210 protein-coding genes and 5 pseudogenes (2 of these 215 running past the window's edge) are annotated in these 227,194 nt (G+C 64.2%); 91 read left to right on the forward strand and 124 right to left on the reverse strand.

Annotated elements, in window-relative coordinates; all coding sequences use genetic code 11:
• Positions 1-276, reverse strand: the beginning of a protein-coding gene (locus NLM33_RS06740; protein WP_254095328.1) for a LysR family transcriptional regulator. The gene continues 636 nt to the left of window position 1, outside the view; only the first 276 of its 912 coding nucleotides appear in the window; it begins with the start codon at positions 274-276; its stop codon lies off the left edge, out of view.
• A gap of 102 nt (positions 277-378) precedes the next feature.
• Here NLM33_RS06740 and NLM33_RS06745 point away from each other — a divergent pair, with 102 nt between their 5' ends.
• The 3 genes from NLM33_RS06745 to NLM33_RS06755 all read left to right on the forward strand — a co-directional run bounded on the left by NLM33_RS06745 (position 379) and on the right by NLM33_RS06755 (position 4,228).
• Positions 379-1,719 (forward strand): MFS transporter, encoded by a 1,341-nt coding sequence (locus NLM33_RS06745; protein WP_254095329.1) that lies wholly within the window; start codon positions 379-381, stop codon positions 1,717-1,719.
• A 51-nt stretch (positions 1,720-1,770) separates the two neighbouring features.
• Positions 1,771-3,270, forward strand: a complete 1,500-nt coding sequence (locus NLM33_RS06750; protein WP_254095330.1) for a M81 family metallopeptidase — start codon at positions 1,771-1,773, stop codon at positions 3,268-3,270.
• 70 nt (positions 3,271-3,340) lie between these two features.
• Positions 3,341-4,228, forward strand: coding sequence for a carbon-nitrogen hydrolase family protein (locus NLM33_RS06755; RefSeq protein ID WP_254095331.1), 888 nt, complete (start codon positions 3,341-3,343; stop codon positions 4,226-4,228).
• 75 nt (positions 4,229-4,303) lie between these two features.
• Here the strand turns inward: NLM33_RS06755 and NLM33_RS06760 are convergent, their stop codons facing one another.
• Entirely contained in the window at positions 4,304-5,824 is a 1,521-nt protein-coding gene (locus NLM33_RS06760; protein WP_254095332.1) for a caspase family protein, read from the reverse strand.
• A gap of 196 nt (positions 5,825-6,020) precedes the next feature.
• Here NLM33_RS06760 and NLM33_RS06765 point away from each other — a divergent pair, with 196 nt between their 5' ends.
• The 3 genes from NLM33_RS06765 (at position 6,021) to NLM33_RS06775 (ending at position 10,122) form a co-directional block, all read left to right on the forward strand.
• Positions 6,021-6,983 (forward strand): helix-turn-helix domain-containing protein, encoded by a 963-nt coding sequence (locus NLM33_RS06765; RefSeq protein WP_254095333.1) that lies wholly within the window; start codon positions 6,021-6,023, stop codon positions 6,981-6,983.
• Between the two features lie 314 nt (positions 6,984-7,297).
• Entirely contained in the window at positions 7,298-8,824 is a 1,527-nt protein-coding gene (locus NLM33_RS06770) for a DEAD/DEAH box helicase (protein WP_254095334.1), read from the forward strand.
• A 230-nt stretch (positions 8,825-9,054) separates the two neighbouring features.
• A complete protein-coding gene (locus tag NLM33_RS06775) occupies positions 9,055-10,122 on the forward strand; it encodes a GGDEF domain-containing protein (protein ID WP_254095335.1) in 1,068 nt (355 codons plus the stop codon).
• Positions 10,123-10,188: 66 nt separating this feature from the next.
• On the opposite strand, the gene NLM33_RS06780 is transcribed toward NLM33_RS06775, so the two are convergent.
• From NLM33_RS06780 to NLM33_RS06820, 9 genes are all read right to left on the reverse strand, one after another.
• On the reverse strand, positions 10,189-10,656 hold the full coding sequence (locus NLM33_RS06780; RefSeq protein ID WP_254095336.1) for a TfoX/Sxy family protein: 468 nt from the start codon (positions 10,654-10,656) through the stop codon (positions 10,189-10,191).
• Positions 10,657-10,815: 159 nt separating this feature from the next.
• On the reverse strand, positions 10,816-11,223 hold the full coding sequence (locus NLM33_RS06785) for an iron-sulfur cluster assembly accessory protein (RefSeq protein WP_254095337.1): 408 nt from the start codon (positions 11,221-11,223) through the stop codon (positions 10,816-10,818).
• A gap of 53 nt (positions 11,224-11,276) precedes the next feature.
• Entirely contained in the window at positions 11,277-11,648 is a 372-nt protein-coding gene (locus NLM33_RS06790) for an SUF system Fe-S cluster assembly protein (protein ID WP_254095338.1), read from the reverse strand.
• Positions 11,645-12,892, reverse strand: coding sequence for a cysteine desulfurase (locus NLM33_RS06795; protein WP_254095339.1), 1,248 nt, complete (start codon positions 12,890-12,892; stop codon positions 11,645-11,647). The genes NLM33_RS06790 and NLM33_RS06795 overlap by 4 nt, the downstream gene beginning before the upstream one ends.
• Positions 12,889-14,196, reverse strand: coding sequence for a Fe-S cluster assembly protein SufD (sufD, locus tag NLM33_RS06800; RefSeq protein WP_254095340.1), 1,308 nt, complete (start codon positions 14,194-14,196; stop codon positions 12,889-12,891). The genes NLM33_RS06795 and sufD overlap by 4 nt, the downstream gene beginning before the upstream one ends.
• Before the next feature lie 11 nt (positions 14,197-14,207).
• A complete protein-coding gene (gene sufC, locus NLM33_RS06805; protein ID WP_254095341.1) occupies positions 14,208-14,960 on the reverse strand; it encodes a Fe-S cluster assembly ATPase SufC in 753 nt (250 codons plus the stop codon).
• A 62-nt stretch (positions 14,961-15,022) separates the two neighbouring features.
• Positions 15,023-16,519 carry a Fe-S cluster assembly protein SufB gene (sufB, locus tag NLM33_RS06810; protein WP_254095342.1) on the reverse strand — a complete coding sequence of 499 codons (1,497 nt, stop codon included), beginning with the start codon at positions 16,517-16,519 and terminating at the stop codon, positions 15,023-15,025.
• Positions 16,520-16,632: 113 nt separating this feature from the next.
• Entirely contained in the window at positions 16,633-17,772 is a 1,140-nt protein-coding gene (locus NLM33_RS06815) for a cysteine desulfurase family protein (protein WP_254095343.1), read from the reverse strand.
• A 53-nt stretch (positions 17,773-17,825) separates the two neighbouring features.
• Positions 17,826-19,016, reverse strand: coding sequence for an acyltransferase family protein (locus NLM33_RS06820; protein ID WP_254095344.1), 1,191 nt, complete (start codon positions 19,014-19,016; stop codon positions 17,826-17,828).
• A 44-nt stretch (positions 19,017-19,060) separates the two neighbouring features.
• Between NLM33_RS06820 and NLM33_RS06825 the strand changes: the two genes are divergently transcribed.
• From NLM33_RS06825 to NLM33_RS06840, 4 genes are all read left to right on the forward strand, one after another.
• Positions 19,061-20,008 (forward strand): LytTR family DNA-binding domain-containing protein, encoded by a 948-nt coding sequence (locus NLM33_RS06825; RefSeq protein ID WP_254095345.1) that lies wholly within the window; start codon positions 19,061-19,063, stop codon positions 20,006-20,008.
• A gap of 377 nt (positions 20,009-20,385) precedes the next feature.
• Positions 20,386-21,033 (forward strand): alpha/beta hydrolase, encoded by a 648-nt coding sequence (locus tag NLM33_RS06830; protein WP_027524593.1) that lies wholly within the window; start codon positions 20,386-20,388, stop codon positions 21,031-21,033.
• Positions 21,034-21,056: 23 nt separating this feature from the next.
• Positions 21,057-21,569 carry a DUF1697 domain-containing protein gene (locus tag NLM33_RS06835; RefSeq protein WP_254095346.1) on the forward strand — a complete coding sequence of 171 codons (513 nt, stop codon included), beginning with the start codon at positions 21,057-21,059 and terminating at the stop codon, positions 21,567-21,569.
• Between the two features lie 51 nt (positions 21,570-21,620).
• A complete protein-coding gene (locus tag NLM33_RS06840; RefSeq protein WP_254095347.1) occupies positions 21,621-21,911 on the forward strand; it encodes a DUF1330 domain-containing protein in 291 nt (96 codons plus the stop codon).
• Between the two features lie 23 nt (positions 21,912-21,934).
• Here the strand turns inward: NLM33_RS06840 and NLM33_RS06845 are convergent, their stop codons facing one another.
• Positions 21,935-22,612 (reverse strand): glutathione S-transferase family protein, encoded by a 678-nt coding sequence (locus NLM33_RS06845; protein WP_254095348.1) that lies wholly within the window; start codon positions 22,610-22,612, stop codon positions 21,935-21,937.
• A gap of 95 nt (positions 22,613-22,707) precedes the next feature.
• Complete coding sequence (locus NLM33_RS06850) at positions 22,708-23,811, reverse strand: anhydro-N-acetylmuramic acid kinase (RefSeq protein WP_254095349.1); 1,104 nt, start codon at positions 23,809-23,811, stop codon at positions 22,708-22,710.
• 159 nt (positions 23,812-23,970) lie between these two features.
• On the opposite strand from NLM33_RS06850, the gene tyrS reads away from it, so the two are divergent.
• The 3 genes from tyrS to NLM33_RS06865 all read left to right on the forward strand — a co-directional run bounded on the left by tyrS (position 23,971) and on the right by NLM33_RS06865 (position 27,221).
• Positions 23,971-25,236: a tyrosine--tRNA ligase gene (gene tyrS, locus NLM33_RS06855; RefSeq protein WP_254095350.1), complete on the forward strand. Its 1,266-nt coding sequence runs from the start codon at positions 23,971-23,973 to the stop codon at positions 25,234-25,236.
• A gap of 57 nt (positions 25,237-25,293) precedes the next feature.
• Positions 25,294-26,565, forward strand: coding sequence for an MFS transporter (locus NLM33_RS06860; protein ID WP_254095351.1), 1,272 nt, complete (start codon positions 25,294-25,296; stop codon positions 26,563-26,565).
• A 224-nt stretch (positions 26,566-26,789) separates the two neighbouring features.
• Positions 26,790-27,221 (forward strand): DoxX family protein, encoded by a 432-nt coding sequence (locus NLM33_RS06865; protein ID WP_254095352.1) that lies wholly within the window; start codon positions 26,790-26,792, stop codon positions 27,219-27,221.
• Between the two features lie 233 nt (positions 27,222-27,454).
• On the opposite strand, the gene NLM33_RS06870 is transcribed toward NLM33_RS06865, so the two are convergent.
• The gene (locus NLM33_RS06870) at positions 27,455-31,291 is read right to left on the reverse strand and encodes a DUF3971 domain-containing protein (protein WP_371930104.1); all 3,837 of its coding nucleotides are present in this window, start codon (positions 31,289-31,291) and stop codon (positions 27,455-27,457) included.
• A 23-nt stretch (positions 31,292-31,314) separates the two neighbouring features.
• On the reverse strand, positions 31,315-31,518 hold the full coding sequence (locus NLM33_RS06875) for a hypothetical protein (protein WP_254106191.1): 204 nt from the start codon (positions 31,516-31,518) through the stop codon (positions 31,315-31,317).
• Between NLM33_RS06875 and NLM33_RS06880 the strand changes: the two genes are divergently transcribed.
• Together NLM33_RS06880 and NLM33_RS06885 are read left to right on the forward strand one after the other, a co-directional pair.
• Positions 31,487-32,191 carry a peroxiredoxin gene (locus NLM33_RS06880; RefSeq protein WP_254095353.1) on the forward strand — a complete coding sequence of 235 codons (705 nt, stop codon included), beginning with the start codon at positions 31,487-31,489 and terminating at the stop codon, positions 32,189-32,191. The two genes, NLM33_RS06875 and NLM33_RS06880, sit on opposite strands and share 32 nt — an antisense overlap.
• 111 nt (positions 32,192-32,302) lie before the next feature.
• On the forward strand, positions 32,303-33,658 hold the full coding sequence (locus NLM33_RS06885) for a M23 family metallopeptidase (protein WP_254095354.1): 1,356 nt from the start codon (positions 32,303-32,305) through the stop codon (positions 33,656-33,658).
• Here the strand turns inward: NLM33_RS06885 and NLM33_RS06890 are convergent.
• Positions 33,655-34,581, reverse strand: a complete 927-nt coding sequence (locus tag NLM33_RS06890) for a LysR family transcriptional regulator (protein ID WP_254095355.1) — start codon at positions 34,579-34,581, stop codon at positions 33,655-33,657. The two genes, NLM33_RS06885 and NLM33_RS06890, sit on opposite strands and share 4 nt — an antisense overlap.
• Positions 34,582-34,710: 129 nt before the next feature.
• Between NLM33_RS06890 and NLM33_RS06895 the strand changes: the two genes are divergently transcribed.
• From NLM33_RS06895 to NLM33_RS06920, 6 genes are read left to right on the forward strand one after another with little or no spacing between them, the layout of a single operon-like run.
• The gene (locus NLM33_RS06895; RefSeq protein ID WP_254095356.1) at positions 34,711-35,385 is read left to right on the forward strand and encodes an RraA family protein; all 675 of its coding nucleotides are present in this window, start codon (positions 34,711-34,713) and stop codon (positions 35,383-35,385) included.
• Complete coding sequence (locus NLM33_RS06900) at positions 35,382-36,599, forward strand: aspartate transaminase (RefSeq protein WP_254095357.1); 1,218 nt, start codon at positions 35,382-35,384, stop codon at positions 36,597-36,599. The genes NLM33_RS06895 and NLM33_RS06900 overlap by 4 nt, the downstream gene beginning before the upstream one ends.
• Before the next feature lie 25 nt (positions 36,600-36,624).
• Positions 36,625-37,443: an ABC transporter substrate-binding protein gene (locus NLM33_RS06905; protein WP_254095358.1), complete on the forward strand. Its 819-nt coding sequence runs from the start codon at positions 36,625-36,627 to the stop codon at positions 37,441-37,443.
• A gap of 53 nt (positions 37,444-37,496) precedes the next feature.
• Entirely contained in the window at positions 37,497-38,195 is a 699-nt protein-coding gene (locus NLM33_RS06910) for an amino acid ABC transporter permease (protein ID WP_254095359.1), read from the forward strand.
• On the forward strand, positions 38,195-38,899 hold the full coding sequence (locus NLM33_RS06915; protein ID WP_254095360.1) for an amino acid ABC transporter permease: 705 nt from the start codon (positions 38,195-38,197) through the stop codon (positions 38,897-38,899). Before NLM33_RS06910 ends, NLM33_RS06915 begins: the two co-directional genes overlap by 1 nt.
• A gap of 8 nt (positions 38,900-38,907) precedes the next feature.
• Complete coding sequence (locus NLM33_RS06920) at positions 38,908-39,630, forward strand: amino acid ABC transporter ATP-binding protein (protein WP_254095361.1); 723 nt, start codon at positions 38,908-38,910, stop codon at positions 39,628-39,630.
• Between the two features lie 19 nt (positions 39,631-39,649).
• Here NLM33_RS06920 and NLM33_RS06925 read toward each other — a convergent pair whose 3' ends face one another.
• Positions 39,650-40,837: a DUF5666 domain-containing protein gene (locus NLM33_RS06925; protein ID WP_254095362.1), complete on the reverse strand. Its 1,188-nt coding sequence runs from the start codon at positions 40,835-40,837 to the stop codon at positions 39,650-39,652.
• Complete coding sequence (locus NLM33_RS06930; protein WP_254095363.1) at positions 40,834-41,715, reverse strand: DUF6502 family protein; 882 nt, start codon at positions 41,713-41,715, stop codon at positions 40,834-40,836. Before NLM33_RS06930 ends, NLM33_RS06925 begins: the two co-directional genes overlap by 4 nt.
• A gap of 129 nt (positions 41,716-41,844) precedes the next feature.
• On the opposite strand from NLM33_RS06930, the gene NLM33_RS06935 reads away from it, so the two are divergent.
• From NLM33_RS06935 to NLM33_RS06955, 5 genes are read left to right on the forward strand one after another with little or no spacing between them, the layout of a single operon-like run.
• A complete protein-coding gene (locus NLM33_RS06935) occupies positions 41,845-42,003 on the forward strand; it encodes a hypothetical protein (RefSeq protein ID WP_254095364.1) in 159 nt (52 codons plus the stop codon).
• Between the two features lie 19 nt (positions 42,004-42,022).
• Entirely contained in the window at positions 42,023-43,945 is a 1,923-nt protein-coding gene (locus NLM33_RS06940) for a glycosyltransferase (protein WP_254095365.1), read from the forward strand.
• Positions 43,946-43,949: 4 nt separating this feature from the next.
• Entirely contained in the window at positions 43,950-44,690 is a 741-nt protein-coding gene (locus NLM33_RS06945) for an ABC transporter ATP-binding protein (RefSeq protein ID WP_254095366.1), read from the forward strand.
• The gene (locus NLM33_RS06950; protein WP_254095367.1) at positions 44,687-46,072 is read left to right on the forward strand and encodes a glycosyltransferase family 1 protein; all 1,386 of its coding nucleotides are present in this window, start codon (positions 44,687-44,689) and stop codon (positions 46,070-46,072) included. Before NLM33_RS06945 ends, NLM33_RS06950 begins: the two co-directional genes overlap by 4 nt.
• A 10-nt stretch (positions 46,073-46,082) precedes the next feature.
• A complete protein-coding gene (locus tag NLM33_RS06955) occupies positions 46,083-47,351 on the forward strand; it encodes an O-antigen ligase family protein (RefSeq protein ID WP_371929911.1) in 1,269 nt (422 codons plus the stop codon).
• Here the strand turns inward: NLM33_RS06955 and NLM33_RS06960 are convergent.
• The 5 genes and pseudogenes from NLM33_RS06960 to NLM33_RS06980 form a co-directional block, all read right to left on the reverse strand.
• On the reverse strand, positions 47,331-48,257 hold the full coding sequence (locus tag NLM33_RS06960) for a DMT family transporter (protein ID WP_254095368.1): 927 nt from the start codon (positions 48,255-48,257) through the stop codon (positions 47,331-47,333). The genes NLM33_RS06955 and NLM33_RS06960 overlap by 21 nt on opposite strands.
• An 85-nt stretch (positions 48,258-48,342) precedes the next feature.
• Positions 48,343-49,227, reverse strand: a pseudogene (locus NLM33_RS06965) (NAD(P)-dependent oxidoreductase); the annotation flags it as partial.
• A protein-coding gene (gene prfB, locus NLM33_RS06970; RefSeq protein ID WP_254095370.1) for a peptide chain release factor 2 occupies positions 49,218-50,349 on the reverse strand; the annotation gives its coding sequence in 2 pieces (ribosomal slippage) (positions 49,218-50,279 and positions 50,281-50,349; 1,131 coding nt in all). The pseudogene NLM33_RS06965 and the gene prfB, both read right to left, overlap by 10 nt.
• Positions 50,350-50,460: 111 nt before the next feature.
• Positions 50,461-52,959 (reverse strand): penicillin-binding protein 1A, encoded by a 2,499-nt coding sequence (locus NLM33_RS06975; RefSeq protein WP_254095371.1) that lies wholly within the window; start codon positions 52,957-52,959, stop codon positions 50,461-50,463.
• A 267-nt stretch (positions 52,960-53,226) separates the two neighbouring features.
• The gene (locus NLM33_RS06980; RefSeq protein WP_254095372.1) at positions 53,227-54,522 is read right to left on the reverse strand and encodes an N-acetylmuramoyl-L-alanine amidase; all 1,296 of its coding nucleotides are present in this window, start codon (positions 54,520-54,522) and stop codon (positions 53,227-53,229) included.
• A 720-nt stretch (positions 54,523-55,242) separates the two neighbouring features.
• Here NLM33_RS06980 and NLM33_RS06985 point away from each other — a divergent pair.
• Positions 55,243-58,323: a ribonuclease E/G gene (locus tag NLM33_RS06985; protein ID WP_254095373.1), complete on the forward strand. Its 3,081-nt coding sequence runs from the start codon at positions 55,243-55,245 to the stop codon at positions 58,321-58,323.
• Between the two features lie 217 nt (positions 58,324-58,540).
• Here NLM33_RS06985 and NLM33_RS06990 read toward each other — a convergent pair whose 3' ends face one another.
• Positions 58,541-59,224, reverse strand: a complete 684-nt coding sequence (locus tag NLM33_RS06990) for a helix-turn-helix domain-containing protein (RefSeq protein WP_254095374.1) — start codon at positions 59,222-59,224, stop codon at positions 58,541-58,543.
• Between the two features lie 420 nt (positions 59,225-59,644).
• A protein-coding gene (locus NLM33_RS06995) for an IS3 family transposase (protein ID WP_254095161.1) occupies positions 59,645-60,774 on the reverse strand; the annotation gives its coding sequence in 2 pieces (ribosomal slippage) (positions 59,645-60,522 and positions 60,522-60,774; 1,131 coding nt in all).
• Between the two features lie 62 nt (positions 60,775-60,836).
• Here NLM33_RS06995 and NLM33_RS07000 point away from each other — a divergent pair.
• The 3 genes from NLM33_RS07000 to NLM33_RS07010 are packed head-to-tail and all read left to right on the forward strand — an operon-like array spanning position 60,837 to position 64,825.
• Positions 60,837-62,297: an amidase gene (locus NLM33_RS07000; protein WP_254105678.1), complete on the forward strand. Its 1,461-nt coding sequence runs from the start codon at positions 60,837-60,839 to the stop codon at positions 62,295-62,297.
• Positions 62,298-62,348: 51 nt separating this feature from the next.
• Entirely contained in the window at positions 62,349-63,578 is a 1,230-nt protein-coding gene (locus tag NLM33_RS07005) for an MFS transporter (RefSeq protein WP_254095375.1), read from the forward strand.
• A 14-nt stretch (positions 63,579-63,592) separates the two neighbouring features.
• Positions 63,593-64,825, forward strand: coding sequence for an FAD-binding oxidoreductase (locus NLM33_RS07010; RefSeq protein ID WP_254095376.1), 1,233 nt, complete (start codon positions 63,593-63,595; stop codon positions 64,823-64,825).
• Between the two features lies 1 nt (position 64,826).
• Here the strand turns inward: NLM33_RS07010 and NLM33_RS07015 are convergent, their stop codons facing one another.
• The 4 genes and pseudogenes from NLM33_RS07015 to NLM33_RS07030 form a co-directional block, all read right to left on the reverse strand.
• Complete coding sequence (locus NLM33_RS07015) at positions 64,827-66,911, reverse strand: tetratricopeptide repeat protein (RefSeq protein ID WP_254095377.1); 2,085 nt, start codon at positions 66,909-66,911, stop codon at positions 64,827-64,829.
• 170 nt (positions 66,912-67,081) lie between these two features.
• On the reverse strand, positions 67,082-68,419 hold the full coding sequence (locus tag NLM33_RS07020; RefSeq protein ID WP_254095378.1) for a dicarboxylate/amino acid:cation symporter: 1,338 nt from the start codon (positions 68,417-68,419) through the stop codon (positions 67,082-67,084).
• A gap of 84 nt (positions 68,420-68,503) precedes the next feature.
• On the reverse strand, positions 68,504-69,064 hold the full coding sequence (locus NLM33_RS07025; protein WP_371930105.1) for a biotin transporter BioY: 561 nt from the start codon (positions 69,062-69,064) through the stop codon (positions 68,504-68,506).
• Positions 69,065-69,148: 84 nt separating this feature from the next.
• Positions 69,149-70,338: pseudogene (locus NLM33_RS07030) on the reverse strand (pyridoxal phosphate-dependent aminotransferase).
• Between the two features lie 165 nt (positions 70,339-70,503).
• On the opposite strand from NLM33_RS07030, the gene NLM33_RS07035 reads away from it, so the two are divergent.
• The 10 genes from NLM33_RS07035 (at position 70,504) to aat (ending at position 80,280) form a co-directional block, all read left to right on the forward strand.
• On the forward strand, positions 70,504-71,907 hold the full coding sequence (locus tag NLM33_RS07035) for a M48 family metalloprotease (RefSeq protein WP_254095380.1): 1,404 nt from the start codon (positions 70,504-70,506) through the stop codon (positions 71,905-71,907).
• Positions 71,908-72,017: 110 nt separating this feature from the next.
• Positions 72,018-72,785, forward strand: coding sequence for a DsbA family protein (locus tag NLM33_RS07040; protein ID WP_254095381.1), 768 nt, complete (start codon positions 72,018-72,020; stop codon positions 72,783-72,785).
• A 196-nt stretch (positions 72,786-72,981) separates the two neighbouring features.
• On the forward strand, positions 72,982-73,722 hold the full coding sequence (locus NLM33_RS07045; protein ID WP_254095382.1) for a DUF1236 domain-containing protein: 741 nt from the start codon (positions 72,982-72,984) through the stop codon (positions 73,720-73,722).
• Between the two features lie 227 nt (positions 73,723-73,949).
• A complete protein-coding gene (gene aroQ / locus NLM33_RS07050) occupies positions 73,950-74,417 on the forward strand; it encodes a type II 3-dehydroquinate dehydratase (RefSeq protein WP_254095383.1) in 468 nt (155 codons plus the stop codon).
• Positions 74,418-74,452: 35 nt separating this feature from the next.
• Positions 74,453-74,938 (forward strand): acetyl-CoA carboxylase biotin carboxyl carrier protein, encoded by a 486-nt coding sequence (gene accB, locus NLM33_RS07055; RefSeq protein WP_254095384.1) that lies wholly within the window; start codon positions 74,453-74,455, stop codon positions 74,936-74,938.
• An 82-nt stretch (positions 74,939-75,020) separates the two neighbouring features.
• On the forward strand, positions 75,021-76,370 hold the full coding sequence (gene accC / locus NLM33_RS07060) for an acetyl-CoA carboxylase biotin carboxylase subunit (protein WP_254095385.1): 1,350 nt from the start codon (positions 75,021-75,023) through the stop codon (positions 76,368-76,370).
• An 80-nt stretch (positions 76,371-76,450) separates the two neighbouring features.
• Positions 76,451-78,004: a CHASE3 domain-containing protein gene (locus NLM33_RS07065; RefSeq protein WP_254105679.1), complete on the forward strand. Its 1,554-nt coding sequence runs from the start codon at positions 76,451-76,453 to the stop codon at positions 78,002-78,004.
• Positions 78,001-78,441, forward strand: a complete 441-nt coding sequence (locus NLM33_RS07070; protein WP_254095386.1) for a response regulator — start codon at positions 78,001-78,003, stop codon at positions 78,439-78,441. Before NLM33_RS07065 ends, NLM33_RS07070 begins: the two co-directional genes overlap by 4 nt.
• Positions 78,438-79,541, forward strand: a complete 1,104-nt coding sequence (locus NLM33_RS07075; RefSeq protein WP_254095387.1) for a sensor histidine kinase — start codon at positions 78,438-78,440, stop codon at positions 79,539-79,541. Before NLM33_RS07070 ends, NLM33_RS07075 begins: the two co-directional genes overlap by 4 nt.
• A 61-nt stretch (positions 79,542-79,602) precedes the next feature.
• Positions 79,603-80,280: a leucyl/phenylalanyl-tRNA--protein transferase gene (gene aat, locus NLM33_RS07080; RefSeq protein WP_254095388.1), complete on the forward strand. Its 678-nt coding sequence runs from the start codon at positions 79,603-79,605 to the stop codon at positions 80,278-80,280.
• Here the strand turns inward: aat and NLM33_RS07085 are convergent.
• A complete protein-coding gene (locus NLM33_RS07085; protein WP_254095389.1) occupies positions 80,277-81,350 on the reverse strand; it encodes a DUF2155 domain-containing protein in 1,074 nt (357 codons plus the stop codon). The two genes, aat and NLM33_RS07085, sit on opposite strands and share 4 nt — an antisense overlap.
• 235 nt (positions 81,351-81,585) lie before the next feature.
• Here NLM33_RS07085 and NLM33_RS07090 point away from each other — a divergent pair, with 235 nt between their 5' ends.
• Together NLM33_RS07090 and NLM33_RS07095 are read left to right on the forward strand one after the other, a co-directional pair.
• Positions 81,586-82,533, forward strand: a complete 948-nt coding sequence (locus tag NLM33_RS07090) for an alpha/beta hydrolase (protein ID WP_254095390.1) — start codon at positions 81,586-81,588, stop codon at positions 82,531-82,533.
• 136 nt (positions 82,534-82,669) lie between these two features.
• Complete coding sequence (locus tag NLM33_RS07095; protein ID WP_254095391.1) at positions 82,670-83,677, forward strand: Na+-dependent transporter; 1,008 nt, start codon at positions 82,670-82,672, stop codon at positions 83,675-83,677.
• 87 nt (positions 83,678-83,764) lie between these two features.
• Here NLM33_RS07095 and NLM33_RS07100 read toward each other — a convergent pair whose 3' ends face one another.
• The 6 genes from NLM33_RS07100 to NLM33_RS07125 all read right to left on the reverse strand — a co-directional run bounded on the left by NLM33_RS07100 (position 83,765) and on the right by NLM33_RS07125 (position 89,324).
• A complete protein-coding gene (locus NLM33_RS07100) occupies positions 83,765-84,718 on the reverse strand; it encodes a cytochrome D1 domain-containing protein (protein ID WP_254095392.1) in 954 nt (317 codons plus the stop codon).
• Positions 84,719-84,720: 2 nt separating this feature from the next.
• Entirely contained in the window at positions 84,721-85,272 is a 552-nt protein-coding gene (locus NLM33_RS07105) for an SRPBCC family protein (RefSeq protein WP_254095393.1), read from the reverse strand.
• Positions 85,273-85,382: 110 nt separating this feature from the next.
• A complete protein-coding gene (locus NLM33_RS07110; protein ID WP_254095394.1) occupies positions 85,383-86,135 on the reverse strand; it encodes an AAA family ATPase in 753 nt (250 codons plus the stop codon).
• A 108-nt stretch (positions 86,136-86,243) separates the two neighbouring features.
• Positions 86,244-87,104: a PCC domain-containing protein gene (locus NLM33_RS07115; protein ID WP_254095395.1), complete on the reverse strand. Its 861-nt coding sequence runs from the start codon at positions 87,102-87,104 to the stop codon at positions 86,244-86,246.
• A 9-nt stretch (positions 87,105-87,113) separates the two neighbouring features.
• The gene (locus tag NLM33_RS07120; RefSeq protein ID WP_254095396.1) at positions 87,114-88,718 is read right to left on the reverse strand and encodes an acyl-CoA synthetase; all 1,605 of its coding nucleotides are present in this window, start codon (positions 88,716-88,718) and stop codon (positions 87,114-87,116) included.
• Between the two features lie 105 nt (positions 88,719-88,823).
• Entirely contained in the window at positions 88,824-89,324 is a 501-nt protein-coding gene (locus tag NLM33_RS07125; RefSeq protein WP_254095397.1) for a hypothetical protein, read from the reverse strand.
• A gap of 95 nt (positions 89,325-89,419) precedes the next feature.
• Here NLM33_RS07125 and NLM33_RS07130 point away from each other — a divergent pair, with 95 nt between their 5' ends.
• The 3 genes from NLM33_RS07130 (at position 89,420) to NLM33_RS07140 (ending at position 90,665) form a co-directional block, all read left to right on the forward strand.
• Complete coding sequence (locus NLM33_RS07130; RefSeq protein WP_254095398.1) at positions 89,420-89,770, forward strand: hypothetical protein; 351 nt, start codon at positions 89,420-89,422, stop codon at positions 89,768-89,770.
• Positions 89,771-89,862: 92 nt separating this feature from the next.
• Positions 89,863-90,378 (forward strand): DUF3828 domain-containing protein, encoded by a 516-nt coding sequence (locus tag NLM33_RS07135; RefSeq protein WP_254095399.1) that lies wholly within the window; start codon positions 89,863-89,865, stop codon positions 90,376-90,378.
• An 11-nt stretch (positions 90,379-90,389) separates the two neighbouring features.
• Positions 90,390-90,665, forward strand: coding sequence for a GNAT family N-acetyltransferase (locus NLM33_RS07140; protein WP_254095400.1), 276 nt, complete (start codon positions 90,390-90,392; stop codon positions 90,663-90,665).
• 49 nt (positions 90,666-90,714) lie between these two features.
• Here NLM33_RS07140 and NLM33_RS07145 read toward each other — a convergent pair whose 3' ends face one another.
• The 5 genes from NLM33_RS07145 to NLM33_RS07165 form a co-directional block, all read right to left on the reverse strand.
• Positions 90,715-91,113: an SPW repeat protein gene (locus tag NLM33_RS07145; RefSeq protein ID WP_254095401.1), complete on the reverse strand. Its 399-nt coding sequence runs from the start codon at positions 91,111-91,113 to the stop codon at positions 90,715-90,717.
• Positions 91,114-91,379: 266 nt separating this feature from the next.
• Complete coding sequence (locus tag NLM33_RS07150; protein WP_254095402.1) at positions 91,380-92,348, reverse strand: ABC transporter substrate-binding protein; 969 nt, start codon at positions 92,346-92,348, stop codon at positions 91,380-91,382.
• A 150-nt stretch (positions 92,349-92,498) separates the two neighbouring features.
• A complete protein-coding gene (locus tag NLM33_RS07155; protein WP_254095403.1) occupies positions 92,499-92,720 on the reverse strand; it encodes a tetratricopeptide repeat protein in 222 nt (73 codons plus the stop codon).
• Between the two features lie 300 nt (positions 92,721-93,020).
• Positions 93,021-95,447 carry an arylsulfatase gene (locus NLM33_RS07160; protein WP_254095404.1) on the reverse strand — a complete coding sequence of 809 codons (2,427 nt, stop codon included), beginning with the start codon at positions 95,445-95,447 and terminating at the stop codon, positions 93,021-93,023.
• A 224-nt stretch (positions 95,448-95,671) separates the two neighbouring features.
• Complete coding sequence (locus NLM33_RS07165; RefSeq protein WP_254095405.1) at positions 95,672-96,619, reverse strand: tetratricopeptide repeat protein; 948 nt, start codon at positions 96,617-96,619, stop codon at positions 95,672-95,674.
• A 205-nt stretch (positions 96,620-96,824) separates the two neighbouring features.
• Between NLM33_RS07165 and NLM33_RS07170 the strand changes: the two genes are divergently transcribed.
• Complete coding sequence (locus NLM33_RS07170; RefSeq protein WP_254095406.1) at positions 96,825-97,100, forward strand: GNAT family N-acetyltransferase; 276 nt, start codon at positions 96,825-96,827, stop codon at positions 97,098-97,100.
• A 78-nt stretch (positions 97,101-97,178) separates the two neighbouring features.
• Here NLM33_RS07170 and NLM33_RS07175 read toward each other — a convergent pair whose 3' ends face one another.
• Positions 97,179-97,604, reverse strand: a complete 426-nt coding sequence (locus NLM33_RS07175) for a DUF3597 domain-containing protein (RefSeq protein ID WP_254095407.1) — start codon at positions 97,602-97,604, stop codon at positions 97,179-97,181.
• 341 nt (positions 97,605-97,945) lie between these two features.
• On the opposite strand from NLM33_RS07175, the gene NLM33_RS07180 reads away from it, so the two are divergent.
• Entirely contained in the window at positions 97,946-98,848 is a 903-nt protein-coding gene (locus NLM33_RS07180) for a DUF2189 domain-containing protein (protein WP_254095408.1), read from the forward strand.
• Between the two features lie 180 nt (positions 98,849-99,028).
• Positions 99,029-99,853, forward strand: coding sequence for a lytic murein transglycosylase (locus NLM33_RS07185; protein WP_254095409.1), 825 nt, complete (start codon positions 99,029-99,031; stop codon positions 99,851-99,853).
• 60 nt (positions 99,854-99,913) lie between these two features.
• On the opposite strand, the gene NLM33_RS07190 is transcribed toward NLM33_RS07185, so the two are convergent.
• The gene (locus tag NLM33_RS07190; RefSeq protein ID WP_254095410.1) at positions 99,914-100,174 is read right to left on the reverse strand and encodes a hypothetical protein; all 261 of its coding nucleotides are present in this window, start codon (positions 100,172-100,174) and stop codon (positions 99,914-99,916) included.
• 739 nt (positions 100,175-100,913) lie between these two features.
• Here NLM33_RS07190 and NLM33_RS07195 point away from each other — a divergent pair.
• The 3 genes from NLM33_RS07195 to NLM33_RS07205 all read left to right on the forward strand — a co-directional run bounded on the left by NLM33_RS07195 (position 100,914) and on the right by NLM33_RS07205 (position 103,732).
• Entirely contained in the window at positions 100,914-101,066 is a 153-nt protein-coding gene (locus NLM33_RS07195) for a DUF1127 domain-containing protein (protein ID WP_254095411.1), read from the forward strand.
• A 124-nt stretch (positions 101,067-101,190) separates the two neighbouring features.
• Positions 101,191-102,630, forward strand: a complete 1,440-nt coding sequence (gene trmFO, locus NLM33_RS07200) for a methylenetetrahydrofolate--tRNA-(uracil(54)-C(5))-methyltransferase (FADH(2)-oxidizing) TrmFO (RefSeq protein WP_254095412.1) — start codon at positions 101,191-101,193, stop codon at positions 102,628-102,630.
• 7 nt (positions 102,631-102,637) lie between these two features.
• Positions 102,638-103,732, forward strand: a complete 1,095-nt coding sequence (locus NLM33_RS07205) for a serine/threonine protein kinase (protein WP_254095413.1) — start codon at positions 102,638-102,640, stop codon at positions 103,730-103,732.
• A 7-nt stretch (positions 103,733-103,739) separates the two neighbouring features.
• On the opposite strand, the gene NLM33_RS07210 is transcribed toward NLM33_RS07205, so the two are convergent.
• From NLM33_RS07210 to yajC, 6 genes are read right to left on the reverse strand one after another with little or no spacing between them, the layout of a single operon-like run.
• The gene (locus NLM33_RS07210; RefSeq protein WP_254095414.1) at positions 103,740-105,005 is read right to left on the reverse strand and encodes a threonine ammonia-lyase; all 1,266 of its coding nucleotides are present in this window, start codon (positions 105,003-105,005) and stop codon (positions 103,740-103,742) included.
• A 45-nt stretch (positions 105,006-105,050) separates the two neighbouring features.
• The gene (locus tag NLM33_RS07215) at positions 105,051-105,911 is read right to left on the reverse strand and encodes a phytoene/squalene synthase family protein (protein WP_254095415.1); all 861 of its coding nucleotides are present in this window, start codon (positions 105,909-105,911) and stop codon (positions 105,051-105,053) included.
• On the reverse strand, positions 105,908-106,291 hold the full coding sequence (locus NLM33_RS07220) for an Mth938-like domain-containing protein (RefSeq protein ID WP_254095416.1): 384 nt from the start codon (positions 106,289-106,291) through the stop codon (positions 105,908-105,910). The genes NLM33_RS07215 and NLM33_RS07220 overlap by 4 nt, the downstream gene beginning before the upstream one ends.
• Positions 106,292-106,350: 59 nt before the next feature.
• Positions 106,351-107,370: a protein translocase subunit SecF gene (gene secF, locus NLM33_RS07225; protein ID WP_254095417.1), complete on the reverse strand. Its 1,020-nt coding sequence runs from the start codon at positions 107,368-107,370 to the stop codon at positions 106,351-106,353.
• 10 nt (positions 107,371-107,380) lie between these two features.
• Entirely contained in the window at positions 107,381-108,979 is a 1,599-nt protein-coding gene (gene secD / locus NLM33_RS07230; RefSeq protein WP_254095418.1) for a protein translocase subunit SecD, read from the reverse strand.
• Between the two features lie 46 nt (positions 108,980-109,025).
• Positions 109,026-109,379: a preprotein translocase subunit YajC gene (gene yajC, locus NLM33_RS07235; protein ID WP_254095419.1), complete on the reverse strand. Its 354-nt coding sequence runs from the start codon at positions 109,377-109,379 to the stop codon at positions 109,026-109,028.
• A gap of 182 nt (positions 109,380-109,561) precedes the next feature.
• Between yajC and NLM33_RS07240 the strand changes: the two genes are divergently transcribed.
• Complete coding sequence (locus tag NLM33_RS07240; RefSeq protein WP_254095420.1) at positions 109,562-110,533, forward strand: ATP-binding protein; 972 nt, start codon at positions 109,562-109,564, stop codon at positions 110,531-110,533.
• Positions 110,534-110,769: 236 nt separating this feature from the next.
• Here the strand turns inward: NLM33_RS07240 and NLM33_RS07245 are convergent, their stop codons facing one another.
• From NLM33_RS07245 to NLM33_RS07260, 4 genes are all read right to left on the reverse strand, one after another.
• Positions 110,770-112,446, reverse strand: coding sequence for an arylsulfatase (locus NLM33_RS07245; protein WP_254105680.1), 1,677 nt, complete (start codon positions 112,444-112,446; stop codon positions 110,770-110,772).
• 105 nt (positions 112,447-112,551) lie between these two features.
• Complete coding sequence (locus tag NLM33_RS07250; protein ID WP_254095421.1) at positions 112,552-113,547, reverse strand: formylglycine-generating enzyme family protein; 996 nt, start codon at positions 113,545-113,547, stop codon at positions 112,552-112,554.
• 632 nt (positions 113,548-114,179) lie between these two features.
• The gene (locus NLM33_RS07255) at positions 114,180-115,580 is read right to left on the reverse strand and encodes a LysM peptidoglycan-binding domain-containing M23 family metallopeptidase (RefSeq protein ID WP_254095422.1); all 1,401 of its coding nucleotides are present in this window, start codon (positions 115,578-115,580) and stop codon (positions 114,180-114,182) included.
• Positions 115,581-115,690: 110 nt separating this feature from the next.
• On the reverse strand, positions 115,691-116,341 hold the full coding sequence (locus NLM33_RS07260) for a protein-L-isoaspartate(D-aspartate) O-methyltransferase (protein ID WP_254095423.1): 651 nt from the start codon (positions 116,339-116,341) through the stop codon (positions 115,691-115,693).
• Between the two features lie 251 nt (positions 116,342-116,592).
• Here NLM33_RS07260 and NLM33_RS07265 point away from each other — a divergent pair, with 251 nt between their 5' ends.
• Positions 116,593-116,952, forward strand: a complete 360-nt coding sequence (locus NLM33_RS07265) for a response regulator (protein ID WP_027527365.1) — start codon at positions 116,593-116,595, stop codon at positions 116,950-116,952.
• Positions 116,953-117,143: 191 nt separating this feature from the next.
• On the opposite strand, the gene surE is transcribed toward NLM33_RS07265, so the two are convergent.
• From surE to NLM33_RS07325, 12 genes are all read right to left on the reverse strand, one after another.
• Positions 117,144-117,911 (reverse strand): 5'/3'-nucleotidase SurE, encoded by a 768-nt coding sequence (gene surE, locus NLM33_RS07270; RefSeq protein WP_254095424.1) that lies wholly within the window; start codon positions 117,909-117,911, stop codon positions 117,144-117,146.
• 117 nt (positions 117,912-118,028) lie between these two features.
• On the reverse strand, positions 118,029-118,406 hold the full coding sequence (locus NLM33_RS07275) for a hypothetical protein (RefSeq protein WP_254095425.1): 378 nt from the start codon (positions 118,404-118,406) through the stop codon (positions 118,029-118,031).
• An 82-nt stretch (positions 118,407-118,488) separates the two neighbouring features.
• Positions 118,489-119,820, reverse strand: coding sequence for a serine--tRNA ligase (serS, locus tag NLM33_RS07280; protein ID WP_254095426.1), 1,332 nt, complete (start codon positions 119,818-119,820; stop codon positions 118,489-118,491).
• Positions 119,821-120,026: 206 nt separating this feature from the next.
• Positions 120,027-120,836, reverse strand: coding sequence for a twin-arginine translocase subunit TatC (gene tatC, locus NLM33_RS07285; protein ID WP_254095427.1), 810 nt, complete (start codon positions 120,834-120,836; stop codon positions 120,027-120,029).
• Entirely contained in the window at positions 120,833-121,420 is a 588-nt protein-coding gene (tatB, locus tag NLM33_RS07290; RefSeq protein ID WP_254095428.1) for a Sec-independent protein translocase protein TatB, read from the reverse strand. The genes tatC and tatB overlap by 4 nt, the downstream gene beginning before the upstream one ends.
• Positions 121,421-121,503: 83 nt before the next feature.
• The gene (locus NLM33_RS07295) at positions 121,504-121,737 is read right to left on the reverse strand and encodes a twin-arginine translocase TatA/TatE family subunit (protein ID WP_027527371.1); all 234 of its coding nucleotides are present in this window, start codon (positions 121,735-121,737) and stop codon (positions 121,504-121,506) included.
• Between the two features lie 166 nt (positions 121,738-121,903).
• Positions 121,904-122,635, reverse strand: a complete 732-nt coding sequence (gene scpB / locus NLM33_RS07300; protein ID WP_254095429.1) for an SMC-Scp complex subunit ScpB — start codon at positions 122,633-122,635, stop codon at positions 121,904-121,906.
• Positions 122,636-122,656: 21 nt separating this feature from the next.
• A complete protein-coding gene (locus NLM33_RS07305; RefSeq protein ID WP_254095430.1) occupies positions 122,657-123,496 on the reverse strand; it encodes a ScpA family protein in 840 nt (279 codons plus the stop codon).
• Positions 123,493-124,521 (reverse strand): beta-N-acetylhexosaminidase, encoded by a 1,029-nt coding sequence (nagZ, locus tag NLM33_RS07310; protein ID WP_254095431.1) that lies wholly within the window; start codon positions 124,519-124,521, stop codon positions 123,493-123,495. Before nagZ ends, NLM33_RS07305 begins: the two co-directional genes overlap by 4 nt.
• Before the next feature lie 52 nt (positions 124,522-124,573).
• Complete coding sequence (locus tag NLM33_RS07315; protein WP_254095432.1) at positions 124,574-126,061, reverse strand: SPOR domain-containing protein; 1,488 nt, start codon at positions 126,059-126,061, stop codon at positions 124,574-124,576.
• 150 nt (positions 126,062-126,211) lie between these two features.
• On the reverse strand, positions 126,212-128,002 hold the full coding sequence (gene argS, locus NLM33_RS07320; protein WP_254095433.1) for an arginine--tRNA ligase: 1,791 nt from the start codon (positions 128,000-128,002) through the stop codon (positions 126,212-126,214).
• Positions 128,003-128,011: 9 nt separating this feature from the next.
• Positions 128,012-129,220: a deoxyguanosinetriphosphate triphosphohydrolase gene (locus tag NLM33_RS07325; protein ID WP_254095434.1), complete on the reverse strand. Its 1,209-nt coding sequence runs from the start codon at positions 129,218-129,220 to the stop codon at positions 128,012-128,014.
• Between the two features lie 109 nt (positions 129,221-129,329).
• Here NLM33_RS07325 and erpA point away from each other — a divergent pair, with 109 nt between their 5' ends.
• Positions 129,330-129,659: an iron-sulfur cluster insertion protein ErpA gene (gene erpA, locus NLM33_RS07330; RefSeq protein WP_254095435.1), complete on the forward strand. Its 330-nt coding sequence runs from the start codon at positions 129,330-129,332 to the stop codon at positions 129,657-129,659.
• A gap of 223 nt (positions 129,660-129,882) precedes the next feature.
• On the opposite strand, the gene NLM33_RS07335 is transcribed toward erpA, so the two are convergent.
• The 4 genes from NLM33_RS07335 to NLM33_RS07345 form a co-directional block, all read right to left on the reverse strand.
• A complete protein-coding gene (locus tag NLM33_RS07335) occupies positions 129,883-131,061 on the reverse strand; it encodes a recombinase family protein (protein ID WP_371929912.1) in 1,179 nt (392 codons plus the stop codon).
• A gap of 24 nt (positions 131,062-131,085) precedes the next feature.
• Complete coding sequence (locus tag NLM33_RS49570) at positions 131,086-131,499, reverse strand: recombinase family protein (RefSeq protein ID WP_371929913.1); 414 nt, start codon at positions 131,497-131,499, stop codon at positions 131,086-131,088.
• Positions 131,500-132,514: 1,015 nt separating this feature from the next.
• Positions 132,515-132,814 (reverse strand): helix-turn-helix transcriptional regulator, encoded by a 300-nt coding sequence (locus tag NLM33_RS07340; protein WP_254095436.1) that lies wholly within the window; start codon positions 132,812-132,814, stop codon positions 132,515-132,517.
• A complete protein-coding gene (locus NLM33_RS07345; protein ID WP_254095437.1) occupies positions 132,787-133,557 on the reverse strand; it encodes a hypothetical protein in 771 nt (256 codons plus the stop codon). The genes NLM33_RS07340 and NLM33_RS07345 overlap by 28 nt, the downstream gene beginning before the upstream one ends.
• A gap of 194 nt (positions 133,558-133,751) precedes the next feature.
• Here NLM33_RS07345 and NLM33_RS07350 point away from each other — a divergent pair, with 194 nt between their 5' ends.
• Positions 133,752-136,667, forward strand: a complete 2,916-nt coding sequence (locus NLM33_RS07350; RefSeq protein ID WP_254095438.1) for an autotransporter domain-containing protein — start codon at positions 133,752-133,754, stop codon at positions 136,665-136,667.
• 151 nt (positions 136,668-136,818) lie between these two features.
• Here the strand turns inward: NLM33_RS07350 and NLM33_RS07355 are convergent.
• Positions 136,819-137,213, reverse strand: a pseudogene (locus tag NLM33_RS07355) (transposase); the annotation flags it as partial.
• Between NLM33_RS07355 and NLM33_RS07360 the strand changes: the two are divergent.
• Positions 137,181-137,501: a hypothetical protein gene (locus NLM33_RS07360; protein ID WP_254106193.1), complete on the forward strand. Its 321-nt coding sequence runs from the start codon at positions 137,181-137,183 to the stop codon at positions 137,499-137,501. The pseudogene NLM33_RS07355 and the gene NLM33_RS07360 sit on opposite strands and share 33 nt — an antisense overlap.
• A 530-nt stretch (positions 137,502-138,031) precedes the next feature.
• Here NLM33_RS07360 and NLM33_RS07365 read toward each other — a convergent pair.
• From NLM33_RS07365 to NLM33_RS07375, 3 genes are all read right to left on the reverse strand, one after another.
• On the reverse strand, positions 138,032-139,270 hold the full coding sequence (locus NLM33_RS07365) for an OmpA family protein (RefSeq protein ID WP_254095439.1): 1,239 nt from the start codon (positions 139,268-139,270) through the stop codon (positions 138,032-138,034).
• Between the two features lie 310 nt (positions 139,271-139,580).
• Positions 139,581-139,751 carry a hypothetical protein gene (locus NLM33_RS07370; protein WP_254095440.1) on the reverse strand — a complete coding sequence of 57 codons (171 nt, stop codon included), beginning with the start codon at positions 139,749-139,751 and terminating at the stop codon, positions 139,581-139,583.
• A 20-nt stretch (positions 139,752-139,771) separates the two neighbouring features.
• Positions 139,772-140,227 (reverse strand): MarR family winged helix-turn-helix transcriptional regulator, encoded by a 456-nt coding sequence (locus tag NLM33_RS07375; protein ID WP_254095441.1) that lies wholly within the window; start codon positions 140,225-140,227, stop codon positions 139,772-139,774.
• Between the two features lie 64 nt (positions 140,228-140,291).
• On the opposite strand from NLM33_RS07375, the gene NLM33_RS07380 reads away from it, so the two are divergent.
• The gene (locus NLM33_RS07380; RefSeq protein ID WP_254095442.1) at positions 140,292-140,768 is read left to right on the forward strand and encodes a cupin domain-containing protein; all 477 of its coding nucleotides are present in this window, start codon (positions 140,292-140,294) and stop codon (positions 140,766-140,768) included.
• Positions 140,769-141,075: 307 nt separating this feature from the next.
• Here NLM33_RS07380 and NLM33_RS07385 read toward each other — a convergent pair whose 3' ends face one another.
• The gene (locus NLM33_RS07385) at positions 141,076-142,314 is read right to left on the reverse strand and encodes an MFS transporter (protein WP_254095443.1); all 1,239 of its coding nucleotides are present in this window, start codon (positions 142,312-142,314) and stop codon (positions 141,076-141,078) included.
• Between the two features lie 154 nt (positions 142,315-142,468).
• On the opposite strand from NLM33_RS07385, the pseudogene NLM33_RS49475 reads away from it, so the two are divergent.
• Positions 142,469-142,948: pseudogene (locus tag NLM33_RS49475) on the forward strand (LysR family transcriptional regulator); the annotation flags it as partial.
• Positions 142,949-143,053: 105 nt separating this feature from the next.
• Here NLM33_RS49475 and NLM33_RS07395 read toward each other — a convergent pair.
• Together NLM33_RS07395 and NLM33_RS07400 are read right to left on the reverse strand one after the other, a co-directional pair.
• Complete coding sequence (locus tag NLM33_RS07395) at positions 143,054-143,260, reverse strand: hypothetical protein (protein WP_254094631.1); 207 nt, start codon at positions 143,258-143,260, stop codon at positions 143,054-143,056.
• Positions 143,257-144,360, reverse strand: coding sequence for an IS5 family transposase (locus NLM33_RS07400; protein ID WP_254094633.1), 1,104 nt, complete (start codon positions 144,358-144,360; stop codon positions 143,257-143,259). The genes NLM33_RS07395 and NLM33_RS07400 overlap by 4 nt, the downstream gene beginning before the upstream one ends.
• Before the next feature lie 481 nt (positions 144,361-144,841).
• Here NLM33_RS07400 and NLM33_RS07405 point away from each other — a divergent pair, with 481 nt between their 5' ends.
• Positions 144,842-145,624, forward strand: a complete 783-nt coding sequence (locus NLM33_RS07405; RefSeq protein WP_254095444.1) for an alpha/beta fold hydrolase — start codon at positions 144,842-144,844, stop codon at positions 145,622-145,624.
• Between the two features lie 76 nt (positions 145,625-145,700).
• Here NLM33_RS07405 and NLM33_RS07410 read toward each other — a convergent pair whose 3' ends face one another.
• Positions 145,701-146,144: a hypothetical protein gene (locus NLM33_RS07410; protein ID WP_254095445.1), complete on the reverse strand. Its 444-nt coding sequence runs from the start codon at positions 146,142-146,144 to the stop codon at positions 145,701-145,703.
• Positions 146,145-146,469: 325 nt separating this feature from the next.
• Here NLM33_RS07410 and NLM33_RS07415 point away from each other — a divergent pair, with 325 nt between their 5' ends.
• Positions 146,470-147,252, forward strand: coding sequence for an alpha/beta fold hydrolase (locus NLM33_RS07415; protein WP_254095446.1), 783 nt, complete (start codon positions 146,470-146,472; stop codon positions 147,250-147,252).
• A 35-nt stretch (positions 147,253-147,287) separates the two neighbouring features.
• Here NLM33_RS07415 and NLM33_RS07420 read toward each other — a convergent pair whose 3' ends face one another.
• Positions 147,288-147,710 carry an IS5 family transposase gene (locus NLM33_RS07420; protein ID WP_256570604.1) on the reverse strand — a complete coding sequence of 141 codons (423 nt, stop codon included), beginning with the start codon at positions 147,708-147,710 and terminating at the stop codon, positions 147,288-147,290.
• 251 nt (positions 147,711-147,961) lie between these two features.
• Between NLM33_RS07420 and NLM33_RS07425 the strand changes: the two genes are divergently transcribed.
• The 3 genes from NLM33_RS07425 (at position 147,962) to NLM33_RS07435 (ending at position 151,903) form a co-directional block, all read left to right on the forward strand.
• Complete coding sequence (locus NLM33_RS07425) at positions 147,962-148,777, forward strand: alpha/beta fold hydrolase (protein WP_254095447.1); 816 nt, start codon at positions 147,962-147,964, stop codon at positions 148,775-148,777.
• A gap of 156 nt (positions 148,778-148,933) precedes the next feature.
• Positions 148,934-150,682 carry a hypothetical protein gene (locus NLM33_RS07430; protein WP_254095448.1) on the forward strand — a complete coding sequence of 583 codons (1,749 nt, stop codon included), beginning with the start codon at positions 148,934-148,936 and terminating at the stop codon, positions 150,680-150,682.
• A gap of 318 nt (positions 150,683-151,000) precedes the next feature.
• Positions 151,001-151,903, forward strand: coding sequence for a hypothetical protein (locus tag NLM33_RS07435; protein ID WP_254095449.1), 903 nt, complete (start codon positions 151,001-151,003; stop codon positions 151,901-151,903).
• 162 nt (positions 151,904-152,065) lie between these two features.
• Here NLM33_RS07435 and NLM33_RS07440 read toward each other — a convergent pair whose 3' ends face one another.
• From NLM33_RS07440 to NLM33_RS07455, 4 genes are all read right to left on the reverse strand, one after another.
• Positions 152,066-152,443, reverse strand: coding sequence for a RidA family protein (locus NLM33_RS07440; protein WP_254095450.1), 378 nt, complete (start codon positions 152,441-152,443; stop codon positions 152,066-152,068).
• A 48-nt stretch (positions 152,444-152,491) separates the two neighbouring features.
• Complete coding sequence (locus NLM33_RS07445) at positions 152,492-152,938, reverse strand: carboxymuconolactone decarboxylase family protein (RefSeq protein ID WP_254095451.1); 447 nt, start codon at positions 152,936-152,938, stop codon at positions 152,492-152,494.
• Positions 152,939-153,020: 82 nt separating this feature from the next.
• A complete protein-coding gene (locus NLM33_RS07450) occupies positions 153,021-153,359 on the reverse strand; it encodes a hypothetical protein (RefSeq protein WP_254095452.1) in 339 nt (112 codons plus the stop codon).
• Between the two features lie 43 nt (positions 153,360-153,402).
• The gene (locus NLM33_RS07455; RefSeq protein ID WP_254095453.1) at positions 153,403-155,715 is read right to left on the reverse strand and encodes an ATP-binding protein; all 2,313 of its coding nucleotides are present in this window, start codon (positions 155,713-155,715) and stop codon (positions 153,403-153,405) included.
• Positions 155,716-155,864: 149 nt separating this feature from the next.
• On the opposite strand from NLM33_RS07455, the gene xth reads away from it, so the two are divergent.
• The gene (xth, locus tag NLM33_RS07460) at positions 155,865-156,662 is read left to right on the forward strand and encodes an exodeoxyribonuclease III (RefSeq protein WP_254095454.1); all 798 of its coding nucleotides are present in this window, start codon (positions 155,865-155,867) and stop codon (positions 156,660-156,662) included.
• A 55-nt stretch (positions 156,663-156,717) separates the two neighbouring features.
• Here xth and NLM33_RS07465 read toward each other — a convergent pair whose 3' ends face one another.
• Positions 156,718-157,545, reverse strand: a complete 828-nt coding sequence (locus tag NLM33_RS07465) for a tetratricopeptide repeat protein (protein ID WP_254095455.1) — start codon at positions 157,543-157,545, stop codon at positions 156,718-156,720.
• Positions 157,532-159,256 (reverse strand): dihydroxy-acid dehydratase, encoded by a 1,725-nt coding sequence (gene ilvD / locus NLM33_RS07470; protein WP_254095456.1) that lies wholly within the window; start codon positions 159,254-159,256, stop codon positions 157,532-157,534. The genes NLM33_RS07465 and ilvD overlap by 14 nt, the downstream gene beginning before the upstream one ends.
• A gap of 422 nt (positions 159,257-159,678) precedes the next feature.
• Here ilvD and NLM33_RS07475 point away from each other — a divergent pair, with 422 nt between their 5' ends.
• Positions 159,679-160,221 carry a topology modulation protein gene (locus NLM33_RS07475; protein ID WP_254095457.1) on the forward strand — a complete coding sequence of 181 codons (543 nt, stop codon included), beginning with the start codon at positions 159,679-159,681 and terminating at the stop codon, positions 160,219-160,221.
• A 9-nt stretch (positions 160,222-160,230) separates the two neighbouring features.
• Positions 160,231-161,409 carry a DUF418 domain-containing protein gene (locus tag NLM33_RS07480; RefSeq protein ID WP_254095458.1) on the forward strand — a complete coding sequence of 393 codons (1,179 nt, stop codon included), beginning with the start codon at positions 160,231-160,233 and terminating at the stop codon, positions 161,407-161,409.
• On the opposite strand, the gene NLM33_RS07485 is transcribed toward NLM33_RS07480, so the two are convergent.
• From NLM33_RS07485 to NLM33_RS07500, 4 genes are all read right to left on the reverse strand, one after another.
• Positions 161,410-161,622, reverse strand: a complete 213-nt coding sequence (locus NLM33_RS07485; RefSeq protein ID WP_254095459.1) for a hypothetical protein — start codon at positions 161,620-161,622, stop codon at positions 161,410-161,412.
• A 148-nt stretch (positions 161,623-161,770) separates the two neighbouring features.
• Positions 161,771-161,947 carry a hypothetical protein gene (locus tag NLM33_RS07490; RefSeq protein WP_254095460.1) on the reverse strand — a complete coding sequence of 59 codons (177 nt, stop codon included), beginning with the start codon at positions 161,945-161,947 and terminating at the stop codon, positions 161,771-161,773.
• A 195-nt stretch (positions 161,948-162,142) separates the two neighbouring features.
• Positions 162,143-162,334 (reverse strand): hypothetical protein, encoded by a 192-nt coding sequence (locus NLM33_RS07495; RefSeq protein ID WP_254095461.1) that lies wholly within the window; start codon positions 162,332-162,334, stop codon positions 162,143-162,145.
• 90 nt (positions 162,335-162,424) lie between these two features.
• Complete coding sequence (locus NLM33_RS07500) at positions 162,425-164,161, reverse strand: adenylate/guanylate cyclase domain-containing protein (RefSeq protein ID WP_254095462.1); 1,737 nt, start codon at positions 164,159-164,161, stop codon at positions 162,425-162,427.
• Between the two features lie 352 nt (positions 164,162-164,513).
• On the opposite strand from NLM33_RS07500, the gene NLM33_RS07505 reads away from it, so the two are divergent.
• Entirely contained in the window at positions 164,514-166,715 is a 2,202-nt protein-coding gene (locus tag NLM33_RS07505) for a transglycosylase SLT domain-containing protein (protein WP_254095463.1), read from the forward strand.
• Between the two features lie 235 nt (positions 166,716-166,950).
• On the opposite strand, the gene NLM33_RS07510 is transcribed toward NLM33_RS07505, so the two are convergent.
• From NLM33_RS07510 to NLM33_RS07520, 3 genes are read right to left on the reverse strand one after another with little or no spacing between them, the layout of a single operon-like run.
• On the reverse strand, positions 166,951-167,328 hold the full coding sequence (locus NLM33_RS07510) for a hypothetical protein (protein ID WP_254095464.1): 378 nt from the start codon (positions 167,326-167,328) through the stop codon (positions 166,951-166,953).
• A complete protein-coding gene (locus NLM33_RS07515) occupies positions 167,325-167,519 on the reverse strand; it encodes a hypothetical protein (protein WP_254095465.1) in 195 nt (64 codons plus the stop codon). Before NLM33_RS07515 ends, NLM33_RS07510 begins: the two co-directional genes overlap by 4 nt.
• Positions 167,516-167,911 carry a hypothetical protein gene (locus NLM33_RS07520; protein WP_254095466.1) on the reverse strand — a complete coding sequence of 132 codons (396 nt, stop codon included), beginning with the start codon at positions 167,909-167,911 and terminating at the stop codon, positions 167,516-167,518. The genes NLM33_RS07515 and NLM33_RS07520 overlap by 4 nt, the downstream gene beginning before the upstream one ends.
• Positions 167,912-168,658: 747 nt before the next feature.
• Here NLM33_RS07520 and NLM33_RS07525 point away from each other — a divergent pair.
• From NLM33_RS07525 to NLM33_RS07535, 3 genes are all read left to right on the forward strand, one after another.
• Complete coding sequence (locus NLM33_RS07525) at positions 168,659-170,923, forward strand: PAS domain S-box protein (protein WP_254095467.1); 2,265 nt, start codon at positions 168,659-168,661, stop codon at positions 170,921-170,923.
• A complete protein-coding gene (locus NLM33_RS07530; protein ID WP_254095468.1) occupies positions 170,920-171,591 on the forward strand; it encodes a response regulator transcription factor in 672 nt (223 codons plus the stop codon). The genes NLM33_RS07525 and NLM33_RS07530 overlap by 4 nt, the downstream gene beginning before the upstream one ends.
• Positions 171,592-171,673: 82 nt before the next feature.
• Positions 171,674-172,060, forward strand: coding sequence for a response regulator transcription factor (locus NLM33_RS07535; RefSeq protein WP_254095469.1), 387 nt, complete (start codon positions 171,674-171,676; stop codon positions 172,058-172,060).
• Positions 172,061-172,082: 22 nt separating this feature from the next.
• Here NLM33_RS07535 and NLM33_RS07540 read toward each other — a convergent pair whose 3' ends face one another.
• The 11 genes from NLM33_RS07540 to NLM33_RS07590 form a co-directional block, all read right to left on the reverse strand.
• Positions 172,083-173,054, reverse strand: coding sequence for a tripartite tricarboxylate transporter substrate binding protein BugD (locus tag NLM33_RS07540; protein ID WP_254095470.1), 972 nt, complete (start codon positions 173,052-173,054; stop codon positions 172,083-172,085).
• An 89-nt stretch (positions 173,055-173,143) separates the two neighbouring features.
• Positions 173,144-174,385: a threonine synthase gene (locus NLM33_RS07545; protein WP_254095471.1), complete on the reverse strand. Its 1,242-nt coding sequence runs from the start codon at positions 174,383-174,385 to the stop codon at positions 173,144-173,146.
• A gap of 192 nt (positions 174,386-174,577) precedes the next feature.
• On the reverse strand, positions 174,578-175,999 hold the full coding sequence (lpdA, locus tag NLM33_RS07550; protein ID WP_254095472.1) for a dihydrolipoyl dehydrogenase: 1,422 nt from the start codon (positions 175,997-175,999) through the stop codon (positions 174,578-174,580).
• Between the two features lie 129 nt (positions 176,000-176,128).
• Positions 176,129-177,466, reverse strand: coding sequence for a pyruvate dehydrogenase complex dihydrolipoamide acetyltransferase (locus NLM33_RS07555; RefSeq protein WP_254095473.1), 1,338 nt, complete (start codon positions 177,464-177,466; stop codon positions 176,129-176,131).
• A gap of 66 nt (positions 177,467-177,532) precedes the next feature.
• Positions 177,533-177,985 carry a nucleoside deaminase gene (locus NLM33_RS07560; protein WP_254095474.1) on the reverse strand — a complete coding sequence of 151 codons (453 nt, stop codon included), beginning with the start codon at positions 177,983-177,985 and terminating at the stop codon, positions 177,533-177,535.
• 2 nt (positions 177,986-177,987) lie between these two features.
• Positions 177,988-178,293 carry a DUF5076 domain-containing protein gene (locus NLM33_RS07565; RefSeq protein ID WP_254095475.1) on the reverse strand — a complete coding sequence of 102 codons (306 nt, stop codon included), beginning with the start codon at positions 178,291-178,293 and terminating at the stop codon, positions 177,988-177,990.
• Positions 178,294-178,296: 3 nt separating this feature from the next.
• Positions 178,297-179,673: a pyruvate dehydrogenase complex E1 component subunit beta gene (locus NLM33_RS07570; protein WP_254095476.1), complete on the reverse strand. Its 1,377-nt coding sequence runs from the start codon at positions 179,671-179,673 to the stop codon at positions 178,297-178,299.
• A gap of 29 nt (positions 179,674-179,702) precedes the next feature.
• Positions 179,703-180,725, reverse strand: a complete 1,023-nt coding sequence (gene pdhA / locus NLM33_RS07575; RefSeq protein WP_254095477.1) for a pyruvate dehydrogenase (acetyl-transferring) E1 component subunit alpha — start codon at positions 180,723-180,725, stop codon at positions 179,703-179,705.
• Positions 180,726-180,894: 169 nt separating this feature from the next.
• Complete coding sequence (locus NLM33_RS07580) at positions 180,895-182,280, reverse strand: glycerophosphodiester phosphodiesterase family protein (protein ID WP_254095478.1); 1,386 nt, start codon at positions 182,278-182,280, stop codon at positions 180,895-180,897.
• 138 nt (positions 182,281-182,418) lie between these two features.
• Positions 182,419-183,936, reverse strand: a complete 1,518-nt coding sequence (gene adh / locus NLM33_RS07585; RefSeq protein ID WP_254095479.1) for an aldehyde dehydrogenase — start codon at positions 183,934-183,936, stop codon at positions 182,419-182,421.
• Positions 183,937-184,225: 289 nt separating this feature from the next.
• A complete protein-coding gene (locus tag NLM33_RS07590) occupies positions 184,226-185,185 on the reverse strand; it encodes a GAF domain-containing protein (RefSeq protein WP_254095480.1) in 960 nt (319 codons plus the stop codon).
• 290 nt (positions 185,186-185,475) lie between these two features.
• Here NLM33_RS07590 and NLM33_RS07595 point away from each other — a divergent pair, with 290 nt between their 5' ends.
• On the forward strand, positions 185,476-186,489 hold the full coding sequence (locus tag NLM33_RS07595; RefSeq protein ID WP_254095481.1) for an ABC transporter substrate-binding protein: 1,014 nt from the start codon (positions 185,476-185,478) through the stop codon (positions 186,487-186,489).
• Positions 186,490-186,663: 174 nt separating this feature from the next.
• Here the strand turns inward: NLM33_RS07595 and NLM33_RS07600 are convergent, their stop codons facing one another.
• The 5 genes from NLM33_RS07600 to eno form a co-directional block, all read right to left on the reverse strand.
• On the reverse strand, positions 186,664-186,981 hold the full coding sequence (locus tag NLM33_RS07600) for a septum formation initiator family protein (RefSeq protein WP_027522649.1): 318 nt from the start codon (positions 186,979-186,981) through the stop codon (positions 186,664-186,666).
• Positions 186,982-187,174: 193 nt separating this feature from the next.
• A complete protein-coding gene (locus NLM33_RS07605) occupies positions 187,175-187,726 on the reverse strand; it encodes an NADPH-dependent FMN reductase (RefSeq protein ID WP_254095482.1) in 552 nt (183 codons plus the stop codon).
• A 182-nt stretch (positions 187,727-187,908) separates the two neighbouring features.
• Entirely contained in the window at positions 187,909-188,904 is a 996-nt protein-coding gene (locus tag NLM33_RS07610; RefSeq protein WP_254095483.1) for an MBL fold metallo-hydrolase, read from the reverse strand.
• Positions 188,905-189,014: 110 nt separating this feature from the next.
• The gene (locus NLM33_RS07615) at positions 189,015-190,154 is read right to left on the reverse strand and encodes a zinc-binding dehydrogenase (RefSeq protein ID WP_254095484.1); all 1,140 of its coding nucleotides are present in this window, start codon (positions 190,152-190,154) and stop codon (positions 189,015-189,017) included.
• Positions 190,155-190,190: 36 nt separating this feature from the next.
• Positions 190,191-191,474: a phosphopyruvate hydratase gene (gene eno / locus NLM33_RS07620; protein WP_254095485.1), complete on the reverse strand. Its 1,284-nt coding sequence runs from the start codon at positions 191,472-191,474 to the stop codon at positions 190,191-190,193.
• 175 nt (positions 191,475-191,649) lie between these two features.
• Here eno and NLM33_RS07625 point away from each other — a divergent pair, with 175 nt between their 5' ends.
• Together NLM33_RS07625 and queF are read left to right on the forward strand one after the other, a co-directional pair.
• Positions 191,650-192,627, forward strand: coding sequence for a lyase (locus NLM33_RS07625; RefSeq protein WP_254095486.1), 978 nt, complete (start codon positions 191,650-191,652; stop codon positions 192,625-192,627).
• 122 nt (positions 192,628-192,749) lie between these two features.
• The gene (gene queF, locus NLM33_RS07630) at positions 192,750-193,211 is read left to right on the forward strand and encodes a preQ(1) synthase (RefSeq protein WP_254105681.1); all 462 of its coding nucleotides are present in this window, start codon (positions 192,750-192,752) and stop codon (positions 193,209-193,211) included.
• Here queF and NLM33_RS07635 read toward each other — a convergent pair.
• The 6 genes and pseudogenes from NLM33_RS07635 to NLM33_RS07660 all read right to left on the reverse strand — a co-directional run.
• The gene (locus tag NLM33_RS07635; RefSeq protein ID WP_254095487.1) at positions 193,208-193,606 is read right to left on the reverse strand and encodes a TfoX/Sxy family protein; all 399 of its coding nucleotides are present in this window, start codon (positions 193,604-193,606) and stop codon (positions 193,208-193,210) included. The genes queF and NLM33_RS07635 overlap by 4 nt on opposite strands.
• A gap of 47 nt (positions 193,607-193,653) precedes the next feature.
• The gene (locus NLM33_RS07640) at positions 193,654-194,862 is read right to left on the reverse strand and encodes an MFS transporter (RefSeq protein WP_254095488.1); all 1,209 of its coding nucleotides are present in this window, start codon (positions 194,860-194,862) and stop codon (positions 193,654-193,656) included.
• Positions 194,862-195,725 (reverse strand): 3-deoxy-8-phosphooctulonate synthase, encoded by an 864-nt coding sequence (gene kdsA / locus NLM33_RS07645; protein ID WP_254095489.1) that lies wholly within the window; start codon positions 195,723-195,725, stop codon positions 194,862-194,864. Before kdsA ends, NLM33_RS07640 begins: the two co-directional genes overlap by 1 nt.
• A 115-nt stretch (positions 195,726-195,840) precedes the next feature.
• Positions 195,841-196,167 (reverse strand): NIPSNAP family protein, encoded by a 327-nt coding sequence (locus NLM33_RS07650; RefSeq protein ID WP_254095490.1) that lies wholly within the window; start codon positions 196,165-196,167, stop codon positions 195,841-195,843.
• 279 nt (positions 196,168-196,446) lie between these two features.
• Entirely contained in the window at positions 196,447-196,791 is a 345-nt protein-coding gene (locus NLM33_RS07655) for a nuclear transport factor 2 family protein (protein ID WP_254105682.1), read from the reverse strand.
• 39 nt (positions 196,792-196,830) lie between these two features.
• A pseudogene (locus NLM33_RS07660) lies at positions 196,831-197,223 on the reverse strand (RidA family protein); the annotation flags it as partial.
• A 150-nt stretch (positions 197,224-197,373) separates the two neighbouring features.
• Here NLM33_RS07660 and NLM33_RS07665 point away from each other — a divergent pair.
• Positions 197,374-198,105: a helix-turn-helix transcriptional regulator gene (locus NLM33_RS07665; RefSeq protein WP_254095491.1), complete on the forward strand. Its 732-nt coding sequence runs from the start codon at positions 197,374-197,376 to the stop codon at positions 198,103-198,105.
• Positions 198,106-198,182: 77 nt separating this feature from the next.
• On the opposite strand, the gene NLM33_RS07670 is transcribed toward NLM33_RS07665, so the two are convergent.
• From NLM33_RS07670 to tpiA, 3 genes are all read right to left on the reverse strand, one after another.
• The gene (locus tag NLM33_RS07670) at positions 198,183-199,814 is read right to left on the reverse strand and encodes a CTP synthase (RefSeq protein ID WP_254095492.1); all 1,632 of its coding nucleotides are present in this window, start codon (positions 199,812-199,814) and stop codon (positions 198,183-198,185) included.
• 166 nt (positions 199,815-199,980) lie between these two features.
• A complete protein-coding gene (secG, locus tag NLM33_RS07675) occupies positions 199,981-200,370 on the reverse strand; it encodes a preprotein translocase subunit SecG (RefSeq protein WP_027522638.1) in 390 nt (129 codons plus the stop codon).
• A gap of 156 nt (positions 200,371-200,526) precedes the next feature.
• On the reverse strand, positions 200,527-201,282 hold the full coding sequence (gene tpiA, locus NLM33_RS07680; protein ID WP_254095493.1) for a triose-phosphate isomerase: 756 nt from the start codon (positions 201,280-201,282) through the stop codon (positions 200,527-200,529).
• A 211-nt stretch (positions 201,283-201,493) separates the two neighbouring features.
• Here tpiA and NLM33_RS07685 point away from each other — a divergent pair, with 211 nt between their 5' ends.
• From NLM33_RS07685 to moaC, 4 genes are read left to right on the forward strand one after another with little or no spacing between them, the layout of a single operon-like run.
• Positions 201,494-203,392, forward strand: coding sequence for a peptidylprolyl isomerase (locus tag NLM33_RS07685; protein ID WP_254095494.1), 1,899 nt, complete (start codon positions 201,494-201,496; stop codon positions 203,390-203,392).
• Positions 203,393-203,409: 17 nt separating this feature from the next.
• Positions 203,410-204,423: an anthranilate phosphoribosyltransferase gene (gene trpD, locus NLM33_RS07690; protein WP_254095495.1), complete on the forward strand. Its 1,014-nt coding sequence runs from the start codon at positions 203,410-203,412 to the stop codon at positions 204,421-204,423.
• 7 nt (positions 204,424-204,430) lie between these two features.
• Complete coding sequence (gene trpC, locus NLM33_RS07695) at positions 204,431-205,249, forward strand: indole-3-glycerol phosphate synthase TrpC (RefSeq protein ID WP_254095496.1); 819 nt, start codon at positions 204,431-204,433, stop codon at positions 205,247-205,249.
• A 1-nt stretch (position 205,250) separates the two neighbouring features.
• Positions 205,251-205,760, forward strand: coding sequence for a cyclic pyranopterin monophosphate synthase MoaC (gene moaC, locus NLM33_RS07700; RefSeq protein ID WP_254095497.1), 510 nt, complete (start codon positions 205,251-205,253; stop codon positions 205,758-205,760).
• A gap of 73 nt (positions 205,761-205,833) precedes the next feature.
• Here moaC and NLM33_RS07705 read toward each other — a convergent pair whose 3' ends face one another.
• Positions 205,834-206,427, reverse strand: coding sequence for a CGNR zinc finger domain-containing protein (locus NLM33_RS07705; RefSeq protein WP_254095498.1), 594 nt, complete (start codon positions 206,425-206,427; stop codon positions 205,834-205,836).
• A gap of 96 nt (positions 206,428-206,523) precedes the next feature.
• Between NLM33_RS07705 and NLM33_RS07710 the strand changes: the two genes are divergently transcribed.
• Complete coding sequence (locus tag NLM33_RS07710; protein ID WP_254095499.1) at positions 206,524-207,780, forward strand: MFS transporter; 1,257 nt, start codon at positions 206,524-206,526, stop codon at positions 207,778-207,780.
• On the opposite strand, the gene NLM33_RS07715 is transcribed toward NLM33_RS07710, so the two are convergent.
• Positions 207,761-207,925 carry a Flp family type IVb pilin gene (locus NLM33_RS07715; protein ID WP_254095500.1) on the reverse strand — a complete coding sequence of 55 codons (165 nt, stop codon included), beginning with the start codon at positions 207,923-207,925 and terminating at the stop codon, positions 207,761-207,763. The two genes, NLM33_RS07710 and NLM33_RS07715, sit on opposite strands and share 20 nt — an antisense overlap.
• A 319-nt stretch (positions 207,926-208,244) precedes the next feature.
• Here NLM33_RS07715 and NLM33_RS07720 point away from each other — a divergent pair, with 319 nt between their 5' ends.
• On the forward strand, positions 208,245-210,965 hold the full coding sequence (locus NLM33_RS07720) for an EAL domain-containing protein (protein ID WP_371930106.1): 2,721 nt from the start codon (positions 208,245-208,247) through the stop codon (positions 210,963-210,965).
• A 133-nt stretch (positions 210,966-211,098) separates the two neighbouring features.
• Here the strand turns inward: NLM33_RS07720 and NLM33_RS07725 are convergent, their stop codons facing one another.
• The gene (locus NLM33_RS07725; protein WP_254095502.1) at positions 211,099-212,436 is read right to left on the reverse strand and encodes a S41 family peptidase; all 1,338 of its coding nucleotides are present in this window, start codon (positions 212,434-212,436) and stop codon (positions 211,099-211,101) included.
• A 294-nt stretch (positions 212,437-212,730) separates the two neighbouring features.
• Between NLM33_RS07725 and NLM33_RS07730 the strand changes: the two genes are divergently transcribed.
• The 3 genes from NLM33_RS07730 (at position 212,731) to NLM33_RS07740 (ending at position 214,876) form a co-directional block, all read left to right on the forward strand.
• Positions 212,731-213,864 carry an alpha-hydroxy acid oxidase gene (locus NLM33_RS07730; protein ID WP_254095503.1) on the forward strand — a complete coding sequence of 378 codons (1,134 nt, stop codon included), beginning with the start codon at positions 212,731-212,733 and terminating at the stop codon, positions 213,862-213,864.
• A 9-nt stretch (positions 213,865-213,873) separates the two neighbouring features.
• Positions 213,874-214,503 carry an HAD-IA family hydrolase gene (locus NLM33_RS07735; protein WP_254095504.1) on the forward strand — a complete coding sequence of 210 codons (630 nt, stop codon included), beginning with the start codon at positions 213,874-213,876 and terminating at the stop codon, positions 214,501-214,503.
• A 139-nt stretch (positions 214,504-214,642) separates the two neighbouring features.
• Positions 214,643-214,876 carry a hypothetical protein gene (locus tag NLM33_RS07740; RefSeq protein WP_371929914.1) on the forward strand — a complete coding sequence of 78 codons (234 nt, stop codon included), beginning with the start codon at positions 214,643-214,645 and terminating at the stop codon, positions 214,874-214,876.
• 101 nt (positions 214,877-214,977) lie between these two features.
• Here NLM33_RS07740 and NLM33_RS07745 read toward each other — a convergent pair whose 3' ends face one another.
• On the reverse strand, positions 214,978-215,154 hold the full coding sequence (locus NLM33_RS07745) for a hypothetical protein (RefSeq protein WP_254095505.1): 177 nt from the start codon (positions 215,152-215,154) through the stop codon (positions 214,978-214,980).
• Positions 215,155-215,380: 226 nt separating this feature from the next.
• Between NLM33_RS07745 and glp the strand changes: the two genes are divergently transcribed.
• The 4 genes from glp to NLM33_RS07765 all read left to right on the forward strand — a co-directional run bounded on the left by glp (position 215,381) and on the right by NLM33_RS07765 (position 218,491).
• Entirely contained in the window at positions 215,381-216,592 is a 1,212-nt protein-coding gene (glp, locus tag NLM33_RS07750) for a gephyrin-like molybdotransferase Glp (protein ID WP_254095506.1), read from the forward strand.
• Between the two features lie 175 nt (positions 216,593-216,767).
• A complete protein-coding gene (lexA, locus tag NLM33_RS07755) occupies positions 216,768-217,466 on the forward strand; it encodes a transcriptional repressor LexA (protein ID WP_254095507.1) in 699 nt (232 codons plus the stop codon).
• A gap of 168 nt (positions 217,467-217,634) precedes the next feature.
• Positions 217,635-217,841 (forward strand): hypothetical protein, encoded by a 207-nt coding sequence (locus NLM33_RS07760; protein WP_254095508.1) that lies wholly within the window; start codon positions 217,635-217,637, stop codon positions 217,839-217,841.
• 212 nt (positions 217,842-218,053) lie between these two features.
• Positions 218,054-218,491: a hypothetical protein gene (locus tag NLM33_RS07765; protein WP_254095509.1), complete on the forward strand. Its 438-nt coding sequence runs from the start codon at positions 218,054-218,056 to the stop codon at positions 218,489-218,491.
• An 8-nt stretch (positions 218,492-218,499) separates the two neighbouring features.
• On the opposite strand, the gene NLM33_RS07770 is transcribed toward NLM33_RS07765, so the two are convergent.
• Both NLM33_RS07770 and NLM33_RS07775 read right to left on the reverse strand, forming a co-directional pair.
• Positions 218,500-220,779 carry a ComEC/Rec2 family competence protein gene (locus tag NLM33_RS07770; protein WP_254095510.1) on the reverse strand — a complete coding sequence of 760 codons (2,280 nt, stop codon included), beginning with the start codon at positions 220,777-220,779 and terminating at the stop codon, positions 218,500-218,502.
• Positions 220,780-220,872: 93 nt separating this feature from the next.
• Positions 220,873-221,106: a DUF2171 domain-containing protein gene (locus tag NLM33_RS07775; protein WP_254095511.1), complete on the reverse strand. Its 234-nt coding sequence runs from the start codon at positions 221,104-221,106 to the stop codon at positions 220,873-220,875.
• Positions 221,107-221,489: 383 nt separating this feature from the next.
• Between NLM33_RS07775 and NLM33_RS07780 the strand changes: the two genes are divergently transcribed.
• Positions 221,490-222,818 (forward strand): MFS transporter, encoded by a 1,329-nt coding sequence (locus NLM33_RS07780; RefSeq protein WP_254095512.1) that lies wholly within the window; start codon positions 221,490-221,492, stop codon positions 222,816-222,818.
• A gap of 113 nt (positions 222,819-222,931) precedes the next feature.
• On the opposite strand, the gene NLM33_RS07785 is transcribed toward NLM33_RS07780, so the two are convergent.
• Entirely contained in the window at positions 222,932-223,294 is a 363-nt protein-coding gene (locus NLM33_RS07785; protein ID WP_254105684.1) for an SPW repeat protein, read from the reverse strand.
• A gap of 245 nt (positions 223,295-223,539) precedes the next feature.
• On the opposite strand from NLM33_RS07785, the gene NLM33_RS07790 reads away from it, so the two are divergent.
• From NLM33_RS07790 to NLM33_RS07800, 3 genes are all read left to right on the forward strand, one after another.
• A complete protein-coding gene (locus tag NLM33_RS07790; RefSeq protein WP_371929915.1) occupies positions 223,540-223,773 on the forward strand; it encodes a hypothetical protein in 234 nt (77 codons plus the stop codon).
• 116 nt (positions 223,774-223,889) lie between these two features.
• Positions 223,890-225,320, forward strand: coding sequence for a type I glutamate--ammonia ligase (gene glnA / locus NLM33_RS07795; RefSeq protein WP_254095513.1), 1,431 nt, complete (start codon positions 223,890-223,892; stop codon positions 225,318-225,320).
• Between the two features lie 164 nt (positions 225,321-225,484).
• Positions 225,485-226,993, forward strand: coding sequence for a hypothetical protein (locus tag NLM33_RS07800; protein ID WP_254095514.1), 1,509 nt, complete (start codon positions 225,485-225,487; stop codon positions 226,991-226,993).
• A gap of 33 nt (positions 226,994-227,026) precedes the next feature.
• On the opposite strand, the gene NLM33_RS07805 is transcribed toward NLM33_RS07800, so the two are convergent.
• A protein-coding gene (locus NLM33_RS07805) for a glutamine--tRNA ligase/YqeY domain fusion protein (RefSeq protein ID WP_254095515.1) crosses the window boundary here: on the reverse strand, positions 227,027-227,194 show its 3' end. Its footprint extends 1,512 nt past the window's final position; only the last 168 of its 1,680 coding nucleotides appear in the window; its start codon lies off the right edge, out of view — the gene reads right to left on this strand; the stop codon is at positions 227,027-227,029.

The raw sequence follows: 227,194 nt of genomic DNA on the forward strand, positions 1-227,194 counted from the left end.
GAAACGCCTTTCGGCGACCTCGCGGATCGAATCGAGCATCCCGTTCAGGTTGTTGATCTGCTGGCGAGCCATCGGAAGGAAGTGGCGTCCAGCTCCGGTGAGGACCACCGACCTGGTGGTGCGGCTGAACAGTTCGACGCCCAGCGTTTGCTCCAGCTTCTGGATCCGGCGCGACAGGCCGGGCTGGGTCAGATGAAGCTTCTCGGCTGCACGTTGGAAATTCAGCAGCTCTGCCGCGATCACGAAGGCTTCGAGTTCAGCGTTCTCGACTTTCATGCGGAAGTCTCATCAGTCGCAAGCGAACCCGCATTGGACCTCGAAGTCGGCGGTTTCTACGATCCTGGGGATTAGCCAGAACGAAGGGAACAGGTAGCATCGATGCCCACCCAGCAGCAACTCGCGTCGCCCGTGCCGATCGCCACCACTGCATCACCCCGCGTGGCCGAGGCGGACACGACCTATCGGAAGATCGTGCTTCGCATCATGCCGCTCATCCTCGTCTGCTACTTCTTTGGCTACCTGGATCGGGTGAACGTCGGCTTTGCCAAGCTCGGCATGGTCAACGATTTGCGTCTGAGCGAGGCCGCCTATGGCCTCGGTGCAGGCCTGTTCTTTATCGGCTATCTCCTGCTTCAGGTGCCCGCCGGCTACCTGGTTCAGCTCTACGGCCCGAGGAAGTGCATCGCAGCGTCGATGATCTCATGGGGGCTCGTCTCCATGGCCACGTTGCTGACGCGGGACGAAGCCAGCTTCTACGTGCTTCGGTTCTTGCTCGGGATCACGGAGGCAGCCTTCTTCCCCGCCGTGATCGCCTTCTTCAGTGTCTGGTTTCCCTCATTCAGGCTCAGCAAGGTGATGTCCTTGCTCTTCCTCGCCCTGCCCCTCGGCGTGATCCTCGGCGGTCCCTTGTCCGGATGGATCATGGACGTCACCCACGGCGGCTACGGCCTGAAGGGCTGGCAATGGATGTTCCTGCTCGAAGGACTCCCTGCGATCCTGCTCGGGCTGGTCTCGATCAGGGCGATCGTCGAGCGGCCGGACGATGCTGCATGGTTGATGCCCGACGAGAAGGCCCTGGTGCAGCGAGAGCTCGCTCAAGAATCAAGGGACAAGCAAACGAGCTTGTGGCCGGCGTTGCGTGAGCCGACGCTGTGGATTTTGTTCGCGACGTCGTTTCTCTATAACCTCGGCAATTACGGCCTCGTTTTCTGGATGCCAAGCATGATCAAGTCGATCGGCGGGCTGACGAACTTCCAGATCGGCGTCGTGACCGCACTGCCCTACCTGATCGCCGCCTGCGCCATGCTGCTCAATTCGATCCACTCGGTGAAGACCGGCGAGAGACTCTGGCATACCGCAGCACCGCTGATCGTTGGCGGCGCCGCCTTGGTGGCGAGTGTGACGACGCGAGACGCGCCGGCGCTCTCCCTGTTGTGCCTGACCATCGGCATCTCCGGCATCCAATGCACGCTGGCCATGTTCTGGAGCCTGCCTTCACGCGTGCTTGCTGGTACGGCAGCGGCCAGCGGGGCTGGACTGGTCAATATCGGCGCGGCCAGCGCGGGCTTCGCCGGTCCAGCCGTCCTGGGCGTCCTAGGCCAACTGACGGGCAGCATGACGGCCGGCGTCTCGCTGCTGGCGTTTGCGCTGTTCGCCGCGGCCGCGCTGATCTTTGCGATTCCGCGGCACCTGATGGCCCGGCATGTCGTCTCGGCCTAGGGAAGCGCTATGGTCCACGAGTCTCCAATCCCATCCGGCCCCAGGCACGGCATGCACAAGCCATTTCGGATCGCTATCGCCGGATTCCATATTGAGTCCGTGAGTTTCCTGCCGGCCGTCTCGACCTGGGATGATTTCGAGCAGGTGGCGCTGCGCGGGGATCGCATCGTCGAAGAGCTCCGAGGCACAAACACCGTGATGGGCGGCTTCATCGAGGTCTGCGAACAGGCAAGCGTGGCGTTAGCTCCACTCGTCCACACGGCCCTCGGCGCCGTGGGTCCGGCCAGCGATGAGGCCGTCAGACGCTATGCGGACGAGATGGCATCGGGCGTCCGCGCCTTGTCGGACCTGGATGGCGTGCTGCTCTTCCTCCACGGGGCGTGCTGGACGGCTTCCTATCCGGACCCCGAGCGCTTCATCATCGACACGGTGCGTGCCGCCCTGGGGCAGGACAAGCCCTTGATCGTCGCGTTGGACTATCATGGCAATATCGATGCAACCACGCTGCAAAACGCGACCGCGGCGTTCGCCTATCGAAAATCGCCGCATACGGATACCGGGGACACGGGACGCCGTGCCGCCATCTGCATGCTCCGCACACTGCGTGGAGAGATTTCGCCAACATGGGCGATCGCCAAGCCGGGCGTGCTCGTCCCATCGATCTTCAGCGCGACTGCGCTGCGCCCCTTGGCGGATCTCATCGCGGAAGGCCAGCGCATCGAAGGTGACAGCCAGCGCTACACCGACATTTCGCTGATGGCCGGCTTTTCCTATGCAGACGCGCACAATGCCGGCTTTTCGGTGCTGTGCGTCACCGACGGCGACCCCACGCGCGCCCAGGCGATCGCAGACCATCTTTCGGAACGGGTCTGGAGCCAACGGCACGCACTATCCCGGCCCTTCGAAATCTACACCGCAGAGTCGGCAGTCTCCCGGGCGTGCACAGGCCTGACGACGCGCAAGACGCAGGGGCGCCCCTACGTCCTGGTCGAGCACGCAGACCGAATGAACGACTCCACGTACCTGCTGGGGGAGCTGCTGAGGCGCGGTGTCGCGCGGGCTGCCGTGCCATTTCTCTGGGATGCGGCCGCAGCGCAGAAGGCGTTCGAGGCGGGTGTTGGTGCGTTGGTGAAGTTAAGGCTTGGCGGCCACAGTTCCGAGAAGGCGGGGCCGACGCTGGACATCACCGCACGCGTGCAGTGGGCAGGCCTAAAATCGTACCGGGTAACGGGCTCCTACATGCATGGCATGCCTGTCGATCTGGGAATGACGGCATTGCTTGACGTCGATGGCGTGTCGGTGAGCGTCGTCAGCGCCTTTGCATTCGCGGTCGACGGCGATGCATTCGGAGTGTTCGGGTTGCGTCCGGAAGACTTCGACATCATCGTGCTTCGTTCAAAGACGCATTTCCGTGCCTTCTATGAGGAGGTAGCGGAGGAGATTCTGATCGTGGACACGCCGGACCATGGTGTCGCAGATCTGCGGCTCCTGCCTTACGAGCGGCTGGATACGCATCGCGTATTTCCGCTGGCTCCTGAAAGCGCCCATTGATGTCGACTCAACACGAGCAGAGCGCGACAGGCGCGGATCGCCGGGCCCGCGACAGGAGAACGGACAAGCGATGACCAGCAAGGTAAACGTGAGCTTGATCCAATTTGACGTCCAAGTGCTGGAGCCGGCGTCGAATCTCGAGCGAATGCAGGCCGTGATACGATCGGAGGCAAAGGCAGGCGCGCAGTTGATCGTATTCCCTGAGTTGGCGAACACGGGATACGTGGAGCCGCTGACGCCCGGCGCCCCTTTCAGCCCGGAATCCGGCGGAGCCGAACAATATGCCTTCCGATTATTCCAGGCCGCCGAACCCGAGAACGGACCCTTCATCACGTCGCTGTGCGACCTCGCCCGTGAGCACAGCCTCCATGTTGTCGCCGGGCTTGCCCTCCGTCACCCGGTGCAGCAGGGTGTGATGTATAACGCATCGGTCCTGATCGGCCCTCACGGCGTGCTCGGCACCTACTCCAAGATTCATCGCTGGCATCTGGAAAAGCTATACTTCGTCGCCGGCGAGAGCATCTCGGTGCAGCAGACGATGTTGGGGCCGATTGGCATGCAGATTTGCTATGACATCCGGTTTCCGGAATTGACGCGAGCACTGATGCTGCAAGGCGCGCAGATCGTCACGAATATTTGGGCATCGTTCCGCCCACAAGACAAACCCCTGGAAGATGAGCAGATATTCACGCACCGCGCCTACACGCGCGCGACCGAGAATGGCGTCTTCTTCCTTAGTTGCAACCGCGCCGGCACGCAGGGCAATTGCGCCTTTATGGGCCGTAGCGTCATCGTTGCGCCGGACGGCAAGATTCTCGCGCAGTCTACCTCGGAGGACGAGGACATCGTACGCGCGGAAATCGACATTGATGACGTTGCTCGCTATCGAAGCTATGTCGGGCTCGCGACAGACAGACGCGCGGATATCTACTCGCGGTACCTGACAGCGCCCATCTGAAAACTCACCGCATGGCTCAACGGTGCGGCAGAGCATGGGCTGCCCGAAGACAGCATGATCGCTCAATCGAGCCGCTCAATTGTTGCTGCGGTTCGCGGTCCTGAAACTCTTGATCTCCGAGACGCTGCCGTCGCGATAGGTCAGCTCCACCGAAACGACCTGCGTCGCCGGCGCGAGCTTCATGTAGAGCGGCATGCCGGCGGAGATCGCGGTGGGGTCGCGCATGTCGCAAGCAGGCATCTTCAGCACCTGGTTGGGAACCGCGGTGTCGATGCCGATGCGGACCTCGCGGATGGCGCAGCGGTAGGACACGAGGTGCGTGTAATAAACGAGCAGCCCGTTGAACTCGCGGAACGACAGCCAGCTCGTCGCGGTCATGTCGAGGATCTTGCGCTGGTCGCGGAGCAGCGCCGCCTCGGGTTCGAACTTGATCGGGAACGGACCCTGCATGTCGCCGGAGGCATCGACGTAGCGGACCTCGATGGTGCCGGCCTGCGCGTCCGGCGGCAGCTCGATCGACGGGTTCGGCAGTCGCTTGCGGGTGCGCGGGTCGAGCGTGTCGATGAAGCCGGTCTCGCGGAAGTCGCCGTTGCCCGCCATCCGCCAGGAAATGCCGAGGGTGGGATCTGCGAAGGAGAACGTAACGGTCCAGCCGCCGTTGTGGCGCGAGAAGCTCGCGATCGGCGCGTTGGTGGCCTCCTCCCTCGCCACGCGCGGCACCGAAACCGGCGGCAGCGCCGCGACCTTCTGCGGCGGATCGGCCGGCCGCGCCGCGGCGTCGGCAGCGGCCTTTGCGGCGCCGGTCAAGAAGACGTCGTCGACCATCTGATCGAAATAGACCGGCACCTGCTTGTGCTTGACGGTGTCGGCCATCTCGCTGACGAGCCGCCGCGTATGCTGCGCCACCTGCACGAGGTTCTCGCCAGGCTGCAACAGCTCCTTGGCGAAGGTGCGCGTGAACACCGAATTGGGATTGGCATCATCGTTCGACAAACGATCGAGCGCGGTCTGGCGCGGGCCGGCGGAGAACACCGAGAACACGCCTTCGGGCAATTGCATCATCGGCGCGAGTCCGCCGCCGCCGGCGACCGCACGCGTGCCGGTCCGCTCGAACGGATTGTTGCGGCAGGCGTCGAATACCAGGATCGAGGTGCGCGCCTTCTTGTTCTGGAGCCGCTCGATGATGCGGTCGGCGAGGATCGAGGAATCGCGCACCAGCTCTTCCTGGCCTTCGGTCGCCGCCGGCACGTCGGTTGGCAGCAGATAGTTCTGGCCGGCGATCTCGAAACCGTGGCCGGCATAGAAGAAGAACGCGGTGTCGCCGGGCTCGATCGCCCTGTCGAAGGCAAGCAGCGTCTCGGTGAACTGCTGGCGGCTCTGGTTCTCGGCCACCATCACGGAGAAGCCGAGCTGCTTCAGCGTATCGCCCATGGTGCGGGCGTCGTTGACGGCCTTGAGTAGCTTCGGAACGTTCCTGTAGTCGTTATTGCCGATCACGAGCGCGACGCGCTTTTCGGCATGCGCGGGGGCGGCGAGCGCCGTCAGACTGGCGGCGATGCCAAGGGCCGCCAAAACCGAGAGAAGCCTGCGCGTCATCGAAAAATCCCCGTTTGCAGGAAGAATTGCCCTAGGCGTTCCTGCGGCCGCTGATGTCATAGTCGGCCGAGCCATGGCAGGGGTTCAAGAGGGCGAGGCAAGCGCCCAGCGGGATGCCCCCGCGCGATCTGTCCTATGGCCGGTTCGAGCGGAATCTGCTCTTGCTTAGGCCGCATTACCCACCCGAGGGACTTCCGTGTATCGCTGGTGTACCGACGAGGTCGAGCCGCAGGACCGCTTCGACTATTGGCGGGAGGTACGCGCCAAGGGGCTGTTCGGCGTCACTGCGGAACTCGCGCGGGAGCAGCGCGCGGATTTCTTCGGCGAGTTCTCGCTGCAGCAGGTTGGCGGGGCCGGCCTCGTCGAGCTCAAGGCCTCGCCCTACCAGGTCGAGCGCAGCAAGGCCGACATTGCGGACGCGGCCAGCGACAGCATCTGCGTCTACCAGCAGCTTGGCGGCGGCGGCTGGTTCGGCGGCATGCGCAGCAATGACTTTGCGATCGAAAATGGCAGGTTTGCCACCAGCCATACCGACCTGCCCTATCGCACCGCGCCGCTCGGCGCCGCCGGCTTCCATCTGAGGATCCTGAAGATCCCGGTGGCTGGCATCCCCGCACAGGACAGGCGTGTTCGCGACCTCACGCCAAAGCCGTTCGGCGCCCCTGCGCTGGCGCCCCTGCTCGATGCCGCCTTTGCCGAGCTCGGCGAATTCGCAGGCGAAGAGGAGGCTGCGCACACCAAGCCGCTGGTGGAGGCGCTGGCCTGTCTCGCCTTGATCGAGCGCGGCATCGTCAGGCCCGGGGGCCGCCGCGGACAATACGCGCTCCGGGTCGGCCGCCTCTCGCTGGCGCGCCGCCTGATCGTCCGCCACCTGAACGATCCCCGCTTGTCCCCGGCGATGGTCGCCGACTGGCTCGGGGTGTCCCTGCGCCACCTCCACATGCTGTTCGAAATGGCCGAGAAGAGCTTCTCCCAGACCGTGACCGAGCAGCGCCTGGCGCAAAGCCGCCGCCTCCTGCGCGAGGCGCCGGAGCGGCTGATTGCCGACGTCGCCACCGCCTGCGGTTTCGAGAGCCTTGCGACCTACTACCGGGTCTTCAACGCGGCCTACGGGCTGGCACCGGGCGATTTCCGGGCCCAGGCGGCCGAGAAGCGTTAACCGCCTCCTTGACCTCGGTCCCGGTCGCCCGGCCGGTGACCGGGCGAAAAGCCCAAATTCGCCCGCAATTTGAGCAAAAACGCTAGGCTTTTTAGAGCCTTCCCGCGTCCGCTCCATTGACTTTGGCCGATTCCCCCCTATGTTCCGGGCAACGCGGCTCGGTATCGAAACGCGATTCCTGAGCTTGGCGCTATGTTCGCGCAAACCTCGCGTAAGTCAGCACCCCCAGCTTCTTTGAGAGCGCGCCGTTTCGGGGTGGAGCGCGACAGCCTTATTACCCTCGATTCCGAACGGCGGTTTCGACTAGAGGCTCAATGTCCTTTTCAAATCTCGGACTATCCGAAAAAGTCCTCGCCGCAGTGGCGGCCACCGGTTACACCAACCCCACCCCCATTCAGGAACAGGCGATCCCCCACGTCCTCGCACGCAAGGACGTGCTCGGCATCGCCCAGACCGGCACCGGCAAGACCGCGGCCTTCGTGCTGCCGATGCTCACCATCCTCGAAAAGGGTCGCGCCCGGGCGCGCATGCCGCGCACCCTGATCCTCGAGCCGACCCGCGAGCTCGCCGCCCAGGTCAAGGAGAACTTCGACCGCTACGGCGCCGGCCAGAAGCTCAACGTCGCCCTCCTCATCGGCGGCGTCTCGTTCGGCGACCAGGATGCCAAGCTGATGCGCGGCGTCGACGTGCTGATCGCGACCCCCGGCCGCCTGCTCGACCATACCGAGCGCGGCGGTCTCCTGCTCACCGGCGTCGAGCTGCTCGTCATCGACGAAGCCGACCGCATGCTGGACATGGGCTTCATTCCCGACATCGAGCGCATCTGCAAGCTCGTCCCCTTCACGCGGCAGACACTGTTCTTCACCGCGACCATGCCGCCGGAGATCCGGCGCATCACCGAGGCCTTCCTGCACAATCCGCAGAAGATCGAAGTTTCCAAGCCCGCCACCACCGCCGTGACCGTCACGCAGTCCCAGGTTCCGGCCGGACGCGAGGCGCATGAGAAGCGGGAACTGCTTCGCCGCCTGCTGCGCGAGGCCAAGGATCTCAAGAACGCGATCATCTTCTGCAATCGCAAGCGCGAGGTCGCGATCGTTCACAAATCGCTCCAGAAGCACGGCTTCAGCGTCGGTGCGCTGCACGGCGACATGGACCAGCCGGCCCGCATGGCGGCGCTGGATCAGTTCCGCAAAGGCGAGTTGCCGCTGCTGGTCGCCTCCGACGTCGCCGCCCGCGGGCTCGATATCCCCGAAGTCAGCCACGTCTTCAATTTCGACGTCCCCCATCATCCCGACGATTACGTTCACCGCATCGGCCGTACGGGGCGCGCCGGCCGCACCGGTACCGCGATCTCGATCGTGACGCCGCTCGACCAGAAGTCGATGGCCGCGATCGAAAAGCTAATCGGCCAGAACATTCCGCGCGCCGAAGGCGAGTTCGAGGTCCACAGCGAGTCCGCCGAGCCAACCGAGCGTTCGCGCGAGCCGCGCGGCCGGGAGCGGTCCCGCGGCGGTCGCGGCAAGTCGCGTCGCGGCCATGAGCAGCGCGGTGACGCGCGGCACGCCTCGGACGCAAGGCCAGCAGCGGAAGCGAGGCCAGCACGCGAGCCAAAGCCTTCACGCGAGCCAAAGCCTGCGCGCGAGCCAAAGCCTGCGCGCGAAGCAAGGCACGCCCCCGACCCCCGCAACGGCTCGCGCCAGCAGGCCAATAATTCGCATGTGCCCTCGATCGGCCGGCCCGAGCCGCGCCGTCAGCAGCGCGAGGCCGATAGCGAGCCCGGCGACCATTCGCATCTGCCGGCGTTTCTGCTGCGGCCGGTCCGGTCCCCCGCCGGCGCGTAAAGCGCGCTGCGCTTTAGGCTGTTTGTCTGAGCATGATCCCCGCGCAAACGCGTCCCGCGTTTGTCGCGAGGGAAAACCGCGGCACACCTTGCGCTATCGCGGCCCTTGGGGTCCGGATCATGCTCCAGGAAACGGTCGTTTACCGGCCGTTCAGAATCGTTCTTTAGCTTCAGACCATAATTTAAGTATTGCCGCAGTCGGAGGCGCACCGGCTGCCGTGGGGATGTTCCGTGGTCAAGGTGCTCGATGAACACGAACGCACGATGGCGTTCGCCGAGGTAGCGCTCGGTCAGATCCGATCGCTTAAGCAGACCGCAATTCCCCGCAACTACGAGATCTGGTACGTCTACGCCACCGGCTACAACGCCCCGTTGAACAAGATCATCAACGAGACGCTGGCGCGCAACGGCAAGCTGACCGAAGCCGATCTCGAGCAGATCTACGAGACCTATCTCTCCCACATCAAGACCACCGACCGCATCGACAAGGTCGGCGCGCGCGTCATCGGCGAGATCGACGACGTGATGAAGGTGCTCAGCGACGCGCTCGGCATGTCGGCCTCCTATGACGCGAGCCTGTCGGGCGCCGCCACGCAGCTGTCGACGGCCAAGGACCGTGACCAGATCAAGGCAATCGTCGATACGCTGCTCCATGCGACGCGCGACATGCGCGAGACCAACAAGGCGCTGGAGGACCGGCTGACCTTGTCCACGAACGAGATCAGCAACCTCCAGCAGAGCCTCGAGGCGATCCGCGCCGAGAGCCTCACCGATCCCCTCACCGGCCTTGGCAACCGCAAATATTTCGATCGCATGATCGGCATGGCCGTGCAGAACGCGCTCGCAAGCGGCGAGCCGCTGTCGCTGCTGTTGTTCGACATCGACCACTTCAAGTCGTTCAACGATTCCTACGGCCACCTCACCGGCGACCAGGTGCTGCGGCTCGTCGGCCTGTCTCTGAAGCAGACCATCAAGGGCCAGGACATCACCGCGCGCTATGGCGGCGAGGAGTTCGCGGTGGTGCTGCCCAACACCGCGCTGCGCCAGGCGCTGACGGTCGCCGACCACATCCGCCGCGCGGTGATGGCGAAGGAATTGAAGAAGAAATCGACCGGTGAGATTCTCGGCCGCGTCACGATCTCGGTCGGCGTCTCCATGCTGAAGCCGAGCGACGACACGGACTCCCTGATCGAGCGCGCGGATACCTGCCTCTACGCCGCCAAGCGCAACGGCCGCAACCGCGTGATCTGCGAGGCCGATCCTGAGTATAGCATCGAGAGGCGCGGCCAGGTGGCTTAGGCGTCTGGCGAGCTGCCGTAGGGTGGGCAAAGGCGCGCAGCGCCGTGCCCACCATCTCTCCAATCGCTATCTTGAGCGGTGGGCACGCTTCGCTTTGCCCACCCTACGCACTGCTTTCTTGGCGACTGGCTTCTTAGCGATTGGCTTCTTGGCAGCAGGCTTCTTCGCAGGCTTGGCGGCCTTCTTCGCCACCTTCTTTGGCTTGGGTCGCTTCTTGACCTTGGCGCGCTGGGCGGCGGCGAGCGCGGCCCTCGCCCACTCGGCAAGCTCGTCGGAATCGTCGAACAGGCGCGCGGGCAATTGCCAGTAGGAATTCACCGTCACCGTCTTGGCACGCGTCTGGTACTCGAAGGGCCCCGAGCCCTCGGCCTCATAGCCCGGGATGGTGACTTCATCGGCGCGAAAGAACAGCCCAGCGCGCAAGGCCAACGCGAAATTGGTGCCGTCGGCAGAGATTCCATAGCCGGAAAACATCGGGCGGATGGTGACGGGGCCGAAATCGGCGAACAGGTCGATCAGGAATTCGCGGTCCATGGGCACTCTCGTGCCCCGGACGCAGCGCAGCGTGCAACGATGCGCTGCAGAGCCGGGGCCCAGTCGTTTGCACCGCGGACTATAACGTGGGTCCCGGCTCTGCGCAGCAGCGCAAGCGCGCTGCAGCGCGTCCGGGACAAGAGAACGTAAGGAAAGAAACTACCCCTCAACCTTGGCCGGCCGCAGCTCGACCGACTCGCCGCAGCCACACGCGGAGATCTGGTTGGGGTTGTTGAAGACGAACTGGGCCTGCATCTTGTCGGCCTTGTAGTCCATCTCGGTGCCGAGCAGGAACAGCACGGCCTTGGGATCGACCAGGATCTTGACGCCCTTGTCCTCGACGACCTCGTCGGTCGGGCGGATCTCATGGGCGTATTCGACGGTGTAGGACTGCCCGGCGCAGCCGCCGTTCTTGACGCCGACGCGCAGGCCCACGATCTCCGAGTCCGCACGCTGCGTCAGCTCGGAGATGCGCTGCGCGGCGGCATCCGTCAGCCTCATCACCTGCGGGCGCGGACGCCGGGGCTTGGGAGTGGATGCTGGTGTTGCCTGGGTCATGTCAGTCATGTGGTCCGTTGCGGAGCAAGTTCAATGCCGGATGTGCAAGAGCCTGATTGGTGTCACCACATGTTGAGCACGAGGCGCGCCTCGTCACTCATGCGTTCCGGCGTCCAGGCCGGCTCCCAGACGACCTTGACGTCGACCACGCCGACGCCGGGAACACTGGCAACCGCATTCTCGACCATGGTCGGCAGCTCGCCTGCAGCCGGGCAATTCGGCGTCGTCAGCGTCATCAGGACATCGACGGAGCGGTCGTCCTTGATCTCGACCTTGTAGATCAGGCCGAGCTCGTAGATGTCGGCCGGGATCTCCGGATCGAATACGGTCTTGAGCCCGGCGACGATCTCGTGCGTCAGACGCTCGGTCTCCTCCGGCGGCAGCGCCGACTGCGTTTCCATCGGATTGGCTTTGATTTCGGCCGTGTCACTCATGCGAACAAATCCCGCGCCTTCAAAAGCGCCTGTGCAAGATGGTCGACTTCGTCCCTTGTATTATACATGCCGAAGGATGCCCGGCACGTCGCGGTCACGTTGAACCGCTCTAAAAGCGGCATGACACAATGGGTGCCGGCGCGTACCGCGATGCCCTGGCGGTCGATCACGGTGGCGACGTCGTGGGCATGCGCGCCCTTCAGCTCGAAGGAGATCACCGGGCCCTTGCCGCGGGCGGTGCCGATCAGCCGCAGCGAGTTGATCTCGCGCAGGCGGTCCTGGGCATAGGTGAGGAGATCGTGCTCGTGGGCGGCGATACGCTCCTTGCCGATCGAGTTGACGTAGTCGATGGCCGCGCCAATCCCGACCGCCTCGACGATCGCGGGCGTGCCGGCCTCGAACTTGTGCGGGGGATCGCCATAGGTGACGATGTCGCGGGAGACCTCGCGGATCATCTCGCCGCCGCCATTATAGGGACGCATCGCGACGAGGTGATCGTACTTGGCCCAGAGCACGCCGATGCCGGTCGGCCCGTACACCTTGTGGCCGGTGAAGACGTAGAAGTCGCAGCCGATGTCCTGGACGTCGACCGGCAGATGCACGGCGCCCTGGCTGCCGTCGACCAGCACGGGAATGCCACGCGCATGCGCGATCTTCACCACATCCTTGACCGGCACGATGGTGCCGAGCGCGTTCGACATCTGCGTGATCGCGACCAGCTTGGTCTTCGCGGTCAAGAGCTTCTCGAACTCGTCGATCAGGAAATTGCCTTCATCATCGACCGGCGCCCATTTGATCACCGCGCCGTGGCGTTCCCTCAGGAAATGCCAGGGCACGATGTTGGAGTGGTGCTCCATGATCGAGATGACGATCTCGTCGCCCTCTTTGATGTTGGGCTCGCCCCAGGACGAGGCGACGAGGTTGATCGCCTCCGTCGCGTTGCGAGTGAAAATCACTTCCTCAGGTCGCGGCGCGTTGATGAACTGCGCGACCTTGGCGCGGCCGCCCTCATAGGCTTCCGTCGCGGCATTGGCGAGGTAGTGCAGGCCGCGATGCACATTGGCATATTCGCTCGTATAGGCCTGCGTCATGCGGTCGAGCACGGATTGCGGCTTCTGTGCGGAGGCCGCGTTGTCGAGATAGACCAGCGGCTTGCCGTAGACCTGCATGGCGAGCGCCGGAAAATCCTCGCGCACCCGCGCGACGTCATAAGAACCGTTCAGGACCGCCGGATGCGTGCTCATGACCGCCGCTCCAGCCAGCGCTCGGCAATGCCGATCACGTGCTCACGCAAATCATCATCGGCAATCTGCTCGATCGCCTCACCGACGAAGGCCTGGATCAGCAGCGCCTGGGCGTCCTTCTCGGGCAGCCCACGGGCGCGCAGATAGAACAGCAGGCTGTCATCCAGCGCGCCGGCAGTGGCGCCGTGGCCGCAGGAGACGTCGTCGGCAAAGATCTCGAGCTCGGGCTTGTTGTCGGCCTCGGCCTCGTCCGAGAGCAACAGCGCCCGCGTCATCATCTTGCCGTCGGTCTTCTGCGCGTCGGGACGGACGATGATGCGGCCCTGGAACACCGAATGCGCGCGGTCATCGATCACGGCGCGGAAGATTTCGCGGCTCGTGCAATGGGGCACGGCGTGGTCGACGACCAGCGTCGTGTCGCCATGCTCGGTCTTCTTCAGGAGGTTCACGCCATTGACCGCGAGCTCGCTGCCCTCGCCTGCCAGCGTAATGAAGCCTTGCAGGCGGCTCACGGCGCCGCCGGTCGTCATGTTGAAGAAATTGAGCTTTGTGTTGGCGCCGACCGTGACGATCTCGGAGGTGATGTTCACGGCGTCAGGTGCATCGTCCATCAGGCGGATATGCGCGACATCGGCGCCGTCGCCGACCGTCAGGAGCACGGCGTCGTTGACCTGATAGGCCGCAGCGCCAGCCGCGACAAAGCTCTCGATGATGGTGGCGCGGACGCGATTGCCGATCCGCAACTGCGAGCGGGTGAAGGCTGATGCAGACGCTGCGGTCGCGACGTGGATGATCTGGATCGGAGCGGAAAGCTGCACGCCGTCCGCGATCGACAGCACGACACCGTCGGTCGCCATCGCCGCATTCAGCGAGATCATTGCGTCCGTCGAGACGGTCGCGAGCAAATCGCCGGACTCCTTCTCCAGCGTTTCGCGCAGCGTCTTGACGCTGACCTCGGACGCAAGCGCCTTCACATCCGACAGGTCCGCCGCGAACACGCCGTCGACCAGCACCAGCTTGCGGGCGCCGGCAAACGCATGCGCCTTTACGGCTTCGGCCGCGCGCGACAGCGCCACCGCGTCCGGGGCGGCCGCAAGCGGCAGCACCTCGCCGACGAGCGCGCGCAGGTCGGTGTATTTCCACTCCTCGAGCCGGCGGTGCGGCAGGCCGAGACGCTCATAGGTCTCGAAGGCCTGGCGGCGCACCGCTGTGACCGCGGGCGAACCGGGCAGCCGGCCTTCGGCGCTGGTGAAGAGATCGCTCACCGCGCGGCCGCTCCCGGTCTTGACCAAAGCAACGTTCATCGCAAAATCCCTTACGCCGCGTCCTCGAACTGGGCGTAGCCGGACTCCTCCAGCTCCAGCGCCAGTTGCTTGTCGCCGCTCTTCACGACGCGGCCCTTCGACATGACGTGCACGAAATCCGGCACGATGTAGTTCAGGAGGCGCTGATAGTGGGTGATCACCACCATCGCGCGCTTGGGCGAGCGCAGCGCGTTGACGCCGTCGGCCGCGATCCGCAGCGCGTCGATGTCGAGGCCCGAATCCATCTCGTCGAGGATGCACAGGCTCGGCTCGAATAGCGCCATCTGGAGCACCTCGTTGCGCTTCTTCTCGCCGCCGGAGAAGCCGACATTGACGCCGCGCTTGAGCATGTCCTGCGGGATGTTCAGCGACTTCGAGACCTCGCGGACCTTCCTGAGAAAATCCGGCGTCGAGTATTCTTCCTCGCCGCGCGCCTTGCGCTGCGCGTTCAGCGCGGTGCGCAGGAAGTTCATGGTGGCAACGCCGGGAATCTCGACCGGGTACTGGAACGCCAGGAACACGCCCTTGGCGGCACGCTCTTCCGGATCCATCTCGAGAAGATCCTCGCCCTTGAACAGGATCTGGCCGTCGGTGACCTCATAGCCGGGCTTGCCGGCGATGACGTGGGAGAGCGTCGACTTGCCGGAGCCGTTCGGCCCCATGATCGCGTGCACCTCGCCTTCGTTCACGGTCAGCGTCAGCCCGTGGAGGATCTCACGCTCCTCGACACGAACCTTCAAATCTTTCACTTCAAGCAAAGCCATATTGGTTTCCAGTCTATTCAAATGATCCAGGGAGCGCCGAAGCGCGCCGCGAGGGTCGGCAATTAACCGACCGACCCTTCAAGCGAGATCGAGATCAGCTTCTGCGCTTCCACTGCGAACTCCATCGGGAGTTGCTGGAGCACGTCCTTCACAAAGCCGTTGACGACGAGGCCGACGGCTTCCTCTTGGCTGAGGCCGCGCTGGATGCAGTAGAACAGCACGTCCTCGGAGATTTTCGAGGTCGTCGCCTCGTGCTCGAAGGTGGCCGAGGAGTTCTTGGCCTCGATATACGGCACGGTGTGCGCGCCGCATTTGTCGCCAATGAGCAGCGAGTCGCAGGCGGTGAAGTTGCGCGCGCCGGTCGCTTTCCGATGCGCCGTGACGAGACCGCGATAGGTGTTCTGCGACTTGCCCGCCGCGATGCCCTTGGAGATGATCCGGCTCGACGTGTTCTTGCCGAGGTGGATCATCTTGGTGCCGCTATCGACCTGCTGATAGCCGTTCGAGATCGCGATCGAGTAGAACTCGCCGCTCGAATTGTCGCCGCGCAGGATGCAGCTCGGATATTTCCAGGTGATGGCCGAGCCGGTCTCGACCTGGGTCCAGGAGATCTTGGAGTTGTTGCCGCGGCAGTCGCCACGCTTGGTGACGAAATTGTAGATGCCGCCCTTGCCTTCCGAGTTGCCGGGGTACCAGTTCTGGACCGTCGAATATTTGATCTCGGCGTCGTCGAGCGCGACGAGCTCGACCACGGCGGCGTGCAGCTGGTTCTCGTCGCGCTGCGGCGCGGTGCAGCCTTCGAGATAGGAGACGTAGGAGCCCTTGTCGGCGATGATCAGCGTGCGCTCGAACTGGCCGGTGTTGCGCTCGTTGATGCGGAAATAGGTCGACAGCTCCATCGGGCAGCGCACGCCCGGCGGCACGTAGACGAATGAGCCGTCGGAGAACACGGCCGAATTCAGCGTCGCGTAGAAATTGTCAGAGGTCGGCACCACGGAGCCGAGATATTTCTGCACGAGCTCGGGATGCTCGCGGATCGCCTCCGAGATCGGCATGAAGATCACGCCGGCCTTCTTCAGCTCCGCCTTGAAGGTGGTCGCAACCGAGACCGAGTCGAAGACCGCGTCGACCGCGATCTTGCGCCGGGCAGGATCCTCCTCACCGGGCTTCGGCTCGACGCCTTCGAGCATCGCCACCTCGCGCAGGGGAATGCCAAGCTTCTCGTAGGTCTTGAGAATCTCCGGATCGATCTCGTCCAGCGAGGAGACACTCTTCTTCGGCTTCGGCGCCGCGTAATAGTAGATGTCCTGGAAATCGATCTTGGGGTACTCGACGCGCGCCCAGGTCGGCTCGGTCATGGTGAGCCAGCGCCGATAGGCCTCGAGCCGCCACTGGAGCATCCAGGCGGGCTCGTTCTTCTTTCCTGAGATGAATTTTACGATGTCTTCCGACAGACCCTTCGGGGCCTTCTCGGAGTCGATCAGGGTCTCAAACCCATAACGATACTGGTCGACGTCGATGCGCTTCACGCGCTCGACCGTCTCTTGTACGGCTGGCATTCCATCCTCCGCTCGCGGTTTCAAGGACCGCGGTGGATCAAACTCGAACGACTATTACGATGTTTCTGTGCGGAAAGCACGGGCTTAGAACCATTCAAGCCGTGTTTCGTCGCTTATCCCTTAAGTAGGGCATTACCGAGCTTTCGCCAAGCCTCAAGGGCCCGATTGATGTCCGCCTCCTGCGTGGACCAGCCCAGACTGAGGCGCACCGCTCCCTGGGCCGTTTTGGGGTCGAATCCCATGGCGGAAAGCACGTGGGACGGCTGTACTTTCCCCGACGAACAGGCCGAGCCCGAGGATACGGCGATTCCTTCGAGGTCGAAGCCGATCACGGCGGTCTCGGCCTTCAACCCCGGCGCGGTAAACAGGGTGGTATTCGGCAACCGCCCAACGTCCTCCGAGAAGATCATCGTGCCCGGCACGGTTCGCAGACCGTTTTCTAAGCGATTCCGGAAGCTTCGGAGCCGCTCCGCATCCTCCGCCAGAGCCTGAACGGCCGCGCTCACCGCCGCGCCAAAGCCGGCGATGCCGGCGACGTTCTCGGTTCCTGCCCGGCGGCCGAGTTCCTGCCCGCCACCGCGCAGCACCGGTTCGAGCCCCGTCACACCCTCGGCCACGACCAGCGCGCCGATACCCTTGGGGCCGCCGATCTTGTGTGCAGAGAAAGTGGCAAGATCAGCGCCTACCTTCTTGATATCAAATGTAATTTTTCCAAGCGCCTGGATCGCGTCGACATGCAGAAGCCCGCCCGCCTCATGGACGATCCGCGCCGCCTCCGCCACCGGCTGGAGCGCGCCAGTCTCGTTGTTGGCGGCCATGATCGACACCAGCGCTGGCGGCGCGGAGCCGAGCAGCGCCTTGAGGTGGTCGAGATCCACGACGCCCGACCGCGTCACCCGGATCTGAGTGATGGCATCGGCCGGAAACCTCCCGCCTGCCAGCACGGAGGCGTGCTCGACGGCGGACACCAGAAGCCGTTCCACCGGGCCGCCAGAGGGCCCCTTTAGACCCGGCGACAGCGCCAGCGCATTGGCCTCGGTTCCCGCCGAGGTGAAGATGACGTTGCGCGGCAGGCCGCCAACCGCGCTCGCAAGCGCGGCACGGGCCGCCTCGATCAGCCGCCGCGCCTCCCGCCCCTCGGCATGGACCGAGGACGGATTGCCGACCAGGTCATAGGCGGCGACCATCGCCGCCCGCGCCTCGGGGCGCAGCGGCGTGGTCGCATTCCAGTCGAGATAGACGCGGGTCGGCATGCCGCCCTCTTAGCACACCTTTTGCCATCGCGCCAATCGAGACCCCGCCCGCATCAGGCCGGCTGCTGCGCGATCCCGGCCGGGCGGCGGAACCCAGTCCGCAATCCGAACAGCGGCCGCAGCCAGACGATGCGCCGCACGATCTCATAGGTGGCCGCACATGTAAGCGCGGTGCCGAGGATCACGATGGAGGCCTCGACCCCAACCGAGAATCCGCTGCCGCGCAATGCATGCGCGATCAGGATGATCGCGGTCTGATGCACGATGTAGTACGGGAAGATCGCGTCCGTGAGATAGCGGCGCACGGGTCCGTCGGCCGTGAAGTGCCGCCGTGCGAAACCGAGCACCGCAGCCATTGCGAGCCACTGATAGCAGCCATAGGCGATGCTGGCGCACTTCTTCAGCAGCGGCGACGGCGCGAGCAGGCCCGCGAACAGCAGGATGAAGATGAGGAAGCAAGCGGCCGCGAGTGCCAGCGTCGCCCAGCGCTGGCGTTCAATCTCGGACCAGACGCCAACCTGCTTCGCCAGCAGGAAGCCGATCAGGAATGCCGTCGCATAGTCCGCGTGGTTGTACCAGTCGCCAAACAGCGCATGCGTGGAGGGAAAGACCGGGAACAGGAACAGGCGCCAAGCCGCGAACAGCAGACACGGCAGGATCAGGAGTCCGGGCCCTGTGAGCAGAGCGGCAAGCTTCGCACTGAGCCGGTCGGTCAGGGCCGGCCACAGCCAGAGCACGCCGGCCAGCGCGATCGTGTAGACCCACAGGTAAACCACGAACCAGAGATGGTTCCAGGTCGGTTGGACGATGCAAGGGTTCGGACAGAACTGGGCCCCGAAGGCGAGATAGTGATGGACGTAGAAGTCGACGAATCCGTCCGGATAGCCGAGGCCTTCGACGATCTGGAGGTAGGACTGCGGCGGCACGATCACCAGCATGCCGAAGATCAGCGGGATCAGCAGCCGCGCCGACCGCGCGCCGACGAACGATCCGAGGCGGTACTTGCCGAGCATGAACCTCGTCGCAACCCCGGAAACCAGGAACAGAAGCGAGAGCCGCCAGGGATTGAGGATCAGCATCAACGGCTCGAGCAGGGTCAGCCTGTAGACGCTCTTGATGTGAAATCCCCAGGACACGTAGAGCATGCCGACGTGGTAGAAGATCAGGAGCCCGAAGGCGCCAATCCGCACCCAATCCAGATCGATGCGCCGTTCCGAGGTCGAGAGTTGCTGTGGTGTTGACATGGATTTCTGCTCCTTGACGGGACGCCAAGCACGGTTCTTTGGCCATGGCTGACACCGAAAATGCCCCACAAGCCGAGCGCGTCGAGCCGGTTTGGGACCGGAATCGCGACACGCGGGATGAGGCGCCGCGCCCTGGGGCGAGCGGTGGGCTTTTTGGGATCAGCGGCGGCGACTGGACGATGTTCGGCGCGATCGCAGCCGTCGCATTCGCGATCGGAATCGTGAACGCGCTTTCCGGCGCGCAGGATGCCGCCTGGCGCGGCGACAGCTACGATGTCGGCCGGCGGCTGTTCTGGGAGATGTCCAGCATCGCCGTCGTCCTGCTGACCATCCCGCTCCTGGTGCTGGCCGTCCGGCGCATGCGCCGGAGCCCGGGGCTCGTCGTCCGCTTGGGAATCGGAGCGCTCGCCCTGCTCGGCTTCTCGACCCTTCACATTACCGGCATGGTCTGGATCAGGAAGCTCGTGCTCTGGCTCGCCGGAGGCGCCTACGATTTCCACGTCTCGTTCGCGACGATCTCATACGAGTTTCGCAAGGATGCCGTGGCTGCCCTCCTGATCGGGGGAACGATCTGGCTATTCGAGAGCCTGCGTGAGCAGAAAAGGGCCACACTGGGTGCCAAAGCTGCCGACCCGCGACAGCCGCCTGCCCCCGATCTGATCTGGCTGCGGGACGGCGCAAGCCGCATTCGCCTCGCGCCGCGCGACATCGTCTGGGTCGCCTCCGCCGGCAACTACATCGAATACAGTCTTGCCGACGGCCGTCAGCACCTGATCCGGGGTACGCTCGCGATGGCCGAAAGCGAGCTCTCGCGCTTCGCCATCGTTCGCGTTCATCGGACGAAGCTTGCCAATCTCGATCGGGTGAGCGGCGTGGACCTGAAACCGTCAGGGGATTTCGAACTCACCTTCGACAACGGGCAAACACTCCAGGGCAGCCGGCGTTACCGGCCGGCAGTTGCCTCGCTCGGAGGTCGCACGGCTCCTGCGTGAAACGCTCCGGGATCGCCCGGCGATCGATAAATCGTCGTGATTCCAATTGTTTAACGGAGACGCCTGACCTCAACGCCGGTTTTCGTCGTCGATTTGCTCGATCCTGGCGACGACACCGCCGCGTGCGGCAGGGCGCTCATGACGCCGCGATGACCCGCTAAGCTCTTGAGCGCATTGCGAGATGTCGAAGAAGCTTGCTTTCTGACCCTTGCCTCGTGTTAGAAGGCGCGCGTCAGTTCACCCGCGCGCCACTCGCGCATCATCCGAGGGCGCCCTTCCACTCCCATTCGCGTTTTTGTCGGCTTTGCAGCCGGTGAAGCCGCCACAATCGGTTGATTGCTGAGGATCATCTCTAGGGAATCAATCAAGAGATCGTCATGCCTGAAGTCATTTTCGCCGGCCCCGCAGGCCGTCTCGAAGGCCGCTACCATCCGGCCAAGCAGAAGAACGCGCCGATCGCGATGATCCTGCATCCGCATCCGCAGTTTCACGGCACGATGAATCATCAGATCGTGTACCAGTGCTACTACGCCTTCGCGCATCGCGGCTTCTCCGTGCTGCGCTTCAACTTCCGTGGCGTTGGCCGCAGCCAGGGCTCTTTCGATCATGGCACCGGCGAATTGTCCGATGCCGCCGCAGCGCTCGACTGGGCACAGACCATCAATCCCGAAGCCCGGGCCTGCTGGGTTGCCGGCTTCTCCTTCGGCGCCTGGATCGGCATGCAGCTTTTGATGCGCCGTCCGGAGGTCGAAGGCTTTATCTCGATCGCGCCGCCCGCCAACCTTTATGACTTCTCGTTCCTTGCACCCTGCCCGTCCTCCGGGCTTATCGTCCACGGCGAAAAGGATGCGGTGGTGCCGCCCAAGGACGTCAACACACTGGTCGAGAAACTGAAGACGCAGAAGGGCATCGTGATCGACCAGCAGGTCATCCCCGGCGCCAACCACTTCTTCGACGGCAAGCTCGAGCCGTTGATGGAGACCATCACCGCCTATCTCGACATGCGGCTCGCCAACGTGCGCTAAAGGCCGCTCGCCAAAGGTTGTCCATGGGCTCGTTCGTCGCCTTGCTCCGTGCCGTCAATGTCGGCGGCACCGGCAAGCTGCCGATGAGCGAGCTCAAGACGATGTGCGAGGAGCTCGGCTTTACCGCCGTGCGCACCTATATCGCCAGCGGCAACGTGGTGTTCACCAGCCGCAAGTCCGAAGCTGCGATCAAGACAGCACTTGAGAAGCGCCTGCACGCCTACGCCGGCGGGCCGGTCGGCGTGCTCGTGCGCAGCGCAGGAGAGATGGCGCAGGTCGCGGCCGACAATCCCTTCCCCAAGGCCGCGCCCAACCGCACCCTCGCGATCTTCCTCGACGAGCCTCCGCCGGCCGACGCGCTCGCCGGCATCCGCGGCCGGAAGGACGAGGAAGTCCGCCTCGGCCGCCGCGAGATTTACGTCCACTACGGTGATGGCATGGGGACGTCGAAGCTCGTCATCCCAGCCGCCAAGACCGGCACTGCGCGCAACATGAACACGGTCGCGACGCTGGCGAAGATGGCTGCGGAGCTCTAGCTAGCGGTAGAAGGCGTCGTCCTGGTCCGATGCCGGCTCGGGAGGCGACGAATGAAGGCGTATCTGGTACTCGACCTCTCGGTGACCGATTTCGCCGGCTTCAAGAGATACATCGCCGAAATCCCCGCCTTCATCGCCAAGCACTCAGGCCAGTACATCGTTCGCGGAGTTCAGCCTACGACGATCGAAGGCGACTGGGCCCCCGAACGCCTCGTCATCATCGAGTTTCCAGAGCGCGATAATGCGGAAGCATTCTTGAGCGATCCCGAGATTCAAGACCTGTTCAAGGTGCGCCACGCGACGACGACGAGCAGATTGCTGCTCGCCGACGGGTGCACCTAGCCACCGGCGATCACAGGCGCGCTTCACGCGGCAAGCTTCAACAGATGCGCGTCATGGCGCACGAGGAAGGCGCGCAGCAATTGCGGATAGTCGGTGCTCACCGCCGTGCGAACGCTCGGACGTCTTGCAAGCTCTGCGCGCCAGGCGCGGACCTTCGGCAGATCCTTGAAGATGCCGAGCTCGGCGAGCTCATCGAACACGTCGAAATAGCGAAAGATCGGCGCGAACACGGCGTCGACAAGGCTGAACGGTGCGCCGGCGAAGAACGGGCCGGCGCCAAGCGCGGCCTCGACGCGGGAGAATTTGCCGGCGATCGCCTGGCGCTTGCTGTCGAAGGTCGCGGGATCGGTAGTGGTCTCGAGCCCCCAGAGATCGCCGAGGATCGCGGAGCCGAACTCCATCCAGGCGCGGTGTTCGGCGCGCCTCAGCGCGTCGGCCGGATGCAGCTTGCTGCCGCCCTGCGTGTCCTCGATGTATTCGCAGATCACGTTGCTCTCGAACAGCGCGACCTCGCCTTGCGCGGTCGTGACCACCAGCACGGGCACCTTGCCGAGCGGCGATATCTTCAGGAACCAGTCGGGCTTGTTGGCGAGATCGATGTCGACCCGCTCGAACGGCACGCCCTTCTCGGTCAGCGCGATCACGGCGCGCTGTACGTAAGGGCAAAGCTTGTGGCTGATCAGTTTGAGGGCTGCGGTCATGGCGGAGATCCTGACGGGTCAATGCATTCGCATCAACATAGATGCATCTGCATTAATTCGTCAAGGTCAATGCATATGCATCAACCACCCGTGATCTAAGGCCTTGCGATCACCCCGCCGGTCATCGGCATCGGCACCCCCGTGGTGGCCGGGTAGGACAGCGGCAAGCCTTTCATGCCCCGCGCCGCCAGGAAACCGAAGGCCTGCGCCTCGATGGCGTCGGAGGCCCAGCCGAGTGTCTCGGCGGCCTGCACCGTCGCCGATCCTACCCGCTCCCGCAGCATGCGCAGCATGGTGAGGTTGCGTGCGCCGCCGCCGCAGATGATCCAGCTCCGCGGCCGCCGCGGCAGCAGCGGAATGACCCGGGCGATCGCCGCCGCGGTGAATGCGGTGAGCGTCGCAGCCCCATCGGCCGGTTGCACGTCACCAAGCTTCAAGGCGGCAAAATCGTTGCGGTCGAGCGATTTTGGCGGCGGCAGTGCGAAGAACGGAAGCTCCAGCGCCCGCGTGATCCAGGCCTCGTCGGCCTTGCCGAGCGCGGCGAACTTTCCTTCCGCGTCGAACGCCTGGTTCATGATCCGGTACATGAAATCGTCGAGCAGCGCGTTGCCGGGACCGGTGTCGCAGGCGATCAGCGTATCGTTGCCGTCGATATAGGTGATGTTGGAGACGCCGCCGATATTGACGACGACGATCGGCCCCTCGCGCTCCAGCGATTGCGCCAGCGCACGGTGGTAGACCGGCACGAGGGGAGCGCCCTGCCCGCCGGCCTCGACGTCGGCAGCGCGGAAGTCATGCATGACCGGGATGTGGATGGCCTTCGCCAGTGCCAACGCGTCACCGATCTGCACCGTCAAGCGCCGCTCGGGCCGGTGCAGCACGGTCTGGCCGTGGAAGCCGACGATGTCGATCTCCTCCGGCTTCATCCGGTTCTGAGCGGTGAAGGCGGCGACCGCCTCGGCATGGGCCAGCGTCACCGCACGCTCGGCCTCGGCCAGAACCCCCGGCCGGGCATCGCGCCGCGGCAAATGGACAGCCTCGGTGAGCGCCCGGCGCAGCAGGCTGCGCTCGGCATTGCTGTAAGGCCGGTAGCCGGACGGCCCGAACGCCTTGATCTGCTTTCCATCCGTTTCGATCAGTGCAACGTCCACCCCGTCAAGCGAGGTCCCGCTCATCAGACCGAGTGCGGTCAACATCATCCCGTAAGCCTCGACGTCTTCCTACCCCGACGCCTGGCTTGTATCAAACAAGCACATCTTATAATGCCACAGCGCGCTGCGACGCGGCAGTCCGTTCCTTCCGGGTTCCGCGACTGGCCGCAATTACCGTAAAATAAGAATGATCAGAGCCGCCGACAGATGAGTGCATTTAAATCGGATTTCCTCAATATTTTGCAGGAACGGGGTTTCGTCCACCAGTGCTCCGATTTCGAGGGGCTGGACGCGCTCGCCGCCAAGGGCGAGGCGACGGCCTATGTCGGCTACGATTGCACCGCCCCATCGCTGCATATCGGCAACTTCCTGACCATGATGATGCTGCACTGGCTCCAGCAGTCCGGCAACAAGCCGATCACGCTGATGGGCGGCGGCACCACCATGGTCGGCGACCCCTCCGGCAAGGACGAGACACGCGCCATGCGCACGATCGCCGAGATCGAGGCCAACAAGGCCTCGATCCGCGGCGTGTTCGCCAAGGTGCTGCGCTACGGCGACGGTGCGAGCGACGCCGTGATGCTCGACAATGCGGAGTGGCTGACCAAGCTGAACTGGATCGAGATGCTGCGCGACGTCGGCAAGCACTTTTCGGTCAACCGCATGCTGACCATGGACTCCGTGCGGCTGCGCCTCGAGCGCGAGCAGGAGATGAGCTTCATCGAGTTCAACTACATGGTCTGCCAGGCCTACGACTTCGTGCAGCTCTCGCAACGCGCCGGCTGCCGGCTGCAGATGGGCGGCTCCGACCAGTGGGGCAACATCATCATGGGCGTCGATCTCGGCCGCCGCATGGGCTCGCCGCAGCTTTTCGCGCTGACGACGCCGCTGCTCACGACCGCCTCCGGCGCCAAGATGGGCAAGACCGCACAAGGCGCGGTGTGGCTCAACGCCGACCAGTTCTCGCCCTATGATTTCTGGCAGTACTGGCGCAACACCGAGGACGCCGACGTCGGCAAGTTCTTAAAGCTGTTCACGACGCTGCCGATGAGCGAGATCAGGAAGCTCGAGGCGCTGCAGGGCTCGGAGATCAACGAGGCCAAGAAGGTGCTCGCAACGGAAGCGACCGCGCTGCTGCACGGCCGCGACGCGGCAAATGAGGCGGCCGAGACCGCGCGGCGAACATTCGAGGAAGGCGTGGCGGCAGAGACCTTGCCGACCGAGCTAATGCCTGAGCATGAGCAGAAGTATCTGTTTGGACCAGATGGCTTGGCAGTCATTGTTGCTGTTCAGCTTGCCAAGCTTGCCAAATCCAATGGCGAGGCCCGTCGACTCATTGATTCGCGAGGTGTGAAGATCAACGACGAGACGGTGACGAGCGCTACCAAAACGCTCACTCAGGCCGACCTTAGAGATGGGGCAATAAAGGTCTCTGTAGGCAAGAAAAAGCACGTCCTCCTCAGGCCTGCATAGGCGCATGAGCTTTTCGCTGCTTGCCAGGGCGCGCGGAAACGCGCTCCCTGACGGGCAATGGACCAGAACACGCCCAGGGAAAAGGATAAGGAAAACGCCGGAGGAAATGCCGCGGCACAGTCGGGCGCGCATGTGCGCACTGCCCTCGTCGTGCTCGCGCTCTGCTTCACGCTGTCGGTGCTCGGCCGCGGGCTCGGCGACAGCTTTACGGTGTTCCTGAAACCGATCTCGGAAAGCTTTGGCTGGGATCGCGCGCAGATCGTCTCGGTCTATTCCCTGACCTGGCTCGCAAGCGGTCTCACCGCGCCGTTCGTCGGACGGCTGTTCGACCATTCCGGACCGCGCAGCGTCTATGCGCTCGGGCTGCTCTTGCTCGGCGCCGCCTTCCTGATCGCGGCGCACGCAAACTATCTCTGGCAGTTCCAGCTCTCGATCGGCCTCTGCGTCGGCGTCGGCATCGCCTTCATCGGCATCGTGCCGAACTCGATCCTGCTCGGCCGCTGGTTCGGCCCGCGCCTGCCGACCGCGATGTCGGTGGTCTATTCGGCGATGGGCGGCGGCGTTCTCGTGCTGCTGCCGATTTCGCAGATCCTGATCGACCATATCGGCTGGCGCGGCACCTACGAGATCTTCGGCTTCGCCGCGCTCGGCCTGCTGCTTCCCTTGCTGCTGCTGCCGTGGCGGATGTTCGCCACGGGCTCGCCGCATGTCGTCAAGAAGACCGATCCCGATTTCGTCGACGAAGGCTGGACGCTCTTGCGCGCCATGCGTCATCACGCATTCTGGGCGTTGTTCTCGACCTTCTTCTTCACCGCGGTCGGCATGTACTCCATCGCGGCCCAGATCGTCGCCTATCTGATCGATGCGGGCTTTCCGCCTTTGCAGGCGGCAACAGCCTGGGGATTTTCCGGCGTTGTGCTGGTGTTCGGCATGCTCGGCGTCTCCGCGCTCGACGGCCTGATCGGCCGCAGGCCCTCGGTGCTGCTGAGCTACGCGATCTCGATTCTCGGCATTTTCCTGCTGTGGCTGCTGCAGTACAATCCGAACACCGTCCTGCTCACCGGCTTCGTCGTCTGCTTCGGCAGCATGATGGGCTCGCGGGGACCGCTGATCTCCGCCACCGCGATGAAGATCTTCCGCGGCAAGCGCGTCGGTACGATCTACGGCAGTATCTCGATCGGCAGCGGGCTCGGCTCGGCATTCGGCTCCTGGAGCGGCGGCCTGATCCACGACGCGACCCAGAGCTACAATCCGCTGCTCGCCTTCGCACTTGCGAGCGTGGTGCTCGGGATGATTCCCTTTCTGGTTGTGCCCGCCTTGCGGCGCTAGGTGTACCGGAGGTAACCTGCACTCTCCGTTGTCACCGGAGAACTACGGACAGCGAATGCGTGTGTTCCGGCAACAAAATGTGCAAATCCTAAGGCTCAAAGCTGCGCTTGCGGTGTTTTGTCTGTCATGACGAAAATGTCAGCGCAAATTGATGGTCCCTGTCTTGCAGGGTGGAACTGGATGCGATTCAAGTCGCACGGGAATTGGATGGAAGGGCGCAAATCATGAATTCACTGTCTCGCTTTCAACCGGCTCTGCTGAGCCTGTTTCGCTTCATCACCGGCCTGCTGCTGCTTCAGTACGGCATCGCCAAGATCTTCAAGTTTCCGGCGGTCCCCTACTTCGCCGACATCCCGCCGCTGATCTACGCGGCCGGCGCGCTCGAGCTCGTGCTCGGCGCGGCGCTGATGATCGGCCTGTTCACGCGGATCTCGGCGTTCGTCCTGTCGGGCGAAATGGCCTTCGCGTACTTCATGGGCCACATGTTCAAGAGCGGCTCGCCGGTGTTCCTGCCGCTGCTCAACGGCGGCACCGCGGCGATCCTGTTCTGCTTCGCCTGCCTCTACATCTCCGCGGCCGGTGGCGGCCCGATCAGCGTCGACGCGCTGGTGCGCAAGGAAGGCGAGGAGCCGAGCGGCGCCTTCGCACGGCGCTAAGATATCCTGAATGCGAATTGGCACCGGCGCATGCCGCCGGTGCCACCTCATCGTCCGCCGAGCACGTTCCAGATGACGGCCAGTGCCGCGGCCAGCAGCACGGCCATGATGATGCGGTGAATGAAACGGTTCATTGCGGGCTTACCCAGGCTGGCTCAGACGCCGGCAGCCTTATGGCCAATCTCTCTCTGATCTGAACGGACGCAAGCAGGCGCCAAGCGCCTCGCCTCACGCTATCGTCGCGCCAGAGTGCAGCCCAGCGGCCGCGATGATCCCGCCGAGCTCTCGCCCGACTGCGTCGGCAGCTCGTCGAACATGTTCTGCTTGCCGGTGTTGAACTCGAAGATCTTGCGGAATACGCCCGGCATCATTGCCGAGATCGGATTGACCCGCATGACCGGCGCGGCCGGGGTGCCGACGACTTCATAGGTCACGCCGATCAGCCCCTCATTGTTGCCGTTGCCCAGGAGAAGGCCGATCACAGGCAACTGGCCAAAGATGTTGTTCACCCCGTACATCGGCACGAAGGTGCCGCTCATGCAGACCTGGTTGCCGGGATAGTCGATCGCACCCTCGATGGTGGCGCCGATCATCGGTCCCTTGACGACGCCGTTGCGGATCGTAAGCGCACCGTTCTGCCGGGTGAATTCGGCGCGCAATGCGGAGAAGGCCACGCCGCTCTGCGTGCCGTTGGGGCCGCCTGCCGCAACGCGATCGAGCTGCTCCATGCCCTTGACCGTGAAGTCGCGCACGTTGATGAGACCTTCGCGCGACGTCGGCTCCGACGTCGGTGGCTCCATCGCCACCACCATCTGACCGCCGAACACCTTGTTGGTGGTGTCGGAGAAGCGCAGGAACGCGCCGGCGTCGTCGGTCTGGAGGTAGATCACCTCGCGGCTGCCCTGCGCACGCCCACCACGCAAGTCCGCCGTCACCGGCGTATCACGGCCGACCTTGCCGCTCAGCGTGAAAGCTTTGACCGCACCGTTCCGCCGCGACATCTTGGCATCGACGCTGCGCATCGCCTCGCCATTGAAGCCGGCGACGGCGCCGAACTTGACGTCGATGTCGAAGTCGACGTTCTTCAGCTTGCTCTTGTTGTCGTCCTTGCCGGAATTGCCCGAGATCGCCGACTTCAGGAAACCGCGGCCGTCGAACACGTCGCCGCGCATGGTGCCTCGCACCACGCCATCCTGTCCGCGCTCGACCTTCAGCGAGGCCTTGTCGCCGTCGGACGGCGAATAGGTCGGGAAGTTCGCATTCATGAGGTCGCCGTTCGGGTCGACCTCGAGCGAGCCCTTGATCGACACACCGCCACCTTCGACAACGATGTCCTCGAGCCGCGTCGATTGCGCGGTCGGCACCACCTTGAAGCTGGCCTTGCCCGATTTACCCGGCAGCTTCACCCAGCCCGGCAGGATGTTGTCGAGCTTGAGCGAGGTCAGGTCGGCTTCGATACCGAGGCGCGTGGTCTGCTCGGGCCCGCTGGCGATCTTGCCGGAGACCTTGACCGGGATCGAACCGCTGACAGCAGGGCCCAGATCGAAGCCGAGACGGGCGCGGCTCGCATCGTCGAGCGTGGTTTGCAATTTGACGTCGGCATCGCCCTCGGACGGCTTGCGGTAGTCGAGCGAGGCCGCCTGGCCGTTGATCTTGACGTCGCCCTTGACCTGGTAGCCTTGGTTGCTCGCAACGATCTTGAGGCTGTTCGCCTCGAGCTTCTGGTTCATCACCAGCTTGTCGGCGGCAAAGCCGTTGAGGTCGGCGGTGACGGCGTAGGTGGTGTCGGCCTTGGTCAGTCCGCCCGTCACCGGCATGCCGAGCGTGATGTTGGCCGAGAAATTGCCCTTGCTGGTGTTGGGATCGACGAAGGTGGCGGACAGATCGCTCAGGCGATCATTGGCGAGAATTTCCGCAGCCGCCGGCACCGGACCATCGGCGCGAAATTTGCTGCGCGACGGCGACGGCTTTATCGCCATGTCCGGCACTTCGAAGGTGAAATCCGAGATCGTGATCTTGCGCCCCGCCGGCGTATCGGCAATGCCCTGCGCGATCGTCACCGTCGCGGTGCGTCCCGTGACGCGCGCTTTCAGGTCGGCGTCGTGCACCGAGGGCATGCCGTCCACTGGATGAACCGCGACGCCGCTGGCCACGATGTTGACCGACAGGCCGTCGTCGGGGATCGGCGGGCCCTTGCGCGGGAGGTTGCGCGTCGGCGAGTTGACGCCGACCTCGATCCGCTGGAGCGTGCCGCGCTCGATCCGCTCGATCACCCACTCACGTAACTCGGGAACAACAAGCGTCGGCCACATCCGCTTGAGCGCGGACGCCGACATCGGCGTGCCCGCAAAGCCGAGCATCAGCCGCGGCTCGCCGGAATAGTCGATCGCGCCGGTACCGGCGACGCCGATCTCGCCATTGCTGATGTCGGCCTGCGCCAGCACGACGCGCTTGTGGTCGGTGTCGAAACGGAAGCCGATCGCGATGCGGTTGAAGACCAGCGGCGGGTCGTTGTCGATGCCGCCCAGCAGGATCGATCCGCCGCTGAAACCGAGCTGCCAGTCGTTGGTGGTACCATTGGGCGGCTCGAGATGCGCGAGCAGCGTGACCCGGTTGGCGCCGGAGATGATCTTGAACGGCGCCACCAGCACCCGGCGTCCGGCGTCCCATTCGAGGTTGATCTCGGCCGAGTCGATCGCCATCGGATAATCAGGCGTATCGGTGTCGATGATGTTGCCTGCGCCGACGACAACCTTGCCGCGGAAGAAGGTCGGCAGGCCGTCGCGGCCGAGCTCGCCCTTGAGCTCGCCGGTCAGCGGCAGGTCGGCATTGTAGGTCAGGTCCTTGAGCCGCAACGCCAAAAGGATGTTCGAGGTCGAGACCTTGTCAGCCCGGATATCGACCGAGCGCACACCGTTCTCGGCGGGGCCGATCGTGGCGCGGAGCGACCATGGCCGAGCACCCTCCTCGCCGAAGCTGAGCGCAACGCCGCCGCCGTGCGGCCGGCGCAGGCTGAGGCTGATGTTCTCGAAGCTCCACTTGCTGCCGCGCTGCTGGTCGTCGACGATCAGATTGCCGTTCTTCAGGCCGATCTCGTTGAGGTTCTGGCCGTCGAGCCCGGTCATGCTCAGGCTGTCGAGCCAGTCGAGCCCGGCAAGCAGTCCGCTCTGCGTACTGCCGCTGGCGGAAGAAGCTGCGGCCGCGTCCGGTCCGGATGGCGTGGCGGGAGCGGTCGTCGCGGCGGGCGGCGCCGATCCCGGGCGCGGGAAGGTCGGCGGAAGGCCCGCCTCCTTTTTCGACGCGACGCCGGTGGCGAGCGGCTTTGCGGTGTCGCCGGCCGACACCGTGACGGTGCCATCTGGTGCGATCCGGATTGCAAGCTCGGCATCGACGAGATTGAGGCTCTCGGCGCGCAGCCGGCCCATCAGGAGCGCCACGCCCGACAGCCGCACTTCGGCCTTCGGCGCGCTTGCGACGATGGCGTGATCACGGTCGCGGACGATGATGTCGCGAATGCGCACCGCGATGCGGATCCGCCCTGCGCGCTCGATCTGGGTGCCGCCGACCTCGACGGTGTTGCCGTGGCCGATATTGTCTTCGATCGCAGCCGCGAGCCATGGCGTCGCCATGTCGAGATTGATGGGACCGGCGCCAAGCCGCCACCACAGCGTGGCGAAGCAACAGACGAAGATGATGACGAGGGTGGCGGTGACGAGGGCGAGCCGCTTGACCCAGCGATCGGCCGCAAGCCAGCGCCCGAACGCACCGAAGCCGTCACCCATGCGATGGAAACCGGAATTGGAACGCGACAACAGCCGGCGTGCCTGGTGGCCCGCCGCCTCCTGGTCCGGATCCCAATCGACGTCATCCCATTCCGGAGAGCCCTGCACTCCGGCACGCCGATCGAGGTCCCGGTTGTAGAGGTCCCCGTTGCGATCATGGTTGTGATCTTGGGGCGACGTATTCCTTGCCATTGCCTCTCGATACAGGCGCCCATCCTTGGATTGAGCGCCGCCGGGGCCGCAGCCGTCCACGGGGACCAAACGTCCCTGCGCCGGCATTGCCGCCATTCCCTTGATATTCCTGCTGTTCGTCATTTCGCCCCGAGAGCGCGCTCAACGAGCAGTGGCGTGATGCTTGGAATTCCTTGTAACCATACTCCGGCGTCGTCAGACTTGCCCAGCCGAGGGCGCGATTCCGGCACGCCGGACGAGAGCTGCAATACCGCTTTGGTTGACCCGCCGAAAGCGTCGAAAGGAAGGCGTATGTCCAAGAAAACGCGAAAGAAATCGTCCAAGACAGCCTCCGGCAGCCCAACCCCCGGGAAAAAACGGACTCAAACGCGGACTACAGCGACAACAAAGCCCGCGACGACGCAGCGGGCCGCAACTCGCAAATCTACCAAGACCTCAACCGTGGCAGCATCGCACAAGGCCCCATCGAAACGGTTAAAATCTTCCGAATCAGCGGCTGCCCCCGCGAAGGCGGCCAAAGGGACTGCCAAGGGTGCCCTGTCCGAAGGCCAGAGGGCACCCGCCTTCAGCCTGCCGCGCGACGGCGGCGGCGTGGCGAGGCTGGCCGACTATGCCGGCAAGAAGCTGGTCCTGTTCTTCTACCCTCGCGCCGACACGCCGGGCTGCACCCGGGAGGCGATCGACTTCACCCGGCTCAAGGATGCCTTCGCCGCGACCGGCACGAGCGTGCTCGGCATCTCGGCCGACCCACCGAAGGCCCAGGAGAAATTCCGCGACAAGCACAAGCTTGCCGTCCCCCTGATCTCGGATGAGCAGCACGAGATGCTGGAGGCCTACGGCGCCTGGGGCGAAAAATCGATGTATGGCAGGACCTTCCTTGGGATTCTTCGCACCACGGTGCTGGTCGGCGCCGACGGCAAGGTGGCGCGAATCTGGCGCAACGTCCGGGTCGACGGCCACGCCGACGATGTGCTGGCAGCGGCAACATCTCTTTAACCAGTTGCGCGAATTCGAGCATTCCCGTTTCCGGAAAATTAACCATGAGAGGCTCAGATTGCTGCGGCAATTGAGCCGTACGGAACCTCTCCGACCGGCGCGGGAGTGCCGATGTCGAAAAGTTCTGCCCAATTCTCCCAATACTCCCAGCATCACCCTCACGACCACGGGCGGCCCTTCAACCGCCGTCCTGTCAGCACAGCGGCCGCTATACCCCTTCCCGCCGCCGACGACGCCTACACCATCGTGCATCACGGCAAGCAGGTCCGCCTCGGGCCCGTGGTGTTCTGGATCGTGGTCGGGACCGTCGTGCTGCTCGGGCTGTGGTCGGCGGCGACCGCCACCTATTTCGCCTTCCGCGACGACGTGCTGACGCGGCTGATCGCCCGCCAGGCCGAGATGCAATACGCCTATGAGGATCGCATCGCCGAGCTCAGGGCCAAGGTCGATCGCACCACGAGCCGGCAGCTGCTCGACCAGGAGCAGTTCGACCAGAAGCTCGACCAGATCATGAAGCGGCAGACCGCGCTCGAGTCGCGCGCAACCGCGCTCGGCGCCATGCCCGACGTGACCGGATCGATCCCACGCGCGACACCGCAACGCGGCGATGCCACCCCGCCTCAGGGCACGCCGAAGCCCTCGCCGATCAGCGACACCGTGATTTTCGTAGCGCCGCCGGATCGCGAGGCCCGTCTTGAATCCCGCACACCTGTGATCGCCAGTCCGCAGCCGAACCAGTTCGCCAAGGTTCAGGGTTTTGACAACGTCCTGGTGCGTTTGCAGACCTCGCTTGACCAGGTCGAGAGACGCCAGATTGCCGCGCTCGGCGCCGTTGAGGACAACATGGAATCGCGCGCGCGCCGGATGCGCGGCGTGGTCAGTGATCTCGGCCTGAACCTCGCCGATCTCGAAGCCGCCGTGCCGCGGACCGCGATGGGTGGGCCTTTTGTTCCGGTCAAGCTTACGGCGAATGCCGGTCCGTTCGAGAAGCAGCTCTATCGTATCAACGTCACGCGCGCCGAGGTGGATCGGCTCAACCGCACGCTGGCGCTGGTGCCGTACCGAAAGCCCGTCATCGGGGAGGTCGAGTTCACCTCGGGCTTCGGCGTGCGCAGCGATCCGTTCCTGGGCCGGCCGGCGATGCATACGGGCCTCGATTTCCGCGCCGCGACCGGCGATCCCGTCCGCGTCACCGCCAACGGCAAGGTGGTCTCGGCCGGATGGTCGGGTGGCTACGGTCGCATGATCGAGGTCGACCATGGCAACGGGCTCTCGACCCGCTACGGCCACCTCTCCGAGATCAACGTCAAGGTCGGCGAGATCGTGAAAATCGGCCAGGTGGTCGGGCTGGTCGGATCGACCGGCCGCTCGACCGGTCCGCATCTGCACTACGAAACCCGCATCGACGGCGAAGCGGTCGATCCGCAGAAATTCCTGCGCGCCGGCGTACGCCTCAGCGCGGGCTAGGCCTGTCGGACGCGCCGCGCCGACAAGCCTCGAAGCGAAAAATCACAGCATTCACGTGCAATCCGTGCGATCTGCCCTGCCAGCGGATCGACGGCGTCCGCACGCGTCACGGCAAAATACCTGATCTGCGGGATGGGCGGCGACGTCGTGATCGTGCGCAGCAGACCGATCTCGATCTCGTGCCGGAAATACTGCTCGGTCAGAAATGTGATGCCGAGCCCGGCCACGGCCAGCGCCGAGAGGACGCTCAGGCTGTTGCACTTGACGACGCGATTGAGCTTGATGCCGCTCGCGCCCAGCCAATCCAGAACGAGCTTCTGCAAGCCTGATCCTTCTCCCTGGGTGAGGATCGGGTATCGCGCGATTTCATCGAGCGCGGCCTCGTTGGCCTTGGGGCCGACGCCGGGCGCCGACATCCATTGCAGCGTGACGCTGTCGAGCGGCAGCGCGTTGAAGTCGGCGCTGGCCGGCGGATCAAGACCAATCACGAGATCCAGGCGACGATCGGCGAGCTTGTCGAGCAGCACGACGCTGGATTCCACTTCGGGCTCCGGAATGACCGCCGGATAGGCTTCCTTCATGGCCACGATCAGTTTCGGGAGCCAGGTCAGCGCCACAAGCTCGGTGACGCCGAACCGGAAGGCACCACTGAAGGCCAGCGGCCCGGCTGCGACCTGGCGCATTCGCGCCTCGAGCTCCAGGAGCTGAGAGGCGAGCTCGATCAGGTTTTCACCGCTGCGCGTCAGGCTGATGGTTCGGCTGTTGCGATCGAAGAGCGGGCTCCCGACCGCCGCTTCCAATTCGGCGATGCGTTTGGAGATGGTCGATTGCGCGAGATTCAGCCGCTCCGCAGCGTCGACCACACCGCCCAATTCGGCAATCCAATAGAAGGCTTCGACCTGCTTCAGCGTCAGGCTCACCATGGTTGCACCGCCCATCAATCGAAAAAAGCGATCTAATATCTAGAAAAATATTCACTTTTCTTCAAGCCTGTCGCAGGGCAGGCTTCAGGCGACATCTGCGCTCCAGCGCACAGCCCATCGGTTTTGCCTATGCTCCTGCCCGGTCATCGACTGCTCCCCTCACCGCCCTCCGTCCCGCCTGCAATCATCGCCGATTTTGCCGCCGCGCAGGTCGCAATCGTCTCCGACAATATGAATCGGCTGCACGGCACGCGCGCGCTCCGGCCATTCCATGGCAACGCCCGCCTGATCGGCACCGCGATCACCGTCAAGACTCGCGCCGGCGACAATTTCATGCTGCACAAGGCCTATGAGCAGCTCCGGCCGGGCGACGTGCTCGTGGTCGATGGCGGCGGCGATCTCGGCCAGGCCCTGGTCGGCGAGATCATGATGACGCGCGCCAAGGCGATGGGAGTTGCCGGTTTCGTCATCGACGGCGCAATCCGTGACGTCGGCGCGTTCGCCGAGGCCGGCTTTCCCTGCTTCGCACGCGGTGTCACGCATCGCGGTCCCTACAAATCAGGTCCCGGAGAGATCAACGTGCCCGTCGCGATCGATGGCATGGTGGTGATGCCGGGCGACGTCATTCTCGGCGACGAGGATGGTGTTGTCGCGTTCGACCGATCCGTTGCCGCGGAGCTGCTCGAGCGGGTCAAACAGCAGGAGGCGCGCGAAGCCGGCGCACTCGCAGCGATCCGCGAAGGCCGCCTCGACAATTCCTACATGGGCACCGGAAATACGCCTGCCCAAGGGGCTGCGTCATGAGCCGCGCCGGTGCCATCGCCCTCGCCCCGAGGGTCCATCGGATCAAGCCGTCGCCGAGCATGGTCGCGCGGGATCGGGTCCGCCAGCTCCAGGCCGAGGGACGCGACGTCATCGATCTCACCGCCGGCGAGCCCGATCTGGACACGCCGAAACACATCCGCGCAGCGGCTGCTGCCGCGCTCGAAGCGGGAGCGACGCGCTACACGCCGGTCAACGGAACGCCGGCGCTGCGCAAGGCGATCATCGAAAAGCTCGCCCGCGAGAACGGCGCTCGCTACGCCATGAACGAGATCTCCGTCGGCGGCGGCGCCAAGCAGGTCATCTACAACGCGCTCGCCGCCACGCTCGGAGCCGGCGACGAGGTCATCATCCCGGCACCCTATTGGGTCTCGTACCCCGACATGGTCGAAGCCTGCGACGGCACGCCGGTGATCGTGAGCTGCGGCGAGAACTCGGGATTCAAGCTGTCGGCCGTTGCTCTGGAGCAAGCGATCACGCCCAAAACACGCTGGCTCATCCTGAACTCCCCGTGCAATCCCACCGGCGCGTTCTATTCCGCCGCCGAGATAGTTGCGCTAACCGAAGTGCTGCTGCGCCACCCCAATGTCGCCGTCATGACCGACGACATTTACGAGCACATCCGCTTCGATGGCGGGGCAACGTCGTGCATCGTCGCCGTCGAGCCTCGGCTGAAGGAGCGGACTTTGCTGGTCAACGGCGTCTCCAAGACATACGCCATGACCGGCTTCCGGCTCGGTTATGGCGCGGGGCCCGCACAGCTCATCGCAGCCATGAACACGATCCAGTCGCAGTCGACGTCCTGCACGTCGGCGATCAGCCAGGCGGCTGCGACCGCAGCGCTCGAAGGCGACCAGAGCTTCGTTACGGAGGCCCGCGAGATGTATCGCCGCCGCCGCGACCGTGCGGTCGCCATGCTGAACGATATTCCCGGCCTCTCTTGCCTTGCGCCCGACGGCGCCTTCTATGTGTTTCCGTCTTGCGCGGGCCTGATTGGAAAGACCACGCCCGAGGGCAAGGTCCTGAAGACCGATCTGGACGTCGTCATGCATTTCCTCGATGCCGCCGGCGTCGCGGTGATCGATGGAACGGCCTACGGCATGCCGTCCTATCTGCGCATGTCGATCGCGACCTCATTGCCGATGATCGAGGAAGCCTGCACACGGCTCGCACGAACCTGCGCGGCCTTGCGCTAACCGCAGAAGGATGAAGGAAAGAGCCATGAGATTATTCCAGGTCGCCGCTGCCGGACTCCTGTTCCTCACCGGCGTTGTCGGCGTGGCAAAGGCCGACGAGCTTGCCGATGTGAAGGCCCGCGGCAAGCTGGTCTGCGGCACGCTCGGCACGGCCGAGCCGTTCAGCTTCCAGGACCTCAAGACACGGGAGATCGTCGGATACGACGTCGACATGTGTCGCAAGGTCGCGGAGTCCCTCGGTGTCGCGCTCGAGCTCAAGCCGATGGCCGTCGAGGCCCGCATCCCCGAGCTGCTCCAGGGGCGGGTCGACATCCTCGCCGCCAATCTCGGCTGGACCAAGGAACGCGCGCAACAGATCGACTACAGCTATTCGTACTTTGTCAGCGAGCAGAAGGTGCTTGTGTCCGCAGATTCCGGTATCGCAACTCTGGAACAGCTATCGGGCAAGAGGGTCAGCGCGCTCAAGGGATCGTCCTCGGAACAGGGCGTGAGACGTGTCATACCTACGGCAGAGACTGTGACTTTTCAGGATTCGTCCTCGGCTTTCCTTGCTGTCGTTCAGGGAAAGGTCGACGGTTTTTGCGCTTCGGAGCTGATCCTGGTGAAGCTCCGCAAACAGGCGCAGGCATCCGCGCCGATGTCGATCGTTGAGAAATCGGTCTTCGTCGAACCGTGGGGACTCGGCGTCCGCAAGGGCGAGGCCGCCTTCAAGGCCCAGGTCAACAAGGTGCTGACCGAGCTGGATTCGTCCGGAGAGGCCGGCAAGATTTTTGCCAAGTGGTTCGGCCCCGATACCGTCTATGGAATGAAGCTCGATTTCAAGATCGAGGAGATCAAGGGTTGACGCGCCGGCGCTGGCATATGTCCGCTTGAACTTCCGGAGTGCATGATACAACGATGGGCTATGTCTTCGATCCAGCCGCAGTCCTCACCGGTCAATATCTGGACTGGTTCATCTGGGGACTGGCGACGACGATCGCGCTGACCCTGGCGGCCTGGCTGCTCGGAATGACGATCGGGATCATCCTGACGCTCGTCCGCATGCTCCCGTTCCGGCCCTTCGAATGGCTGGTCGCGGGTTACGTCGAATATCATCGCAACGTTCCGTTGCTGGTTCAGATCCTGGTCTGGTATTTCGGCGTCCCGCAACTGTTGCCTCGCGCCCTCCGCATGTGGGTCAATAGCCACCACAGCGAGTTTCTCCTCGCCATGGTGGCGCTGGGCCTCGCCAGCGCGGCCTATATCACCGAGGATCTGCGCAGCGGAATTCGTTCGATCCCGAAGACGCAGTATGAAGCCGCGCGTTCGATCGGGTTCAGCTATCTCCAGGCGATGAGCTACGTGATCCTGCCGCAGGCGCTGCGCATCGTGATTCCGCCGCTGATCAACCAGACCCTGCTCCTGTTCAAGAACACCAGCCTCGCCATGGCGATCGGCGTCGGCGAGCTGACCTATCGCACGCGCGAGGTCGACAGCTATACGTTCAAGACATTCGAAGCGTTTGCGGTCGCAACGATCATCTATCTTGCGATCTCCTTCGCCATCATGGCGCTCGGCGCCTTCGCCGACCGGCGGCTGAAACTCGAGTTGCGCTGATGCTGCAGATCCTCGAGGACAACTGGCTTCTGTTCCTGATCGGGCAATACCCGCACGGCCCCATCGGCGGCCTCGCCATGACGCTGTTCCTCGCGGTCGCTGGTCTATCCCTCAGCTTTCCCGTCGCGATTGCGCTGGCGCTGGCGCGTCTCAGCTCGCATCGTTGGCTTCGCGGACCGGCGACCGCCGTGGTTTACGTCGTGCGCGGCTTGCCGCTGATCATGTTCATCTTCTGGACCTATTTCGCGCTGCCGCTGTTGATCGGACGTACGGTCGGAGGCGTCGAGACGCTGCTCTTCGCGCTCGTCGTCTATGAGGCGAGCTATCTGTCGGAGATCATCCGCGCCGGGATTGAAGGCCTGCCGAAAGGCCAGACCGAAGCGGCAAAGGCCCTTGGCCTCGGTTACGTTCCGACCACCTTCAAGGTCATCCTGCCGCAAGTCCTGCACAACATGATGCCAAGCCTGGTCAGCCAGTTCGTCTCCACCATCAAGGAGACCTCGCTCGGCTATGTGATCAGCGCCAACGAGGTGACCTTTGCGGCGAGCCAGGTCAACAACCAGCTCATGACGCAGCCGTTCGAGGTCTACGGCTTGCTGGCGCTGACCTATTTCACGCTTTGCTTCACCCTGACATCGGCGGCGCGCTGGCTGGAACGACGGCTGGCCGCCGAACGCGGTGGGCTCGGCGTTCAGCCGGCGTGAGGGCAGCCATGATCCGCTTCGAGGCCGTCGACAAATGGTTTGGCCAGCACCAGGTGTTGGCCGGCGTGACCGGCGAGGTGAAGCGCGGAGAGGTCGTCACGCTGCTCGGCTCATCGGGCTCCGGCAAATCCACGCTCATTCGTACGGTGACGCGCCTGGAAGACATTCAAGGCGGACAAGTCCTGTTCGAGGGCGTCGATGTCGCGGGGCGTGGCGTCGACATCAACCGTCTGCGCCAGCGCGTCGGATTCGTGTTCCAGGCGTTCAACCTGTTTCCGCATCTCACTGTTCTCGGCAACATCACGCTGGGGCTGGAGCGCCTGCGAAAAATGCGCAAGGCGGCGGCCAGAGAGCGCGCCATGACCGAGCTTGACCGCGTCGGGCTGGCAGACAAGGCCGACACCTTGCCGTCCCGCCTTTCCGGCGGGCAGCGGCAACGCGTTGCGATCGCACGCGCGCTGGCGATGGATCCGGACGTCATGCTGTTCGACGAGCCGACCAGCGCGCTCGATCCGGAAATGGTCGGCGAGGTGCTGCGGGCGATGAAGTCACTGGCGCAGAACGGCATGACGATGGTGGTCGTCACGCACGAGATCGGTTTTGCCCGCGAGGTCGCGGACACCGTCTGGTTTCTCGACAAGGGCCAGATCGTCGAAAGCGGTCCGCCCGCCGAGGTCCTCGATGATCCCAATCACGAGCGGTTGCGCTCGTTTCTCTCAAGGGCGCGTTAGGGCGCTCTCACGTTCGCGGCTAGCGCCTGCCGCCACCCATCCCGCCACCGGGACCACCGAATCCGCCACCGCCGGGCCCCGTGGGACCCCCGGGTGAGCCAAGGCCGCCTGGACCGGACGGACCGCTCGGGCCCGATGGACCGGAGCCGGGAGCCGAACCAGGGCTCGAACCAGGGGCACCACCAGGCGCGCCGGGCTGGCCGCTCGGCGAACCGGGCGTGCTGCTTCCCGGATGCAGGATCGAGCCGCCCGGCGAGCGGCCGCCAGAGCCAGGCGGGCTGGCCGGTCCCTGCAGCGACGACCCCGGGAACTGCGTGACGGCCTTCACCGATTCGACCTGCAAGCCGCGCGCGCGATCGAGCACGCCGTTCAGCACCACCCGAGCCTCGCCCGCGCTCGGCCCAAATCGCGAGCCATCATGGGCGACAAGGCCGGAGCCGAGCTGCAGATTGGCGCCGGCGCGCTGCACATAGGCCTCGACCGATAGCCGGCTTGCGCCGGCGAGATCCGAGAAATCGTCGACCCGGGCGTGCGCGACCTGAAGCGTGCCCTGGCTCGCGCTGCCCTCGACCTGAACGCGCTGGCCGACCAGGGCCACATCGGCACCGTTCAGCCGCAGGCCGCCGATATGCAGCCCGTCAGGACCGCGCTCGACCAGACCGGAGACCCGCGCGGTGGCATTGCCACGCTGCTCGACGAGGCTTGCGACGATCGTTCCGTCGGTGCGGCGCAGCCCGAACACGGCCACATGCGTGCCGACGCGGCGCCAGCTCTCCTGGCCGCTCGACTGCACCTTCTGGCCGAGCACGGTGATCTCGTTGCCCTTCACTGCTTCGATCGGGCCCGCAACCTCGCTGGCAATATTGATGCTGCGCGTCGCCAGCGTGCCATCGGGCTGCCGGACGGCGACCACGCGCGCGAGCTGTCCGATGCGCAAGCTCTTGGTCGTCGTCTGCTCGCCGTCGATCCGCACCGGCACGTCGGCCGCGTAAGCGACGCGCTCGCCATTGACGTAGATACTGCCGAAACGCTGGATCACGCCGACGATTCCGGTGCCGCCGATGCCCTGATCATCGCCGCGGCGGATTCCGGTGCCGCCGATGCCCTGGTCGGTGCCGCGCCTGGTTTGCGCCCAGGCGGCGGCCGTTCCGGCGAGCCAGAATCCCGCGAGCAGCAGGCGGCGGGATATGCGCGGCGGCGTGGTCATGAGCGACCGCCCTCGCCGCTGCCGTCGCTCTCCTCCTCGACGTCCTCGCAATAAATGTAGATGCCGAAATTCCAGCGGGCATCGCCGCCCTTGTCCTTGGCGAGCGCGCGATTCGCCTCACGGTTGGCGGTCTTGAGCGCCTCCATCGCAAGCTCGCGCGAGCGCGCCTCGAGCCGTTTTGCAAGTTTTGGCGACAGGCCGTTGTAATGCACCGCGCGTTCGAGGAACCGCGGTGCGGGCCCAGAGACGTTCTCAGCCGCCGCAGCGATATGGTCGTGCAGGTTGCGGCCGAGATAGTGCCATTTGCTGTCGTCCTCGCCGCGCGGAACGAAGGCCGCTTCGACCAGCTCGATCTCGTCATCGCCGTTGATGGTCACGAGCTCGCGATCGAGCCATTCGTCGAGCACCGCGCGGGGACGGACGTCTTTGGTCACGGAAGCGACCAGCTGCTCGAACGAGGGAGCCTCGCCTGCGGCCGTGCGCGGCAGCGGCAGCGGCTCACCCTTCGCATCGGTGAATTCGGGCGCCGCCAGCCAGCGCGCGATCACGGCGCTGGTCAGTGACACCGCCGCCGGCGCCTCATGCACGGGCGCGCCGGCGCCGCGCAGCCGCGACACCTCCTTGCGATGGATTCCCGTGAGCAGGCTGACGCGGCTGTCGGTCTGCTCCTTGCCTTCGAGCGCGAAATCGTGCTCGGCGACGTTGACGAACAGCTCGCGGAGCAATTGCGCCAGCGCCGGAAAGGTCATGCCGCTGCGGATGCACAGGCGCACCAACGGGCGCAGCAGCCGCGCCAGGGGCGCGTGCAGCTTTGCCGCGGCGTTCGGCTGTGGTGCAGCCGGCTTATCCGCCGCCTTGGACCCGGGCTTGGAATTCATGTCTGAATTGTAACGGCGCCCCGCGTGGGACACAATCCCACTTTTTTCGTTTGCCACGTTGACGTGGTAACTTTTCCCACATATACGAGACGCAACTGAGGGCACGACTCGAAAGGGAAAGTTGACCCAATGCCTGACCGCCTGGTCTGCAATTCCAGCATGATTTCCGCACATCTCGGCCGACGCCGCGCCGGCGCGGTCGAGCCGATGCTGCCCGCACTCGTGCGCGGCGTGATCTTCATCTCGACGCTTGCGGTGCCCTTCGTTGCCGCCCTCCTGGCCGGCTGAGCGGAGCAGGACGAGCAACATGCCCCCTGTCAGCGAACCCACCCGCCCGTCGGTTCTTCATATCTTCAAGGTCTACTATCCCGACCTGTTCGGCGGCACGCTCACGGTGATCCGCGACATCTGCGCGAGCCTGAAGGATGCCTTCACCTCCGCCGTGCTGGTCTGCTCGAAATCCGCCGAGCAACGCCGCAATATCGTCGTCAACGACGTCGCCGTGGAGCGCGTGCACTCATTCGGCGACGTGCTCTCGCTGCCGGCCGCGCCGACCTATCCCTGGCGCCTGTGGCGCAAGATCGCACAGCACGACCTGCTGGCGCTGCACGCACCGTTCCCGCTTGCCGACCTCCTCTTGGCATTCGGCTTCCGCCGCAAGCGGCCGCTGGTCGTGCATTGGCATGCCGACATCGTCACCCATGCGGGCCTGCGCTGGTTCATCGAACCGTTGATGCGCCGGACGCTGCGCCAAGCGACCACCATCATCGTCTCCGACCGCGTGCTGGTCGACACCACGCCGCTGCTGCGGGAATTCGCCGACAAGTGCCACGTCGTGCCGTTCGGCATCGACACCACGAAATATGACTGGCCGAGAATCGATCCCGAGCACGTCAACGATCGCGGACGGCTCGTGCTCGCCTGCGGGCGGCTCGTTCCCTACAAGGGATTTGAGGTGCTGATCCGCGCCGCACAGGGGCGGAATTTCGAGGCCTGGATCATCGGCGAAGGTGCCGAGCGCGCGCGGCTCGAGCAGCTGATCGCCGAGCTCGGCGTTGGCGACCGCGTCCGCCTGCTCGGTTCCGTGCCCGATTGCGAGCGCGTCAAGCTGATGTGCATCGCCGACGTGTTCGTGATGCCGTCGGTGACCAACGCCGAGACCTTCGGGCTCGTCCAGCTCGAGGCGATGGCGGCGGGCCGGCCCGTGGTCAACACGGCGCTCGATACGGCCGTGCCGCATGTCGCGCGCGACGGTATCGAGGCGATCACCGTGCCGCCCGGCGATGCCACAGCGCTTGGCGACGCCATCGACACCCTGATCCGCGATCCCGAACGCCGCCGCCGCATGGGCCTTGCCGCGCGGACGCGCGCGGCCACGCGCTACTCCGCCGCGGCCTTCAAGAACGGCATGGAGATGGTGTACGCCGAGGCGCTTGCCGCGAGCGCAAGCCGCACCGCCCCGGCCCCGTCTGCCACGCCGGGCTGGCTCGACGTCGTCAGGATCGCGGGCGCGCTGGCCTGGTCCGACATGCGCCATCGCTATGTGCGCTCGCTGCTCGGCCCGTTCTGGATGTCGCTGCAGATGGCGATCGTAGTCGCTGTGCTGGGCTCGGTGATCGGCCAGATGTCCAACGCCGGCGTGCTGGCGCGGCTACCCATGCTCGCGCTGTCGATGACAGCCTGGACCTTCCTCAACAGCGTCGTGCTCGACGCCACCACGGCGTTACAGGGCTCGGCGAGCCTGATCCGCGACCGCGCGCTGCCGCCGGTGATCTTCCTCCTGCAATGCACCTTCCGCCAGGCGCTGTTCGCGCTCCACAATGCCTGCGTGCCGCTGATCCTCTGGCTGGTGCTGACCCCGCGCGATCTCTCCCACGCACTCGCCGCCCTGCCGGGGCTGTTGCTCTTCATCGCCTGCACCTTCGCGCTGAGCCTGGTGCTCGGCGCCATGGCGACGCGGTATCGCGACCTCAAGCCGATCATCGAATCCTCGCTAATGCTCGGCTTCCTCTCCTCGCCCGTGATCTGGTCGACGGAGATGATCAATCACCGCTCGACCATCATGCGGCTCAATCCGCTGACCCATCTGTTCGCGGTGTGGCGCGAGCCTCTGGTGGGTGGCCATGTCGACACCCTCAGCATCGTCTACGTGCTGGCGTGCCTTGCCGTGCTGACGCTCGCAAGCTGGCTGACGTTGGTCCAGCTGCGCAAAGCGGCCTTCTGGATCTAGTCTCATGGCCTCGATCAACCTGCGTAACGTCAGTCTCGATTATCCCCTCTACGGCGCCTACGATTACTCGCTCAAGCGCCGCCTGCTCGGCCATCTCATTCGCGAGCAAGGCGGCATGCGGATCATCCGCGCCGTCGACAACATCACGATCGAGGCCGAGGCCGGCGCACGCATCGGTCTTGCCGGGCCGAACGGCTCGGGCAAGTCGACGCTTCTCCGCCTCATTGCCGGCGTCTATCCGCCGAGCAGCGGCAGCGTCGCGATCACGGGCAACATCGTGCCCCTGCTCGGCCTCAATGCCGGCGTCAACCTGGACTTCGTGGCGGAGGACAATATCGCACTCCTGCTGCGGATCTCCGGGCGCAAACCGACCCGCGCGATCATCGACGAGATCTGGGCCTTCACCGAGCTCGAGGAACGGATGCAGCGGCTGCCGCTGCGGATGTTCTCCTCCGGCATGCTGATGCGTGTGCTGTTTGCGACCGCCACGGCCTTCCCGGCCGACATCCTGTTGCTCGACGAATGGCTCAGCGTCGTCGACGAGAATTTCTCGGTCAAGGCGCAGGCCCGGCTGCTCAAGCTGGTCTCGCAGGCCGCGATCGTGATCATTGCCTCCCACGACCAGCCGCTGCTGCGCCGCACCTGCTCCACCATCATCAACCTCGATCACGGACGCGTCGCCTCGACGATCGCCGTCGAACCGCCAGCCGCACATCCATTCGAGCTCCGCGAGATACGCGCATGAAGAAGAGTATTCTGGTCGTCTCCGAGGCGCTCGGCGAGCCCAACCACAAACGCGGCATCTTCCACTTCACCCGCGAATTGATCCGCTCGCTCGAAGCCGACGGCCACGAGCTGACGCTGCTCGTCGAGACCACGCGCCGCTATCGCAAGCTGCGTGGACGCGAGCGGCGCACCGGGCTGTTTCCAAGGCAAGCGCGCAACATCGAGCTCCTGGCGCTGTACCGTTACCTCGACGAGGTCAACATGAGCGAGCCGATGATGCGCAGCCATGGCGGCCTGCGTCGCCTGTTCGGCTGGATCCGGCACCGGATCGACATGGCGACGTCGTGGGAATACGCCCTCTGCTTCCTGCGGGCGATCGGCCTGCGCGGGATGAGCACGCGGTTGATCGAGAACAAGAGCGCCGCGCTCGAATACATCCCACCGGATCTGCGTCATCTTGAGCTGTTCCGCGATTTCCAGCTCGAAGCCGGCTTCTACAGCTATCAGGACTCCTCGGCCCTCTTCCTGCTGCCGCCGCCGCGGATCGACGCCCGTGACTACGACGTCATCCTCGTGGATACGCCGACCCGCGTCGCGATCAAGCGCAAGCCCGGCGCCAAGGTGATCTGCGTGGTCCACGACCTCTTGCCGCTCACCGATCTCAAGCTCAGCGACGTCGCGACGCGCCTGTTCCTGTCTCGCCTCCTGACGAGCCTGAGCCAAGCCGACGAGCTCGCCTTCGTCTCCAACTACAGCATGATGCGGTTCAGGGAACTGTTGCCGCAATTTGCCCATCTGCCTGCGAGGGTCGTCTACCCCCGCACGCAGTTCGACGCCCCGGATGTCCTGCAACTGCCAGCCCCGTCTGGGCGTCCGGGGCGGCCGAGCTTCGTGGTCATAGTCTCCAACGAACCGCGCAAGAACGTCGCCACCGTGATCCGCGCTTTCCGCGGCATGCCTCAGGCCGATCTCGTCGTGATCGGCTATGCCGGCCTTGCCCCGCAGATGCGCAACCTGCCGCCCAACATCCGCTTTGCCGGCTATGTCGACGAGCATGAGAAAGCAACCCTGATCGCCGAGGCGCACGGCCTGATCATGCCGAGCTTCGCCGAAGGGTTCGGCGTGCCGATCATCGAGGCGCTCGCGGCGAACACGCCCGTGCTCTGCTCCGACATCGCCGTGTTTCGCGAAGTCGCGGGCGAGCTCGCCGACTATTTCGATCCGTTCTCGGCCGAGTCGATCCGCGCCTCCGTCACGCGCGTCATCGCGCGGCAGGAGGAATGCCGCCGCGACATCAGGGACCGCCGCGGCGAGCTTGCCGAGCGCTTCGGCTATCAGACCCAGGCCCGCGACTTTCTCGGCCAGTATCGGCCCGCCGAAAGCATGATGGCTGCGCAATAGGCGCCTCGTCATGACCGTCGAAGCAGCCGAACACGGCGCGGCCCTCGCCGCCCACACGCGCGGCGTGCTTGCGCCCTCACGCAACACCGCAAGGCTGATGCACGGCGCAGACCTGCTCGCCGCGATGATCGCGGCGTCGCTGCCGTGGTCGACCTCGCTGCCGTCGATCTTCGTCGGCCTGTGGCTGCTCGTCCTCGTGCCGACCATCGATTGGCGAGAGTATGCGGGCTTCCTGAAGCAGCCGGCCTTCGCCCTGCCATTCGTTATCCTGGGGCTCGCGCTCCTCGGCACCCTCTGGTCCGACGCCGCCTGGGCCGACCGGCTGCACGCAATCAAGCCGGTTGCAAAGCTCGTCATCATTCCGCCGCTGCTCTATCACGTCCGCCGCTCGGAGCGCGGCACGTGGGTCCTCGCGACCTTTCTCGTCTCGTGCGCCGCGCTCGCGGTGTTCTCCTGGATCGTGCTGTTCCACCCCGCATGGAAGATCGCCGCGACGGCATCGGCCGGCGTACCCGTCAAGAACTACATCGACCAGAGCCAGGAATTCACGCTGTGCGCCTTTGCGCTCGCGCTGCCGACGCTGACGTTCTGGCGTGAGCGACGGCTGGCCGCGGCATTTGGCTGCGTCGCGCTGATCCTGCTGTTCGTCACCAACATGCTGTTCGTCGCCTCCGCCCGCACTGCGCTGCTCTGCATGGGCGTGCTGCTGGCTTTATTTGCCTGGCGTTATCTGGGCAGGCGCGCTGCCATGCTGCTGCTGGCGGGCACTGTGGCGGCGAGCCTTGTCGCCTGGACGACGTCGCCGTATCTGCGTCAGCGGATCACCGATGTCGCCGTTGAATACCAGCATGGACACGAGGACATCAGCCACGCCTCCACCGCGCAGCGGCTGACCTATTGGCGCAAGGCGATCGCCGCCTTTGCGCAGGCACCCCTGCTCGGCCACGGCACCGGCTCGATCAAGCGGCAGTTCGAGCGTGCTGCCGCGGGACAGAGCGGCCTCGAGGCCGAAGTGGTCAACAATCCCCACAACCAGACCCTCAACGTCGCCATGCAGTGGGGATTGCTCGGCGTCGTCCTACTCTACGCGATGTGGCTCGTCCACCTCTCGCTGTTCACCGGCGACGGCCTTGCGGCATGGATCGGGCTCGTCGTCGTCGTGCAGAACATGACGAGCTCGTTGCTGAACTCGCATCTGTTCGATTTTCATGCGGGCTGGATTTACGTCCTCGGCGTCGGCGTTGCCGGCGGCATGACGCTAAGAGCCGAACGCCGCTGAACAGCGGCGCCACAAATTCAGCACACGTCCGTCGATCACCAGCAATGCGCTGCCGATGACAAGCGCCCCCGCGATCTCGCGCAGCGAGACCGGCTCGTCCAACACGAGCCAGCCAAGAAGAATGGCGGTCACGGGAATGAGCAACGTCACCAGCATGACATTGGTCGCGCCCGAACGTCGCAGGATCTGGAAGAAGACGATATAGGCAAGCGCCGTCGACAGACCCGCAAGGCCGAGCACCGCAAGCCAGGTCGTTACATCAGGCATCGGAAGTCGCCATGGCTGTTCGATCGCACCGGCGATAATGGCCATCATCACGGTCGAAGCCAGCAGCTGAAAGGTTGCCGTCCCGAGCGGCGGCGAGTCCTTCAGCAATCGACGTGCCGCCAGCGCCGCGAGGCCATAGCTGAAGGCGCCGCCGAGGCACAGCAAAATGCCGAGGCCCTGCCCCGTCCTTGCCTCGACGCCCCATCCTCTCAGCATGACCACGCCGACGAGCCCCAAAGCGACGCCGGCGACGCGCCGCATCTGCAACGTCTCCTCGCCCGCCACCGCCATCACGATCACGGTGAACAGCGGCGTGGTGGCATTCAGGATCGACGCCAACCCACTCGGAATGAAGGTCTGGCCGACCACGATCAGCGAGAATGGAACAACGTTGTTGAGCAGCCCGATCGCAAAGAACGTCCTCCAGCCGGCGACGCCGCTCGGGGATCCGATCTTGTAGGGCCGCAGCAACGGTAGCAGCAGGGACGCGCCGATCATAACCCGGAGGAAAACGAGGGTGAACGGCGGCAGCTCGCGCAGCGCGGCGCCGTTGAAGAAGAACGAGCCGCCCCAGAGAATGGAGAGCACGCCGAGGAGCGACCAATCACGGGTGTCGATCCGGTTGTCGTTGGCAATCATCGTGTCCCGCTTTCGCGATTGAACGGACCGCCTACTCCGGAACCACAGCCATTGCCACCCGATTTCCGATTGGGAAAGAGCAGGCCTATTTCGGCCGCGACACGAGCTCGATCATCCTGCCCTCGTCATCGTCGGGCATCACGGCCTTCGCGCGCGCATAGGCGTCCACGGCCGCGCGGCCGACCAGCGGCTTGTCGGCGAGCAGGCTTTCGGCGAGCTTCACCGCGTAGTCCGCATCCTTGTGCCGCAGCGCTGACGTGAACGTCGCGCCACTGAAATCGCGCGCGACCATGCGCTTGGAATGGCGCACCACCTGCGGGCTTGCGGCGACACCGGCCTGGATCGACTCCAGCACCAGATTCATATCGAGCCCGGCCTGCTCGGCGATCGCAAGACCTTCGGCAAGGCCTGCGATCTGGATCGCGCCCAGGAGGTTGTTGATGAGCTTGTAAACCGTGCCGGAGCCAACCGCGCCGAAATGGCGGATGGTCGAGCCGATCGGCTCGAGGAACGGCCGGGCGCGTTCGAGATCGGCGCTGTCAGCGCCGACCAGCAAAGTCAGCTTTCCTGCCGCTGCCGCATCCGGCAGGCCAGTTACGGGGCAGTCGATGTAGATGAGCCCGCGCCCGTTCAATTCGCGCGCCATCTCGCGCGCATGATCGTACGAGACCGTCGAGCACTCGATCGCGATGGTGCCGGACTTTGTCGTCTTCGCCGCGCCATTCGGACCGAGCCAGACCGCGCGCGACGCTTCATCGTCAGCGACCATGGTGACCACGGCGTCCGCATCGATCGCGGCATCTTCGGGCGAGGTCGCCCAGCGCGCGCCGCGCGCGATCAGGTCTTCCGCCTTGGCCTTGCTGCGATTCCAGAGCGACACGGTGAAGCCGGCATCGAGATAGCGGCCGGCCATGCCGTGGCCCATCCGTCCAAGCCCAATGAAGGCGATGCGGGGCATGGCTAGTCGACGTCCTCGATCTCGCCGGTGGTGGTGCCGAAGGCACGCTGCGCCAGCGTTGCCGCCATGAACTCGTCGAGATCGCCGCCGAGCACGCCCGACGTGTCCGACGTCTGCACGCCGGTGCGCAGATCCTTCACCATCTGGTAGGGCTGGAGCACGTAGGAGCGAATCTGGTGGCCCCAGCCGATATCGGTCTTGGCGGCCTGGTCGGCGGCGGCCTTCTCCTCGCGCTTCTTCAGCTCGATTTCGTAAAGACGCGCGCGCAGCATGTCCCAGGCCTGCGCACGGTTCTTGTGCTGGGAACGACCGGCCTGGCAGACCACGGCGACTCCGGTCGGGATATGCGTGAGACGGACCGCGGATTCGGTCTTGTTGACGTGCTGGCCGCCGGCGCCGCCCGAGCGCATCGTGTCGGTGCGTACGTCGGATTCCTTGATGTCGATCTTGATGCTGTCGTCGATGACGGGAAACACCTGCACGCTCGAGAACGAGGTGTGCCGCCGTGCATTGGAATCGAACGGCGAGATGCGCACCAGACGATGCACGCCGGCCTCCGTCTTCAGCCAGCCATAGGCGTTGTGGCCGGAGACCTGGATGGTCGCGGACTTGATGCCGGCCTCTTCGCCCTCGGACTCCTCGAGATATTCGACCTTGAAGCCGTGCGTCTCGGCCCAGCGCGTGTACATGCGCAGGAGCATCTGCGCCCAGTCCTGGCTCTCAGTGCCGCCGGCACCGGCATGGACCTCGAGATAGGAATCGAACCGGTCGGCCTCGCCCGAGAGCAGAGCCTCGAGCTCGCGCCGTGCGACTTCCTTTTTCAGGTTCTTGAGCGCAGCCTCAGCCTCGGCGACCACGCCCTCGTCGCCCTCGGCCTCGCCGAGCTCGATCATGCCGACGTCGTCTTCGAGCTGCTGCTCGACCTTGCCGATGCCCGACAGCGCATCCTCCAGCGAGGTGCGCTCCTGCATCAGCTTCTGGGCTTTCTGCGGATCGTTCCAGAGATTGGGATCTTCTGCGAGCTTGTTCAGCTCAGCGAGGCGCGCCGTCGATTTCTCGACGTCAAAGATGCCTCCTCAGCAGCCCGACTGACTGCTTGATCTCTTCTACCAACCGTTCGATTTCGGCGCGCATGTCGTTCTCTGGTCTCGCGGAATTGTCCGCGTTCGAATGAAATGGGGATGTAGCGGCGGCGGCTGCAAAGCGCAACCGCCGGCCCGCCGCTCATCCGTCTTATCCTGGGGCCTAATAGAGCCCGCCGGTGCCGGGCCGCATGAAGAAGCCAGAATCGGGCGGCGCCTGCTGCTGGCCACGGCCGTCGGCATCGGCGACCCCGATGACCGAGTAGTTATCCGGCGGCGCCGTGCCGGGCTTGAAGGCTTCCAGGATCGTGCCGCCGGTCTCGCCCGGGCCAGCGCGCATGCCGGTCTTGGCGACGACGCGGATCAGCTTGATGCCGGCCGGAACCTTGAACGGAACTGCCGGCTTGTCGGCGAGCGCGAGCTTGAGGAAATCGCGCGCGATCGGCGCCGCCAGATGGCCGCCGGTTGCCGCGTTGCCCTTACCGAGCGGGCGCGGCTTGTCGTAGCCCATATAGATGCCGACCGCGATGTCCGGCGAGAAGCCGACGAACCAGGCATCCTTGGCCTCGTTGGTGGTGCCGGTCTTGCCGGCGATCGGCTTGCCGACTTCCTTGACGACGGTGGCGGTACCGGCCTGGACGACGCCTTCCATCAGCTCGGTGATCTGATAGGCCGTCATGGAGTCGAGCACCTGCTCGCGGCGGTCGACCAGCTGGGGCTCGGCCTGGCTCTTCCAGCCGCCCGGTGCATCGCAGCCGCGGCATTCACGCTGGTCGTGCTTGAAGATGGTGTGGCCGTAGCGGTCCTGGATGCGGTCGATCAAGGTCGGCTTCACGCGGCGCCCGCCATTCGCGATCATCGAATAGGCCGTGACCATCCGCATCGCCGTCGTCTCGCCGGCGCCGAGCGCGTAGGAGAGATAGTTCGGCAGCTCGTCATAAACGCCGAACCGGCGCGCATATTCGCCGATCAACGGCATGCCGATGTCCTGCGCGAGCCGCACGGTCACGGTGTTGAGCGAGAGCCGCAGCGCGTTGCGCAGCGTCACCGGCCCCTGGTACTTGCCGTTGGAGAAGTTTTCCGGCCGCCAGACGCCGCCGCCCTGCCCCTGGTCGATTTCGATCGGCGCATCGACCACGACGGTCGACGGCGTATAGCCGTTATCGAGCGCTGCCGAATAGACGATCGGCTTGAACGACGAGCCCGGCTGCCGATAGGCCTGTGTGGCGCGATTGAACTGGCTCTGGTCGAACGAGAAGCCGCCGACCATCGCGAGCACGCGGCCGGTCCAGGGGTCCATCACAACCATCGCGCCCGACACTTCGGGGATCTGGCGGAGGCGGTACTGGCCTTCGACCGGTTGCCCCTCCTTGCTGTAGAGCGGATCGGCATAGATCACGTCGCCGGGCTGAAGCACCTGCGACACCGCCGTTGCCGCTTTGCCCTTCGAGGGGCCCGAGGCGGCCTTCGCCCATCTCACACCGTCGAGCGTGACGATGCCAGTCTCGCGCTGCTTGCTGACGGCGCCGCCGAGCTCGCGCGCCGGCTGGAAGCCGATGCGCGCCGACTGGTCACTGGTCTCCAGCACCACGGCCATGCGCCAGGGCGAAATGTCTGAGAGCGATTTGATGTCGGCGAGCTTGACGCCCCAGTCGCCGGAAATGTCGAGCTTGCTGATCGCGCCGCGATAGCCCTGCTGCTCGTCATAGTTCACGAGGCCGGTGACCATGGTCTTGCGGGCCATGACCTGGATCTTCGGGTCGAGCGTGGTGCGCACCGAGAGGCCGCCCTCGTAGAGCTTCTTTTCGCCATAGCGCTCGAAGATGTCGCGGCGGACTTCCTCGGCAAAATATTCGCCGGCAAAGGTGTGGGCGCCGTTGGAGCGGTTGGTCACGGCCAGCGGCTCCTTGCGCGCCTTCTCGGCGTCAGCCTGCTTGATCCAGCCATTTTCCTGGAGGCGGTCGATCACGTAGTTGCGGCGCTCGATGGCGCGGTCCCGGTTGCGCACCGGATGCAGCGTCGCCGGCATCTTGGGCAGCGCCGCCAGATAGGCCGCTTCCGCGACCGTCAGCTCGTTCACCGACTTATCGAAATAGACGAGCGAGGCCGCGGCAATGCCGTAGGCGCCGAGGCCGAGATAGATTTCGTTCAGATACAGTTCGAGGATCTTGTCCTTGGAGTAGGTCTTCTCGATCCGCATCGCCAGCAAGGCTTCCTTGATCTTGCGGGCGAACGACACTTCGTTCGTCAGGAGGAAGTTCTTGGCGACCTGCTGGGTGATCGTGGAGGCGCCCTGCGGACGGCGGTTGGAGCCGTAGTTCTGGAGATAGACCAGCCCGGCGCGCGCCATGCCGGTGTAGTCGATGCCGCCATGCTCGTAGAAATTCTTGTCCTCGGCGGCGAGGAAGGCGTTGATCACGAGCTTCGGCACCGCCTGGATCGGCAAATACAGCCGGCGCTCCTTGGCGTATTCGCCAACCAGCGAGCCGTCGACCGCGTGCACGCGGGTCATCACCGGCGGTTCATAATCCTGAAGCTGAGAGTAGTCCGGCAAGTCCTTCGAGAAATGCCAGATCAGGCCAGCCATGGCCCCGACGCCCACCAGGAACACCACGGTTCCCGCGGCGAACAGGAAGCCCATGAACCGTATCAGCAAGCGCATTATCTGTTTATCCGTTCAAACCTTGAACAACCCATGGAACGACCCACGGAACGATCCATGAAACGATTCTTGGCGCCGGCAAAAGGCGCCTTCCTCAAATCGCGAATTCACCGGCGTACCAGATTACACCACTTAAGAGCTTCGCTGGGCCTGTAGCCCTAACACGCTTGCCGAAGGGGGTGTCGATTCCTGCCCCCATCCGCGGTTTTTATAAAGCGCCCGCTGTGGCCAAACTAGGGCTTTGCGCGGCCAGCCAAAACTCCCTTGTCAATTGCCGGATCCGGCGGTCGCGAGCCGCTTGGCCAAAAAGGCGTCGATGGCCTGGGCCATCGACGTCACAGTCCGGGAACGCCAGCTCTCGGAGACCAGATGCTCAAGGTCCCCTTTATTGGAGACATAACCCAGTTCGACCAGCACCGAGGGCACGTCAGGCGCCTTCAGCACCCGGAAGCCTGCCGACTTCAGGGGATGCTTGTGCATCCGTGCCGTCGTCTTCATCTCGCCCATCAAAAGGCGGGCGAAACGGTTTGAAAAGGTGCGGGTTTCCCGCTGGGCAAGGTCGATCAGGATGTCCGCGACGTCGGCCGGTTCATCGGACAGATTGACCCCGCCAATAGCGTCGGCCTTGTTTTCGGCTTCGGCCAGCCGCTCGGCTTGCGCGTCGGAGGCCTTGTCCGACAGCGTGTAGATGGTGGCGCCCTGGGCATCGCCCTCCCCACGCGGCAGCGCGTCGGCGTGGATCGAGACGAACAGCGCGGCATTGATGGAACGGGCGACTTTGACGCGGTCGTTGAGCGGGATGAAGGTGTCGTCGTCCCGTGTCATGACCACGCGGTACTTGCCCGTCTTCTCCAGCCGGTCGCGGAGCGCCAGGCCAAAGGCCAGCACCAGGTTCTTTTCACTCTCGCCGCTCGACTGCGTACCGTTGTCGATGCCGCCATGGCCGGGATCGATCACCACCACGGGACGCGAATCCGTCGGCGCTGCGGTTTTTTGCTGGGCTGGTTCGGGCGCCGCTGGCGCCGGAGGAGCATCCGTTGTCGCCGGGTGCAGAGCGGCCCGGCTTTCCGGTGCCGCCGACTGCACGAAAGCAGCGCGATCGACCTCCTCCAGCTCCAGCACCAGCCGGGCCGGCTGGCCGTTGGCGGCCTCGAGCACGTAGGAATTGGCGATCTTGGCGGGGCCTGCGAGGTCGAGCACGATTCGCGAGCCGCCCGGCATCACGAGACCGTAGCGAAACGCCTTGACGAGCCCGCGCCCAGCCGCCCCGGTGCCGGCGGGAAGCTGGAAATTGATCTGGGGAACATCGACCACCACCCGGTATGGCTCGGCCAGGGTGAAAGCCCGGAACGTAACGGTCTGGTCGAGATCAAGAATGAGTCGGGTCTGCCTGACGTCCCCAGCCAGACGCGCCGCCGAGACAACCGGGAAATTCGACCCCGAAACGGCCGCTTGCGGCTGGCTTTCCGCGGCCGCGACGGGCCTGGAATCAGAGCACGGCAATGCCGCGGCGCAAAACAGCGCACATCCCAGCAAAATCAGATGATTTGCGCGGCTCGCCACCGATTCCGTGCCTCCGAGCAGCTCTTCTAACGCAATAGAACCACAGCGTGAATCAGTCCTTAATGACGAAATAACCAAATCTCGCCAAGTGTGACCGGCGCGCGACGCTCGCCCGACGCTCCCTTGCACCAAGGGCGCATTCCTCGTATGTACGAACTGCTGACGGCCAATATTTCCGGTTGCGTCGCTCTCAGCCTCCCGGTGCAGCGCCGGAACTCTCAAGGTTTGAGGATTCCAGCGTTTTCCCCCCTCCTTCACGGCCAGCGCGGCGCGCGGCAGCGAGGTTGGACGGGTCAAGGCTCCGGTGGCGCCGGTCCCAGGTTACCACCAATTTCCAGGGACGGCTTTGACAGGCGGCGTAGCCCGTAACCCGGTTCCTTAATCCCAAGGACCGGCCGTGTTCCCAAGGGGAGAGCGGTTTCGCGCCACACCCTGGCCAGCAGCAACTGATTAAGGGGCGGCGCGCTCGCCGCCCAATGTTTCATACGGGCCGACGCTTGATGCGCCAGACTGTGCCGACCAAAACTGAGAGACAATTCGCGACATTGCGGAGCGAAATTTCCGCGCGTCGCGTTATCCTCTCGGCTTCCGGTTCGGCGCGGCGCGAGTGCGGGTGTTTTGGCCTTCCCCTCACCCCCGAATCAGGTGGACCGTCGCATCACCCGGCAGCGCTAATCGCGCCCACGGTGAATCGCGCCCGCCGCCGCCAAGAGTTAAGACATGCCCAACAAGATGTTGATCGATGCCACCCACCCGGAAGAGACCCGGGTCGTCGTGGTCCGCGGCAATCGCGTCGAAGAGTTTGATTTCGAGACCGCGCAACGCAAGCAACTGCGCGGCAATATCTACCTCGCCAAGGTCACACGGGTCGAACCGTCCCTCCAGGCCGCCTTCGTCGAATATGGCGGCAACCGCCACGGCTTCCTCGCCTTCAGCGAAATCCATCCCGACTACTACCAGATCCCGGTTGCCGATCGGCAGGCGCTGATCGAGGCCGAGGAGCAGGCTCATCGCGAGGCCGAGGAGGAGAACGAGAATCGTTCCCACAACCGCCGCCGCTCGCGCCACCGCAACGCCCGCCGCCGCGGTCACGGAGATCGCGTCCGCAGCGACATCGTTGAAGGCCTCGATGCCGGTGCCGATCCCGCCGCCCTGCCGGTCGAGGGCGAGGCGCTGCCGGAGCACGCCGAGGGCGCTTCGCACGAGGGCGAGCATCTGCACGCCGACGCTGGGCATCACAGCGCGCACGACGACCATGATCATGATGAACATGATCACGACGAACACGCGCACGACGACCATCATCATGGCCATGATGACGATCATGATCATGATGACCATGGTCATGACGGCGAGCACGATCATCACGACCATGATCATGACCACGAGACGCCCGCTCCTGTCGCAGCCCTTGACGCCGAGTCCGTAACCACGACCGAGGCGGTCGCCTGGCCGCAGGAGGCCGCCGCCTCCGAAGCGCAGGCCGAGGCCCTGGCGGACGCCGTGACGGCCGCCGCTGAACCGGCCGATGCGGTGTACGCCGCTGGCGAGAGCGTCGAGGCCCAGCATGCCGAGGCCGCGGAAGCAGCCGATGAAGACGACGATGACGAGGACGGTGAAGAGGCCGAGGAAGAAGTCGTCGAGTCCGTCGGCGGCGACGACGTGCTGGAGGAAGTGCCGGAGCGCACCTTCCGCCCGCGCCGCCAGTACAAGATCCAGGAAGTCATCAAGCGCCGCCAGGTGATGCTGGTGCAGGTGGTCAAGGAAGAGCGCGGCAACAAGGGCGCCGCGTTGACGACCTATCTGTCGCTCGCGGGCCGCTATGCCGTCTTGATGCCGAACACCGCGCGCGGCGGCGGCATCAGCCGGAAGATCACCAGCGCCCAGGATCGTTCGCGCCTGAAGGAAGTGGTGCAGGATCTCGACGTGCCCGAGGGCATGGGCATCATCCTGCGCACGGCCGGCGCCTCCCGCACCAAGCCCGAGATCAAGCGCGATTTCGAATACCTCATCCGGATGTGGGAGACGGTGCGCGACCTGACGCTGAAGTCGCAGGCGCCGACCCTCGTCTACGAGGAAGGCTCGCTGATCAAGCGCTCGCTGCGCGACCTCTACAACAAGGAGATCGACGAAATCCAGGTTGCGGGCGAAGGCGGCTACCGCGAAGCGCGCGACTTCATGAAGATGCTGATGCCGGCCAATGTCAGTGCGGTAAAGCAGTATCGCGACGGCCAGCCGCTGTTCTCGCGCATGGGCGTCGAGAGCCAGCTCGATGCGATGTTCTCGCCGACCGTGCAGTTGCGCTCCGGCGGCTATGTCGTGATCAACCAGACCGAGGCGCTGGTCTCGATCGACGTCAACTCCGGCCGCTCGACGCGCGAGCACCATATCGAGGACACCGCGCTCAAGACCAATCTTGAAGCGGCCGAAGAGGTCGCCCGCCAGCTTCGCCTGCGCGACCTCGCCGGCCTGATCGTCATCGACTTCATCGACATGGACGAGAAGCGCAACAACCGTGCGGTTGAACGCAAGCTGTCCGATTGCCTCCGGCAGGACCGCGCGCGCATCCAGGTCGGGCGCATCTCGCATTTCGGCCTTCTGGAGATGTCGCGCCAGCGCATCCGCGCCAGCGTGCTCGAGAGCTCGACCGATCCCTGCCCGCATTGCGGCGGCACCGGCCACGTGCGCTCGGTTTCGTCCGTCGCACTCCAGCTCCTGCGCGGACTCGAAGAGATCCTGATGAAGGGCGCGACCCACAATCTTGTGGTCCGCACCCGCACCGACGTCGCGCTCTATGTGCTGAACCACAAGCGCGGCCATCTGCGTGACCTCGAGAACAGCTTCAAGGTCACGCTGTCGGTCATCGCGGACCCGTCCGTCAGCGGGCCGCAGGCCTATGTCATCGACCGCGGCGAGCAGGTGCATACGCTGGAAGCCGCCAAGGCGCTGCTCGCGGCGCAGGCCGCGGCAAGCCCGCCGCCCGTGGTTGAAGAGGCTTATGACGACGAGGACGGTTTCGATCTCGAGACCGAATCCGAGGTCGAGACCGACGAGACCGAGGGTCTCACTGAGGAACAGGCCGCAGGCGATGCGGCGCCCGAGCAGGACGGCCAGCGCCGTCGGCGCCGTCGGCGTCGTCGCGGCCGCGGTGGCCAGCGCGAGGGCGAGCTTCGCGAGGACGCCGCGCCGACCGTTCCCGAGCCGGCCTTGGCTACAGGCGAGTCCGACGAGGAAGCCGACGCGGAGCAGGAAGGCGAAGAGACCGAGGAGCAGCTCGACCAGGCCCGCGGAGACCAGGGCGGCGGCGAGCGCCGTCGCCGGCGCGGACGTCGCGGCGGGCGCCGCCGGCGTGGCGGTGGCGAAGAAGGTCTCGCCGGTTCGATCAGCGACGAGCTGAGCGCCAATCCGCCGCCTGAGGCGACGGAGGCGGTCGCCGATTTCGACGGCTTCACGCCGGAGACTCCGTCGATCGCGCAGACCGAAGCGACCGTTCAACCCGCAGCGCCTCAGCCTGAGGAACCGGCCGACGCAGCACCTGCCCCGGCTCAATCCGAGGCTGCCGCCACTGATGAGTCCACGTCGGACAGCGACAAGGCCGCGCGGCGTCGTTCGACCGTGCGTGAAAAAGTGAGCTTCTTCAGCAGCCAGCCCGAGCCCGCTGCCGAGGCCGCGCAAGTGCCGACCGAGGTTACGCCGCCCGCTCCCGCGGCCGAGCCGGCACCGGAGGCCGTAGTCGAAACACCGGCGCCGCAGCCGCGCCGCGCCGGCTGGTGGTCTCGCCGCTTCGGCGGCGGCGAATAGGCCGAACGCTCAAACACAAAAACGCCCGGCCAAGCCGGGCGTTTTTCGTTGAACGGTGGCGTTACCAGACCCTCATGGCGAGGAGCGCGGAACGCGCGTCTCCGGACGGTGCTGCGCATCGCCGGGCGAACCATGAAGGCCAAGCTTTCGCGGCGATCCTTCGGGACGCCTGCTTCGCAGGCTCCTTCAGGATGAGGAGAGATTGCTTGGAGCAGAACTAAAGCGGCGGCAGGTCGTCGTCGAGCGGCGGCACGTCGCGGGATGCGATCTGGCGGAGCTGGTCGTAAAGGTCAGGCGCTTCGCTGGTGCAGAGACAGACGCCCTTGGCGGCAGGCGCATCGCCGGCGTTGAGGTAGGCGTGACCCATGGTGCTGTCGAGGTAGATGCCGTCGCCCTCGCCCAGGATCTCCGGCGCGTAGAACTCGGTGTGGACAGCGACGCGGCCGCTCGTCACCAGAAAATACTCCTCGCCGGCATGGCGCAGCAGCGGGCCGAACTCTTCCAGCGAGCGCGCGCGGACCTCGGCCAGGATCGGCACCATGCGTTTGCCGATCAGGTCGGTGCATTGGTAGGTGTAGGTGTAGAACTTCGTGTTGATCACCTGCCCCTGCCCGGCCCGACTGAGGCTGCGCCGGGCGGTGACCGGCCGGTCGTGCGCGGGGCGCGCCGGAGTCGCCGGGTTGAACAGCTCGGCGATTTCCATCTTCATGCCCGAGGTGAGCTGCAACAGCTTGTCGTAGGTCAGCGACATCAGCCCGTTCTCGACCTTGGACAGGGTCGAGAGCGCCATGCCCGTCCGCTCCGCCACCTGCTTGAGCGTCAGGCCGCGCGCCTGGCGGGCGGCCTTAAGGCACTGGCCGAGCTGGGAATTGGCACCTTCGGGCGTCGTGATCTCGCTCATGCAGCAAGCCTAGCACGGCAGCAGAAAAATTGTTGGCCGATCCATCTAATCTTTTCGACGAAAAACACCCTAAATCACCTCATTTGGCGGCCTGTTGGGCAGCTAAGCCAGGATTTGTGCACGAAATGCTCGAGTTTGACGAATATTGGTGCGCTGGCCTCACTTTCCGATATGCTAAATCGTTTTCATAATTTGAAAGGGATTGGCATTGTCCGGGCTTTGCGATTCCAGCGCCGTCGAGCTGCGCCGCCTGCTGGCTGCGCGGGCGATCTCAGAGCTGGCCCCGGTTGTTTGGACAGCGCCCCGCGAAAATTAAGTGGATTCCTGCCGGGTTATGCTGAAGGCGGGGCTTTACGATTTTGCTGTGGCGTCGGGAGGGCGTAAGCCCGACCAGAGCCGCAGCAAAATCGTTGGCGACGATCATGCGGCCGTCACCATCGTTTGCGCGCCGAAGTAAGCCTCGTCGGGCGTGCGTTCGTCAAGGCTCGAGTGAGGACGTCCTCGGTTGTAGAACGCCAGATATTTGGAAATCGATGCTCGCGCCTCGAGCACGCTGTCGTAAGCACGCAGATAGACTTCCTCGTATTTGACAGTGCGCCACAGCCGCTCGACGAACACGTTGTCGCGCCAGGCACCCTTGCCGTCCATGCTGATGGCGATGTTCGCGTCCAGCAGCACGCCGGTGAAGTCGAGGCTGGTGAACTGGCTACCCTGATCCGTGTTGAAGATCTCGGGCCTGCCGTGCTTCGCCAACGCCTCCTGGAGCGCTTCGACGCAGAATATCGTCTCCATCGTGATCGATACGCGATGGACCAACACCCGTCGGCTGAACACATCGACGACCGCCGCGAGGTAGACGAATCCACGTCGCATCGGAATGTAGCTGATGTCCATTGCCCAGACCTGGTTCGGCCGCTCGATCTTCAATCCGCGCAATAGGTACGGGTAGATCTTGTGGCCCGGTGCGGGCTTGCTCGTGTTCGGACGGCGATAGATCGCCTCGATCCCCATGCGCTTCATCAGCGTCGCGACGTGGCGGCGGCCAATCTGCATGCCCTCACGCTGCAACAGCGATCGCAGCATGCGCGCCCCTGCGAAGGGATAATCGAGGTGCAGCTCATCGAGCCGGCGCATCAAGACAAGGTCCTCGGCCGAAACCGGCCGAGGTTCATAGTAAACCGTACTGCGGGCAAGGTTCAGGACCTTCGCCTGGCGCACGACAGACAGATCATGGTCGCGGTCGATCATCGCTTTGCGCTCAGCAGGCCCGCCTTGGTGAGCGCGCCGGACAAAAAATCGTTCTCCAACGCAAGCTCGCCGATCTTGGCATGTAACGCCTTCAAATCGACCGGCGCCTCGGCCGGTCCGTTGTCCTGCCCAAACACTCCGGCGGCGCCTTCCAGGAGTTGGGTCTTCCAGGTCGTGATCTGGTTCGGATGGACATCAAACAATTGCGCCAGCTCGGCCAACGTCTTCTCCCCCTTCACGGCCGCCAAAGCCACCTTTGCCTTGAATGCCGGAGAATGCGTCCGGCGACTCCTCTTCGTCATCTTCGCTCCTGATTCGCGGCAAGAAGCCTCGCCGCTCTCAGGCAGAAAATCCACTCAAGCTACTGTCCGAATTTGCGGAGCCAGCTCTCTCTCCTGTCGAGCTGCTCGACGCCTGCCTCTCGCGCATCGCCACGACCAATCCCGCCGTGAACGCCGTCGTGACGCTGGACGAGCCGGGCGCACGCGCTGCGGCCAAGGAAGCCGAGGCCGCCATCCTGCGCGGCGAGGATCGTGGCGCCCTGCACGGCCTCCCGGTTCTCCTCAAGGACACCCAGGACACCGCCAGGCTGCGCACGACCTATGGCAGCCCTTTGCTCCGGGATCACGTTCCTGCCGCTGACCAGGCTTCCGTTGCGCGGCTGCGCGCGGCCGGTGCGATCATCTTCGGCAAGACCAACACCCCGGAATGGGCGGCGGGCGGGAACACCCGCAATCCGGTGTTCGGCGCGACCGGCAATCCCTTCGATCCCATGCGCTCGGCGGCCGGCTCCTCCGGAGGCTCTGCCGTGGCGCTCGCCTGCGGCATGGCCCCGCTCGCCTCGGGCTCAGACACCGGCGGCTCCCTGCGCAATCCGGCGGGCTTTGCCGGCATCGTCGGCATGCGTCCCTCCTACGGCCTCGTGGCGAGCGAAAAGCGCGCCTTCGGCTGGTCGAACCTGTCGACCGACGGGCCGATGGCGCGCAACGTCGCCGACACCGCGCTGATGCTGTCGGTGATGGCGAGCGACGACGCGCGCGATCCGCTCGCCTACACCCTGCCCGGGGAACCGTTACGCGGACGCGCTGAACGCTGGACCGCCCCACACCCTGGCGAGCTCGGCAAGCTGCGCGTCGCCTTCACCGAAGACTTTGGCTTCGCCCCGACCGAACAGGCGATCCGCCGCGTGTTCCGCCACCGCGTTGGCAAGCTTGCGCCGCTGTTTGCCGAATGCCGCGAGGCGACGCCGGATTGCTCCGGCGCCGACGATGCCTTCGCCGTACTGCGCGCAGGCCTGTTCCTTGCCATGCACGGCAAGAACTACAAGGAACGTCCCGAGATGCTCGGGCCGAACGTGAGGGCCAATGTCGAGGAAGGCCTGAGCTACACACTCGAAGACTACGCGCGTGCCGCGACGACGCAGACGCGGATCTATCGCGCCTATCAAAGCTTCTTCGAGGCTTGCGACGTGCTGATCAGCCCGACCATCACGCTGAGCCCGCGGCCCTGGTCGGAGCTCTATCCGGCGGAGATCGACGGCGCGCCAACCAAATCCTATTTCCACTGGCTTGCGCTCGCCTATGCCGTGACGCTTCCAGGCCATCCCGCGCTCAGCCTGCCGCTCGGCGTCGATGAAGCGGGCCTGCCCTTTGGCCTTCAGATCGTGGGCCCGCGCGGCGGCGACGCCATCGTGCTGTCGGTGGCCGCGAGCATCGAGGCCGCCTTTGCGGGCGACCCGCAGCTCTGCCGCCCGATCCCAGATCTGGCGCGGCTCGCCGGGGCGCCGCCGCTCTCGGCCGCGCCAGGCTTCCTCACCTGGGAATGACCCCACAGCAGAGTTAGCAGCCACCGGATCGCCGGCGAAACGGAGATGAGCATGACTGAATTGTCGCAGCGGAAAACCGGGGTCGTCGCGTTCGTCCTGCTCTACATCGCCTACTGCATCTCCTATATCGACCGCGCAGCGATCTCGCTGGCGCTTGCGCAGATCGGCAAGGACTTCAATCTCCAGGCTGCCGATCTCGGCATCGTCATCAGCGCGTTCTTCCTCGGCTATGCCGCGATGCAGGTGCCGGGCGGATGGCTCTCCGACCGCTTCGGCTCGAAATATGTGGTGATCGTCACGATCGTGATGTGGTCGCTGTTCACGGCCTTCACGAGCCTTGCCTGGTCGCTGACGTCGCTGATCGCGATCCGCTTCATCTTCGGCATCGCCGAGGGCGGCTTTCCGCCGGCGAGCATTCGCGCCATCGCGGAGCTGTTCAAGAAGGACAGCCGGCCAAAAATGTCGGCGCTGCTGCTGTCGTCGAACTATGCCGGCAGCATGATCGCGCCGCTGATCATGGCGCCGCTGATCCTCTGGCTCGGCTGGCGCCACGCCTTCAACACGATCGGCATCGCCGGCCTCGTGTTCGCGCTCGTCTACTTCCTCTTCGTCCCGCATCTGGGGCGCATAGGCGAGGCCCAGGCGAACGCGGCGACGGCGAGGCCTGCGGACCGTGCGCCGATGCGCGAGCTGATGAAGAACCCGCTGATCTGGCAGTTGATGGTGGTGTGGTTCGGCCTCAGTTGCGTCAACAAGGGCCTGGATTCCTGGATGCCGCTCTACCTGCTCCAGCAGCGCGGGCTCGATCTCAAGACCGTCGGCATCGTGGCGCCGATCCCGTTCGTGATGGCGACGATCGCGACCGCGATCGGTGGCTGGGTGATGACGACGTTCTTCGCCGAGCGCGAAAAGTATCTGCTGATCGGCAGCTCCGCGTTGACCGGCATCTTCCTCTACGCCATGTACAAGGCGGAAACGATCGCGATGCTGATCACCTACCAGTCGGTGGTCTATTTCTTCAAATCCTTCGTGCTGGCCTCGGTGGTTGCGCTTCCGACCAAGCTGCTTCGCGACGACCAGATCGGATCGGGCGTCGGCATGGTCAATCTCGGCGGCCAGAGCGCGGGCTTCGTGGCGCCGGCGGCGATTGGCTTCATCGTGACCGGAACCGGATCGTTCGATGCGGCCTTCGGCTTCCTGGTGGCGATGACCGCGATGTCGGTCGTCGTCGCGGCGACCATCAACACGGCGCAACCCAAGCTCGCGCCGCGCCTGGCCTAAAGGGAAACATGCCGATGCAAAGCGCAATCGTCCTTGGCGGTGGCATGATCGGCGTGAGCGCCGCGCTGCATCTGCAGCGGCGTGGCTGGTCGGTGACGCTCATCGACCGCAGGGAGCCGGGCCGCGAGACCAGCTACGGCAATGCCGGAATGATCCAGGCCGAGGCTGTGCGGCCTTATCCGATGCCGCGCGACTTTGCGACGCTCCTGAAGATCGCGACCGGCCGCACGAATGACGTTCGCTACAGCCTTGCGTCCCTGCACCGCCACGTCGAGCCCCTGCTCCGCTATTGGTGGCATTCGGCGCCGAAGCGGCATCGCGAGGCGAGCGAAGCATGGGCGCGCCTGATTGCCTATGCGACAGCGGAGCACGATGTCCTCATCCGCGAGGCTCACGCCGACAATCTCATCCGCCGCGCCGGCTATCGCATGCTGCATCGCGATCCCGCCGCATTCGAGCTCGCGATCAAGGCCGCGGAGCAAAACCAGCGCGACTTCGGCGTGAAGTTTCGTGTCCTGAACGGCAGCGAGCTCGCGAAGGCCGAACCGATCGTGCGCGATGATCTTCCGGGTGCCATTCACTGGCTGGAGCCATGGACCGTTTCGGATCCCGGCGCCTTGGTCGCCGCTTATGCCGACCTGTTCGAGCGCCTCGGCGGTCATATCCTTCTCGGCGATGCGCAGACGTTGCAGCAGACCTCGTCCGGCTGGTCCGTGCAAACCGACGACGGACCGATCGATGCCGCCAACGTCGTCGTCACGCTCGGACCGTGGTCACCCGACCTGTTGCAAAAATTCGGCTACCGCATTCCGCTGGTGCGCAAGCGCGGCTACCATATGCACTATAGCGGCGGCGTTTCGCTCGACCTTCCGCTGCACGATCCGGCAAGAGGCTATGCCATGGCGCCGATGGCCAGGGGCATCCGCATCACCACTGGCGCGGAGCTGACCGGGCCGGATGCGACGGCAACGCCCGTGCAACTCGCCAGCGCTGAGGCTTCCGCGCGAGAGCTGCTCGATCTCGGCGGCCGCGTCGAACCCGAGCCGTGGTACGGCACGCGGCCCTGCACGCCCGACATGTTGCCGGTGCTTGGGCCCGCGCCGCGCCATCGCGGTCTCTGGATGAATTTCGGCCACGGCCACCAGGGCTTGACGCTGGGACCCGCGACCGGCCGCTTGCTCGCGGAGATGATGAGCGGCGAAACGCCGTCGATCGATCCCGCGCCATACCGGCCGGAGCGTTTCTAGTTTAGCCAGCGCGTTTCGCGGCGAGAACCGCCAGCGCGGCAGACATCCGCATCAGTGGGTCGTCCCATTCGCGCGGCCTGCGCTGTCGGAACAGCCGCATGGTCGGATACCACGGGCTATCCTCCCGATCGCGCAGCCAGCGCCAGTCGAGCGCGTAAGGCAGCAGCATCCAGACGGGGCGGCCGAGCGCGCCGGCGAGATGCGCAACCGACGTGTCAACCGCGATGACGAGATCCAGCGCCGCAACCGCTGCGGCTGTGTCGGCGAAATCGCCGAGCGCTGGCGCGAGATCGATGATGTCAGTGCCAAGCGCCGCCAGCACCGGGACGTCAGCCTCGCGCGGCTCCTTCTGCAAGCTGTAGAGCTGCACGTCAGGCGTGATCAGGTGCGGCAACACGTCTTCTGCCGGCAGAGAGCGCTGCGCGTCGCCCTTGTGCCTGGGATTGCCGGCCCAGACCACGCCTACCTTCAGGGCGCTCACGCCATCGAGCGCGGCGCGCCATCGCGACAGCCTTGCGGGATCCGGATGCAGATAGGGCACGTCCGCAGGAATCGTGTCGAGCGTCGTGCCGAACACGCGCGGCAGGCTCATCAGCGGCAGTTGCACATCGAACGGCGGTAGCGGCTCGCCGCGCGCGATCACGGTGACACCCTCCATCGTGCGCAGCAGCGAGACGAGCGCCGGCTGGACCTGGAGGATGATGGTGCCCCCCTGTGCGGCCACCATCGGCAGATAGCGCACGAATTGCAGGGCATCGCCGAGCCCGTATTCGGCGAACAGCAGAAGCACGCGGCCGTCAAGCGGCTCGCCCTGCCATTCCGGCTCACTGAAGGTCGGATCGCCGTCAGACAGGGTCTTGCACCTGCGCCGCCATTGATAGGCTTCAAGGCCGCTGGCGAAGTCGCCGTTCATCAGCAAGAAATGCGCGTGGTTGTATTGCGCGAGCGGCTGCTCCGGATCGAGCGCGATGGCCTGGTGCGAGGCGGCAAGCGCCTCGTCGATTTCGCCGGCGTTACGCAGCGCCACCGCGAGGTTCGCATGGCCTTTGGCGTAGGCGGGATCGGCGGCGACGGCGCGGCGATGCGCGGCGACGGCAGCTTCGACACGCCCCTGCTTCTCGAAGATGATGCCGAGATTGGTGTGGGCTGGCGCGTGATCGGCGTTCAGCTCCAGCGCCCGCTCGCAAGCTGCGATGGCCTCATCGAAAAGTCCGAGCTCGCACAGGCAGGCGCCAAGATTGCTGACGATCACATGATCAGCCGGATCGCGCGCGATGGTCCGCTGGTAAGTCGCGGCCGCCTGATGCAGATGGCCCGCCTCGTGCAGGACGAGACCGAGCAACCGCAGCGCCGGAAGATTGTCCGGATCGAGCGCCGTCGCGCGGCGATAGTGTACGATCGCCTCATCGAGCTCGCCCTTGCGGTAGAGCGCAGCGCCGAGATTGCAAAGCAGGCCCGGATCCTCGGGGTCCGCTTCGAGGGCACGACGATAGGCCATCACGGCCTCGTCGAGCTTCTTCTGATCAGCAAGCACATTGCCGAGATTGAGCCAGGCGCCGCGATGCGCTGGATCGCGCAGGATCGTTTCACGATAAGCGTCCTCGGCCTCGGCGAGCCGCCCCTGCCCCGCCAGCGCAACGGCCAGATTGAAATGCGCACGGGTCAGATGCGGATCGATCTCGATGGCGCGCTGATAAGCCCCTTCCGCGTCCTCGAAGCGCGACAGCTCGGCCAGCGCCACGCCGAGCTTGTTGTAGAGAGCCGCATCGCGTGGCCGCCGCAGCAGCGCGCGCCGAAACGCCGCCACCGCGCCGTCCCGCTCGCCCTTCACGGCAAGCGCATCGCCCAGCGTGACGAGGGCCGGCGCGTGGTCGGGATCGAGGCTGAACACGCGGCCCAGCAGGCTTGCCCCGTCGCTCGCTCGGTCCGTTACGAAAGCGACCACGGCGGACAGATGCAGCGCCGGCACATGGTCGGGATGCGCCTTCAGGACTTCGCCGCACAACAGGCCAGCCTGATCCGGCCGCCCCGCCTCGTAATGCTCCACCGCCTGCAACAGAATCCGATCGACCGCCGCCTTGCCCACGATGCCGCCCGCCCTTCGCTCCGAAATCCCGATGGGGGTTAAACGGGCGAGCGCGAAAATTCCGTCACTTTGGATGCCTGGCAAAACAGCAAGGGCTGATCGACCATGTCGACCAGCCCTGTCACTTCAAGGCGTAGCGGCGCGAGGCGCCGTTGCGATCAGCTTGCAGCTCAGTCCGTCGTGAGCGCCGTCTCCAGGTCGGTCGGATCGATCTGCTGGCTCAGCCGCGCATTGAGCTTGTCGCGGTCGAGTTCGCCTTCCCACCAGGCGACGACAACGCAGGCGACGCCGTTGCCGCAGAGATTGGTCAGCGCGCGGCATTCGCTCATGAACTTGTCGATGCCGAGCACGATCGCCATGCCCGGCACGAGCCGGGGATCGACCACCGCCAGGGTCGCGGCGAGCGTGATGAAGCCCGCACCGGTGATGCCGGAGGCGCCCTTCGAGGTCAGCATCGCCACGACCAGGATGGTGATCTGCTGGCCCAAGGTGAGATCGACGCCGAGTGCCTGCGCGATGAACAGGGTCGCCAGGGTCATGTAGATGTTGGTGCCGTCGAGGTTGAACGAGTAGCCCGTGGGCACCACGAGGCCAACCACGGACTTCGAACAACCGAGCCGTTCCAGCTTCTCCATCAAGGACGGCAGCGCGCTTTCCGAGGATGAGGTGCCGAGCACGATCAACAGCTCGTCCTTGATGTAGGCCAGGAACTTGAAGATCGAGAAGCCGGCAAAGCGCGCGATCATGCCAAGCACGACGAACACGAACAGCGCCGCCGTGACGTAGAACGTGGCGATCAGCCCGATCAGGTTGAGGATCGCGCCGGTGCCGAACTTGCCGATCGTATAGGCCATTGCGCCGAATGCGCCGATCGGCGCCGCGCGCATCACGATCGAGATGACACCGAACACGGCATGGGCGGCATCGTCGATGAAGCTGCGAATCGTATGGCCGCGCTCGCCGAGGCCCATGATGGCGAAGCCGAACAACACCGAGAACAGCAGCACCTGGAGGATCTCGCCTTGCGCGAAGGCGCCGACCACGGTGTCAGGGATGATGTGCAGGATGAAGTCGACGCTCTTCTGTCCCTCGGCCTGCTTGGCGTAGTTGGCCACCGCCTGGGCGTTGGCCGCCGCGCTGCCGAAGCCTGCGCCCGGCTTGACGAGATTGCCGACGACGAGCCCGATCAGGAGCGCGAAGGTCGAGACGACCTCGAAATAGACCAGCGCCTTGACGCCGATGCGGCCGACCTTCTTGGCGTCCTGAATGTGGGCGATGCCCGAGACCACGGTGCAGAAGATGATCGGCGCGATCACCATCTTGATCAGCTTGATGAAGCCGTCGCCCATCGCCTTGATCCAGTCGTTGGTAGCGACCGAGGGCCACAACCAGCCGACGATGGCGCCCAGGAAGATGGCGATCAGCACTTGGACATAGAGAACCTTGTACCACGGCTTGGCGGCGGCCTTTGCGGCCGGCGCGCCCGCAGTCATCGTTGTCGTCGTCATTGCTCCCTCCCCTTAACTCTCTTGGTTCTAGCCAAGATCAACTTGGCGGGCCGAGTCAAATGGAACTGCTCGGCCGTTGGCCGCCTATTGGCGGCGGTCGATGACCCGGCGCGCGGCCGGCATCAAGGTCGCCCCGAGCCCGTTCTTGACCAGCGACGCGGCGATGAACGGCAGGATGCCGACCTGCCAGGCCTTGGCGGCGCCAAGCCCGAGGCCGAACGCCAACCAGGCGAAACCCATCGCCAAAATGACGATGTGGCCGATGGCCATGGCCGCGAACAGCCAGGCCACGCTGCGATCCCAGCCCCGCTCGGCGAGAAAGCCCGTGACGAAGGCCGCCACGACGAAACCGAACAGATAGCCGGCCGTGGGGCCGATAAGCGGAGCGAGGCCGCCGACCGGGCCCGCAAACACCGGCAGGCCGATCGCGCCTTCCGCGAGATACGCGATCATGGTTGCGCTACCGAGGCGCCAGCCATAGGCGGCGCCGATCATCAGCACGACCAGGGTCTGCAACGTCATTGGCACATAGGGCAGCGGCAGGCTGACCTTGGCTGACAGCGCCATCAAAGTCGTTCCAAGCGCAACCAGCACGAGCGCGCGCAGAGCGCCCGCCGCCTCGCCGCTTTGGACCGGCCAGACGATGGCGGCGAGAGGAAAATGCGGCACGGCGGCAGGCGATCTGTCGGACAAGTTGAACTCCGGAAGGCTCTTTTGAAAACTGGCGGGCTATTTAAGCCAGTGAGCGATCCGGTCAACTGCTTCCCGCATCTCCTCCGCCGATCTCGCATAGGAGAAGCGGATGAAGGAGCGGCCGTGCACGGGATCGAAATCGATGCCGGGCGTGGCCGCGACATGGGCCTGCTCCAGCATCTGCTTGGCGAACTCGAAACTGTCGGAGGTGAAATCCGACACGTCAGCATAGAGATAGAATGCGCCATCGGCGGGCAGGAACTTGGTCAGGCCAGCCTTGGGCAGCCCCTCGATCAGGATGCGGCGGTTCTCCTGATAGCCGTGCTTGATCTCCTCCATCTCGGCTGCGCCGTCGAAGGCTGCTTCTGCCGCGATCTGCGACAGCGACGGCACCGAGATCGACAGGTTCTGCTGGAGCCGCTCGACCGGCCGCACCAGGACCTCCGGCACGACCATCCAGCCGACCCGCCAGCCGGTCATGCAAAAATATTTCGAAAACGAATTGATGATGAGCGCCTGGTCCGACAGCGCAGCCGCAGTGACCGCGGGGAATGCGTAATCGAGGCCGTGATAGATCTCGTCCGAGATGAAGCGGATGCCGGCGCCCTCCGCGGCCGCGATCAGGCTGGACAGCGCCTCCCCGGACATCATGGTTCCAGTGGGGTTGGCGGGGCTTGCGACCAGCACGCCCTTGAGCGGCGCCTTGCGATGGGCGGCAAGCAGCGCCTCGCCGGTCAAGGCGTGACGGGTCTCGCTGGTGGTCTCGATCGGCACCGGCTCGCAGCCGAGCGCGGTCAGGATATGGCGGTAAAAGGCGGATAGCCGGGCACCGTCACCGCGACGCGGTCGCCTGGCTCGAACAGGGCAAGGAAGGCCAGGATGAAGCCGCCGGAAGACCCGGTGGTGACGACAATCCGCTCGGGGCTCACCGCGCAGCCATAGGCGTCGCGATAATGGCGCGCGATGCGCTCGCGCAACGAGGAGATGCCGAGCGCGGAGGTATAATCGATCCGCGCAGTGTCCAGCGCCTTGTGGGCGGCCGCGATCGCGGTCTTCGGGGCCGGCGCGGCAGGCTGGCCGACCTCCATATGAATGACGTGGCCGCCGGCCGCCTCTATGCGCGCGGCCGCCGCCATCACGTCCATCACCATGAAGGGGGGAACGTCACTGCGGCGGGATGGCGTCAGCCAGGGCTCCAGCCGGTTCCTCAATATCGCATCGGCCATCAATATCTGCTATTTCGCTTCCGGTCCGGAACCCCCAGGGGGGCCGGGAACGGGGCGCCCGCGCCCCAGACTGGCCGCATTGTGCGGCTCATTAGGGCATAGCCCGTATCCGGTCCGACGCCAATCGCCAAGACCAATCACAAAACTGCATTTCAAGACCGATCGATGTTGCTCCAACTCGCTTTGCGCAAGAAGGCCTCCGCTCTCACCGCCATCGTGACTGCGACCGCCATGGTGCTGGCGCCGCTCCCGGCGATCAAGGCGCAGGAGAGACCCAGGGGCCCGCCGGTGCTGCGCGACACCGAGACCGAGCAATTGCTGCGCGAATATACCAGGCCCATCCTGCGCGCCGCCGGTCTGGAGAAGCAGAACATCCAGATGGTGATCATCAACGACGCATCGTTCAATGCGTTCGTCGCCGACGGCCGCCGGATCTTCGTCAATTACGGCGCGATCATGCAGTCGGAAACGCCGAACCAGCTGATCGGCGTGCTCGCGCACGAGACCGGGCATCTGGCCGGCGGCCATCTCGCCAAGCTCCGCCTGGAGCTGGCTAGCGCCCAGACCCAGATGATCATCGCCATGCTGCTCGGCGCCGGCGCCATGGTCGCAGGCGCCCGCAGCGGCAACGCCAACAACGGTCTCGCCAATGCCGGCGCGGCCGCCGTCGCCGGGCCGCAGGAGATGATCCGCCGCTCGCTGTTGTCCTATCAGCGCCAGCAGGAGGAGAACGCCGACCGCGCCGGCGTGAAGTTCCTGACCGCGACCCAGCAGTCGCCGAAGGGCATGTACGAGACCTTCAAGCGCTTCACCAGCGAGAGCCTGTTCGCCGCGCGTGGCGCCGATCCCTATTTGCAGTCGCATCCGATGCCGGCCGAGCGCGTCGAGGCGCTCGCCGAGTTCGCCCGCTCCAGCCCGTATTGGGACAAGAAGGACGACCCGGCGCTGCAGGCCCGCCATGACATGGTTCGCGCCAAGGTCTCCGCCTTCATGGAGCGGCCCGAGACCGTCTATCGCCGCTATCCGCTGACCAACGACAGCCTGCCCGCACGCTATGCCCGCGCCATCAGCACCTATCTGCACGGCGATCTGCGCAGCGCACTGGCCCAGATCGACGCGCTGATCCAGTTGCAGCCGAACAACCCGTATTTCTACGAGGTGCGCGGCCAGGCCTTGCTCGAGAGCGGCAAGCCGGCGGAAGCGATCCCTGCCCTGCGCAAGGCGGTACAGCTCTCCGGCAACGCCCCGCTCATCGAGATGTTACTTGGGCAGGCTCTGGTCGGAACTGATAATAAGTCCTACACGGACGAAGCGATCCGGATTCTCCGTGCCGCGGTGGCGCGGGAGCCGGAGGCGCCGCTCGGCTACACGCAGCTCGCCATGGCCTTTGGCCGCAAGGGGGACTATGCGGAGGCCGATCTGGCATCGGCGCAGGCAGCTTACCTGCGCGGCGACAACAAGACCGCACGCGAGCTTGCGACGCGCGCAAAAACCCGTTTCGCCATCGGCACGCCCGGCTGGGTCAAGGCCGATGACATCGTGGCGTCAAAACCGCCACGCAATAATTAGACGATCAGAACGACATCGACACAACGACTGACACCAAGACGTCACGGCGCGGCCACGTTAGATCGGCCGGGATGTTTTCCGAAACCTGCTTTCGACCAGAGGATTTGCCAATGCCTTCGCTGCGCCTGATCTTACCCGCCCTGCTTGCGCTCGCCGTGTTCGGCGCAACCGGGCCGGCCTCGGCCGACAGCTTCACTGACGCCCAGCGCTCCGACATCGAGACGATCATCAAGAACTATCTCGTCAGCCATCCCGAGGTGCTCGAGGATGCGATGGCCGAGCTCAGCAAGCGCCAGGCAACCGCCGAAGCGCAGAAGCACGAAGCAAGCATCGCGCAGAATGCGGATGCGATCTTCAACTCGCCGCGCCAGGTCGTGCTCGGCAACAAGGACGGCGACGTCACCTTCGTCGAGTTCTTCGACTACAATTGCGGCTACTGCAAGCGCGCGATGACCGACATGCTCGACCTCATGAAGGCCGATCCCAAGCTGAAGGTCGTGCTCAAGGAATTTCCGGTGCTGAGCCAGGGCTCGGTCGAGGCGGCGCAGGTTGCGGTTGCCGTCCGCATGCAGGATCCCACCGGCAAGAAATATCTCGACTTCCACCAGAAGCTGCTCGGCGGCCGCGGCCAGGCCGACAAGGCGCACGCGCTTGCCGCCGCCAAGGAAGCCGGTCTCGACGTCGCGAAGATCGAGAAGGACATGGCCAATCCGGAAGTGCGTGCCACGATCGAGGAGAACTTCAAGCTCGCCGAAGCGATGGGCATGAACGGCACGCCGAGCTACGTGATCGGCAAGCAGATCGTGGTCGGCGCCATCGGCCTCGACGGCCTGAAGGAAAAGATCGGCGTCGCACGCTGCGGCAAGGCGACCTGCTAGTTCCAGATTTCGATTATCCGAACACTGCAAAAAGGCCGGCTTTTGCCGGCCTTTTTTTGTTGTCAGGATCTTGGCGCGACCATTCATCTCGCATTCAACAAACAAAAGTCGCGGAACCACTGAAGTTTCGGAACATCTCATTTCTCCTTTCGTTGTCGGCGCGGGCAATGACGCAGTCACACGTGAGGAGAACTCGATGATGAATCGCTTTATGATTTCGGTTGCCGCGCTCGCGCTTGTCGCCGGAACCGGCTTTGCCAGTGCGCAAGGCATGAACCGCGAGCAGGGCTCCGGCGGATCGCAGCAGATGCAGCAGCATTCGCAGCCCTCGACCGGCGCAGCCGAGCATGGCGCCACGGGTAAGGAGTCCCAGGGCAAGGAGAAGGGCACGGTCGGACAGGCCGGCGGGTCGATGAAGTCCGGCGCGGAAGAGAAATCTTCAGGCGCGATGAAGGACGAGAAGTCCTCGGGCACGATGCACAAGAATCCGACGGCTGAGGAGAAGTCGGGTGCAACGAAGGGCCAACGCACGGACGAACGCGCCCAGGGTCAGCACGACAAGTCGAAGGGCATGAGCTCGGAGACGCAAACCAAGTCTGGCACGGCCGCTAGCGAGAACCGCCAGGGCCAGACCGGTGCTTCGACGTCGACGCAGACCACCGGCCAGGCGGCTGCTGGAGCCAAGCTCTCGACCGAGCAGCGCACGCAGATCACCTCGGTCATCCGCGAGGAGAAGGTTGCTCCGGTCGGCAACGTGAACTTCTCGGTTTCGGTCGGCACGCGGATTCCGCGTGAGGGCATCGAGCTGCACGCCCTGCCGTCCCGCGTCGTGACGATTTATCCGGAATGGCGGAGCTACAGGTACGTCCTGGTCCGCGATGAGATCGTGATCATCGATCCCGTCACCTATGAGATCGTGGCCGTCCTGAACGTCTAAGGACGAGCCGCACTACCCTCCGGGGCGGGCAGCAATGCCCGCCCTTTGCTTTGGGCGGCAGCCATGCTTTGGACTGGTTAACAAGCAATTTCCGTAGCTTCCGCACAGCTTTTTGCAGTCCGGATGAGCTATCTGAGACCCCACAGGAGGTCCTTCAAGGCTTCCCCTAAGCCCCTTTGTTACCTATAACCCCCGCCACCTTCGCCAAAGTACCTGCCGGGATTTCAATGGCTGAACCTGCGACCGACACGATCCTCGTCCTCAACGGGCCGAACCTCAACATGCTGGGGACGCGCGAACCGGAAAAATACGGGCACGCGACGCTCGCCGATGTCGAGACGCTGTGCCGGGAGACCGCGGCGAAGTTTGGCCTCAAGGCCGACTGCCGGCAGTCCAACCGCGAAGGCGAATTGATCGACTTCATCCACGAGGCCCACGCCCGCAAGATGAAGGGCATCATCATCAACGCCGGCGGCTATTCGCACACCTCGATCGCGCTGCACGATGCGCTGCTCGCGGTGCAGATCCCGACCGTCGAGGTGCACGTCACCAACATCCATGCCCGCGAGAGCTTCCGTCACCATTCCTACACCGCCCGCGCCGCCTTCGCGTCGCTGTGCGGCTTCGGCATCGAGGGCTACCGCCTCGCGATCCAGGGCCTTGCCGCCAAGCTCGGCATCAAGCCCAAAGCCTGACGCCCCTTTCAAACAGAAGGTTCGGAATCAAGATCATGGCGCGCCAGCCAGACGATAAAGCAGCCGCAAAGTTTTCCAGCGAGGATTCCGCGCTCATCCGCGAACTCGCGACCCTGCTCGACGAGACGAGCCTCACCGAGATCGAGATCGAGCGCGCAGGGCTTCGCCTGCGCGTCGCGCGCAACGTCAGCGTTACTGCGGCCGTGCCGACGTCGGTCATCGCGGCCCCTGTCGCGGCCGTTGCCGCGGCGACTGCTGCCGCAGCACCGGCGGATCTCTCGAAACATCCCGGCGCCGTCACCTCGCCGATGGTCGGCACCGCCTATTGGGCGCCCGAGCCGGGCGCAAAGCCTTTCATCGAGGTCGGCTCCAAGGTCTCGGTCGGTCAGACGCTCCTCATCATCGAAGCGATGAAGACCATGAACCAGATCCCCTCACCGCGCGCCGGAACCGTGACGCAGATCCTGGTCGAGGACAGCCAGCCGGTCGAGTTCGGCGAGCCGCTGGTCATCATTGAATAAGCGAGTGGCGAATGGCGAATAGCGAATGGTTGCCGTCCTGCCATTCGCCATTCGCTGCTCGCTATTCGCCCGCTGAGGCACCATGTTCGACAAGATCCTCATAGCCAATCGCGGCGAGATCGCCCTTCGCATCCTGCGGGCCTGCAAGGAGCTCGGGATCGCGACCGTCGCCGTGCACTCCACCGCCGACGCGGACGCGATGCATGTCCGCCTCTCCGACGAGAGCGTGTGCATCGGGCCGCCGCAGTCGAAGGACAGCTATCTCAACGTTCCCGCGCTGCTCGCGGCCTGCGAGATCACCGGCGCCGATGCGGTGCATCCGGGCTACGGCTTCCTGTCGGAGAATGCGCGCTTTGCGGAAATCCTCTCCGAGCACAATCTGCATTTCATCGGCCCGAAGGCCGAGCACATCCGCCTGATGGGCGACAAGATCGAGGCCAAGAAGACCGCCAAGAGGCTCGGCATCCCCGTGGTGCCCGGCTCCGACGGCGCGGTCGGTCCCAACGACGACGCGATGGCGATCGCAAAGGAGATCGGCTTCCCCGTGCTGGTGAAGGCTGCCGCCGGTGGCGGTGGCCGCGGCATGAAGGTCGCGCACAGCGAGGCAGACCTTTTACTGGCGCTGTCGACGGCCGCCAACGAGGCGAAATCTGCCTTCGGCGACGCGTCCGTTTACCTGGAAAAATACCTGAAGAAGCCGCGCCACATCGAAATCCAGATCCTCGGCGACGGCCGCGGCGGCGCGATCCATCTCGGCGAACGCGACTGCTCGCTGCAACGCCGTCACCAGAAGGTCTGGGAGGAAGGCCCCTCGCCCGTCCTCTCCGCAGCCGCGCGCGCCAAGATCGGCGAAACCTGTGCCAAGGCGATGCGCGAGATGAAGTATCTCGGCGTCGGCACCATCGAGTTCCTCTTTGAAGACGGCGAGTTCTACTTCATCGAGATGAACACGCGCATCCAGGTCGAGCATCCCGTCACCGAGAGCATCACCGACATCGACCTCGTGCTGGAGCAGATCCGCATTGCCGCCGGCGGCGACCTGCCGGCGAAGCAGGAGGACATCCAGATCATCGGGCACGCGATCGAGTGCCGCATCAATGCCGAGCACCCGCAGACCTTCCGGCCCTCGCCCGGCCGGATCTCGCAGTACCACCCGCCCGGCGGCCTGGGCGTACGGATCGATTCGGCCGTCTATCAGGGCTACACGATCCCGCCCTATTACGATTCCCTCGTCGGCAAGCTGATCGTGCACGGCAAGACCCGCACCGAATGCCTGATGCGGCTGCGCCGCGCGCTGGACGAGATGGTGGTCGATGGCATCGAGACCACGCTGCCCCTGTTCCGGGCTCTGGTGCGTGAACCCGCCATCATCGACGGCGATTATCACATCCACTGGCTGGAACAGTATCTGGCCGGCCAGTCCGGCAACTAGCCGCCCCCATCCTTCCCCTGCTATGGAACCGAACGCGGCTTCTGGCGTTATCGGCGGGTTTTCTGCACGGGGGAGTGGAAATTCTTAAGGTCGGAACCGGAGTTGGCGTAACGCCTGACCAGAGACGGCGGCGCGCACTTTGGCTGATCCTGCTGTTCGCGGCGGGACTCTTGGTGCTGACGGTGATCAGCGCCGGCTCCGTCTACCTCGTCAACAAGGCGCGCGACGACAACGCCTCGGTCATTCATACGATCGAGGTTGAGAACCAGATCCACACGCTGCTCCTGGAAATTCGTCGCGCCGAGAGCAGTGCGAGCGGATTTCTCCTCACGCGCGGGCCGGAATTTTGGACCGACCACCAGGCGGCGGTGGCGGCGGTGCTGCCGCATCTCAACAGGCTCGTGGACCTGACCGAGGACAATCCCGCGCAGGCGGACAATGTCCGCAAGCTGCGGCCAGCGGTCGAAACCAGGCTCGACCAGTTCATGCGCGAGATGAACTACATCCAGCAGAGCGACTTCGAACGCGCCTCCGCGCTCGTCCGCGAAGCGGCCGCCGGCGACACGACCAGCACGATCCGCGACGCTGCGGATGCCATGCTCCGCGAGGAGCAGCGACTATTCACACTGCGCTCGGCCAATGCCAACAACAGCCAGACGTTGGCGGCGTCCTTGACCGGCATCGGCTCGGGTCTCGTCGTGGTGCTGGCGCTGATCTCGATCTGGCTGGTGCGGCGCTCGGCAGCCATCCGCGATGAAGCGGAGGCGCGCCTGCGCGACTCCAACCTCAATCTCGAGGCCACCGTCGATGAGCGCACCGCAGATTTGCGCGAAGCCAACAACGAGATCCAGCGCTTTGCCTATATCGTGAGCCACGACCTGCGCTCGCCGCTGGTCAACATCATGGGCTTCACCAGCGAGCTCGAGGAACTGGGCGCCGACATCTTCCGGCGCATCGGCAGCCTTGCACACGTCGCGGCGGACGGGCCGCCGCTGGCGATGAACGACGCGGCGGGCATTGCGCTGGAGGGGCCGGACAAGCAGCTCTCGCAGGATTTTTCCGAGGCGCTCGGTTTCATCAAATCCTCGATCGGCAAGATGGACCGCCTGATCTCGGCGATCCTCAACCTCACCCGCGAGGGCCGGCGCGAATTCGAGCCGGTCAGGATCGACACGGGTGAGCTGATCGAGGCGATCGTCGCGACGGTGGCGCATCAGGCCGCCGAGGCGCAGGCCGAAATCCGCGTCGGCGAGCTACCCGACATCGTGAGCGACCGGCTGGCGCTGGAGCAGATATTCTCCAACCTGATCGACAACGCCATCAAGTATCTCAAGACCGGCGTTCCCGGCCAGATCGTGCTGCGCGGCCGCACCAAGCTCGGCTATGCGATCTTCGAGATATCTGACAATGGCCGCGGCATCGATCCGAAGGATCACCAGCGCATCTTCGATCTGTTCCGCCGCGCCGGTATCCAGGACAAGCCCGGCCAGGGCATCGGCCTTGCCCATGTGCGAGCCCTGGTGCGACGCCTCGGCGGCACCATGTCGGTCTCCTCCGAACTCAACGTCGGCAGCACGTTCACGATCACGCTGCCGATCAAGTGGAACGCCAGCAATCGGGACAGAAACCAATGACCCAGCCCGTCACCATCATCATGATCGAGGACGACGAAGGGCACGCGCGCCTGATCGAGCGCAACATCCGCCGCTCCGGCGTCAACAACCCGATCGTGCCCTTCGCCAACGGTACGGACGCCACAAAATATCTGTTCGGCGCTGACGGTACCGGCATGGCGCACAAAGGCAACGCGCTCCTGATCCTGCTCGACCTCAACCTGCCCGACATGACCGGGATCGATATCCTGAGGCGGATCAAGGAAAACAGGTACCTGAAGGCATCACCCGTGGTGGTGCTGACCACCACCGACGACTCCCAGGAAATCAAGCGTTGCTACGAGCTCGGCTGCAACGTCTACATCACAAAGCCGGTCAATTACGAGAATTTTGCCAACGCGATCCGGCAGCTCGGGCTATTCTTCTCCGTCATCCAGATCCCAGCCGCCGCCACATGAGCCAGACCACCCCGACCCTGCTCTATATCGACGACGATGACGCGCTGGCGCGCCTGGTCGAGCGCGGCCTGACGCGCCGCGGCTACAAGGTGATACTTGCCGCGAGCGGCGAGGAAGGCCTTGCGCGCATTCGACAAGGGAAGGTTGACGGCGACATCGACGTCGTGGCGCTGGACCAGTACATGCCGGGCCTCGACGGTCTCGAGACGCTCGAGCAGATCATGGCGATCCCGGACGCCCCGCCCGTCGTCTTCGTCACGGCGTCGCAGGATTCCAGCATTGCCGTCACCGCGCTGAAGGCGGGCGCAGCCGACTACCTCGTCAAGGACGTCAAGGGCGACTTCATCCCGCTGCTGCATGTCGCATCCGACGGCGCGCTGCGACAGGCCGAGCTCAAGAAGGCGCGCGAGGAAGCAGAAGCCGAGATCCACGCCTCGCGTGACCGCTACGCCGCGCTCGCCGCCGAGCGTGAGATGCTGCTGCGCGAGGTCAACCACCGTGTCGGCAACTCGCTCCAGATCATCGCTTCCCTGCTGCATCTGCAGGCAAACTCGGCTGCGCAGGAGGAGGTCAAGGCCGCCCTGACCAATGCGATGGGCCGCGTCGCCGCGGTCGCGCAGGTGCACCGCCGCCTCTACACCTCGCAGGATCTGAAGAGTGTCGTCCTGAACCAGTATCTGGACTCGCTGCTCGAGGACCTCCGCCGCTCGGCCGAGGGCAACCGGATGTCGCGCCTGACGCTGAAGGCCGAGCCGATCGAGATCGATCCGGACCGCGCTGTCGCGGTCGGCATCATCGTCAACGAGCTCGTCATGAACGCGGTGAAATACGCCTATCCGGACGGGGCCGGCCCCATCCACGTCGAACTGACCTCGCAAGGCGAGGATCTCGTTCTGTCGATCGCCGATGACGGCGTCGGCGACAATGCCAAGGCCGATCCTCGCTCGACCGGGATGGGCCAGCGCATCGTTGCGGCGATGGCTTCCAAGCTCGACGCCTCCGTCGAACGCGATCCGAATCACACTGGGACGAAGATCCTGCTGAAGTTCCGCCGCGTGCCCACGCCACCAATCACGACGAGCAACGCCGCCGCGAGCTGACGCGCGATGCCTCGCATCGCCCCCATCGCAAGGCTGCCGCAATTCTGCTAAAGTGCCGCGCATGACTGCGCGCGACTCCGCCTCGTCTGAAATCACCCCCGCCGTGCTGCTGCGTGCCTATGCCTGCGGCATCTTTCCGATGGCCGAGAGCGCGGACGATCCGACGCTGTTCTGGGTCGAGCCGGAGATGCGCGGCGTGATCCCGCTCGATGGCTTTCGTATTGCCTCGCGCCTTGCGCGCACCGTGCGCTCGGATGCGTTTCGCGTCACCGTCAACACCGCCTTCAAGGCGACGATCGCCGGCTGCGCCGCGCCGCAGATCGGACGGGAGGACACCTGGATCAACAAGCGCATCCGCGACCTCTATGGCGGCCTGCACGAGCTCGGCCATTGCCACAGCGTCGAGGCCTGGCAGGGCGACGACCTCGTCGGCGGGCTCTATGGCGTGAGCCTGGGGCGTGCCTTCTTCGGCGAGAGCATGTTTCACACCGCGCGCGATGCCTCGAAGGTCGCGCTGGTACATCTGGTCGCGCGGCTCATCCACGGCGGTTTCGAGCTGCTCGACACGCAATATGTCACCGAGCATCTGCGCAGCTTCGGTGCGGCGGAGATTTCCAGGCGCCGCTACACCGCCCTGCTCGACAAGGCGCTGGCGGGCGACTCCGCCGATTTCCTGAAGTTGCCCGGGCAAGCAATCTCAGGCGCGCGCGCGCTCGAGATCATCGCGACGCGAAGCTAATTCCGGCCGAAGCCCGGGAGCCCGAAGAGGCCCGGCTGCTGCTGTGGTGGTGGTGGTGGAGGCGGCGCCTGCTGCTGTTGCGGCGGCGGCTGCGGCGGACGCTGCTGCTGCACGGCCTGCTTGGGTGCGGCCTTCTTCTGTGCCGGCGGCGGTGGCGTGGCCGGCTTGCTCGCCGGATCCGGGGCCGCGGTCGCGATCGTCTGCTGCGGCTCCTTGCAGTCGGTCAGCCAGATGTCGTAGATCGGATGCTCGACGCCGTGCAGGCCGGGGCTTGCCGCGAACATCCAGCCCGAAAAAATCCGCTTCACCTCGCCTTGCAGCGTGATCTCGTCGACCTCCACGAAGGCGTCGGTATTGGCGGCTTCCGTGGCCGGCCGCGTGTAGCAGGCGTCGGTTTTGACGCGCAGCGCGCCGAACTGCACGGTCTCGCCGATCTCCTCGTCGAAATTGATGATGCGGCCGGTGATCTTGTCGAGGCCGGAGAAGGTCGCCTTCTTGTTCACGATCTTCTGCGCCGGCGGCTCGGTGACGACCTCATCGCCCGGCTGAAGGCTCGCCGGCGTCTGCGGCACGCCGTTTTGCGGTGTGCCCTTGGGTTGGCGTTGCCCGGGCGGCAAGCCCGGCAGCGTCGGATTGGCGCCCGGCTGCGGCGGAGCGGCCTGAGGATTGGGCGGCGCGACCGCGATGGAGGGCTGCTGGTTCTGCGGCAGCACGGTACTTCCCGGCGGCGGGGCCAAAGGCTGCGTCTCCACCGAACCGGGCAGAGCATTGGGCGCGATATTTCCCTGGCGGGGGGCGGGACGGTTCGGCGTCGGCAGCACGCGGCCCTGCGGCGGCAGCTCCGGCACCTCCTCGTCGTCGTCAGGCGTCTGCTGCTGCGGCTGGTTGCCGCGCGGAATGCTGCCGGGCGGCCGCAGCGGCGGCGGATCGGAGAAGATGGTACCGATCTGCGCCTGCGCCGGAGGCGAGACGGTCATCGCTGTGGCGGCAAACAGCGCCGCAAGGCCGGTCAGGATCAGGTTTCGAGACATCTCGCGCGGCTTCAACAGCGAATCGGGTTTATCGAGCATTGTACAGGGGGTTACGGCCGCTCGCAGACCATCCGGTTAACACGCCGAATACGGCGGGGAAAGGGCGGTTTCCCCCTCGCCCGCCGGCCCCTTGGCTGGCCAGACCACCCGCCGGATGGGATAGTTGCGTCGGCGGACCCGTCCGCGGCCCCTGACGGCGGCAGCTCCCGTCATCCGGGGGCCTCGAACAGGCGCCCCCGAAAGCGACATCTGCAGATTCCGCGCAAGGCCTCCCATGCCAGTCGTCCTCGATCCCGATGCCGCCGCCGTCTACCAGGCGTTCCTCGAAGCCAACCGCCCGCCCTATGAAACGTTGACCGCAGCGGAAGCCCGCGCGGACTATTCGCGAGCGCGCTTCGCGACCAATCCCGAGCCGCCCGAGCTGGCGCGCATCGAAGCGCTCGCGATCCCGGCGCCGCACGGCACGATCCCTGCCCGCCTCTACGTGCCAATGAGGCTGCGCCAACGTGACGGTCTCGCGCCGGCCTTCGTGTTCTTCCATGGCGGCGGTTGGGTGATCGGCGACCTCGACACCCATGACGTCGCAGCCCGCAAGCTCGCCGTCGAGGGCGAGCTGATCGTGATCTCGGTCGACTATCGCCTCGCACCCGAGCACAAGTTTCCCGCCGCCGTCGACGACGCCATCGGAGCGACCCATTGGGTCGCAGCGAACGCGAGCGCGCTTGGCATCGATGCGTCGCGCATCTGCGTCGGCGGCGACAGCGCGGGCGGCAATCTCGCCGCCGTAGTCGCCATCGCGGCCCGCGACGGCAAGGGCGTGGGCCTCGCAGGCCAGGTGCTGATCTATCCCGCCGTCGATTTCGCGATGACGCACGCCTCGCACAGCGAGCCCGAAACCAGCCTGCTCCTCACCCATTCCGTGATCCGCTGGTTTCGGGACCACTATCTCAATGGCACCGCCGACACGCGCGACTGGCGTGCCTCGCCGGCCCGCGCCACCACACTCGCTGGCCTGCCGCCGGCCTATGTGCTGACCGCCGGCGGCGATCCATTGCGCGACGAGGGTGACGATTATGCGCAGCGCCTGAAAGCTGCCGGCGTGCCCGTCGCCTATCGACACTTCCCGGGCCAATTCCACGGCTTCTTCACCATGGGCAAGCTGTTGCCGCAGGCCGATGTCGCGGCCGCGGAGATCGGCGCGTGGTTGAGGGAGTTGGGCTGAGGATCGAAGTCCTGTAGCCTTCGAAATAGACGGTAATCACTTGTTACTTTGAACAGCGAGGCCAGTGCCTCATCAGTTGCACTCCGCAAGTCGCTTCAACCGATTCGCGTGAGGTGACACTCCCCTGGAAGCCAAAATGCCCCTCAGCCTGCAACGCACCCTGGCCGCCCCCGTGCGATGGCTGGCGTGGCTCGGCGACCAGGGCACCCGCGCGGTTGCGGCACTGGTGTTGTTCGGCATCGCGATCCCGCCGCTTGGCGCGGTGCTGCGGCCTTTCGTGACCGAGGCGATCTTCCTCCTGCTCGTCATCTCCTTCATGCGCGTCGACCTCGCCGCGCTGCGCGCGCATCTGCGCCGGCCGGGGCTGATCCTCGCGGCCACCGCCTGGACGACGATCGGCGTCCCCTTGATCTTTGGCCTCGCGGCGCATCTGTCCGGCTTCGATGCCCGCTCGCCCGGGCTGTTCCTCGCCCTGATGCTTCAGGCCATTGCCTCGCCGATGATGGCCTCGCCTGCGATCGCCGCGCTGATGGGTCTGGACGCCACGCTGGTCCTGGTCACGCTGGTGACCTCCACCGCTCTCGTCCCGTTCACGGCGTCACTGTTTGCCGCACTCTTCCTTGCCGGAACGCTCAGCATCTCGCCGCTTGCGCTCGGCGCAAAACTGCTCGCGATCCTTGCGGGATCGCTCATGGTCGCAACTTTGATCCGCTGGCTGGTCGGCGCGGACGCGATCCAGCGTCACCGCAGGCCGATCGACGGCATCAACATCATCATCCTGCTCGTCTTCGTTGCGGCCGTGATGGGCAATGTGATCGCCGACTTCCTGGCCGACCCCCTGCTGTCGATCGCCATTGCGCTGCTCGCCTTCGCCATCTTCTTCGCGCTCTTGGTCGTGACGACGCTGCTGTTCCGCCGCATCGGCTACGAACAGGCGCTCGCGCTTGGCCTGATGGTGTCGCAGCGCAATATCGGGCTGATGCTGGCGGCGACGGCCGGAACTCTGCCCGGCATGACCTGGCTCTATTTCGCGCTCACCCAGTTTCCCTACTACGTCGCGCCACAGATGCTGACGCCGATCGCGCGGCGGCTGATGACGCATTCGCGCGCCTCGGCTGCCGCGAGCGCCGGTGGTACACGCTAGTAGCTGCAGGCGTAGCCTACCGCTTCTCTCGACGCGCGGTGCTCTTCGAGCTGCGCCGGGCAAGTCGCTGACCCACCCTTACGAATTTTACTCCGTCCGCCTGAGAAACGCCCCGAACGCGCGCGGACCGTCGCCGACCTTGACCTCGCCGATCAGCTTCAGCTCGACGGCATCGATGATATCAAGGGTGTTGCTTTCCCAATTCGCGACGATGATGCGCTTGCCGTCGGCGGTCGCGGCGATGCCTTCCGGGTAATCGCCGACATTGATCCGCTTGACGGCTTTTAGGGTTGCGAGATCGAACACGCTGACGGTGCCGGCATATTGGTCGGTGACGAAGCCGCGGCCCTGCGTCAGCGCCACGGCATAGGGCCGCATCCCCACCGGCACCCGGCCGGTCTCGCGCGCCTCGGCGATATCGATCACGGAGACGTCGTTCGAGCCGACATTGGCCGTGAAGGCGCGCTTGCCCTCGGCATCGATGGTGACACCGAAGGGCCGCGTGCCGACCTTGACGACCGCCCGCCGTTCGCGCGTCGCGATGTCGACGATGGAGACGCTGTCGTCGTCGCGATCCGCCGACAAGAGCAATTTCCCGTCCGGCGTCACCGCCAGCCCGGACGGCGAGGCGCCGACCGCAATACTCGCCACGACGTTTCTTGCCTGCGGGTCGATCACGCGCACCGCCGCCGCGTACCAGTCGGCGACGTAGACGGCCTTGCCATCGGGCGCGACCGCAATGCCGAGCGGGCCGCCGCCGACGTCGACCCGGCCGACCACACTGCGCGCCGCGGCGTCGACCACGGTCAACGCCTTGCCCTCAGGGCTCGTCACATAGGCGAAACGACCGTCGGCGGAGACGGCGACGCCCGCCGGCTTGCCGCCGATCGCGATGGTGGCGACGGCGCGCGAGGTCGCAAGATCCACCACCGTGAGATCGTCGCTGAGCTGGTTGGTGACGAAGGCCTCCTCGGCCGGAGCTTCTCCGACCGAGGTCAGCGCGAAGCTGGCGGCCAGCGCCGCCAACACCAGAGCGCGCACGCTCAGCTTCCGCTCTCGATCTTCTTCTTCAGCGCCTCGAGGCCGCCCTTGTAGAGCCCGCTCACCGCCTTCACCGCGGCCTCGTCGCTCAGTTCCGGCGGCGGGTCGTTGTTGGGGAAGCCGCGATAGAATGCACCGGCCCATTCCAGCTTGGTCTTGCCTTCGGGCGCCGGCGACACCGTCAGCGTCGAGGAATAGTTGGTGACCGGCAGCACCTTCACGTCGACTGTCGTGATCCGGTACGAATAGCTCATCATGTCGGGCTCGTATTTGTAGAGCTCCTCGTCGACGGTGGCGCCGCCCGTGAGCGTCAGCCGGCGCGTCGCGCCGATCTCATTGCCCTTCTCGCCCTCGGTCTTGGTGACGCCCGCGAGCCAGCTCATGTCCTGGAAATTGCCGATCGCCGCCCAGACCTTGGCCTGCGGCGCGTTGATCTCGATGGATTCCCGCACCTTTTGCCGGGTCGGCCCGTGCGCCCAGGCTGCCGTCAGGGCCGTCGTCCCCACCGCCAGCGCTGCCACCACGGCCAGCGCCGTCCTCTTCGTCACCCTCATGTCGTATCCTCACGTGTGTCGTTGGTCGTTGCGCGACTGACGCGCGCTGGGGTCATCGTAGCGCATTTTTGGACCGTGGGGAGACCGGTTCGTGGCGTGGCCGTGGCGGGTCACTCCCCCAGCGTCGCCTCCACGAAGCCGCGCGGGTCCGCGCAAAACTCCCGCATCACCCGGTAATGATCGGTCTCTTCCACCGCCACGGGCTCCAGCCCATATTTGCCCAACCGCAGCAGCCGCGCATTCGGATAGGCCATCAGCATCGGCGCGTGCGTCGCCATGATGACTTGGCAATTGCCGGCGCGATCCATCCGGCGCAGCAGCTTCAAAAACTCCATCTGCCGCGCCGGCGACAGCGCGGATTCCGGTTCGTCGAAAATGAAGATGCCTTGCCGCTGACAGCGCTCCTCGAAGAACCTCAGAAAACCTTCACCATGGGAATAGGACAGAAAATCGGGCGGTTCGGTCGAGACCTCGTCGAGATATCTGGCGACGGAGAAGAACGTCTCGGCGCGAAAGAACCAGCCGTTGGTGATCTTCGGCAACCAGCCGGCGCGGAGCGCGACCGACAGCTCGCCGCCCATGATTTCGCGCGCATTGGAGTGATCGACCGCACTGTACCCTTTGCCACCTCCGGCATCGTCATAGCCAGCAAGCGCTGCGATGCCTTCCAGGATCGTCGACTTGCCGGTGCCATTCTCGCCGACGATGATGGTGATGGCGGTCTCGAAGCTCAGATCGAATTCTTCGCTGAAGATCGGAAGGCAGTAGGGATAGGCCTCCCAATCCGGCACCAGGGAGCGGTCCAGCCAGACTCGCCTGAGATAGGGTGCAGGCAGCCTGATATCTCGATTTCGCCCACGCATACCCATTCCTCCTGCCCCGCGCCAAACATGCACCCATGACGGAACATAACAGGAACAACTCCTTTGGGGAAGTGGTATCGACCATCAGCCACAAGCCCCGGTGGCGCCCTAGTCCAGCGCCTCCAGCACCAGCTCCATGGTCATCAGAACGGGATTGTCGCCGCGGACCAGGCGGCCCTCGGCGAGGCCGCCGGTGTAGTCGACCAGGGCAACGTCGAGCTGTGCCTCCAGCGCGCCGGAGGCGCCGGGCGCGATTGTGCCAGCCGTCACGGCCAACTCGGTCGCAAATGGCTCGGTCACGCCGCCATCGGTGAAGCGCGCGCCGATGGTCGAGCCGACGCCGCCATGAATCTTCGCACGCGCGATGCCGCGCTCACGGCAGAAGCCTTCGAGCGCCCCGGCAAAGTCCTGGTTTGGCCGCAGCCGCAGTGCGAACGCCCGGCTACTGGTGCGTGCGCCGGTCGCGCTCGAGGCCACCGGCCCGAACAGCTTGAAGTTGGTCTCGCTGTCGGGCTCCGCCGTGAACATCGCGCCGTCGATGCCGAACGCTGCGACCTCGAACGGCTCGGCGACAACGGTCTCCTCCGGCAGCATGTGGCCGCCGCTGGCGCGGCCGTCCGCCTCGGTCCAGAGGCCGTGGCAGTGAAAGAACGGCGCGCCGTCGCGCCTGCCCAGCGTCAGGCTGCCGAGCTTCACCCGCGTCACGCCCTGGGGACGAAAGGTCTCGCTGTAGAATGCGGCGTTCTCGCCAGTCTTCGACAGCGCCGGCATCACGTAAGCGAACGGTCCGAGCGCGCCCTGACCGAAGTTGAGCACGCCGCCGGCAAAGCCCTCCGCCGCAAAGCCGCGGCGCGCGGCTTCCAGCAGCGGCATGCCGGCCTCGAGCCTGAACGCGAAGGCACGCCCCCTCGCCTCTACCCACTGGATACGCTCCGCGACCGGTGCGCCCGGCTGCTTGATGCTCCGCATGATCAACGCTCAGCCCGCCTGCTTGTTGTCGAGATCGAGCAGGCCGCGCGCCTCGAGCTCGTCGCGCACCATCCGCTTGGGGATCTTGCCATAGCCCGACTTCGGCAGCGCCTCCCAGAAGAAGAAGCGCTTCGGCATCTTGTAGCGCGGCACCTTGGGACCGAGGAACGCGGCCATCTCCGCCTCGCTCACGGGCTTTGCGCCTTCGCGCGCAACGCAGACGGCAACGCCGACCTCGCCCCAGGTCGGATCGGGCACGCCGAGGACGGCGACCTCGCCGACCGCGGGATGCGTCAGGATCTTCTCCTCGATCTCACGCGGATAGATGTTTGAGCCGCCGGAGATGTACATGTCGGAGGCGCGTCCCGTGATGTAGACAAAGCCCTCCTCGTCCATGTGGCCGAGATCGCCGGTGCGGAACCAGCCGTTGCGAAACGCCTTCGCGTTGGCCTCCGGGTTGTCGTAGTAGCCGGCGAACACTGCAGGCCCGATCACGCAGATCTCGCCGCTCTGGTTGGCCCCAAGCTCACGCCCCTCATCATCCTGGATCGAGACCTGCATGCCCGTGCGCTCGAAACCGCAGGTGCCGATCTTGGCGTGCGGACCATCCTCGACATCGTGCAGCGCCGCCGGCAGCACGGTGATGTTGCCGGTGACCTCGCCGAGGCCAAAATACTGCACGATGACCTTGCCGAGCTTGTTCAGCGCGGTCTTCTGGTCCTCGCGATACATCGGCGCGCCCGCATAGATCACCTGGCGCAGCGAGGAATGGTCGAATTTGTCGACCGCGGGATGCTCGACCATCATCTTCAGAATCGTCGGCACGGTGAAGAGATTGCTGACGCGATGCGTCTCGATCAGACGGAACACCTCGCCGATGTCGAATTTCTCCGTCGGCAGCAGCACGGTACGCACGCCGCGCGCGGTCTGCATCAACTGATGCACGCCCGCACCATGCGACAGCGGCGCGACCACGAGCGATGCATCCGCTTCCGTGGTGCCCGGCGTCAGATCGGCAAGGTGATTGGTGACCACAAAACCCATCTGGCCATGCGTGAGCACGGCCGCCTTGGAACGACCGGTGGTGCCGGAGGTGAAGAAGAACCAGCAGGGATCGTCATGCTCGACGGCGACGTTCTCGACATCAGCGCCGGCATGATTCCTGATCGCCTCCGCAACGCAGGTCTCGCCGAACGCGCCGTCACCAATGCGCCAGGTGAACTCCAGCGCGCTACCACCGACGGCTGCGGCATGCTCGGGAAAATCGCCGTGGCACAGGAATCCTTTGGCACCGGAGGCCTGCGCGAGATAGGCGACCTCGTCCGGCATCAGGCGGAAGTTCGCGGGCACCCAGATCGCGCCGAGCCGGAACGCGGCGAACATCGAGAAGAACATCTCGTGGCCATTCTTGGAATGGACGAGGATGCGGTCGCCTTTGTTGATGCCGCGCGCGGCAAGCGCAGCGGCAAACGCGGACACCTGCGCGTCGATCTCGCGCCAGGTCCAGGATCTCTCGCCCCACACGAAACCCGGCCGCGACCCGTGCCGCCGCGCATTCTGCGTCAGCATGTAAGCGAGGTTCATGACGCGGCGCGACATCCGCAATGGCTGCATGGGGCTTCCTCTTCGCTGGCGGACGGCGCGCAGGCGGCCCGCTCTTCGCGGCCCATTTATCGCCATCATCAGCGGCGCCGCAAGGCCGCCCGCCGCAGAGCCCCATTACGGCATCTTGAACGCGAAAGGCGTCGTGGAGATCGCCTTCTCCTTGAAGCAGGACGGCGAGCCGTGCCCGCCGCAATAGCCGCCATGCAGCTCGAAACGGATGGTGCGCGCAGCGCCCCGCTTCATCGGCATCGGCTTGATCTCGTAGTTCCGGACATAGCCGTCGAACACCCGGCGCACATCGCCGTTCGGCAGCGTCACCAGAAGGTTCATGACGCAGCCGCCGGTGCCGCAATAGGCGGTTTCGCTGCCATCGCATTTGGTATCGCGGAAGTCGACGATGTAATCGTCGCGGCCATCGCCGGTGAGATCGACCTTGCGCACCGTATCCGGCGCAAGGCTCACAGCGCCACCGCCCTGGCTTTGGCATTCCTGATCAGCGTAGCGCAGCGCCTTCTGCACCTCGCCGGGGTAGTCGGCCGGATTGAACGGCTTTACATCCTCGGCGCGAGCAAGGCCCCCGGCGAAGAGAACGCAAATCAGGATCAAGAGTCTCATTCGCCTTGGTCGTCGCAATCGCTTCGATCGTTCAGGGAATCTTAAACATGATCGGCGCAACCTTGATCTGTCGTTCGCGTACAGAGTTCCGCACCATGTCCAAAGCGCCCGCTCTTCTCCTGTTGTCGCTGGCGCTCGCCGGATGTGCCGCGGCCCCGCAAGCGCGGCTTGCCTCCGATCCCGCTTTCGCCCCGGCGCGCTATGCCTGGGACGGTGCTGGCGAGGATCCCAATCAGCCAAAGCCAGCGCACCAGGCGCGGAGCGCCGCTCGAACCAGCCAGGACAAATCGGCTGCGGCACTCCAGCCTTACTCGAAGGAGTGGCAGGCCCAGGACGGACTCGAGGCCGACCAGGAGTCGCAGGTCAAGCGATCGCTCGTCATCTGCAAGGGCTGCCTGCGGCCGCAAGCTGCGGAGGATTCGCGCCTCGCCAAGGCCGCCGATTGAACCAATCCGCCGCCACAAGACCCTACTGAGATACACCGCCGGCCGGACATTCCGGTCTATAAGCGCCGGTAGAACCGATCTCAGGACATCCCATGCTCACCCGCCGCACGTTCGTCGCAGCCTCCCTTCTCGCCACCGTCAATGCGGCCGCCGCGCAGGCCCCCTCGGCCAACGATCCCGCCGCGATCCTGACCGCGATCTACACCCGCGCCGCCAAGGGCAAGGGCGATGGCGGTGGCGCCTTCATCATCGAGACCAAGGCCGCCAAGGCAAAATATCTCTCGAAATCGCTGGTCGCGCTGTGGGCCAAGGCCGACGCGCACACGCCGAAGGGCGACGTCGGGCCGGTCGATTTCGATCCCGTGACCAACTCGCAGGAACCCGACGTCAAATCGTTCAAGGTGGACACCGGGAAGCTCGAGTCCGACAAGGCCACTGTCGCGGTGACCATCGTCGGTCACCGCAACGACCGCAAACCCGCCGACCAGGTCGTACGTTATGAGTTCGTGCGCGAGGCCAACAACTGGAAGATCGACGACATCAAGGGCTCCTCCGACGGGCAAGCCTGGTCGATCCGCAAGATGCTGACGGACTCGCTAAAGAGCTGACGGGAGACGACATGAGCGACGTCATCGACAACAAAGCCCATCACCGCTTCGAGCTCGAAGTGGAGGGCCATCTCGCAACCGAGCATTACAGGCTCGACGGCAACGTCATCACCTTCGAGCACACGGAGGTGCCGAAAGAGCTCGGCGGCAAGGGCGTCGGCTCAAAGCTGGTGCAAGGCGCGCTCGACCAGGTCCGCGCTTCAGGACTGAGGCTGATCCCGCAATGCCCGTTCGTGAAGGCCTGGATCGACAAGCATCCGGACTACGCGGATCTCGTGAAGAGATAAGCGAGCGCAGGCCCGCCGATCACGCGACGGGCCCGCAAGCATCCACAGCCTATTGCCCGTGCTTGAGCATGTCCTGGTCGCTCAGCGCCCAATCCTGCCAGAGTTGGAGGATACCGAGCAGCACCACCACCGCGCCAAGGCTCGTGTGGTAGACGCGCAGAAAGCCCTCGCCGGAATAGCCGAGGACATAGGGCGAGACGATGAGCCAGAACCCGACCAGGATCGTCGCCACCTCCTGCCAGCGCTGCAACGCGACATATTCGAGCTGGCTGAGGCCAAACACGACCAGGCCCACCGCGACCGCGTTCAGGATCACCGCCTGGTGTCCGACGATCGTCTCATGATCCTGGATGGGAAACCACGGCGACGCAACGATCAGCGCGCCGAGCACCATCCCGCACCAGTCTTCCCATGTTCGATGAGTATTCAGAAAACCAAAGTCCGACATCGTAACCTCCTACACAAGAGGCATACGTCGGCGGCTGGCGTTCACGACACTCCGAATGTTCAGCGACCCTGCCGGCCGCATTCGGGCGTATGTCCTGCAACATGACATGGGAACCGGAAGCACGGTTGCAAGAGCGGACCCGTGGTTTTTTGCCCAGCGAAGCGGCGTTAAGCACGAGGTCCGCCGTGACCCTGATAGCGGCGCAATAGCTGACCTCGCTAGTGGTCCGAGTTGGACCACAAACGGACTCATGCACTGCAGCAAAACTATTCGATCACCTCGACGGCCTGTGCGAGCAGAGTGGGAGGCACGGTGAGGCCGAGCGCATTCGCGGTCTTACGATTGATGACGAGTTCGAATTTTGTCGGCAGCTCGACAGGTAGGTCAGACGGCTTGGCGCCTTTGAGGATCTTGTCGACGTGGCCGCCTGCACGAAAAAACAAATCGGCTAAATCGGGGCCGTATGAAATCAATCCACCATTGGAGGCGAACAATCGGAATAGATAAATCGCGGGCAGACGATGCTTCGCCGCCAGCTCGGTAACGCGTGGCGCGTTGTTAACGCTCAATGCATCGCCCAGAATAGTGATTGCATCGGCGTGTTCTGCTGCGGCCGAGGCTAAGGCGATGTCGAGTTCCTCTACTGTGGTCGCCTCTACTATCGGCAGGGCCACGCCTAGGCTCCGGGCAATTTGGGGTAACTCCTCGGCTACTATCAGCGTGTGACCTGGAGTGCCTGGATTGATGAAGACCGCAATTGTCGAGGCGGTAGGAACCATTTCCCGCAGAATTTCTATTAATTTGCCAACGAATCCGGGCGCTACGGCCGCGAGACCCGTTATGTTGCCGCCTGGGCGCGACATGCTTTGTATGAGGCCGAGCCTCTCGGGAAAGGAGACCGCCACGAATACAATCGGAATGCTGGCAGTTGCCGTTTTCAGGGCTGCGGCTGCTGGCGGATTAGGAGCGACGAGCAGATCGGGGTTGAGAGCCACCAGCTCGGCGGCGAAAGCTGGCAGGCGATCCTCGGAGGGGGAATAACGATACTCGATGATCAGGTTTCTTCCGTCAATCCAGCCATGCTTTCGCAGCCCCTCAAGCCACGCTTTTTGAACGGTAGGCTCCACCACGTCCATGGCGAGAAAGCCAACCCGACGACGTGTCCCTTGCGCCAGCGAACGCCGTGGCGAAACGAGCAGCGCCGCACTGGCCGCAATGAACTCTCGCCGCTTCATTTCGATCCTCACAACGGCTTGAGGACGACGACATCACGCAGAATATCACGTCTCGATTGTGGCCGCACTCACGATGGGCGCACTTGTCGCGTCGCAAATGCCGCGCATGCCATAAGACGGCTTCGGGTCAAAATGCGAAGAACACACGCCCTACAGCGCGCCCAGCTTCTGCAGCGCCTCGCGTGCGGTGGGCAGACCCGGTCGCAACTCCAGCGCCTTGCGGAAATCGGCAATCGCGCCCTGCTTGTCGCCGAGCCGCATCCTGGCCTGGCCGCGGTTGTTCCAGGAAAACGCATCCGAGGGATCGTATTGCAGCGCCTTGTCGTAGTCGGCAACACCTCCTCTGTTGTCACCCTGAAAGAGCCGGATCATGCCGCGATTGCGCCAGCCGCGCGCATCGGTTGGAAGACGTGGGAACCGGCTGCGCGGTTGCAAGAGCGGCCCCGTGTTTTTTTGCCCAGCGAAGCAGCGTCACGCAAACGACAACCTGCGGGGGCGATCCAACTAAGGCCCTTGCTCATAAGCCCGCGCCGCCGTCAGGGCGCGTACGAGGTACGCTGTCCCACTGATAGCGGCGCAATAGCGGACCTCACTAGTGGTCCGAGTTGGGCCATGAACGGACCTAGCTACTGACGCAAACTCCTGCCGCCAAGCCGAGAAAGGAAGCACGCCCTATTCGGTACCGAATTGTACAGCCAGTTCAGCCTTGCGTATCGTCTTGATGTCGTTTTCGGTGTGATCTGTCGGCTGCAAATTGATCTGCACCTTTCGCAGCGTTTCGGTGTAGGGATTGGGCGACGTGTAGTCGTCGCTGACCGGGGAGCCCGTATCCATTCCGATGTCGAAGGTCTCGTCGGCTGAATAGCGGCCCAGGATCGTTTTCTCGATTCTGCCTTCTCCGACCTTTTTGTCGTTGATGAAGAGGGTCACCAGGCCGCCTTTGCCTACGCCTCCGCCGTCATACTTGAAATCCATGCGGATGGCCGCAGGTCCCACCGGCAGCTTCTCTGTGCTTCGCACCTTGTAACGCTGCTGCGAGAACCAATTGTACTCGTACGCCGGCTTGCCGTCTTTCACGTAGAGCACGTAGCCACCAACGGTGCCGCCTGCTGCAACCAAAACGCCGTCGCCACCGGTTTGTGAGTTATCGAGATGGGCGGTGATGCTGTGCGAACGGTTCTTGACGTTCGCTGATGAACTCTCTGGGATTCGGGTCGCGCCGGGATAGTAGGTGAAGTCGGTTCGTCCAGCGATCAGGCTCGGACGCAGGCTCGGGTCGGCGCGCTCGATAAAGCGATCATCCAAGGGCAGCACGTTGTATTTGGCCGCCTCCACCCAGAACAGGTCTTGCATGTCCCGCAACCGCTGCGGCTCGCGCGAGGCCATGTCGTTGGCTTCGCTGAAGTCGCCATCGATCCGGTACAGCTCCCACCTGTCCTTGTCGAAGTCGTAACTGCCGGCGTTTTCCCATGGCAGCCGTCCATGGCGGACGCACGCGACCCACCCGTTGCTGTAGACGGCGCGGTTGCCGAACATCTCGAAATACTGGACACGACGACGTTCTTCCGCCTTCGCGTCATCGAAGCTGTAGACCATGCTGACGCCTTCGATCGGCTTTTGTGTCACGCCGTTGACGGATGAGGGCTGCTCGATGCTGGCGGACTCCAGGATCGTTGGCACGATGTCGATGGCATGATGGAACTGGGTGCGGATACCACCCTTGTCCTTGATTCTGTTCGGCCAGGAGATGACAAGTGGATTCCGGGTGCCGCCGAAATGCGAGGCAACCTGCTTGCCCCACTGGAAGGGCGTGTCCATCGCCCATGCCCAGCCAACCGGATAGTGATTGTAGGCTTTGGGACCGCCGATCTCGTCGAGATGCGCGAGGATATAGCTCGAATCCTCTTTCTGTCCGTTGAGGGAAACCATCTCGTTGAAGACACCGTCGAGCGTGCCTTCCATCGAGGCGCCGTTATCACCGATCTCCCAAAACACCAGCGTATTGTCCGATTGGCCGATTGCCTTGAGCGTGTCGAGGATGCGCCCGACCTGAAAATCGGTTTGAGCGGTGTAACCGGCGAAGGTCTCCATAAGACGCGACGCGATGCGCTTCTGGTCCGCGGAAAGAGACTCCCACGCCGGTATCTGGTCCGGCCTCGGGGTCAGCTTGGTGTCGGCGGGGATGACGCCAACTTGAAGCTGCCGCTGGAAGGTTTCCTCGCGATATTTGTCCCAGCCCTGATCGAACTGTCCCTTGAACTTGTCGATCCATTCCTTGGGCACGTGGTGGGGCGCGTGGGTGGCGCCGGGTGCGTAGTAGATGAAGAAGGGCCGGTCGGGCGTCACCGACTTTTGCTTGTAGATGTATTTGATCGCCTCGTCGGCAAGGTTTTCGTTCAGGGTATAGTCGGCCTCCCGGCCCTTGGGCACATCCATCTCGACTGGCGCCGTATCACGGTAGAGCGCCGGCGCCCATTGGTTCGCCTCGCCGCCGACGAAACCGTAGAAGTGATCGAAACCCTGCCGAGCAGGCCAGCGGTCATAGGGCCCCGATACGCTGGTCTCCCAATCCGCGATGTTGTGGTTCTTGCCGAAGAACGCCGTGCTGTAGCCGTGCTGGCGTAGCACCTCGGAAACCATGGCGGTGCTGTCGGGAATTTGTCCGCTGTAGCCGGGATAGCCGCTGCCAATTTCGGTAATGACGCCGGTGGCAGCCGAATGATGATTGCGGCCGGTGAGCAGTGCCGCGCGCGTCGGCGAGCAAAGCGCGGTGGTGTGAAAGCGCGTGTAGCGCAGGCCGGCTTTGGCGAGGCGATCGAGGTTCGGTGTGGGAATCTGGCCGCCGAACGTACTCCATTGTCCGAAACCGCAATCGTCGATCAGGACGATCAGAACGTTGGGCGCCCCGTCCGGTGCCTTGATCAACGGTATCTTGTCGGGTGCGGAGTCTTTGTAGGTGGTGCCGATCCTGCCCTTGAATGGTGGTTCAGGCTGCGGCAGCGCTTCCTGTGCTCTCGCCGACGCGGAAAGCCCGGACCAACCAAGTGCAGATGCGAGCGTCGCTTTCGCTGTCGAGAGAAAGAGCTGGCGGCGGTTCATCGCGATACCTCCCTAACCCATTCTGACCAAAGCTAAACGACGTCAGCGCTCATTTGCGCAAGATTGCCCATTGCGCGCGTACGTTGATTTGAGCGCCACACCTGTACTTGATCTAGATCAACGGATGTCCGCTGTGGGGTCATGAGCAGTAATGCTCTGACTGATCGTAAGATGTCCGCTTGACCATCAGAAAGCTGACGTCTGCGCCCTTATGAATACACGCCCTACAGCGCGCCCAGCTTCTGCAGCGCCTCGCGCGCGGTGGGCAGGTCCGGTCGCAACTCCAGCGCCTTGCGGAAGTCGGCGATCGCGCCCGGCTTGTCGCCGAGCCGCATCCTGGCCTGGCCGCGGTTGTTCCAGGAGAACGCATCCGTGGGATCGTATTGCAGCGCCTTGTCGTAGTTGGCAATGCCGCCTCTGTTGTCACCCTGAAAGAGCCGGATCAAGCCGCGATTGCGCCAGCCGCGCGCGTCGGTCGGCGCCAGGCGGATCGCCTCGCCATAGTCGGCGGCGGCGCGGTCGAGCTGCTCGCTATCGCGGTAGACGTTGCCGCGGTCGATATAGGCGAGCAGATCGGGCGCAAGCTTGATGCGGGTGGTGTAGTCGGCGAGCGCATGCGCCATGTCGCGCTTGCGATGGAAGGCCAGGCCGCGGTTGCTGTAAGCCCTGGCATAGTTGGAATTGAGCCTGATCGCGGCGTCATAGTCACCGATCGCGCCGTCGAGGTCGCCCTTGTTGTAGCGGGACTCGCCGCGATTGTTGTAGGCAATCACAAACGACGGATCGAGCTTGATCGCCTGCTCATAGTCGGCGATGGCGCGGTCGAAATCGTGTTTGAAGGCATAGACTCGGCCGCGATTGTTGAAGGCGCAGGCGGAGGTCGCATCGATCCTGATGGCCTCGTCGAGATCGCTGAGCGCGGCATCGAGCTCGCGCTTCTCGGTCAGGCCATTGCCGCGGTTGCAATAGGCGGCGGCAAGCTTGCCGCCGGTCTCGCTCCTGGCGTCGATCACCGCCGAGCAGGCCTTGACGCGGTCGTCCAGCGTGCTCGTGGTCCCGATGCAGACGTCCCAGGCCTGCGCCGCCGCCTTGCCGTCCGCAGCCGATGCCGGCGCAGCCCGGGCAAGCGTCAGCATAGCCAGCGAAGCCACAAGACCGATCGAGACACGCATGTGACGGATATCTCCCCTGCAACGATGCCCCTTGGTCGCGCCTTGGCAGAAGCGGGTTCACACGCCTAAAGCGCGATGAAATTGGGATGAATCGTCGTCGCGCTTTAGGTTGTTGTTTGAGCATGATCTTTTCGGAAAACCGCTTCACACTTTTCCGGATCATGCTTTAGATCAGGGCTTGCAACGACCCGTGGGAAGGATTGGCATGTCGGCATCGGTACGCGACAACAAGGACGAAAGCCGCTTCGAGCTCGATGTCGGCCGGGAGCTCGCCTTCGCCAATTACCGGCTGACGCCATCGGCGGTGATCATCACCCACACCGAAACGCCGCGCGCGCTGCGCGGCCGCGGCATCGCATCCGAGCTGGTGAAGGGCGCACTGGAATTGATCCGGCGCGATGGCAGGAAGGTGGTCGCCGGCTGCGGCTTCGTCGTCGACTATCTCGACAAGCACCCGGAATATGCGGACCTCGTCGCGTAAGGCAAAACACTAAGAAGTCGAGACACAAAAAAAGGCCCGCGATCTCGCGGGCCTTTTTCGCGTCGACGGCGTTTGCCGTCAGTGCTTGATCTCCGGCGGCAGCTTGCCGCCATTGGCGGCGAGCTTGGACATCACCTGCTTGTGCAGCCAGACGTTCATGGTGGCGGAATCGTTGGTGTCGCCGGTATAGCCGAGCTCCTTGGCGAGATCCTTGCGCGCAGCAAGGCTGGAGTCGATGTCGAGCGCCTTCATGAGGTCGACGATCGAGGTGCGCCATTCCAGCTTCTCGCCCTTGTGCGCGGCGACCGCCTTGTCGACGATCGCAGCCACGTCCACGGTCTGCGCAGGAGCGGCGGATGGCGCAGCGGAAGGTGCGGCCGACGGCGCCGAGGCTGAAGGAGCGGAGCCTGCCGGCGCTCCGCTGGAGGTCGCCCCGCCGGCCGGCGCAGCCGCGGCAGGATGGCTGCCGAAGATCGCGCTGACGATTTTACCGAAAATGCTCATGTCTGCTCCCCGAAAAGGATCCGTTGGAAGGGCCTGTGAGGTGCCAAACCCATAGACCAAGTTTCTGTGTCGCCTCCGCTGGTCGAGCGGACGCACGTCACAGCATCAGCTTATCTGCGGCGAAATGACGACCGAATGACATATTTGCGGTTGCACTGCGACATCGAATTTTACCCAGGCGTGAGGGACAGCTCCCGCGAACGGGAGTACGGTTTCATTTCAGTTCGCGATCCCCGCCGGTCTTCGCGTCTGGTCTGGAATCGCGATTATCTGGGAAATTGCGGCCGCTTGCGCCGTTTGCCGGCGCGGCATTCGGCCGCGCGGCAAGGGAGCAAGCGACCATGGCCACACTCTACCACGGCAATGTCCCCGGTATGGCCCAGCCTGCTGATGCGGCTGGACCAGTCATCCGAACCATCCAACTGTCCGATTTGCATGACGCGCTCAAGCGCGGCTGGGAGGATTTCAAGGAGGTGCCGAGCCACGCCGTCATCCTCTGCGTCATTTATCCGGTGCTCGGCCTCGTGCTCGCCCGCGTGGCGATGGGCTATTCGGTGATACCGCTGCTGTTTCCGCTGGCGGCCGGCTTCGCCCTGATCGGCCCGTTCGCGGCGCTCGGCCTCTATGAACTCAGCAGCCGGCGCGAACGCGGCGAGGACGCCAGCGCCTGGGACGCCCTGGACGTGCTGCGCTCGCCCTCCTTCGGCGCCATGCTCGGGCTCGGCACGCTCCTGCTCGCACTGTTCGTGACCTGGGTCGCGACCGCGCAGGCGATCTACGTGGCGGCGTTCGGCTATGAAGGCGTCACCGGCATTTCCGACTTCCTCAAGCACGTGCTGACGACGCCGCAAGGCTGGTGGCTGATCGTGGTCGGCTGCGGCGTCGGCTTCCTGTTCGCGCTGGCCGCGCTCTGCATCAGCGTCATCTCGTTCCCGTTGATGCTCGACCGGCACGCCACCGCCGGCGACGCCATGGTGACCTCGCTGCGCGCCGTGGCGAAGAACCCGGTGCCGATGGCGGCCTGGGGCGTGATCGTCGCGGCGCTGCTGGCGCTCGGAACCATTCCGGCGTTCCTCGGCCTCGCCGTCGTCATCCCCCTGCTCGGCCACGCCACCTGGCATCTCTATCGCAAGGTGATCGTGTCCGATCCCAATGCACGGCATGATGCTCCGCCGCCGCGCCCGCGCAAGCCGGCTGCTGATTTTCCCGCCAACCTGTTCCCCTGGCGGAATCGGTCGGAGTAAAACGGAATCACGTTGCCGCGAGTCCGCCGGTTGATCGCTTGCGGACTCGCCCAATATCGTTCCTTTAACCCTGCGCGGACTTGAGCAGACGCCACCGGCCCATGGGCCTTGTTTTAGCCGCGGTTGGAACCGACATTCCGCGCCGCCGGTCATGCCACTTCACGGAATCGATTTATTCGAATGACCCCGACGATCTCTCGTCTCGCCCTCGCAGCCTTCGCCCTCACCGCCTCGATTGCCTCAGCCGGGCCCACGCTCGCCGCAGTCGCCTGCGGTTCTGGCAATTTCGATGCCTGGGTTACCGACTTCAAGACCGAAGCCGCCGCCAAGGGCATCTCGCAGCAGGCGATCACGGCCGGCCTTGCCGGGGTCACGCTCGATCAAAGCGTGCTGTCGCGCGACCGTTCCCAAAAAGTCTTCAGCCAGAGTTTTGAGGAGTTTTCCGGCCGCATGGTGCCGCCGCGCATGCAGCGCGGCTCCAACATGATGAAGCAGTACGGCTCGGTGCTGTCGCGGATTGAGCAGACCTATGGCGTGCCCGGCGAGGTGCTGGTCGCGATCTGGGGACTGGAGACCGATTTCGGCGTCAACACCGGCAAGTTTCCGACGCTGCGCTCGCTCGCGACGCTTGCCTATGACTGCCGGCGCGCCGAGCAGTTTCGCGGCGAGCTGATGGATGCGCTGCGCATCGTTCAGCGCGGCGATCTCGCGCCGAACGAGATGAAGGGCGCCTGGGCCGGCGAGCTCGGCCAGACCCAGTTCATGCCGTCATCCTGGATGAAATATGCCGTCGATTTCGACGGCAATGGCCGGCGCGACCTCCTGCACAGCGCGCCCGACGTGCTCGCCTCGACCGCGAATTATCTTGCGAACTACGGCTGGCAGCGCGGCAAGGACTGGGAGCCCGGCGGCCCCAACTTCGGGGTGCTCCAGCAATGGAACAAGAGCGAGGTCTACGCCAAGACGGTCGCCCATTTCGCAACCCAGCTCGCGCGCGCTCCCTAGGACGTTTCAAAAGAACAGGGGCCGATCGCGTCGCGACCGGCCCTCCTTGTTCCCTGGCGTTTACTTGCCCGCGGCGGCGTGCATCGCCTTGTTGAGGTGGGCGCCGCACACACCCATCTTGCCGTTCAACAGCGCGTCCTGAGCCGCAGCGATCTCCTTCTGCGCGGTGAACTTGCCGTCACCGTCGGACATGTTCTCGATCGCGGTCTCGGTCTGCTCGAGATTGGTCGCGCTGCATCCGCCCATCTTCTTCGCGGCCTGCGCGGGGGCGACGGCGAATGCGACGGCGGCAATTGCGATGACCCCTAGTAACGTCTTCATTGTTACCTTCCTTCTCTTATTGTTGCGCAGCCCGACATCATTGCCGGAATCTGCGGATGGGATTGTTCGTCGACCGCCGCAAGTTTTGAGAATGAATTCCCCGCGAGAAATGCGTGATGTTGCGCGGCGCGCAGAGCCTCATGCGAAATTTCTGATTTTCATTACGGTTTTGTAATTCAGCCCTTGCACGTTCGGCGTGTGTGCACCGCAGCGAGAGGCCGGAAGACGCGGTCGAGTCGCGCAGACCGTGATTGGGCTTAGTGACCAAGTCGAAGCAGGAATCGACGCCGGTTCCGGGTCGAAGAGACGAAGAGATTGAGCGGGTTGACCCACAAGAACCCGACAGCAGCCTTCAGGCCACAGCCTCAGATGACAAAACAGTGAACTAAAACTCAGTTCTATGAACCGCTACTGCATGCGATTCGCGCATACGAGGGATAGGGTACGAATTCCGCCTGGCGGCTTGCGGCGCGCGTTTTGCGACATATTTTCGCAACGGATGGAACGACAATAAATGTCATAAATCCGTGATTTCACGGGACTTTATTGCACTCTCAGGTCCATCCGGCCTAGCTCTTGGACAGGACGGCCAATCCGTTAATCGTTCCTTACCTGCGCTATGCGCTCTCCGCTTAGCTGCATCGCAACATCGGAACTTCCGCAGTGCAGCAGCTCCATCTATATTCATTTCAACGATGACGCCCAGGTCAAGGGCTGAATCGAACTACAGGAGACTACCATGCTGCTCTCGTTCATCCGTATGATCCAGGCGTTCCGGGACTATCAGCGCAATGTCGCTGAACTCTCGCAGCTCAGCGATCGCGAGCTTTCCGACATCGGCCTCGACCGTTCGGACATCCCGCGCGTTGCCGCCGGCGCCTACAAGGGCTGATTGGCCCTTTACCGGACCGGACCAACCGATAGCGCCCGCCTCGTGCGGGCGTTGTCGTTTCTGGGGTGAGAAACGCCATCACGGCGATTCCACTCGACACTGAAAAGCGCTACCTGTCGCGCCCATGACAGGATCCCACTCCAAGACCAGTTCCAAGACCGTACACATCATCGGTGCGGGCCTCGCCGGCTCCGAAGCCGCCTGGCAGGTCGCCAGATCGGGCGTATCCGTGGTGCTGCACGAGATGCGGCCGAGCCGCATGACCGAGGCCCACCGCACCGACGGGCTCGCCGAGCTCGTCTGCTCGAACTCGTTCCGCTCCGACGATGCCGCCAACAACGCCGTCGGCCTCCTGCACGCCGAAATGCGCCGCCTCGGCTCGCTGATCATGCGCGCGGCGGATGCCAACCAGGTGCCCGCAGGCGGCGCGCTGGCCGTCGACCGTGACGGCTTTTCCGCGGCCGTCACCAAGGCGCTGAACGAGCATCCCCTGATCGAGATCGCCCGCGGCGAGGTCGGCGGCCTGCCGCCGGCCGACTGGGACAATGTGATCGTCGCGACCGGCCCCCTCACCTCCGCACCGTTGGCGGACGCGATCCGCGAGCTGACGGATGAAAACGCGCTCGCCTTCTTCGACGCGATCGCACCGATCGTGCACCGCGACTCCATCGACATGTCGGTGGCCTGGTTCCAGTCGCGCTATGACAAGGTCGGCCCCGGCGGCAATGGCGCCGACTACATCAACTGCCCGATGACGAAGGAGCAGTATGACGGCTTCGTCGCCGCGCTGATCGCCGGCGAGAAGACCGAGTTCAAGGAGTGGGAGACCAACACGCCCTATTTCGACGGCTGCCTGCCGATCGAGGTGATGGCCGAGCGCGGGCCCGAGACGTTGCGTCATGGGCCGATGAAGCCGGTCGGGCTGACCAATCCGAACGATCCGACGACCAAGTCTTACGCGATCGTGCAGCTCCGCCAGGACAACAAGCTCGGCACGCTCTACAACATCGTCGGTTTCCAGACGAAATTGAAGTACGGCGAGCAGCAGCGCATCTTCCGCAGTATTCCGGGGCTGGAGAACGCCGAATTCGCGCGCCTCGGCGGCCTGCATCGCAACACCTTCCTCAACTCGCCAAAGCTGCTCGACGGCCAGCTCCGCCTGCGCGCGCAGCCGCGGCTGCGCTTTGCAGGGCAGATGACGGGCTGCGAGGGCTATGTGGAATCGGCCAGCGTCGGCCTGATCGCCGGCCTCTATGCGGCGGCCGATGCCCGCGGCGAGCAACTCACGAGCCCGCCGGCGACGACCGCATTGGGCTCTCTGCTCGGCCACATCACCGGCGGTCATATCGAAACCATCGAGCCGGGCACGCGCTCGTTCCAGCCGATGAACATCAATTTCGGCCTGTTCCCGCCGCTTGCGACCGTGCCGACCAAAAAGCCCGACGGCACGCGGCTGCGCGGCAACGAGAAGACGGTCGCCAAGAAGCAGGCGCTGAGCGCGCGGGCGCTTGCCGATCTCGATCGCTGGATCGCCGATCACCAAAACATCGCCGCAGCGGCGTGAGCCTGTCATGAGCCTACCCAAAGAAGACGCCGCGGTGCTCGCGGCGCGCTGGACCGAGGGCGTGCTCCTGAAGCGCGACGTGTTCTCGACTGTCGAGCGCGGCCGTTTCAGGAGTGAGCGCGGCGAGGTCGATGCGGTGCTGCGCCGGCTCGACGAGGTGCCGTGGTGGTCGTTCGCGCTGGCGCGCCATCTGTTCGCGCGGGAGAAACACGCGCTGGCCCTGGCAAAGGGCCTGAACGTCGGTCCCGAGCTGCTCTGGGCCGGCCGCCGCGCGCTGGTCCGTGGCTTCGTCGACGGCGTCGCGCTGCATCTGGCCAAGCCGCATGGCAACGTCGCCTATTTCCGTTCCGCCAAGGACGCGCTGCGCCGGCTGCGTCGCGCCGGCATCTGCCACAACGACCTTGCGAAAGAGCAGAACTGGCTGGTCGGCCGCGACGGCCGCGCCTACGTGACCGACTTCCAGCTCGCCGCCTGCTTTAACCGTCGCGGCCGGCTGTATCGCATTCTCGCCTACGAGGACCTCCGGCATCTGCTGAAGCACAAGCGCTCCTATGCGCCCGAGGCGCTGACGCCCAGGGAGCGCAAGATCCTCGCGAAGAAATCTTTTGCCGCGAGCCTTTGGCTCGCCACCGGCAAGAAGGTCTATCGCGCGATCACCCGCGGTCTCTTCAATTTCACCGACCGCGAGGGCGGTGGCCGCAGGCTCGTCAACGACGCGCCTGTGCTCATCGACCTGATCCGCAAGAATCCGGCCGTGCGCGATACCGCCATCGTCGCCTTCGCCGACCGCCGCTCCGGCGTCGGGCTCTACGCCTTCGTCGAAGCGGACCAGTCGGCGCTCGAAAGCCAGCTTCGCAACGAGCTCTCGGCGGCGAAGGGACCGAAGCCGCCCGAGCATATCCAGGTCGTGCATGCGCTGCCGCGTGACGCGGCCGGCAAGCCGCGAACCGAGATCCTGCAGCTCGTGGCGATGAACCAGCTCGATCTCATCGAGCCCATGATGAAGAGCGATCAGGACCGCGCGTTCCTGAAGGACATTCTGGAACAGCGCAAGAACCTGCGCGACAGGTTCAATTTCGAGGCGGATTTGCCGACGAGCTAGCTGCGGCTCACGTGCAGCGCGCGCTCAGGCCGGATGCACCGAGCTTCGCCATGACTTCGTCGAGATGCGCGGCATCGCGCGTCTCGATGACGAGCTGAAGCAGCGTCGCCTTGGCCGGCAGGTCGGAGAATGTCCGCTGGTGCGAGACTTCGATGATGTTGGCGCCGGCCTCCGCCAGCAGCGCCGCCACGGCGGCGAGCTGGCCCGGCCGGTCGGGGATATCGAGCGACAATTGCGTCAAGCGCCCCTCGCGGGCAAGCTCGCGGGTCAGCACCGAGGCGATCAACCGCGTGTCGATATTGCCGCCGCTCAGGACAAGCCCGACCTTCTGGCCGGCAAAGCGCGAGGGATCGCTCATGATCGCAGCCAGCCCGGCGGCGCCCGCGCCCTCCACCACGGTCTTCTCGATCGAGATCAGGGTGGCAACGGCGCGTTCGAGTTCAGCCTCGTTCACGAGCGCAATGTCGTCGACGAGGCGGCGGACGATCTCGGTCGTGATCTTGCCCGGCGACTTCACCGCAATGCCTTCGGCCAGCGTGTCGCCGCGCGCGGGCAGGTTGCCGTCATGGATGGCGTTGTACATCGAGGGATAGAGCCAGGCCTCGACGCCGAGAATTCGTAAGCTCGGCTTGAGCGCTTTCGCCGCAATGGCGATGCCGCTGATCAGGCCGCCGCCGCCGATCGGAACGACCAGGGTATCCAGCTCCGGCACAGCCTTGAGCATCTCGAGCCCGACCGTGCCCTGCCCGGCGATGACGAGCGGATCGTCATAGGGATGGACGAAGATCATGCCGCGCGCCTCGCCGTGCGTGCGCGCGAATGCGGCAGCCTCCTCCAGGGTCGCTCCGGTGACGATCACATCGGCGCCGTGATGCCTCGTGTTCTCGATCTTCACCATCGGCGTGCCGATCGGCATCACGATGGTCGCGGGGATGCCGAGGCGCTTGGCGTGATAGGCAACGCCCTGCGCGTGGTTGCCGGCCGACATCGCGATGACGCCGCGCTGCCGCTCCTCCACCGAGAGCGCGGTCAAACGATTCAGGGCCCCGCGCTCCTTGAACGACGAGGTGAACTGGAGATTTTCGAATTTGAGCCAGAGATCGCAGCCGCAGATCGCGCTCAGCGTCCGGCTGTAATTGCAGGGCGTCTCGACGATGGCGCCGCGGACCAGGTCCGCAGCCGCGCGCACGTCGGCGAGCGTGACCGGAAGGCCGCTCAAATCGACCGCTGGATCCAGCGTGCGTTGCGAGGTGGTGTCGAGTGCTTCGGCCATAGGGCAATATAGGGCATTTGGCCTGCTACCGCGATACGGGAGCCGCTATTTGGTAAATTGCGGCGACCGCGACGCCCGCCAGAGCGTCCACAGGGTTCCTAGCCGCGACGGCGGCTGCGGCAAGAAGGGGTTGCGATCCGCGCGGGACAGGCGCGCCAGCTCGCGGCGCGCCACCGCGAGCGGCAGGAACGCAAGCCTGGCCGGCGGCGGTATCTCCGCCAGCAGCGCGGTCGCCGTCGCGATATGCTCTCGCGCCTCGCTGGCGAGCTCATCCAGCGCCGCGCGCAGCGCCGCCGTTTCCTTGGCGGCAAACACCTCCTCGAGGGTGCTGCCATGGCCTTCCAGGAGTTGCTGCGGCACGAAGAGCTGGCGATGCGCGGCATCGCGCGGCAGGCTGGCGATCACCTGCACCACGCCCTGGGCGAGACCGGCGTGACGGGCGAGATGATCGATCGCCTCCGACGGCCGCGCGCAGATCCGCGCAGCAAGCGACAACAGCGCCGAGCACGTTTCGGCCAGATACCCCTCCAGCGCGGCCATGGTCGGCATCGGGTCATTGTAGAGGTCGAACTGGTGCTCCTCGAGGAGCCGCGACAACGGCTCGATCGGAAGATCGTAGTCGCGGATCGCGATCAGGAGCTCGGCGGCGACGGGATTTCCCTCGGCGCTGCCATGGACATGACCGGCCAGCATGTCGGTCCACCATTGCAGGCGGATTTCGCCGGGCAGCGGCTGGGTCACCTGATCGCGGACACGGACGATCTCGGCATTGAAGGCATAGAGTGCGAGCAGTGCGCGGCGCTCATTGGCGGGCACGAACAAGGTCGCGGCGTAGCGCGCGAAATCGTGGGTGCGCACGAGATCGGCGCAGAAGGCAGCGTCGGCAGCCGGTGCGCCGCCGCTCATGGCACCGCAATCAGGGCCGCGGCGACCCGCCGCCGCTCGCCGATCATGATGTTGTAGGTGCGCACGGCTGGTCCGGTCTGCATCGTGTCCAGCACCACCCTCACCGCCTTCAGCGCCTGGCGCAGCTCCGGCGGCGGCAGCCAGACCCCGCTTCCGGTACCGACCAGCAGCGTATCGATGCTGTTGGCGGCGGCGAAAACCTTATCCAGCGAATAGCGGTCGATCTTGGCGGGATCGGTCACATCCCAGGCCCAGATCGCGTCGGGCAGGCACAGCAGCGAGCCGCGATGCGACATGCCGGCAAAGGCGAAGCCGCCCTTGCCATAGGCGTCGATCGGCGCCGAGCGCGGGAAATGTGGAGCGTTGGGATCGCCGGCCATGGGATTCGTCCGAATGGGCTACTGCCCTCGCAAACTCCTGCGAGGGCACGCGGTTCGGATCATGGCCGATTTTTCTTGGCCGGCGTAGCCGTATCCACGGCATCCTCGCGATGCTCGCCGACGCCGAGATAGATCAGGATTGGGGCCGCGATGAAGATCGAGGTGTAGGTGCCGACCAGCACGACGCCGAACATCATCACCGCGGTGAAGCTGTGGATGGCGTGGCCGCCGAACAGCAGCAGCGCGAGCAAGGCCAGCGTCACCGTAAAGTGGGTGATGATCGAGCGCGACAGCGTCGAGTTGATGGACTCGTTGAGGAGCTGCGGCATCGGCATCTTCTTGTAGCGCCGGAGCATTTCGCGGATACGGTCGTAGATGACGACGGTGTCGTTGAGCGAGTAGCCGAGAATCGTCAAAAGCGCCGCGATGCTGGTCAGGTCGAAATCGACCTGGCTGATCGACATGAAGCCGATCGTCAGCACGATGTCGTGCACGTTGGCGATCATGGCGCCGAGCGCGAACTGCCATTCGAAACGGAACCAGAGATAGATCAGGATCGACACGATCGCGAGCATCAGGCCGAGCATGCCGTAGGCGAGCAGCTCGCCGGAGACGCGCGGACCAACCACCTCGACGCGGCGGTACTCGACGGTATCACCGAGCGCGCCGCGCACCTTCTGCACCGCTTCCTGCTGGGCGGCATCGCCGCCCGGCTGCTCCGCGACCCGGATCAGGACGTTCTCGGGGCCGCCGAACTGCTGCAACTGGACTTCACCGAGACTCAGGGCGTCGAGCGCGGTGCGCATCGCCGCGATGTCGGCGGTGCCGGATTTGGCCTGCACTTCCAGCAGCGTGCCGCCGCGGAAGTCGATGCCGAAATTGAGGCCGTGGGTAAAGAACAGCGTGATCGCGACGATCGACAGCGCCGCCGAGATCGGGAAGCTGATGCGGCGGAAGCGCGTGAAGTCGAAATGCGTATTGTCCGGGACGATGCGCAGCGACGGCAGCAGGCCAAGGGCCGCGACCACGGTGAGGATGGCAATAAGGACGCCAAGCCCGATGAGAACGTAGTGAGTCACAATCAGGCTCCTAGATCGGCACGCTCTGCGGCCGCTTCCACCGCACCCACCAGGCCACGATCAGCCGGGTCAGCGTGAAGGCGGTGAACACCGTGGTGATGATGCCGATGCCAAGCGTCACGGCGAAGCCGCGCACCGGACCGGTACCGATATAGAACAGCACGGCAGCAGCAATGAAGGTCGTGATGTTGGAATCGAGGATGGTCGCAAGCGCCCGCTTGAAGCCGGCGTCGATCGCCGAGATCGCGTTGCGGCCGCCGCGCAGCTCCTCGCGGATGCGCTCGTAGATCAGCACGTTGGAGTCGACCGCGATGCCGACGGTGAGCACGATGCCGGCGATGCCGGGCAGCGTCAGCGTGGCGTTGAGCAGCGACAACAGGCCGAAGATCATCGCGACGTTGATCGCCACCGCGATGTTGGCGAACAGGCCGAACAACCGGTAGGTGAGCAGCATGAACACGATGACCATGATCGAGCCGACATAGGCCGCCAGCTCGCCCTTCTCGATCGAGTCCTGGCCGAGGCCCGGACCGACGGTGCGTTCCTCGATCACGGTCAAGGGCGCCGGCAGCGCGCCGGCGCGCAAGAGGATCGCGAGGTCGTTCGCCGACTGCACGGTGAAGCTGCCGGAGATCTGGCCCTGGCCGCCCGTGATCGGCTCGCGAATGACCGGCGCCGAGATCACCTCATTGTCGAGCACGATCGCAAACGGCAGGCCGACATTCTCCTGCGTGGCCTGCGCGAACTTGCGCGCGCCCGACGTATTGAACTTGAAATTGACGACCGGCTCGCCGGTGCGCTGATCGAAGCCCGGCTGCGCGTCGGTGAGGTCGCCGCCGGAGACCAGCACCTGCTTCTTCACGACATAGGGCACCTTGGGAGAGCTCGCGCTCATCAGGAGCTCGGATTCGGGCGGCAGGCTGCCCTTCTGCGCCTGGTCGGGCGGCACCGAGGCGTCGACCATGCGGAATTCCATCTTCGCGGTCTTGCCGAGCAGCTCCTTCAGGCGGGTCGGATCCTGCAGGCCCGGCACCTGGACAAGGATGCGGTCGGTGCCCTGCCGCTGGATCACCGGCTCGACGGTGCCGAGCTGGTTGACGCGGCGTTCGACGATCTGGATCGACTGCTCGATGGTCTGGCGCACGCGCTCGGTGATCGCGGCCTGCGGCACGGTCAGGCGAATCAGCCCGCCGCCGGCATCACTGACCTCCAGGCTGCGCTGGCCGTTGGAGCCGAGTAGGCCGCCGAGCGGCTGCGAAAGGTCGCGCAGCTTGGGCAGCGCGTTCTGAAGGTCGGTGTCCTTGACGCGGACCTCGACTGCATCACCCTTGGACGACAGCCCGGTGTAGCCGATCTTGGCCTCACGCAGCACGCGGCGGACGTCGTCGCGGACCTGGTCAAGCTTCTCCTTCTTGACGTAGTTGGAGTCGACTTCGAGCAGCAGATAGGAGCCGCCCTGAAGGTCGAGGCCGAGCACGAGCCGGCGCTGCGCCCAGGCGGGCCAGGTCTTGACCTGCGCTTCCGGGAAGAAGTTCGGGACCGCGCAGAGGCACACGATCAGCGCCGTCAGGATGATCCCCAGCGCCCTCCACCGCGTGAAATACAACATCGAGTGAACCTGTCAGATCAGGAGAATACGAGGCTCGAGCGAGCGATCAGCTCGCCGAGTCGTCCTTGGCGCTGTCCTTGGCCGGCTCGCCCTTGGCGCGCACGCCGGAGATCATCTGGCGCATCTGCCGCACCCGCACGCCGTCGGAAATCTCGAACTCGATCTGGTCGTCGTCGACGACCTTGGTGACCTTGCCGACGAGGCCCCCCGAGGTCACGACCGTGTCGCCGCGGCGGATGTTCTTCACGAGGTCGGCATGATCCTTCACCTTCTTCTGCTGCGGCCGCAGAATCAGGAAGTACATGATCACGAAGATCAGGGCGAACGGCAGCAGCGACATCAACATGCTGTTGGTGTCGCCGGCGCCCGCGGCCTGGGCATACGCAGGGGTAATGAACATTCGGACGATCCTCGTGAACGGGAGAAAGCCGGCATGGCCCGCTCGGGGCAGCCGGGTCGGTCAAATTTCGCGCGGACTATAGCGGCAGCGGTCCCAATTGCAACGCTGCCAGACTGACGATTTGGCCCACCTTGCGGGCGGCGCCCAGGCCCGATAAGGCTGCATTCTCAGGAACTTCGGACATGCCCAAAAAACCAAGCAAAACCGCCGCCGGGAAGGCCATCAAGACCCCTGCCCGAAAGCCCACCCGCCTCGCGGCAAAACGACCCACGGCTGAAGCCCCCGACCTCGCGCAGGACCGCATCGTGCGTGCGCTGGAGACCATTGCCGCGCACCTTGCGACCCAGCGGCCAGCGTCCGCCGCACCCTTCTCGTTCGAGCGTGCCGACGCCTTCGTCTGGCATCCGGACGGCCGCCTCTCGGCGGTGCCACGGGTCAGCCGCGTCGACCTTTTCCTGCTCAAGGGCATCGACCGGATGCGCGACATCCTGATCGAGAACACCGAGCGCTTCGCAAACGCCCTTCCCGCCAACAACGCCCTGCTCTGGGGCGCGCGCGGCATGGGCAAGTCGTCGCTGGTCAAGGCCGCGCATGCGAGCATCAATGCGGAGCGCAAGCCGGCCGACAAGTTGAAGCTGATCGAGATTCATCGCGAGGACATCGAGACGCTGCCCGCGCTGATGGAGCAATTGCGCGGCTCGTCCTTCCGCTTCATCGTGTTCTGCGACGATCTCTCCTTCGACGGCAATGATGCGTCGTACAAATCGCTGAAGGCCGTGCTCGAAGGCGGCATCGAGGGCCGGCCCGACAACGTGATCCTCTACGCCACCTCCAACCGCCGTCATTTGCTCGCGCGCGACATGATCGAGAACGAGCGCTCCACCGCGATCAACCCGGGTGAAGCGGTCGAGGAGAAGGTCTCGCTGTCGGACCGGTTCGGCCTGTGGCTGGGCTTCCACCGTTGCAGCCAGGACGAATATCTCGCCATGGTGCGCGGCTATTGCGGCCATTTCGGCATCAAGGTCGACGACGAGGCGCTGGAGCGCGAGGCGCTGGAATGGTCGACCACGCGCGGCTCACGCTCCGGCCGCGTCGCCTGGCAGTTCGTGCAGGAGCTTGCCGGACGGCTGGGCGTGAAGCTGACGGCGAAGTAGCGGTCGGATCGCAACCCACTTTCAGCTGTCTTTCCCCGAAGGCGGGGAATCAAGGGCGCGTGCGCGTTACATTTGCTGCGGACCCGATCGACGATCGAGTTCAGTCGGCGCAACGGTGCTTTCAGGCGCGGCGGGCGCGATCGCAAAGGTCAGCCAGGTATTCCAGCCCGAGTTGGATTCTGAGCGCGGTGGATTGGCGGGTGCCGAAGTGACGCCCGCCAATTCATACTGATCCATTAGTCGCTACGTCCGGCAGTCTTGGCCTGCCTGACCTGCTGTATCACCTGTTCGAGGTTGTAGCTCGCCGGGTCCTGAAGCGGCGGGTACGCGATATAGCTCTCGAGTTCCTTCAGCCAGAGCGCCTGGCCGATGGGCAGCATGTTCCAGTCATAGACGTAGGCTGTAGAGGGGGATCCGATTACGCCACCCAGGCCCATGAGTGTCTTAAATTGTGAACCGATCGAGGTCTCGAATGGGTCTCGCTTGATATTGACGACCTGGGCCCAGTGATAGGGAAGCGCTCCGGAAATAAAGCCCTCTGGGGCGTCGGAGACCATCGTGAAGTAGATCTTCCAGTTCTTGTAGCGGACCGCCGACGGATCCTTGCCCGAATAGTAGAAGAAGGTATCGCGCGCCGACTTTTCCGAACGGCCGGAAAGATATTCGGTCTGATCGACGCCATCGAGCGTGGTCTTCACGATGCCGGGATATTGGCCGGCCTCGATGCGCTTCTTCAACGCGTCTCCCTTTGCACCGCCTCCGATGTTGACAAACGTGGGCAGCCAGTCGAGTGACGCGAAGATGTCATTCTTGATGGTGCCGGGCTTGATGACCCCCGGCCAGCGAACCAGCAGCGGAGCGCGCATGCCTCCTTCCCAGGTGCTCAGCTTGCCGCCCTTGAACGGAGTGGTGCCGCCGTCAGGAAAGCTGATGGTTTCGGCGCCGTTGTCGGTCGTGAACACGACGATCGTGTTGTCGAGCTGGCCCATGTCCTCCAGCTTCTTCAGCACATAGCCGACGTTGTCATCCAGCTGCTTCATGCCGGCCTCGTTGAGGCCCCAATCCTTGCCGCCCTGCTCACCGATCATGGCCGCGTACTTGTCATTCAATACGGTCGTGATGTGCATGCGTGCAGGATTGTACCAGACAAAGAAAGGCTTGCCCGTCGTCTTCGGATCGTTGCGATCGAGGAAGTCGATGACCTTGGACGAGATTTCCTCGTCGACTCCCTTCGACCGCTCAAGCGTCAGCGGGCCCTCGTCCCTGCATGTCGTGTTCTTGCCAGTGCCGTCGGAGGACTTGCACGCCAGGATGTTGCGCGGTGGCGTCAGGCAAACCGCCGTTTTTGGATCGACCGCGCCAGCGACCTCCGGCACTCCCGGAATCGGCGTATTCTTGCATGGCGGGGCAACCGTCTGCTGGGTGGGGGACTTGTTGATGTCCGGGAAGCTCACGCCCTGCATCGCGTCGAGGTGATACAAATAGCCCCAGTATTCCTGGAATCCGTGCGCGGTCGGCAGCGCGTCGGTGTGATCGCCGAGATGGTTCTTGCCGAACTCGCCGGTGTTGTAGCCGAGATCAAGCAGGAACCTAGCGAGCGCCGGGGTGCCGGGCCGCAGATAGGACGGGCTGCCCGGAAGTTGCGGAGGAATCATGCCGGTGCGCAGCGGATGCATGCCGGTGAAGAAGGCGTTGCGGCCAGCGGTGCAGCTCTGCTCGGCATAGTAGTGCGTGAATATAGCGCCTTCATTGCCGATGCGATCGATGTTGGGCGTCTCGCCGACCATCAGGCCGCGATGGTAGATGCTCGGCTGGTAGAGGCCGATGTCGTCACCCATGATGAAGAGGATATTGGGCTTCTGTGGCGGTTGCTGTGCGGTTGCAGGCGTGCTGGCCGGCCCGGACAGCGACATCAACATCGTCGCGCCAAGCAACGAGGCACAGGACCGCTTGTGCAAACCAGGCGTCATGCGTTGCTTGTCGGGCAATATGGAACTCAACATGGTTACGCCTCCTGTCTATGATGCGTCGGAGGCTCCTCGCCTGACGCACCGAAAGCCGAGATGACTCGTGGAAGTATCGACTGGCTCCGCATGCCGCGCAGCCGGCCGGTAGCGTCGGCAGTAGTTCGGCGCGCACAAATGCGAGCCGCCTTTGATGACCTTGCGTGGAATCTTGACGTTGGTCGTTCTTGGGTCGTAGCTATCGACTTCGCGGCCGCCGCGCGGATTCTCGGGAATGCAGCAGGCCTTTGGAGCGTCAGCTTCGTGCCGAGGCGAATACCAGTCTGACGTCCATTCCCAGACGTTGCCGATCATATCGTGCAGCCCGTATCCGTTCGGCGGAAATGCGGTGACCGGCGATGTCCGTTCGAATCCGTCGTCCCTGGTGTTTTGGCGCGGAAATTCGCCCTGCCAGGTGTTGGCCATGTGACGGCCCTCGGGCACAAATTCATCTCCCCATGCGAACTCGGCGCCGTCCAGGCCGCCGCGCGCCGCAAATTCCCATTCCGCTTCGGTCGGCAAATCCTTGCCAGCCCATTTTGCGTAGGCAACCACATCACTGAAGGCCACATGCACGACGGGATGATCGTCCAGCCCACGGATATCGCTGCCCGGCCCGTTGGGATGCCGCCAGTCCGCGCCTTTGGCGAAGGTCCACCACTGGCTGAAGTCCCGGAGATTGACCGGATAGGCGGGCGGCGAGAACAACAGGGAGCCCGCATAGACCATGTGCGGGAGCATTCCGGGATAGTCCTTTGGATCGGGCGTGATCTCGGCAACGGTGACGTGGCCGGTAGCCTTGGCGAACGCCTTGAATTGCCGGTTCGTCACTGGATGGCAATCCATCCAGAACGCATCCACCGTGACGCGGTGGACCGGCGCTTCCTCCGGATAGTGCCGATCCGAACCCATGCGAAACGTGCCGCCCGGCACGTACAGCATCCCCTCACCTGCTGGATGCTGGAACGATTGTCCGTAATCACGCGACGATTTCGTATCAGCCAGTTTCATGCCGACCTCCGGACCCGTGCGTCATTGGCCTGCGCTGCTACGGACACGGAACGCCAGACTTCCCAGTTGATCTAGATCAATGGGGCCTGGTCGGGTCATTCACGATCGCGCTGGATCGCCAGCAAGCCCTGCCATGTCCGCTGCCCTTCGAAACCGAAGCAGATTCAGAACATTAGGACATCGCACCGGCAACCATCGGCTACTTTGCATGAGTTGTTTTTCGATAATTTTGATTGTCCGATCACAAAAGCCTCAGGCCGAACCCGATCTCATTCCTATTAGCGGCCCCGCGACCAACGCGATCCAGGCTCCGACACCGGAACCTCGAATCGTACGCGACGAACTCAGCGATTTTGATGGATCGGGATTCAGCGAGCTTGCCGGAAAGAAGGAGCAAGCACAAACATTCCGCCGGAGCGAAATCGCATGAACACGATCTGCCTCCGGCATTCCGTCACATTTTTGTTAATCAGAATTCGGCTTGTGCTGATCTACACCACGGTCCACGGCAGCTTCTCGGCTTAGCGACTGCTAGATACTGGATCGTCCGCCCAAGTGCGCAATTGCGCACAAGGCGGACGATGACAGCGTGTTTGTGGTGGTTGCGTGCCCTACTTCGGGAAGCGTTCGCCTCACGCCCCGTTCAGGAATTGAAGCGGGTCAACCGGGTTTGATCCTTTGCGGATCTCGAAGTGGAGCTGCGGCGACGCCACCTCCCCGGATTGCCCCGACTTGGCAATAACCTGGCCGCGCTTGATGGAATCGCCGCGCTTCACCAACAGCTCACTCGCATGGGCATATGCGGTGACGTAGCCGTTGGAGTGCCGAACCAGGACCAAATTGCCGTAGCCTTTCAGCTCGTTGCCGGAATAGGCAACGACGCCGTCTTCAGCCGCCTTGACCGGCGTGCCTTCGGGCACCGCGAGATTGATGCCGTCATTGGACTTGCCGTTGGTCTTGGCGCCGTAGCTCGTGATCACCTTGCCGCGGACCGGCCAGCGGAAGGTCGGCAGCGCGCCGGTGGCGTCCGCGGCCTTCGCCGGCGTCTCGGCGGACTTCTCTTCGACGTTGGCGGTGGCTTGCGCCAGCCGCGCGCTCTGCACCGGTGCGGCAGCCGCGACCCTGGTGGCAGGCACGGTTGCGACCGCGGCAGGCTGCTGGACAACGGCGACGGGCGCTGCAGCCACCGCCACTGGGGCGGCCGGCGCGGCAACGGCCGCAGTCTTGCCGACTGGCACGGTCAGCTTGGTGCCGAGCTTGAGCTTGGCGGACGCATCGAGACCATTGGCGCGCGCGAGCTCGGCCACCGGAATATGGTTCTTGCGTGCGATGCTGGCGAGCGTGTCGCCACGATTGACGAAGTGGGTGCTGGGCGGCGCGCTGACGGCCACCATCGGCTTTGCTGCTTGTGCCGCGACCGGCGCTGCGGCAACCGGAGCCATGACCGGCGCAGGCGCTGCGGCGGTTGCCGCCGGATGCGGAATGATGATCTGCTGGCCGGGCGAGAGCGTGCGCGGACCCTTATAGCCGTTGGCGGCAAGGATCGCCTGCGGAGTAACGTGATAGCGCTTGGCGAGCACGTCGAGCGTGTCGCTGGTGCCGACGATGATCTTGGTTCCACCGGCGGGACGGGCCGCGGCAACCGAGCGCGGCGGCACGGTGCCGGTGGCTTCAAGATGCGGCTGGGCCGGCGGCGGCGCATAGGATCCCATGCCACGCCCGCCTCCGGCTACACCCCCGCCTCCTGCGACGGGATAGGTTTGCGGCGCGGCGACTGCCGGCGGCGGCAAAGGCTGAGACTGATAAGCGCCGGGCTGTGTCTGCGGCCGTGCATATTGCGGCAGCTCGCGCTGCGGCGGCGCCTGCTGCACCGTCCCGGTGGCGTCCTGGGAAGCAAAGGGGTTGGAGAAGTTGGATTGCGAAAGCCGCGACGACATATCGGCGCTGCATCCGGCGAAACCGAACGAGATCAGCGCCAGGACCGCGACGTGCGGTACGCGGCGCGAGTAAAGCAACTCGGCAAGAGCGGACATGGTTACTCACTCGTACGCAACTGAACTGGTCTTTTAAGTAAACACGCGCCGAGTAAATAACCGCTTAACCCTCCCAATAAGGTGTTGGCAGCACAGCCGATCCGGAATTTCTACAGCTCGCGGGCCACGCCTGGCAGCGCCGGGACGAAGCGGACATCGACAAGTTCCCTGCGCTCGATCCCCGTCTCCGTGCGGGTCAGCCGGATCAGGGTCTGCACCCCCTGATGGGGGCCGACCGGCGCGATCAGGACGCCCCCGACCTCCAGTCGCGCGATCAGATTGTCCGGGATCTCTTCCATCGCGGCGGTAACGATGATGCGGTCAAAGGGACCGATATTGGGGGGCAGATCGAGACCGTCCCCCAGCATCACCTCCACATTGTGACAGTCGATCTTTTCTAGCCGGGCGCGCGCCGTATCAGCGAGTTTTCGATAGCGCTCGACCGTCAGGACTTGCCCGGCGAGCCGCGACAGCACTGCGGCCTGGTAACCGGAGCCCGTACCGATCTCCAACACGCGATGCCGCTTCTGCAATTGAAGCTGCTCGGTCATGTAGGCGACGACGAAGGGCTGGCTGATGGTCTGCCCGCAGGCGATCGGCAACGCGCTATCGCGGTAGGCATCCTCCCGGTCCGCAGCCTCGACGAACAGATCGCGCGGCACCTCTTCCATGGTGCGCAGCACCGCCTGGTCACTAATGCCGCGACGTCGCAGCGTGAGCTGAAACATCATTTTTTCCGGCGGACGCTGATTGGTGGTCATTGCTAATTTTTCGTCGTGTTTGCATCTCGGCCGGGTCGAACCTGCGGTGCAGTGCGACCTTCGTCGCAGCCGCAGGAATCTTGTTCCGGCTCAGGAACCCATGATAAACTTCTGCCACGGCATCTGACCACACAATCTGCTCTACGCGGAATTGGTCGTGCCGACATTTCCAGATTGGGGTTTGTCCAAACGCTCGTTGCGTCGCATGGCTTTATCTGCGAACGTTTGATGGGAAGGGCAAGGACTGACGGATGACTGCGGGCGGTTCTGTTTTCCTCGTCGAAGACGAGGTCATGATCAGGATGATGGTCGCAGACATGCTCGAAGAGCTTGGCTACAAGGTCGCGGCCGAGGCCGGCGACATTGCCGAAGCGATGCGGCTTGCACAGTCGACTGAATTCGATTTCGCCATCCTCGACGTCAACGTCAACGGCAAGGTGATCTCGCCGGTCGCCGACGTCATCAAGGCCAAGGGCCGGCCGTTCATCTTCGCCACCGGCTACGGCTCGTCCGGCCTGCCCGAGCAGTATCGCGACCGGCCGGCGCTGCAAAAGCCGTTTCAGCTCGACGCGCTCGGCAAGACCATCGAGTCAGCGCTACGCGGCGGCTAGAGCCGATATGGCGTCGGCTATCCCACGTTCCGCGATGATGCACTTATGCCGGTGATTTGCCCGACGCGTCAATAGAATTTCGTAAAATACGAAACCGCCACCAGGTAGCCCTCGGCTACTTTGCATGGGGTTGTTTTCGACCTTTTTGCTGGACGGCCCGCGAAGGCTCCAGGCCAAAGACCCACGCGTCCCTATTTCAGCGTCTCGCCGAGCGCCTGCGAGAAGGCCTCATCCGTGCGGTCGAGCCTGAGTGGCGTGACCGAGATGTAGCGCTCGCGCAGCGCGGCGAGGTCGGTGCCTTCGGCGGGCAGATCCATCATCGCGGTGCGCTCGAAGCCGATCCAGAAATAGGGATTGCCGCGGCCGTCGCGGCGCTCGTCGACCCTGAGGAAGCCGAGATTGCGCTTGCCCTGCCGTGTCACGCGGATACCGAGAACCTCTTCCGGCGCGCAGGACGGGAAATTGACGTTGATCACGGTGTTTCTGGGCACACCGGCGGTGAGCACCTTGCGCACGATGTCGGGACCGAACTTGCGCGCGGTGTCCCACGGCGGACGCTCGCGCGTCTCGACGCTGAATTCCTGCGACAGCGCGAACGACGGCAGGCCCAGAATGGTGCCTTCCAGCGCGCCCGCGATGGTGCCGGAATAGACGACGTCCTCGGCGACGTTGCGGCCCTTGTTGACGCCGGACAGCACGACGTCGGGCATCGTCGCGCCCAGGATATGACGCGCGCCCATGATGACGCAGTCGGTCGGCGTGCCCCTCACCGCGAAGTGGCGCGGACCGACCTCGCGCAGGCGCAAGGGATCGTTCAGCGACAGCGAATGCGAGACGCCGGACTGGTCGAGCTCGGGCGCCACCACCCAGACATCGTCGGACAGGGCGCGCGCGATCTCCTCCACGACCTTGAGTCCGGGCGCGTGGATGCCGTCGTCATTGGTGCAGAGAATACGCATGCGTCAGATCGATTCCTCGGGTGCCGTGAGGAGGTCTTATCCGGCTATGACCGATCAGGCAAACCGGCGAAATTCGGGAGTTTCGGAGCTGTGCTGGAACTTGCCGCAGGTCTTCGCCTAGCGGCGGATGCGCCATTGCGGCAGGAAGCGCGCCAGCCGGCCCTCCGCTCGCAAGGCGAGCACGACCGGAGGGGCAGGTTTCGGCGATGGGGCGACGGGTGCCGGCGCAGGCGGCAGCTCGATGGCCGCTTGCACCGGCGTTCGCGCCGGTTCCGGCGCCTGCGGATAGCGCGTGCGCGCCAGCGTCAAAGCCTTGTCAAAATCCTCGATATTGAGCCCGGGCTTGGCGCGCCGGCTTTGCACGAAATCGTCGTCCCAAAGCCGCGCGATCTCGATGTCGAGCACGCCGCGCAACCGCTGGTCGACCGCCTGGATGCCGAAGCCGGTCACCGCCCATTGTCTGCCGATCCAGAAGATGTCGCGGTGCAGGGCCATGAGCGGTCGCTGGAGAACTCGGAGGGCCGTCAGGATAACCGCCCGTCCGATCTCCGCAACCGTCTATCCCGGCAATGTCGCGCTATTCGCGTGCAATCACCTTGAGCCCGCCCATATAGGGCTGCAGCACGTCGGGGACCGCAATCGAGCCGTCCTCCTGCTGATACGTCTCCATCACGGCAATCAGCGCGCGGCCGAGCGCGGTGCCGGAACCGTTCAGCGTATGCACGAAGCGCGGCTTGCCATCGGGGCCGCGCGAACGCGCGTCCATGCGGCGGGCCTGGAAATCGCCACACACCGAGCAGCTCGAGATCTCGCGGAACGCCCCGCCCTCGCCCTGGCCGGGCATCCAGACCTCGATGTCGTAAGTCTTTTGCGACGAAAAGCCCATATCCCCGGTGCACAGCGTCATCACGCGATAATGCAGGTCGAGCCGCCGCAGCACCTCCTCCGCACAGGCGAGCATTCGCTCGTGCTCGTCCTTGCTCGTCTCCGGCGTCGTGATCGACACCAGCTCGACCTTGGTGAACTGGTGCTGCCGGATCATGCCACGGGTATCGCGCCCTGCCGCCCCCGCCTCCGCGCGAAAACAAGGGGTCAACGCGGTCAGCCGCATCGGAAGTTGTTTCTCATCAAGGATGGATTCGCGGACAAGGTTGGTGAGCGCCACCTCCGCAGTCGGAATGATTCCGAGACGCTCGGTCTGCAGCCGCTCATGGTCGGGCGCGGCGAGCAGCTCGCCCTTGATCGCCCAGAACTGGTCGTCCTCGAATTTCGGCAGCTGTCCGGTGCCGAACATGATCTCGTTGCGCACCAGCAGCGGCGGATTGATCTCGGTATAGCCATGCTCATCCGTGTGCAGATTCAGCATGAACTGGCCGAGCGCGCGTTCGAGCCGGGCGAGCCCCTTCTTCAGCACGACGAAGCGCGCGCCGGAGAGCTTTGCCGCCGTCTCGAAATCCATGTCGCCGAGCGCGGCGCCGAGATCGTCGTGGGGCTTGGGCGCGAATGCGTAGTTGCGTCTGTTGCCGAAGACATGGCGCTGCACGTTGCCGTGCTCGTCGACGCCGTCGGGCACTTCGGCAAGCGGCAGATTGGGGATCGCCGACAGCTCCTTTGCCAGCTCCTCATCGGCGGCCTTGGCGGCCGCTTCGAGCTCCGGCATCGTGGTCTTGAGCTCGGCCACCTCGGCCATCAGCTTGGCCGCGCGCGCCTCGTCCTTCGCCTTCTTGGCCTCGCCGATCTCCTTGGACGCCGCGTTGCGTCGCGCCTGGGCCTGCTCGGAGGCCAGGATCGCCGACCGCCGCTTCTCGTCGATCGCCAGCAGCGACGCCGACATCGGCTTCAACCCACGCCGGGCGAGGCCGGCGTCGAAAGCTTGCGGATTGTCGCGGATCGATTTGATGTCGTGCATGGCTGTGGTCCTGGGGCAGCGTGCAAACAGTCAACATCGAATGTTGAAAGTTTACACTGGCGCTTCCCCTAGCACAGCCGTCATCACCCGCGAAAGCGGGTGATCCAGTATTCCAGAGACGCCAGAGGCTAATAGCGGGGCCGCGGCGCACTTGATTCGCCGCTTTCGCGGGGAATGACGTCCGCGATTTTGGCGCTGTCGGAGGCCTACTCGGCCGGATTGGTGCTCGACGATGCGCCGCCGCTGGTGGCCTGCGAGGCGGCCGCCTTCTTCTCCACTATCGATACCGCGACGATCGAGCCCTCGTAGAGCGCCAGCAAGGGTATAGCGAGCGAGCACTGGCTCAGCACGTCAGGCGGGGTCAGGACGGCTGCGATGATGAAGGCGACGACGATGAAATAGCGCCGCTTCTCGCGCAGCATCTTCGACGTGATGATGCCGATGCGGCCGAGCAGCGTCAGGATCACCGGGAGCTGGAAGGCGATTCCGAAGGCGAAGATGAGCGACATCATCAGCGACAGATATTCGCCGACCTTGGGCAGGAGCTGAATCTGCGCGGTCTCGTCGCTGCCGCTCTGCTGCATGCCGAGCGAGAAGCGGATCAGCATCGGCAGGACGACGAAATAGACCAGCATCGCGCCCAGCACGAAGAAGAACGGGGTTGCGACCAGATAGGGCAGAAACGCCTGCTTCTCGTGCTTGTAGAGGCCGGGCGCCACGAATTTGTAGATCTGAGTGGCGACGATCGGAAACGAGATGAAGCCGGCGCCGAACAGCGCGAGCTTGAGCTGGGTGATGAAATATTCCAGCAGCGCCGTGTAGATGAACTTCGAATTCTCGGGCCCCGCGACCCACACGAACGGCCAGACCAGCACGTTGTAGATCTGCTTGGCGAAGAAGAAGCAGAAGATGAACGCGATGCCAAAGCCGAGCAGCGCCTTGATCAGCCGCGAGCGCAGCTCGATCAAATGGTCCATCAACGGCGCCTTGCTGGCCTCGATGTCGGCGTCGCTCATGACGCTTTGGCGTCCTTGATCGCCTCAGGTAACGCGGTGTCTTGGCTGACGGCAGCCTGCTCGACCTCGCGGGTGATGGCGAGCGGTTCGTTCGCCGCCGCATGTGCCTCCGCTTCCACAAAGGTCGCGGGCGTCGGGGCTTCCGGTGTCGTCGGCGTCACCGGTGCTTCACTTGAAGTCACCAGCGCTTCACTTGAAGTCGCGGGTGCTTCACTTGAAGTCGCCGGCGCGTCACTTGATGTCGCAGGCGGCTCGATCGCGGGTGTGGTGGCAGCCTCCGCCGGCTTGTCGATGTCCTCGATGCGCAGCGCCTCGTTGACGTCCTTCGTGAGCGAGGTCATCAAATTGTTGCTGGTGAAGCCGGAGGCCGCTTCCTTGACCTCGTCGAAGCTCTTCTTGAGGTCGGCCATCTCGGCCTCGCGCATGGCTTCCTGAAACTGGCCCTGGAATTCGGCGGCCATCTTGCGGGCCTTGCCCATCCATTGGCCGACCATGCGCAGCACACCGGGGAGCTCCTTCGGGCCGATGGCAACCAGCGCAACGACCGCGATGAGGACCAGTTCACTCCACCCGATGTCGAACATGAAGTCTTCCGTTCAGGCAAGCCGCGATTGGCCCAATCCTCGACGCACGGGATCGGGACCGCCCACGTCTGCCGATCTTTGGCTCAGACGGCCTTGCTGCCGACGTCGGACCGTGCCGCAGTCGGCGCGGCATTGTGCTCGATGGACTTGGCGGGATCGGGCTTGTCTGCAACCTTGTCGTCGTCCTGCATGCCCTTCTTGAAGGCCTTGATGCCCTGCGCCACGTCGCCCATCAGATCCGAAATCTTGCCACGGCCGAACAGCAGCAGGACCACTGCGATCACCAAGATCCAGTGCCAAATGCTTAGCGAACCCATCCTGCAACCCTCCAAACGCGCATGGCCGGGGACCCGGCCGATCTTCATCGAAACCTAGGCTTCGCAGGTGTCAAAAACAAGGACCAAGGCAGCGCCAATTCGCTGTTGGCGCTACGTAATCTTGCTAGTGTTAACTGGTTGCAGTCGCCCGTAGAACGACGGGCCGTCAGCCCTCGTCGCTGCCTTCCGGCGCCTCTGGTTCCGGCTCTGGCGCCGGGGCCAGTGCAAGATCCAGATCCTCGCCGGGCTCGAGCGGATCCTCGTCTTCACGCAGCGCCGGGTCGTCCGACGGCGTCGGCACGCTGAAACCGGTCGGCAGACGCGAATCCAGAAGACCCGTGCCCTTCAGCTCCTCCAGGCCCGGCAAGTCACCGAGTTGTTCCAAGGTGAACTGCGACAGGAAATCCTCGGTGGTTCCGAAGGTCAGCGGACGGCCCGGCGTCTTGCGCCGGCCACGCGGCTTGATCCAGCCGGTTTCGAGCAGCACGTCGAGCGTGCCTTTCGAGGTCACGACGCCGCGGATCTCCTCGATCTCGGCGCGGGTCACCGGCTGGTGGTAGGCGATGATCGCCAGCACCTCGATCGCCGCGCGCGACAGGCGGCGCGTTTCGGTGCTCTCGCGCGTCATCAGCCAAGCAAGATCGCCGGCGGTACGGAAGGTCCATTTGTTGGCAACACGCACGAGATTCACGCCGCGCGTCGCATATTCGGCCTGCAACTGCGCGAGCGCAGCCTTCACGTCGACGCCATCAGGCATGCGCTTGGCAAGGGTCGCGGTATCCAGCGGCTCGCTGGACGCAAACAGCAGCGCTTCGAGAAGCCGCAACTCTTCGGGACGTGCCTGGGATTCGTTGTCCATCGGCTCGACCTCTTCTACCCGAACTTCCGCCAAGGCCATGGCAGCTTCTCCTTCTTGCACTTAACCGACCGGCGTTTCAGGCGCGGGAGGCGCGCCTGGTACCGGTTGATGCCGCCCCTTTCGGAAATAGAGCGGCGCAAACGCCTCTTTCTGGTTCAGTTCCAGCTGACCTTCCCGCACCAGTTCGAGCGCGGCGGCAAAGCTCGAGGCGAACACCGTCGCACGCTGCGACGGATCGGCGACGTAGCGGATCAGGAAGTCGTCGAGGCGCCCCCAATCGTCCGATTCAGTGAGGCCCCCAACCAGCCGCTCCAGCGAGGCGCGCGCTTCGGCAAGCGACCAGACCGTGCGTTTCGCCAGATGCACGCTCGCCAGCACGCGCGACTGCCGCTGCGTGGCGTAGGCCGTGAGCAGGTCGTAGAGGGTCGCTGTGTATTTCGGATGCTTGACCTCGGCGATCTGTTCGGGCTCGCCGCGCGGGAAGATGTCGCGCATCAATTGCTGCCTGTTCATCAGCCGGTTGGCCGCTTCGCGGATGGCCTCGAGCCGGCGCAGGCGATTGGCAAGCGCGGTGGCCATCTCCTCCGCGCTCGGACCTTCCGCCGTCGGCGGTTCCGGCAGCAAAAGGCGCGATTTCAGGAAAGCGAGCCAGGCCGCCATCACGAGATAATCGGCCGCAAGCTCGAGCCGGATCTTTCGCGCGGCTTCGATGAAGTGGAGATACTGATCGGCGAGTGCCAAAATCGAGATCTTGGCGAGGTCGACCTTCTGCTGTCGCGCCAGCGCGAGCAGCAGATCGAGCGGGCCCTCGTAGCCCTCGACATCGACGACCAGCGCCGGCTCCCCCTCGGCGAGCTCGGCGGGCCGCCCGGTTTCAAACGATAGGATTTCTGCGGTCATGCGGATGCCGTGTTCGCCTGTGCGATCAATGCGTCGAGTTCAGCCCGCGCGGCCGTCCGGTCGAACAGCTGCGGCGCCTTGCGCGCGGCCAGCGCCCTGTTCGCGCGCTCCAGCGCCTTGCCCGACAATTCGGGCGTTTGGCCGGCGACCTCGTGCATCTCCTCGATATTTCCGTTGCAATGCAGGACCATGTCGCAGCCGGCGGCAAAAATCGAACGCGTGCGCTCGGTAATGGTGCCCGCCAATGCGTTCATCGACACGTCATCACTCATTAACAAACCCTGGAACCCGATCACGCCACGAATCACCTGTCCGACCATTGTCGCAGATGTCGTCGCCGGATGGGCGGGGTCGAACGCGCTAAACACAACATGTGCCGTCATCGCTATCGGCAGGTCCGCCAATGGCTTGAACGCGGCAAAATCGGTGCGCTCCAGCTCATCCCTTGGCGTGTCCACCGTCGGCAGCCGGAAATGCGTGTCGGCCGTCGCCCGGCCGTGGCCGGGGATGTGCTTCAGCACTGGCAGCACGCCGCCCTGCTCCAGCCCGTCCGTGACGGCGCGGGCGATCGCGGCGACCTTGGCCGGCTCGGTTCCATAGGCCCGGTTGCCGATCACGGCGTCGGCACCCGCGACCGGCACGTCCGCGAGCGGCAGGCAATCCACGGTGATACCGAGATCGGCGAGATCCGCCGCGATCAGCCGGGCGCTGAGGCGCGCAGCCGTCAGCCCAAGCGCCGAATCACCATCGTAAAGCTTTCCGAACACCGCGCCGGACGGATAGACCGGCCAATGTGGCGGGCCCAGCCGCTGCACCCGTCCCCCCTCCTGATCGATCAGGATGGGGGCATCCGGAGAGCCTACGACGCCTCGCAATTCCTGAACAAGCGAAGCGACCTGGGCCGGGCTCCCGATATTCCTCTTGAAGAGGATGAATCCCCACGGACGTTCGGCACGGATAAAATCCCGCTCGGCGGCGGTCAGTTCCGTTCCGGATACGCCGGTAATGAAGGCCCGCGTGTTCATAGTCGCCGATTAACCGTACCCCGCTAGGGGGTCAAGGAAACGGCCGATAATACTACGGGATAAAGCACTGGCCGCCGGCGGTCTTCAGCTCGGTGCAGAACTGGACGGCTTCCTGACGGGTCCGGTAGGGCCCGACCATGGCGCGGTACTTCACCTTGTTGTCGGCCAGGTCCACCCGCTTGATCACCGGCGACCGGGATCCCAGCGCCGACGGGAACTTGCCCTGGAGCACGCGGAAGGAATCCCGCGCTGCGGATTCGGTGTCCTGGGACGATATCGAGACCATGTAGCTGCCGCCGCCCTCAGCGGGGGCCGGAGCGATCTGCGTCGGATTTGTCGCAGCCATCCGGGTCGGCGGCGGCGCGATCGGGTCCGGCGCACCGCCCTGCGGTGCCAGCGACATCGGCTGGTTGGCGCTGGCATTGGCCGAGGCCGGTGGATTGCGAGGCGCAGCCGGCACGGCGACAGCCTTCGGAGCCCCGACCGGCTTGGCTGCGGCCGCAGCCGGCGCGGGCGCGCCGTCGGTCTGATCGCCCTTCACCGAAAGCGTCCTGATCTTGCGCGGCTCGCTGTTGGGCATCGTGCCGTTATTGGGAGCGACGGCTGGCGGCAGCACGGCCGACGGTGAGACGCTCGCAACCGGCGGCGGATTGGCGTTCGGATTGAGCGGCGGGAAGACAACGCGCGGGCCACCGGACCTGGCGTTGACGTCGATCGGCGCTTCCTCGCGCGGCACGATCTTTTCGCCGCCATCACCGGTGACCATGCGATCCGGCATCTTGGCGGAGCCATCGGCGGGCGCCGGCACAACCTTGGTCGGCGTGTTGTCCGCCTTGATGATCGGCGGCTCGCCACTGCGGGGCGATCCCAGATAGGTCTTGTAGGCGAACGCGCCCCCGGTTCCGACCACCGCCAGCGCAAGGATGGCTGCAACGGTCATCAGCCCGCCGTGCTTCTTCTGCGGAGGCTCGTCCTCAAGCTCATCCTCGGGATAGTCGCTTTGATAGGCGTAGGGATCGTCGGGATAAGACGGATCGCGCTGGAAATCCTGCTGCCCCGCTTCGAGCTGGCCATAAAGCGCGTCGTCATAGCGCGACGGATCGATCGGATCGTCGTGCTCGGAATAGGCCTGGGGCTCCTGGTAGTCCGGCTCCGGCGCGGGTTGCTGTGCCGCAAAGCGCTGCTGCAACGGATGCACCGGGTTCACCGGCGGCGCGTAGCTCGGCTGCTCGGGCCGAGCGGGCTGCGGCTGAACATTGGCACGCCGCATCCAGGACGGCGGTCCGGCTGGCGGTGGCGGCTCCTGGTAATGATCTTCGTAGCTTTCTGGCGCGTAGCTTTGCGCAGGCGGCTGGTACGGCTCGGGCGCCGGCGGAGCTGGCGGCCTCGCGGCGGGCCGGCCCTGCGACGCGAATGGATCGGTCTGGCCAATCAACCGGGCGAGTTCGGCCAAGGGATCGCTGTCCGCCCGGCCCTGCTGATCGCCACCGCGATCATAGTCATCGGAAGGATATGGTCTGTTCTGATATCGATCGGCCATCGTGATGATGCGTCCCCTTCGGGAAAGCCGTCAGTTCTCGACCCGAACCGCGGCCTTCACCCACAAGGCATTCAACCAAGTCGCATTACGTAAGCGAGCCGGCTTCTGCCGGTTAGCCCCCTTAAATTCCCTGAAGTAGTTCGCCCCAAACTACCGCATCTCGTCCGGAGCATGGACGCCAAGGATGGCGAGGCCCGATGCCAGGACCGAGACGACGCCCTGGACCATTGCCAATCGCGCCTTTGTAAGCTGTGCATCATTATTGATAATGAAGCGTAAATAGGGCAGATCGCGCCCCTTCGTCCAAAGTGCGTGAAACTCGCTGGCTAAATCATAGAGATAAAAGGCAATCCGGTGCGGCTCGTGGGCGCTTGCAGCCGCCTCGACAGTCCGCGGAAAAATTGCAAGCCGGCGCAATAAATCGAGTTCCACCGGGTCTGACAGCCGCTCCAGCGCCGAGTCGAGTAGCCACGCGATTCGGGCGTCGGTCGTCTCCGGCAGGTCTGGAAATACCTCCGCCCTTGCGTTGCGGAAGATCGAGTGGCCGCGGGCGTGGCCGTACTGGACGTAAAACACCGGGTTGTCGCGCGACTGCTCGATGACCTTGGCGAGGTCGAAATCGAGCACCGCATCGTTCTTGCGGTAGAGCATCATGAAGCGGACCGCGTCCTGGCCGACCTCATCCACCACCTCACGCAAAGTGACGAAGGTCCCGTCCCGCTTGGACATTTTGACCGGCTCGCCATTGCGCAGGAGTTTTACGAGCTGGACGATCTTGACGTCGAGCGCCCCCTTGCCGGCGGTCACCGCCTTCACCGCCGCCTGCATGCGCTTGATGTAGCCGCCGTGGTCGGCGCCCCACACGTCGATCATGTCGGCAAAGCCGCGGTCGAACTTGTTCTTGTGATAGGCGATGTCGGACGCGAAATAGGTGTAGGAGCCGTCCGACTTGATCAGCGGACGGTCGACGTCATCGCCGTAAGCCGTGGCCTTGAACAGAAGCTGCTCGCGGTCTTCCCAGTCCTCGACCGGCGCGCCCTTCGGCGGCGGCAGGCGGCCCTCGTAAATATCGCCCTTGGCCTGCAGGAAATCGATGGTCTCGGCGACCTTGTTGTTGCCGCTCTCGATCAGCGAACGTTCGGAGAAGAACACGTCGTGGCGGATGTTGAGGGCCGCGAGATCGCCCTTGATCTCGTCCATCATCATCGCGATCGATTTTGCGCGCACGGCCGGGAGCCATTGGGCTTCGCTTCGCGAACGCAGCTTGTCGCCGTGCTCCTTCGCCAGCGCCTCGCCGACCGGCTTGAGATAGTCGCCGGGATAGAGCCCTTCCGGGATCGGACCGATATCCTCGCCGAGCGCCTCGCGATACCTCAGGAACGCCGAACGTGCGAGCACATCGACCTGGGCGCCGGCGTCGTTGATGTAGTACTCGCGCGTGACGTCGTGGCCGGCGAAATCGAGCAGGCTCGCCAGTGCATCGCCGAAGACAGCGCCGCGGCAGTGACCGACATGCATCGGCCCGGTCGGGTTCGCCGAAACGTATTCGACATTGACCTTCCCGCGCCCGCTCAGGCGGCCGTAGCTGGTCCCCTCGCGCAGCAGGGTGCGCAACGCTTCCGCCCAGGCGGACGGCTCAAGCGTCAGGTTGATGAAGCCGGGTCCGGCGACATCGACCTTGGCGATCAGTGCGTCGGCACGCAGACGCTCGGCGATCTGCTCGGCGAGATCGCGCGGCTTCGCCTTGGCCTCTTTCGCCAGCACCATCGCGGCGTTGGTCGCCATGTCGCCATGGGAGGCATCGCGCGGCGGCTCAACCACCACGCGCGAAAAATCGATGCCTTCCGGCCAGTTGGCCTCCGCCGCGAGCGCACGGCAGGCGGCGTGCACGCGCGCGAGCACGTCGGCGAAAAGGTGCAGCGATGAGGGTGTGTCGGCCATGGCCGCCGCCTAACGCAAATCCGGGGTCGAGTCAAAGAGCCGCTGGTGCTCGGTCAGGGCGAAACGGTCGGTCATTCCGGCAATGAAATTGCCGATCCGGCGGGCCCTGCCCGCCTCATCGTCAGCCTCCGCCCCGACCAGCCATTCCTGCGGCAGCTCGCCGGGCGAGGCCTGGTACTTCGCGAACAGGTCGAACAGGATCTGTTCCGCCTCCCCCATCACCCGCATCACCCGCTTGTGACGGTACATGTGCTGATAGAGGAAGGTCTTGATCGCGGCCTCCTCGCCCGCCATGGCCGGCGGAAAGGCGATCATCGCCCGGCTCTGCTGGCGCACGTCCTGGGCTGATTGCGGCTTGATCGCCGCAAGATTGGCCTCCGCCTCAGCGAAGACGGTGCCGATCAGATGCGAAATCAGCTCGCGAACCAGCTCGGCGCCGCGCCTGACGTCGTCAAGGTTCGGATAGTGTGCACCAATCTCGGTGATGATCTCGGCCATCAGCGGGATCGCCTTGAGATCGTCGACCCCAAACAGCCCTGCGCGCAGGCCGTCGTCGATGTCGTGAGCGTCGTAGGCGATGTCGTCTGCGATCGCCGCGACCTGCGCCTCCAGCGAGGCAAAGCTCCAGAGCTCCAGGTCGTATGCCTTGACGTAGTCGGCGATGCCGACGGGAACGCCGTGCTCGCGGTAACGTCCGACCGGCGCACCGCCGCGATCGGTCAGTGGGCCATTATGCTTGACGATGCCCTCGAGCGACTCCCAGGTCAGGTTGAGGCCGTCGAATTCGGGATAGCGGTGCTCGACCGCCGTGACGACGCGCAGGGTCTGGGCGTTGTGGTCGAAGCCGCCATGGCTCTTCAGGCAGGCATCCAGCGCCCGCTCGCCGGCATGCCCGAACGGCGGATGGCCGAGATCATGCGCGAGCGCCAGTGTCTCCGTGAGGTCCTCGTCGAGCCCAAGCTGCCGGGCCAGTGCGCGGGCGATCTGTGCGACCTCCAGCGAATGGGTCAGGCGGGTGCGGTAGTGGTCGCCTTCGTGGAACACGAACACCTGGGTCTTGTACTTCAGGCGGCGGAAGGCGGTGGAATGGATCACCCGGTCGCAATCCCGCCGGAACGGGCTGCGGGTGCGGCTCGGCGGCTCCGAGACCAGCCGGCCGCGGCTGCGATCGGGATCGCAGGCATAGGGCGCGCGGGGGGCAGCCATTCCGACGGACACGGCGAATTTAGTCCCTATCCATTTGATTCTGCGGACCCTTGCACTTAACTATGACGGACGCGGGATACCAAATGAATTGGATATGACGCGGGACTATTGGAGTGGGACGATGACGACTGCCGTGACCATCAGCGACCGGGCCGCGCGCCGGATTGGGGAGATCCTCAAGGGCGAAGGCACCGGCGCAATGCTGCGGATCTCGGTCGAGGGCGGCGGCTGCTCGGGTTTCCAGTACAAGTTCGACATCGAGCGTGACCGCACCGATGACGACCTCGTCATCGAGCGCGAGAACGCGGTCGTGCTGGTGGACTCGGCGTCGCAGCCGTTCCTGGCGGGCTCCGAGGTCGACTTCGTCGATGACCTGATCGGCGCGTCCTTCCGCGTCAACAATCCCAACGCCACCGCGTCCTGCGGATGCGGCACCAGCTTCTCGATCTAGCCCAAATCAAAATCCGAAAAACAACCCCATGCAAAGTAGCGGGGGGCTGGCATCAGATATTTCTGGATTTTCGAAAAGCATTTGACGCGTCGGGCAAATCAGGGGCAATATGTGATCGTCGCGAGTAAGGCGGGTGCGGCTAACCAATAACTCGGCCGGAGCGTGCTCGGCGGGTGCGAAAGGCTCTGCCGCCGTTCAATCATTCCAGAAAGTTCGAATCTGGTCAGCGGCGCCACTTCGGTACAAAACTGGGCACTCCAAAACCTGCCGTTTTTGCGCTCGATGCGGCGACGAGGGTGCGCAGGAGCACGCTTTTCGACCCCATGATGCGAACTTCTTTCGCGCCGACTTCGATGCGCTGGGCCAGGGCGCGGAGATGGTCGCGGCGGTAGCCGCCCGACTCGGTCCGCACGAGCCTGCGAGCCTGACTGGCGAAGGTCTTGAGCGCCTGGGGTGTGATGCTCGGCCCAGCCCGCTCGAGCGCGCCCTCGGCCCGCCCTGCGTCGGCGCGGGCCTGGTCGCGGACGGCCTTCAGCTCCGTCACGCGGTCCTTGAGCAGCGGATCGGATACGTCAGTGACGCCGTTCTCGATCGCGTCGTAGGGGCGCTTGAGTTTGGCCTCTGCTTCGGAGGCTCTTTTGCGCAATTCGGCAATATGCGTCGTTCGGCGCTCGGAGCGCTCCTTCCGGCGGTGAAGGACGACTGACAGGACTTCCTCGAGACGTTTGGGCTGCAAAAGGCGGCGCTCGATGTGCTCCGCAACGACGCTGTCGAGTTTTTCCATCGGAACGGTGCGGCCCTTGCAGCCGGTTTCGCCCTGTCGGGCCTTGGTGCAGCAAGTGTAATACCTGTACCTTCCACTCTTGCCTGTCCTCAGTGTCATTGCCCCACCGCAGGCGGCGCAAAAGCAGATACCGGTAAGGAGGGTCGGCCCGCTGACAATTCTTGGCGCGTTCATTGCGGGGCTGCGCGCCTTGAGCAACGCTTGGACGGCCTCGAACTCGGCGGCCTCGATGATCGGCGGCACCGCCATCTCGACCACATCGGCCTCCGGTTTGCGCTCGCGGGTTTTCCAAAATTTGGTGTTAAAGCGGTGGCGGCCGATATACGTCGTTCGCGTCAGTACCTTGTGCACGGCGTCGACGCCCCAGCGTCCTCCATCGCGCGTTCGGATGCCGGATTCGTTCAGATGCTTGGCAATCGATTTGACGCCCATTGATCCCGACGCGCCGTTTCCTTCCCGCGCCAGGCGATAGATCAGCCGCACGGTCTCGGCCTGGATCGGATCAATCTCCAGCGTCTTCTTGGTGCGGTGGCCGCACTGCTCGTTCGCCTCGACAACGCGGTAGCCGATCGGCGGCAGCGCGCCGTTCCAGAAGCCTTGCCGTGCGTTCTCCTTCATCGCCCGCAGCGTGTGCTTTGCGTTCTACTTGGACTGGTATTCGTCAAACAGAGCCATGATCTGGCGGATCATGTTGCTCATGGGATCGTCGCCGAGCTCCTGGGTGATCGACACCAGACGCACGCCGTTCTTGGCAAGCCGGCGGACATAAAACTCAAGCTGGAACTGGTCGCGGAAGAAGCGGCTGAAGCTGTGGACCAGGATCACGTCGAACGCCGGCGGCTTGACCGTCGCCGCGTCGATCATGCGCTGGAACTCTGGTCGCCGATCGTCGGTCGCGGAGGCGCCGGGCTCGACGTATTCGGCTACAATCTCCCAGCCGCGCGACGCGCAGTAGCCCTTCGCCTGACGGCGCTGATCCGGGATGGAAAGATCGCTGTCGGCCTGCCGTCCTGTTGAGACTCGGAGGTAGAGCGCCGCCCGAACCACCGCTGCCATGGTGAGGTCCCCCTTAAGAGTTGCCAAACAACCCGTCGAACAATTCGCCAAACCACGCTTCGAACACGTCGATCTCGGCTTCGGTCAGCGGCACGTCCTCCGGCCAGTCGTCCGTCACGACCCATGTCACCGAAGCCCGCTTCAGTCGCCGTCGACCAAGATGTGCGGGCGCACGCGCGTAGTCATAAAGATCGTCAAGTGGCGCGCAGTCTGGCGAACGCCGTTGCGGCGATTTGTGAGGGGGAGCCATGGCGCCACTGTGGCAAGCTTGGCTGATCCACAGAACGGCCGAACTCTACGCCACGTTACGCTGGGGCGCTCCGAAAAGAGGCCAGCCGCTCAAGGCAGGATAAAAGCCGCAAGGTGCGGGCGGCCGGTCTCGCGAGAAGCACCTGCAAGTTCAATCACGCAGCAAACATTGTGAGTATCCGGCGCAACTTGTCATTCTTGCCAATGCGCTGCCGCCGCATAGCTTTGGACACCCTGCGGCGGTCAAGGTGACCAACAATGGCAAATTCCGCGTTGATCCAGGTTGCTTGTTTTCAACACTGGCGCGGGTGCTCTCGCGCACAGCAAGCCATGATCGCTTGGCGGCCAAGCGATCACGGCTCGGACCGATCGTGCCCGTCCTTCAGCACGACAAAGTGTGCCGGCTGGCGCTCGCTGCTTTGATGCCGATCGCTTTTCTGTTTGAGGCGCCAGCACCCACCTTCTCCGTGCCAGCCATGCGCCATCTCCCAAATCAATGTGCAGACAAAGGCTTGCATCCCCGGCCAGGGCGAGTGGGCGGCTTCGCTTTTCTCTTGCCGTCCTAATCAACCGCGGTCTGCGCCCCGTCAATCCGATGACAAGCACGCTGCTCTCGGTCGGTAATGTCAGGTATTGCCGATAGCGGACGAGAGAGCGGACATGGCAATGCCGACGCGAATGACCCAAAGCGGACGAGCCGGAAGATGATGGTGCGGCTGTCGCGCCAAACATGCGCTGAATGTTCAAGGCCGTCGGAGCTGAATCATCAGCGCACGGGGCGCCCGTTTCCGATCCGCGACGGGAACGCTCCGAATGCGCGCTGATACTGGGTCGCGAAGCGGCCCGAATTGGTAAACCCGTAGCGCGTCGCGATCTCCGCAATCGAAATTGATCCGTCGGAACGCATGATGGCTTCATGCGCGAGCTCGAGCCGAATCCGGCGCAGTGCGGCCATCGGCGACGTGCCGCGAAATCTGCGAAATGCGGCCTGAAGCGCGCGGCTCGAGCATCCAGCGGCGTTGGCGATGTCCTCGGCCGTCAACGGCTCGTCTGCCTTGCCGCGCATGAACTCCTCGGCGCGCCGCACTGCGGTGGGAGTAACGGCCCTGGCGGGGTTGCGCAGCACGGCGGCCTGGCCCTGCGTGAGCGCCAGCACGATCGTGCGCAGAAACAGATCCTGTGCCGTTGCGGCGGCGACGGCGTTCGTGAGCGGCGAGTCGGCATGACCGATCTCGCTCCACAGCCCCACTCGGTCATGCGTTGCAGGCCGGCGCCGGCTGCGGTCGAGGTATCGATCCTGACATTGCAGTCCAGTGCATCGAGATCGGTGCCATCGAGCATCGCGGCGGCTTCCCGGCGCAACAGGCCGGCCGGAATCCACACATTGATCTTCGCGGCCTGGCGGCCGGTCTTCAGCACCGTGCCGGGCTCCCCGCGAAAGATGGCTCCGCCGCTCGGGCCGACATCGGCCGGCGAGGCCCCGTGCGGCTGAGCGAGCAGACCGCTTCCCTGCTGCAGGAAGGTGAGGCAGTAATGGTCAAGCCCGGGCGCTCCGATCACCATGTCGGTCGGCTCGCGATCGGCCATCCGCACGAAGCAGGTGCGGCCAAGCTTTCCGACCGACACGGTGGTCCGATAGGCGTGCTTCTCGCGCTTGTATCGGCCCCAGTCTCCCGCCCGATAGGCGCGCGCCAGAAACTGCGGCGGCGTGATCGCGCTGGTCGGCGTCGGAGTGAACAGCTCCCACATGGTGGGAGTAATCTCGTGCGGGTCGCAAACCTCGACGGTCGTGATCGGTCCACTCGTCACGTTCTCCCCCAAGCCATGCCGGTTCCAGCCTACCAACAAAGGTCAGCGGCATCAAACCGCCGGGATCGAAAAAAAATTCGTTTTCTGTCCCGCGCCGTCGCTTGCTGGCCCGGCCGCGAAGTCCGACTGCGGCTATCGTTCCGGCAGGTGCTTCGGTCAAGGGAACGCACCAGCGCCAAAGTTCGGGGGCCGGCATGATTTTGAAATCGGAGCAAGGCGCGGTCGCGCCATCACGGATGGCCGGTCGCCTTGCGACCGAACTCCCGCGAACCCCACGAACTGATGGCATGGGCGGCGACCGGGTCGCGCGCCTCCGCCAGGTCGTCCTCTGCACCACGTCGCTGGTCGCGTTCGGACTGTTGGCGGCAACGACCACCCCGTCGCGCGCCGACGATGCTTGGACCGGCACCACCTCGACGGATTGGTTTACCGCCAGCAACTGGTCGACCGGCGCTGTTCCGACCAGCGGGGACACTGCGGTTCTCGACACGGTTACCCCCAATGCGACGGTGGTGGGAGCGGCCGGCGCGCAACCCTTTGCTCTCATTGTCGGCTTTTCCGGCACCGGCGCGCTGACGATCCAGAACGGCGGCACGGTCAGCAACAACGGCACCGGCGCGATCGGGCTCGCTTTCGGCTCGACCGGCACGGTGACGGTCGATGGCGCCGGCTCGTCCTGGGCCCATTCCGGCAATCTCTTTGTCGGCGATTCCGGCACCGGCACGCTGACGATCCGGAACGGCGGCGCCGTCAGCAGCGGCACCGGCGCGATCGGGTTCGCTTCCGGCTCGACCGGCACGGTGACGGTTGACGGCGCCGGCTCGTCCTGGGCCAACTCCGCCAATCTCTACGTGGGCTATCAGGGCACCGGCACGCTGACGATCCGGAACGGCGGCACGGTGAGCAACGGCTTCGGCTATATCGGCTACAATTCCGGCTCGACCGGCACGGTGACGGTCGATGGCGCCGGCTCGTCCTGGGCCAACTCCAGCGATCTCGTTGTCGGCTATTTCGGCACCGGCACGCTGACGATCCGGAACGGCGGCACGGTGAGCAACGGCTTCGGCTATATCGGCTACAATTCCGGCTCGACCGGCACGGTGACGGTCGATGGCGCCGGCTCGTCCTGGACCATTTCCAGCGATCTCGTTGTCGGCGATTTCGGCACCGGCACGCTGACGATCCGGAACGGCGGCAGCGTCACGGCTCCCAGTGTGACCATTGCGACGTTCGCCGGCTCGACCGGCACGCTCAACATCGGTGCCGCGCTCGGCCAGACAGCCGTGGCGCCGGGCACCCTGAACACAGCGACCGTCGCGTTCGGCGGCGGCACCGGCGAGATCGTCTTCAACCACACCGCTTCGAACTATACGTTTGATCCGCTCATCTCCGGCGCGGGCTCGGTGCTGGTCGAGGCTGGCCGCACCATTTTGACCGCGACCAACACCTATACCGGCCCGACCACGGTGGACGGCGGCATTCTCAGCGTCAACGGCTCGATTGCCTCCTCGTCACTCACCACCGTCAATGCCGGCGGCACGCTCGGCGGCAACGGCTTTGTCGGCGCCACCTTCATCAACGGCGGCACGCTCGCGCCCGGCAATTCGATCGGGCTGTTGACCGTGCAGGGCAGCCTCACCTTCACCGCGGCGGCGACCTATCTGGTGGAAGTCTCGCCCGCCAACGCCGACCGCACCAATGTCAAGGGGACCGCGACACTGGGCGGCGCCACCGTGAACGCGGTGTTCGCGTCCGGCACCTATGTCAACAAGCAGTATACGATCCTGAACGCGACCGGCGGCGTCAGCGGCACCTTTTCGCTGGTCAACACCAACCTGCCCGCGAACTTCGTCTCCAGCCTGAGCTACGATGCCAACGACGTCTATTTGAACCTGACGCTCAATTTTTCTCCGTCGAGCTTCGGCACCGGCCTTACCACCAACCAGCAGAACGTCGCTAACACGCTCAGCAGTTTCTTCAACGCGAGCGGCGGCATTCCGCTGGCCTTCGGGGCGCTGACGCCCGCGGGCCTGACGCAGATCTCGGGCGAGACCGCGACCGGGTCACAGCAAGCGACGTTCGACGCCATGGGCATGTTCATGGGCGTCATGACGGACCCGTTCATCGCCGGGCGCGGCGATCCGATCAGTGCCGGTGGTCGCCCGAATGCGTATGCGGATGAGAGTCTCGCTTACGCGGCCAAGCGCAAGCCCAATGATGCGCTGGCGGCGATCTACACCAAGGCGCCGCCGGTGCCGGTGTTCGAGCAGCGCTGGAGCGTGTGGGCGGCGGGCTATGGCGGTTCGCAGCGAACCGACGGCAACGCCGTGCTCGGATCGAACGACACGCGTAGCAGTATCTACGGCATGGCTGTCGGCGCCGACTATCGCATCTCGCCGAACACGCTGGCCGGTTTTGCGCTGGGCGGCGGCGGCACGAACTTCAGCGTCAACGGATTTGGCTCGGGCCGGTCCGATCTGTTCCAGGCCGGCGCCTTCCTCCGGCACAACATCGGGCCCGCGTATCTGACAGGCGCGCTGGCTTATGGCTGGCAGGACATCACGACCGATCGCACCGTGACGGTGGCCGGCATCGATCGCCTGCGTGCACAGTTCAATGCCAACGCGTGGTCGGGCCGGCTCGAAGGCGGCTATCGTTTCGTGAGCCAGGGGTTTGGTTGGACGCCTTACGCGGCGGCGCAGTTCGTCACGTTCGAATTACCCAACTATGCCGAACAGGCGATCGTCGGCAGCAACCAGTTTGCGCTGGCCTACAACTCGAAGAGCGTTACCGACACGCGCAGCGAACTCGGCCTGCGCAGCGACAAGTCGTTCGCCGTGCAGGAGGATGGTATCTTCACGCTGCGCGGTCGCGCCGCCTGGGCGCACGACTACAATCCCGACCGCGTGATCGGCGCCACATTCCAGACCTTGCCCGGCGCGTCGTTCGTCGTGAACGGTGCACGGCGCGCCGCCGACTCCGCACTGGTGACAGGCTCGGCTGAAATGAAGTGGCTCAACGGCTGGTCGATAGCCGGCACGTTCGAGGGAGAATTCTCGAACGTAACGCAGAGTTACGCCGGCAAGGGCGTGGTGCGCTACGCGTGGTGACGTCCCTGGCCCTTCGCGACATATTGCGCTGCCGCACGAACTTGACCGCTGTGGGAGCAAAGCGGACGTTGCCTTTGTCGCATCAGGCCGCTCGGTTTATGGGTACTCGGCCTAGCACTACTTTGGCAGAATCTATTTGCGCCAGTGTTTTTCAAGGATTTGTTTTCGGCAGTATGGACACCGTTGAGACGGCGACCAAAGGATGAGATCGACGATGGCGTGACGTACGGCGGGCATGGTTGGCTGAGGCGGGGGTCCGTTGATTCTTTTTTTCCGCCCCGCGTGTGCGAGGCGACGATGTTGCAGGAAGGCGTAGGCAATCATTGTCGTCAGGGCGTGGCGATGAAGCCCCTGCCATGATCGTCCCTCGAAGTGATCAAGTCCAAGCTCCTCCTTCAACTGCTGATGCGCCTGCTCACAAATCCATCTTGCCTTGATGGTGGCGGCTAGTGTGCGCAGATCCGTCGCCGCAGGGAGATTGGCAAGATAGTATTTCTTCTCCCCTGAGGCACGTTGCTCGCCAATGAGCCAAGCTTTTCCATTTGGCGCTGGCCAGCATTTGTTCTGCCGCAATCGATAAGAGCAGTCGCAGCCGTTTCGAGTTGGACTGGGTTTTATGCTGGCGCGGCGATCGGCTGGGCGGGCTATCGGGACGATTGGACGACTGACCTGATTGCAAACGGTGCGGCTCTTGGAACACCGGCCGCCATCGGCCGGCTTGGCTTGGGCGGCCCCAACGCGAATTTCGACACCGACGGATTTCGCGGGTCGCTCTTTGCCGGCTACAACTATCAGATCAATCCGTCGGTCGTGGCGGGCATCGAGGGACGTTGACCTTGCGACGAACAACAAGACGACGCTGAACTACATTCCCGGTACGGTTTCGGCGCTCCCGGGACCGATACACCCCTCGGTGATCGCGTGACGATGTCACGCGGTGCGGATGCCAGCATCAGAGGGCGCCTCAGCGCTGGAACAACAGCTATTTCCTGAACACGAATGTCGATGAGGTCTACGCCCACACACGGCTGATCTCGCATAACGTCATGATCGGTGCTGCCTACCTGTTCGGAGCTCGTTAGTCTCCAGTATTATGCCTCGGGCTAAAAGGTCATCGAATGATGGCGCATCACGGTGTTCCCGAATTGATCGAAAGGGCCCTATCGCAGGGCAACCGGACCACCTGCGAAATCGGGAAGACATAGCGCAAGCTCGCAGTCCATCGCAGGTTATCCGGCCGGATCGCCTGGTCGGCCACGGCATCATAGCGCCACGGCGAAGCAATAGTGCCCATCTTCATCGGCCGTGGCGCGCCAGTCAGAGAATTGGCACGACCTCTCGGGTCGGCCGCAGCTTGGATCCCCTCACCGCTGGCATCCCTTACGCGCGAGCTCGACGCGCCGATTCTTCGCGCGTCCCTCGTCGCTGTCGTTGGAAGCGACCGGCCGGCTCTTGCCATAGCCCTGCGTGCTCACCCTGGACGTTTCACCGCCGTGCGCAACCAGCCATTGCATGACGGCCTGTGCCCGCGCGCCGGACAGCTTCAAATTGTAGTCGTCGCTGCCAACATTGTCGGTGTGTCCCTGCAGCTCGACCATCAGCTTTGGCTGACCCTTGAGCGTGGTCAGCACGCGGTTGAGCAACGGCTCGGACTCCTCTCGCAGAGTTGCCTTGTTGAAATCGAAATGCACGCCGTAGAGCGGTACATGGCAGTCCCTGTCCAGGCGCGCAGCGAGATCGTCCGCGCCGGCATCCGCCACAGCCATAGCGATTTCACCGGCGCCGATGTGCATGGAGACCCAGATGTCCCGGCCGCCTTGCGCATAATGTGCGAGCAGAACTCCGTCTGACTGATTGAGGCCCTGACTTTGAATCAGAATCTGCCAGCCGGCCTTGGTGAGCGCTTCGCTGTAGGCCGCAATGAATTGCAGCACCGACACGCTCGCGGGATAGCCATAGGTCTTGATGACCTGTCCGGTGCCCGCCAGCACTTTTTCCTGATCCTTCTGCGGCACCGTGACATCGAGCGGCGAAGGATCCTGGCTGGTTGATTTCAGCGTCGTCCCCGGGAAGCGGGCAAGATAAGGAAAGTCATCCTTGTCGCTGACCTTTTCCGGCGTGGCGCCCGGTGGCCGCAGGGTCAACGCGACCTTCGAGCCGCCCACTTCGACGATATCGAGTTGAATCTCGTCGAAATCATTGGCAACATTGAACGTCGCCCATATTTCCGCTCCGCTCTGAAGCCGCTTGAGCGTCGCGCCATTTTCCCATTCGCGCACGATCTGCCAGCCGGCCTTGAGCCAGTAGGGTTTGATCTCCTGCCACGTCTTGTTGCTGTCATCGGGCTTCGGCCTTGGGATCATGTGCAAAACGCTCTGATAGTGCTTGCCCTGCTGCACCATCCGTTGATCGAAGCCCTCGGCATTCTTTTCGACCAGAAACTCCGCCTGACCGAATTCTTCGACGTCCACATTGCGATCAGCATTCTTGAAAGTCACACTCGGCGGCAACTGAACAGACTCGGGAAGACCCTTGAGCGCCCAAGCCGGCGTCGAAGCAACGAGAGCAAGGATGGCGATTGTCAATTGCAGCGGGGATTTCACGCGTAAGTCCTTTGACTAGTGAATTTGGCCCTCGTCTCACAACGAGTCATGCCTAAACGGAGTCACGGCGAAACGGAGTCATGGCGAAACGACCAAGCTTGAAATCCGGTGGCCGCAAGGCGCGAACGGTTCCATGCGCTCGTCCGCACGTCAAGAGGTTCGGAAACCGCCGATGGTGGTGATCGACGGGGGCAACCACAGGGGTAACCTGAGTACCCGGCCGAATCGGGAAGACAGCCGCCTGCGCGGCTAGTGCAAAGTCGTGGGATTTCGCGGCATTCCCGATTGGCTCGCTTAAGCGGCCGCTACATCATAGCGCCACGGCGAAGCAATAGTGCCCATCTTCATCTGCCGTCAGCGGCGCCAGTTTTTCATTCCAGGACTTGCGCTGGGTTAGATCCCAACGGTTGCCGCAGGGATCCTCGAACGCCGCGACGACGCCATAGAACGACGCAGCGTGGCGCGAGCTGTGTGTCGGCAAGCTTCACGTTCAAACCTCCGCTAACGAACGAGGCGGCTGTCCCATAGTACGCCGAGCAGTTCCTTGAGCTGAGCAAAGCGCTTCGGTCCAAGCTCAACGCTAAATTCGTGTTCTATCTCCTGGAGAATCTCCCCCATCTTCTTGTAGACGGCGTGCCCTTGCTTGGTGAGGCGGACGACACGCGCGCCGCTCTCGTCCGGCACGGCGGACCGGGTGACGTAGCCGAGACCCTCGAGCGTCTTGAGGAGTTGGTTCATCGCCTGCTTGCTCATGCCGGCGCGCTCTGCGAGCATGCTCGGCCGAACGCCGTCGGGGCCCGGATACTGCAGGACCGCCATGTGGGGCACGCTGAGATATTCAAAACCCGCGGCTTTGAGATCGTCGATCAGCTTGCGACGAATGGCCTCCGCGGGCGCGCGCAGCAAGGCGCCGATATAGGGCGGCTTGGCGAGCGCATTATCTTGGGATTGTGGCATTGACACCGGGAGTAAATTGCATTTACCGTCTGGTAAATCGAATTTACCCGGTGGGAGCCATTACATGCAACAGCAAACCGTCCAGCCCCGTGTCAATCCTGCCGACGAAGTGATCGGAACAAAGGCGCTTTCAGTGCGCTTCCTGCTCACCGGCGAAGAATCGAACGGGAGTGTCGCTGCCTTTGAGCTGTTGGTCGCCGGCTCAGGGCGGCTGCCGGCGCCCGCACACAGCCACGATCACTACGAAGAAACCATCTACGGGCTTGAGGGAATCCTAACCTTCACCATTAACGGACATGAGGTCGATGTCGGGCCAGGGCAGGCGCTCTGCATTCCGCGCGGGGCAGTTCACCGCTTCGACAATAACGCGAGCGCGGATGCGAAGGCGCTCTGCGTGATTTCACCTGCCGCGATCGGCCCAGAGTATTTCCGCGAGACCTTCGCGGTGCTGAAGGCCGCGGTGGGCGGGCCGCCTGATAAGGCCAAGATGCTGGAGATCATGCGTCGCCACGGGCTCACGCCGGTGTTTCCGCCGACGTAAGGCTCGCGGTGGTACCTCGCGTGTTCTCCCCTGCTGCATCGCACGAGTCTGGAAGTGGCCCATCGCGCCGTTCCCGGGATTGATCGAAATGGCTGCAGCCGAAGGGTAACCGGACCAACCCCGAAATCGGGAAGACATTCGCCCATGAGGCGTAGCGCAAGATCGCAGTCCGTCGCTGGTTATTCGGCCGGATCGCGTCGGCGGCCGCTGCGTCATAGCGCTACGGCGAAGTGCCCATCTTCATCGGCCGTGGCGCACCAATTCTGCGATGCTGCACGATCTTGCCGGTTGACGCGCAGGCTCCGCGTCAAGCCGAGAACACCTCTTGTCGACCTGCCGCCAATCGCCTCGGCAGAATGCGCCGGCGCCGGTGTAGCAGCCAGGCTGCGATCGCCATGTTCGCGATGTTCCAGGCGATGCCATTGACCAGCGCCGAAGCGTAGGAACCGGTCCAGTCGTAGATCGCACCGGCCAGCCAGCCGCCTAGCGCCATGCCAGCGAGAGTGACCGAGATGGCGAGGCTGACGCGAAGACCGGCCTCCTGCGCCGGGAACAGCTCGCGAATGATCGCCGCATAACTCGGGACGATGCCACCCTGCGCCAAGCCGAAAATGGCGGAAACGACGTAGAGCGAGACCAGCCCGTTGAACGGCAGATAAAGCGCGAGCGCGATGGCCTGCATTGCTGAGCCCAGCAGCAAGGTCGGCAGCCCGCCCATGAAGTTCAACACCCAGCCGAAGATCAGACGGCTCGCCACACCAAAGCCGAGCATCACCGCCAGCATCTCGGCGCCGCGCGCAGGGCCGTATCCGAGATCGCCGCAATAGGCGACCAGGTGGACCTGCGGCATCGACATGGCGACACAGCAGCACAGGCCGGCGAAGGCCAGCAGACCTTGGGTAACGCTCGGAGCCAAGCCTAAGGCTTGGTAGGTGCTGCCGGTGCTCGCCGCTTCGAGCGTAGCCTTGTGGAAGACAGGCCGCCGCAGCAATACCAGGGAGAGCGGCAGCATCGTTACCAGGCAGAATAGGCCGATGCCGATATGGGTCTGCCGCCAGCCGACCACAGCGATGAAGTGTTGGATGATTGGTGGCCAGACCACGCCGGCAAGGGAGCTGCCGGCGGTAGCCAGGGAAATGGCGAGGCCGCGGTGCCTATCGAACCAAAGCGAGGCGTCGGCCACCAGGGGCGCGAAGCTCGCCGCGCCGCCGAGGCCGATCGTGATGCCGGAGACAACCGCGAAGACGAACAGGCTCGGGGCGAACGCAGTGAGGACGTAGCCGAGACTCATCAGGATCGCGCCCCCGGCGAGGGGCGGCAAGATGCCGAATCGATCTGCCAATCGGCCGACAATGATGCCGCCGATCATGAAGCCGATGGTCGTGAGTGCATAGGGCAGCGTCGCGTCGGCGCGAGGCGCGTTGAAATCGGCTTGCACTGCCGGCAGCGCCACGACGAGAGACCACATGCCCACGCAGCCCAGCGTGCTGAGGGTGATGGAGACGACGAGGCGGGTCCAGGAATATGAAGTCTCGATCGACGGCATTTCAGACGGCACGGTGGCAGGTTTCCTCGAGGCTTGCATCTAAGTCGGCCATAGGTACGGCCCGCCTTCACCCGCGACAAAGCAGGATTTCTCTTTTGTAGAGCGAGCGAAACTCATGCACCTTGCGGCCCTATCGCATAGCTCGGAGCCGGCCATGACGTATCTGCTGCCGCCACTCAATGCCCTGCGCGCCTTTGAGGCCGCCGCCCGCCATCTCAGCTTCAAGCAGGCCGCCCACGAGCTGCACGTCACTGCCGGTGCCGTCAGCCAGCAAGTCCGCCTGCTGGAGGAGCGGCTAGGTGTGCAACTATTCGAGCGGCGAACGCGGCAGGTGATCCTGACTTCTGCCGGGGAAACCTATCTGACGCGGGTACGTCAGGCGTTTCGTTGCCTCGCCGACGCCACTGCCGAACTCAGGCCTGAGGGCGTCACAAGTCTGCTGCATATCGGGGTACATGCAGGTTTCGACCTTGACGGGTTGCGGCTGCGCCTGGCGCAGTTCCGCCAGGCGCAGCCACAGGTAGCCATCCGCCTCAGCCAGCCTGCGGGGCTGCACGAGCTGCTCGACGGCAAGGTCGACATGGTGATCGCCGAAAGGCTGCGGCGCTATCCAGGTTATAGGTGCGAGCCTCTAGCAGGCTGTTGAAGAAGTCTTCGAGCGACGCGCGATAAATGGGATGTCGTCGCCATTAAGGAGGCAGATTTCACCTTCGAGTGAGCCGTCATCCCGCAGTTCGGCCTAGCCATCACCGTTGGCTGGCTCCATTTCGTCGTTTCCCTGCCAGCCGAACTGGACGGCATCGCCGTCACAGGCTCCATGAATGCAGCCCGTGAGGCAATCGAAGGCGAACTCGCCGCCGTCGTCATCGAACAGGATGTAGGCGCCCGCCACGGCCATGTCGTAGCCTGGTGTCTCGACGACCCGCCATCTACCTCGGATGCTCATGCCGGTGCCGCCAGAAGCTTGGGCAGCCGGATCAGATTATAGGCCGCAAGCGCCAGGACGAAGACGGCATCCACCCGGTCGCGGCCTCGCAGCTTGACCTTGGCCAGGCCAGCGGAACTCTTGATCCAGCCGAAGACTTCTTCGATGCGTTTGCGGCAGCGTTGGCTGATGTCATAGCCGTCGTGACGCGTGGTACGCGCGTCGACCGCCGTCTTGCGCCGCTTGCCGGTCTTACTCAGATGTCCATTGATCGCGATATGCGGAGTAACCGATCTATCTCTCAGGTCATGCACGAACTGCGTGACGTCGTAGGCTTTGTCCGCCCCCAGAGTGACCCGCTTCGCACACCCGCGCCTGTCGATCATGGCAAGCGCAATCTCTCGTTCGGCGGTGCCAGTAGCTTGGCTCACTCCACCTAAAACCGCCAAACCATTGCGGTTCTCCATCAGCGCATGGCCCATATAGCAGAGTTTGGCCGGCTGGCCGTCGCCCTTTTTATAGAGCCTGGCCTCAGGATCGGTCGTGCTCTCATGGGTCTCGTTGGATCGCTTCTCCTTGTGGAAGCTGCGCTCGGCATTGCGTCCCGGACCGTCCTGATCTTTGTCGCTGCCATCCTTCCTCCGGAAGCTCTTGATCGAAGCCCAGGCTTCAATGAGCGTGCCGTCCACCGAGAAGTGATCGCTCGACAAAAGACGCTTCACCTTCGGCTGCGCCAAAAGCGCGTTCAAGAACTTGGCCGCAATCTCACCTTCAAGCAGCCGGTCGCGGTTCTTCGAGAAGGTTGAATGGTCCCAAACCGCATCGTCCACCCCAAGCCCGACGAACCAGCGGAACAGAAGATCGAACTCCATCCGTTCCATCAGATGCCTTTCCGAGCGAACCCCATAGAACGCCTGTAGGAGCATCGCCCGAAGCAGTTTCTCCGGTGCGATCGAGGGCCGACCGAAGTCCGTGTAGAGCTTGCCAAACTCCCCAGAAAGATCGCCCAGCGCCGCATTTGCCAGATCCCTGATCGCCCGCAGCGGGTGGTCGACGCGAACCCGAGCCTCCAGGTCAACATAACTGAACAGCGAGCCAGACCGTTCGTCACTTCCCCGCATCGTGCCACCCCAGCAAAATCCTGATCCTAGGGAATCACGATCCAAAACGCTTCGCCAGAGACTTCTTCAACAGCCTGCTAGAGAGTGGTTTTCTGATCGGCCCGCTCGGCACGGCGGATTGTCCCGAGATCGAGACCCTGCGTTCGTGCCTGCTTGGCCATGTCGAGCTTGAGCTCGTTACCACAACCTAGGCGCCACTGGTCGTCGACCTGCAGGCTCGGCGCTCAGGCCATCCAAGCCTTTCTCTTCCGCTTGAACGCGGCGACGGTCGTGTGAGCCAAGCGGAAAGCATGCGCTGGCACCACGGCGTAGTACAAAATCGCTAATGGTCGGAGCATTACCGATTGGATCGTGCGGCAGGCCGCGGCATCATGGCGCCACGGCGAAGCAATAGTGCCCATCTTCATCGGCCGTGGCGCGCTACTTGGATTAGGGAGTCGCCAGAGACACCTGGGCATGTCGGTGAATACGGAGATGACCCATGAAACTCGCGCATGACGGCATCCAGCTGTCCTTCGACATCGCCGGGGCGGGACCGCTTCAATTCCTGTTCGTCCATGGCCTGGGCGGGGATCGCACGCATTTTGCGCCGCAGATGGAGTATTTCGCCCGTCAAGGTCGGGCGTTGAATGCCGAGCTGCGGGGGCATGGTGAGAGCGACAAGCCGCAACAGGCGTATTCGATCGAAGGCTTCTCCGATGATCTCGTCTGGCTGTGCAACCGACAGCAGATCACAAAGCCGGTCATCGTGGGTCAAAGCATGGGTGGCAACATGGCGCTCGAAATCGCCGCCCGCTATCCAGACTTTCCTGCAGGCCTGGTGCTGCTCGATTCAGGGGTGCTCTTCCCTGCCTCAGCAGGGACGGTGTTCGCCGGGTATCTGGAGGGCTTAAGGGGCGCGGATTTTGCGGACGAGGCGCGGAAGATTGTGGCGGACTCCTGTCTGCCGACCGACAGATGCCGCGCCCATGTTGAACAGACCTTTCTGGCGACGCCACAGCACGTGCTGGTGTCCACGTTTACAAGTCTGTTCCCCTGGGATGTGCATCGGGCGCGTGAATGCGCCCAGGCGTGCCGGGTCCCGGTGCTCTACATCGAAGCGGCCCATCGGCTCGCGGATCTGGATCGTTTTGCGGCGCTGTGCCCACAACTGGTCACGGCCAAGGCCGTAGGCTCCGGGCATTTCCTGTCGCTGGAAGTGCCGGAGCAGATCAACCCGATGATCGACCGGTTTATCTCGCTCTACGTGAGAAGACCCGAGTAAGTTTCAAATTGCGGGCACAGTGCATTCAATCTCGGAAGCCTCAGCTGCGGCCACAACTGTATGTGCGAGCAGACCTTCATTTCTGCCGAACGAGCAGCCCGCACGCGACGGCCCTGCTTGTCGGCGTCACATGGGCATAGCAGTAGTCCAGCGTGTCCGTGTCCACCACTGTGCCGTTGAACGTCCCGTCCTTATCCGCGATGACAAAACGCTTGCCATCCCCCGAAATGGCCCCGATCAGGCTCTCGGACACCTTGCCCGACGAAAGGCTGCCCCAGAAGGTACGACCGTCCTGTGCGTCGAAATGGAAGATGAATCGAGACGTGTCCCTGTGAAGCTCCTTGTCTCCACCCGCGACGTGGGCGGTTCCGTCCCGATAGTGCAGGCTATGGCCATCTATCAGCTGCGCGCCCTTTTCAGGCAACCATGTCCCCTTCAGGTTCGGCACGTCTTGTGCCATGGCGGATCCGCTTCCAACCAGCAGCAACAGAAGCCCGCCGATCGCGTAAAGAGGTCTCATTCCAAGCCCTCCCAGGTGCAATTTCCACGACGCATGATCATACAACACAGCCAGTGATGAGCCAACCTGCAGCAATCTGCATCCGCCGTTGCGACACGCGCCATCCACGCTCGGTTCATTCCGGACGCAAGCGCTCCTTGGCAGCGCTTGCGAATATGTCCAGCCCGGTCCTCCAGCGAGGCCACTCCACGCGCTGACGTGCATACAAGCAGCCACTGCTCTGGTCTGAAGAAATCACGTATATTGGCGTCGATCTCCCAATCGGTTGGACCTTCGGCGAGGCAGGCACGTGCCAGATTTGGAGCCGGTTTTGAGCAAGCGACACGTGGCCCCGGTTGCCCCATTGCTGGCGACCATTTTCGTTCTTCTCGCTTCGGTCGTGGCGCCGGCCCACGACGCGCTCGTCACTGTAGGCAGCGACAGGCTGCACGTTGAAACGCTCGGCGAGTCCAACCCCACGATCGTCTTCGAAGCGGGCCTTGGCAACGATTCCACGACCTGGAAATCGGTCGCCGGCCCGATCGCAGCCTTCGCGCACGTTGTGCTCTACGATCGCGTCGGCCTCGGCCAGAGCTCGCACCTTGAGGACAACCGCGCCGCTCTTACCGCCGACGAGGTCGCCGGCAGGCTGCATGCGCTGCTCGCGACGGCCGACATCCGCCCGCCCTATATCCTGGTCGGGCATTCGCTGGGCGGCCTCTACATGCAGATGTTCGCGCGAAAGTACCCGACGGAAGTGTCCGGCGTCGTCTTGCTGGAAGCCTCCAGCACCGAGGCGCCCAATGAGTTGAAGACGCGTGCGAAGCTTGTGCCGGGGACGGCGGCCTATTTGGAGGAGGAGGGTGTTGCCGAGAGCAACCAGCAGGTCAGGAATGCCGGTCCATTTCCGGATGTGCCGCTCACCGTGATCGCCGCGACCGATCATGGCCCCTACTTCAGGGAATGGGAGCCAACCTTGATGCGGCTTCAACAGCAACTGGCCACCCTATCTCCGCAGGGCAGCTTGATTGTCGCGCAAGGCAGCGGCCACGATGTCCAGCAGGATCGTCCAGAGACCGTGATCGAGGCCGTTAGGCGAATGGCGGCCGCCGTGCAGGCAAAGCGATAGCTGATAATCTGCGTACGACGTCGGGATTGGCGCCATCAGCGCCATTCGAGCAGACCGACCGCCGACGCTCGCCTAGGCGTGGACTCATTAGCACGCAGCCAAATTCGGATTGATGCGAGTTTGACGAACGCAAGATAGTCGGCTGCGAGTTTGTCGTATCGGGTCGCGACACGCCGACATTGCTTGATCTTGTTGAAGAACCGCTCGATCAAATTGCGTGCGCGATACAGATACGGACTGAAGCAGATCGGGTCTTTGCGATTTTGTTTCGGCGGAATGTTCGCCCATGCTCCTTGCTGGCGGGCAAGCTCCCTGATCCAGTCGGCGTCGTAGCCGCGATCCGCGAGCAACATCGTCTTGGGAAGCAATGCGCTGAGCAGAACCGAACACAACCGGTTGTCATGCGCCTCACCGGGCGTAGCGCATGATTCGAGGCTCCGGTTCGGAGCTTGAATCACGTCTTGGGCCGCGCCATCAACCCGCAATGCCCCGTCACCATGTCGCTAATGCTCTGAATTGACTTCCGCTTTCGGCGGCGCAGCGGACGTGACCGGACTCGCTGCCGGCTCGCCCCAGTCGCGAATGACCCAGAGCGGTCATCAGCCGCCGTATTCGGGAACGAGGTTGATATAGATCAACACTTGATGAAGTGCATCGTCGATACCGCAAAGACGGAAAAAAGGGTGCACGTTATTATAGGCGCATCGCCATGCTACTGCCGCTTGGAGGACGCCGTATCTATTACGACTTGACCGGACCCGAGCACGGCCCGGTCGTCTGTATGACCCACTCGCTGATGTCCGACAGCGGGATGTGGAGCGAGCAGATGCCGACGCTGCTGCAGGCGGGATTTCGCGTGTTGCGCCTGGACATGCGAGGGCATGGCGGCAGCGATCCGGGTGCCGGCGGCGACTACACGATGCAGGGGATTGCGGATGATTGGGCCGCCGCGCTCGAAGCACTCAACCTGCCGCGCGTGCATTACATCGGTTTGTCTATCGGCGGGCAGTCTGGTCAGCCCTTTGCGATCTACCACGGCGACAAGCTGATCTCGACGATGTTGATCGCTTGCGCACCGTCGAGCGGCACGGTCGGCGACGACACCTCGGTGTGGAACAGAGGCATGAACGCCGTCCGCAAAGCGAACTCGGTGGAACCGATCGCCGATGAGGTGATGGGACACTTTCTTAGCGACGCGACCAAGAAGAGCAGGCCGGGTCGTTGGAAGCAGCTCCGCGATACCGCCGCGGCGACGACACCGGCGGGGATGCTCGGCGGCGCGGCGGCGATCATGAATTACGACTTCACGGCCCAGCTCCCGTCGGTTCGGGTCCCGGCATTGGCGCTCCGCGGTGCCCAGGATCCAGACGGCACGGAACCAGCGATGCGCCAGCTCGCCAAATTGGTACCGGGTGCCCGCTACGAGGAGATCCCAAACGCCAACCACTTCTGCAACGTCGACCAGCCCGATGCCTTCAATCGGATCATGATGGGCTGGCTCGATGAACAACGAAAACTGACCTGAGGGCGACGCTGCAGGCTGCAGGCTGACCGGATTGCCGATCAAGCGAACTGATTCAGCGCAGGTGCATTGCACACCCCGGTGGCACGAAGGTTCGCCTCGAACGACAATCTGGTCGGACGGCGAAAGTGTCCGCCCACGACAGCGGATCATTGGGCAATGGCTATTTCTCGACGTAAATTCGTCGCCCGGTCCGGCGCTTCGCTATCGGCGCTTGCGCTCCTGCGTGTGCTACCTGCCAATGCGGCGGACCCGTTCCAGGAAGGGCTCTTGCCGAGCGCGGACGAAATGTGGTCGGAGGTGAAATTCGTCAACGACACTATGGGGCCAACCAGGTTCACCGGCTCGCCGCAACACTCAGCCTTTGTCCAATATCTCAAGGACCAACTCACTAACATCCTGCACCCAGCTGGTGGCTCCGTATTTGAAGAAACCTTCGCAAATTATCCACGCTGGGCAGCGACATCCTGGACGCTCTCTGCGGGATCGCGGGAGATTCCGGTCGCCTCCTACTTTCCCTACTGCACAGGAGGCTTCACCGGGGCACGATCACCGCTGGTCCCGGCTCCCTCGCTCGCCGCGGCCGGCTCCGGCGGAAATTATCCTCTGGCTGACGGCATCAACGTTGTCGTCATTCCGCCAAAGGCGTCTGCGACCGGAAGCGTCGTGAACCTGGGCAATTTCACCGGACCCGGCTCGATCAACTGGGCTCAGGCTGCGGGAAAAATTGCATACATCGACGTTTCAGTCGAGGTGTTATCGAACACGCTCCCGCCGAGCGTTTACACGGTGCAAGGGACTTACGACGAAGGCGCTTTCAACACCGAAACGTCCTTTTTTCCGCCCGTGGCGATCGCAACGATCGTCCTTCCGCCCGACATCACTAACGCGACGAAGGCCGGGGTCCTCGGTGTGATCCTCGGCTGGCAGGGCATCTCGAATGGCAATGCCGAGGGGCAGTATAATCCCTTCACCGTCCCCTACTCCTCTTCGCCGGCGAGCAGCCAGGCCGGGTCCAATCCGAGTCAGACCACTGGGGGCATTCCGGCCCTGTGGGTAACAGAAGACGTAGGCACCCTCATCAAGAGTGAGATCGCTGGAAAGGCGGTGCCGGTCACTGTTCACCTCGACGCGGAGATCAGGCAGGTGTCGACCAGCACGGTATGGGGTATTCTGCCAGGTGCCAATTTCGGCAAACCCAACGATGAGTTCCTGATCTGTAACACCCACTCCGATGGCCCTAATATTGTCGAGGAGAACGCCGGCATTAGCCTCTTTAACGTCGCGCAGTATTTTGCCCGCCTACCGCAGCGTGAGCGACCGAAGAGCATGGTGTTCATGGCTGCGACCGGACATTTCGGTCACGGCTTCTTCGGCTCGGGCGGTACTGCTGCGCCGGACTGGATTCGCCAGCATCCGCAAATCATCAACCAGACAGTAGGTTGCATGACTATCGAACATTTCGGGTGCAACGAGTGGGAAGATATCAAGAGAGGATCGACCTGGTTCTACGAGGCCACTGGAAAGCTACTGCAGTCGGAGGTTATCGTCACGGATCCGGCGTTCCAGAAAGGGGCCGCGGGCACCCCTTCGTCAGGGGAGCTACCCAAACCCGGACCCGCAGATCCGACGCTGCATGAGATCTTCAACGCCTCGATTGCCGGCGCGTTCGATCGCGTTGTCGTCCTCAGCGGCGGCGTGTTCTCCGGCGAAGGCGGCGCCTTCCACGCGATTGGCGTGCCAACGATCGGTTACATACCGAATCCACAATACCTCTGCGCGATAGCCCCCGATGGAGAAATCTCGAAGCTCGATTCGAAGCATTTCCACGACCAAGTTGTCGTGACGGTCAAATGCCTGATCGCGATGCAAAAGGCTACTGCAGATCAGTTGAAGAGCGCGCGCTGATCGAGAGGATCCGGGTTAACTACGGCGTGCGCGACGTGGTTCCGAGATGCGAACGAGGACGACATATCGAACGTCGGTTGTTGGCCCTTCGCGTCATTTAGCTGCGCTGCAGAATATTGGTCGCTATCGAGGCATAGCGGACTCTGGCGAGCCGTGCGCTGGCAGATATATGGGTTCACGGCCTAGTACAGCATCACAGGCAATCGCATTCTTTACTGTTGGAGCGGAGAACAGGTTCGGTCATCATGGCACTACGGCGAAGCAATAGTGCCCATCTTCACCGGCCATGGTGCGCCAATAGCGGTAGCAAATTATCCAATGCGTATTATCGATCGCCTGTTCTCTTGCCTCGTTCTTTTCCTTGCAATCGCAGCCGTCCCGGTGCTTCCCGTGCACGCTGCCGAAACCTGCCCGTTCATCAGCGCCCAGCAGCTCGCCGGCGCGATGCCCGCGCTCAAATGGTCACTGATTTCAAATCAGGACGGCCGCGGCTGCATCTACCAGGGCGGGCGCGGCGACACGATGATGCTGACCGTGTTCCGCAATCCCGACAAGGACCGCGCCAAGGAATTATACGCGACCTTCGTCAAGACGCTTGGCGAGCGCATGCCTCTTAACGCCGTGTCCGGGATCGGCGACGAAGGCCAGGGCGGAACGAGCGCCGCCGGCGCGCAGCGCCAGGAGGCCTCTGTCGTCGCTATGTCCGGCGATTACATTCTGCAGATCAGCGTCTATCCGATCGGCCGGCGTGCTGACGACGCGCTGCTCGGCCCGCTTACCGAAGTCGCGCGCGTTGCCATCGGTAATGTGAGCAAGACCAGCGAGCGATTCGGCAATTGCGAGTGGCTCGCTGAAGCGGATGCCGACGGCTTTCTCGACAACAGCACGCTGGTGCTCCAGCGGACCGGCGCGGGCAGCTGCATGATGTTCGATCGCGAGGGCAACTCCATGGTCGTCGCGGTGATCGCGATCTCGCGCGACACCGTCATCAGCATGATGAAACGCACGGACCCGTGCAAACAGGTGGCGATACCGGAGCTCGGCAGTGAAGCGTTCGGCGAGCATTCCTGCACCAAGGGCAACGGCAACGCTGTCAACATCTATGTCTGGAAGAACGGCAGGCAGGCTTCGATCCTGTTCGCGCCGGTCAAGCCGCATCCGGAGTCCGCCTCGGTCGAGCGACTGAAGGCGGTCGCCGGGCGGGTCTATGGAAAACTGTAACGGCGCCGTCCTTCGCGGTGACAAACCGTCCCAGGACTACAATGACTGTGCATTTCAATCAGTACGTTGCGCACTCTTACCAACAGAGTGCGGATAAGTGCACTGTCATCGCAATAAGCGAGATTTCGGGGTGCGCTTGGACCGTGCGCGGCCGGGAGCCGATTAGTCGCAGACGATCGCCGTTGCCTCGATCTCGACCCGCGCGGAGGCCGGCGTGAGACCAGCGACCTGAACGAGCGTACTTGCCGGACGGATTTGACCGAAGGCTTCCGAATGGGCGCGGACAATATGTTGGGTGTCAGCCATGTCGATAACGTACACCACCGTACGAACAACATGCTGCATCCCTGCACCGGTCTTGGCTAGTGCGTTGGCTATAGTCGCCAGCGCGGCTTTCGCCTGCATATAGGCATCGCCGCCTAGTTCCGGCGGACGGGCCGTTGTACCAGATACAAAGACTTGATTTCCAACGCGGACGGCTCGTGAGTAGCCGTACGCGTCTTCAAAGGCGTAACCGGACGAAATGTTCTGCCTTGGCAAACGAGTTCTCCTGCACTGTCCGGTGGCTGCCGCGAGGCGAGACGCACGTCAGCTTGCATCATGCACGTAGCGCATGCCGATGGCGAGCCGATTCCAAAGATTGATCATGCCAATGAGGATGGTGAGATCGACGATCTCTTTATCGGTAAAATGCTTTCTTAGTTCCTCGTAGTCTGAATCCGGCGCGTGCACCCCTGCGATCCTCGTGAGCGCCTCAGTCCATGCCAATGCGGCGCGTTCGGCCGGCGAATAGAGCGGCGATTCGCGCCATCCATTGAGAAGGTAGAGGCGCTGCTCGTTCTCGCCGTTCTTGCGCGCATCCTTGCTGTGAACGTCGAGACAATACGCGCAGCCATTGATCTGAGACGCTCGCATCTTCACAAGGTCGATCAAACCTCGCGGTAGCCCGCATCGAAGGATGTAGGCCTCTACCGCGCGGAGTGTCGCGTAGCCCTCGGGCGCGGTCTGCACGGGTAACAGTCGTTCGGCATGCATATCTCTATCCCTTTTTCGTCGGCCGCCAATTCGTTGCCATTCCCCTCAAGCTGCCCAATTGGCTGTCACTGCAAAATGACCGCTACGGAAGCCGGGTGAGCTCCACGCCATCGACCACCATCTTCCACGTCCCCGCCTCCTGGTAGGGTGGTTTCGACACCTCGAATGTCGACGAGATGAAGGGAAGGCCGACAACAAAATTGTCGCCCTCGAACCTCCGCAGCGGGCCCTTGATCGACGTCGTCATGTTACCCCTGACGCGCTCGTAGCGGAACGATCCGTCCTGCGTGAGCAGCAGGCTCATCGTCTGCGCTTTCCACTCACCGACATAAGCAGCCTTGTCGTTCGGCACCGCCTGCGCGCAAGCCGACAGCGTCAACAGGGCCGCGACAGGAATCACGAACCGAATTTGCTTGCTCATTTTGCTCCCTACCCATCGGAGAGCCGGGGACACCCCAGGCTGCTCAAATGCTGGAATGCAGCACCCGCGCGGCGGGCGGCTCCTGCTCCGGTTGTAGAGGGGCATCGCTTGCGGTTACGTGATCCAGCGCACGCAGCAAGGCCGCGACCAGTGCTTGCTTGCGCAAAGGTTTTGCCAAAAAGTCCGACATCCCTGCCTCACGGCAGATCTTGACGTCCTCGGGGAACGCGTTGGCGGTCAGGGCGATGATCGGCAGCGCCGCGAAGGCACCACCCGGCGCGCGGATCGCCCTCGTCGCGGCAAGGCCGTCCATCTCGGGCATGCGCACGTCCATCAGCACGACATCATAGTCGCCGTCCGCGGCGGCCTCGACCGCCTCGACGCCGTCGGTCACGACGCGCAAGTCGATGTCGAATTCGCCCAGCATCTTGCTCACGACCATGCGGTTGACGGCGTCATCCTCCGCGACCAGCACCTTCAGCGGCCGGTCGAGCGCCGCGATGCGGCCCTTGAGGTCATCCGCTTCGTCACGATCGGCCTCTCGGTCGGACAGCAGCGCCTGGCTCCACGGCAGCACCAGCGCGAAGCGGAAGGTCGAACTCTCGCCCGGCACTGAGGTGACGCCGATCGTGCCGCCCATCTGCTCGATGATGCGCCGGGAGATCGCCAGGCCCAATCCTGTGCCGCCGAAACGTCGGCTGATCGAGGCGTCGGCCTGCGCGAAATCGGCGAAGAGCTGACCGACCTTCTCGGGCGCAATGCCGATGCCGCTGTCTGTCACGGTCCACTCGACGGTCGCGAGCAGGTCGCGGCGCGCCTGGCAGGTGGCTGATATCGTCACCTCGCCCGCATCTGTGAACTTCACCGCGTTGGAGGCAAGGTTGAGCAGCACCTGCCTGATCCGGGCGGCGTCGCCGCGCAGCGCCGGCGGCAGGTTCGGATCGAGTGCGACCTTCACCGCAAGGCCCTTGGCCTTGGCACTGGCGCGCACGATCGTGGCAACCGTCTCGACCAACGCCTGCGGCGAGAAGTCGATCGCCTCGAACTCGAAACGGCCGGCCTCCAGCTTGGAGAGGTCGAGGATGTCGTTGAGGATGCGCTGGAGATTGTCGCCGGACTCGCGGATCGTGGTGACGGCCTCGCGCTGCTCCGGATCGAGCGAGGTCTCGAGCAACATGTTCGCAAGCCCGAGCACACCGTTCATGGGCGTGCGGATCTCGTGGCTCATCACGGCGAGGAAGTTCGATTTCGCCCGGTTTTCGGCCTCGGCCTTTTCCGCGCGCCAGCGCTCGGTGACGTCGCGGCCGAAGCCGCGATAGCCGAGGAACTGGCCGTCGCGATCGTATGACGGCTTTGCCGTCAGCGACCACAGCCGCGCCTCACCGCCGGCAACGACCTTGATGCTCATCTCGTGCAACGGCTCGCTCTGCTCCATCAGGCCGATGATGTCGTAGGCGGTGCTCATGTCCTCGGGACAGAGCATGTCGAGCACGTCGGCGAAATGCGCGCCTTGCAGCAGCGGCAACGGCATCTGCGCGACTGCTGCGAAGCGCTCGGGCACATGCACGAGATGCCCTTCCGCATCGGTCTGCCACAACCAGTCGCTGGCGTTCTCCTGAAACTCCTTCAGCAAGAGCGAGATGATCTCGGTCTGCCGCTCGAGCGCGAGCTGCGCCTTGAGATTGCCGAGGAACAGATTGCCTTGCGAGACGATGTTGCGCGCCATGAAGAAGGCGAACAGCAGCAGGAACACCGCGGTCACCAGATACGGCCCGCTGCCGCACAACAGCAGCGCTCCGGCGCAGGCGAGCGTGATGGTGGCGAGATAGACGAGGCCAGCGCGCGGGAAGGTCGAGAGCGTGAAGGCGCCGCCCGCGATCATCCCGACCATCAGGCAGGCCAGGATCAGCTGGCTGGTCGGCCCGACCTGGCTGAACAGCGCAAGCGGCAGCGTGCCCCAGATCGCCGCGAGGAAAAACGCCTGGCGCATGATCTGCCGCGTGGCGCGCGGCGAGACCTCCTGCGGCGGATGAACGCGCGAGCGCCGCCACGCGCGCAACGCCAGCTCGGCAACGGCCGTGATCGTCACTCCCCAGACGGCGAGGAATCCGTTCCAGCCCCTGCCCCAGAACAGGATCAGCACGATCGCGACGGTGAGCATGTTCACGGCCATGGTCACCGGGATCAGCTGCGTGACTGCATCGACCTGTTTGGCCCGGATCCGGCGCATCTCGCGCTCGCTGAGATCGGCCGTCAGGCCGTCCTCGATCTCGAAGCCGCCGAGCCAATAGAGGAACGCGCCGATCAGGCCGTTGCGCGGCTCATTGGTATCTGCGGAATTGCCGGGCCATCCCATGCATCAGGAACCTTTTCCGGCATGAATGGCAGAGCTCCCGCTTAAGCCGGGTTAATTTCTTGGGAGATTTTGTGCTTGCCGGCCGGCGGTCCTTGACGGCTGCGTTTGCAGTTTGTTCTAACGATGCCCCAGCCTGGAGTACCCCCCACATGACGATCCGCATCGCAACCTGGAACGTGAACTCGGTCCGGCAGCGGATCGAGCATCTCATGACCTGGCTGAAGGAGTGCTCGCCCGACATCGTTTGCCTCCAGGAGATCAAATGCGTCGACGAGGCCTTTCCGCGACTGGAGATCGAGGCACTCGGCTACAACGTCGTCACCCACGGGCAGAAGACGTTCAATGGTGTGGCGCTGCTTTCGAAACTCAAGTTCGACGAGACCAAATCGGGGCTTGCCGGCGACGATGAGGACGCGCACGCCCGCTTTCTCGAGGGCGTGGTGACGCTGAAGCGGGGCGTCCTGCGGATCGCCTGCCTCTATCTGCCCAACGGAAATCCGGTCGGGACCGAGAAATATCCCTATAAACTCAAGTGGATGTCGCGACTTCTTGAGTATTCGAAGGAGCGTCTCAAGGCTGAGGAGCCATTGATCCTCGCCGGCGACTTCAACGTGATCCCCGCCGCCCGCGACGTCCACAATCCCGCGGCCTGGACCGAAGATGCCCTCTTCAAGACCGAGACGCGGGAGAGTTTTCAATCCCTGCTCGGCCTGGGGCTGACCGACGCGCTGCGCGCGGTCACCGACGAGCCCGGCCTCTACACCTTCTGGGATTACCAGGCCGGCGCCTGGCAGAAGAACCAGGGCTTGCGGATCGACCATCTCCTGATGTCGCCGCAGGCGAGCGACAAGCTCGCCAATGTCGGGATCGACAGCTATGTGCGCGGCTGGGAAAAGCCGTCGGACCACGTGCCGGTGTGGGCGGATCTGGATCTCGAGGCGGCGTAAGTCGCGGTGAGAGTGGGCACGGCGCAAACGCGCCTTTGCCCTCCCTGCGCAGCAATCAATCGCGGCGGCCCTGGACCCACTGCTCGAGCATTTGCAGGCACATCGCCCGGTCGTCGTCGGACGCCTTGGCGAAGGCGCGGTTGTAGCTTTCCTTGATCCAGGTCTCGTCGGTGCCGGCGCTGTCGCGGGCCAGCGTCAGCCACATCAGGCCGCGCGCGGCCTGCCGCGGCAGGCGATCGCCGTTGAACAGCATCTGTCCGAGCAGCGCCTGCGCCTCGTGCTGGCCCTTCTGCGCGGCGAGGCCCAGCCAGCGCGCGCCTTGCGTGAAGGCATCGCGCGAGGCGTCCGGCGACTTCAGATAGAGCCGGGCGAGATCGTACTGTGCATCGGCGTTGCCGAAATAGGCCGCCGCGTAGGAGAACAGCTCGCGCGCCCGCTCCTGATCCGGTTTCACCTTCGAGTTCGGGATACCGTTGAGGTAATAGCGGCCGAGCGCGACGAAGGCGTTCGCCACCATCGGCGCCTGGGGCAGCGACGGGCTGTCGGTCGCATGCGCGTTCACGAGCCGGCTGAAATAGTCGAAGGCGCGCAGATCGTCCTGCGCGACGCCCTCGCCATTGGCGTACATCCGCCCGAGCTTCCACTGCGCGATGGGATGACCGCCTTCGGCGGCGTATTGCAGGGCGGTGAAGGAGGTATCGGGATTGGTCGCAGCCGGCGGCACGGCCTTGCGCAGCGCTGCGGCGCTACCCGGCGCAGGCGAGACCACCGGAATGGCCGCATCCTGTGGACTGACCGGCGCACCGTCGAAGGCAAGCGCCGGCGCGGCCAGCGCGGAAGCCCCCAACACAAACGCAACTATGGTACGCCTAGATGTCCGCATAGCACTGTTTCTCGTGCGCGCCGCCCGGATGGGTCACTGCCCCACCGATCGCTGGTCCTACCTGCTGAGCATATTTCCACAGCGCACCCGACGTATGGTTAGTCGCGCGGGAACGCCATTTGGTCTTGCGTTGAGCCAGCTCATCGTCGCTCAATTTTACGTTAAGAGTGCCGGCGACCGCGTCGATCTCGATGATGTCGCCGTCCTCGAGCAGCCCGATCGGGCCGCCGATCGCCGCCTCGGGCCCGACATGGCCGATGCAGAAGCCGCGGGTGGCGCCCGAGAACCGGCCGTCGGTGATGAGCGCGATCTTGCCGCCCATGCCCTGGCCGGTCAGCGCTGCGGTGGTCTGGAGCATTTCCCGCATGCCGGGACCGCCTTTCGGCCCCTCGTAGCGGATCACGATGACTTCGCCTTCCCGGTAGGTGCGCTTCTGGACCGCCTCGAAAGCATCTTCCTCACGGTCAAAGCACCGGGCTGGGCCGGTAAACCTGAGGTTGGACATTCCCGCGACTTTCACGATCGCACCTTCTGGCGCCAAATTGCCCTTCAGACCCACCACGCCACCGGTAACGGTGATCGGCTTGTCCGCCGGGTGCACCACGTCCTGGTGCGGATTCCATTTCACGCTCTTGAGATTTTCGGCGATCGTCCGGCCCGTCACAGTGAGGCAATCACCGTGCAGGAAGCCGTTGTCGAGCAGCGTCTTCATCAGAAGCGGGATGCCACCAACTTCAAACATGTCTTTGGCGACATAACGGCCACCTGGCTTCAAATCCGCGACATATGGTGTCTTTTTGAAGATTTCAGCGACGTCGAATAAGTCAAACTTGATGCCGACTTCGTGAGCGATCGCCGGCAGGTGCAGCGCAGCATTGGTCGAGCCGCCGGAGGCCGCGACGACGGCGGCCGCGTTTTCCAAAGCCTTACGGGTGACGATGTCGCGCGGCCGGATATTCTCCGCGATCAGGTCCATGACCTTCTCGCCCGCGGTCATGCAAAACGCGTCACGGATTTCATAGGGCGCGGGGGCGCCGGCCGAGTACGGCAGCGCCAGCCCAATGGCCTCGGAAACGGTCGCCATCGTATTGGCAGTGAACTGCGCGCCGCAGGCGCCCGCCGAGGGGCATGCCACGCGCTCGATCTCGTCGAGGTCCTCGTCGGACATGGCGCCGACGGAATGCTTGCCGACCGCCTCGAACATGTCCTGGACGGTAACCTGTTGCCCGCGGAAATTGCCAGGCAGGATCGAGCCGCCATAGATGAAGATCGAAGGCACGTTGAGGCGAACCATCGCCATCATCATGCCCGGCAGCGACTTGTCGCAGCCGGCAAGGCCGACGAGGGCGTCATAGGCGTGGCCGCGCACAGTCAGCTCGACGGAGTCGGCAATGCATTCGCGCGACGGCAGCGAGGAGCGCATGCCGTCATGGCCCATCGCGATGCCGTCGGTGACGGTGATGGTGCAGAATTCACGAGGCGTACCGCCGGCCGACGCCACGCCCTTCTTCACCGCCTGCGCCTGGCGCATCAAGGCGATGTTGCAGGGAGCGGCTTCGTTCCAGCAGGAGGCAACGCCGACGAAGGGCTGGTGGATCTGCTGGGTGGTCAGACCCATGGCGTAAAAATACGAGCGATGGGGCGCGCGCGCAGGGCCTTCCGTCACGTGACGGCTCGGCAGTCTCTGCTTGATGTTCGTCTTGGCGTCCATCGCGAACCAGTTTCCTCGGCAACCCTTGTCAGACCCGGAAAACGACACCCAAGATTTGAATGAACCCTGGGATATTTTCCGTCGCTGTTGCGAGTGCCGCAGCCCCTGAAAAGTTTATGGAGATTTTATTCATGGAGGGGTGTGGCCAAAAAGCGGCGCAGATGAGAACGGACTGCAATGACGGTTTAATCCGGAAGGAGTGTTGCGCAGATAGCACAATCGTGGCTCATGGGACACGACCAGGACTACCTTGTTACCGCCGTAAGATCCGTACTCACAATCTCAGGTATTGTGAGGCGCTGCATGCCCCCCGAGCTCGTGCGCTACCATGAATATCCCTCAGGCTGAGTCGCAACCCGTGACATCCGCGATGTCCAGGCTTTACCGACTTACGGAATCACCGCGCAACGTCGAGAATGTCGATGAGCCTACCGCAACGCATCCTCGTTCTCGGACCGTCCGGGGCCGGGAAGTCGACGCTAGCGCGCCGCATCGGCGAGCGCTCCGGCCTGTCGGTCGTGCATCTCGACGCGCTGTACTGGATGCCGGGCTGGCGGCCGTCTGAAACCGAGTCGTTTCGCGCGCGCATGGCCGCGGCGGCGGCCGGCGAGCGCTGGGTCATCGACGGCAACTACGGCTCGCACCTTGATCTGCGCCTACCGCGCGCGGATGCCATCATCTGGCTCGACCTGCCGCGCCGTGTCTATTTTCCGCGCGCGGTGTGGCGCTCGATCCGCCACTACGGCCGCGAGCGCAGTGATATCGGCGCAGGATGCCGGGAGCAGTTCGACTGGTCATTCTTCAAGGACTGGGTGTGGACCTACCCCGCCCGCTCCCGTGGTAAGCATGCGACGTTGATGAAGAACCTGCCCGCGGGAATGCGCGGGATCATCTTGCGATCGCGCGCCGAGGTGGCGAGATTCACCGACGGTTTGCCGCGCTCGCTCGACGGCATCTCGGAGTGATCCGCCTCCGTGGAATCCACAACCGACCTCACAATGGTGGACGCGCCGACGGGTCCCTCGCATCGGGTAGGTGCGATCGATGCCCTGCGAGGGCTCGCGCTGTTCGGCGTACTGGCGATCAACCTGGAGACCGAGTTTCGCATCTCGATCTTCCAGCGGTTACTCCCGTCGGCGCCGGACCCGACGCTGAACGGCATCGTCGATGCGGCACTCGACCTCTTCGTCGACATGAAGGCGTTCGCCCTGTTCTCGCTCCTGTTCGGCGTGGGTCTCGCGATCCAGTTCGATCGGCTCAGCACGTCGTCGCGGCGTGTGAGCCTACTCGTCCGGCGCTTGCTGGCGCTGTTGCTGTTCGGCGTGATCCATCTCGTCCTGATCTGGAACGGCGACATCCTCACCGAATACGCGCTGGCTGGCTTTGTCGTGCTGCCATTTCTATTCGCGCCGCGCTGGATGATTGTGACCGGTTCGGGCATTGCTCTGTCGTTCTATGTGCTGCAACCGGTGCTGCCGACGCTCATCACCTTCCCCGACCAGGCAGCTTTCCGGGTGCTCGTGAGAACGGCGAACGATATCTATGCAAACGGCAGCTTTGCCGAGGTGCTCGCGCTGCGCATTCAGGAGCTCCCTGCCCTGCTGCCGCTGCACCTCTACATATTTCCGCGAACGGTCGGGCTCTTCCTCGTGGGCGCTTTGTGTTGGCGAGGCGGCTTGTTCGGTGACGTGGCGAGACGACGCCGAAACCTGCTGATGACCGTAGGTCTCTTGGGTGTCGCGGGCGGCCTGCTCCTGGCGAAGCTGGCACACCCGTCCGCCGGCCTTGCCAGTCCCATCGTTCTGGCGACGGGATATGCCGCCTTGGTGATCGCCATCGAACAAACCCCGACCGGCGCATGGCTGTTTCGCTTCGCCGAGCCGGTCGGACGCATGGCCTTCACCAATTACATCGTCCAGTCGATCGTGCTCGGCTTCATCTTCTATGGTTATGGCCTCGGGTTATTCGGCGGGCTCGGCTCGGTGGCCGGCCTGCTGCTCGTCGTGGCGATCTACGCCGCGCAGGTGCTCGTGAGCCGGCTCTGGCTCGCCCGCTTTGCCTACGGTCCGATCGAATGGCTGTGGCGCGCGCTCATGTATGGACGGGCGCCGGCATTCCGGAAAGGAAGCCTTCGGTTCCAGTTCGACAGCTAATCACCGCGCGCCCTTCAAGGTGCACGAGGTGGTGCAGGTCACCGTCGTGCCGTGGTCGCAGGACTTGCAGGCGGCGACGCACTGATTCATGTCCCTGGCATTGTAGGAGCTGTAGTTGCGTAAGGGGCAAGCGGCGGTCGAGCCGGTGACGTCCTGCTCCGGCTCGCAGGCGGCCGTCATGAGTGAAAGCAAGATGACTGCAACAGCCCGCATGGGATGACCTGCAAAGGAACAGTTTCCTGGAGCCGTTGCACGGCAACAGGCTCCAGCATTCCCACCTGCGAGGAATCGCGGCCCGCGATCAACCTTCGCATCCTCAAGAGGATGCGCGCCAAGTGTTAAGAACGGCTTGCGACCGGCGTCACGCCGCAGCTATGGGCGCAATCGCCTGCCGCGCGTCTGCCGCCAGCTCGTAATAGTGCTCCGCGAGCTTGAGGTAGAACTCCCGCTTTGCGCTGTCGGTCGCGAGCTTGGCGATCAGCTCGCACTCGGCGGTGAGCGTCTCAAACCGTTCCAGCCTGTCCTGAAGTTCCGTCATCGGCGTGTCCCCGTAAAACGCCTTCGAAGAACGATAAGCGTAGGCCCGCGAAATACGTCACGGCCAACATCGTTATCAGGCTGAATCATTTTTTGCCCGGCGCGGTCTCGCCGAGGCGCGCGTCGGGTTTTCTGCATCTTGGGGATGTTGACGCGCCGCACCGGCACGACACGGTTGCCGGTGAGGAACGCGGCCTTACGCGCGGATCCCCTTCATCGACGGCTGGATCGTCAGACGGTAGGCGACGAAGGCGAGACCATCGAATTTCTCCACGACCTCGTCGCAGGCCGGGCAGCGGTACTCGCCGGTCGTCGGCGGCTCCGTCGCCAGCTCAAGCCGCCGAAAGCCAGCCTTGCAGTGCAGACAGGTCACATCGCCCTTCTTCATGGATCACCCCGTAAAATCACGGGCGCATTCATAGCACAGCTTGAGGCGGAACTTGGACCGCCTCAACGCATCCGGAGCAACGCGTTTGGATCATTTATGCTCCATCCGCCAGGCGCCATCCCAATCCGCGGCTGGCGGATTGGCCTGGAGCTGGTCGAGGCGGGTGAGCAGTGTGCGCGACGGTCCATCGCCGGGAACGCTCTCCAGCGCCGCGTTGAAGGCGTTCCGCGCCTCGTCCCAGCGGCCAGCACGGTACGCCGCGAGTCCTTCGGCATAGTGCGCCCGCAGGCTGATCTGCTCCTGTGGGAGCGCGCCGGCCTTGCCCATCACCTCGAACACGGGCTGCGCCAGGCTCTGGCCGACGACCGCGAGGCGGTCGATCTCGCGCAGCTCGAGGCTCGCGCCGAGCGCAGCCGCGGTCGCCTGCGAGATCAGGATCCGGGTGCCATAAAATTTGTTCGCCGCCTCCAGCCGCGAGGCGAGGTTCACCGCATCGCCCATCACAGTAAAACTCATCATCAGCTCCGAGCCGATGCTGCCGGTCAGAACCTCGCCGGTGGCGATCCCGATCCGCAGGTCGCAAGGAGCGGGCATGGCGCGGATGCCGAGGAGATCGGGAAGCTGCTTCTGGAGCGCCGGCACCTGGTCGGCCATGTCGAGCGCGGCATGACAGGCGAGCTGCGCCTGCTCGGCCTCATCGATGAAGGGCGGGCCCCAATAGGACATGATCGCGTCGCCGATATATTTGTCGATGACGCCGCGGTTGGCCCGAATGGGCTCCGACATGACCGTGAAATAGTGGTTCATGACCTTGACGAGACCACGCGGCGTCATGCCCTCGCTCATCGAGGTGAAGCCGCTCATGTCGCAGAACATGATGGTCATCACGCGCCGCTGGCCGTCGACGGCGACCTCCGGCCGGTCGATCAGCCCCTGCACCACCTTCGGATCGATGTAGCGGCCAAAGGTTTCGCGGATGCGCTCGTTGCGGCGGAGCTGCTCGATCATGCGGTTGAAGGCGCCGGCGAGCTCGCCGATCTCGTCCTGCGTCGAGACGCTGATCGTGTGATCGAAGCGGCCCGCCTCGACCTCGCGCGTGCCGGCGAGCAACAGCCGCACCGGTCGCGTGATTCCGCTGGAGACGAGGAGCGCAAAGGCAAGCCCGACGATCGCCGCCAGCGCCGTCACGACGCCCGAGATGACGATTGCCTGGCGCTGGTGACGGATCACCTGTGCCGTGCTCGCGAACACCTGCGCCAGCATGTCGCTGCGAATTGCATCGATGCGCTGGCTGAAAAGGTCGCGTAGCGCATCGACATGGGTCATCGTATCGCGCGCCGCAGTGAAGTCCTTGGCCTCGAGCTGTTTGAGCAGCTTCCCATCTGCGTCGGTCAGCTCACGGCGCAGCTCCGACAGGGCATTCTCGATCCTGGCGTCGATGCGGCCGAGCGCGGCATTGTCTGACGGCGTGCTCTCGTCCTCGATGATCGCATTGATCAGCTTGCGCGCGGCGTCGGCCTCCTGGACGACCTGCGCGTCCGACTCCCGATACTCGCGCAAGCGGGTTGCATAGCCCTCCTCGTCCGGCGGCGTCTGCATCTTGGCGATCACCATGCGACGCATCGCCAGCGCCCGCTCCAGCGAGCGGACATTGGCACGCGCCAGATTGCCGTAGGCAGGAATGTACCGGCTGGTCAGCTCATCAAGCAGATGGCCGACCCGGCTCGACATCACCATCGACAGGATCGAGGTGACCACCATCAGCACGATCAGCCCGAGGGCGATGCCGACGATCTTGCGCCTGATCGATTGGTTGAAAATCGGCATGGCGTGCTTGGACAATTTGGATCGAGGAACCTTGTGACCTCCATACACCGGAACCGTTACCCGAAACATGCGCAATCTGGTCTGAAAGGCTGCTTCCCAGGGGTTTTTCGCGAGAGCCGCAGGCGCAGCCTTTCAAAGGTTAACGCGCATTTACGATTTCACGGAACGGCTGGTGTCATGCGGAGCGTGAGTTGCAAAAGCCCTCCGGTTCGATTTTCGGCGGCATTTTTGCCGCAATGTTGCCGGAGCGTGACATCGATCAAACGAGGCCGTGTTATCGTTTGAGTCGCTCAAGCCCGCATCACGTCGCGGATCTTGGTTTGTGCTGATGGTTTCGCAGGGGGACCATGGAATGAACCAGTGCCTACGCTCGCTTGCGTGTTTCGTCGCCATGGCTGCACTCGCGCTCGTCTCGACAGAGGCGGCGGCGAAAGGCCATCACAAGCAATCCGCTTTGAAGAAGACGCATGAGGCGAAGGCCGGCAAGCAGCGCAGCGCTGCGGCCGGCAAGCATCGCCACAGCAAGCATGCCGAAGCGAAACGGAAATCGAAGAAGCAGGACGAGGAACCGTCGGAGAAGCCGTCGCGGCCGCCGCTGACCGGCGATCTTGCTGCGCTGAAGGACGCGATCGATCTGGCGCGCAAGGCCAAGACCGATGACGCCACCGCGGCCAGGAGCCGGATCGCCGATCCCGCCGGGCAAAAGCTCGCCGAATGGTTCATCCTGCGGCACTCGGAGACCACCGCCGACTTCAACCGCTACGTCGCGTTCATTGCCGCCAATCCCGACTGGCCGAGCATCGCCTCGTTCCGCCGCCGCGCCGAGGCGCGGCTCTGGCAGGAGAGGAGCGATGCGGCCACCGTGCACAGATTCACCGCCGACCGGCCGCAGAGCGCCAAGGGCAAGTTCGCGCTCGCGCGCGTGCTGCTGACCGAAGGCGATCGCGACGCCGCCGCAAGGCTCGTGCGTGACGCCTGGCGTGCGGAGGAATTGACCGAGCGCACTGAGAGCGACGCTTATGATGCGTTCCGCGATCTCCTGACCGCGGACGATCATCGCGCCCGCATGGACAAGAGGCTCGGCGCCAGAGAGTACGGCGCGGCGCGCCGCGCCGCAAAGCGTCTCGGCAGCGACGAACTCGCGATCGCGAAGGCCTGCGCCGCAGTCAGCGGCAAGGAGAACAAGGCCAAGGACTATCTGGAGGACGTGCCGGCGGATGCGCGTCGCGATCTCGGCTACACGCTGTGCCGCGCGCAATGGCATCTCCTGAAGGACCGCATCGACGATGCGGCGCAGGTCATCCTCGCAGCCTCTCCCGACACCATGGCGCTGCAGGACACCGATGCCTGGTGGCGCGAGCGCCGGCTCTTGGCGCGCAAGCTGCTCGACCAGGGCAAGTTCAGGACGGCCTACGACGTGGTGCGCACGGCCGCCGTGCCGGCGATGGAGGTCTACCGCGTCGACTATCACTTCATGTGCGGCTGGATTGCGCTGCGCTATCTCGACGATCCCAAGACGGCGCTGATGCATTTTGCCGCGATCGACGAAGGCTCCGCCAATCCGATCGCGCTGTCGCGGGGGCACTACTGGCGCGGCCGTGCGGCGGAAGTCCTGGGAGCAACCGCCGACGCGCTTCGAAGCTACCAGGCGGCCGCCCGCTATTCGACCGCCTATTACGGCCAGCTCGCACGCGCGAGGCTCGGCCTCGAGCGCATCGATCTGCGCGCGCCCTCACCCGTGCTCGCCTCGGACGCGGCCCAGCCTTCGGACGAGCGCGTGCGCGCGGCCGACATGCTCTACGAGGTCGGCGAACGCGACGTCGCCTTCTCCTTTGTCGCCGATCTTGCCGGAGAGAGCACCAACGTCGCCGCGCTCGAAGCGCTCGGCGAACTCACGGGCCGGCGCAACGACGCCCACGCGATGCTGGAGATCGGCAAGCTGGCGCTTGCCCGCGGACTCGCGCTCGACCACTACGCCTTCCCGACCATCGGCATTCCCCCGCACAAGCAGGTCGCACCCGAGATCGAGACGAGCGTGATCTATTCGGTGGCGCGGACCGAGAGCGCATTCGACCAGCGCGACAAGTCGCCGGCCAACGCGGTCGGGCTGATGCAGGTCACGCCGGAGGCCGGGCGCGACACCGCAAAGCGGTTCGGCGTCACCTACGACTGGGACCGCATGGTCTCCGATCCCGTCTACAACACCCAGATGGGCGCGGCCGAGCTCAGCGCGTTGCTGTCGGAATATCGCGGCAACCAGATCATGACCTTCGCCGGCTACAACGCCGGTCGCGGCCGGGTCAGGGACTGGGTGCAGGCGCACGGCGATCCCCGCGACCCCAAGATCGATCCGGTCGACTGGGTCGAGCGCATTCCGCTGTCGGAGACGCGCAACTACGTTCAGCGTGTGATGGAGAACGTGCTGGTTTACCGCGCGCGGTTCGAGGGGTCCGGCGCGGTCGCGGCGAAATCCGACCAGCGCGTCGTGACGCAGGAGGTCCGCGCAAAGCCCGCGGCGGCGGCGACGCCTGCGAGCTTCACGGGCGCGGATTGAGGCGCGGATTGACCCGCAGTCTGACTTCTTGCGTTTGACTTCTTGCAGTCTAACTCTTGCAGTCTGACTCTTGGAGCCGTGGGTGGGTTAGCGAGCGTCGCCCACCACGATGTGGAGGGGGCGTGGTGGTTACGCCATCTGCTAACCCACCCTCGCTGGTCGACGCCCCCGGGGCTGGACGAGGCGCCTCTCAGGTCTGGTGACTGCGGCCCCACGCGGGCTCAATTGCGCGGGCTCAATTGCATGGCTCGCTATCACCTCCTTCCGTCGCCATCAGGTCGTGAGCGCCCAAACATGCCTCGGTCAATGCTCGCGAGAAAGTCCACATCTGTATCGTAGAGCTCCAGCACGACACCGCCCCCAAGACCGCGAGGACTTCGACGGCGCGGCTGGCGACGGTCGCGATGTTCTCGGTCGCCCGCGTCCCGGTGAGGCCGGGCATCGCCCACTCCATCATCAGCGACGCGAGCTCGTTTCGGCGGTAGCAATCATGGTCGCAGTAGCGGCGCTGCGTCCGCGCATGCCGGATGTAGCCGGATTGGAGCGGCTGCGAGCAGGCGCTGCACGCGGCCTCGCGCGACGGCGGCTCGTGATTGACCACCACGAACTTCATGACGCCGCCCTCGCGCGCTCCGGCCGCTCCGCCGCAGCCTCACGAAACAGCGCGTAGCATTCATAGTCGCAATAGGGCAGATGCGTCCCGATCTCGCGCAGATAGCTGCCGCCGATGCGCTCCAGGCACTGCAAGCACCAGGTTTGCCGGAACGGGGTCCTGTCGTTCACCAAGACGAAGGCGAACCTCATGTGGCACCTCCCAATGCGAAGCAGTAGACGGTATCCAGCGGAGAAAGCGCGGGAGGCGGCGCGCAGAGATGGTTGCGGCCATCGGGGTTGTCCCTGTTGCGTTCCACCTTCTGGGCGGGGACCGGGATATATTTGCCGTCTTCCCTGCGCCGCGCATAAAGCTTGCCGTCTTCGTACCTGATGTCGGTCGGGTAGCAGTCCGCGCTGTTGCAGCAGCTGAGCGCCGGGTTATCCGGCATGTGCCAGGTCGAATAGAACTTTTCGTGCAGAGCCTGATCCTGAGGAGGATGCTGGCGATGGACAGCACCTTGCCCAACCTCCTGCGCCTGGACCGCAGCTGTGAGGCCAAGGAGGAGAAAGCCCGATAAGAGGAGCTTGCACGATGGGTTCACACGCAGCCTCCAGGATCAGAATTCCTTGCCGACCTCGCCGGCTAAACCTTACGCCACTTGAGCGCGAAACAACCAACGGCGGTCGCGATCGCTGCGCGCACGGAAACGATCGAGGCACTTCTTGGAACAGAGCGCAGTTCGCCAGGAATAGTATCGGATCAAGCCAAACTGCCTGTTACAAACGGCACAGCCGTGGTCTGACGGACGACGCTCAGACTGATCGGACCTGTCGCACATTGTTCTCTCCCTCGTTCGTTGACCTACTCTTTTCCCTCGATATCGGGCGCGTACTGGATCTCGGGAATGTGTCTCGTCATCACAGCGCGCTCAGATGGCGGGCTGGTTCTGTTGCGATCGCCGCAATTGGCCGTGCAATCGATTCTGTCCGAATGGTCATGAGGCTAATCCGTCAGCAACGACGTGCTCAATTGTACGGAAGTAAATGACCGACATGACTAAGGATGGGCGAGCTATACCTAGGTTTGTCCCGTAGTTGCCCGGGGCCTCGGACGGGCATTTTCGCAACGGGACGGCGCACGATGCGCCGGTTGCACGGCTTCCGCGCATCCTGGTCAGCTCAGCCGCGCTTGGGTTCGCGGCGACGAACAGCAGCATGACAAGCCGCAAGTCCGAAAGCGGCACGTCGCCCCGTCGCCATCGACCCGACTTTGGTCGGGGGGAATTGCCGATAGTGTTGCAACGTGTTCTACTTGCATTCACCGCAGAGATGAGCCGGGACCGTCTGCGATGAAGCCTGGCCAGATAGCAAAGATTTGGAAGTCAGCCGCGCAATTCGTCTGCGGTTGCGTCGTGCTGGCGCTGGTGACCGCGGCCTGTTTCTTCCTGCAGATCGGGCTCGCCGCGACCGCGTTGTGCTATCTCGTGGTGATCCTGCTGTTCGCACTCGCGGACAGTTTCCTGGCCTCCGGTCTCCTCACTCTCCTCGCCGTCGCCGCGCTCGACTTTTTCTCTGCCCCGCCCCTCTTTGATTTCCGCATCTCCCATCCTCAGGATCGCCTGGTGATCGCTCCGTTCCTTCTCGCATGCCTGATCGGGTCGGGGTTGATCCAGCAGGCCCGCAGCGAACGGCGAGCTGTCCCCATCAAGCCAGGCCTTAAATTCAGCGACGCCGATTTGCGCGAAGCGGTGAAGCAATGGCAGCAAGTCTTCGAGCACAACCCGGTCATGTATTTCATGGTCGATCCGGCCGGAACCGTGCTGAACGTAAACACGTTCGGCGCCGCGCAACTGGGCTATGCGGCAGCGGAGCTGATCGGCCAATCGGTGCTCGGGGTGTTCTTCGAGGAAGACCGCGGCTTCGTCCGCCAGTGCGTTGCGCTGTGCCTTGGGACCGTCGGTCAGTCGCACACCTGGGAAATCCGGAAAGTGCGCAAGGACGGCTCGGTCCTGTGGGTACGCGAGAACGCCAAGGCCATGCTGCAGAGCGATGGCAAGCAGGTCGTGCTGGTCGCCTGCGAGAACATCACCGAGCGCAAGGAAGCGGAGAATGCGCTGCGACAGAGCGAGGCTTACCTCGCGCAGGCCCAGGAATTGAGCCATACCGGCAGCTTCGGCTGGAAGGCCGCGACCGGCGATATCTCCTGGTCGAAGGAAACGTATCGCATCTTCCAATGCGACGATGCCGAGAAGCCCACGATCCCATTCATGCTCCAGCGTATCCATCCCGACGACAGGCTCGCGGTGCGGCGAACCACGGGGCATGCGATGCGGGAGGGTTGCGATTACGATCACGAATACCGGCTCGTGATGCCCGACGGCGCCGTGAAACATGTCCGCGCGGTGGCCCGCGCCACGCGAGATGCCGGCGGCCACGTCGAGTTCGTTGGCTCGGTGAGTGATATCACACCGGCCAAGGAAGCAGAGCGACGACTCCGCGAAAGCGAGCAGCGCTTCCGCGACTATGCCGAAACTGCGTCCGACTGGTTCTGGGAGACCGGGCCGGACCACCGCGTCACCCGCGTCTCTGAACATCCTGAAACGGTCGGCATGGCCCCTTTCTGGGCGGTCGGGCTCACACGCTGGGACATTGCTCCTGACTCCGAGCTCGAACCGGAGAAGTGGCAACAGCATCGCGCGGCACTCGACGCCCACGTTCCGTTTCGCGACCTCGTGTACCGCAGCAAAGACCGAAATGGACAACCGACGTATGTTTGCACCAGCGGCAAGCCGTTCTTCGATACCGACGGCAACTTCCTCGGCTATCGTGGCGTTTGCACGGATGTGACCGCAGCAACCCGCGCCGACCAGGCCGAACAGGCACTCCGCAAGGCGCAAGCCGAGCTCGCCCATGTGACGCGCGTCACGACGCTCGGCGAGCTGACCGCCTCGATTGCTCACGAACTCAACCAGCCCCTCGCCGCCGTGATGGCCAACGCCGACGCGTGCATCGGTTGGCTGGAGCGCAGCTCACCCGATCTGAAAGGGGCACGCCGCTCGGTGGAGTGGATCATCGAGGATTGCAACCGCGCCAGTGAGGTGATCCGTCACGTCCGGGCACTTGCCAAGAGAACCGATATCGAGATGGTCCCGCTCGACGTCAATCGGGTCGTTCGCGAGGCGGTCGCGCTCGTTCAGCGCGAGATGGCCACCCACGCCGTATCGGTGCGAATGGAATTGAGATCCGAGCTGCCGAATATTTTCGGCGACCGAATCCAGTTACAGCAGGTGCTGATCAACCTGATCATGAATGGAATCGAAGCCATGGAAGGCGTCAGGGACCGCCCGCGGGAGCTGGTGATCCGCTCCGATCCGGACGAAAACGGATCAGTGCTGGTGAGCGTGACGGATCGTGGGGTCGGTATTTCCGCCGATGCGATTGATCGCATGTTCACACCGTTCTTCACTACCAAATCCAGCGGCTTGGGCATGGGACTCTCGATCTGCCGTTCCATCATCGAGGCCCACGGCGGACGACTTTCGGCCTCGCCCAATCCGGGGTGCGGCGCGACGTTTCAGATCACCCTGCCCTCGCATCAGGAGCAAGCGTCGTGACCGAGCGCCCCAAGCCTTCCTTGCCGCAGACGGGCAACGACGAGCCGATCGTCCTCGTCGTCGACGATGACCCGTCGGTGCGCCGGGCGCTTATCAATCTCTTTGAATCGGTCGGTCTCAAGGTCGCAGCCTTCGGCTCGGCGCCGGAGATCCTGCAAAGCAAGCCGCCGGAGGTCCCCAGCTGTCTGGTGCTCGACATCCGCCTGCCAGGACTGAGCGGCCTCGACCTGCAGGCCGATCTCGCCAAGGCGAACATCCACACGCCCATCATCTTCATCACCGGCCATGGTGATATTCCCATGACCGTCCGGGCCATGAAGAGTGGCGCGGTCGACTTCCTGACCAAACCGGTGCGCGACCAGGACATGCTGGACGCGGTCCAGGCCGCGATCGAGCGCGATCGCAAGCGCCGCGAGATCGAGAAAACGGTGTCGAACGTCAGGTCCCGCTTCGAGTCCCTCACCCCGCGGGAACGGGACGTGCTGTCCCTGGTGGCGTCTGGCATGATGAACAAGCACGTGGCCGCCGAGTTGGGATTGGCCGAAATCACCGTCAAGATCTATCGCGGCCAAATCATGCGGAAGATGGGTGCCAAGTCCCTGGCCGAGCTGGTGAAAATGAACGAGGCGCTCGGGATTCAGCACGCCAAGCGGGACGAACAAACCTAAGTATGAGTTCCAAATTTTGCTTGATCGGCCCACCTTGGCTCCCGGCCGCCGTACAACGGCAAGCAGCTCGGGAGCGGACATCTTGTCAGCGCCTTCAGTGATTTCGGTGCTCGACGATGATCCCTATGTGCGGGCTGCGATCGACAATCTTCTGGCGTCGCGCGGATACGTCGTCCACACATTCGCCTCGGCCGAAGAGTTCTTGAGCTCGTCCGACCTGAACGGCGCCAGCTGCGTGATCGCGGACGTGCAGATGCCGGTCATGAGCGGGATCGACCTGTTGATGCAGATGCGTACCCGGGGCTCGGCCACGCCGTTCATATTCACGACGGCCTTTCCGGATGAGAGCGTGCGCGCACGTGCACTGAGGGCCGGCGCACTCTGCTTCCTTGGCAAGCCGTTCGCGACCTCGGAGCTGATGCAATGCCTGGAGATGGCGCTGAGGGGACGCGGGGACGCCACGGCGTAATGCCGTACGCGTGAGCCCCGTTTCAATCCACCTTGATGTCGGCCGCCTTGATGATCGGCCACCATTTGGCGATCTCGGCCTTCTGCCGCGCACCGAGCGCTTCAGGGGTGAGCTGGTCCTGCGGCGGCATTTCGAGGCCTAGATTTTCCATCTGCTTCTTCACGGCGGCATTACCGAGCGCTTCCACCACCGCGGCGTTGAGCCGCGACACGATCTCCTGCGGCGTGCCCTTGGGCACCCATAGGCCGGACCACAGCGTCATCTGAAAGCCTTTCAGTCCGGCCTCATCGGCGGTCGGGATTTCGGGCGCGGACGCCAGGCGCTTGTCGTCGCTGATCGCGTAGGCACGGATGGTGCCGGCGCGAACCTGGTTGATGGAGTTGGAGGTCTGGTCGACGATGATGTCGATCTGGCCGGCGATGAGGTCGTTCAGTGCCGGCCCCGTGCCGCGATAGGGTACATATTGCAGCTTGATGCCGGAGACGCTCTCGAAATAAACGCCGGCGATGTGGCTGCCGGAGCCCACACCGGCCGTGCCCGCGGTCGCGGGTGCGGGGCGAGACTTGAGCCAGGCGAGCAGCTCTTTCAGCGACGTCGCAGGCACGGCGTTCTTGCTGACGACGATCATGGGGTTGCTCGGCAGCAGCACCACCGGCTGGAGATCGGCGACGAGATCGTAAGGGAGCTTGTAGACCGCGCCGTTGGCGACGTGCGTGCCAAGATGGCCGAAGGAGATGGTGTAGCCGTCGGGAGCCGAATGCACCGCGCGCCCCACCCCGATCGAGCCGCCGGCGCCGGTAACGTTCTCGACCACCACGGCCTGGCCAAGGCTCGCCCGCATGTGCTCGGCAAGCACGCGCGCCATCGCGTCCGAAGGCCCGCCGGCCGCGAACGGCACGATGATGGTGATGGGGCGCGAGGGATAGGTGTCGGCGCGCGCGGTGCCGGCAAGAGCGAGGATAGTGATCAGCGCAGCCCAGATCGTCTTTCGCATCTGCGTCTCTCCCGGCGGCATTTCTGATCACCTCTCCCCGTTGCGGGAGAGGGAGAACTACGAGCTCGCGAGCGACCTTCCTGCTCGCGCTAGAACTGCGAGAAGTCGATCGGCTTGTGGCGGTCGAGCGTGCGCGCGACCGGGGGCAGCGGGTATTTCAGGCCGGTCGCGCAGTTGAACAGCATCACGCGATCGTTCTTGGTGACGCGGCCATCGGCGAGCGATTGCGTGTAAGCGGCATAGGTTGCGGCACCTTCGGGACAGAGCAACAGCCCCTCCTCGCGCGCGACCTCGCTCAGCGCCGACGAAATGCTGTCGTCATCGACCGCGATGGCAAAGCCCTTGCTCTGCCGCACCGCGCGCAGGATCAGGAAATCGCCGATCGCCTGCGGCACGCGGATGCCCGACGCAATAGTGTGGGCATCCTCCCAGCGCGCCGCATGCTCGGTGCCCTCCTCATAGGCCCGCACCATCGGCGCGCAGCCCGACGCCTGCACCGCAACCATGCGCGGGCGCTTCGAGCCGATGAAGCCGATCTTCTCGAGCTCATCAAAGGCCTTCCACATGCCGATCAGGCCGGTGCCGCCGCCAGTCGGATAGAAGATCACGTCGGGCACGTCCCAGCCGAGCTGCTCGGCGAGCTCGAGCCCCATGGTCTTCTTGCCCTCGATCCGGTACGGCTCCTTCAGCGTCGAGGTGTCGAACCAGCCGACCTTGGCCTTGCCCTCGCCGACGATCTTGCCGCAATCGTCGATATAGCCATTGACGCGATAGACGGTCGCGCCCTGCAACTCGATCTCGCTGACATTCACCTCCGGCGTATCGGCTGGGCAGAAGATCGTGGTCTTGATGCCGCAGGAGGTCGCATAGGCCGCGAGCGCCGCGCCCGCGTTGCCGTTGGTCGGCATCGCCATGTGCTTGATGCCGAGCGCCTTGCCCATCGACACCGCCATGACGAGGCCCCGCGCCTTGAACGAGCCGGTCGGCAGGCGGCCTTCATCTTTCACGATGATCTCGCCGCCGCCGAGCTTTTGCGACAGCTTTGGCAGCCGGATCAGCGGCGTCGTGACCTCCCCGAGCGAGACGATGTCCTTGCATTTGCGCACCGGTAGAAGCTCGCGATAGCGCCACATGTCCGCGGGGCGCTCCTTGAGCGCATCCTTGGTCAACACCTTCTTCACGCCGGCGAGATCGTAGCGCACCAGCAGTGGCTTGCCGGCCTTGGAGAGGTTGTGGACCTGGTCTGCCGGATAATGATCGCCCTCCATCGCGCATTCGAGATGCGTGACGAAGGTCGGACGCTCGATGGTGAGGTTGTCGTTGTCCTGCACGGGTTTGTCCCTCTTGTTGTTTTCTTCAGTTCGTTCTCACACTCGTTACCCTGAGAAGGCCGCGAAGCGGCCGTCTCGAAGGGCGACGAGCCCCGCTGCTACATCTCGGCCGTTCATCCTTCGAGGCTCGCTTCGCGAGCACCTCCAGCGACAAACGGCTTCGCCGTTTGCGCGGGGGTGACGGAATGGGGATCAAATATTCAACACCCGCCCGTAGGCATCGAGCACGGCTTCCTTCATCATTTCCGACAGAGTCGGATGAGGGAAGACCGTGTGCATCAGCTCTTCCTCGGTGGTCTCCAGATTCATCGCAACCACATAGCCCTGGATCAGCTCGGTGACCTCCGCGCCGATCATGTGGGCGCCGAGAAGCTGGCCGGTCTTCTTGTCGAAGATCACCTTGACGAGCCCCTGGTCCTCGCCGAGCGCGATCGCCTTGCCGTTGCCGACGAAGGGGAAGCGACCGACGCGGATTTCGCGGCCGTTCTCCTTGGCCTTGGCTTCGGTCAGGCCGACGGACGCCACCTGCGGATGGCAATAGGTGCAGCCCGGGATCATGTTCTTGTCCATGGCGTGCGGATGCAGGCCCTTGATCGCCTCGACGCAGATCACGCCCTCATGCTCGGCCTTGTGGGCGAGCATCGGGGGACCTGCGACGTCGCCAATGGCATAGATGCCGGGGACGTTGGTCTTGCCGTAGCCGTCGATGACGATGCAGCCGCGGTCGGTTTTGACGCCGAGCTTTTCGAGGCCGAGGTTTTCAATGTTGCCGACCACGCCGACGGCCGAAATCACGCGCTCGAATTCGGTCGCGACCGGCTTGCCCTTGCCGTCGTCGATTGTGGCAACGACGCTGTCGGCCTTCTTGTCGAGCTTGGTCACCTTGGTCGAGGACATGATCTTGATGCCCATCTTCTCGAAGCGCTTTCGCGCAAGGCCGGCGATCTCCGCGTCCTCGACCGGGAGGATCTGCGGCAGCACCTCGACCACGGTGACGTCAGATCCCATGGTGTGGAAGAACGAGGCGAACTCGATGCCGATCGCGCCCGAGCCGACCACCAGCAGCGACTTCGGAATCCGCTCCGGAATCATGGCCTCGAAATAGGTCCAGACCAGCTTCTTGTCCGTTTCGAGTCCCGGCAGCACGCGCGGCCGCGCGCCGGTCGCGATGATGATGTGCTTGGCCTGATAGGTCCCCTCGCCCAGCATGCCCTTCGGCCCCTCGACGTCGGACTTCTTCACGGTGACCTTGCCGGGCGCATCGATCGAGGCGGCGCCCCAGATGATGCTGATCTTGTTCTTCTTCATCAGGAAGCCGACGCCGTCATTGAGTCGCTTCGAGACGCCGCGCGAGCGCTGCACCACCGCCTTCGGATCGAACGAGACCTTCTCCGCCGACAGGCCGTAGTCCTTGGCGTGCTGCATGTAGTGGTAGATCTCGGCGGAGCGCAGCAGCGCCTTGGTCGGGATGCAGCCCCAGTTCAGGCAGATGCCGCCGAGATAGTTCTTTTCGACGATCGCGGTCTTGAAGCCGAGCTGCGCGGCGCGGATCGCGGTGACGTAGCCGCCGGGACCGGAGCCGATGATGATGATGTCGAAGGACGTGTCGGCCATTGCGGCTCCCATTCAACTGAACTTCGTAGGGTGGGCAAAGCGAAGCGTGCCCACCGCCTTCCAACGCTATCAAAAGGTGGGCACGGCGCGTTGCGCCTTTGCCCACCCTACGCATTCACCGTCTGCGGCTCACACCATCATCATGACGGGATTTTCGATCAACTGCTTGAACGCGCCGATCAGCTCGGCGCCGAGCGCGCCATCGATGGCGCGGTGATCGCAGGACAGCGTCACGCTCATCATCTGCGCGATCTCGATCTTGCCATTCCGCACCACTGGCCGCTCCTCGCTGGTGCCGACCGCAAGGATGGTCGCATGCGGCGGGTTGATCACGGCGGTGAAGTCCTTGATGCCGAACATGCCGAGGTTGGACACGGCGGTCGTGCCGCCCTGGTATTCCTCCGGCTTCAGCTTGCGCGAGCGCGCACGCGTTGCAAAATCCTTCATCTCGTTGGAGATGGTGGAGAGAGTCTTGGTCTCCGCCTTGCGGATGATCGGCGTGATCAGGCCGCCCGGCATCGCCACCGCAACGCCAACGTCGGAATGGTGGTGCTTGACCATGCCGGACTCGGTCCAGCTCACATTGCAATTCGGGATCTTCTGCAGCGCGACCGCCATCGCCTTGATGACGAAGTCGTTGACCGAGATCTTGTAGAGCGGCTTCTTCTCCTTGTCCTTCGGAGCTGCCGCATTGATCTCCTCGCGCGCGACGAGCAGCTTGCCGATGTCGCAGTCGATGGTGAGGTAGAAGTGCGGGACGTTCTGGATCGAGGCAGTCAGGCGCTGCGCGATGGTGCGGCGCATGCCGTCATGCGGGATGATGTCGTAGGAGCCGGGCTCGAACAGCGACAGGATCTGCTTGTCCGACATGGTCGGCGCGATCGACGGCGCGGCTGACGGCGCCGCCGCCGGTGCCTTGAGGCCCTTGCCGGACTTCGCCCCTTCGACGTCACGCGCAACGACGCGGCCGTGCGGGCCGGTGCCCGTCACAAGCGAAATCTGGATGCCGGCGTCCTTGGCCAGGCGCCGCGCCAGCGGCGAGGAGAACACGCGGCCGCCCTGGCCGTTGGTCTGCGCGGCCGGCGCAGCGGCCTGTGGCGCAGGAGCAGCCTTCGGCGCGGCCGGTGCGGGAGCCGGAGCCGACGCAGCGGCCGGTGCTTCCGTTGCTTTCGGCGGCGCGGCCGACGCGGCGGGCTTGGCAGCGCCCGCGGCCTTCACGTCCTCGCCCTCGCCGGCGAGCACGGCGATGACATCGTTCACGGGCACGTCCTGCGTGCCCTCGGGCACCAGGATCTTGGCGATCGTGCCTTCGTCGATCGCCTCGACCTCCATGGTGGCCTTGTCGGTCTCGATCTCGGCGATGACGTCGCCGGATTTGACCTTGTCGCCCTCTTTCTTCAGCCACTTGGCGAGGTTGCCCTTCTCCATCGTTGGCGAGAGAGCGGGCATCAGGATGTTGATGGGCATGCTGACCTCACGAAGAACTTTTCAAAACGTCGTCTTCCGACCCACCGGAAGAGCGACAGACCAGGATTAGTTGCCAATGTCGCCCTGCCACAGGCGCTCATTGGCGGGATTGGAACGCCACGACTTCATCATGGCAATGGAGCGGTCGTCGGCAAGATCGATCCAGGGGACGTCGAACTTGTCGAGAATGTCCTTGGAGCCCGGGAAGGTCTCGGACTCGCCGATCACCACCAGCGAGACCTTGAACAGACCGAGCGCGCCTGCGCACATCGAGCATGGCGACAGCGTGGTGTACATGACGGTGTCGTGGAACGAGATCACGCCGGCGTCGCGCAGGCAGCTCATCTCGCCGTGCAGGATGACGTTCTTCTCCTGCACGCGGTTGTTGTGGCCGCGGGCGATGATCCTCTTGTCGCGCGTCAGCACGGCGCCGATCGGCAAGCCGCCTTGCGCGATGGAGGCCTCGGCCTCGCCGATCGCCTCCCGCATGAGATCGTAGTGATAGGATTCGATCGCCACGCTCAGTGCCCCTTCTGCCCGCGCGGCGTCGTGGTGCCGAGGTCGGTCGGACGCTCGATCTCGGCCTCGAACATGTCGAGGATCCGGCCCAGCGCCTCGTCCTCGCTCATCTCGCTCTCGCGCGCATAGGCGCGCGCGGCGTGGCGGGCGAGATCGACGAGCAGGAGGCCCCACATGTCGGGCTCCTCGAAGGCACGTTGGAACGCCATCGACAGCCCGCCGTCGAGCACGAACACGCGCAGAATCTCGATCGCGTCTTCGCGTCCAATCACGTCAGGCGGAAGTGGCTGCTCCTTGGGCCCTGCCATGGTCTACCTGTAGCAGACGGCTTTGGCGGCCTCGACCACTTCGGCTGCCGAGGGCAGCGCGAGCTTCTCCAGGTTCGCGGCATAGGGCATCGGCACGTCCTTGCCGGACACGCGCGTCACCGGCGCGTCCAGGTAGTCGAAGGCATGCTCCATGATCCGCGCAGCGATCTCGGCGCCGACGCCGCTCTGGGCCCAGCCCTCCTCCACCGTGACGGCACGGCCGGTCTTCTTCACGGAGTTGACGATGGTCTCGGTGTCCATCGGCCGCAGCGTACGCAAGTCGATCACCTCGGCTTCGATGCCGTCCTTGGCGAGTTCGTCCGCCGCCTTCAGCGCATAGGTCATGCCGTTCGACCACGAGATGATCGTAACGTGGCTGCCCGAGCGCACGATGCGCGCCTTGCCGATCGGGATCACGTAGTCGTCGAGCTTCGGCACTTCGCCGGTGTGGCCATAGAGAACTTCGTTCTCGAGGAAGATCACCGGATTGGGATCGCGGATCGCGGCCTTGAGCAGTCCCTTGGCATCCGCGGCCGAATACGGCGCGACCACCTTCAGGCCCGGAACGTGAGAATACCAGGAAGAGTAGTCCTGGCTGTGCTGCGCGGCGACGCGCGCGGCGGCGCCGTTGGGGCCGCGGAACACGATCGAGCAACCCATCTGGCCGCCGGACATATAGAGCGTCTTGGCGGCGGAGTTGATGATCTGGTCCATCGCCTGCATGGCGAAGTTGAAGGTCATGAACTCGACGATCGGCTTCAACCCGGCCATCGCCGCGCCAACGCCGATGCCGGCAAAACCGTGCTCGGTGATCGGGGTGTCGATGACGCGCCTGTCGCCGAATTCCTGGAGCAGGCCCTGCGTCACCTTGTAGGCGCCCTGATACTCAGCGACCTCTTCGCCCATGATGAAGACGTCGGGATCACGCCGCATCTCCTCGGCCATGGCATCGCGCAACGCTTCGCGGATGGTCTGGGTGACCATCTCCGTGCCGGCGGGCACTTCTGGATCGGGCTCCGCGACAGCCTGCGGCGCGGCGGATTTCGGCGCGGGCGCCTCGGCCTTCGCAGCGGCAGGCGCGGCTTCCGCGGCGGGCTTGGCGGGCGCAGGTGCCTTGGCGAGATCGGCGGCGCTCTCGCCATCGGCGAGGATCGTCGCGATCGGCGTGTTCACCGCGACGTCGGCGGTGCCTTCGGGAATCAGGATCTTGCCGAGCGTACCTTCATCGGTCGCCTCGACCTCCATGGTCGCCTTGTCGGTCTCGATTTCGGCGATCACGTCGCCCGACTTGATCGTCTCGCCCTCTTTTTTCAGCCATTTGGCGAGGTTGCCCTTTTCCATCGTGGGCGACAGCGCGGGCATCAGCACTTGAATTGGCATATCGACTCCAAAAGAAAGCTTGCGCGCTTTTAGCGGTAAACGTCGGTCCAGAGCTCGGAGGCATCCGGCTCGGGATCATGCTGGGCAAAGTCTGCGGACGCGTTGACGATGTCGCGGACCTCGGCGTCGATCGCCTTCAGATCCTGCTCGCTCATCTTGGCGGCCAGGAGGCGGTTGCGCACCTGCTCGATCGGGTCCTGGTCGTGACGGACCTTCTCGACCTCCTCGCGCGTGCGGTATTTTGCGGGATCCGACATCGAATGTCCGCGATAGCGATAGGTCTGCATCTCCAGGATGACCGGGCCCTTGCCGGCGCGGCACCAAGCGACCGCTTCGTCGCCGGCGGCCTTCACCGCGCGGACGTCCATGCCGTCGACCTGATGACCGGGGATGTTGAAGGACAGGCCGCGCTTGGAGAAATCCTGGAGCGCGGACGCGCGCGAGACCGACGTACCCATGGCGTAGCGGTTGTTCTCGATGACAAAGATCGCAGGCAGCTTCCAGAGCTCCGCCATGTTGAAGCTCTCGTAGACCTGGCCCTGGTTCGAAGCACCATCGCCGAAATAAGCGACGGCGACACTGTCATTGCCGCGATACCGATTGGCGAAAGCGAGGCCCGCACCGAGCGAGACCTGGGCGCCGACGATGCCGTGGCCGCCGTAAAACTTCTTCTCCACGCTGAACATGTGCATGGAGCCGCCCTTGCCCTTGGAATAGCCGCCGCGGCGGCCGGTGAGTTCGGCCATGACGCCATTGGCTTCCATGCCGGTGGCGAGCATGTGGCCGTGATCGCGATAGCCGGTGATGACCTGGTCGCCGTCCTTCAGCGCCATCTGCATGCCGACCACCACGGCCTCCTGGCCGATATAGAGATGGCAGAAGCCGCCGATCGCACCCATGCCGTAGAGCTGGCCGGCCTTTTCCTCGAACCGCCGGATCAGGAGCATTTCGCGGAGCGCCTTCAGCTCCTGCTCCCTGGTGAATTCCGGGGGCGAACCGCCGTTGGTCTTGTCTTGTGGAGAGCTTGCGGCGGCTTTCTTGGGTGCGGCCATGGGAATTCCGGGTCAGAGAAAACTAAGCCCTCTCTAACCCAACTCAAACGCGCGCGAAAGCGCTGCGGCGACGCCATACGATTTTCATTATGCCGCAGTGCAGCGTGACCGAAATATTGCAAAACCTTTGGCGCCGATCAGGCAACATTAGCTCTCCGTGAAGCCGCCCTCACCAGCCGAGCTCGCGCAGATAGGCTGCGCGGGCGCCAACTCCGGTATGCGTGAAGTCGGTAAAGACCCCATCCACGCCGAGACGGAAGAATTTGAGATATTCGAGGCTTGGATCGCCATGATAGTCGCCAGCCAGGTACTTCTTCTCGTTCCGGAAAGTGAAGACGTGCACGAACAGGCCGAGCTTGTGCGCGTCGGCAACGAGGCTGGTCGCTTCCTGCGTCGAAGCCTCTGGCGTCGATCCCTTGTAGGGAGTGCCGTCGGCGTTGCTGTCCTTCCACGGCGAAATCTTGAGCGGAACGATATAGGGCTTCCACGGACCAATGCCGTCGGCATAGGTCTTGATCTCCGCAAGGCCCTCGGAGGTTAGCATCGCATCATACAAGCGCGCGTCACCCGAAATCGTCCAATCGAACGGACGCGAATTGGTGATGTTGTCGTTGAGGACCTTGCCGTTCTTGAAGTCGACACCGTTGCCATCGATGAGCTGGACCTGCCGCGTCTCCAGTCCATGGCTGCGCATGTATTTCAGGCTGCCGGGCTCGAAGCTCTGAACGAGGATGGGGGCCTCCTTCGCGTTGAGGCCGTTGTCCTTGATGATCTTGATCAACGCATCCTCGAGCGGGTGGCTGCCGGGCGCGCCACAGCCATTGGCAATCGCCTGGGCATTGTTCCAGGTCGGATTCTTGGTTTCCGGATAGACGGCGATGGGACGCCCCGTCTCCTTGCTCTTGACCTTGGCGATGTCGATGATGTCCTGGAAACTGATGATCGGGAACTTGCCGTTGAAGACCTTCGGCCTTTCGTTGGCCGCATCATAGGTGGTGCCGGCGATCCAATCCTTCAGCTCGGCCATGGTGAAGTCGGTGATCGACCAATCATTGGTATGGTCCTCGCCGTCCACGATCAGCGATTTCAGCACGGATTTGGGGTCGGCCGGATTGGTGAGATCCGTGAGGTAGTCAGCAGGTGTGCTGGGGGAAGAAGGAGCCTTGACGCGCACGCCGGGCACCGTGCGCTTGCGGGCCGCAACCGCCGGATTGGTCTTCGCCACCTCGGCGACGTTGGTATTGTCGTTCAGCCAAGGGTTGTGACGTGCGACCAGGACACAATCCTTGGTCAGGTGCAGGTCCTCTTCGAGCGCGTCGGTTCCAAGCGCTGCGGCAAGGTCATACGATGCCTCGGTCTCTTCGGGCACCAGCCCCGGCAGGCCGCGATGGCCGAGGATCAGTGGCGGCTTTCCGTCGAGGGTCAGGACGTTCTTGGCGCCGGCTGGCGCCGAACCGGCCTGTGCAAAGGCCGTCGATGGCGGGAGGAACGCCAAAGCCACCGCGCCGAACAGCATCGCTCCAACACGCACCCGTCGTAAACGACCGTCCTTCATGGCCAAGCCTCCCTCTTTCGCCCGGCAGCGCTCGAACGCCACAGGGGCCGAGCTGAATAGCTCGGCCCCTCGTCTTGTCTCAATTCTTTGACGAAGGGATGACGGAGGCGGCGCCGCACTGGCGCCGCCTCTAGTCGATCAGAAGAAACCGAGCTTCTTCGGGCTGTAGCTGACCAGGAGGTTCTTGGTCTGCTGATAGTGATCGAGCATCATCTTGTGGGTCTCGCGACCGACACCGGACTGCTTGTAGCCGCCGAACGCCGCGTGCGCGGGATAGGCGTGGTAGCAGTTGGTCCAGACCCGGCCTGCCTGGATGGCGCGGCCAAAGCGGTAGCAGCGATTGGCATCGCGGCTCCAGACACCGGCCCCCAAGCCGTAGAGCGTGTCGTTGGCGATCGCGAGCGCTTCCTCGTCGGTCTTGAAGGTCGTGACCGATACGACGGGGCCAAAGATCTCCTCCTGGAAGATCCGCATCTTGTTGTGGCCGTGGAACACGGTCGGCTGGACGTAGTAGCCGCCCGCGAGATCGCCGCCGAGGCTCGCGCGGCCACCGCCGGCCAGGACCTTCGCCCCTTCCTTCTTGCCGATGTCGATATAGGAAAGAATTTTCTCCAGCTGCTCGCCGGAGGCCTGGGCACCGATCATGGTGTCCGCGGCGCGCGGATCGCCCTGCTTGATGGCGGCGACGCGCTTCAGCGCCCGCTCCATGAAGCGGTCGTAGATGCCCTCATGGACCAGCGCACGGCTCGGACAGGTGCAGACCTCGCCCTGGTTGAGCGCGAACATCACGAAGCCTTCGATCGCCTTGTCGAAGAAATCGTCGTCTTCGGCGGTGACGTCCTTGAAGAAGATGTTCGGCGATTTGCCGCCGAGCTCGAGCGTGACGGGAATCAGGTTCTGTGCGGCATATTGCATGATCAGCCGACCCGTCGTGGTCTCGCCGGTGAAGGCGATCTTGGCGATACGCGGGCTGGACGCGAGCGGCTTGCCGGCCTCCAGGCCAAAGCCGTTGACGATGTTGAGGACGCCGGGCGGCAAGAGGTCGCCGACGATCTCGGCCCAGACCATGATCGAGGCTGGCGTCTGCTCGGCCGGTTTCAGCACCACGCAGTTGCCCGCGGCGAGCGCAGGCGCGAGCTTCCAGCACGCCATCAGCAGCGGGAAGTTCCAGGGGATGATCTGGCCGACCACGCCGAGCGGCTCATGGAAATGATAGGCGATAGTGTCATGGTCGATCTCGCCGATTGAGCCTTCCTGGGCACGAACGACGCCGGCGAAATAGCGGAAGTGATCGATCGCGAGCGGCAGGTCGGCGGCGCGGGTCTCGCGGATCGGCTTGCCGTTATCCCAGGTCTCGGCGATCGCGAGCCGCTCGAGATTTTCTTCCATGCGGTCGGCGATCCGGTTCAGGACCGCGGCGCGCTCGGCGACGCTGGTGCTGCCCCAGGCGGCCTTGGCGGCATACGCGGCATCGAGCGCGGCCTCGACGTCCTGGTGATCGGAGCGCGCGATCTTGCAGACGACCTGGCCGTTCACCGGCGAAGCGTTGTCGAAATATTTGCCGGATTGTGGGGCGACGAATTTGCCGCCGATGAAATTGTCGTACTTCGCGGCGAAGGGAACTTCCGTGACGTTGAGGAATTCGACCTTGTTCATGTTCACTCCCGATGTTGCTGTTTGCGCGATCGTCGTGTGTTCACGACTTGCGCAGACCATGTCGCGGGAGATGTTTTCTGTCAGCCCAGGTGGGAGCGATGATGGAGGCGACCTGTCGCAGTACTGCGACAGCTTCACTCACCACAACTACCGACCTCATCCTGAGGAGCCGCGAAGCGGCGTCTCGAAGGATGGCCGCGGGCACAGTCGGGCCTGCATGGTTCGAGACGGCGCTTACGCGCCTCCTCACCATGAGGAGCTAGAATGTACGTTGGGAAAAAGCAGGAGCTCAGTGCTTCAGCTCGAACCGCTTGAGCTTTCGGTGCAGCGTGGCTCGGCTGACGCCAAGGGCCTTGGCGGCTGCGGACACATTGCCACCCGCGCGCAACAGCGCCCGCTGCAAGACCGCGCGCTGGCCACCGGCGAGGTGGTCGCGCGCCGCATCGCCACCGAGAAGATCGGCTGCGGGCACCGGCTGCAGCGGGCGGCCGGGCGCGATCCCAAGTCCGACCCGGGCGGACCTCGTCGCGCCTATCACGAGATCATCACCATCGACCGCGACGAGGCCGCCGCAATGGCCGTCGGCCGACGGCCTCAGCACGATGCGGGCATGGGCAAAGGCGTTGCGAAACAGATCGGCCTCGATGCGTTTTGCCGCTTCGCCTGCGGCGAGCGCGATCAGATTGGCGAAGGCATCGGTGCGGTCGGCGCGGCAGGAGGAGACGTCGAGCACGCCGGCGAGTATCCCGTCATGATCGTAGATCGGTACAGCGGTGCAGCTCAGAAGCGTGTTGCGGGTGAAGAAATGCTGGTCGCGGTCGATGGTCAGCGGCCGCTGCTCGACGAGGGAGGTGCCGATACCGTTGGTACCCTCATGCTCCTCGCTCCAGACCGCGCCGATCCACAGGCCCCAGGATTGGAAAGTTGAGTCGTCGGCCGGCGCGCCGCGGCGATCGACCGGAATGCCCTCGCGATCGGCGAGCAGCACGCAACAGCCGGCAGCGCCAACCGCCTGATAGAGCCGGTCCATCGTACCTTGCGCGGCCGACAGCAGCGGCGCGACGCGATCGCGCGCATGGTATAGCTCGGCCTCGGTGAGGCGGATCGGCGGCCTGCGGCCCGAGGGATCGAGATGATGCAATCGGGAGGAACGGCACCACGAGGCCACGAGCGCGGAACGTGCCGCCTGGCCTGACGCGATGGCGGCCTCGACACGGGCCGCGTGATGCGGGTGCATTTGCCCATTCATCACTGTTTCCTCCGAATGGCAGTCTAGATGCTGCCGGCGTAGCCCGGTTGATCTGCGTCAATCCTGAAAGGGCCGCGCGCAAGAAGGCATGAACCCGCACCGCCGTTGCCGTCAAGACGGAAGTGCCGCATCCATTTACGACCTTCGACATAGGCGCAAAAAACCGAATAACACCGCACCATCGCAAAAGTTGGAACGCGCGTTTCACGCGGCGATCGAAAAACAGAATAGAGCGAAAACAGCGCGTCACCTATGCTGGAAGCATCAAGAGACTTTCAGCAGGAGCCGTCGTGACCAGCCCGTTCTCACTCTCAAGACGTTTCCTGCTCGGCGCACTTGCAGGCGGACTCGTTGCCGGCAGCGCGAAAACGCAAGGCGCGCCGGCAGAGATCGATCTCAGCGGCGCCACGCTGCGCGTTGCCTATTACAAGGGGGGTTGGCGCGCCCTGCTCCAGGCTGCCGGCGAAGACAGGACGCCCTACAAGATCGACTGGAAGGAGCTCAACAACGGCGTGCTGCACATCGAGGCGCTGAACAGCGACGCGCTCGATCTCGGCTCAGGCAGCGAAATTCCCGCCATGTTCGCCGCACGCAAGAACGCCGGCGTGCGCTTCATCGCAGTCACCCACGAAGACCTCAACACCCAGGTCACCGTAGCAGCTAAGGACGCGCCGATCCATTCGATCGCCGATCTCAAAGGCAAGAAGGTCGGTTATGTCCGCGCCACGACCGCGCACTATTTCCTCGCCAAGCAGCTCGAGGAAGCCGGGCTGTCCTTCAATGACATCGAGGCCATCAACCTGACACCATCGGACGGCTATTCCGCCTTCGCCTCGGGCAAGCTCGATGCGTGGGCGATCTACGGCTACAACGGCCAGCTCGCGATCTCCAGGCAGGGCGCGCGCCTGCTCAAGACCGGCGTCGGCTATCTCTCCGGAAATTTCCCGATCTATGCCAATCCCAAGGCGATCGACGATCCCTTGCGGCATGCGGCGCTCGCCGACTTCCTGCTGCGCATCCAGCGTGCCTACGCTTTCGCCAACAAGAATTTCCAGGTCTATGCGACGGCGCAGGTCGCGGAAACGCATCTGCCGATTGAGGACATCCTCGATCAATTCGCCCATCGCAGCGCCGATTTCTCGCTCGTAGGCGTCACGCCGGATGTGCCCGTGACCCACCAGAAGGTTGCCGACACTTTCCTCAAGCTCGGCGTGCTCGACGCGCAGACGGACGTCGCAAAATTCTGGGATACGAGTTTCAGCGATGTCCTCGCCAAGGGCGCGGCGAAGCTGGCGACACTCTGATCTCGCCGCGTCGTCAGACCCTCATGGTGAGGAGCGCGAAGCGCGTCTTCGGACGATGCTGCGCATCGCCGGGCGAACCATGAACGCCCCAAGCTATCCGCGGCCATCCTTCGAGACGCCCGCGTCGCGCGGGCTCCTCAGGCGAGGAGTAGAGAGCGTTGTGATGCAGGAGAACTAATTCGAATTGTTCATCCGCACGAGATCGTGCGGATTGACGAACTGGAGCTGGAAGCGCGCACGCTCGTCCAGCATGTCGGGGTCGATTTTTTCCGAGCGCAACAGCGACACGCGCTGCTCGCCCTCGGCGCGCTCGCGCTTCAGCCGCGCGAGCTCGCTGGTCAACGCAATGATCTCCTGGTCGAGCTCCTGACGGGCATTGAGGCCGTATTTGCCGGTATAGGCGTTGATGCCGAAATAGCCGACGATCGCGGCCGCCATGGTGTAGAGGGCAAGGCCGGTCAGAATTGATTTCAGTCGCGCGCGTGTGACCATCTTGGGAAGATGGGACAGGTTGGTTAAGGGAGTGCTAATTCACCACATGCCGTCATTCCGGGGCGGCTCGAAGAGCCGAACCCGGAATCTCGAGATTCTCAGGTGCGCAATTGCGCACCTTGGTTCGATGCTCCGGGCCGCGCTCTGCGCGGTCCCGTCGCATCGCCCCGGAATGACACGCAAGGCGTCTTGCTCAGCCCTGGTGCTTGGCGACGTGCGCGGCGAAGGCGTCGATGTACTGCTGGAGCACGGTCTTCAGCGAGTCCTTGACCAGGTTGCCCGCGGGGTCGAAGGCATCGCCGACCGCGTTCAGATAGGTCTCGGGCTGCTGCATGATTGCCCCTGCAATGCCCGGGAGAATGTTCTGCAAGGTTTTTGCGGCGCTGACGCCACCCTGCGGACCCGGCGAGTTGGAGATGATGCCGACCGGCTTGCCGTTGAACGAGCTCTTGCCATAGGGGCGCGAGGCGACGTCGATGGCGTTCTTCAGCACGCCCGGGATCGCACGGTTGTATTCCGGAGTCACGAACAGGACGCCGTTCGACTTCTGGAGCTTCTCACGGAAGGCCAGCCAGTCGGCGGGCGGCGCGCCCTCGAGATCCTGGTTGAAGAACGAGATCCCCGCCGGCGTGATGACCTCGAGCGTGAGAGATGCCGGCGCGAGCTTTGCGAGCGCATTGGCGATCTTGAGCGAAAAGCTCTCCTTGCGCAGGCTGCCGGCGATCGTGACGATGTTGTAGGCCATGGGTGTCCTTGAACCTCTAAGCGGGAAACGGGCTCCGGCACTTAATCCACCTCCGCGAGATGATGCAAGTGCATGAACCGTTTCGATTTGGAAACGCTGCGTTTCGCGAAAGCGATCAGTCGCCGAAAATAATCGGGCCGCCAAGCGGCGGCCCGATTAACAGATGCGAAGAACTGATCCGATCAGATCGTCGGGTTCCAGGCCGACGGGATCAGGCGATATTTGGCGCCGTCCTTCTCGACATGGCCGACCGAGGGGAACGTGAAGTGGAAGCCGACCACCGTCGCCTTCTCCGCCGCCGCCATGTCGTAGAACTTGTGGCGGGTCTCCTGCGCCATCGCGGCATCGGTGTCGAACACGACATGCCAATCCGGGTTGCGCAGGAAGAATTCCGGGATGTTGGTGACGTCGGACTGGATCAGGACCTTGGCGTTGCCCGATGCAACCGCGAACGACGTGTGGCCCGGGGTGTGGCCCGGCGTCGCGATCGAGGTGATGCCCGGCGCGACCTCCTTGCCCCACTCGTACTTCGTCACCTTGGACTCGATGCCGGCAAAGGTCTTGTTCACGTTGGCGAAGTAGTTTTTCATCATGTCGCTGGAAGCCTTGGCGGCGTTGTCGTCGCTCGCCCAGAACTCCCAATCCTTCGCCGGCACCATGATCTCGGCGTTCGGAAACGCGATCGAGCCGTCGGCCGCGCGAATGCCGTTGGTGTGGTCGGGGTGCAGATGCGAGAGCAAGACGATGTCGATGCTCTTGGGATCGACGCCGGCCGCCGCGAGGTTTTGCAGCGTGCGGCCGACCGCGCCCTTGCTCGGCTCGAGATTGGCGACGCCGTTGCCGGTGTCGATCAGCACGAGCTTGGAGCCGGTGTTGATGAGCTGCGGGTTGAAGGGCACCGTCACCATGCCCTTCGGCATGTAGGCCGCATCGCCCGCGGCGAGCGCCTCCTCCTTCGGCACGTTGGTGACGAACTTGTCGGGCATCGGGAAGGTGCGCGCCCCGTCATTGATCGAGGTGCATTCGAAGCTGCCAACCTTGTAGCGATAGAAACCCGGCGCTTGTGCGCCGCTTTGCGGCACTGCGGCATTGGCAGGTGTCGTGCCCAGGCGCGAAAAGCCAGCCGCCCCGAGAGCGGCGGCGCCGGCAAGTAGGTGACGGCGGTTGAGTTCAGTCATGGGAATGTCCCCTTCTGAGCGTTGCGGTTTTTCCGCTTTCAATTGCGGCGGGAATGTTCTCCCGCTTCGCTCAGAAGGCAAGACCTTCTTTGGTTACGCCCGCGCCGGCGTCACGCAAATTTATTTGGGTTGATGAGGAATTTTTCGCCGGTCGCCCGTTTGGCGTAGACCGCGATGTTGGACGGATCGAGTGCCTCCTGAAGCGACACGACCTTGGTGTAGTGGCTGGCGAACGTCGTCTTCAATTCGCTCGCGACGCGTTGGCGCAGCCGCCCAATCTCGGCCGGTCCGATCTTCATCAGGAACGGGGTCAACAGCCAGCCGCCGACGCCCCAGGCCATGCCGAAGCCGGGCGGCAGCTCGATCGGCCGCGTGTCCAGCATGCCGTAGACATAGACCTGCTTGTGCACGCTCGAGCCGTAGCGGCTGTATTCCTTGGCGGTCTTGTTGATTGCGACTTCCATGCACCTGAGGATGTTGCCGGCAAGCCTGCCGCCGCTGATGGCATCGAAGGCGATGGTGGCGCCGGTCTCGACCAGCGCATTGGTGAGATCGTCGAGGAAGCTCGGCGCAGTGGAATCGACGACATGCTTGGCGCCGATCTTGCGCAGGATGTCGGCCTGCTCCTGGCTGCGCACGATGTTGACGAGCGGAATGCCGTCCTTGATGCAGATCTTGTTCAGCATCTGCCCGAGGTTGGAGGCGGCCGCTGTGTGCACCAGCGCCTTGTGGCCCTCGCGTCGCATGGTCTCGGTCATGGCGAGCGCGGTGAGCGGATTGACGAACCAGGACGCGCCTTCCGCAGCAGTCGTGCCTTCGGGCAACGGCTGGCAGTCCCTCGCCTTCAGGGTCCGGTACTGCGCGTACATCGCGCCGCCGATCATCGAGACCGTCTTGCCCATCAGCGCCTTGGCGGCGTCCGACGAGCCGGTCCTGATGACGACGCCGGCGCCCTCATTGCCGACCGGCAGGGACTGGTCGAGCCGGCTTCCCATCGCGCCCATCGCGGCATCCGGCACCTTGGCAACGATGACCGGAGCATCCTTCGTCCCCGACGCCTTCGCCGTGCTCATGTCGGCGGCGCCGACAAGGAGGGCGAGATCCGACGGGTTGATCGGCGTCGCCTCGACGCGGACGACGACCTCGTCCTCGGCGGGCTCGGGGGTCGGCACGTCGACGAGCGAGATTTCGAGCTCGCCGCTCTTCTTGATCTGCGAACGCAGTTGCAGCCCGCTCTTTCCGTCGCTCATGTCGACCTCCCTTTTTGCCCTACTTGTTGACTAAGCTTACGCCAGCGCCTTCAGCGCCGCCTTGCCGGGATAGACGGCCTGCTTGCCGAGCTGCTGCTCGATGCGCAGGAGCTGGTTGTATTTCGCGGTACGATCCGAACGCGCAAGCGAGCCGGTTTTGATCTGGCCGCAATTGGTGGCGACCGCGAGGTCGGCGATGGTGGAATCCTCGGTCTCGCCGGAGCGGTGCGACATCACCGAGGTGTAGCCGGCCTTGTGCGCCATCTCGACGGCGGCGAGCGTCTCGGTCAGCGTGCCGATCTGGTTGACCTTGATCAGGATCGAGTTGGCCCGGCCCGCCTTGATGCCCTCGGACAGGCGCTTGACGTTGGTGACGAAGAGATCGTCGCCGACGAGCTGGCACTTCTTGCCGATGAGATCGGTGAGCTCCTTCCAGCCATCCATGTCGTCTTCCGACATGCCGTCCTCGATGGTGACGATCGGATAGCGCGCGACGAGATCGGCGAGATACTTGGCCTGCTCAGAGATCGAGCGGGTCTTGCCCTCGCCTTCATAGACGTATTTGCCGCCCTTGAAGAACTCGGTCGAGGCGCAGTCGAGCCCGAGCACGACGTCGGAGCCCGCCTTGAAGCCGGCCTTGCCGATCGCGTTCATGACGAATTCGAGCGCGGCGTCCGCCGACGGCAGGTTCGGCGCGAAGCCGCCTTCGTCGCCGACATTGGTGTTGTGGCCGGCCTTCTTCAATTCCGACTTCAGGGTGTGGAAGACTTCCGCGCCGTAACGCAGACCTTCGGCGAAGCTCGTGGCGCCGACCGGCAGGATCATGAACTCCTGGAAGTCGATCGGGTTGTCGGCGTGCACGCCGCCATTGATGATGTTCATCATCGGCACCGGCAGGACCCGGGCCGAAGTGCCGCCGACGTAACGATAGAGCGGCATGTCGAGCGATTGCGCGGCCGCCTTGGCGCAGGCCAGCGAGACACCGAGGATGGCATTGGCGCCGAGACGGCTCTTGTTCGGCGTGCCGTCGAGATCGATCATGACCTGGTCGATCTGGACCTGGTGCTCGACGTCCAGGCCGCTGAGCGCCTCGTAGATCTCCCCGTTGACGGCGCCAACCGCCTTGGAGACGCCCTTGCCGAGATAGCGGGCCTTGTCGCCGTCGCGCAGTTCCACCGCCTCATGGGCGCCGGTCGAGGCGCCCGAGGGCACCGCGGCGCGGCCAAGCGAGCCGTCCTCCAGCACGACGTCGACCTCGACGGTGGGATTGCCGCGGCTATCGAGAATTTCGCGGCCGATGATGTCGACAATAGCGGTCATGATTGCGCTTCCGTTCGTTAGAGCTGTCAGTTCGTGGGGGCGTCTTACACGGAGCGCAAGCAAATGTGAACGCTTGGACCACCGCCTTCGACTGACCTATGAGGTGCCTCAGACTAAGCTTGATCCCACTTGGCCCGCGCGTCCAACCTCCATCTGAAACAGCCGAGGTAACGCCATGAATCGCCGCCAGTTTCTCGCCTCCGGCGCCACCCTCCTCGCAACCCGCCCAGCTTTTGCGCAGGAGCGCCCGTTCCGGACGAAATACTTTCCGATCAGCCCCGGGATCGGCCTGCACGACCTCACGCCCGCCCCCGACGGCACGGTCTGGTTCACCGCGCAGGGCAAGGGCATGCTGGGCAAGCTCGATCCGAGGGATGGCTCATTCAAGACGGTCAGCCTCGGCCAAGGCGCTGCCCCCCACGGCGTGACGATCGGCCCTGATGGCGCGCCCTGGATCACCGAGGGCGGCCAGAACGCGATCGCGCGAGTGGATCCCGGCGATCTCAAGGTCACGCTGTTCCGCCTCCCCGAGAAATTCGCCCAGGCCAATCTCAACACCGGCGTGTTCGACAAGGCGGGCATCTACTGGTTCACCGGGCAGTCCGGTTATTACGGCCGGCTCGTGCCAAAGTCCGGCGAGATGACGGTGTTCAAGGCGCCGAAGGGCATCGGGCCTTATGGCATCACCGTGACGCCGAAAGGCGACATCTGGTACGCCTCGCTCGCCGGCAGCTACATCGCCAGGATCGATCTTGCGACAGGCAACGCGACCGTCGTGCAGCCGCCGACGCCGAGTGCGGGCTCGCGGCGCGTCTGGTCGGATTCAAAGAGCCGGATCTGGGTCAGCGAGTGGAACAGCGGGCACGTGTCGGTGCACGATCCCGCCGACGGCGCGTGGAAGACCTGGAAACTGCCGGGCGAGAACCCCAGCGCCTATGCGGTTTTCGTCGACGACAAGGACAAGGTCTGGCTGACCGATTTTTCCGCCAACGCCATCGTCCGCTTCGATCCCGTGACCGAGAAATTCAACGTCTTCGCCAGCGACAAGCCGAATGCCAATGTCCGTCAGCTCGATGGAAGGCCGGGCGAACTTTGGGGCTGCGAGTCCGGGAACGACCGCGTGGTGCTGATCCAGACGCTCGCAACCGGTTGACGGCGGCGGCAATTGCGTCCATCCCGGCATCCCAAAGAGCGCGATCCTATCGCGCTCTAGCTTTTTTGATTGAGCATGATCCGGAAAACCGGTGCCCACTTTTCCGGATCATGCTCCAAAGGATGCAAACGATGGCGAAAAAAACCCTCCAGCTCGGCCGCCTGGTCGAATGGCCGCATACGCCGGAAGAAGCCCAGCTCGACCGCGTGCCCAATCCGCAAAAGGACACCGACTACCTGGTGCGCTTCACCGTGCCGGAATTCACCTCGATCTGCCCGGTCACGGGCCAGCCGGATTTTGCACACCTCGTCATCGACTATGCACCGGGCCAGTGGCTGCTGGAGTCGAAGTCGCTGAAGCTCTATGTCACGAGCTTCCGCAATCATGGCGCCTTCCACGAGGACTGTACCGTGATGATCGGCAAGCGCATCGCCTCCGAGATCAAGCCGAAATGGATCCGGATCGGCGGCTACTGGTATCCGCGCGGCGGCATCCCGATCGACGTGTTCTGGCAGACCGGCCGCGTGCCGAAGGGCCTGTGGGTGCCGGAGCAAGGCGTCGCGCCGTATCGCGGGCGGGGCTAGCGACGGACCGGTCGTGTTTTCCGCGGCTTCGATGTCAGCTTTGGCGTCGTTCGTTCTCGCTTCAAGGCAACCCGGCGCGCCGCATCCAGCGCAGACCGCGCCCAAGCCACCAGTTCATCGGGGTCGTCAAAGAGCCGTTCCGGCGCCCGCCAGAACGCGAGATCGATGGTGCCGCCCTTCTTCTCATAGTTCAGCGGCGGAAACGCCTCCGCTTCCTTCACGGCGGCGCGGTTGCCGTCATCGACACGCAAGTAAAGCGTGTCGTCCCTCACCATACCGAGCATGACGCCGTCGCAGAACACGCCCGTCTTGCCGAACATGCGCCGCACCGTGATGCGCCCGAGTGGCGCGAGCTGCTCGCGCAGAAACTCGATGAAGCTGTCGCTGGCAACCACGTTCGCTCCCTCAGGGGAGTGCTATGTTAACGCCGCGATATGCCCGATCAAGCGCGTGCGTCCGCCGGTGCGCGCTGCCTGAGCAGGCGGGCGCAGACCAGCCCCAGGACCACCATGATCCCGGCGCTCGCAAACAGGGTCGGCCCCTTGCCGCCATGCGCGAGCCCAAAACCATAGGCGAGCGGGCCGACGGTCTGTCCCATGAAGAAGAAGAACGAGTGCAGCGACAGCGCGGTGGCGCGTGCCTCGACCGACAACTCGCTGGCAAACACCTGAAGGCAGCCATGGGCCATGTAGAAGCCCCAGCCCATCACGACGAGGTTGAGTGTCTGGATTTCCCAGCGCGGACCGAAGGCGACCGCGACGAGCTGCGAAGCCACCAGGATGGTGCCCGCGATCATCATGCCCCTGACGCCGAGCCGCGGCAAAAGGCGCGACACCGTCATGGTGTAAAACAGCCCGCCGACCGCAAAGCCCGCGATGACGATACCGGCAACGGACAGCGATGTCTCACCGAGGTCGAACAGGAACGAGGCGACGTAGGGAAACAGGCCGAGCACGCAGCAGCCTTCGATGAACACGGCCGAGTAGCACACCGGCGCGTTCGGATTGGTGAAGATGGTGCGATAGCCGGTCTTCAGCGCCGAAAGGCTCGTCTTCGGCGGATGCTTGATCTTGGCGCCACGGAAGCCGGCCGCGACTGCAATCGAGGCCACGATGACCAGCACGCCGAGCACGGCCAGCACGCCGCGCCAGCCGAGGAAGTCGCCGATCAGGCCCGAGGCAGATGCGCCGAGGAGATTGCCGGTCATGGCGCCCGCGAGCGTGCGGCCGATCGCGATCTGCCGCTTCTCGGGCCCGACGAGTTCGCTGGTCAGGCTGAGCGCAATCGGAAACACGCCGCCGGAGCCGATACCGGCCAGGATACGGGTGGCAAACAGCAGCGAGAACGAGGTCGAGAGCGCACCGAGGATGCTGGCAACGCCGAGCACCGCGAGGCAGCCGATCATCAGCCTCGTCTTGCCGAAGAGATCAGCGGCGGCGCCGATCAGCGGCTGGATGATCGCGAAAGTGAAGGCGAAGACCGCGGCAAAGCCCGCGGCGGTCGCGATGCTGACCTGAAAGTCCTCGGCGATGTGCGGCAGCAGCGGATCGAGCGCCCGGGCCGAGAGCGCCGCCGCAAAGCTCGCACCTGAGATGACGTAGAGCGCCGGCGGCAAGCCGTGATCGTGCGGCCGCGCCTCCCCTTGCGGCATCAGCGCGCGCCGGCCTGCGACGGATTTTTCGCCACCGCGTCGAACGCCATCAGTGTCCGGATGAGGCCTTCGAACTCGCGCAAAGGCACCATGTTCGGTCCGTCGGACGGCGCATGGTCGGGATCGGGATGCGTCTCGATGAAGACACCGGCGACGCCGACCGCGACAGCCGCACGCGCCAGTACCGGCACGAATTCGCGCTCGCCACCGGAAGAAGCACCTTTCCCACCCGGCTGCTGCACGGAATGCGTGGCATCGAAGATCACAGGCGCGCCGGTGGTGCGTGCCAAGATCGGCAGCGCTCGCATGTCTGATACGAGCGTATTGTAGCCGAAGGAGGCGCCGCGCTCGGTGACGAGCACGTTGGAATTGTTGGCGCTCGTGATCTTGGTCACGACATTCGCCATGTCCCAGGGCGCCAGAAACTGCCCCTTCTTGACATTGACGACCTTCCCGGTTGCAGCCGCAGCCAGCAGGAGATCAGTCTGCCGGCACAGGAAGGCCGGGATCTGCAGGACGTCGACGGCCGGCGCGACCTCGGCGCATTGCGCCGCGTCGTGCACGTCGGTGAGCACTGGCAAGCCCAGCGACGAGCGGATCTCGGCGAATATCGGCAGGGACTGCGCCAGGCCCAGCCCGCGCGCAGCGGATGCGCTGGTGCGGTTGGCCTTGTCGAAGGAGGTCTTGTAGACGAGGCCGACCTTCAATCGGGTGGCGATCTCCTTGAGCGCGGAGGCGACCTCCAGCGCATGCTGCCGGCTCTCGAGCTGGCACGGGCCGGCGATGATCGCGATCGGCAGATCATTGCCGAACCTGACCGTGCCGACACCAACGACTGGTGCTGCAAAATGCTCTGCGCTCAAGACCAAAATCCCCTCGTTTCGACGCGACCATAGCGGCGATGAGGGGGGGATCAACCCTATTCGGCCCGCCCCCTCGAATATCAGGGTTGCGAAGGCGGCCCGGCGATGCCGGCCGTCACTTCACTGCGGAAAATGCGGTCGGCGCCAGGATCTGGCTGACGATGTTGGCGACGATCTGGCCATCCGCCTCCGTCTTGGCGCGCGCCTCGAGCCATTCCGGATCGGTCATGAAGGCGGTCCATTTCGTCTCGCGCTCGGCAAGGGACTGCCAGGCCAGAAAATAGGTCAGCTCCTGGTTGGATTCGCCGATCAGCGTGGTGAAGAACCCGGCCTGCTTGATGCCGTGCTTCTCCCAGAGCTTCAGCGTGATCGTGTCAAAGCGCTTGATCAGTGCCGGCAGCCGGCCCGGCACGCAACGATACTGGCGCATTTCGTAGATCATCTATTTCCTCCAAATTTCTTGCGCGGCGGTTATAGCGACTGCTGCAAGTGATGTCTTGACGTGATCACGCACGCCGCGCGGCCCGGCGCGCATGACTACTCAAGGGTTTGGCTCTGCAAGCGCCGTCCTTGAATGTCCATCTCACTCCGAAACCGGTCCAATTGCTGCGATGCCGCGAATTAACGCAACGTCCTAGGTTCCGTAATCAATTGATGGCCGGGATTGCCGGGAAAGAAACGGCAACCGCGAATCCACGTTGCCACCAAATTCTGTCTGCCCTCATCCCCGGGTGACGTGAGCGGCGACACAAACCCAGACGCCAGCTCGACGCGCCCAACTGTCGGTGTATCGTCCAAAGCCGGCCGACCCGTCGGCCCTGACATACGTCGTCCGTGCATGGATAATCGCCATATCACCCATGATCCGAATCCGCTCGTCCTCGTATCCCAAATTCGATATGGTTACGGGCTTCGCGATTTGTTCAAGGAATCCGGCACGATCAACCACTGATCCGTCGGGGTTGCTGTTGAGGAAATCGTCGCTCAGATGTTCGCGAAACCAATCGACATCCTTCATGGCGACCGAGCGCATATAGCCCGCGTTAAGGTGCTTCAGTGCGTTCATATCTTTTGCGGAAGCCGGTCGATCTTCCAGGTCGGACTTGATCGCAACACAATCGACTTCCACGTCAAATTCACCTGGCCAGGAAGGCACCGTTATAAAGATGCGCGCAGGTGACGAAACGGGGAAATAGCGTTGGTAGACAGCATTGAACGCATCGAAATTTGAACTATCGGGCGTGCAGTAGACATTGCATTTCACGACCTCCGGCAACGACGAGCCCGCAACCTCCAGACAAAGTTTCAGTTGGTCGAGCACGATCTCGGTTTGCTGCACGAACGGCAATCGCTTGACCTCGCCGGTGACCGGATCAAATGGCGGGAGGCCTGAGACATAAACCGTCTCACCGGCGACAATAACGGGACAGATCGGTCCCTTCCGCCGTCGCTCCAAATACGTTGAAATGGGTTCAACTCTGATGGGTTCGCGCTTCACGGCCGCCTCCTGCAAGACACTATCGATCAAGTGGACTCAACACTTCCTGTGCTGTCGCATCCGACGCGCTCGTTGTCTCCAGTCGTGAGTTTGGTGCATACCGAACTCACGTCGCTTGTTGATCCGATGCGGACGATGGTAGAGGGGGCTATGGTTGCAGCGGCGAATATGGTCGAGGTTGCAGCGCTCGTTGGCGATACGGCGCGCGCGACCATGTTGTCAGCCCTCATGGGTGGACAATCCTTGACCGGAAGTGAGCTGGCGTTCCTCGCGCGAATTTCGCGACCGACGGCCAGCGAGCACTTGTCCAAGATGGTCGACGCCCGGCTTATCTCGGTAACCAAGAAGCGCAGCTATCGGTACTATCGCATTAGCTCACCGCTGGTTGCCAACATGCTCGAGAGTATCAAGCTGGTGGCTGCTCTCGAGGTTCCTCCGCGATATCAACCTCGATCTGCGCGTGACGCCGCGCTGCGGTTCGGTCGGACCTGCTACGATCATTTGGCGGGTCGATTGGGCGTTGCGATTGCGGACTCTCTGATCGCCAGCGGCTGCATCGTTCTGGGTGAAGATGGTGGAGATGTCACCGATGCCGGCGCGAAGGTATTGACAGAATTTGGAGTCGACCTGAGCCATAAGCGCAAAAGCAAGCGCATCTTTTGCAAGCCATGCCTCGACTGGAGCGAACGCCGGTATCACATCGCCGGTCATATCGGAGCCGAGATCCAGCGATGCTGCATGGAGCTGAATTGGCTGGTTCGAGTGAATGATACACGGGCTGTGCAATTGACGACTGCTGGCCAGACCGGCCTTCGCGACACCTTCGGCTTGAACCAGTTGGATCTTCAGATCGACCCGCCGGACGTCAGGGTTGGTGTGTGAGCGCCCTGTTCTGCTGAACCCGAGACTAGCCGTTGGCATTCCGGCGAGAACGGGTCAATCGTTCCGCATAACCGTTACTAAACGAGACGCGACTGGACCATCGCGGCCTGAATGAACGACGCGAACAGCGGATGCGGTTCGAAGGGACGCGACTTCAGCTCGGGGTGGAACTGCACGCCGATGAACCAGGGGTGATCCTCGTATTCGACGATCTCGGGCAGCACGCCGTCGGGCGAGAGGCCTGAGAACTTCAACCCGTGCTGCTCGAGACGGTCCTTGTAGGCGGTGTTGACCTCGTAGCGGTGGCGATGGCGCTCGGAAATCTCGGTCGCGCCGCCATAGACCTGCGAGACGCGGCTGCCACGCGTGAGCGCCGCGGGATACGCACCAAGCCGCATCGTGCCGCCGAGGTCGCCGGCCTGCGAGCGCTTCTCGAGCTCATTGCCGCGCAGCCATTCGGTCATCAGACCGACGAGCGGTTCCTTCGTCGGACCGAACTCGGTGGAATTGGCCTCCTCGATGCCGACGAGATTTCGCGCAGCTTCGATCACCGCCATCTGCATGCCGAAGCAGATGCCGAAATACGGCACGTCGCGCTCGCGCGCGAATTGCGCCGCCTTGATCTTGCCCTCGGCGCCGCGCTGGCCGAAGCCGCCGGGCACCAGGATGCCGTTGACGTGCTCGAGGAACGGCGCAGGATCTTCCTTCTCGAAGATCTCGCTCTCGATCCAGTCGAGATTGACCTTCACCTTGTTGGCGATGCCGCCATGCGAGAGCGCCTCGATCAGCGACTTATACGCATCCTTCATGCCGGTGTACTTGCCGACGATGGCGATGGTGACGTTGCCTTCGGGGTTGCGGATACGCTCGTTGATCTGCTGCCAGCTCTGCAGCGCCGGCGGAATCCGCGAGCCGATGCCGAAGGCGGCGAGCACCTCGTCGTCGAGGCCGGCGACGTGATAGGCCTCGGGCACGGCGTAGATGCTGTCGGCGTCGCGCGCCTCGATCACGGCGCTTTCCCGCACGTTGCAGAACAGCCCGAGCTTGCGCCGCTCTTCCTTCGGAATCTCGCGATCGGTGCGGCACAGCAGAATATCCGGCTGGATGCCGATCGAGCGCAGCTCCTTCACCGAATGCTGTGTCGGCTTGGTCTTCAACTCACCCGCGCTCGGGATGTACGGCAACAGCGTGAGATGGATGTAGACGGCGTGATCGCGCGGCAGCTCGTTCTTGAGCTGGCGGATCGCCTCGAAGAACGGCAGGCCCTCGATGTCGCCGACGGTGCCGCCGATCTCGACCAGCACGAAGTCGTAATCGTCATTGCCTGACAGCACGAACTCCTTGATGGCGTTCGTGACGTGCGGGACCACCTGGATGGTCGCACCGAGATAATCGCCGCGGCGTTCCTTGGTGATGATGTCCTGGTAGATGCGGCCCGTGGTGATGTTGTCGGCCTTCGTCGCCGGCCGCCCGGTGAAGCGCTCATAGTGACCGAGATCGAGATCGGTCTCCGCGCCGTCATCGGTCACGAACACTTCGCCGTGCTGATACGGCGACATCGTCCCGGGATCGAGATTGAGATAGGGATCGAGCTTGCGGAGGCGGACCTTGTAGCCCCGGGCTTGCAACAGAGCACCAAGTGCCGCTGAAGCCAGACCCTTGCCGAGCGAAGAAACCACGCCGCCGGTGATGAATATGTACCGCGCCATGGGACTTAACCTTTAATCCCCCGAACTCGATTCGCCAAAGCGATTCGCGTCCCGCCCCAAACAATTTGCGGGCCTGTGGGTGAGCCAAAACTGAGTGTGTTGCCAGAACCTTGATGGGGATTGTTGATGCAGGACGCTAGGCACCGTCCTGCATGGCCCCTCTGCTTTATTGCGAACGTGGCGCCTGCGGACCGCTGGGCGCCTGATTCTGCTGCTGCTCGTCCGCCTTCTTCAGCGTATCCAGGACACCGCCCGAGGTCGGCGGCGCCACCGGAGCCGCACCACCGGCGGGCTGAGACTGCGACGCCGGCTGGCCAATGATCGAAGACGGCTTACGGTCGTACCCCGCATACCAGGACAGGAAGAGGCTGGTCAGGAAGAAACCGGCAGCCAGGATCGCGGTCGTGCGCGACAAGAGATTCGCGGTGCCGCGGCTCGACATGAAGCCTGCGCCTCCACCCATGCCGAGGCCGCCGCCTTCCGACTTCTGCAGCAGCACGGCGCCGATCATCACGGCGACGATCATGAGATGGATAACGATCACAACGGTCTGCATGGTACCCTTCCGTCACAAGCCGACAGCGCCGGTGCCGGCAGCCATCGCGCTTTGCGGGTTTTCCTGAAGTTGCGCGGTGTTACACGATCAGGACTGGCATTGCCACCCCCGATCGGTCCGGACTCCGCTTTGAGCCGCCTGCGCTTTGCCGGTTAGCTAAGGGCAGCCTTTGGCAATCGCAAGGAAATCGGCCGCCTTGAGGCTGGCACCACCGACCAGCGCGCCGTTGACGTTCTTGACCGCCATCAGTTCGGCCGCATTCGACGGCTTGACCGAGCCGCCATAGAGGATGCGCATCTTCGCCCCCTCGTCTCTGAAGCGGGAGATCAACAGTTCCCGGATAAAGCCATGAATCTGCTCGACATCCTTGGCCGTGGGGGTCAGGCCCGTGCCGATCGCCCAGACCGGCTCATAGGCCACGACCAGATTGTCGGCCTTTGAGCCGTCCGGCAGCGACAGGCTGAGCTGGCCACGCAGGATATCCAGGGTCTGGCCGGCATCACGCTGGCCTTGCGTCTCGCCGACGCAGACGATTGCGATCACCCCTGCCCGCCAGGCGGCCTCGGCCTTCTGCCGCACCAAATCATCGCTCTCGCCGTGGTCGGCGCGGCGCTCGGAATGGCCGACGATAATGGCGGAAGCGCCCGCATCCACCAGCATTTCCGCCGCGACATCCCCGGTATGGGCGCCGGAGGCCTTGGGGTGGCAATCCTGGGCGCCGACGGCGATCTTCTTTCCGGCCGTCTTGGCCGCAAAGGCCGCAATCAGCGTCGCCGGCGGACACACCAACAGATCGGCCTTGGCGGCGACCTCTGCCGCGCTCGTGAGCATGGCGTCGAATTCGGCAGCGGAGGCCTTCAGGCCGTTCATCTTCCAATTTCCGGCGATCAGCGGTCGGATGGCGTCTGTCATGTCCAAATTCCAGCGAAATGAGGGTCGGGATGCGCTAGCAGACCGGACGCCCCAGTTCCAGAGACCCGGCCCCGTTAACACAGCTTAAGGGAGCGGCAGGTTGCGGGGGGAAAGCCGCCACTTTATGATGCCATATCAATTCGGTGATGCGCTTTTGCGGAATCTGCTTTAAGGCGCGCCCGGTTCCCTCCTGCCAAACAAGTTGGACGCAATGCTTCGAGGAATGCGCAAGGCCTCATCAAACTGGCTCGGCAAAACGATTATGGCCGTGGTGATGGGCGTATTGATCATCAGTTTCGGCATTTGGGGTATCGCCGACATCTTCCGCGGCTTTGGGCAGTCGACCGTGGCCAAGGTCGGTGGCACCGAGATTTCGCTGAACGAATTCCGCCAGATCTATACCGATCGCATGCAGCAGATCGGCCGCCAGTTCGGCCGCCCGCTGACGCCTGACCAGGCTCGCGCCTTCGGCCTTGACCGCCAGGTGCTCCAGCAGACCATCGCGGAAGCCGCCCTCGATGAAGAGGCCCGCCGGCTCGGGCTCGGCGTGTCGGACGACGAGATCCGCCGCATGATCATGAACGACCCGAACTTCAAGGGCGCCGCCGGCAATTTCGACGCGCAGCGCTTCCAGGCCATGATCCGCAATTTCGGCTACACCGAGCAGCGCTACACCGCGGAGCAGCGCAGGGTGTCGGTGCGCCGGCAGATCACCGGCACGATCGGCGCGGGCCTCGAGCCGTCCAAGACCATGATCGACGCGCTGAGCCGCTATCAGAACGAGCAGCGCTCCATCGAATTCGTCAAGCTCGACGCGTCCCAGGCAGGCACCATCGATCCGCCCTCGCCCGAGGCGCTCGCCGCTTATTTCGAGGACCACAAGGTCCAATTCCGTGCCCCCGAATACCGCAAGATCTCCTTCGTCGTGATCTCGCCGGAGGAGATCGGCAAGTGGACCGACGTCTCCGACGACGACGCCAAGAAGGTGTTCGAGCAGCGCAAGGACCGGCTCGGCACGCCGGAGAAGCGCCAGGTGCACCAGCTCGTGTTCCCGACGGTCGAGGAGGCGCAGGCCGCGCGCACCCGGCTCGCGGGCGGAACGTCGTTCGAGGACCTCGCCAAGGAGCGCGGGCTCAGCGCGGCGGACGCCGATCTCGGCCTCGTCACGAAATCCGCGATCCTCGATCCGGCCGTGGCAGATGCCGCCTTCACGCTGCCCGCAGGCGAGATCAGCCAGCCCGTGCAGGGCCGCTTTGGCGTGGCGCTCGTCAAGGTCGACAAGATCGAGCCGGGCGCGGAGGCCAGCTACGCCAACCTCGCCGGCGACATCAAACGCGAGATCGCGGCCGAACGCGCCCGCGCCAAGGTCGCCGAATTGCGCGACAAGATGGAAGACGAGCGCGGCGGCGGCTCCAGCGTCATCGACGCGGCGCAGAAGCTCGGGCTTGCGGCCGTGACCCTTGAGGCTGTCGACCGGTCCGGCCGCACGCCGAACGGCCAGCCGGTCGCCAACATCCCGCAAGGGCTCGACGTGGTGTCGCAAGCCTTCAACAGCGATGTCGGCGTCGACAACGATCCGATCTCCTTCCGCGGCGGCTATGTCTGGTACGACGTGCTCGGCATCACGCCGTCGCGCGAGCGCAGCCTCGATGAGGTCCGCGACCAGGTCGAGGCGCGCTGGCGGCAGGACCAGATCACGACCAAGCTCCGCGCCAAGGCCACCGAGATCGTGCAGAAGCTCGAACAGGGCGGCAAGCTTGCGGACGAGGCCGCCGCCAACAACGCCAAGATCGAGACCGCCGCGGGCTTCAAGCGCGAGGACACGCCCGCCGGCGTGCCGTCGAGCCTGGTTGCGGCCGCATTCCGCGCCGCCAAGGACGGCGTCGGGCAGACCCCGGGTGCGGGCGGCGAGGTCATAATCTTCCGCGTGACCGACATCGTCGATCCGCCAGTCGATCTCGCGTCCGACGCGATCGCCAAGCTGAAGGAGAGCCTCGACCGTTCGCTGACCGACGAGCAGGTCGCGTCCTACGTCAACAAGCTTGAAACCGACATCGGAACCACCATTAATCAGGCCGCCTTCGCGCAGGTGACGGGCGCGAACCAGTAATCAGTTGAAAGCACGCGATGGACGACCTGAAATCGATCATTGGAAAAGTGGCGACCGGCGCCAGCCTGTCGCGTGACGAAGCCGCCTCCGCCTTCGATGCCATGATGTCCGGCGAGGCCACGCCCTCGCAGATGGGCGGGCTTCTGATGGCGTTGCGTGTGCGCGGCGAAACCGTGGACGAGATCACCGGTGCGGTCTCGGCGATGCGCGCCAAGATGCTGCGCGTGAGCGCACCGGCGGATGCCATCGACATCGTCGGCACCGGCGGCGACGGCTCGGGTTCGGTGAACGTCTCGACCTGCGCGTCGTTCATCGTCTCGGGCGCCGGCGTGCCGGTCGCCAAGCACGGCAACCGCGCGCTGTCGTCGCGCTCGGGCGCAGCCGACGTGCTGGCCTCGCTCGGCGTGAAGATCGATCTCAAGCCCGAGGACGTTGGTCGCTGCGTGCGCGAATGCGGTATCGGCTTCATGTTCGCGCCCGCGCATCATCCCGCGATGAAGAACGTCGGCCCGACCCGCGTCGAGCTCGCCACCCGCACCATCTTCAACCTGCTCGGACCGCTGTCCAATCCGGCCGGCGTGAAGCGGCAGATGGTCGGCGTATTCTCCCGGCAATGGGTGCAGCCGCTGGCACAGGTGTTGAAGAATCTCGGCTCCGACTCGGTCTGGGTGGTGCATGGCTCCGACGGACTGGACGAGATCACCCTCACCGGCCCGACCTTCGTCAGCTCGCTGCACAATGGCGAGATCAAGACCTTCGAGATTACCCCCGAGGACGCAGGTCTTCCGCGCTGCGACGCCGTCGGCTTGAAGGGCGGCGACGCCGACGCCAACGCGATCGCCTTGCAGAGCGTGCTCGACGGCAAGCCGAGCGCCTATCGCGACGTCGCGCTGGTCAACGCGGCCGCAGCGCTGGTGGTGGCCGGCCGCGCCAAGGACATCAAGGAAGGCGTGGCGCTCGGCGCCAAGTCGATCGACAGCGGCGCCGCGACGGCGCGGCTAAAACACCTGATCGCGGTCTCCAATAGCTGAGCCTTGCATGTCGGACATCCTGACCAAGATCGAGGCGTATAAGCGCGAGGAGATCGCGGCGGCCAAGCGCGCACAGCCGCTTGCCGCCGTGGAAGCCAAGGCCAAGGCCGCACCTGCACCGCGCGGCTTTCTGGGCGCGATCCGCAACAAGCTCGCCAATGGCGACTATGCGTTGATTGCCGAGGTCAAGAAGGCGTCCCCCTCCAAGGGGCTGATCCGTCCCGATTTCGATCCGCCGCTGCTCGCAAAGGCCTACGAGGCCGGCGGCGCGGCCTGCCTGTCAGTGCTGACGGATACCCCCTCCTTCCAGGGTCATCTCGACTTCATGGTCGCGGCGCGGGCGGCGACGTCGCTGCCGGTGCTGCGCAAGGATTTTCTGTTCGACACCTATCAGGTGGTCGAGGCCCGCGCTCATGGTGCCGATTGCATCCTGATCATCATGGCCGCGCTCGACGATGCGGTGGCAAAAGATCTCGAGGACGCCGCGCTGTCTCTGGGCATGGACGTCCTGATCGAGATCCATGACGCGAGCGAGCTCGACCGCGCGCTAAAACTGCGCTCGCCGATGATCGGGGTCAACAATCGCAACTTGCGCACCTTCGAGACCACGCTCGCGACCAGCGAGGCACTGGCGCCGCTGATCCCCGAGGGCCGGCTGATGGTCGGCGAAAGCGGCATCTTCACCCCGGCAGACCTCGCCCGCCTCGAGCGCGTGGGCATGTCGACCTTCCTCGTCGGCGAAAGCCTGATGCGGCAGGCCGACGTGACGGCTGCCACCCGCGCGCTCCTGTCTCGCGAGGCCCCGCGCGCCACGGGCACGCGCTGAGATGGCGCGTTCACCGTCCAAGGCCAAAGCAAAGACAAAACCCGCCCTCACCCATATCGGCGCCTCCGGCGAGGCGCGGATGGTGGACGTGTCGGAGAAGCCCGCGACCGAGCGGCTCGCCGTCGCGGAGGGGCGCGTCATCATGACCAGGGCCACGCTCGACCTGATCCGCTCCGGCAACGCCAAGAAGGGCGACGTGCTCGGCACCGCCCGCATCGCCGGCATCATGGCGGCCAAGCGCACCTCGGAGTTGATCCCGCTCTGCCATCCCCTCGCGCTGTCGAAGGTGACGCTCGACATCGAGCCTAACGACAAGCTGCCGGGTTGCCTCGTTCGCGCCGCCGTGAAGGTCACGGGTCCGACCGGCGTCGAGATGGAGGCGCTGACCGCCGTCTCGGTCGCCTGCCTCACGATCTACGACATGATCAAGGCGGTGGAACGCGGCGTACGTATCGAGGGCATCCATCTCGTCGAGAAGAAGGGCGGCAAGTCCGGCCACTACCGCGCCTAGAGCATGATCCGGAAAAGTGTGCAGCGGTTTTTCGACAAGATCATGCTCAATCAAACAGAGCGCACGCACTGAACTATTCCGCCTCGCGCTGGCGCTCACGGTAGGCACGCGTCTTCATCCGGTTGCCGCACAGCGTCGACATGCACCAGCGCCGCGTGGACGGTTTGGACCGGTCGTAGAACACCCGGCGGCATTCCTCCGACGCGCACATCTTCAGCCGGTCCAGCGTACCCGCAAGCGTGGCATCGTGAAACTCGATGGCGATGGCCGACAGGCCAGCAAGGGCATCCCGACGCACCGCTGCAAGCATTGCGCCGCGGCCCGCACGTGCCTCCACCCGCAACGGAAACGGTTCGAGCGCGCCATCGAGCGCGCCTAGGATATCCCTGTTCCTGCGCCGCTCGGTCGGCTCGCATTGCAGATAGGCGCGCAGCGCCCCGCGCAGCCGCAGCGCGGCCCGGAACATCGCCGGCGTGATGTTCGCGCCGCCCTCGCCCATGCCGTGCTCCGCCAACCATTCACCAAGCGCCCTCGGGCCGGAGAGCGCGTCGCTCTGCGGATGCTGGACGCCGAAATGCGTGAAATGGCGGACATCGAGCGAATTGGCGAAGTCGTAGAGACTGGCCAGCTCGTCGGGAACCCTGAATTTACAGGATTGCTTCGACATAAACACCAGTAAATCATTTTTGATGGTTCGCGGCAACTGACACATGTATAAATTGTTTACTGGTGTCATAGATCGCGTCAGACCACGGAGGCCGAGATGACAACGGACACAACGACAATCACCCGCCCCCGCATCTTCTACGGCTGGCTCGTCGTCGCCGCCGCGTTCGCGGTGACGTTCGTCGGCTTCGGTTCCGCCTACACGTTCAGCGCGTTCCTGGAACCGCTCCAGCACGACTTCGGCGCATCACGCGGCTCGGTTTCGCTGGTGTTCTCGATCGCGGGCTTTCTGTATTTCGCGCTCGGGGTCGTGAGCGGCCCGCTCGCCGACCGCTTCGGCGCACGCCCGCTGGCCGTGACAGGCATGGTTGTGGTCGCCGCGGGCCTTGCGGCCGCGAGTACGGCACGCTCCCTCACCGAGGTCTATCTCGCCTACGGACTTGGAATAGGCCTCGGCGTCGGCTGCGCCTACGTCCCTGCGATCGGCGCGGTGCAGCGCTGGTTCGTCAAACGCCGCGGCTTTGCATCCGGACTCGCCGTAAGCGGCATCGGGCTCGGCACGCCGGCGATGCCGCCGATCGCTTCGCTGCTGATCGCGACATTTGGCTGGCGCGGGTCCTATCTGGTGCTGGCCGCTGTCGCAATCGTGCTGGGCGGCGGGATCTCATTGCTGCTCGAGAACGATCCGCGCGATCGCGGCCTCGGCCCGGACGGCGACCCGCCTGAGGCCGCACGCGCGATCAAGGGCGCAGGCACCCCGGTGCTGGAGGCCGTACGCTCGGCCCGGTTCGCCGGCCTCTATCTGTCGTGCCTCGTCTGCTCGTTCGGAGCCTTCGTTCCATTCGTGCATCTGGTGCCCTACGCACGCGATCACGGCGTTGCGAGCACGTCCGCCGTGCTGCTGCTTGGCACGATCGGCGTCGGCAGCACCGCCGGGCGCTTCCTGCTCGGCGGGCTTGCCGACCGGATCGGCCGCGACCGGTCGCTGATCATGGTCCTGCTCGGCATGGCACTCGCCATGGCGATCTGGGCGATCTCCGCGAGCGCCTTCGCGCTCGCCGGCTTCGCCTTCGTCTATGGCGTGTTCTACGGCGGTTGGGTCGCGGTGCTCCCCGCCGTGGTGATGGACCATTTCGGCGGGCGCAACGTCAGCGGCATCATCGGCATTCTCTACACCAGCGTCGCGTTCGGCACGCTGATCGGGCCGAGCGCCGCAGGCTTCGCCTACGACGCCACGCACAGCTACACACTGCCGATCCTGATCAGCGCCGCTGCGAACGTCGTCGCGGCGCTGATCGTGGCGGCGCCCCTGTTGTGGAGCGGAACGCGAACGGTCAGCGAAGCGAAGAGCTGATCGATCCGAACTTGCTGTTGAGCTTGCTGCCGAGCCCATTGACGACCGTGATGATGGCAAGCGCGATGCCGGCGGCGATCAGTCCGTATTCGATCGCAGTGGCCCCGGACTCGTCGGCAATGAACTGCTGCAATGTCGTCTTCATGATCCTGTTATCCTGTCCTCTCCCGTGGGATGACGGAACCACTCGCAAATCGCGTGCCAGAGCCCGCGTGAGCGTCGCCAGCACGTTAGATGGTTAACTTTTCGTCGACGGCAGGCGCAGCCGGCAAGAATGACCGGTCATATGCACGACACCGGCAATAAGTGCTGGCCCGCTCATCGCAACGCACGTCATGAAGTCCATATCCGATTTACCCTCCATTAACCGCGCTTCCTAACGCGGCCTCCACATCGTTCCCGTAAACCGACGGGTGTTTCCGGGCTCAAGAACTGATCCTGGCGTGTGCACGGCAGCGTTTCAGATCATGACGGGATTCGGCAGTCGCCTCCTCGATCAAGCGGCAATGATCCGCAGCGGACCGATCCGCTGGCTGGTGGTGGGCGGCATGCTGCTGATTGCGGCGATCGCGATCGGCGCGACGCTGATGGCCCAGAACTTCCGCGAACGGGCGCTTCGCAACAGTGCGCGCGAGCTCGACAACACTGCGCTGCTCCTCGCCCACCATTTCGACCAGCAGCTTCAGGATTTCGAGGTCATCCAGAAGGACCTGATCGCGAACATGCGCGCAAGCGGCATCGCGAGCGTCGAGGACTACCGCAGGCGCCTGTCCGCGCAGGATGTGCATCGGATGCTTCGCTCCAAGATGGAGGCGCTGTCCTATGTCGGCGGCGTCAACATCTTCGATGCCGACGGCGAACTGATCAATTCCTCGCTCGCCTGGCCTCCACCGAAGGTCAATGTCGCCGACCGCGCCTATTTCCGGACCGTCAAGTCCGACCCCCGCGCGCCGGACGTGGTGGTCGAACCCGTGAACAGCCGCGTCTCGGGCATGTGGACGATCCTGATCATCCGCAAGGTCACAGGCCCGAATGGCGAGTTCCTTGGCGTGGTCGGGCGCGGCATCGAGCCCGCCAGTTTCGAGAAATTCTTTGCCTCCGTCGCGCTCGGCGAGGGCGCGACGATCTCGATGCTTCACCGCGACGGCACGCTGCTCGCCCGCTACCCCCATGTCGACGACGCAATGGGGCGGAACTTCAGGAACGGGCCAGAGGCCCAGCGGATATTCGACATCGATCACTTCACCGGCCGCTTCACGAGCACGGTCGACGGCGAGGACCGCCTGATCTCGTCACACGCCCTGCCCCACTTCCCGATCGTGATGGTCGCGACCAACACACGGGCGGCAGCGCTTGCGGACTGGCGCGAGCAGATCGGTTTCCTGGTCTCGATCGCCATCGCCTCGGCTCTCGCCATCGCCGGGCTGCTGATTGCCGTGGTTCGCAAGCTGTCCGCACAGCACCGCCGTTCACGGGAGCGTCTCACGCTGGAGAAGCAGCGGCTCGACCGCGCGGTCAACAACATGACCCAGGGGCTTCTGCTGTTCGACGACTCGCGAAGGCTGGTGGTCTGCAACCAGCGCTATCTGGAAATGTATGGGTTGTCGGCCGGCGTCGTGAAACCCGGTTGCAGCTTCCACGACATCATCGCGCATCGCAAGGCGACCGGGTCATTCACCGGCGATGTCAACCGCTATGCCGCACGTGTGCTGCGCGACATCCACCTGCGCAACTCCATGGTCGTCGACACCTCGGACGGCCGTTCGATCCAGATCGTCAACGAGCCGCTCGCCGACGGCGGATGGGTCGCGACGCATGAGGACATCACCGAGCGCCGGCGCACCGAGGAGCGCATCACGCATCTTGCGCATTACGATGCGCTCACCGACCTGCCCAACCGCACCATGTTCCACGAGCATCTGCGGGACGCATTGGGTGCGATCGCCGGCGGCGAGCAGATCGCCGTGCATTACATCGACATCGACGAATTCAAGGGCGTCAACGATGCGCTCGGCCATCTCGTCGGCGACGAGCTGCTGAAATCCATCGCCGCCCATCTGAACCGCTGCGCCGGCGAGACCGAATTCGTCGCCCGCCTCGGCGGCGACGAATTCGCGATCGTGCAGAGCGCCGTGACCTCGCCCGACCACGTCACCGATCTCGTGGCGCGGGTGTTCGCCGCCATCCGTGAACCGTTCGACTGCATGGGCCACCATCTCGCCACCGACGCTTCGATCGGCATTGCGCTGGCGCCGGACCATGGCACCGAGCTCGACCAGATCCTGAAGAATGCGGATCTGGCGATGTACGCCGCAAAGGCCGCCGGCCGCCGCACCTATCGCTTCTTCGAGCCGGAGATGGATGCAAAGGTGCGCGAGCGGCGGCAGCTCGAGACCGATCTTCGGCATGCCATCGCCCATGGCGGGCTCGAAGTGTTCTACCAGCCCTGCCTCAGCCTGAAGGACGACACCATCACGGGCTGCGAGGCGCTGGTGCGCTGGCGCCATCCGGAGCGCGGCATGGTTTCGCCCGCCGAATTCATCCCGATCGCGGAGGACACGGGCCTCATCAACGAGATCGGCGAGTGGGTGCTCGCGAGGGCCTGCCGGGATGCTGCGACCTGGCCGGATGACATCCGCGTTGCGGTCAACGTCTCGCCCGTGCAGTTCAAGAGCGGCACGCTGGCGCTGAAGATCATGGCGGCGCTCGCCGCCTCCAACCTGCCGGCAAGCCGGCTCGAGCTCGAGATCACCGAGGCCGTGCTGATCCGCGACGACGACACCGCGCTCGCCATCCTGCATCAGCTGCACGCTATCGGCGTGCGCATCGCGCTGGATGATTTCGGCACCGGCTACTCGTCGCTGAGCTACCTGCACCGCTTCCCGTTCGACAAGATCAAGATCGACCGCTGCTTCGTCGAGGACATTGCAGGACCCGACGGCTCCTCCAGCATCGTGCAGGCCGTGGTCGGCCTCGCCGCCGCGCGCCGCATGACCACGACCGCGGAGGGCGTGGAAACCGAGGAGCAGCAGCGCCTGCTCCGCTCGCTCGGCTGTAGCGAGATGCAGGGCTATCTGTTCAGCGCGGCGAAGCCGGCCGACAAGGTGCAGGAGCTGTTCACGCTCCACCGCCGCCGTCTTGCCCAGAGGAGCGGCCACGAAAGCCGTCGCCGCGAAGCGGGCTAGGTGCGAGGCCTTGCGTTGTAGTTCGGGTGGGCAAAGCGAAGCGTGCCCACCTCGTGTCTCGCCGCGGATACGGAAGCGGTGGGCACGTCGCTGACGCTCCTTTGCCCACCCTACCGCATCTCGGCTTACCGCCTTAGTTCGGCACCGCCGCCTTTTGTGCCGGCTTCGCGGCCGCCGCATTCACGGTCACGCCGTGCAGGAAGTCAAAGGCGGCGTGCAGCGCCTTGTCGTCCTTCTCTTCCGGCGGCACGTAGGATTGCGAGCCGGTCTGCTCGCTGCCGTCGGCGGCCGAGAGATGGCCGCGCATCTGGGCTTCGGCCATCGTGTCGACACGGCCCTTCAGCTCCGGCGGGACGTCCTGGAGGATCTCGATGTCGGGCGCGATGCCCTGCGCCTGGATCGAGCGGCCCGACGGCGTGTAGTAGCGCGCGGTGGTCAGCGCCAACGCGCCGCTGCCGGTGCCGAGCGGGATGATCGTCTGAACCGAGCCCTTGCCGAACGAGCGCGTGCCGATCAGCGTGGCGCGCTTGTGGTCATGCAGCGCGCCGGCCACGATCTCGGACGCGGACGCCGAGCCGCCGTTGATCAGCACCACCAGCGGCTTGCCCTTGGTGAGGTCGCCGCCATGCGCGCTGAAGCGCTGGGTCTCCTCCGGGTTCCGGCCGCGGGTCGACACCACCTCGCCGCGGGCGAGGAAGGCGCTCGACACCGAGACTGCCTGGTCGAGCAGCCCACCCGGATTGTTGCGGAGATCGACGACGTAGCCTGCGAGCTTCTCCTGCGGGATCTCCTTGGAGATCGACGCAATCGCCTTGCGCAAGCCGTCGGTGGTCTGTTCGTTGAACGAGGTGACGCGGATATAGCCGATATCGCCGCCCTCGGCATGGAACCGGACCGGGCGCACATGGATGATCTCGCGCGTGATCGCGACGTCGAGCGGCGCGTCGGCGCCCTTGCGCACGATGGTGAGCTTGGTCTTGGTATCGACCGGACCCTTCATCTTGTTGACGGCCTGCTCGAGCGTCATGCCCATTACCGCCTCGCCGTCGATCTTGCTGATGAGGTCGCCGGACAGGAGGCCGGCCTTGGAGGCCGGCGTGTCGTCGATGGGCGACACGACCTTGACGAGGCCCTCCTCCATCGTGACCTCGATGCCGAGCCCGCCGAACTCGCCGGAGGTGGTCTCCTGCATCTCGGTCCAGGCCTTGTCGTTCATGTAGCGCGAATGCGGATCGAGCGAGGTCACCATGCCGTTGATGGCGCCCTCGATCAGCTTGGCGTTGTCGGGCTTCTCGACGTAGCTCGCCTTGACCCGCTCGAAGACCTCGCCGAACAGGTTCAGTTGCGAATAGGCATCGTCCGCGCCCGCCGCCGCCCTTGCCACCCATTGTCCGCCTTGCGGAGAGGTCGCCAGCAGAGTCAGACACGCGCCGGTCAGCGCGCCGAGGGGGAACAGCAGGGTTTTCCGCATGGATTGATTAGCCTTTTTGCTGGCGGTTGGGAGGCGCCATGCAAATGGCGATCCAGCCCGTTTCTCACAATACCATTCTGGTTTCTTCAAGGCCGGTCCGCCACGTCGGCGGGCATCCGGCAAAAATCCCTTCGTCCCGGCCTAAACTTTTGGCAACGTTCGCAGGCCGGTTTGCGCCAGGCGGGAATCGGCCCCGTCCGGCCACGCGTTCAAGCTATGCGATTTTGGGATGGTTTTGGCGGGCCGAACCGGATAGGCGATGGAACAAGGCTTCAAATTCTCGGGAGGATAACAATGAACGAAGCACCCCGCATCCGGCCTCAACGAAACGTCGAACTTGGCGCCAGCGACGAGCCGTTCCAGAACCTGCACGAATTCATCCGTAAGGCTCGCTCCAACCTTAACCAGAACGCCTGGGACTATATCGTCGGCGCCGCCGAGACCGAGACCACGATGCGCCGCAACCGCATGGCGCTGGACGAGATCGCCTTCCGCCCGCGCGTGCTGCGCGACATGCGCAACGTCGATGGTTCCGTCGTGCAATTCGGCCGCAAGATGCGCCTTCCGGTCGTGCTGGCCCCGGTCGGCGCGCTCGAGATCTTCGATCCGCACGGCGCGGCCTCGGTCGCGCGCGGCGCCGGCACCTTCGGCGCGGCGCATATGCTGAGCTCGGTGTCGGACCCGGGCCTCGAGAAGACCGCGGAAGCGGCTCCCGATGCGCTACGCTTCTACCAGCTCTATGTCCGCGGCGACGACGCCTTCGTCGAGGATGTCGTCGCCCGCGCGGTGAAAAACACCTACGCCGCGTTCTGCCTGACCGTCGACACCGCCCATTACAGCCGCCGCGAACGTGACATCGCCAAGCGCTATGTGCGCGAGAGCCGGCTGCGCGCCACCGGCGGCGACTACCAGAAGGGCCTGGAGTGGCGGACGGTGAAGCTGGTCAAGGACAAGTTCAAGATTCCGCTCGTCATCAAGGGCATCGCGACGGCCGAGGACGCGCTGATCGCGCTCGATCACGGCGTCGAGTGGATCTACGTCTCCAACCATGGCGGTCGCCAGCTCGATCATGGCCGCGGCGCCATGCATGTGCTGCCGGAGATCGTCGATGCCGTGAAGGGACGTGCGAAGATCATGGTCGACGGCGGCTTCTGCCGCGGCACCGATATCGTCAAGGCGATCGCCATGGGCGCGGACCTCGTCGGCATCGGGCGCCTGCAATGCTGGGCGCTGGCTGCGGCCGGCGAAGCCGGCATCACGCGGATGCTGGAGCTGCTGGAAGACGAAGTGCTGCGCTGTCTCGGGCTGCTCGGGGCCGCCTCGTTTGCCGAGGTGAACACATCCTGCCTGCATCCGGCGACCGCCACCAACGCGCCAAGCGTATTCAGCGCGTTTCCGCTGCTGGATATCGAGCCATATCGCTACTGAAAGGATGCAATGACCTCCCTTCTCTCTCCCGGCAGCGCGGATGCGCTTCTGTTCGATCTCGGTCGCGTGGTGCTCGACATCGACTTCTCCAAGGCGATCACCTGCTGGGCGGGACATGCCGGCTGCGAACCGCAGGCCATCATCGCGCGCTACGTGCGGGACAGCGAAGCCTATCGGCTGCATGAGATGGGCAAGATCAGCGACGAGGCCTATTTCGACTCGCTGCGGCGCTCGCTCGGGATCGAGATTTCCGACGCGCAGTTCCTGGAGGGGTGGAATGCGATCTTCGCGGGCGAGATGCCCGGCATCGCAAACCTGTTGCCGCGCGCTGCGAAGCACGTGCCGCTCTACGCCTTCTCCAACACCAACCGGCCGCACGTGAAATATTTTTCGAAGGAGTACGCCGATTTGCTCGGTCATTTCCGCGAGCTTTATCTGTCCTCCAGCATCGGCCTACGCAAACCCGACGCGGAAGCCTTCGACCATGTCGTCGCCGCGATCGGCGTGCCGGCGAAGCGAATCGAGTTCTTCGACGATCTCGCGGAAAACGTCGAAGGCGCGCGGGCGCGAGGGCTGACCGCGGTTCACGTGACGTCGCCTCGCGACGTCGGCGAGGCGCTGAAGGCACTGGGACTCTGAGAGCACGGCCGCTTTGCTGCGGCCGCTCGGCATCTGGTTCCGGCCCACTCCTGGAACTTTTCAAGTGAATTATGGAACCAACTCGCTCTGTGCATTTTTGTACAGAGTTCCCGGAACGGATCAGCGCGTCGGGAGTCATATGGCCGTTGGGTTTCTCTACAACGGACGCGTGATCGTGTTGGGCAAGACCTACTTCAACAAGCAAGCCTCGATCCTTCTCAAATTCGCCAAGTCGACGTCGAACTCGCAGCTCTCCGCCAAGCTGGTCAGCAAGGCGGCGGATCTGAAGTCGCAGGGCGACCCGTTGCCCGAGATGGATCACAGCCTGAAGGCGCCCGACGTCGATCCGGACAATGAAACGGGAGCCACCTGATGCTAGCCGTGAGCCTAGTCGTCGCCGTGGCCTGTCTGGCCACCGTCATTCCGGTCTTTCTCGTCTTCGAGACGATCGCGCGGCGACCGCGCTAGGCGCATTCAACTGCGCTTGGGTTGAGGCCGATCGAGACGCTGCCGTTGCGCGCGCATGCGGCTCGTCTTCTCCTTGAGCGCTTCGATCTCCTCGTCAAGCTTTGCGCTCCTCGACTTCGGCGGCTCATCGCCGCGCAGCTTCTCGAGCGCCTTCTCGACCGACAGCTTTGAAGTCTCTGCCATCAGCGTTCTCCCGGACGTCTCCTGACGCGCCTGCGTGCGGTGGCGCGCAGCAACTCTGAGCCGGAAGCAGGACGGCGCGATATTGTCCCAATGGGCATCCCGGCGGCCTTCTCCGCGAGAGATAATTCATCTCCACCTTCGCAATCCCCCTTTTGCCACGACGCCTGCTCTCGGCTAGAACGCAACGCAACTCTCTCGTTCGATTTGCCCAGCAGGAGTTCAGCCCGTGGCCCTGATGCCGGTTTCCGACGCGCTCGCTGCGGTGCTCGCGGGCGTCGAGCCCGTGGCGGACGAGATGGTCGCGCTGGATGCAGCCTACCATCGCGTGCTGGCCCGCGATGTCGCGGCGCGGCGGACGCAGCCGCCACAGGCAATGTCGGCCATGGATGGCTATGCGGTGCGTGCGGCCGATGCGGCGAAGGTGGGCGCAGAGCTCACCGTGATCGGCGAGGTCGCGGCCGGGCGGCCGTTTGCGGGAACGGTCGGCGCGGGAGAGGCAGTGCGGATCTTCACGGGCGGCGTGGTGCCCGATGGCGCGGATGCGGTGGTGATCCAGGAGGACACGGTCGCTGACGGCAAGCACGTCGCGATCAAGGAGGCCGCGATTGCCGGACGGCACATCCGCCCCGCCGGCGTCGATTTCCGCGAGGGCGACGTGCTCCTGAGGAAGGGAAGCAGGCTCACCGAACGCGACTTGTCGCTTGCCGCCGGCATGAACCATCCGGAGCTTGCCGTCCGCCGCCGGCCCAGGGTCGCGATTCTCGCGACGGGCGATGAGCTCGTCATGCCCGGCTCCACGCCCGGCATGGGCCAGATCGTCTTTTCCAACGGCTACGCCCTGCATGCGCTGGCGCGGGCCGAGGGCGCCGAAACGGTCGATCTCGGCATTGCCGCCGATACCGTTGCGGCGACCACCGCCGGCATCCGCCGGGCCCGCGAAAGCGGTGCCGACATCCTGATCACGACCGGCGGAGCCTCGGTCGGCGACCACGATCTGGTCCGGCCGGCGCTCCAGGCCGAAGGCTTCGAAATGGCGTTCTGGAAGATCGCGATGCGGCCCGGCAAGCCGATGATGCACGGCCGTCTCGGCGCGATGCGGGTGATCGGCCTGCCCGGCAATCCGGTCTCGTCCTATGTCTGCGGCTTCCTGTTCATGGTGCCGTTGATTCGCGCGCTTGCTGGCCGCTCGCGCGTTCATCACCGTCGCGAGCGCGCCGTGCTCGGGCGCGACGTCGGGCCCAACGACGTCCGCGAGGACTATCTGCGCGCCCGGCTCGAGGAGCGCGAGGACGGCACGCTCGTCGCCGTTCCCGTCAACCACCAGGACTCCTCGCTGCTTGCGAATCTTGCTGCCGCACAGGCACTTCTCGTGCGCGCGCCGTTTGCGCCGAAGGCGGACGCAGGCACGCCTTGCGAGGTGTTGCGGCTACCCTTGTAAGTGCGATCTGATTCGCGCGTGGCGCGAACTTCGCCGCGTTCACCAAAAATTAAGTGGTTGCGGAACACATATCGAACATATAGTGTCCGTTCATGATTTGTTTCGAGCATCTAGCGGCTTCTGCTGAATCTGACGTCTCGGAATCGAACGACATCAACCGGGGGATTTGGTCGAGATGTTAACGCGCAAACAATACGAGCTTCTGCGGTTCATCAGTGAGCGCCTCAAGGAAAGCGGCGTGCCGCCCTCCTTCGACGAGATGAAGGACGCGCTCGATCTGCGCTCGAAGTCGGGCATCCACCGCCTGATCACCGCGCTGGAAGAGCGCGGCTTCATCCGCCGCCTGCCCAACCGCGCGCGCGCCATCGAGGTCATCAAGCTGCCCGAGCTTCAGGCCGCAGGCGCAGGCCGCCGCGGCTTCACGCCCAGCGTCATCGAAGGCAATCTCGGCAAGGTGCGGGGCGCAAGCGCTCCGGTTGATGACGGCGAGCGTCCGGTCGCCGTGCCCGTGATGGGACGGATCGCGGCCGGCACGCCAATCGAGGCATTGCAGACCCGCAGCCACACCATCAGCGTGCCTCCGGACATGCTCGGCTCCGGCGAGCACTACGCGCTCGAGGTGCGCGGCGATTCGATGGTCGACGCCGGCATCCTGGATGGCGACATGGCGCTGATCCAGCGCAACGAGACCGCTGATACCGGCGATATCGTGGTGGCGCTGATCGACGACGAGGAAGCGACGCTCAAGCGCTTCCGCCGGCGCGGTGCGTCGATCGCGCTGGAGCCCGCCAACACCGCCTATGAGGTGCGCATCCTGCCGCCGAACCGGGTGAAGATTCAGGGCAAGCTGATCGGGCTGTACCGGAAGTACTGATGGCCCGGCAGATCGCCGGCTATCGCGCAGCAACACGGGCGGACGGATTGTCCGCTCCGGCGGGATAGTGTTTTCACTTCGGGTGCGATTATCCCCACACCTGCGCGGAGCTAGATCCTCAAGCATCGCAGGCGCGAGAGCGCTGTGCACGATGCAGAGGAAAAACCCATGCGACAGATGATTTTGAGCGTGATCACGGCGGCCTTGATCGCGGGATCGGCATCCGCAAGCGACGCAGCGCAACACCACCATCCCGTTCGCAAGACGGAGCAGGTAGCGACCAGTGCGCCATTCCGCAATGCCAACAATGCGATCGCACCTGCGGCGCAGGCGAGCTGGCCCTATTCGGGGTACTCGGCTCCCGCCGGCCGCTGATGAAAGCTCGCGTGAGTGAATGGTGTGAACCAAGATAGAGTCACGGCGGGAGGCTTTGTTCCTCGTTAGCCGGGAAAGATAAAGTGATCGGGCAACGCGCAGACGAGCCGCAGATTTGCCCACAAACGCGATACACTCGGAGGCTTCCACTCTGATAGAGGCCTGCGCCTCCGGGGGGCGCGGACCTGCTATCTCGCATGAGGAGCACTCCGATGTGTGACTACAGCCTGCATGCCGTTGCGACCCGCCCCGCTCAAGTCGGCGAGACGATCGTCACGACAACCTTCCGCGGCACCTCGACGCGTGGATTTGCGTCGGAGCGTGATCTCTCGGTTGCCGTCTGCCTTCTGCCCGGCACCGAGCTCGCCTTCGCCGACAACGTCCGCTACGACAATCGCTGGATCTGGACGCGCACCGTCAACTCGCGCGTCGGCAAGTTCGGCAAGGTCGATCCGCACATTCCCGATCGTCATCATGATGCGATCGAATTCCCCGACGGCAACTACGTGCTGGTGACGCAGCTCGTCGAAGGCCAGCGTGCCACGGTTCTGCAACTGCCGGTAACGCAGCCGCTCGGCGAGAAGATAGAGCAGCCCGCCGTCGAGCAGCACACGACCCAAACGCCCACGACACGCCTGCCGATCGGCTGACGCGTCTTCTAGTCCTCGGCCTGCAGGTCGGCCTCCGACGGCGTAGCGTCTTTGCTGCGTGGAGTAGCCGGCCGCGGTGCGAGGCTGAGCTCGAAATCGCTATCGCCGGCCCCAGCCGGCGACCAGGGGCGGTTTGCGCCTCTTGCTTTCACCGTTTGCAGCGTGAAACCGTCGCCACTGCGCGACAGCACGAGCGCGCCTTGCGTCTTCAGACGCTCGCGATCCACGACCATCGCCGCGCAATCGGTTGCTGCCGGCTTCGCCGTCACCACCAACGCGGCACGGCTGCAATCATCGGCCAGCGCATCGACGCGCAGCGACAGCGCGACAAGACGACCATCGGCGAGCGGCGTCACGCAACCGCCCTCGTCGCATGAGACGCCGTCGGCGAGCGAGGTATCGGTCGCGCTGCGCGAATCGGCATCGGCTGCAAGCCACTCCTTGAGAAGAAAATTGTCCTTGCCGGTTCGGATCAGGTGCAGTTGGCCATCCTTGCCTCGCACCGCGACGCTGCGGCCGTCGCCTGCGATCAGGATGTCGGGCTGGCGCACGTGCAGCGCCCAGCCAATCGCGAGCGCCAGCACGACGGCGCCCGCCCAGCGCAGCGGCGTGCGCAACAAGCCCATCAGAACGAGGCCGACGCTGGCGGCAATCAGCGGACCGGTCCCGAAGGCGGTGATGCGGCCGACGGCGCCCGGTAACGCCGCGACCCAGCGTGTCACAACGACCATCCAGTCGATGCCGATCCCCATCAGCCACCAGAACACGCCATCGAGCCCGAACGGCGCTGCGATCAGCCCCAAAAGTCCGGCGGGCATCACCAGCGCCGAGACCACCGGCATCGCCGCGAGATTGGCGAGTACGCCGTAGGGCGTGACGCGGTGGAAATGGAAGGCGGCATAGGGCGTGGTCGCGAGCCCCGCGATCAGCGAGGCCATCAGCAGCATGACGAGCTCGCGGCCACCCCAGAGCGCGATGCGCGCGGTGGCGGAATCGTCGGGCGACGCGAACAGGTTCGGCATGCCGATCTGCACCAGCGCGACAAGACCAAGCGTTGCCGCGAACGACATCTGGAAACTGGGGTGAACCAGGGCCTCCGGCGCGACCGCGAGCACGATCATCGCGGCAACCGCCAGCGTGCGGAAGGTGATGGCGCGTCGATCGACCATCACCGCGATCAGCACCACCGCTGTCATGAAAAACGAGCGCTGTGTCGCGACCTCCGCGCCGGACAGCAGCAGGTAGAACGCGGCGGCCACAAGTGCTGCCGCAGCCGACCATTTCTTGATCGGATAGCCCGCCGCAAATCCCGGGACCAGCGCCAGCAGCGCGCGCACCGCAAAGAACACGACGCCGGCGACGACCGCCATGTGGTAGCCGGAGATCGACAGCACGTGCCCGAGGCCGGAGATGAACATCGCGTCGTTGACGGGCTCGGTGATTGCGTCGCGCCGCCCGGTGAGGAGCGCGGTGGCAATCGCACGATTGTCGCCGTCGAGCGTGGCGCGGATGCGCGCGTCGATCGCATCGCGCAGGCCCTGCATGATCGCGGCATAGCGCAGCCGCAAGCCTCCGGTCTCCGGTGGCGCGGCGACCGTGATCGCCCCCATTGCAAAGCCTGACGCGCCGATGCCCTGAAAGAACATGTCGCGGGAGAAATCGTAGCTGCCGGGCCGCAGCGGCGCGAGCGGCGGCATCAGCCGCGCCTTGAGTTGCACGAAGCTGCCGACCTCCGGCGCTGTGCCCTTGCGCACCGACAGCCGCACACGCTCGAGCTGGATGTCGCCGCGCTGCGCCTCCATCGCCGTCACGCGCAACACGAAGCGGTCGGTGCGCTCGCGGATATCGCGCGTCTCGACGAAGCCGGATAGCGCCACCGAATAGAGCGGCTTTGCCAGAACGGTGTGAGCAATGCGCGCAGTTTTCCAGGTCGCCGTGGCAAAGCCTGCGGCGATTGCGGCGATCATCATGGCGGGTGCGAACAACCGGCTCCGCCGCAACAGCACGGCGCCTGCCATGAGCACCAGTGCCGTGATCGCGGCGACCGAGAGCACGGGTTCGTGGTCGGCGGCAAAATAGAGAGCAATCCCGGTACCGAAGGCCACGGGCACCCACGGCAGCAGCCGCCCCGCGCCGGCTTCCGCCTTGGCCCATCCGCGCAATGTCTCGGCCAGCGACGACCACGCGCCAAAGCCTGCCGGCACAAGGCCGCCAGCCGACGCGGCACGGCCCGTTGGCCATGTCCCGGCAATCCCTTGCGAGCGGTGTGGCCGGGAAGGCTCCGCCATTCCTGCACCTTACGATACGCGACGGGTGCGGAGGCTACCGGAAGGCGCGGGGATGCGAATAGCCGAACGAAAAGGGAACCGGTCGAGGGGCCGCTACTTTTCCTCTTCCATCGTCACGGCCACCGCTGCCTTGGCGGAAAGCCGGACCTTGTTGCCCTCGACATCGGCTACGAGGCCCTTGTCGATGAAGTGATGATGGCCCTTGTGACTGCCCTCGCCGCTGTCCTTTTTAGTCAGCTTGATGCGGTTGCCTTCGACACGGTCGACGGTGCCGATATGAACGCCGTCGGCGCCGATCACTTCCATATGCTCTGCGATGGTCTGCATCGTGCGGGATCCTCTTCTGCAGCCCTCACAACGCCTGAGAGACCTTTCCGTTCGCCGCTCACCGTAGGTCGCGGAGAATCTGAGCCCTTGCGACCTCCTCGCAAAACGCCTCGTGTCAGGTCGATTGCGCCGAAAGTCTCATAAGTTGCCGACCCCTGGTGGGACTACACTACGGTTCCCCGCCTCCCCGACAGACGGGCAAGGCAGTGGTGGCTCGCGGTTCTTAGGCCGCTGGAGCTCATCTCAGGTGACGCAAAGCGCGCCTGGGATCAGACGTTGCCGACGCAACTCCTTGAACTGGCGCCTGCGACGCCGCGCATCACGCTCTTCCGCGAGAACACGACCGCTGAAACGAGCGAGGAGACGTTTTGAAACCATAGGAGTTGCACATGCAGGTACCGAGCGATTTTCGCCGCGTGATCATCGCTGCATCGGTGGGAAACGTAATCGAATGGTATGACTTCTATATCTTTGGCAGCCTGGCCGCAGTTCTCTCGGTCAAGTTCTTCGAGCAATCCCATCCGGTTGCAGCCCTGCTCAGCACCATCGCGCTGTTCACCGCAGGATTTCTGATCCGCCCGCTGGGGGCCTTCCTCTTCGGATGGATGGGTGACCGGGTCGGCCGCAAATACACCTTTCTCATCACGCTCAGCGGAATGGGACTGGGCACAGGCGCAATCGGATTGATCCCGACCTACCAGTCGATCGGCCTGACGGCCGCGTTCGCTCTGTTCGGCCTGCGCATGATCCAGGGCCTGTGCCTGGGCGGCGAATATGGCGGCGCCATCACCTACGTTGCCGAGCATGTGCCGGACGATCGGCGCGGCTACTACACCGGGTGGCTGCAGACCTCTCCAACGCTCGGCATCGTGGTGTCGCTGGCCGTGATCATCCTCACGCGGACCTATGCCGGCAATGAGGCCTTCGACGCATGGGCGTGGCGCGTTCCGTTCCTGGTGTCCTTCCTGCTGGTGGCCATCGCGATCTATATCCGCCTCCAGCTCCAGGAGACGCCGATCTTCCAGGAGATCAGGGACCGCGGCCAGATGACGAGGAACCCGTGGAAGGAGGCCTTCCTCAGTTCGAACCTCAAATATATCGGCATCGCCGTTGTGGTCCTGATCGGACAGGGCGTGGTCTGGTACAGCGGTCAGTTCTGGGCGCTGTACTTTCTGCAGCAGGTCTCCAAGGTGGACGCGCTGACTTCCTCCTACATCGTGGGAGCCGCATTGCTCGTTGCGACGCCGAGCCTGATCTTCTTCGGCTGGCTATCGGATCAGATCGGCCGCAAGCCGGTCATTCTCAGCGGCATGCTGCTCGCCGCCATCACCTACTATCCACTGTATCTGTGGCTTGGATCAGTGACGCAGCCCGGAAACATCAACTATGCGACCGCAACCTTCATCATCTTCATCCTCGTTTGCTATGTCGGGATGGTTTATGGGCCGGTGGGCGCGTTTCTGGCGGAATTCTTCCCCGCCAGGATCCGGTACACGTCGGTCTCCGTGCCGTACCACATCGGCAACGGTTGGGGCGGCGGATTGGTGCCGTTCATCACGTCGGCGGCATTTGCCGCGACCGGCAGCATCGGTTACGCCCTGATCTACCCAATCGTGGTGCCCGCGGTGTGCTTCGTGCTCGCCCTCTTCCTGATGCCGGAAACGCACAAGATCAGCATCTGGCAGCCGATCGAGCCGAGAGCCGCCGAGTGATCAAATGATCCCGGTGCAGGACCGCAGGGCCCTGCACCGCACTTCTCTTTCGGCATGCTGGAGCCCATCCCGCCTCTCGGACCTGAAGCGGAGCACTCGGCTCACGGCTCTTGTCAGCCGACCAAGCGATGCCAACGATCGTGCCACCATGTGCTGAAGTCACGATCGGTCATCAACTCCCAGACACCGAGCAGGATCACCAATATGCCGGACAGTACGCTGCTCACCGTGGCTGATGGCGACTCATAGTCGATGGTCCAAGGCGCCAGCACCAGAGCCAGACCCAGCAGCATCTCTCCCCACTCTTCCAGATAGGACGGGATGACAAATGCCTCCAGGGCAAACAGCACGACGCCTAGCCCGAGCGCGATGGTTATCCAGACAGCCGCTCCGGACAGGCCCAGGACGAAGGACGACAGGACCAGCCACACGCCGACCAACAGGCTAGCAGCGTCCTGCCAATGTTGGATGCGCATGATGCTCACCTCCCCTCTCCTATTATGTGGGGATTCATTGATGAAAATGCATCCGTCGAACCTGCGTTGTGTTGCCGCGCATGCGATCCGATACGCCCTCAATCAATCCTAGCCGACACCGGAAAGAGCCCTTGCGAGTGCGCCGCACCAGGATGCACACTTGCTGCGCTTGACAGGTGTCGACGTCTACCGTTCTCGGCCCCACTCGGTTCGCGTGCTGCCCGGGACAGGAGGGAGATGACGCCATGCGAGAAATGGAAATCCACGACTATGCGCGGCAGTTGCTGGAAGCGCATGGCCCCAAGGCGATTGCGGAGGCCGCCCAGAACGCCATCGATCTCGAGTCAAAGGGCGAACTCGAACTGGCCAGGACCTGGCGCCATATCGAAGACGCCATGAAGGCTTATGCGCGGGCCTCACCAAAGTTGAAGCGGCCGGCGCCGTGGCCGCCTGACTCCAGTGCCGCCAAACCGGATTGAGGCTGGAGCGGCGGCAACACAAAGTATGGACCACAATCCGTCGCAAGCCGTTCGGCTGCGGCTGAACGGCAACGCGACCCGCAAGACGGGCATCTCATCATGCTGGGAGCGAAGCCATGGTTGGAAATTGTGCGACAGCCGAAGATATCCTGAAGGCGATCAAGGACGAGAAGGTCCAGATGATCGACCTGCGGTTCACTGACCTCCCGGGTGTGTGGCAACATTTCTCTGTCCCGCCAAGCGCAGTGAGTGTCGATGCCCTCAACGAAGGCATTGGATTCGACGGCTCATCGATCCGCGGCTTCCAGGAGATCCAGGAAAGCGACATGCTGGTTGTCCCGGATCCGGCGACGGCCTTCGTCGACCCCTATAGTCCGGCGAAGACGCTGGTCCTGATCTGTAACATCCGCGACCCCGTGACCGGTCAATCCTATAGCCGCGACCCCCGCTATATCGCCCAAAAGGCCGAAACCTATCTGAAGGGCACCGGACGCGCCGATATCAGTTACTTCGGGCCAGAAGCTGAGTTCTTCGTCTTCGACGACGTGCGCTACGGACAGGGCATCAACCACGCCTTCCACGAAATCGATTCCAGCGAAGGCAGCTGGAACACGGGCAAGGACGAAGAGCCGAATCTGGCTCACAAGCCGCGCCCAAAGGAGGGATACTTTCCCGTTCCTCCGACCGACAGCATGCAGGCGCTGCGCACCGAAATGGTGCTGACGATGGAAGAGCTGGGCATCCAGATCGAAGCCCATCACCATGAAGTGGCAACCGGCGGCCAAAACGAGATCGACATGCGCTTCACCACGCTGACCCGCATGGCCGACAATTTAATGATCTACAAATACGTGGTGAAGAACACCGCGCATAAGCACGGCAAGACTGCGACGTTCATGCCGAAGCCGCTGTTCGAGGACAACGCTTCGGGCATGCACGTTCACCAGTCGCTGTGGAAGGGTGAGACCAATCTGTTCTACGACAAGGGCGACTACGCCGAATTGAGCCAGTTCGCCCGCCACTACATCGGCGGGCTCTTGACGCACGCCTGGGCGTTGTGCGGGCTTTGCGCGCCCACAACGAACTCCTACCGGCGTCTGGTGCCGGGCTATGAGGCTCCGATCAACCTCGTCTACTCCCAGCGCAATCGCTCGGCCTGCTGCCGGATTCCGATGTACTCGCCGAACCCGCGTGCAAAGCGCGTCGAGTTTCGTTCGCCCGATCCATCCTGCAATCCCTACCTGGCGTTTGCCGCGATGCTGATGGCCGGCCTCGACGGTATCGACAATCGGATCGACCCCGGCAGCCCCATCGACAAGAACCTCTATGACCTCCCACCTGCCGAAGCGAAAGAAGTGAAGTCGACACCGGGATCGCTGGACCAGGCGCTGGAGGCGCTCGAGCGCGATCACGCGTTCCTGCTGCGCGGCGGCGTCTTCACCGCCGATGTGATCGAAACCTGGCTCGACTACAAGCGAAAGAAGGAGATCGACCCGATCCGGCTGCGACCGCATCCTTATGAGTTCCATCTCTACTATGACATTTAGTGCTGTGCCCTGACGCTTTGTCCTCCCGTCATTCCGGGGGCGCGGGCAAAGCCCGCGACCCCCGGAATCCAGAGGCTATGTGCTCGGAGTCTCGACAACTTCGTCATTCCGGGTTCGCGCCGCGCGCGCCCCGGAACGACGAGACGTACTGTTAGACGGCGATCATGCGGCCTGACCGCGAACCTCCAGCACGTGCAACGGGCGGAGCCGCCAGCCTGGGCGGCGTCGCGTCCCCGTGGGCTGTGCTCGCGTGGGCCGCACTGCTGGTGGTGATCGTTGCGTCGTTCGGGCCCGCGGTCTCGGTCATCTGGGGTGACACGCCTTCCTTCGTGGAATCTGCATTTCTCACGCTTGAGGCCGGAAGGCCGACCGTGGCGGGGGGACGCGACCCGGGCTATCCGGCGTTCCTGGCCGTGATATTCGCGTTGGGAGGCGGCCTTGGGACGGTGGTGCGCGTGCAGCAGGCGGCGTGGGCCGTCCTGGTGCTGACGCTTGCAGCAACCGCCCAGGCAACGACGCGCAGCGTCGTTGGGCTCGTGCCGATCATCCTCGTGGCGACGTATCCGGGCCTTCTGTTATTCAGGAACGTCATCACCGCAGAGCTTTTCTTTGCGGTCTTCGTCAATCTTGCAATGGCCGGACTGCTCGTTGCAACCTGCATCGGCAAAGGAGCAATGCGTTGCTGCGCGGTCGCGGCCTCCATCCTGTGCGCTGCGCTCGCGGCGTGCTTCAGATCGCAGGGAGTCCTGATCCCAATCGTCGCCATCCTGGTGGGCGTCAGCCTCGCCCGGCCCGACACGTCCGCGCGCCTCGCCGTGATTGCCGTGTCCGTGGCGGCAGCGCTGGGGCTCCTCGCCGCGGGTTCCCGGTTCGGGGCTTCGAACTCCGACGAAGCCTCGGTCGTGTTCGTCTCCAAGACACTGTTCTGCAACCACCTGAACATCGTGCTCGGAAGCGATTCAGCGCGACGGGAGATCGTGTCGGCGGCCGGCGTCCGCGTTGAGGCTGCGATGGCGCGGCTTGCTGCCGACTTCGCCGCCGAGCCGGGTCGCTGGCCCGTGCTCGGGTTCTTCGGTGACGCGTGCCTCTTCGACACCGCATTGGATCGAGACGTCGCCGGCGATGCCGGGAATGCCGTCCGCGCGGCCGCGGCCTATCGGCGCATCTTCCTGACCGCCGTGCGCGACCGGCCGCTGGCCTGGGCGGGCAAGTTCGTCCGTCAGATGGCCTATGGCGCCTCGGTCGCGTGGCCGCCCTACGGACTTGACCCTGCCGTGCCGGTGTCGACCGACGACGTGCCGCACGTGTCCGACATCATGACGCGGCACGCCCCGGCGGCTCAGCCGATCGAACTGCAAGGCGGACCAGTTCGGATCAACCTTCTGGCCGATCTCCCAGGTTTCTCCGCCTATCTGTACATGGCGTTGTCCACCGCCTTCGTCATCGCCCTCATATTTTGGGCAGTAACCGCAGCGCGGCGCCGGCGCCTCCGGTTCTTGACGCGCGCAGGCATCGTGATCGCAATGTGGGCGGCTTCGGTTGCGACCGCCGCAGGCGCCCATACCCTCGACATCTGGCGATATTTGGTCCCCGCAGTGCCGATGGTGGGCCTCATGTTGTCCCTCTTTGCCGTCGAACTGACTGAGGCGATCGCATCCCGACGGAGGGGCTAAACTAATCGCACCACCCGCAACTCTTGTTCTGCCTCAGCCCTTGGCGACTTCCTTCGCAAACGTGTCGCGCAGGCCGATCGTGCGCGAAAACACCGGCTTGCCCGGCGTCGAATCCTTGTCGCGCACGAAATAGCCCTGCCGCTCGAACTGCATCGGCTCGGTCGCGTTGCTCTCTGCCACGGACACCTCGATCCGCGCGTC

The sequence above is a fragment of the Bradyrhizobium sp. CCGUVB1N3 genome (assembly GCF_024199925.1).
In the GTDB taxonomy this organism is placed as follows: domain Bacteria; phylum Pseudomonadota; class Alphaproteobacteria; order Rhizobiales; family Xanthobacteraceae; genus Bradyrhizobium.

What these genes read in the sequence shown, in the direction of transcription:
- NLM33_RS06745 (WP_254095329.1), top strand. Translation starts at nt 379, where the DNA reads ATGCCCACCCAGCAGCAACTCGCGTCGCCCGTGCCGATCGCCACCACT.
- NLM33_RS06750 (WP_254095330.1), top strand. Translation starts at nt 1,771, where the DNA reads ATGCACAAGCCATTTCGGATCGCTATCGCCGGATTCCATATTGAGTCC.
- NLM33_RS06755 (WP_254095331.1), top strand. Translation starts at nt 3,341, where the DNA reads ATGACCAGCAAGGTAAACGTGAGCTTGATCCAATTTGACGTCCAAGTG.
- NLM33_RS06760 (WP_254095332.1), bottom strand. Translation starts at nt 5,824, where the DNA reads ATGACGCGCAGGCTTCTCTCGGTTTTGGCGGCCCTTGGCATCGCCGCC.
- NLM33_RS06770 (WP_254095334.1), top strand. Translation starts at nt 7,298, where the DNA reads ATGTCCTTTTCAAATCTCGGACTATCCGAAAAAGTCCTCGCCGCAGTG.
- NLM33_RS06780 (WP_254095336.1), bottom strand. Translation starts at nt 10,656, where the DNA reads ATGGACCGCGAATTCCTGATCGACCTGTTCGCCGATTTCGGCCCCGTC.
- NLM33_RS06785 (WP_254095337.1), bottom strand. Translation starts at nt 11,223, where the DNA reads ATGACTGACATGACCCAGGCAACACCAGCATCCACTCCCAAGCCCCGG.
- NLM33_RS06790 (WP_254095338.1), bottom strand. Translation starts at nt 11,648, where the DNA reads ATGAGTGACACGGCCGAAATCAAAGCCAATCCGATGGAAACGCAGTCG.
- NLM33_RS06795 (WP_254095339.1), bottom strand. Translation starts at nt 12,892, where the DNA reads ATGAGCACGCATCCGGCGGTCCTGAACGGTTCTTATGACGTCGCGCGG.
- sufD (WP_254095340.1), bottom strand. Translation starts at nt 14,196, where the DNA reads ATGAACGTTGCTTTGGTCAAGACCGGGAGCGGCCGCGCGGTGAGCGAT.
- sufC (WP_254095341.1), bottom strand. Translation starts at nt 14,960, where the DNA reads ATGGCTTTGCTTGAAGTGAAAGATTTGAAGGTTCGTGTCGAGGAGCGT.
- sufB (WP_254095342.1), bottom strand. Translation starts at nt 16,519, where the DNA reads ATGCCAGCCGTACAAGAGACGGTCGAGCGCGTGAAGCGCATCGACGTC.
- NLM33_RS06815 (WP_254095343.1), bottom strand. Translation starts at nt 17,772, where the DNA reads ATGCCGACCCGCGTCTATCTCGACTGGAATGCGACCACGCCGCTGCGC.
- NLM33_RS06820 (WP_254095344.1), bottom strand. Translation starts at nt 19,016, where the DNA reads ATGTCAACACCACAGCAACTCTCGACCTCGGAACGGCGCATCGATCTG.
- NLM33_RS06825 (WP_254095345.1), top strand. Translation starts at nt 19,061, where the DNA reads ATGGCTGACACCGAAAATGCCCCACAAGCCGAGCGCGTCGAGCCGGTT.
- NLM33_RS06830 (WP_027524593.1), top strand. Translation starts at nt 20,386, where the DNA reads ATGCCTGAAGTCATTTTCGCCGGCCCCGCAGGCCGTCTCGAAGGCCGC.
- NLM33_RS06835 (WP_254095346.1), top strand. Translation starts at nt 21,057, where the DNA reads ATGGGCTCGTTCGTCGCCTTGCTCCGTGCCGTCAATGTCGGCGGCACC.
- NLM33_RS06840 (WP_254095347.1), top strand. Translation starts at nt 21,621, where the DNA reads ATGAAGGCGTATCTGGTACTCGACCTCTCGGTGACCGATTTCGCCGGC.
- NLM33_RS06845 (WP_254095348.1), bottom strand. Translation starts at nt 22,612, where the DNA reads ATGACCGCAGCCCTCAAACTGATCAGCCACAAGCTTTGCCCTTACGTA.
- NLM33_RS06850 (WP_254095349.1), bottom strand. Translation starts at nt 23,811, where the DNA reads ATGATGTTGACCGCACTCGGTCTGATGAGCGGGACCTCGCTTGACGGG.
- tyrS (WP_254095350.1), top strand. Translation starts at nt 23,971, where the DNA reads ATGAGTGCATTTAAATCGGATTTCCTCAATATTTTGCAGGAACGGGGT.
- NLM33_RS06860 (WP_254095351.1), top strand. Translation starts at nt 25,294, where the DNA reads ATGGACCAGAACACGCCCAGGGAAAAGGATAAGGAAAACGCCGGAGGA.
- NLM33_RS06865 (WP_254095352.1), top strand. Translation starts at nt 26,790, where the DNA reads ATGAATTCACTGTCTCGCTTTCAACCGGCTCTGCTGAGCCTGTTTCGC.
- NLM33_RS06870 (WP_371930104.1), bottom strand. Translation starts at nt 31,291, where the DNA reads ATGGCGGCAATGCCGGCGCAGGGACGTTTGGTCCCCGTGGACGGCTGC.
- NLM33_RS06880 (WP_254095353.1), top strand. Translation starts at nt 31,487, where the DNA reads ATGTCCAAGAAAACGCGAAAGAAATCGTCCAAGACAGCCTCCGGCAGC.
- NLM33_RS06885 (WP_254095354.1), top strand. Translation starts at nt 32,303, where the DNA reads ATGTCGAAAAGTTCTGCCCAATTCTCCCAATACTCCCAGCATCACCCT.
- NLM33_RS06890 (WP_254095355.1), bottom strand. Translation starts at nt 34,581, where the DNA reads ATGGTGAGCCTGACGCTGAAGCAGGTCGAAGCCTTCTATTGGATTGCC.
- NLM33_RS06895 (WP_254095356.1), top strand. Translation starts at nt 34,711, where the DNA reads ATGCTCCTGCCCGGTCATCGACTGCTCCCCTCACCGCCCTCCGTCCCG.
- NLM33_RS06900 (WP_254095357.1), top strand. Translation starts at nt 35,382, where the DNA reads ATGAGCCGCGCCGGTGCCATCGCCCTCGCCCCGAGGGTCCATCGGATC.
- NLM33_RS06905 (WP_254095358.1), top strand. Translation starts at nt 36,625, where the DNA reads ATGAGATTATTCCAGGTCGCCGCTGCCGGACTCCTGTTCCTCACCGGC.
- NLM33_RS06910 (WP_254095359.1), top strand. Translation starts at nt 37,497, where the DNA reads ATGGGCTATGTCTTCGATCCAGCCGCAGTCCTCACCGGTCAATATCTG.
- NLM33_RS06915 (WP_254095360.1), top strand. Translation starts at nt 38,195, where the DNA reads ATGCTGCAGATCCTCGAGGACAACTGGCTTCTGTTCCTGATCGGGCAA.
- NLM33_RS06920 (WP_254095361.1), top strand. Translation starts at nt 38,908, where the DNA reads ATGATCCGCTTCGAGGCCGTCGACAAATGGTTTGGCCAGCACCAGGTG.
- NLM33_RS06925 (WP_254095362.1), bottom strand. Translation starts at nt 40,837, where the DNA reads ATGACCACGCCGCCGCGCATATCCCGCCGCCTGCTGCTCGCGGGATTC.
- NLM33_RS06930 (WP_254095363.1), bottom strand. Translation starts at nt 41,715, where the DNA reads ATGAATTCCAAGCCCGGGTCCAAGGCGGCGGATAAGCCGGCTGCACCA.
- NLM33_RS06935 (WP_254095364.1), top strand. Translation starts at nt 41,845, where the DNA reads ATGCCTGACCGCCTGGTCTGCAATTCCAGCATGATTTCCGCACATCTC.
- NLM33_RS06940 (WP_254095365.1), top strand. Translation starts at nt 42,023, where the DNA reads ATGCCCCCTGTCAGCGAACCCACCCGCCCGTCGGTTCTTCATATCTTC.
- NLM33_RS06945 (WP_254095366.1), top strand. Translation starts at nt 43,950, where the DNA reads ATGGCCTCGATCAACCTGCGTAACGTCAGTCTCGATTATCCCCTCTAC.
- NLM33_RS06950 (WP_254095367.1), top strand. Translation starts at nt 44,687, where the DNA reads ATGAAGAAGAGTATTCTGGTCGTCTCCGAGGCGCTCGGCGAGCCCAAC.
- NLM33_RS06955 (WP_371929911.1), top strand. Translation starts at nt 46,083, where the DNA reads ATGACCGTCGAAGCAGCCGAACACGGCGCGGCCCTCGCCGCCCACACG.
- NLM33_RS06960 (WP_254095368.1), bottom strand. Translation starts at nt 48,257, where the DNA reads ATGATTGCCAACGACAACCGGATCGACACCCGTGATTGGTCGCTCCTC.
- NLM33_RS06975 (WP_254095371.1), bottom strand. Translation starts at nt 52,959, where the DNA reads ATGCGCTTGCTGATACGGTTCATGGGCTTCCTGTTCGCCGCGGGAACC.
- NLM33_RS06985 (WP_254095373.1), top strand. Translation starts at nt 55,243, where the DNA reads ATGCCCAACAAGATGTTGATCGATGCCACCCACCCGGAAGAGACCCGG.
- NLM33_RS06990 (WP_254095374.1), bottom strand. Translation starts at nt 59,224, where the DNA reads ATGAGCGAGATCACGACGCCCGAAGGTGCCAATTCCCAGCTCGGCCAG.
- NLM33_RS07005 (WP_254095375.1), top strand. Translation starts at nt 62,349, where the DNA reads ATGACTGAATTGTCGCAGCGGAAAACCGGGGTCGTCGCGTTCGTCCTG.
- NLM33_RS07010 (WP_254095376.1), top strand. Translation starts at nt 63,593, where the DNA reads ATGCAAAGCGCAATCGTCCTTGGCGGTGGCATGATCGGCGTGAGCGCC.
- NLM33_RS07020 (WP_254095378.1), bottom strand. Translation starts at nt 68,419, where the DNA reads ATGACGACGACAACGATGACTGCGGGCGCGCCGGCCGCAAAGGCCGCC.
- NLM33_RS07035 (WP_254095380.1), top strand. Translation starts at nt 70,504, where the DNA reads ATGTTGCTCCAACTCGCTTTGCGCAAGAAGGCCTCCGCTCTCACCGCC.
- NLM33_RS07040 (WP_254095381.1), top strand. Translation starts at nt 72,018, where the DNA reads ATGCCTTCGCTGCGCCTGATCTTACCCGCCCTGCTTGCGCTCGCCGTG.
- NLM33_RS07045 (WP_254095382.1), top strand. Translation starts at nt 72,982, where the DNA reads ATGATGAATCGCTTTATGATTTCGGTTGCCGCGCTCGCGCTTGTCGCC.
- aroQ (WP_254095383.1), top strand. Translation starts at nt 73,950, where the DNA reads ATGGCTGAACCTGCGACCGACACGATCCTCGTCCTCAACGGGCCGAAC.
- accB (WP_254095384.1), top strand. Translation starts at nt 74,453, where the DNA reads ATGGCGCGCCAGCCAGACGATAAAGCAGCCGCAAAGTTTTCCAGCGAG.
- accC (WP_254095385.1), top strand. Translation starts at nt 75,021, where the DNA reads ATGTTCGACAAGATCCTCATAGCCAATCGCGGCGAGATCGCCCTTCGC.
- NLM33_RS07070 (WP_254095386.1), top strand. Translation starts at nt 78,001, where the DNA reads ATGACCCAGCCCGTCACCATCATCATGATCGAGGACGACGAAGGGCAC.
- NLM33_RS07075 (WP_254095387.1), top strand. Translation starts at nt 78,438, where the DNA reads ATGAGCCAGACCACCCCGACCCTGCTCTATATCGACGACGATGACGCG.
- aat (WP_254095388.1), top strand. Translation starts at nt 79,603, where the DNA reads ATGACTGCGCGCGACTCCGCCTCGTCTGAAATCACCCCCGCCGTGCTG.
- NLM33_RS07085 (WP_254095389.1), bottom strand. Translation starts at nt 81,350, where the DNA reads ATGCTCGATAAACCCGATTCGCTGTTGAAGCCGCGCGAGATGTCTCGA.
- NLM33_RS07090 (WP_254095390.1), top strand. Translation starts at nt 81,586, where the DNA reads ATGCCAGTCGTCCTCGATCCCGATGCCGCCGCCGTCTACCAGGCGTTC.
- NLM33_RS07095 (WP_254095391.1), top strand. Translation starts at nt 82,670, where the DNA reads ATGCCCCTCAGCCTGCAACGCACCCTGGCCGCCCCCGTGCGATGGCTG.
- NLM33_RS07105 (WP_254095393.1), bottom strand. Translation starts at nt 85,272, where the DNA reads ATGAGGGTGACGAAGAGGACGGCGCTGGCCGTGGTGGCAGCGCTGGCG.
- NLM33_RS07110 (WP_254095394.1), bottom strand. Translation starts at nt 86,135, where the DNA reads ATGCGTGGGCGAAATCGAGATATCAGGCTGCCTGCACCCTATCTCAGG.
- NLM33_RS07115 (WP_254095395.1), bottom strand. Translation starts at nt 87,104, where the DNA reads ATGCGGAGCATCAAGCAGCCGGGCGCACCGGTCGCGGAGCGTATCCAG.
- NLM33_RS07120 (WP_254095396.1), bottom strand. Translation starts at nt 88,718, where the DNA reads ATGCAGCCATTGCGGATGTCGCGCCGCGTCATGAACCTCGCTTACATG.
- NLM33_RS07125 (WP_254095397.1), bottom strand. Translation starts at nt 89,324, where the DNA reads ATGAGACTCTTGATCCTGATTTGCGTTCTCTTCGCCGGGGGCCTTGCT.
- NLM33_RS07130 (WP_254095398.1), top strand. Translation starts at nt 89,420, where the DNA reads ATGTCCAAAGCGCCCGCTCTTCTCCTGTTGTCGCTGGCGCTCGCCGGA.
- NLM33_RS07135 (WP_254095399.1), top strand. Translation starts at nt 89,863, where the DNA reads ATGCTCACCCGCCGCACGTTCGTCGCAGCCTCCCTTCTCGCCACCGTC.
- NLM33_RS07140 (WP_254095400.1), top strand. Translation starts at nt 90,390, where the DNA reads ATGAGCGACGTCATCGACAACAAAGCCCATCACCGCTTCGAGCTCGAA.
- NLM33_RS07145 (WP_254095401.1), bottom strand. Translation starts at nt 91,113, where the DNA reads ATGTCGGACTTTGGTTTTCTGAATACTCATCGAACATGGGAAGACTGG.
- NLM33_RS07150 (WP_254095402.1), bottom strand. Translation starts at nt 92,348, where the DNA reads ATGAAGCGGCGAGAGTTCATTGCGGCCAGTGCGGCGCTGCTCGTTTCG.
- NLM33_RS07155 (WP_254095403.1), bottom strand. Translation starts at nt 92,720, where the DNA reads ATGATCCGGCTCTTTCAGGGTGACAACAGAGGAGGTGTTGCCGACTAC.
- NLM33_RS07160 (WP_254095404.1), bottom strand. Translation starts at nt 95,447, where the DNA reads ATGAACCGCCGCCAGCTCTTTCTCTCGACAGCGAAAGCGACGCTCGCA.
- NLM33_RS07165 (WP_254095405.1), bottom strand. Translation starts at nt 96,619, where the DNA reads ATGCGTGTCTCGATCGGTCTTGTGGCTTCGCTGGCTATGCTGACGCTT.
- NLM33_RS07170 (WP_254095406.1), top strand. Translation starts at nt 96,825, where the DNA reads ATGTCGGCATCGGTACGCGACAACAAGGACGAAAGCCGCTTCGAGCTC.
- NLM33_RS07175 (WP_254095407.1), bottom strand. Translation starts at nt 97,604, where the DNA reads ATGAGCATTTTCGGTAAAATCGTCAGCGCGATCTTCGGCAGCCATCCT.
- NLM33_RS07180 (WP_254095408.1), top strand. Translation starts at nt 97,946, where the DNA reads ATGGCCACACTCTACCACGGCAATGTCCCCGGTATGGCCCAGCCTGCT.
- NLM33_RS07185 (WP_254095409.1), top strand. Translation starts at nt 99,029, where the DNA reads ATGACCCCGACGATCTCTCGTCTCGCCCTCGCAGCCTTCGCCCTCACC.
- NLM33_RS07190 (WP_254095410.1), bottom strand. Translation starts at nt 100,174, where the DNA reads ATGAAGACGTTACTAGGGGTCATCGCAATTGCCGCCGTCGCATTCGCC.
- NLM33_RS07195 (WP_254095411.1), top strand. Translation starts at nt 100,914, where the DNA reads ATGCTGCTCTCGTTCATCCGTATGATCCAGGCGTTCCGGGACTATCAG.
- trmFO (WP_254095412.1), top strand. Translation starts at nt 101,191, where the DNA reads ATGACAGGATCCCACTCCAAGACCAGTTCCAAGACCGTACACATCATC.
- NLM33_RS07205 (WP_254095413.1), top strand. Translation starts at nt 102,638, where the DNA reads ATGAGCCTACCCAAAGAAGACGCCGCGGTGCTCGCGGCGCGCTGGACC.
- NLM33_RS07210 (WP_254095414.1), bottom strand. Translation starts at nt 105,005, where the DNA reads ATGGCCGAAGCACTCGACACCACCTCGCAACGCACGCTGGATCCAGCG.
- NLM33_RS07215 (WP_254095415.1), bottom strand. Translation starts at nt 105,911, where the DNA reads ATGAGCGGCGGCGCACCGGCTGCCGACGCTGCCTTCTGCGCCGATCTC.
- NLM33_RS07220 (WP_254095416.1), bottom strand. Translation starts at nt 106,291, where the DNA reads ATGGCCGGCGATCCCAACGCTCCACATTTCCCGCGCTCGGCGCCGATC.
- secD (WP_254095418.1), bottom strand. Translation starts at nt 108,979, where the DNA reads ATGTTGTATTTCACGCGGTGGAGGGCGCTGGGGATCATCCTGACGGCG.
- yajC (WP_254095419.1), bottom strand. Translation starts at nt 109,379, where the DNA reads ATGTTCATTACCCCTGCGTATGCCCAGGCCGCGGGCGCCGGCGACACC.
- NLM33_RS07240 (WP_254095420.1), top strand. Translation starts at nt 109,562, where the DNA reads ATGCCCAAAAAACCAAGCAAAACCGCCGCCGGGAAGGCCATCAAGACC.
- NLM33_RS07245 (WP_254105680.1), bottom strand. Translation starts at nt 112,446, where the DNA reads ATGTCGCTGTCCGGGCCGGCCAGCACGCCTGCAACCGCACAGCAACCG.
- NLM33_RS07250 (WP_254095421.1), bottom strand. Translation starts at nt 113,547, where the DNA reads ATGAAACTGGCTGATACGAAATCGTCGCGTGATTACGGACAATCGTTC.
- NLM33_RS07255 (WP_254095422.1), bottom strand. Translation starts at nt 115,580, where the DNA reads ATGTCCGCTCTTGCCGAGTTGCTTTACTCGCGCCGCGTACCGCACGTC.
- NLM33_RS07260 (WP_254095423.1), bottom strand. Translation starts at nt 116,341, where the DNA reads ATGACCACCAATCAGCGTCCGCCGGAAAAAATGATGTTTCAGCTCACG.
- NLM33_RS07265 (WP_027527365.1), top strand. Translation starts at nt 116,593, where the DNA reads ATGACTGCGGGCGGTTCTGTTTTCCTCGTCGAAGACGAGGTCATGATC.
- surE (WP_254095424.1), bottom strand. Translation starts at nt 117,911, where the DNA reads ATGCGTATTCTCTGCACCAATGACGACGGCATCCACGCGCCCGGACTC.
- NLM33_RS07275 (WP_254095425.1), bottom strand. Translation starts at nt 118,406, where the DNA reads ATGGCCCTGCACCGCGACATCTTCTGGATCGGCAGACAATGGGCGGTG.
- serS (WP_254095426.1), bottom strand. Translation starts at nt 119,820, where the DNA reads ATGCACGACATCAAATCGATCCGCGACAATCCGCAAGCTTTCGACGCC.
- tatC (WP_254095427.1), bottom strand. Translation starts at nt 120,836, where the DNA reads ATGAGCGACGCCGACATCGAGGCCAGCAAGGCGCCGTTGATGGACCAT.
- tatB (WP_254095428.1), bottom strand. Translation starts at nt 121,420, where the DNA reads ATGTTCGACATCGGGTGGAGTGAACTGGTCCTCATCGCGGTCGTTGCG.
- NLM33_RS07295 (WP_027527371.1), bottom strand. Translation starts at nt 121,737, where the DNA reads ATGGGTTCGCTAAGCATTTGGCACTGGATCTTGGTGATCGCAGTGGTC.
- scpB (WP_254095429.1), bottom strand. Translation starts at nt 122,635, where the DNA reads ATGGCCTTGGCGGAAGTTCGGGTAGAAGAGGTCGAGCCGATGGACAAC.
- NLM33_RS07305 (WP_254095430.1), bottom strand. Translation starts at nt 123,496, where the DNA reads ATGACCGCAGAAATCCTATCGTTTGAAACCGGGCGGCCCGCCGAGCTC.
- nagZ (WP_254095431.1), bottom strand. Translation starts at nt 124,521, where the DNA reads ATGAACACGCGGGCCTTCATTACCGGCGTATCCGGAACGGAACTGACC.
- NLM33_RS07315 (WP_254095432.1), bottom strand. Translation starts at nt 126,061, where the DNA reads ATGGCCGATCGATATCAGAACAGACCATATCCTTCCGATGACTATGAT.
- argS (WP_254095433.1), bottom strand. Translation starts at nt 128,002, where the DNA reads ATGGCCGACACACCCTCATCGCTGCACCTTTTCGCCGACGTGCTCGCG.
- erpA (WP_254095435.1), top strand. Translation starts at nt 129,330, where the DNA reads ATGACGACTGCCGTGACCATCAGCGACCGGGCCGCGCGCCGGATTGGG.
- NLM33_RS07335 (WP_371929912.1), bottom strand. Translation starts at nt 131,061, where the DNA reads ATGAAGGAGAACGCACGGCAAGGCTTCTGGAACGGCGCGCTGCCGCCG.
- NLM33_RS49570 (WP_371929913.1), bottom strand. Translation starts at nt 131,499, where the DNA reads ATGGCAGCGGTGGTTCGGGCGGCGCTCTACCTCCGAGTCTCAACAGGA.
- NLM33_RS07340 (WP_254095436.1), bottom strand. Translation starts at nt 132,814, where the DNA reads ATGCGCGGCAAGGCAGACGAGCCGTTGACGGCCGAGGACATCGCCAAC.
- NLM33_RS07350 (WP_254095438.1), top strand. Translation starts at nt 133,752, where the DNA reads ATGATTTTGAAATCGGAGCAAGGCGCGGTCGCGCCATCACGGATGGCC.
- NLM33_RS07375 (WP_254095441.1), bottom strand. Translation starts at nt 140,227, where the DNA reads ATGCCACAATCCCAAGATAATGCGCTCGCCAAGCCGCCCTATATCGGC.
- NLM33_RS07380 (WP_254095442.1), top strand. Translation starts at nt 140,292, where the DNA reads ATGCAACAGCAAACCGTCCAGCCCCGTGTCAATCCTGCCGACGAAGTG.
- NLM33_RS07385 (WP_254095443.1), bottom strand. Translation starts at nt 142,314, where the DNA reads ATGCCGTCGATCGAGACTTCATATTCCTGGACCCGCCTCGTCGTCTCC.
- NLM33_RS07395 (WP_254094631.1), bottom strand. Translation starts at nt 143,260, where the DNA reads ATGAGCATCCGAGGTAGATGGCGGGTCGTCGAGACACCAGGCTACGAC.
- NLM33_RS07400 (WP_254094633.1), bottom strand. Translation starts at nt 144,360, where the DNA reads ATGCGGGGAAGTGACGAACGGTCTGGCTCGCTGTTCAGTTATGTTGAC.
- NLM33_RS07405 (WP_254095444.1), top strand. Translation starts at nt 144,842, where the DNA reads ATGAAACTCGCGCATGACGGCATCCAGCTGTCCTTCGACATCGCCGGG.
- NLM33_RS07410 (WP_254095445.1), bottom strand. Translation starts at nt 146,144, where the DNA reads ATGAGACCTCTTTACGCGATCGGCGGGCTTCTGTTGCTGCTGGTTGGA.
- NLM33_RS07425 (WP_254095447.1), top strand. Translation starts at nt 147,962, where the DNA reads ATGCTACTGCCGCTTGGAGGACGCCGTATCTATTACGACTTGACCGGA.
- NLM33_RS07430 (WP_254095448.1), top strand. Translation starts at nt 148,934, where the DNA reads ATGGCTATTTCTCGACGTAAATTCGTCGCCCGGTCCGGCGCTTCGCTA.
- NLM33_RS07435 (WP_254095449.1), top strand. Translation starts at nt 151,001, where the DNA reads ATGCGTATTATCGATCGCCTGTTCTCTTGCCTCGTTCTTTTCCTTGCA.
- NLM33_RS07445 (WP_254095451.1), bottom strand. Translation starts at nt 152,938, where the DNA reads ATGCATGCCGAACGACTGTTACCCGTGCAGACCGCGCCCGAGGGCTAC.
- NLM33_RS07450 (WP_254095452.1), bottom strand. Translation starts at nt 153,359, where the DNA reads ATGAGCAAGCAAATTCGGTTCGTGATTCCTGTCGCGGCCCTGTTGACG.
- NLM33_RS07455 (WP_254095453.1), bottom strand. Translation starts at nt 155,715, where the DNA reads ATGGGATGGCCCGGCAATTCCGCAGATACCAATGAGCCGCGCAACGGC.
- xth (WP_254095454.1), top strand. Translation starts at nt 155,865, where the DNA reads ATGACGATCCGCATCGCAACCTGGAACGTGAACTCGGTCCGGCAGCGG.
- NLM33_RS07465 (WP_254095455.1), bottom strand. Translation starts at nt 157,545, where the DNA reads ATGCGGACATCTAGGCGTACCATAGTTGCGTTTGTGTTGGGGGCTTCC.
- ilvD (WP_254095456.1), bottom strand. Translation starts at nt 159,256, where the DNA reads ATGGACGCCAAGACGAACATCAAGCAGAGACTGCCGAGCCGTCACGTG.
- NLM33_RS07475 (WP_254095457.1), top strand. Translation starts at nt 159,679, where the DNA reads ATGAGCCTACCGCAACGCATCCTCGTTCTCGGACCGTCCGGGGCCGGG.
- NLM33_RS07485 (WP_254095459.1), bottom strand. Translation starts at nt 161,622, where the DNA reads ATGCGGGCTGTTGCAGTCATCTTGCTTTCACTCATGACGGCCGCCTGC.
- NLM33_RS07490 (WP_254095460.1), bottom strand. Translation starts at nt 161,947, where the DNA reads ATGACGGAACTTCAGGACAGGCTGGAACGGTTTGAGACGCTCACCGCC.
- NLM33_RS07495 (WP_254095461.1), bottom strand. Translation starts at nt 162,334, where the DNA reads ATGAAGAAGGGCGATGTGACCTGTCTGCACTGCAAGGCTGGCTTTCGG.
- NLM33_RS07500 (WP_254095462.1), bottom strand. Translation starts at nt 164,161, where the DNA reads ATGCCGATTTTCAACCAATCGATCAGGCGCAAGATCGTCGGCATCGCC.
- NLM33_RS07505 (WP_254095463.1), top strand. Translation starts at nt 164,514, where the DNA reads ATGAACCAGTGCCTACGCTCGCTTGCGTGTTTCGTCGCCATGGCTGCA.
- NLM33_RS07510 (WP_254095464.1), bottom strand. Translation starts at nt 167,328, where the DNA reads ATGAAGTTCGTGGTGGTCAATCACGAGCCGCCGTCGCGCGAGGCCGCG.
- NLM33_RS07515 (WP_254095465.1), bottom strand. Translation starts at nt 167,519, where the DNA reads ATGAGGTTCGCCTTCGTCTTGGTGAACGACAGGACCCCGTTCCGGCAA.
- NLM33_RS07525 (WP_254095467.1), top strand. Translation starts at nt 168,659, where the DNA reads ATGAAGCCTGGCCAGATAGCAAAGATTTGGAAGTCAGCCGCGCAATTC.
- NLM33_RS07540 (WP_254095470.1), bottom strand. Translation starts at nt 173,054, where the DNA reads ATGCGAAAGACGATCTGGGCTGCGCTGATCACTATCCTCGCTCTTGCC.
- lpdA (WP_254095472.1), bottom strand. Translation starts at nt 175,999, where the DNA reads ATGGCCGACACGTCCTTCGACATCATCATCATCGGCTCCGGTCCCGGC.
- NLM33_RS07555 (WP_254095473.1), bottom strand. Translation starts at nt 177,466, where the DNA reads ATGCCCATCAACATCCTGATGCCCGCTCTCTCGCCAACGATGGAGAAG.
- NLM33_RS07565 (WP_254095475.1), bottom strand. Translation starts at nt 178,293, where the DNA reads ATGGCAGGGCCCAAGGAGCAGCCACTTCCGCCTGACGTGATTGGACGC.
- NLM33_RS07570 (WP_254095476.1), bottom strand. Translation starts at nt 179,673, where the DNA reads ATGCCAATTCAAGTGCTGATGCCCGCGCTGTCGCCCACGATGGAAAAG.
- pdhA (WP_254095477.1), bottom strand. Translation starts at nt 180,725, where the DNA reads ATGGCCGCACCCAAGAAAGCCGCCGCAAGCTCTCCACAAGACAAGACC.
- NLM33_RS07580 (WP_254095478.1), bottom strand. Translation starts at nt 182,280, where the DNA reads ATGAAGGACGGTCGTTTACGACGGGTGCGTGTTGGAGCGATGCTGTTC.
- adh (WP_254095479.1), bottom strand. Translation starts at nt 183,936, where the DNA reads ATGAACAAGGTCGAATTCCTCAACGTCACGGAAGTTCCCTTCGCCGCG.
- NLM33_RS07590 (WP_254095480.1), bottom strand. Translation starts at nt 185,185, where the DNA reads ATGAATGGGCAAATGCACCCGCATCACGCGGCCCGTGTCGAGGCCGCC.
- NLM33_RS07600 (WP_027522649.1), bottom strand. Translation starts at nt 186,981, where the DNA reads ATGGTCACACGCGCGCGACTGAAATCAATTCTGACCGGCCTTGCCCTC.
- NLM33_RS07605 (WP_254095482.1), bottom strand. Translation starts at nt 187,726, where the DNA reads ATGGCCTACAACATCGTCACGATCGCCGGCAGCCTGCGCAAGGAGAGC.
- NLM33_RS07610 (WP_254095483.1), bottom strand. Translation starts at nt 188,904, where the DNA reads ATGACTGAACTCAACCGCCGTCACCTACTTGCCGGCGCCGCCGCTCTC.
- NLM33_RS07615 (WP_254095484.1), bottom strand. Translation starts at nt 190,154, where the DNA reads ATGAGCGACGGAAAGAGCGGGCTGCAACTGCGTTCGCAGATCAAGAAG.
- eno (WP_254095485.1), bottom strand. Translation starts at nt 191,474, where the DNA reads ATGACCGCTATTGTCGACATCATCGGCCGCGAAATTCTCGATAGCCGC.
- NLM33_RS07625 (WP_254095486.1), top strand. Translation starts at nt 191,650, where the DNA reads ATGAATCGCCGCCAGTTTCTCGCCTCCGGCGCCACCCTCCTCGCAACC.
- queF (WP_254105681.1), top strand. Translation starts at nt 192,750, where the DNA reads ATGCAAACGATGGCGAAAAAAACCCTCCAGCTCGGCCGCCTGGTCGAA.
- NLM33_RS07640 (WP_254095488.1), bottom strand. Translation starts at nt 194,862, where the DNA reads ATGCCGCAAGGGGAGGCGCGGCCGCACGATCACGGCTTGCCGCCGGCG.
- NLM33_RS07650 (WP_254095490.1), bottom strand. Translation starts at nt 196,167, where the DNA reads ATGATCTACGAAATGCGCCAGTATCGTTGCGTGCCGGGCCGGCTGCCG.
- NLM33_RS07655 (WP_254105682.1), bottom strand. Translation starts at nt 196,791, where the DNA reads ATGAACGCACTGAAGCACCTTAACGCGGGCTATATGCGCTCGGTCGCC.
- NLM33_RS07665 (WP_254095491.1), top strand. Translation starts at nt 197,374, where the DNA reads ATGGTTGCAGCGGCGAATATGGTCGAGGTTGCAGCGCTCGTTGGCGAT.
- NLM33_RS07670 (WP_254095492.1), bottom strand. Translation starts at nt 199,814, where the DNA reads ATGGCGCGGTACATATTCATCACCGGCGGCGTGGTTTCTTCGCTCGGC.
- secG (WP_027522638.1), bottom strand. Translation starts at nt 200,370, where the DNA reads ATGCAGACCGTTGTGATCGTTATCCATCTCATGATCGTCGCCGTGATG.
- tpiA (WP_254095493.1), bottom strand. Translation starts at nt 201,282, where the DNA reads ATGACAGACGCCATCCGACCGCTGATCGCCGGAAATTGGAAGATGAAC.
- NLM33_RS07685 (WP_254095494.1), top strand. Translation starts at nt 201,494, where the DNA reads ATGCTTCGAGGAATGCGCAAGGCCTCATCAAACTGGCTCGGCAAAACG.
- trpD (WP_254095495.1), top strand. Translation starts at nt 203,410, where the DNA reads ATGGACGACCTGAAATCGATCATTGGAAAAGTGGCGACCGGCGCCAGC.
- trpC (WP_254095496.1), top strand. Translation starts at nt 204,431, where the DNA reads ATGTCGGACATCCTGACCAAGATCGAGGCGTATAAGCGCGAGGAGATC.
- moaC (WP_254095497.1), top strand. Translation starts at nt 205,251, where the DNA reads ATGGCGCGTTCACCGTCCAAGGCCAAAGCAAAGACAAAACCCGCCCTC.
- NLM33_RS07705 (WP_254095498.1), bottom strand. Translation starts at nt 206,427, where the DNA reads ATGTCGAAGCAATCCTGTAAATTCAGGGTTCCCGACGAGCTGGCCAGT.
- NLM33_RS07710 (WP_254095499.1), top strand. Translation starts at nt 206,524, where the DNA reads ATGACAACGGACACAACGACAATCACCCGCCCCCGCATCTTCTACGGC.
- NLM33_RS07715 (WP_254095500.1), bottom strand. Translation starts at nt 207,925, where the DNA reads ATGAAGACGACATTGCAGCAGTTCATTGCCGACGAGTCCGGGGCCACT.
- NLM33_RS07725 (WP_254095502.1), bottom strand. Translation starts at nt 212,436, where the DNA reads ATGCGGAAAACCCTGCTGTTCCCCCTCGGCGCGCTGACCGGCGCGTGT.
- NLM33_RS07730 (WP_254095503.1), top strand. Translation starts at nt 212,731, where the DNA reads ATGAACGAAGCACCCCGCATCCGGCCTCAACGAAACGTCGAACTTGGC.
- NLM33_RS07735 (WP_254095504.1), top strand. Translation starts at nt 213,874, where the DNA reads ATGACCTCCCTTCTCTCTCCCGGCAGCGCGGATGCGCTTCTGTTCGAT.
- NLM33_RS07740 (WP_371929914.1), top strand. Translation starts at nt 214,643, where the DNA reads ATGGCCGTTGGGTTTCTCTACAACGGACGCGTGATCGTGTTGGGCAAG.
- NLM33_RS07745 (WP_254095505.1), bottom strand. Translation starts at nt 215,154, where the DNA reads ATGGCAGAGACTTCAAAGCTGTCGGTCGAGAAGGCGCTCGAGAAGCTG.
- lexA (WP_254095507.1), top strand. Translation starts at nt 216,768, where the DNA reads ATGTTAACGCGCAAACAATACGAGCTTCTGCGGTTCATCAGTGAGCGC.
- NLM33_RS07760 (WP_254095508.1), top strand. Translation starts at nt 217,635, where the DNA reads ATGCGACAGATGATTTTGAGCGTGATCACGGCGGCCTTGATCGCGGGA.
- NLM33_RS07765 (WP_254095509.1), top strand. Translation starts at nt 218,054, where the DNA reads ATGTGTGACTACAGCCTGCATGCCGTTGCGACCCGCCCCGCTCAAGTC.
- NLM33_RS07770 (WP_254095510.1), bottom strand. Translation starts at nt 220,779, where the DNA reads ATGGCGGAGCCTTCCCGGCCACACCGCTCGCAAGGGATTGCCGGGACA.
- NLM33_RS07775 (WP_254095511.1), bottom strand. Translation starts at nt 221,106, where the DNA reads ATGCAGACCATCGCAGAGCATATGGAAGTGATCGGCGCCGACGGCGTT.
- NLM33_RS07785 (WP_254105684.1), bottom strand. Translation starts at nt 223,294, where the DNA reads ATGCGCATCCAACATTGGCAGGACGCTGCTAGCCTGTTGGTCGGCGTG.
- NLM33_RS07790 (WP_371929915.1), top strand. Translation starts at nt 223,540, where the DNA reads ATGCGAGAAATGGAAATCCACGACTATGCGCGGCAGTTGCTGGAAGCG.
- glnA (WP_254095513.1), top strand. Translation starts at nt 223,890, where the DNA reads ATGGTTGGAAATTGTGCGACAGCCGAAGATATCCTGAAGGCGATCAAG.
- NLM33_RS07800 (WP_254095514.1), top strand. Translation starts at nt 225,485, where the DNA reads ATGCGGCCTGACCGCGAACCTCCAGCACGTGCAACGGGCGGAGCCGCC.